We start from the raw sequence: 214,126 nt of genomic DNA, 5'->3' as shown, positions 1-214,126 counted from the left end.
AGCGCCGATGGTACTGCACTCGACAGGGTGTGGGAGAGTAGGACACCGCCGAACACCCGTTAACCGGAAGGCCCCCACCAGCATTGGTGGGGGCCTTCCGGCATTTCACATCCATTCTCTACGGCACGGCCATTGCGTGGATGAGGGGCTGCGATCACACGGCGGAAGTATCCGAGACCGTGTCACGCGACCCGCCCCGAGATGTCTTCGCGATCGGATGCGCCAGGCGCGTGGGAAGCGAGCGTCCGCGGAGCACCACCTCGTCGCCCGCCGTCCACAGCGTTGCCTCGCTCGTGCCGGCACGCTCGACCGTCGTCATCGATGCAAGCAGACGGCCGGGTTCGTTCTTGGCGATCTCGGACAGTCGCGCGGCCTCGTTGACCGGGTCGCCGATGACGGTGTATTCGAAGCGTTCTCGCGCACCCACGTTGCCGGCGACGGCGGTTCCGGCGGCGACACCGATGGCCGCGCAGCACTCGGGGACCTCCGCGAGGAGGCGTCGTCGAATCATGCGTGCCGCCGCGAGGGCATGCCCGGCGGCGTCGTCGAGATCCCGGGGTGCGCCGAAGATAGCGAGCGCCGCGTCACCTTCGAACTTGTTGACGAACCCACCATGACGATCCACCTCGTCGACGACGACTTCGAAGAAGCGGTTGAGGAGGTCGACGACCTCCCCTGGGGGTCGGGTCGCGGCCAGTTCGGTGGAGCCGACGAGATCGACGAAGAAGATGGCGACCTCACGCTCCTCGCCGCCCAGACGCGGGGGCTCGACGAGCGCTGCCTCCGCGACGTCGTGGCCCACGTGCCGCCCGAACAGGTCGCGGATCCGTTCCCGCTCCCGCAGACCGTCGGCCATCCGGTTGAAACCGGACTGCAGCTCGCCGAGTTCGGTGCCGTCGTAGACGACGACCGCGGCGTCCAGGTCGCCCTCCTCGATGCGGCTCATGCCGGCCTTCACCGCGCGGATCGGGGCAACCGTCGCGCGCGCCGACAGGAGAATGAGCAGAAGCCCGAATATCAACGTGATGGCACCGAGGCCGACGATGGCCACGATCAATTGCTCCCGCGTGGTCTCGCGGTTGAAGTAGCTGAAGATCGCGACGATCACGAGACCCGTCATCGGTACGCCCGTGCCGAGGATCCACGCAAGCATGGTGCGCCCGACGACGCCGCCCAGCCGGATCCTGGGCCGGGTTCCTGCGGCGAGCGCGCGGGCCGCGGCGGGCCGCAGCGCGAACTCGCTGAACACGTGACTGAACGCGCAGATGGTGAGCCCGCCGAAGGCGATCGTGAAGGCCACCTTGGGAATCGCCTCCGGCTCGACCAGTCCGTAGCACGTGGTGAGGATGACGAGGGCGATCGTCCACTGACCGATCTGCATCTTCGTCAACCGCCACGACATGGTGAGAGCCGCCAATTGTTCAGCTCGGGTCGGGGTGCGGTCCTGCATCATCCATTCGAGGCTGTGCAGCGCGCGTCTTGTCCCCCTGACGGTGCCGACGAGCAGCGCAACCGCCAGGTACACGGGAACGAAGACGAAGTTGAGGAAGCGGAACTCGTCGTCCAGCATCATCGGGCCCGGGACCACGTACGTCACGAGGATTGCGACCACCGCGGCGCCGACCAGGTTGGCGCCGAGCAGCGACGTCGTCAAGAGCGTCTGGACCCGGATGCGCCGGATTCGTGGCGCCTCGGACGGCGTTCCGAGCAGGCGGGATCCGAGCGGCGTGGAGGCGGATCGGCGCGGGTCCATAGTCGTTCGAGAGTAGACCGATTCGATCCACTAGGGTGGGCGGAGTGCGTCTTGTCATTGCTCGTTGCCGTGTCGACTACGTCGGTCGTCTGACGTCCCATCTGCCGATGGCCCGTCGACTGCTGCTCATAAAGGCGGACGGGTCGGTGAGCATCCACGCCGACGACCGCGCGTACAAGCCGCTCAACTGGATGAGCCCACCCTGCTGGCTCTCCGAAACCACCGACGGTGCGGGCCCGGATGGCGCCGAACAGCAGTTGTGGGTGGTGACCAACAAGGGCGGCGAGGAACTGCGGATCACCATCGAGGAGATCGAGCACGATTCGAGCCACGAACTCGGCGTCGACCCCGGTCTCGTCAAGGACGGCGTCGAGGCGCATCTCCAGGAGTTGCTGGCCGAGCACGTCGAGACGCTCGGCGACGGGTACAGCCTCATCCGCCGTGAATACATGACCGCGATCGGACCGGTGGATCTGCTGTGCCGCGACGCGGACGGCGCAACGGTGGCGGTGGAGATCAAGCGCCGCGGTGAGATCGACGGCGTCGAACAGCTCACGCGCTACCTGGAACTGCTGAACCGCGACCCACTGCTGGCGCCGGTCACCGGCGTGTTCGCGGCGCAGCAGATCAAGCCGCAGGCGAAGACGCTCGCCACCGATCGCGGGATCCGTTGCCTCGTCCTCGATTACGAGGCGCTCCGCGGAACCGAGAGCACCGAGTTCCGGCTGTTCTGAGCGAGGAAGGATTGCGCGGAGGACGCCACCTAGACTGGGGGAGTGCCGCGCCGTAACCAGTCCCACAAGTCTCAGCGCCGATCCGGCGGGTCGTCAGGGGAGAGCCGCGGCGGCAGTCTGTTCGGAGACGCGTTGGCCCGCGAGGAGTCCGGTCCCGCGGGCTACGACGACGAGCGCTTCATGGTGCGTCAGATTCCCGGGGCCCGGGCGACGAAGAGCTACCGCTGCCCGGGATGCGACCAAGAGGTGCGCCCGGGTGTCGCGCACGTCGTCGCGTGGCCGGCCGACCCCGGTGGCGCCGACGACCGCCGGCACTGGCACACAGGGTGTTGGGCGGGGCGTCGGACACGTGGGTTGACCCGACGCTGGTCCTAGACCGACCCTGTTCCTGGAGGCCCGACGCTCCTCCCAGGCCGTCCGCGCCTAGGACGTTGCCGGGGCCGTCTCGGGCACCTCGTCGTCGTCCGTGGGCTCGGTGGCAGCCTCGCTCTCGGACTCCGAGTCGGTGTCGGCGGCTCCGACGTTGTCGAGCAACTCCGCCTCGCGGTTGACCGACGCCAGCATCGCCGGCACCGAATCGAGTTGGCCGCGGATGCCCAACAGCTGGGCGAGGATTCGGCCGCGCAGCACGCGCAGCTCCTCGGCGAGTTCCTTGGCGTGCGCGATCTTGCGCTCGGACTGCTCCGTCGCGACCTGCACGCGTCGGGCTGCCTCCTCGCTCGCCTCGGTGAGGCGGCGGTGGGCCTCGGCCTTGCTCGTCGTCTCGAGCTCCTCGATCGCGGCGATCGTCTTGGCCCGGCGCTCGGCCATCGTGATCTCGAAGTCCTGCTGGACCTGGACGCGCTTGGCCTCGGATTCCGCGGCCAGACGATCGCTCTCGGCCTGTGCGGCCTGGACGATCCGCGTGGCCTCGGTGCGGGCGGCCTGCATCGTCTGTTCGTGTTCGCGTTCGAGCGCCTCGCGCCGCTTCTCGAGTTCCTCGGTCTTGGTCTCGTAGAGCTTGCGGAGGCGTTCGCTCTCCTGCTCGGCGACCGACAGCATCTCGGCTGCTTCCGCTTCCGCCTTGGCGCGCACCTCGGACGCCTCGTCGGACGCCAGGCGCAGCATCCGGGAGATGCGCTCGCTCATACCCTCCGCGGTGGTGGGCGGGACCGACAGCCGGTCGACGTCGCGACGCAGTTCGTCGATCTCGTCCCGGGCGTCCTCGAGTTGGTTGGCCAGCTCACGTGCCTGCGCGGCCGCCGCGTCGCGGTCCGTCGCCATGAGGCGGAGTTCGGTGTCGAAGCGGTCGAAGTATCGCCGAACCTCGTCCTTGTCGTATCCCTTGCGGACGATGGTGAACGGCATGCCGCGGTCGTAGGCCATGCCTGCCAATCTACCGGGGGAGGCCGGCGCTGTGCCCGTGGCGTGGGCGGGGGATCGTCACACCGGGCCCACGCCACGGACCCGTCGGGAAGTACCCGATCAGTGTCCGCCGTCGGCGGCAGGCTCGACGAGCTCGATGAGCACTCCGCCGCCGTCCTTCGGGTGGATGAAGTTGATGCGCGAGTTCGCGGTGCCCCGGCGCGGAGCGTCGTACAGCAGGCGGACGCCGTCGGCGCGAAGCTGGGTGCTGATCGCGTCGATGTCGGTGACGCGGAACGCGAGCTGCTGGAGGCCGGGGCCGCTGCGGTCGATGAACTTCGCGATCGTGGAGTTCTCGTTCAGCGGGGCGAGGAGCTGGATCGCGGTGGCGCCGGCGACCTGGCCCGGGTAGCCGAGCATGGCCTCGCGCACGCCCTGCTCCTCGTTGACCTCCTCGTGCAGGGAGACCATGCCGAGGTGCTTGCCGTACCAGGCGATGGCAGCATCGAGATCCGGCACCGCGATACCGACGTGGTCGATCGCGGTCACGAGCTCGGAGGTCAGTCCGCTCGGGGCGGTGCTGGGGGAGGAAGATGTCATGTATCAGACGGTAGCGCTACCGTTTGAACTGTTCGCGCCGGGTCACGGCTGAGGCCGCCGACCCGACCAGGATCGACCGCTGGAGGAATCTTGACCACTTCTGTCATCGTTGCCGGGGCCCGTACCCCCGTCGGACGGCTGCTCGGATCCCTGAAGGATCTCTCGGGGTCCGACCTCGGCGGTGTAGCGATCAAGGGCGCACTCGAGAAGGCCGGCGTGGCGCCCGAGCAGGTCGACTACGTGATCATGGGCCAGGTTCTCACCGCGGGCGCCGGGCAGATGCCGGCGCGTCAGGCCGCCGTCGCCGCGGGCATCCCGATGGACGTCCCCGCCCTCACGATCAACAAGGTGTGCCTGTCGGGCATCGACGCGATCGCCTTAGCGGACCAGTTGATCCGTGCTGGAGAGTTCGAGATCGTGGTGGCCGGTGGCCAGGAGTCCATGTCGCGGGCCCCGCACATGCTCGAGAAGAGCCGCGAGGGCTTCAAGTACGGCGACGTCACGCTGCGCGACCACATGGCCTACGACGGCCTGCACGACATCTTCACCGACCAGCCGATGGGCAACCTCACCGAGCAGCGCAACCAGGACGACGATCAGCGCATCACGCGGGAGGCGCAGGACGCGTTCGCGGCCGCCTCGCACCAGAACGCCGCTCGCGCCTGGAAGGACGGCCTGTTCGCCGAGGAGGTAGTGCCGGTCACCATCCCGCAGCGCCGCGGTGAGCCGATCGTCGTCACCGAGGACGAGGGCATCCGCGCCGACACCACCGTCGAGTCGCTCGCCAAGTTGCGCCCGGCGTTCGCGAAGGGCGGTTCGATCACGGCCGGCACCGCATCGCAGATCTCCGACGGCGCGGCCGCGGTCGTCGTGATGAGCAAGGAGAAGGCCGAGGCGCTCGGGCTCGAGTGGATCGCGGAGATCGGTGCCCACGGCGTCGTCGCAGGACCGGACTCGACGCTGCAGTCGCAGCCGGCGCGTGCGATCGCCCGCGCCTGTGAGCGCGACGGCATCGACCCCAAGGACCTCGACGTCGTCGAGATCAACGAGGCCTTCGCGGCTGTCGGCATCGCGTCGACGGCCGAGCTGGGCATCGACCCGGCGAAGGTCAACGTCAACGGCGGCGCAATCGCGATCGGCCATCCGCTCGGCATGTCCGGAGCCCGGATCGCGCTGCACCTCGTGCTGGAGCTGCAGCGCCGCGGCGGCGGCGTCGGTGCGGCCGCGCTGTGCGGTGGCGGCGGGCAGGGCGACGCCCTGATCGTGCGGGTGCCCAAGAAGTAGGGACGCCTCGCCTCTACTCCTTCACGACGCCCCGTGGTCGAGACTGTGACGAGTCTCAACTACGGGGTGTCGTAGTTTGTCGGGCACAATGGCGGCCATGGCGAACTTCTTCGATCTCAGCTCGTGGCCCAAGCGCTTCCGTTTCGTGGCCGTCCTGGAAGCGATCAGCTGGGCCGGTCTGTTGATCGGCATGGCCTTCAAGTACCTGCCAGAGGAGGGGCCCGAGATCGGCGTCAAGATCTTCGGCCCGATCCACGGCGCGATCTTCGTGATCTACGTGCTCGTCGCGTTGTTCACCGCCCGCGCGGTGAAGTGGGACTTCAAGACGCTCGCCCTGGCGATGATCTCCAGCATCCCGCCGTTCATGACCATCTGGTTCGAGATGTGGGCTGCCCGCAACGGACGCCTCGGGGAACTGTCCACCGGTGGTGCGGCGAAGCGCGAGCGCGTCCCGGCCTGACGGTTGCCGCGAGTGACGGGCCGGGATGGATGCGCGCCCGTCACTCGTGCCACACTTGAACGGTGACTCGACCCGGTTCCCGTCCGTCCCCTGCAATCGCTGCGGCCATGGCCGGAGCCGTCGATCTGTCCGGTCTCAAGGACCGCGCGCCGGCCCCGCCGAGCCCCTCTGCCGGTCCGCCCGCCGACGGCAGCGCCCCGGTGAACCCCACCGGTCTGGCGCCGGTCGTCGATGTCACCGAGGCGACCTTCCAGACCGAGGTCCTCGATCGGTCCAATGAGGTCCTCGTGATCGTGGACCTGTGGGCGACATGGTGCGGCCCGTGTAAGCAGCTGTCCCCGGTACTCGAGAAGCTCGCGCACGAGGGCGGTGGCAACTGGGTGCTGGCGAAGATCGACGTCGACGCGAACCCCGGTATCGCGCAGGCGTTCGGCGTGCAGTCCGTGCCCACCGTGGTCGCGATCGCGGCCGGCCGGCCGCTCGCCGACTTCGCAGGAGCTCAGCCGGAGCCGCAGCTTCGCCAGTGGATCGCCGCGCTGCAGGAAGCGGTCGCCGGCAAGCTCTCCGGTCCGCCGTCGGGTGACGGTGAACCCGAACCCGAGCCCGAGGACCCCCGTTTCGTAGCAGCGGAGAACGCGCTCGACGAGGGCGACTTCGCGGGCGCCGAGGCCGCCTACAACCTCATTCTCAACTCCGAACCGGCCAATCAGCAGGCGCAGGCGGCGTTGCGCCAGGTCCGGTTCCTCGCCCGCGTGCAGGATCTACCGGCCGACGCCGTCGCCGTCGCCGACGCCCAGCCCGACTCCATCGACGCGCAGTTCGCGGCCGCCGATGCCGAGCTGTACTCGCAGCAGCCGGAGGCCGCCTTCGATCGGCTCGTCGCGCTGGTCAAGCGGACGTTCGGTGACGACCGGACGACGGTCCGGACCCGCCTGCTCGAGCTGTTCGAGCTGTTCGACCCGGCCGAGCCGATCGTGGTCGCGGCTCGGCGGAAGCTGGCGTCGGCGCTCTACTGAGCGCAGCCCCGTTCCCTCCGCGTCAGCGGTAGCGTCCGTCGCACGCCTTCTGCCCACCGAGTACACCGGTGCGGAAGGCGTCGACGCGTGAGAAGCCGCTGGGCACGGTGGCGCCGTCGACGTCGCTGGCGGCCAGACCGTCGGACAGCAGCCCCGAGATCGCCTCGTCGAGGTCGCCCGCCGACAACCAGATCCGGCGCTCGGTGCCGGTGGTGGACCCGTCCGGGCTCAGTGCCGCCGTGACCGATCCGGACAGGCATGCAGCACGCAGCGCTGCCTGCGGGCCCGTGATGGGTTGCCCGGCGGCCTTCTGTACCGCGAGGGTGTAGCGGGACGCGAGGAGGACGTAGGCGCTGTAGTCGCCGACGACGTCGACGTTCAGCAGGGGGTCGACGCCGGTCATCTCCGTCGCGGGTCGGCTGCGCGCCGCGAGGTCCGCGACGTCCACGCTGATCGTGTTGGTGGTCGGGCAGTACGCCACGGGACGGGTGGCGGTCGCATCTGCGCACATGGTGTCGACGCCGTTCAGGTCCAGCTTCGGGGGTTCGTCGAGGGCGAACACCGCGGCGAACGAGTCGAAGAGCACCGTGAGGGTCTCCCGCGTGACGGGGAGCTCGCCGTCGTCGTTGCTGCCGCTGAATCCCTGCGGGAGATCGGCTCGGCGGGAAGTGATCTCGTCGGCGTCTATCCGTGTGCACGCGCCCGCCCCGTCGGTGAACCCGATCTGGGCCGCGGTGACCCGTTCGAACGCCGAACCGTGAATCGAATCGGGGTCGTTCGGATCGGCGTCACGCACCGAGACCGTTGCGGCGAGCACGGAATTGAGTCCGTCCGAGGTGTTCAGGGTGAAGTGGGGTGCCCCGTTCTCGGCGACGTGACGGATGAACGCTCCTGCGAAGCAGTCTGCCTGTTGTTCCACGACGATGCCCGGGTCGTCGTCGCCGACGAGCCCTGCCTTGTGCTGGATCGCGTGACCGTACTCGTGGGCGAGCACCATCACCACGGACATGGGCCCGAACGCGTCGACGAGGCTCGGCAGCAGATACGCGCGATCCCAGCCGATCGAATCCTGCCGGATGCAGTACGCGGCGTTGACGAGGTCGGCGGTATCGATGCCGCAGAACCGGGTGCCGTTCGGGGCGTCGGGGTCCCACGACAACAACTCCGAGACGGGCGCGAAGGTGCCCTTGAAGACGGTGGGGTATTCGCCGGCCCAGTAGTCCTCGATGTCCGAGATCGCATTGGCGGCAAGCGCGTCGATTTCGCCGCCGTCGGTGCCGGCAACCGCGAGCGGTGCGTTCGGCACTCCGTCACGGGGTCCGCTGGGGCCGCCGCGGGCCGGGAGTCCGGCGACCGTGAACGGGTCGTCGTAGATGGACACGGCCTGCCCTTCGGTGGTCGCCGAACAGGCGGTGGCCGCGAGCGTCGCCGCCACCAGGACCGTGATCAGGGTCCGCGTCGTCGACACCGGTCGTGTCTGTGTCCTCACCGATCCAGCCCAGTCACCGAGTGTCCCTTCACCGTTCCAGCTCCAACCAGATCGCGGCGCTCGCCGGCAGCGTGAGCGTCGCCGAGGCCGGGCGGCCGTGCCACGGGTGTTCCGTGGCCGTCACCGCACCCAGGTTGCCGAGCCCCGATCCGCAGAAGTCCTGCGCATCGGTGTTCAAGATCTCGGACCACGTTCCGGGCTCGGGCAAGCCCACACGATAATCCGAGTGTGCCGAACCGGAAAAGTTGTACAGACACGCGACGATCGAGCCGTCGCTGCCGTACCGGAGAAAACTGAGCACGTTGTTCTCGGTGTCGTTGGCGTCGATCCACGAATAGCCGCCCGGCGAGGTGTCGAGCGACCACAGTGCGGGGGTGGCGCGATAGATGGCGTTGAGAGCGCACACCAGCGCGTGGATGCCGCGGTGCAGGTCTCCGGTCGCGGGATCCTCGAGCTCGCGCCACCGCAACCCGTGTTCCTCGGACCATTCGCTGGCCTGCCCGAAGTCCTGCCCCATGAAGAGCAACTGCTTGCCGGGGTGCGCCCACAGGTAGGCGAGCAGCGCTCGAACCCCGGCGGCCTTCGCGCGGTCGTCGCCGGGCATCCGGGACCAGAGTGTGCCCTTGCCGTGGACCACCTCGTCATGGCTGATCGGCAGCAGGTAGTTCTCGCTCCACGCGTACATCAGCGAGAAGGTGATCTCGTTGTGGTGGAAGCTGCGATGGATCGGGTCGCGCCGCAGGTAACCGAGCGTGTCGTGCATCCAGCCCATGTTCCACTTCATCGTGAAGCCGAGACCGCCGACGCTGGTGTTCCGGGTGACTCCGGGCCAGGACGTCGACTCCTCGGCGACCGTGACGACACCCGAGTGGTGTTTGTGCACGGTCGCGTTCATCTCCTGCAGGAACGCGACCGCCTCGAGGTTCTCCCGACCGCCGTGCACGTTGGGTGTCCACTGGCCTGCCGGGCGCGAGTAGTCGAGGTAGAGCATCGAGGCAACGGCGTCCACACGCAGGCCGTCGACGTGGAACTCGTCGAACCAGAAGAGCGCGTTGGCGACGAGGAAGTTGCGCACCTCGCGCCGACCGAAGTCGAACACGTAGGTGCCCCAGTCGAGTTGCTCGCCGCGCTGCGGATCGGCGTGCTCGTACAGCGCAGTGCCGTCGAAGCGGGCCAGCGCCCACTCGTCCTTCGGGAAGTGCGCGGGCACCCAGTCGACGATGACGCCGATACCGGCGCGGTGCAGCCGGTCGACGAAGGCCCGGAAGTCGTCGGGGGAGCCGAAACGTGCCGTGGGGGCGTAGTACGACGTCACCTGGTACCCCCACGACCCGCCGTACGGGTGTTCGGCGACCGGCAGCAGTTCGACGTGCGTGAAGCCGGCCTCGATGACGTACGTACTCAACGCGTCGGCCAGTTCGACGTAGTTCAGGCCGGGACGCCACGAGCCCAGATGGACCTCGTAGACGCTCAGCGGTTCCCGGCTCGGTTCGAGTCCGGAGCGCGCGGCCATCCATTCGTGGTCGGTCCACCGATGTGCGGACTCGGTGACGATCGACGCCGTCGCCGGGGGCACCTCCGTCGCGAACGCCATCGGGTCGGCCTTGTCGCGGACGCTGCCGTCGTGGCCGTGGATGCGGAACTTGTACATATCGCCGACCCCGACATCGGGGACGAAGACCTCCCACACCCCGGTGCTCCCCAGCACCCGGAGCGGGAAGGTGCGCCCGCCCCACAGGTCGAACTCACCGAGCACGCTGACGCCGCGGGCCGCCGGCGCCCACACCGCGAACGACGTCCCGCGCACGCTGCCATCGGGGGTCTCGTACGTGCGGGGGTGCGCACCGAGCACGTCCCACAGTCGTTCGTGTCGGCCCTCGCCGAACAAATGCAGGTCCAGCTCACCCAGGGTGGGCAGGAAGCGGTATCCGTCAGCGGTGACGACGACATGGTCGCCGGGGTACGTCACGACGAGCCGGTAGTCGACCAGGTCGCGGATGGGGAGGAGCGCGCTGAAGACATCGTGCCCGACGGGGTGCAGCGGACGGTCGTGGCCGCCGATCCGCACCGACACCGACTCGGCACCCGGCCGCAGTGCCCGCACGACGGTGCCGTCGGGCCGCGTGTGCGCGCCGAGCACCGAGTGGGGGTCGTGGTGAGTGCCCTGCGCGAGCAGTGTCAGATCGTGCGGATCGGGAGGGCACGCTGGATCCGGGGCGGTCACGGGTTGTGTTCCCGGTCGGCGAGGCGGCGTCGGGCATCGAACGGGATGTGCGGCAGCGTCAGGATGTGTGCGCACGCGCGCCACGGCTCGAGGCGGACGAAGTTGTGCTGCCCCCACTCGTACTGCTCGCCGCTGACCTTGTCGTGCACGGACAGGTGATCGTGCCAGTCACGCCCGATCGCGGGCATGTCCAGCGCGACGAATCCCTGCTGCGCCCCGAACGGGTCGAGATTGACGACGGTGAGCACCGCATCGCCCGTGACCGGGTCGAACTTCGAGTACGCCAGCAGTGCGTCGTTGTCGACGTGGTGGAAATGCAGGTTCCTCAGTTGCTGCAGCGCCGGATGCGCGCGCCGGACGCGGTTGAGCGTCGCGATCCACGGTTCGAGTGACTCGCCACGCGCACGGGCGCCGGCGAAGTCGCGCGGACGCAACTGGTACTTCTCCGAATCGAGGTACTCCTCGCTGCCCGGGCGGACCGCGACGTGTTCGAACAACTCGTACCCCGAGTACACGCCCCACGTGGGCGACAGCGTGGCGGCGAGTGCCGCCCGGATCGCGAACATCCCGGGCCCGCCGTGCTGCAGACTCTCGTGCAGGATGTCCGGCGTGTTCACGAACAGGTTGGGACGGGCCTCGTCGGCCTTGGCCGCGATCTCGTTGCCGAACTCGGTGAGTTCCCATTTGTGCACCCGCCACGTGAAGTACGTGTACGACTGCGTGAAGCCGCGTTTCGCCAACCCGTAGAGCCGGGCCGGACGGGTGAACGCTTCCGACAGGAACAGCACGTCGGGGTCGGTGCGTTTGACCTCGGCGATCAGCCACTCCCACAGACTCGGCGGCTTGGTGTGCGGATTGTCGACCCGGAAGATCTTCACGCCCAGCCGGACCCAGTGCCGGACGACGCGCAGCACCTCGGCATGCAGCCCGTCCGGATCGTGATCGAAGTCGAGCGGATAGATGTCCTGGTACTTCTTCGGAGGGTTTTCGGCGTACGCGATGGTGCCGTCCGGCAACACCGTGAACCACTCGGGATGCGCGGCCGCCCAGGGATGGTCGGGGGCGCACTGCAGCGCGAGGTCAAGCGCCACCTCGAGACCGAGGCGTCCGGCCTCGGCCACGAACGACTCGAAGTCGGATTCGGAGCCCAGCCGCGGGTGGATCGCGTCGTGCCCACCGTCGGCCGATCCGATCGCCCACGGGGACCCGACGTCGTCCGGGCCGGCCGTCAGGGCGTTGTTGGGGCCCTTGCGGTTCACCTCGCCGATCGGGTGGATCGGCGGCAGGTACACCACGTCGAAGCCCATCGCGGCGATCCGCGGCAGATCCGCGGCCGCGGTCGCGAAGGTACCGTGCCGTGGTGCGCCGTGCTCGTCCCAGCCACCGGTCGAGCGGGGGAAGAACTCGTACCAGGACCCGAACAGGGCGCGTCGGCGGTCGACGACGACGTCGTACGTACGCGACGCCGTCACCAGTTCGCGCAGCGGCCGGATCCGCAGCGCCTCGGCCACTTCCACCGAGAAGGCCGGCGCGACCCGGACCGGCAGCTGCCGCTCGGACCGAAGTGCGGACGCGACGCCGAGGAGTCGGCTGCGGTCCGAGTCCTGGGCGCCGTCGGCGGCCCGTTCGAACAGGCGCGCGCCCACCTCCAGGTCGTTCGCGAGGTCTGCGGGCCCCTGGCCGACGGCGAGCTTGGCCTCGACCGCGTTGCGCCACGTCTGGATCGGATCGCCCCACGCCTCGATCCGGTACGTCCAGGTACCGACCGACGTCGGTGCGAACGACGCGTGGAAGGCATCGAGAACGTGGCCGGAATGCATGGGAATCCGCAGCGTTTCTGCAGAACCTCCGGGCCCCTCGACGACGAGCGTCGCCGCGACCGCGTCGTGGCCCTCGCGCCACACCGTCGCGGACACGGGGAACACCTCGCCGACCACGGCCTTGGCCGGGAACCGGCCGCCGTCGATCGAGGGCAGCACATCGTCGATGGCGAGGCGACCTGGCACACGTACTCCGTTCGGCTGCGACTGTCCGGGGACAGCGTCGAGGTGACGGATCAACGGTAGTTCAGCGGCTCGCGTGGCGTCGGGATCGCGGACCGAGAAATCGGTGAGATCGACTTTACGGCTCGTTTACTCGCGGCAACTTCGGGGCAATTCGTCCCGAATACCGTTCACGGCGTACTACTCGACGCTTCGAACGAAGCCGGACCGAAAGGTAACCGTATGGGACTCGTCGCCGGATTGATCGACCTCGTCGGAGGACTGCTCCATCTGCTGCTCGGGGGGCTGTAGCAGCCGGCAGTCCAGTCGACAGGAAGTAGCAGGCAAGTAGTCACCGCGCCCTCCGGTTCCGTCTCCACCGTCGACGGAACCGGAGGGCGCCCTCGTGCGTCGGTACCGTCGTTGCATGGGGGAATTGCGGGGTGGCGCCGAAGACGCCGATGTCCACAGCAGGCCGCCGGGCCGAGTCCTCGCCGCGATCGTCGGCGTCGCCGTCGGTGTCCTCGTGTGCATCCACTACGACTGGTGGCCGTCGAGATTCGAGGACGCGCGGTGGGCCGATCCGCTGCTCTTCGGTGGCGCAGCGATCCTCGTCCTCCTCGTCGCGGGCCTGGTGTGGGCGATCCGCACCTTGTACTTCGTGGGTCGGGACCGGCGCTGGTCCTGGTGGGTCCTGGCTGCGCCCGCGATCGTGATCGCAGCCGTGGCCGGTGTCCGGCTCTTCCCGCCGCCGAGCTTCGACGACCTGCGGCCGGATTTCGAACGGGTCGCGATCGAGGTCCTCGCCTCACCCGACCCGTCTCGTCAGGACGTCGAGATCGGCCGTTTCGACTTCCACTACGTGCGCAAGGACGCCGGTGGTGCCGTCTACTTCGTCGACGCCGGCGGTCTCGGAATCTCGACGAGTTCCGGGTGGGCCTATTCGCCGGACGGGACACCGGCGGGATTCGACGACTTCTCCGCGACGCACCTGGGTGGACCCTGGTACGAATTCACCGCCGTCTGGCGGACCTGATCGCGGTACGGGCGGTGCCCGACTCGGCGCGTCACCGGACTCGAACATGGGTAGTGTTCGCGGCGTGAAAGCCCTGCGTCGTTTCACCGTCCGTGCCCATCTGCCCGAGCGTCTCGCGGCACTGGGAACCCTGTCGACCAACCTGCGGTGGTCGTGGCATCCGCCGACGCAGGACCTGTTCGCGTCGATCGATCCCGAACTGTGGGTCGCGGTCCGCAACGACCCGGTCCGCATGCTTGGCGAGGTGGATCCGTACCGGCTCGACGAACTGGCGGTCGACCCGGTGTTCCTGGCCGATCTGGACCGCGCGGCCGCGGATCTCGACGACTACCTGACGCGGCCACGGTGGTATCAGGACCAGCTCGACAAGGGCGCTGAACTCGCGACCGGCATCGCCTACTTCTCGATGGAGTTCGGTGTCACCGAGGTGCTGCCCAACTATTCGGGCGGCCTCGGCATCCTCGCGGGCGATCACCTGAAGGCGGCGTCGGATCTGGGTCTGCCGCTGATCGGCGTCGGGCTGCTGTACCGCTCCGGGTATTTCCGCCAGTCGCTCACCCCGGACGGTTGGCAGGCCGAGCACTATCCGGCGCACGATCCGCAGGGTCTGCCGCTGCGACTCCTGACGGAGAGAAGCGGTGACGGCGGCGCGGGCGCTCCGGTGCTCGTGCACGTCGCTATGCCCGGAGGCCGGGTACTGCGGGCCCGCGTGTGGATCGCGCAGGTCGGGCGGGTTCCCCTGCTGCTGCTCGACTCCGACATCGCCGAGAACGATCCGGAGCTGCGCGCGGTGACCGACCGGCTCTACGGCGGCGACCAGGATCACCGGATCAAGCAGGAGATCCTCGCCGGCGTCGGCGGCGTCCGTGCGGTGCGCGCCTACACCCGCGCACACGGGCTCGCCGACCCCGAGGTGTTCCACATGAACGAGGGGCATGCCGGTTTCCTCGGCCTCGAGCGCATCCGGGAACTCGTCACCGGCGCCGGACTGGACTTCGACGCGGCGCTCGCCGCGGTCCGCGCCGGCACGGTGTTCACCACGCACACCCCTGTCCCGGCCGGCATCGACCGGTTCCCGGTGGACCTGGTCCGCCGCTACTTCGGCGGGAACGAGGGCGAACGCGATTCGACGCTGCTGCCCGGTCTGGCCGTGGACCGGATCCTGGCCCTCGGCTGCGAGAACGACCCCGGCGTGTTCAACATGGCGCACATGGGCCTTCGCCTCGGCCAGCGCGCCAACGGTGTCTCGAAGCTGCACGGCGAGGTGAGCCGGGAGATGTTCGAGTCGTTGTGGCCCGGCTTCGACGCCGCGGAGGTGCCGATCGGGTCGGTCACCAACGGCGTGCACGCGCCGACGTGGGCGGCGCGCGAATGGATGGACCTCGGGCGGCGCCTCGTCGGGCCCGACATGCTCGAGGAGGCCCGCGGCTGGGAGCGGCTGCGCGAAATCGACCCGGCCGAACTGTGGTCCACGCGGAATACGCTGCGGGCGCAGCTGGTGGACGAGGTGCGCCGCCGAGTCCGGGCGTCGTGGCTCGAACGCGGCGCCACCGAGGCCGAACTCTCCTGGACCGCAGAGGTGTTCGACCCGAACGTGCTCACCGTCGGCTTCGCGCGCCGGGTGCCGACGTACAAGCGCCTGACCCTGATGCTGCGCGACCCAGAGCGGCTGAAGGCACTGCTGCTCGACGACGAGCGTCCGGTGCAGTTGGTGGTCGCCGGTAAGAGTCACCCCGCCGACGAGGGCGGCAAGGCGCTGATCCAGCAGGTGGTGCGGTTCGCCGACCAGCACGACGTCCGGCATCGGATCGTGTTCCTGCCCGACTACGACATCTCGATGGCTCGCTACCTGTACTGGGGCTGCGACGTGTGGCTCAACAATCCGCTGCGCCCCCTCGAGGCGTGCGGGACGTCGGGCATGAAGTCGGCGCTCAACGGCGGCCTCAACCTGTCCATCCGTGACGGGTGGTGGGACGAGATGTTCGACGGCGAGAACGGCTGGGCCATCCCGACCGCGGACGGCGTCGTCGACGAGGTCCGCCGCGACGACCTCGAGGCCACCGCGATGTACGAGCTGCTCGAGCGGTCTGTGCTGCCACGGTTCTACGACCGCGACGAGCACAACCTGCCGACCCGCTGGATCGAGATGGTGCGGCACACCCTGCAGACCCTCGGGCCGAAGGTGTTGGCGTCGCGGATGGTGCGCGACTACGCCGTCGAGTACTACGCCCCGGCCGCGATCGCCTCCCGAAACGTGCTGCCCGACAACTTCTCCGGTGCCCGCGAGGTGGCCGGGTATCGGCGGCGCGTGGAGTCCGCGTGGCCGGGTGTGCAGGTGGCGCAGGTCGACAGTGCCGGGCTGCCCGACGACCCGGAGATCGGCGCCGATCTGTCGCTGAGGGCATTCGTCCGCCTCGGCGGCCTGTCACCGCAGGACGTCGTGGTGCAGGCGGTGCTCGGACGGGTGGGGCCGAACGACGACCTCACCGATGTCACGACCGTGCCGATGGCGCACACCGGGACGGACGGTCTCGGCGAGGTGTTCGAGGCTCTCACGCCGCTGCCGGTCTCCGGATCGGTGGGGTATACGGTTCGCGTGCTGCCACACCACCGACTCCTCGCGACGGATGCGGAACTGGGGTTGGTGGCAGCGCCGTACCTGTAGAGCGGCCACAGCGTTCCTCGGCCGACGCTCCGTCAGCTTGCACGCACGGCGGCACCGAGGATGTCGAGTCCGTCGACGAGGAGATCATCGGGAATCACCAGCGGCGGCAGCAGACGAATGACGTTGCCGTAGGTACCGCAGGTGAGTACGACGACACCGCGTTCGAGTGCCCGCGCAGCGATCTCCCGGGTGGCCTCCGGGTTTGGTTCGCGGGTGCCGGGGCGGACGAATTCGAGCGCGAGCATCGCGCCGCGGCCACGGACCTCGCCGACGATGTCGACGTCGTCGGCGAGTGCCTGCAGTCGCGGCCGGGCAATTTCCTCGATGTGGCGTGCCCGGCCGCAGAGATCGAGGTCGCGCATCTGGTCGAGCGTCGCCAGCGCGGCGGCGCACGCGACCGGGTTCCCTCCGTACGTGCCGCCGAGGCCGCCCGTGTGCACCTCGTCGATCAGGTCGGCGCGACCGACCACCGCGGACAGCGGCATGCCCGACGCGATGCCCTTCGCGAGCGTCATCAGATCCGGGACCACGTCCTCGTGCTCGCACGCGAACCATGCGCCGGTGCGGGCGAAGCCGGTCTGCACTTCGTCGGCCACGAACACGATCCCGTTGGCGCGCGCCCACGCGACGAGCGTCGGCACGAAACCCGACGCAGGCACGATGAATCCGCCCTCACCCTGGATCGGCTCGAGGACGATCGCCGCGATCCGGCGTGCACCGATCTGCTTGTCCATCAAATCGATTGCGCGGTGCGCGGCCTGGTCGCCGGTGACCGCGCTGCCGTCCGGATTCGGAGGCTCGCGGAACGGATACGACATCGGCATCCGGTACACCTCGGGGACGAACGGGCCGAACCCGTCCTTGTACGGCAGGTTCTTCGCCGTCAGCGCCATCGTGAGATTGGTGCGGCCGTGGTACGCGTGATCGAAGGCGACGACGGCGTCGCGGCCGGTCGCGTGCCGGGCGATCTTGACGGCGTTCTCGACGGCCTCGGCGCCGGAATTGAACAGCACCGCTCGCTTGTCGTGGTCGCCGGGCGTGAGCGCGACGAGCCGCTCGCACACGGCTACGTATTCCTCGTACGGCGTCACCATGAAGCACGTGTGGGTGAACCGCGCCGCCTGCTCCCGGACGGCCGCGGCGACCGCGGTGTTGGACGCCCCGGCGCCGGTGACCGCGATGCCGGAGCCGAAATCGATCAGCGAGTTGCCGTCGACGTCGACGATGACGCCGCCGTCAGCGTCCACCGCGTACACCGGGACCGACGACCCCACGCAGGCCCCGACCGCGGCACGCCGACGGGCGGCGAGGGCGAGGGACCGCGGCCCGGGGAGTTCCGTGCCCAGTCGGAGCTGCTGGGGGAGTCGATATTCGATGTCGGGCACGTCGACCTCCCGTTGTCAGGACTGGATGTCGCGGCGACGGAAACCCAGCAGCGCCAGCGCGTACAACGCGGCGGCGATCACGAGCAGGACGATCAACGGCACGATGTCGAACTCGTCGGCCGGCAGGTTGGGGGTGAAGTGGAACGGCGACGCCCAGCCGGTCCAGTCGGGCAACACCTCGAGGAACATCCCGATCACCAGCGCGTAGCCGAGATACACCCACACCACCGCCAGCAGCCGCGGGAACCACGCGTACACCGCCGCGGTCAGTGCGATCACAGTGAGCGTCGCGGGCAGGAAGTTCGCGGCGGAGCCCACGAGCCGACCGAACATCGAGCCGTCGTGCAGTGTCGCGGCCGCGGTGACGCCCATCGCCGCGCCGGCGGCGAGCACGATCAGGGCCGTCGCCACCGAGATCACCACCAACTGCGCGCCGAGCCACCGCCACCGCGACACCGGGCTCGACAGCACGTCCTCGGCCCGGCCCGACGTCTCCTCGTTCCGCGCCGACTGCACCGCGGTCATCGCGTACATGCACGCCATGATCGCCAGGAACACCAGATACAGCGCGAACGCTCCCTGTGCGGCGTTGCCCTCGCCGCCCGGCAGCAGGTCGGCGAGCCGCGGATCCTGGTCGACGAAGTCGGCCACCTGTTGGCCCAGCGCGCCGATCGGGAAGGCCAGCGCCGCGACCCCGATGGCCCACGCGGCGATCTGGTTTCGCTGCATCCGCACCGTCAGCGCCGTGATCCCGGTCAGCGCACCACTCGCGCGCGGCCGCCCGCCGCGCGGCGCCACCAGACCGGCCCCGACGTCGCGCCGCCCCACCACCGCATACGCCAGCACGACGCCGACGACCACCGCAGCGATCCCCAGCAGCAGCGGCCACCACCGCTCGTCGACGTAGGCGCGCGTGGATTGCGCCCAACCGATGGGCGACAGCCAGGACCACACGCTGCCGTCCTCCTTGGCGCGGACGTCGCCGACCGCGCGCAGCAGGTAGGCGACGGCGACTGCCACGAGCCCCAATCCGCTTGCGGTGTGGGCATGCTCGGTGACCTGGGAGAACAGTGCCGACGTCGCGCCGAACGCGAGGCCCACCATGAACACGCCCGCAGCGAGGTTCCAGGACCCCAACGCCGGCAGACCGACCGCGGTCAGTCCCAGGCCGAGGATCAACCCGATCGACAGGTTCGCCAGCAGCACCACCGCGAGACCCGACGTGATCGGCGCGAACCGGCCGACGACGCCCGAGCGCAGCATCTCGGCGCGTCCGGTCTCCTCCTCGGTGCGCAGGTGCAGCGTCACGAGCAGCACCGACATGATCGCGACCGCGATCATCGAAATACCCGCGATCTCGTTGGCGACCATCGCGCCGAGCGTGTAATCCGAGAGTCCGTAACCCGGACCGGCGAGAGCCGTGGCGGCCGGCGATTCGATCAGCGCCGCCCGCGCCTGGCGCGACTCGGCGGTGGGGTAGAGGGTCTGGTAGCTAGACGCCAGCAGCACCGTCGATCCGCCTATCGCGATCACCCACGCGGGCAGGCGGATCCGGTCGACCCGCAGCGCCAGGCGGGTGAGGTTCCACGTGCCTGCGAGTGGATCGGCGGCCCCCGCATCCGTGGGCCGGACGGCCTGCGTGGTGGGAGCGACCTGCGTCGTCATCGCGGCTCGATGCCCAGCGAGTCGAACTCGTCGCTGTACTCGCGCAGGAACAGGTCCTCGAGCGTCGGCGGGTTCGCGGTGATGGTCACGACCCCGAGACCGGCCAGTGTCGTCATCACCGAGTCGATGTGATCGGAGTCGACGTCGAACGTGACGCCGTTGTCCGGGTCGTCGAGGCGCTTGACGTTGTGCACACCCGGCACGGACTCGAGACCGGCCGGGGACCGGCGGGTGGTCGCCGTCACCGTGGTCCGGGTGAGGTGCCGCAACTCGGCGAGGGTGCCGCTCTGCACCGTGCGGCCGGCGCGGATGATGGTCACCACCCCGCACAGCGACTCCACCTCGGCGAGAATGTGACTCGACAGCAGGATCGTGCGGCCCTCCCGTGCCGCCTCACCGATGCACTGCTGGAACACCGCCTCCATCAACGGATCCAGGCCGGACGTCGGCTCGTCCAGGATCAACAACTGCGCGTCCGCCGCGAGCGCCGCGATCAGCGCCACCTTCTGCCGATTGCCCTTCGAGTACGTGCGTCCCTTGCGTGTGGGATCGAGTTCGAAGCGCTCCAGCAACTCCCGACGACGCGTGTCGTCGAGGCCGCCGCGCAGCCGTCCGAACAGGTCGATCGCCTCGCCGCCGGTGAGATTGGGCCACAGGTTGACGTCGCCCGGCACGTACGTCAGGTGCCGGTGCAGGTTGACGGCGTCGCGCCACGGATCGGCCCCGAGCACCGAGATCTCGCCCCCGTCCGCGCGCAGCAGGCCGAGCAGTACCCGGATGGTGGTGGACTTGCCGGAACCGTTGGGGCCGAGGAAGCCGTGGACCTCGCCGGGGGCGACCTCGAGATCGAGGCCGTCGAGGGCATGGACGTCACCGAAGCGCTTGGTGAGTCCGCGAACCGAGATCACCGGGTCCATCGCCCGAGCATAGGACGACCGGCGCCGACTCGACCGGGTTTCCGGGACAGCCCGCCGTCATACCGCCGTCAGCTCGACGGCCGCGACGCCGCGATCCGGGCGAGTGCCTGCCGGACCACCTTCGGGTCGGCCGTCTCCCAGAACGGCGGCAGGGACGCACGCAGGTAGCCGCCGTACCGGGCGGTGGCCAGCCGGGAGTCGAGGATCGCGACCACACCTTTGTCGTCGGTGCTGCGCAGCAGACGACCGACGCCCTGCGCGAGCAGCAGTGCGGCGTGATTCGCGGCCACCGACAGGAAGCCGTTGCCGCCGCGGGACTCGACCGCCTGCTGGCGGGCCACCAGCAGCGGGTCGTCGGGGCGGGGGAAGGGGATGCGGTCGAGGATGACGAGGCTCAGCGACGGCCCGGGCACGTCGACGCCCTGCCACAGCGACAGGGTGCCGAACAGGGTCGTCGGCTCGTCCTCCGCGAACTTCTTCACCAGCGTGCCGGTGGCATCGTCGCCCTGGCACAGGACCGGCACGTCGAGCCGTCCGCGCATCTCCTCGGCGGCGGCCTTCGCGGCCCGCATCGACGAGAACAAGCCCAGCGTGCGGCCGCCGGCGGCGGTCACCAACTCCTCGATCTCGTCCATGAACGCGGGGGACAGGCCGTCCCGGCCGGGCGGTGGCAGGTGCCGGGCGACATACATGATCCCGGACTTGGCGTGGTCGAACGGCGACCCGACGTCCAGCGAATTCCAGCGCAGCGCACCGGCATCCGACGGCGCCTCCTTGCCGGTGGCCGTGCCGGTGTCGCTGCGGGACGGCGACTCCGGCGGCAGACCCCAGTTCACCGCGAGCCCGTCGAACGAGCCGCCCACGGTCAACGTGGCAGACGTGAGGACCACCGTGGACTCGGCGAACAGGCTCGCCCGCAGCAGCCCGCCCACCGACAGCGGCGCCATCCGCACCACCCGGCGGATGTTGCCGCGGTTGTCCTCGACGGCCAGCCACACAACGTCCCGGCGCTTGGCCGGATCGGGTTCGTCGAACGCGGTGAGAACGCGGACCGCACTGTCGTGGATCTCGTCGATCGCCGACAGGGCGGCGTTGCGTGCGGCGGCTGCTTCCGGGTCGGCGGCCGCCATACCGGGTTTCGACGGACCGATCGCGGTGCGCACGTTCCACGCCGCGTCGCGGACGGCGGCCAGCGCCATCCCGACGCCGTCGGGCAGCGCGTCCCAGCGTCCTGCCGGCAGTTCTTCGAGCAGATCCGCCCACCCCTCGGCGGCGGCCTCGAGTCGGTCGACGTCCTGCTCCTCGACGAGCTTGACGGCACGCCGGGCCGCGCCGCTGATCGCGGGCGCCGTCAACTCCGCGGTCGCGACCCCCGTGACCCGGTCCACCAGTTCGTGGGCCTCGTCGATCACGACGACATCGTGCTCGGGCAGCACCGCGATCCCGGAGATCGCGTCGATCGCGAGCATCGCGTGGTTGGTGACCACGACGTCCACCTGGGCGGCCTCCGCGCGCGCCCGCTCGGCGAAACAATCCTCGCCGACGGGGCAGCGCGACTTACCGAGGCACTCGCGGGCGCTGACGCTGACCTGCCGCCACGCCTGGTCGCTCACGCCGGGCACGAGGTCGTCGCGGTCACCGGTCTCGGTGTCCGACGACCACTTGGTGAGCCGCTGGACCTCGCGGCCGAGCCGGGAGACCGCGAAGGCGTCGAACAGTTCGGCGTCCGGCGGATCGTCCTGCGCCATCCCGGTGTGGATTCTGTTCATGCACAGGTAGTTGCTGCGGCCCTTGAGGATCGCGAACCGGGGAAGACGTCCCAGCGCGGGCTTCAACGCCTCCGCGAGACGGGGCATGTCGCGATCCACGAGCTGGCGTTGCAGCGCGATGGTCGCGGTCGAGACGACGACGGTGCGTCCGGACTCGACGGCATGCCGGACGCTGGGCACGAGATACGCGAGCGACTTGCCGGTACCGGTGCCGGCCTGCACCGCGAGGTGCTCGCCGGTGTCGATGGAGTGGGCGACCGCGGACGCCATCGTCAACTGGTTCTGGCGTTCCTTGCCGCCCAGGGAGCGGACCGCGAGCTTGAGGAGATCGGGCACGTTCGGCAGCTCACGGGACACCGCAACAGGGTACTGCCCGGCACCGTCAACTCCGGTCGGCGACCTGCCGCATCACGGTGCGGACCGCGGCGACGGTGCAGGCATGCGAGGCCGCAGACGCAGATCGACCGGCTGTCCGTCGGAGGGGAACGGCAACGAGGTGAAGTCGAGCGGAGCGACGTAGTCGGCGTCGACCTGCCAGTCGAAACGCAGGAGCAGATGATGCATGATCGCCTTGATCTCGGCGCCGGCGAAGTGCATTCCCAGGCATTTGTGCACGCCGCCACCGAACGGCTCCCAGGCATACCGGTGCACCTTGTCCTCGCGGCGGTGCGGCGCGAAGCGCTCGGGATCGAAGCATTCGGGGTCGGGCCAGTACTCCGCCATGTGATGGGTGAAATGCGGAGCCACCGCCGCGTAGGTGTCGGCCGGTACGAAGTGCCCGCGAACCTGGGTGTCGCGCACCGCGCGGCGCGCCACGACCGGCACCGGAGAGACGATCCGGAGGCATTCCTTCATGACCAGATCGAGGCTGTCGAGCCCGTCCAGTTCGGTGTGGCTCGGTGTCGAGGTCCCCAGCGCCAGCGACTCCGCGCGGCAACGGTCCTGCCACCTCGGATGTTGGCCCAGGTACTGCATCATCGTGGAGAGAGTGATCGTCGAGGTGTCGTGGGCGGCCATGAGGAGGAAGATCATGTGGTCGATCACCTCGTCGTCGGTGAAGCGTTGTCCCGCATCGGCCTCGATGTGGCAGAGCACGGAGAAGAGGTCGTCGGTCTCGCGGGTTCGGCGTGCCGGTAGATACCGGTGCAAGAATTCTTCGAGAACGCGCCGGCCGTCGAGCCCGCGCTTCCATCGGGTCCCCGGGACCGGCCGGCGGATCACCGAGGTGGCCGCCTGGACACAGTCGACGAAGGCCTTCTGCACCGAGGCGATCTCGCTGTCGGTTGCTCCTTCCGCCCCGCCCATGAAGATGTCGGTGGCGAGATCCAGCGTCAGTGCCTTGAGCGCGGTGTAGGCCCGGAACCCCTCGGTGGGGGTCCATCCCTGAAGCGCCGAGTCGATCGCGGGGTGGAGGGCGGCGACGGTCTTCTCGAGCCGAGCTCGGGTGAACGCCTGCTGCATGATGCGGCGGTGTCGTAGATGTTCCTCCGAGTCGAGGAGCATGAGACCGCCGTGGAAGAAGGGACCGATTAGGACCGACCAGCCGTCGCCGTTGGCGAAGGCCCGATCCTTGTTCTGCAGCACTTCCTGGCACGCGTCCGGGCCGAGCACGGCGAGCCACCGTCGACCGAGCATTGAGAACCACGAGATCTCGCCGTAGCGGTCCCACTGTCGTTGCATCAGCGCGAGTGGATCCCGGATGTACGCGAGTACCTGCCCCACGAGCGGCAGGCCCGGTCGGCCCGCGACCGGGCGTAGCCCGGACTGTGTGGGTGGATCGGCCAACAACTTGGTCATGACATCTAGACCCCCGTCCATCTGACAGTAGGCTCTGTCAGATAGATGTAGTCTGGGTCACAGTCGGTGGGTCTGTCAATATCGATCCATGGCTTCCTCCCTCCCGCGCCGCTACGCCGGTCTCAGCGGTGACCAACGCACCGCGCGTCGGCGCGAGAGCCTGCTCGAGGCGGGGCTGGACGTGTTCGCGGCGGGCGGGATCAGCGGCGCCACCATGACTGCCATCTGTGCGCGCGCCAAACTCACCGAGAGATATTTCTACGAGAGCTTCACCAGCAGGGACGAACTCCTGCAGACCGTCCTGGACGGCATCGCGGAGGAGGTTCGGCGCCGCGGACTCGATGCGCTGCACGCCGACACCGGGACGCTGGAGCAGCGTGTCCGCAATGCCATCGCCTCGTTCGTCACCATCCTCACCGAAGACCCCCGAAAGGGCCGGTTCGCGCTCATCGAGTCCGCCGCTGTCGAACCCCTGCGCACTCACCGCCGCGCCGCACTGCGGGGTTTTGCTCAGATGGTCGCCGACGAGGCTGCACGCATGTACGGCGAGCGCGCCTGGCCGCCGTTGCAGGGCGAGATCGCAGGACTGCTGTTCGTGGGCGGTCTGGTCGAACTGGTCACCGCATGGTTGAACGAGGAGATCACCGTCACGCCGACCGAGATCGTCGACGCGGCGACACATCAGTTCACGTCCACCGCGCACCGCTGAGGACTCGGAGGCATCAGGGCGCGGCGGCTCCCGGCTCGGAGAGACGGCCGACCAGCTCGACGCCGGCCGCGTCGAGCTCGGCCAATGCCGCCTCGACGGTGGCGGGGGACACGCCCGCGGTAAAGGGGAGCAGCACGCGGGTGCGGAAGCCCTCGGTGGCGGAGTCCAGCGCCGTCGCCCGGACGCAGTGATCGGTCGCGATCCCGACGACATCGACGGCGTCGATGTCGTGCCGGCGCAACCAGTCGGCGAGCGACTCGCCGGACGGCGAGACACCCTCGAAGCCCGAGTACGCGGCGCTGCGCTCGCCCTTCGAGAAGGTCTCCTCGATCGCACCGGTCCCGAGTGCCGGATGGAACTCGGCGCCCGGCGTCCCGGCCACGCAGTGCGGCGGCCAGCTGTCGACGAAGTCCGGGGTCTCGGAGAAGTGGTCGCCCGGGTCGATGTGGTTGTCGCGGGTGGCGACGATCGCGCTGTAGCCGTGGTCGGAGTACAGCTCCTCGATCGCGGCGGCCACTGCCGCACCGCCCGCGACGGCGAGTGCACCGCCCTCGCAGAAGTCGTTCTGGACGTCGGTGACGACGAGTGCCGTGCCGGTCACTTCACTCCTCCCTCGGCAACCGCCGCGATCGGCTCGGTCGACGCGAATCGGGTGGGTACGGCGGGGTCGCCGTGCGACAACTTGAGCCCCTCCCACGGCAGGCTCACCAGGTTCGCGGCGAGCAGGGCCCGGGCCTCGTCGAGCGTGGGAAGGTCGTCGACGAGCTCGCCCGCGCGCACCATCGGGACGAGCAACTCCCGGGACTCGAGACCGGCGGTGTCCGGCGCTGCGGCGCCCGCCCGGTAGAGCACCTCTTCGACGATCGTGCCCGACGCCCGGCTCAGGCGCATCGCGCGTTTGGTGCCGCCCCGGGACTGCTTGTTGCTGCTGCGCTTCTCGACCGGCACGCCCTCGACCTCGACGAGTTTGTAGACCATCCCGGCGGTCGGAGCACCCGATCCCGTCACGAGTGACGTTCCGACGCCGTACGAGTCGACGGGTTCGGCGCGCAGCGCGGCGATCGCATACTCGTCCAGGTCCCCGGACACCACGATCCGGGTGCCGGTCGCCCCGAGGCCGTCGAGCTGCTCGCGGACCTGACGCGCGAGCACGCCGAGATCGCCCGAGTCGATCCGCACGCCCCCGAGGCCCGTGCCCGCCGCGGCCACGGCGTTCTCGACGCCGCGGGTGATGTCGTACGTGTCGACGAGCAACGTCGTGCCGACGCCGAGCGCCGCGACCTGCGACCGGAAAGCGCCCACTTCGTCCGGGACACCGTCGTCGGTGTGCAGGAGCGTGAAGGCGTGGGCGCTGGTGCCCGCACCGGGGACGCCGTGCCTGCGTACCGCTTCGAGATTCGAGGTGGCGTCGAAGCCCGCCAGATACGCGGCGCGGGCGCACGCGACGGCGGACTCCTCGTGGGCGCGGCGCGAGCCCATCTCGATCATCCGGCGGCCGTCCGCCGCGCTGACCATCCGGGCGGCGGCCGACGCGATCGCGCTGTCGTGGTTGAGGATCGACAACACCAGCGTCTCGAGTAGGACACATTCGGCGAACGTCCCGCGGACCGAGAGAATGGGCGACCCGGGGAAGTACAGCTCGCCCTCGCGGTAGCCGTCGATGTCGCCGGAGAACCGGAAGTCCCGCAACCACCGCACCGTCGCGGCGTCGAGGAAGCGGCCCACGACCTCGAGTTCCGGCTCGCCGAAACGGAAGCGCGACAAGGCGTCCGCGATGCGCCCCATGCCCGCGACCACGCCGTACCGGCGGCCGTCGGGCAGTCGTCGGGCGAAGACCTCGAAGCTGCACTGCCGGTGGCCGGAACCGTCCGCGAGCGCCGCCTCGAGCATCGTGAGCTCGTACTGGTCGGTGAAGAGGGCGGTACTGGACGTGTCGACGTCACGGGATGCGGGAACGGTTGCCACAGGGCCAACTCTACGATTCGGGCCCCGGCCGCGGGTGTCGGGTTCGATGGCTACGCCGTACCCTGGACCCATGGCGCCGTGTTCGACGATGACAACTTTCCCGACGACACTCCCGGTCGGCAAGATGCCCGCTGCAGCGCCCCAGGTCTCGCCCGCGGAGGCCGAGATCGAGGAGACGGTCGAGGCGCAGGATCGCCCCTGGGTAACCGTCGTCTGGGACGACCCGGTCAACCTCATGCACTACGTGACGTACATCTTCCAGAAGCTCTTCGGCTACAGCAAAGCCAAGGCGACGGATCTGATGATGCAGGTTCACAAGGAAGGCAAAGCGGTCGTATCCAGCGGTTCTCGCGATAAAGTCGAGAACGATGTCCGGAAACTTCACGCCGCCGGCCTGTGGGCGACGATGCAGCGGGACGACAGCTAGACCCTCCTCCATCCATCCCTCTCGACGGTAAGGATCCCGGGTACAGACGTGCGGACTTGGACCAGGAAGAACTCGCTCGGCGGACTGAAACTCCGTTCGGAGATGGACGCCCACGAGGCGGCGGTGCTGAGGTCTCTGGTGACCTCGGTGTCCGGACTCCTCGAGGAGCGCGCGGCGTCGGCGCCCACCGACGAACTGGCTGCTCTCACGGGACTGCGGACCGGCAACTCCGAAACCCCGTCGGACGAGGTGCTCGCCCGGCTGCTGCCGGACTTCCAACGTCCGGACCCGGACAAGGCCGACTCCGGCGACGACACCGAGCGCGGCAACGTCAACAGCGCACTGCGCAGCCTCCACGAGCCCGACATCATCGACGACAAGCTCGCCGCCGGATCCGTCATCCTGCAGACCGTTCCCGCCGAGGGCGGCAAGGTCGTCCTCACGCCCGAGCAGGCGGACGCGTGGCTGGCCGGACTCAACGACGTCCGCCTCGCGCTCGGCACGAACCTCGGCATCGACTCCGACACCCCCGACGAGGTGGACCCGGACGATCCGCGGGCCCCGCACTACGACGTCTACCACTGGTTGACGTGGATGCAGGACTCCCTCGTCCAGGCGCTGATCGCGTGACGGCGCCCGGCACGTCGGTCCGGACCGGACCGACCGATTCGCTGTGCGACGTGACGGGCGTTCTGGTCGGTCACGACTACGTCCTCGACACGGACGCGACCCTCGGGGCGGGGGGCGCCACCGGATGCACCGTCGTGCTGGCGCCGGCGGGCGCAACCGCGGGCGTGGACGTCCGCGGGGGCGGCCCCGGCACCCGCGAAACCGACCTGCTCGACCCCAGCCACTCCGTGCAGCAGGTGCACGCGGTGCTGCTCTCCGGTGGCAGCGCGTACGGGCTGGCCGCTGCCGACGGCGTCATGCGATGGCTCGAGGAGCACCAGCACGGCATCCCGATGGGCGCGCCCGGCCAGGTCGTCCCGATCGTGCCGGGCGCGGTCGTGTTCGATCTGCCCGTCGGCGACTGGCGGATCCGGCCCACCGCCGACTTCGGCTACCGGGCCGCGGACCGCGCGGCCACGAACGTCACGACCGGCTGCGTCGGCGCCGGCACCGGCGCCCGGGCAGGCGTGCTCAAGGGCGGAGTCGGCACCGCGAGCGCCGTCATCGAGGGTGGCCCGGCCGACGGCATCACGGTGTCGGCGCTGCTGGTCGCGAATCCGGTGGGCTCCGTGTGGGATCCGGAGACGGGACTGCCGTGGGGACTTTCCCTCGCGGACGCCGAACGGCGCGGCATGCGTCTGCCGTCCCCCGAGGAGTTGGCCGCCGCGAACGCGCTGGCCGCGAAGGGCACGGTGCTCAACACGACCATCGGCGTCGTCGCCACCGACGCGAAGCTGTCGAAGGCGTCGTGCCGCCGGGTCGCGGTCGCGGGGCACGACGGCATGGCTCGGGCGATCCGGCCCGCGCATTCCCCGCTCGACGGCGACACGATCTTCGCCCTCGCCACCGGAACCCACGAGACGCCGCTGCCCGACGGTGTCCCCGCGGCGTTCCCGCGCGAACTGCCGATCCTCGACGCGGTGTGCACTGCCGCGGCGCAGTGCGTCGAACGGGCGATCGTCGATGCGATCCTCTCGGCCACCACCGTTGCCGGGATCCCCGGCTACCGGGACGTGTTCCCGTCGGCGTTCGGGACCTCCGGCTAGGCGGCGGGCACCGTTCGCCACCGGTCGCCGGTCGGTGGTGGTCGGTACGCTCGGTTCCGTGAGCACCGGATCCGAAGTTCGCGTGACCCCGCCCCGCGTTCCGCGCCCGCTGTGGCAGCGGGCCGCGATGACCGTCGGCGGGTTCGCGGTCGTCCTCTACGTCCTGGAGGCGTTCGACACGATCGCGCCGAAGAACCCACTGGACCAGTGGGGAGTCGAACCGCGCACGCTCGACGGTTTGTGGGGAATCCTCTTCGCCCCCATGCTGCACTACGGGTGGGGCCACCTGCTGGCCAACACCGTGCCGCTGCTCGTCCTCGGCTTCCTGGTGCTGATGTCGGGCATCGGTCGCGGCCTCGCCGCAACCGGGATCATCTGGGTGATCGGTGGCGTCGGCACATGGTTGACCGGTGGCGTCGGAACCGCGCATCTCGGCGCCTCCGTGCTGATCTTCGGGTGGCTCACCTTCCTGCTGGTACGCGGCATCTTCACGAGAAGTTTCGGGCAGATCGCGCTCGGCGTGGCGGTGCTGTTCGTCTACGGCGGCATGCTCTGGGGCGTGCTGCCCGGGCAGTACGGAATCTCGTGGCAGGGCCACCTGTTCGGCGCGATCGGCGGTGTCGTCGCCGCCTGGATCCTGTCCGCCGACGCCCGCAAGGGCGCTCCGGCGGCCGGGACGATCGGTTCCGCCGGGAGCGCGCGGCCGCTGCGCTGACTCGACCGTCACACCGCCGACCAGCGTATCGACGCATCACAATCGCGCGTCGAATGTGAGTTGACGCCACCGAAAGTGCCCGAAGCTTTTTGAGATCCGGGTACGCGTGGCAGCATAGTTTGCATGCGCATTACGGTCCTGGGATGTTCGGGCAGCGTCTCCGGACCCGACTCGGCTGCTTCGGGCTACTTGTTGACCGCTCCCGGCACTCCGCCGGTCGTCATGGATTTCGGGCCCGGCGTCCTCGGCGCCCTGCAGAAGCACGCCGATCCCGGCGAGGCCACGATCCTGCTCTCGCACCTGCACGCCGACCACTGCCTCGACATGCCCGGCCTGCTCGTCTGGCGGCGCTACCATCCCACCCCGCCGAGCGGACGCGCACTCGTCTACGGCCCGACCGACAGCGCGTGCCGCATCGGGGTGGCATCGGCCGAGTGCGGCGGTGAACTCGACGACATCTCCGACACCATCGATCTGCGCAGCTGGTCCGACGGCCACGTCGCCGAGATCGGCGAGATCGCGGTCCAGGCGTTCCGGGTGAACCATCCGCCGGAGTCCTACGGTTTCCGCGTCACCAGCAAGGCCGGACGGGTCCTCGCGTACACCGGCGACACCGGCATGTGCGACGCCGTCGTCGACCTGGCACGCGACGCCGACGTGCTGCTGTCCGAGGCGTCGTGGACGCACAGCCCCGACCGCCCCGAGGGCATCCATCTCTCCGGCACCGAGGCCGGCCGGGTCGCCGCCCGGGCCGGCGTCGGCGAACTCCTGCTCACCCACATCCCGCCGTGGACGTCCCGCGAGGACGTCATCGCCGAGGCGAAGGCCGAGTTCTCCGGCCCGGTGCATGCCGTGTCGGCCGGGGACGTCTACACCGTCTGACCCCGACTAGGCTCTCGGTCGTGACGACACGAGAAGACGGTAGGACGGACGACGAACTCCGCGAGGTTCGGATCACCCGAGGATTCACCAACCATCCCGCAGGGTCGGTGCTGGTCGAGTTCGGCAACACGCGGGTCATGTGCACCGCGAGCGTCGAAGAAGGTGTGCCGCGCTGGCGGAAGGGTTCGGGGCTGGGCTGGCTCACCGCCGAGTACGCGATGCTGCCCGCGGCCACCCACACGCGCAGCGGTCGCGAGTCGGTCAAGGGCAAGGTCGGCGGGCGCACGCAGGAGATCAGTCGGCTGGTCGGCCGCTCGCTGCGCGCCTGCATCGATCTCGCCGCGATCGGTGAGAACACCATCGCGATCGACTGCGACGTGTTGCAGGCCGACGGTGGTACCCGCACCGCCGCCATCACCGGCGCCTACGTCGCGCTCGTCGACGCCGTGACGTACCTGCGCGCCGCGGGCCGCCTCGCGGACCCGCAGCCGATCTCGTGCGCCATCGCCGCGGTCAGCGTCGGCGTCGTCGACGGCCGGGTCCGGCTGGACCTGCCGTACGAGGAGGATTCGCGCGCGGAGGTCGACATGAACGTCGTCGCGACCGACACGGGCACGCTCGTCGAGATCCAGGGGACCGGCGAGGGGGCGACGTTCCCGCGCTCGACGCTCGACAAGCTGCTCGACTCCGCGCTCGCCGGCTGCGAACAGCTGTTCGCGATCCAGCAGGCCGCACTCGCCGAGCCGTACCCGGGCGTGCTGCCCGAGGCGACCGAGCCCAAGAAGAAGGCGTTCGGCAGTTGAGCGGGAAGATCCTGGTCGCCAGCCGGAATGCCAAGAAGCTCGGTGAGCTCCGTCGCGTCCTGGCGGCCGCCGGAATCGAGGGCCTCGAGGTGATCGGGCTCGACGAGGTACCGGAGTTTCCCGAGACCCCGGAGACCGGCGCGACGTTCGAGGCCAACGCGATCGTCAAGGCCGTGGACGGCGCGGCGGCCACCGGGCTGCCGTGCGTCGCCGACGACTCCGGACTCGAGGTCGACGCGCTGAACGGGATGCCCGGCGTGCTGTCGGCGCGGTGGAGCGGTCGTCACGGCGACGACGACGCCAACACCGCGCTGCTGCTCGGACAGCTGGCGGACGTGCCCGACGAGCGACGCGGTGCGGCGTTCGTGTCGGCGTGCGCACTCGCCATCCCCGGACAGGACACCGTCGTCGTGCGGGGCGAATGGCGTGGGCGGATCGTGCGAGAGCCTCGCGGTGACAATGGCTTCGGCTATGACCCCGTATTCGAGCCCGAGGGTGACCGGCGCACGTCGGCGGAGCTGTCCCCGCAGGAGAAGGACGCCGCGTCGCACCGCGGCCTCGCGCTGGCTCAGCTGGTGCCGGCTCTCGCGGCGCTGGCCCACGGCTGACCGCGAACCTCACAGACACGCGCAGGGCCCGTCCGATCGGACGGGCCCTGCGCGTGTCTGTGGGTGCGGTGGCGCCGCTTCAGACGCCGAAGTCCTTCTTGACCTGCTGGGTGCGCCAGTGCTCGACGAAGAACGACAGGAACGGGATGGTGCCGGCGAGCAGCGTGCCGATCGTGCGACCCGCGGGCCAGCGCACCTTCACCGCGAGGTCGATGGTGAGGATCAGGTACACGAAGTAGACCCAGCCATGGACGATCGCGATCCAGGTGGGGAGGTTGTCGACGCTGAAGATGTACTTCGCGACCATCTCGGCCGTGAGGACGAGAAGCCAGATACCCGTCGCGTAGGCGAGAACGCGGTAGCGAAGCAGGGCCGACGCGATCTTCTTGTTGTCCTGCGGCGTGGGCGCCGCTGCGGTCGCGGTCTGCTGTGGGGTGGTCTCGTGGGGGCCGCCGCTCACTTGTCGCTCCTATCGGGCTCGCGAGCGGAGAGCTCGGCGAGGTAATCGTTGTACTCGAGCATCTGCCGGGCGTCGGAGTCGTCGAAATCGCTGGGGTCGGTCGTGGTCGGCGCTTTGGGGCGCTCCGGGAGGAGCCCCTCGGGGACCTCCGTGGGTTCTCCGTCCGCGGTGCCGGCTCCGCCGACCTGGGCGTCGCCGTCCTCGAGCTGCACGAAGCGTCGGTACGCGTACACGACGAACGCCGCGAAGAGCGGCCACTGGAATGCGTAGCCGAGGTTCTGGCCGGTGCCGCCGACGGACTCGAAACGCATCCATTGCCACCAGCCGAGCGCCAGGCATCCGAGCGATGCGACGACGACCAGCACGATCAGTGCCGGCCGGCTTTTTCGACGAGTTCGGGCCACACTTCGACGGTACCCGAGGTGAGGCTGGTCCCCGTAGGGGTCCTCGGTGGTTCTGGTCACCTGAGCTGCGGCGCAGCGGTCGCGTGGACTGCGTTTCCGTTCGCGGTGGGTCGTCTGGCAGAATCAACCGCTGTTCGTCGCATCCGGTTACGTACCGCGCGGCGGTCACAGGAGAGAGGCAAAACCGGACTCACCATCCTGGTGGGTCGCTGAATTGCACGTGACATGTGCGCACAGGTGTGCGTGCTGAAGGAGATGCACAGCGTAATGGCTGTCAAGATCAAGCTCACCCGCCTCGGCAAGATCCGCAACGCGCAGTACCGGATCATCGTCGCGGATTCCCGCACCCGCCGTGACGGCCGTGCGATCGAGACCATCGGCAAGTACCACCCGAAGGAAGAGCCGTCTCTGATCGAGATCGACTCGGAGCGCGCACAGTACTGGCTGGGCGTCGGCGCGCAGCCGACCGAGCCCGTCGAGGCCCTGCTCAAGATCACGGGCGACTGGCAGAAGTTCAAGGGTCTGCCGGGCGCCGAGGGCACCCTGCGCACCAAGGAAGCCAAGCCCACCAAGCTGGAGCTGTTCCAGGCTGCGCTGGCGCAGGCCGAGAACGAGCCGGTCTCCGAGGCCATCACCCCCAAGAAGAAGAAGGCCGCCAAGGAAGAGGCCGCGGAGGCTCCCGCTGCCGACGCCGAGTCCGCCGAGGCTGCCGAGTAATGAGCGCCGTTGTCGCCGATGCCGTCGAGCATCTCGTCCGTGGGATCGTCGCCAACCCCGACGACGTTCGCGTCGAGCTGATCACGGGGCGTCGGGGACGTACCGTCGAGGTGCATGTGCACCCCGACGATCTCGGTAAGGTGATCGGTCGCGGTGGTCGTACCGCGACCGCCCTGCGGACCCTCGTCTCCGGTATCGGAGGCCGCGGAATCCGCGTCGACGTCGTCGACACCGATCTGTAGTACGCAGTGGAACTCGTCGTAGGCCGCGTCGCCAAGTCGCACGGCATCAGGGGAGAGCTGGTCGTCGAGGTTCGTACGGACGAACCCGAGGAGCGCTTCGCCGTCGGTGCCGAACTGCGTGGCCGCAAGCCGCGCGAGAACAAGCTGCACACATACACGGTGGAAGCCGCCCGGGAGCATTCCGGGCGGCTTCTGCTGCGCCTCGAGGGCGTAGCCGATCGCACCGCGGCGGACAATCTGCGCGGCACGCTGTTCGTGATCGACACCGCTGATCTCACCCCGTCCGACGATCCGGACGAGTTCTACGATCACGAGCTCGAGGGGTTGACCGTGCGGATGGCCGCCGGCCGCCCCGATGCCGGCACTCCGGTGGGCACCGTGCTCGAGGTATTGCATTCTGCGGCAGGTGAATTGCTGTCGATCCGCCCGGAGGGGCAGACATCCGGCGAACTGCTCGTCCCGTTCGTCACGGCGATCGTGCCCACCGTCTCGGTGGCCGACGGCCTCATCGAGATCGATCCGCCGGAGGGCTTGCTGGACCCCGACTTCGGCGACAGCCGCAACGAGGAGTGACCGAACCACCGTGCGTCTCGACGTAGTCACGATCTTCCCCGAGTACCTCGAGCCGCTCCGTGCGGCGCTCCTGGGCAAGGCGATCGACAAGGGGCTGATCTCCGTCGGCGTCCACGACCTGCGACGCTGGACCCACGATGTACACAAAGCCGTCGACGACTCGCCTTACGGAGGCGGCCCCGGCATGGTCATGAAGCCGACCGTGTGGGGCGACGCGCTCGACGAGGTCCTCACCGACGAGAACGGCGAGCCCGATTCCGAGGCCCTCCTCGTGGTGCCGACCCCCGCCGGTGTGCCCTTCACTCAGGCCACCGCCCACCGCTGGGCGGAAGAGAAGCACCTGGTCTTCGCGTGCGGACGGTACGAGGGCATCGACCAGCGCGTGTTCGACGACGCTGCCCGTCGGGTGCGGGTCGAGGAGGTCTCGATCGGCGACTACGTCCTCATCGGCGGCGAGGCCGCGGTCCTCGTCATGGTCGAGGCCGTCGTCCGCCTGCTCCCGGGTGTGCTCGGCAATCAGCAGTCCCACCAAGAGGATTCGTTCTCCGACGGCCTCCTCGAAGGGCCGAGCTACACCCGTCCCGTCAGCTGGCGCGGGCTCGACGTCCCGCCGATCCTCCTGTCGGGGGATCACGCCAAGGTCGCGGCGTGGCGGCGGGAGCAGTCGCTGCAGCGGACGGCCGAGCGTCGTCCCGATCTCCTTTCCTGATCGGTTCCCGATCGGTTTCGCCGGGCCTTTGACCTGGAGTGGGTCACACGAGTAGGCAGGAACTCGAGGTGACCGGCAATGACAGACGTCGACTTTTGCGTGGTGGGAGCTGGGTTCGCGGGTCTGACTGCGGCTCTGCGCCTGAAACAGGCGGGCCGCTCCGTGGTCCTGCTCGACGCCCGGGACCGCATCGGCGGGCGCACCTTCACCGAGACCCGCGCCGACGGAACCTGGATCGACCGGGGCGGTGCGTGGGTCGGCCCCGGCCAGGACCGCATCCTCGCGTTGATGTCCGAGTTCGGGGTGTCGAGGTACAAGCAGTACACCGGTGGCGACGCGATGATGGTGGTCGACGGTAGGAAGTACCGCTATCAGGGCACGATCCCGATGACGATGAGTCCGTGGGCGGTCGCGAATCTCGGCACGGTCTTTCTCGAACTCGGGGAACTGTGCAAGACCGTTCCACTCGACGCGCCGTGGGAGGCGAAGCGGGCGGTCGAATGGGACCGGATCAGTCTCGCGAAGTGGCTGGACGACAATGTGCTGTCGAAGCCGGCGCGCCAACTGCTCGAGATGGCGATCGCCGGGTGCTACACGTCCGCGGCGTCGGAGGTGTCCTTCCTGTTCGTGCTGTATCAGATGGCGTCCGGCGGTGGCCCGGGATTCGTCCTGGGGGTCGCGGACGCGGCACAGGACTCCCGCCCTGTCGGCGGCATGGGGGCGATCTATCGGCCCATGGCCGCCGAACTCGGTCGCTCCCTGCACCTTTCGCAGCCTGTGCACACGATCGCGCAGGACGCCTCCGGTGTCACCGTCACCACCGACCACGTGTCGGTCCGGGCGCGGCGGGCCATCGTTGCGGTGCCGATCGCGGTGGCCGGGCAGATTCGGTACGAGCCGCTGCTCCCGGTCGACCGGACGTTCCTGCACCAGCGGATGCCGAGCGGTGCGATCCGGAAGATCTCGGTCGTCTACGACGAACCGTTCTGGCGCGCCGACGGCCTGTCGGGGCAGTCCGCCGCGCCCGACTCGCCGGCGATGGTGACGATCGACGCGGGTACGGACGCGCCGCGGCCGGGGGTGTTGTGTGTGATCGTCGAGGGGCCTCGTGCGCGGGAGTTGGGCAGGCTCGCGGCGTCGGAGCGTCGCACCGCGGTTCTCGGTGCCCTCGCCGAACGGTTCGGCCACGACGCGGCCACTCCTGTCGACTATATCGAGCAGGACTGGAGCGCCGAAAGGTACTCCGGCGGAGGCATGCTCAGCCATGCACCCACCGGGGTGCTCACCGAGTTCGGCCCTGCGCTGCGGTCGCCGTGTGGGCGCATCCACTGGGCCGGCACGGAGAGTTCCGCGGTGATGTGCGGATGGGTCGACGGCGCGGTGCGTTCGGGGGAGCGGGCCGCCCGCGAGGTGCTCGCGGCCGACGACCCGGTGCACGCCGGGCGCAGCCGGCGCGAGGAACGGCCTAGGCGATCCGCTGCAGCGGGAACACCGTTCGCACGACGTCGGTGACGGTTTCGCGGGCGTGGGCCGCGCTGACGTCGTCCACCGCCGCAGTCAGGGACGTGTCGGGGTAGTCGGCGTCGTCGTCGCCGTAGTCGAGGTCCTCCCGGGAGACGACGACCAGCACGTAGCGGTCGTCCTCGCCGAGGATGCCCGTCGACACGTGGGTCCAGCGGTCGTCGATGCAGCACATCCAGCCCTGCTTGACGGCGAGCGTGGTCTCCGCACCGAGGCCGTCGGGCAGGCCGAAGCGTTGGTCGTAGCCCTCGGTGGAGGTGGCGTTCGAGGCACGCAGGTGCGTGAGGATCTCGGTGCGCCGGCCGTCGTCGAGTCCGCCGCGCCCGTCGAGCAGTCCCGCGTAGTAGTCGACGAGGTCGGCGGGGGTGGTCTCGGTGTTCCACCAGTTGTCGTCGTACGGCGTGGTGGTCGCGGTGAGGTGGTATCGGCCCACGACGTCCTCGACGATCTCGGGACCGCCGTACTCGTTCCACAGTGTGTTCGCGGCGTCGTCGTCGGAGCGTTCGAGCATCCGGCCGATGAGGTCGTGCTCCTCGGGGGTGAGCTCGTGTTCGGCGCGGGCCTCGCGGAACAGCACGTCGTCGGCGATGAAGAGCTTGACGACCGAGGCGGTGGGAAACGACGTGGCGTCCGCGACCGCGGAGTACGTGCCCTCCCGCCGGTCGAGGAGCGCGATCGATACGTCGGCGCCGCGGGCGAGTGCGTCGTCCACCGCCCGGGTCATCCGCTCGTCGAGCGTGCCCGCCGGCGTCTCGGTGACCGTCTGCACGGTGTCGGCGGCGAACGCTGCCGCCGGGTCGTTGGGGTCGTGGGTGAACATGCAGCCCGCGGCCAGCAGAGCGGTCGCGCAGGCCCCCGCGAGGCGCCAGCGCACCCTCGCCATCGGGTCCTCCAGGTAGATCTCGGCGGGCGGCCTCGTTGCCGACGCTCACGACAGGCTAGCGGTAGGGTCGTTCGCCGTGACGACTGCTCTCAAATCTGTGAACCACCGCATCGCCGAGGAGCTCGACGTACGGGAGGGGCAGGTCGCTGCGGCGGTCGACCTCCTCGACGGTGGGGCGACCGTTCCGTTCGTTGCGCGTTACCGCAAGGAGGTCACCGGCGGTCTGGACGACGCCCAGTTGCGCCAGCTCGAGGAGCGGCTGCGTTACCTGCGTGAACTCGACGAGCGTCGTATCGCGATCCTCGAATCGATCCGCTCGCAGGACAAGCTCGACGACCAACTCGAGCAGCAGATCATGCTCGCCGACACCAAGGCGCGTCTCGAGGACATCTACCTGCCGTACAAGCCGAAGCGGCGCACCAAGGCACAGATCGCGCGTGAGGCCGGCCACGAGCCGGTGGCGGACGCGCTGATCGGCGATCCGACGATCGATCCCGCCGGCTACGACGCCGAGCAGCTCGACGGCGCCCGCGCGATTCTCGTCGAGCGGTTCGCCGAGGACGCCGACCTGGTCGGTGAGCTGCGCGAGCTGATGTGGACCCGTGGCCAGGTCGAGTCGGCGGTCCGCAAGGGCAAGGAGACCGAGGGCGCCAAGTTCGCGGACTACTTCGAGTTCTCCGAACCGTTCGAGAAGCTGCCGTCGCACCGCATCCTCGCGATGTTCCGCGGCGAGAAGGAAGAGATCCTCTCACTGACCCTCGCGTCCGACCGTGAGCCGCTCGAGCCCGGCGAGACCAGCGTCTACGAGGCTCGGATCGCCTCCCGGTTCGGTATCGCCGACCGGGGGCGTGCGGCCGACCGCTGGCTGCTCGACACCGTTCGTTGGGCGTGGAAGACGAAGATGCTCATCACGCTGGGCATCGACACCCGCATGCGCCTGCGGCAGTCCGCCGAGAAGGACGCGGTCGACGTGTTCGCTGCAAACCTCAAGGATCTGCTGCTCGCGGCCCCGGCGGGTACGCGCGCCACCATGGGCCTGGATCCGGGCTTCCGCACCGGCACGAAGGTCGCCGTCGTCGACGCGACCGGCAAGGTCGTCGCGCACGACACGATCTACCCGCACCAGCCGCACAACAAGTGGGATCAGGCACTGGCGACGCTCGCGGCACTCGCCGCCAAACACGGTGTCGACCTCGTCGCGATCGGCAACGGCACCGCGTCGCGTGAAACGGACGCGCTTGCCGCGGAACTGATCTCGAAGTTCCCGCAGGCCGGGCTGACGAAGGTCATGGTGTCGGAGGCGGGCGCGTCGGTGTATTCGGCTTCGGCGTACGCGTCGCAGGAACTGCCCGATCTCGACGTCTCGATCCGTGGCGCCGTGTCGATCGCGCGGCGCCTGCAGGACCCGCTGGCCGAGCTGGTGAAGATCGACCCCAAGTCGATCGGCGTCGGGCAGTACCAGCACGACGTGTCCGAGACGATGCTCGCGCGCTCGCTCGGGGCGGTCGTCGAGGACGCCGTGAACGCGGTCGGCGTCGATGTGAACACCGCATCGGTGCCGCTGCTGTCCCGGGTGTCGGGCATCGCCGGTTCGCTCGCCGAGAGCATCGTCGCCTACCGCGACCAGAACGGGCCGTTCCGCAGCCGCAAGGGACTCAAGGACGTCCCGCGTCTGGGCCCGAAGGCGTTCGAGCAGTGCGCCGGCTTCCTGCGGATCCGGGGCGGCGACGACCCGCTCGACGCGTCGGCCGTACACCCGGAGGCCTACCCGGTGGTGCGCCGGATCGTGCAGTCCTCCGGGTCGGCGGTGGGGGAGCTGATCGGCAACACGGCCCTCCTGCAGAAGCTGCAGCCGACGGACTTCGTCGACGAGAAGTTCGGTCTGCCGACCGTCACCGACATCATCGCCGAGCTGGACAAGCCGGGCCGCGACCCGCGCCCCGAGTTCAAGACGGCGACCTTCGCGGCGGGCATCGAAAAGGTCGCACACCTGAAGCCGGGCATGGTGCTCGAGGGCGTCGTCACCAACGTCGCCGCCTTCGGGGCCTTCGTGGACGTCGGGGTGCACCAGGACGGTCTGGTCCACGTGTCGGCGATGTCGCGCACCTTCGTCAGCGACCCGCGCGAAGTGGTGAAGTCCGGCGACGTCGTCAAGGTCAAGGTTCTGGAGGTGGATGTCGAGCGTCAGCGCATCGGCTTGACGCTGCGCCTGGACGACGAGGTCGGCGCCGCCGCCCCGAAGGGTGGCCAGGGCGGCCGGGGCCCGCGACCGAACGGTCAGGGCGGTGGCCGGCGACAGGGCGGGCAGCGGCAGGGCGGGCAGGGCCGGGACCGTCGCGACGATCGTCCCGCGAGCGGCTCGATGGCGGATGCGCTGCGCAAGGCCGGCTTCGGGAAGTGACACGCGCGACGGGCGTCCTGCTGTGAGCGGGGCGCCCGTCGGCGTCAGTACCCGCCGATGCCCTTGCCGATCAGGGACACACCGATCACGAGCAGGAGCACCGCCATCACCGCGGCGTTGTTGGCGGTGAGCCACACCTTCAGGCCCTGCAGCCACGACGTCGCCCGCTCGCGCATCGTGAAGTAGCCGACGACCGGGACGGCGACCGTGCTCGCGGCGAGGATCGTGAACACGACACCGGTGACGGTCTTCGCGCCGACCCCGACATCGAGTTGGCTGACGGCGACGGCGGCGCCGACGATCATCAGCAGGTTCTTCGGATTGATCGCGGACAGCCCCACGCCCAGCGCGAGAGCCTTTCCCGGGGTGACCTTGTCGATCGCGGCCAGCCACGCCGGCATGCTCGGCTCCTCGCCGGGCGCAGGACGAGTCCGCCACTGCTTGACGGCGAGCGCGAGCAGCAGCACACCGAGCACGAGCCGGATGGTTGCCGTGACAGCGTTCCCGTCCGAATTCGACGACAGGTCGATCGCGCTGCCGATCGCCACGAAGACCACGTACCCGACGGCGATCCCGAGAATCCAACCGGCGAGAAAGGCCGTCGCGGTGCTCCCTGCCCGCGGCGTGAGCAACATCAGGATCGTCGCGATGATCGGGATCGGGCTGATCGCGACGCCGATCGCGAGGGGGAGCACATCCCCGATGGCGGTACCCATGACGGGATGATCGCAGCACCGGATGTGGACGCGCCCCACCCTCGACGGGTGAAACGCCGGATCCCGCTCCGGCTTTCGTGACGCACCCGCAGGTGGAATGCTCGTGAACCATGCAGCCGATCGCATCTGTGGGCACTGATCCGTCCCGCGCGCCGAAGAACATGGTGTGGGTTCCCGGGGGAACGTTCTGGATGGGCTCCGAGGACTTCTATCCGGAGGAGCGCCCCGTCCACGAGGTCGGTGTGGACGGTTTCTGGATGGACACCCATCAGGTGACGGTGGCCGAGTTCCGGCGGTTCGTGAAGGCGACCGGTCACGTCACGACCGCGGAGACCGCGCCCGACCCTGCCGACTACCCCGACGCCGATCCCGCGCTGCTCGTCCCCGGTTCACTCGTCTTCACCCCGCCCGCGCAACCGGTGTCGCTCGACGACTACCAGCAGTGGTGGTCGTGGGTGCCGGGGGCGGACTGGCGCCACCCCGAAGGCCCGGGCAGCAACGTCGGGGGCCGCGAGCGGCATCCCGTCACCCACGTCTCGTACTCCGACGCGCAGGCGTATGCCGCGTGGGCGGGCAAGACACTGCCCACCGAGGCCGAGTGGGAGTTCGCGGCCCGCGGCGGTCTCGACCGAAAGACGTTCGTGTGGGGCGACGAGTTCACTCCCGACGGCCGGCACCAGGCCAACACGTGGCAGGGACAGTTCCCGTGGCAGAACCTCGCCGAGGACGGTTTCGTCGGCACGTCACCGGTCGGGACGTTCCGGCCCAACGGCTACGGCCTCGTCGACGTCGCGGGCAACGTGTGGGAGTGGACCACCGACTTCCACACCGCCGACCACGGTGCGTCGGGCAAGAACGTGGCACCCGCGTCGTCGTGCTGCATTCCCCGCAATCCGCGGGTCGAGATCGGTGAGGTGCAGGCCGGCGAGGCGTACCCGCGGCGCGTGATCAAGGGCGGCTCGCACCTGTGCGCCCCCAACTACTGCCTGCGCTACCGGCCCGCCGCGCGTCAGGGCGAGACCGAGGAGACGTCGACCTGCCACATCGGCTTCCGGTGCATCGTCCGCGGACCCGGACCGTCCTGATGGAGCACTGGCTGGATCGGGAGATCGTCGCGAACGGACGCCTTCCGCTGCTCTTCTTTCTGGTCGGCTTCCTGCTCGCCTTCGTCTTCATCCGGATCAGCGTGCGGATGATCCGGGCCGAGGTGCGCTGGTGGCCGGGGAACATCACTCCCGGCGGCCATCACATCCACCACGTCGTGTTCGGGGTCGTGACGATGTTCGCGTCCGGGATCGCCCTGATCGCGGTGTACGAGAACGCGTCGCAGGGCGCCGGGGCGGTGCTGGCGACCTTCTTCGGGATCGGCTCCGCGCTGGTGCTCGACGAGTTCGCGCTGATCTTCTATCTCAAGGACGTGTACTGGTCCGATCAGGGACGGGCGTCGGTGGACGCCGTCTTCGTCGCGCTCGCCGTCACCGGTCTGCTGCTGCTCGGGTTCCAGCCACTGGAGCTGCTCGACATCACCGAGTGGCGCGAGAATCCACACCTCGCCGTCCGGGCCGCACTCGTCGGACTCGTCGTCGTCAACCTCGGCCTCGCCGCGATCGTCATCGCCAAGGGCAAGATCTGGACCGGTCTGGTGGGGATGTTCGTCTTCCCGATCCTGCTGGTCGGCGCGATCCGGCTGAGCCGGCCGGGTGCGCCGTGGGCGAGATGGCGGTACGTGTCGAGGCCGCGTCGCATGCGACGCGCGATCGAACGGGAGAAGCGGTTCCGGCGGCCGATGATCCGCGCCAAGATCTACGTGCAGGATCTCGTCGCGGGCAAACCCAGCGTCGAGCACGCACTGACGGCGACCGAGGAGGAGCTGGAACGGATCGTGCAGGCGGCACCCGCGCCGATTTCCGCGCACGCCGGGACGTCTGGCACAATGGTCGGGTTGCCTGTCGAGGGCGACTCAACCTGATCCGAGCACGAACCAGTCGAGCCACCGCCGCTCGGTTCCTCTGCTCCTGCGAAAACGCAAGGATGGAACACCCATGAACACCTTGGACTTCCTGGACGCCAAGTCCCTCCGCGACGACATTCCGGAGTTCCGTCCCGGTGACACCCTGAACGTGCACGTCAAGGTTATCGAGGGCTCGAAGGAGCGCGTGCAGGTCTTCAAGGGTGTCGTGATCCGTCGCCAGGGTGGCGGCGTGCGCGAGACCTTCACGGTCCGCAAGGTCTCGTTCGGCGTCGGCGTCGAGCGCACCTTCCCGGTCCACAGCCCCAACCTGGCTCAGATCGAGGTCCTCACCCGCGGTGACGTCCGTCGCGCCAAGCTGTACTACCTGCGCGACCTCCGCGGCAAGGCTGCGAAGATCAAGGAAAAGCGCTGAGCTTCGACGCTCCGAGCTTCTTCGATTGGCCCGGCACCGTTTTCACGCGGTGTCGGGCTAATCTGTCTCCGTGGCAGATGCACCGCAGGACCCGGACGTGACGCCGGACGAGACCGAGCAGGAGCAGACCGGGGGACGGTCCCGCAGGCGCAGGGGGAAGGACAAGAAACCTCGATCGTTCTGGCGTGAGATCCCGATCCTCATCGTCGTCGCCTTGCTGTTGAGTTTCCTGCTGCAGACGTTCATCGCCCGGGTCTACCTCATTCCGTCCGAGTCGATGGAGCCGACGCTGCACGGTTGCCCCGGGTGCACCGGTGACCGCATCGTCGTCGAGAAGATCAGTTACCGATTCGGCGACCCGAAGCCCGGCGACGTCGTGGTCTTCCGCGGCCCGGAGTCGTGGTCCGAGGGATATTCGTCGACACGCTCGGACAATGTGGTGGTCCGCGGTCTGCAGGAGGTCGGCTCGCTCGTCGGTGTCGTGCCGCCGGACGAGAACGATCTCGTCAAACGCGTCATCGCGACGGGTGGGCAGACCGTCGAGTGCTGCGACGACCAGGGCCGTGTCCTGGTCGACGGAAAGCCGCTCGACGAGCCGTACATCACGATGGACTTCCCCTTCATCCCCGGCGTGCAGACGTGTGACACCGCCGTGAAGTCCGGACGCTGCTTCGGACCCGTCACGGTTCCCGAGGGGCACCTGTGGGTGATGGGCGACAACCGCAGCAATTCCGCGGATTCGCGGTACCACGTCTCCGACGAGATGCAGGGCACGATTCCGGTGGACAATGTGATCGGTAAGGCGACCTTCATCGTCCTGCCCCCGGGCCGGTGGGGATCGATCTCGTCTCCCGACATCCAGCAGCAGTGAGTACCTGGCCACCGAGAACCGTCATTCGCAGAGCGTCCGGCTTGCGGACGATGGAGTCTGCGCTGGTCCGGAGCGGGCTCGGGCCGGTCGCCGGCGTCGACGAGGCCGGCCGGGGCGCGTGCGCCGGACCGCTCGTGGTCGCCGCGTGCGTCCTCGGCTCCAAGCCGCATGCGGCGCTGGCCCGACTCGACGATTCGAAGAAGCTCACCGAGAAGGTCCGGGACGAGCTGTTCCCGGTGATCAAGCGCCTGGCGCTCGCCTGGAGCGTCGTGGAGATCCCGGCCGCGGAGGTCGACCGCATCGGCGTGCACGTCGCGAACATCGAGGGGATGCGTCGCGCCGTGGCGGGGCTGACCGTCGCGCCGGGCTACGTCCTCACCGACGGCTTCCGGGTGCCGGGGTTGCCCGCGCCGTCGCTGCCCGTGATCGGCGGCGACGCGTCGGCCGCGTGCATCGCCGCCGCCAGCGTCCTCGCCAAGGTGAGCCGCGACCGCACGATGGTCGCGCTCGACGACGAACTGCCCGGCTACGGGTTCGCCGGGCACAAGGGCTACAGCACCGCAGTGCACACCGCGGCCCTGAACGAGCTGGGCCCGTGCCGTGAGCATCGGATGTCCTACGCGAACGTAGCCGCGGCGAGCCGCGCCTTCGAGTCGGCGGAGGGCCGCGCATTCGGTGCGACGGGCTAGGTACGAGATGATGAGTGTTCACAACAACGCAGGAGGACGTCGAGGCCGATGAGTGCCGAGGATCTCGAGAAGTACGAAACCGAGATGGAACTGTCGCTGTACCGCGAGTACCGGGACATCGTCGGACAGTTCTCGTACGTCGTGGAGACCGAGCGCCGGTTCTATCTCGCGAACTCTGTGGAACTGCTGCCGCACAGCGCCGACGGCGAGATCTACTTCGAGGTGCGGATGTCCGACGCGTGGGTGTGGGACATGTACCGGCCGGCCCGGTTCGTGAAGTACGTGCGAGTGATCACGTTCAAGGATGTGAACATCGAAGAACTGGAGAAGTCCGACCTCAGGCTGCCGGACAACGGCCTGGGTTAGACCGAGAGCTGCCGGAGGCCGCGCACCCCGAACGGGGGCGCGGCCTCCGCGGTTTCGGGGAACGCCGCCCCGGTGCTTCCGTTCTTCCACAGCTCCTCGTCCATCCACAGGGCAATCGTGTTCGCCCAGTTCGGGCTTCGAGGGGTGTGGGCGTGAGCGGGCACAGTCGGCTTCACCGGCGGGAGGTTCCGGCCGTGTGAGGGGGATACCCGGATGGCACGTAATCTCGCGCTGGGCGCGATGGGGGAGGAACTGGCGGCGTCGGCACTGACCGCGGCCGGCATGCGGATCCTCGACCGCAACTGGCGGTGCCGCCACGGCGAATTGGATCTGGTTGCGGTGGACGGCGACACCATCGTGTTCGTGGAGGTGAAGACGCGTTCGGGCCTGGGCTTCGGCAGCCCGGCGGAAGCGGTGACGTACGCCAAGCAACGGCGCATCCGGATGCTGGCCCAGCGTTGGCTCGCCGATTCGGATCGGCATTGGCCGCACGTACGGTTCGACGTGGTCGCAGTCCTCGTCGATCGTCGACGCGAGCCCGCCGTCACGCACCTGCCGGCAGTGTTCTGATGGCACTCGGTCGCGCCCACTCGGTCGCCGTCACCGGCGTCGACGGCCAGATCGTGGAGATCGAGGCGGACATCGGACGCGGGCTGCCGGGGGTGCATCTCGTCGGATTGCCGGACACGGCGCTGCAGGAGTCGCGCGATCGCGTGCGGGCCGCGGTCACGAACTCGGGCGCGAAGTGGCCGGAATCGCGTGTGACGCTCGCGTTGTCGCCGGCGACCCTGCCGAAGGTCGGAAGCGTGTACGACCTGGCGTTGGCGTGCGCGGTGCTCGACGCGGCGCGTCAGATTCCACGTAAGCGCCTCGAAAAGACGGTGCTGCTGGGCGAACTCGCACTCGACGGGCGGCTGCGGACGGTGCGCGGCGTGCTACCGGCGGTGCTTGCTGCGAAGAAGGCGGGCTGGCCGGCGGTGGTGGTGCCACTACCCGCGCTGTCCGAGGCCGGGCTGGTCGACGGGATCGAGGTGTGGGGTGCGGATCACCTGACCGCGGTCACCGAGTGGCTGCAGGGGAAGAGCCAGTTGGCGGCCCCGGAGCCGTTCGATGCGGGAACCGGCGCGGCGCGAGGAGATCTCAGCGAAGTGGTCGGTCAGCCGGACGCGCGCTGGGCCGTCGAGGTCGCGGCCGCCGGAGCGCACCACCTGATGCTGACCGGACCGCCCGGGATCGGAAAGACGATGCTGGCGCAGCGGCTGCCCGGCATCCTGCCACCGCTGTCGGACCCGGAGGCGTTGGAGGTCACGGCGATTCACTCGGTCGCGGGGCTGCTGACCTCGGACCGACCGCTCGTCACGGAGCCGCCGTTCATCGCGCCCCACCACACGTCGTCGGTGAGCGCACTCGTCGGCGGTGGCAGCGGAATGGCCAAGCCCGGCGCCGTCAGCCGTGCACACCGCGGAATTCTCTTCCTCGACGAGTGCGCCGAGATGGGAACCAAGGCACTCGAGGCATTGCGAACACCGCTCGAGGACGGCGAGGTGCGGATCGCGCGACGCGACGGCGTCGCCCGCTACCCCGCGCGGTTCCAGTTGGTCCTCGCGGCCAACCCGTGCCCGTGTGCCCCGGCGAGGGAGGTCGACTGCATCTGCCCGCCGACGATACGTCGCCGCTACCTGGGTCGGTTGTCGGGCCCGCTGCTCGACCGCGTGGACCTGCGGATCCGGATGAAGGGGGTCGCCACCGGGGCACTGATGGACGAGGTGGGCGAGAGCACGGAGGCGGTGCGGGGACGCGTCGCCGCTGCCCGGCAGGCCGCCACCGAACGCTGGCGGCCGTACGGGTGGCGCACCAACGCGGAGGTACCGGGGCCGGCGCTGCGGCAGCGGTTCCGGTTGCCCCGCGAGTCCGTCGCGCCTCTCGAACGATTGCTGAGCAAGGGCGTGATCACCGCCCGTGGCGCGGACCGGGCACTGCGCGTCGCCTGGACGCTCGCCGATCTCGCCGGTCTCGAGACGCCGGGGACCGATCAGGTCACGACGGCGCTCGAATTCCGGGATCGAGGCGCCTCGTGACGGGGCACGATCCGCGGCTGCTGGCCTGGGCCTATCTGTCGAAGGTGGTGCAGGGGGCGTGCCCGCCGCTGGCCCAGCTCGCGGCTGCGGTGGGACCGGTGGACGCCGCGCGGGCGGTGCGGGAGCGGGATTTGTCGAGCTTCCTGGACCGGCGGACGTCGGCGCGGGCGCATCTCGACACCGCCGCCCGCGACCTGGACCTGCTGCGGTCGATGGGCGGGCGACTCGTGACCCCGGACGACGACGAGTGGCCGCGCTGGCGACTGCTCGCCTTCGACGCGCTCGGGTCCGGTCGCGACGACGGTGCACCGTTGGCGCTGTGGGTTCTCGGCGACACGTCGGTCGACGAGTTGGCGGCGCGGTCGGTCGCGGTGGTGGGTACCCGCGCGGCCAGCTCCTACGGGGAGCATGTGACCGCCGAGATCGTCGGTGACCTCGCAGCCGACGGCTGGACGATCGTGTCCGGCGCGGCATTCGGGGTCGATGCGGCGGCGCATCGGGCGGCGCTCGGCGTGGGCGGGCTGACCGTCGCGGTGCTGGCGTGTGGCGTCGACCGCGCCTATCCGGCCGGCCACGGGCGGCTGCTGCAGCAGATCGCCCGCGACGGTGCGGTGATCAGCGAGTACCCGCCGGGGACCTCGCCCGCGCGGTACCGGTTCCTGGCCCGAAATCGGTTGGTGGCCGGGCTGTCCGAGGCGGTCGTCGTGGTCGAGGCGGGCTGGCGCAGCGGAGCCCGGAACACGGCGACGTGGGGGCGGCGACTGGGCCGGCCGGTGCTCGCGGTGCCGGGCCCGGTGACGTCGGCGGCATCGACGGGATGCCATCGGATGATTCGGGAAGGTGAGGCGCGGCTGGTCTCGAGCGCCGCGGACGTCGTCGAGGAGGCCGGTCCGATCGGCGTCGATGGCGAGGGTCTCGGGCCGGCCCGCGCGCTGGACGTTCTCCAGGGTGACGCGGCGACCGTCTACGAGGCACTGCCGGCCGCCGGAACGTGCAGCACCCGCGAACTGTCGGAGGAATCAGGGGTCACGATCGAGCGGGTGCGGGCAGTGCTGCCGGTGCTCGAGTTGGACGGATTCGTCGGCTCCGACGAATCGGGGTGGTTCCGGCGCGGCTGATCCCCGGTCGATCAGGCCTCGCGCATCATCACGTCCTTGATGCGCTGAATCCGAAGGGGATCGGATGTGTCGCCGGTACGGCCCACCAGCGTGGTCAGGGTGGTCACGACCGGTACACCTGCATCGTCGCAGACCTCGTTCTTCGTGACGATGATGTCGCTACCGGCCGTCTGCCGGAACGACTCCAGCGAGACGTCGACGGTGAGGCGGTCCCCGGCCCGGATCGGCCGATGGAACACCAGTTTCTGGTCCGTCTGCAGAATCTGGCTGAGGTCGAACCCGGGCACGATCTGCTCGAAGAGGTACTTCTGCGCGATGATTCCGATCACCGACACGAAGGTCAGGGGCGCGACGAGGGCGCTGTGGCCGAGGTCCCGGGCGGCCTGCTCGTCGTGGTGGGCGGGATGGGCGTTCTGCACCGCGGTCGCGTACTCGCGGACCTTTTCGCGGCCCACCTCGTAGAAGTCCGGCATGCGGTAGCTGTAGCCGACCAGGCGCTCGGCGCGCGCGGCACGTTCCTCGGTCGATTCCGCTGGTCGGGTCACCCTCCGAGTGTGACGGAAATTTGCTCCCGGTAACCGATATCGGGCAGATGCGTGTCGTTTCCGCCACAGGAGACCTTCCCGGAACCGGATATCCGGTCGCCGGACGACAAGGCGGACCGCGTCGGGTCCTGTGATCGCCTAAAGTCGCGTCATGGCTACCGTCTGGACCGTTCCCGATGACATCACCCTCGTGCTCCTGGCAGCACCGGGAATCCGCGACTTCCTCACGAACGACGAGGGACGTGGCGTGGTGAGCGATCCCAAGGTGCGCCTCGCCGAGTTCGCTGCGGTGGTGGGCGCGCTCGCCGACAACGCGGGACGGACATTCAGTTCGGTGCGGGACGCGGCCGAGGTCCTGTTCGAGGGGCCGGCCGTCGGCGGCGTCGCAGTTTCCGACGCTCTCCGGCTCGCGGTCATGCGTGTGATCACAGCCGAGCCGCGGGAGCGGAAGCCCGCGCCGAATCCGCTCTCGCCCCGGGTCGTCGAGAACCTCGGACTCTACGTGTACGCGTTGCGAGATCCCCGGGACAGGTCGATCTTCTACGTCGGCGCCGGCCGTGGCAACAAGATCTACTCGCACGATTGGGATGCGCTGGGCGAGGCCGGCACGCTCGATTCGGAGGCCGTGGGGGATCCCGACCGGGACGAGGCCCGGGCTGCGTGGATCCAGCGGATCCGAGACATCTACGCGGCCGGACATTCGGTGGACCACATCGTGCTGCGGCACCGGATCGAGACGGCTCACGATGCGGCGGCGGAAGCGCGCGAGGCGGTCCACGTCGTCACCGACGCCCTCCGGCTGCTCGAACGTCGTTCGACCCGTCCGGTGTTGACCAACCTGGCTGGCGAACCTGCGGATCTCGAGCGGCGCGCGATGTCGGTGGAGGAGTTGGCGGTCCAGTACTCCGCGCTGCCGGCGCCGGAGCTGCCGGTTCCGGGCGCGCTGGTGCGGGTTCCCGCCGCGGCGGATCCGTCGCTGTCCGCCGAGGACGTGTACGAGGCGGCGCGTGGCCCCTGGCGTGCGGGTGCCGCCGCACGCAACGTGGCTGATCTGCCGGTGATCGTCTTCGCCGACAACATCGTCCGTGCGGTGTTCCGGGCACGGTCCTGGAACCAGGTGGGTGCCGTCGCGGATCAGCAGTTCCGGTTCACCGGTGAGCGGGACGTCGAACTCGAATCCGCGTTTGTCGGCACCCGGGTCACGCCGGACCGGGCCGGACTCAAGGTGTGGCCGGCGCACGGTTGGGTGCAGCGGCTGACGATGGCGCGTCCGCACGGTCGCTGACGCCGCGAGGCGCTCGAACAGTCTATGGTTAGGCAACGCTAACCATAGACTGTTTGTGATTTCGAGGAGTGCGCAGTGGCAAGGAAGACATCGACGTGGACGGTCGTGCGGACGGAGCGGATCGCACGACACATGGTGCGCGTCGTATTGGGAGACCCTGGGTTCGAGACCTTCGAGCCGTCCGAGTTCACCGATTCCTACGTCAAGATCGAGTTCGGTTCGGGTGACGACACGGTGCTCCGCACCTACACGGTCCGGTCCGTCGACCCGGTGGCACGGGAGATCGCGATCGACTTCGTCGTCCACGGCGACGAGGGCGTCGCCGGGCCGTGGGCGGCGTCCGTCCAGCCGGGCGCCACGGTGAGGCTGCGCGGACCGGGCGGGGCGTACACGCCGCGCGCGGACGCCGATTGGCACCTCATCGCCGGGGACGAGTCGGCCCTCCCGGCGATTTCGACGGCGGTCGCGGCGTTGGCTCCCGACGCGGTGGCCCGGGTTTTCATCGAGGTCGCCGACGTCGACGACGAGATCGCGCTGCCGGCGGGGCCGGGCGTGCAGGTCTCCTGGATCCACCGCGGCACGACCTCGGATGCGGCAGGGGAGGACATCTCCGGGACGAACGCGCCGCTCGTGTCGGCGGTCCGGGCGATGCCGTGGCTGCCGGGTGACGTCCACGTCTTCATCCACGGCGAGGCCGACGCCGTCATGCACGGCTTGCGTCCCTACATCCGCAAGGAACACGGGGTGCCCGCGGCGTCGGCCTCGATCTCCGGGTACTGGCGGCGCGGCCGCACCGAGGAGGGCTTCCGGGTGTGGAAGTCGGAACTGGCGGCGGCCGAGGCGACGGCCCACTGAGTACGCCCCGGCCCGCGCCCTACGCGGTGCGGGCCAAAGTCCTCAGAGCGGTCATCGCGACGGCGCCCGAGACGACGATCGCGATCGCCATCGGTACCGCGGTACCACCGATCCCCACCAGCGGCGACACGATGGCGGCGAGTCCGAACTGGCAGGCGCCCATCAGCGCCGAGCCGGTGCCGGCGGCCTCCGGCACTTGCCCCTGGGCCAGTGCCGTGGCATTGCCCATGATGAAGCCGATGCTCGTGACCACACCGAACAGCAGCGGCAGGACCATCCAGATCCGCGTGCCACCGACGGTGGTCGCGAGCAGGAGCGACACGCCCGCGGTGAGCAGCAGACCGACGCCGAACGTCAGCAGTTGGCGGGCCTGGAACGTTCCGATGAGCTTGGTGTTGACGATGCTGCCGGCGACGATGCCCGCCGAGTTGATCGCGAAGACGATCGAGAACTGGCCGGGGGACAGGCCCATCACCTCCTGGACGACGAACGACGACGCCGAGATGTACGAGAACAACGCGCCGAAGCCGAACGCGAACGTCAGCGCGTAGCCCACGTACACGCGGTTGCGCACGACGTAGTTCATGTTCCGGGTCAGCGCCGCCAGCCCGCCGCCGTGCCGGCGATCCTTCGGAAGCGTCTCCGGGACCAGGAACAGCACGCCCAGGAACATGACGATCGACGCCCCGGCGAGGACCCAGAAGATGCCCCGCCACCCGATCGGGCCGAGCAGCGCGCCGCCCATCAACGGGGCGACGACGGGTGCCACGCCGCCGATGATCATCATGATGCTGAACAGCCGGGCCGCGACGTCGCCCTTGGCGCGGTCCGCGATCACGGCGCGCGCCAACACGATTCCGGCGCCGCCGCTGAAACCCTGCAGCAGGCGGGCCGCGATGAGGATCTCCACGGTGGGGGCGATCGCGCACAACACCCCGCTGATCGCGCACAACACGGTCCCGACGATGAGCAGCTTCCGCCGGCCCAGGCCGTCGGACAGCGGTCCGACGATCAGCTGGCCCACGCCGAGTCCGGCCATGAAGGTGGCGAGCGTCAGCTGCACGCTCGTGTCCGACGTGTCGAGCGCGCCCGTCATCGACGGCAACGCCGGAAGGTACATGTCGGTGGCCAGGGGAGCGATCGCCGAGAGTAGGGCCAGAACGCACAACATGGGGAGGGGAATCGCTCGTTTCACGCGAGAACCCTACCGGCGCGGACACTTGCGAATTCCGGTGGTCGCAGCGACGGTTGAGTGCATGGATTCTCGGTCGCCCGATTCGCAACTGCCGCCCCCGCTGCGGATGCACCTCGACGACTACGACGAGTACCTCCGTCTCGAACGGGGCCGATCCGAACACACCGTTCGCGCCTACCGTGCGGACGTGGCCGGTCTGCTCGGTTTCCTGTGCCGCGATCGGCCCGACGCGGTGCTGGCGGACCTGGATCTGCGGGTGTTGCGCGCCTGGCTCGCGGCGCAGGCGGCGGCGGGTACGGCTCGGACGACGCTCGCGCGGCGGACGTCGTCGGCGAAGGGTTTCACCGCCTGGGCCGAACGCACGGGGCGGATGCCCGTGGATCCCGGCATCCGGCTGGTCGCCCCCAAGGCACACCGCACGCTGCCACCCGTGCTGCGCCAGGAGCAGGCCGCGGAAGCGATGGTCGCGGCGGAATCCGGTGCGGCCCAGGAAGATCCCGTGGCCGTACGGGACCGCTTGATCGTCGAGTTGCTGTACTCGACCGGGATCCGCGTCGGCGAGCTGTGCGGGCTCGATCTCGGCGACATCGATCACGATCGGCGAGTGCTGCGGGTACTGGGCAAGGGTGACAAGGAGCGGGTGGTCCCGTTCGGCCGGCCGGCCGAGGACGCGATCGGGGCGTGGTTGCGTTCCGGGCGCCCGGAACTGGTGAACGAGCGTTCGGGCGACGCGCTGCTGCTCGGCCGACGGGGCGGACGTCTCGACCAGCGCCAGGCGCGGGCGGTGGTGCACGACGTAGTGCAGGCGGTCCCCGGCGCCCCGGACCTCGCGCCGCACGGTCTGCGGCACTCGGCGGCCACCCACCTCCTGGAGGGTGGTGCGGACCTGCGCGTGGTGCAGGAGTTGCTGGGGCACTCGAGTCTTGCGACCACCCAGCTCTACACGCACGTCTCGGTGGCGCGACTGCGGGCGGTGCACGACCAGGCTCACCCGCGCGCGTGATCGGTCCCACCGCTCGGTAGCAGGCGCATTCGCACCGCCCCGACCAGAGGGAGCGGGTCGAGATACTCGCGATCCCGCCGTAGCCCCCAATGCAGGCATGCCGCCGCGGCGCACTCGGGGTGCCCGGGTGCAACGGTGCCCAGAACGGTTCCACGTTCGACGCGTCGTCCTGCCGAGACCGTCGCCTCGACCGGTTCGTACGTGGTGCGCAGCCCGCCGGGGTGATCGACGGAGACGACCGGCTTGCCGGCGACCGTGCCCGCGAACACGACCGTGCCCGCTCCCGCGGCGAGAACCGTCTGGCCGGGCACCGCGGCGAGGTCGACGCCGCGGTGCCCGGGAAGCCAGTTGCGCTCCGGAAGATCGAACGGCCGCACCACCGGCGGGCGCGGTCGCAACGGCCAGCCGAACGGTTGTCGGTTCGTCGTGGCAACCGGCGCGGTCACCGTCACGGGGCCCTGCGCGGGCATCGGCGCGGCCGCCGCCGGACCTGCCGTCGCGGCCGGACACGACACGAGGAACAGCGCCACGCACACCAGCGCCCGTGCGAACGTCGTCGAAGTCATTCGCCGAGCCAACCCGACGCAACCGCGCGGTGGGCTGCCGCGGAGCGGATTGTGGATGGAGGAAATTCCTGTCCACAGATTTCCGAGCGCTCCAGGTACCGCGGTGTCAGTGCTGCCGGAAGGCCCCCGACCGGCGGGTTAGGCCGGTAGCGGCCCACGCCGTACACTTGTCGGGCGGTCTGTGCACGCACAGTCCGACTTCGCGCGCCCGCGCACAAAACCGGCTGTCGGCTGGTCCCGCATTCGTGCAGGTCCGACACCGGGCGGGCGCCAGGGCAGGAGTTACCGATTCCTGCGACAACCGGCACATGAAAGAAGAGGTACACAGCCATGGCTGTTGTAACCATGCGGCAGCTGCTCGACAGCGGCGCACACTTCGGGCACCAGACCCGCCGTTGGAACCCGAAGATGAAGCGTTTCATCTTCACCGACCGCAACGGCATCTACATCATCGACCTGCAGCAGACGCTGACGTACATCGACAAGGCGTACGAGTTCGTCAAGGAGACCGTCGCTCACGGCGGCACCATCCTGTTCGTCGGTACCAAGAAGCAGGCGCAGGAGTCCATCGCCGGCGAGGCAACTCGCGTCGGGATGCCCTACGTCAACCAGCGTTGGCTCGGCGGCATGCTCACCAACTTCTCGACCGTCCACAAGCGCCTGCAGCGCCTGAAGGAGCTCGAGTCGATGGAGCAGACCGGTGGCTTCGAGGGTCGCACCAAGAAGGAAATCCTCATGCTCACGCGTGAGATGACCAAGCTCGACCGCACCCTCGGCGGCATCCGGGACATGGCCAAGGTTCCGTCGGCCATCTGGGTCGTCGACACCAACAAGGAGCACATCGCCGTCGGCGAGGCGCGCAAGCTGAACATCCCGGTCATCGCGATCCTGGACACCAACTGCGACCCCGACGTCGTCGACTACCCGATCCCGGGCAACGACGATGCGATCCGTAGCGCCGCCCTGCTGACCAAGGTCGTCGCCTCCGCCGTCGCAGAGGGCCTGCAGGCTCGCGCCGGTGCGAGCGCCGACAAGGACGCCAAGCCGGAGGCCGGCACGGGCGAGCCGCTCGCCGAGTGGGAGCAGGAGCTCCTCTCGCAGGCCGCTCCGGCCGCCGAGGCAGAGGCCGAGGCTCCGGCCGCGGACGCTCAGCAGTCCTAGTCGATTCGGCCCCGACCCCTTGCGGTCGGGGCCGTTTCGCTCACCTGCTTCGTCAGGTTCCCGCGCGATCCGCGGAACCTGGCATCCGAAACTCATCCGAGGAGGATCGCCCCCATGGCGAACTACACCGCCGCCGACGTCAAGCGGCTCCGTGAGCTCACCGGCTCCGGAATGATGGACTGCAAGAACGCGCTCACCGAGACCGACGGCGACTTCGACAAGGCCGTCGAGCTGCTGCGCATCAAGGGTGCCAAGGACGTGGGCAAGCGAGCCGAGCGCACCACGGCCGAGGGCCTGGTCGCAGCCCGCGACGGCGTCATGATCGAGCTCAACGCCGAGACCGACTTCGTCGCGAAGAACGCGGAGTTCCAGGAGCTGGCCGACAAGGTCGTCGCTGCTGCCGCCGCCGCGAAGCCGGCCGACCTCGAGGGCCTCAAGGCCGTCGACGTCGACGGCAAGACCGTCGAGACCCTGGTCCAGGAGCTGTCTGCCAAGATCGGCGAGAAGCTCGAGCTGCGTCGCTACGTCGCGTTCGACGGCGCTGTCGCGACCTACCTGCACAAGCGTGCGTCGGACCTGCCCCCGGGCGTCGGCGTGCTCGTCGAGTACACCGGCGAGGGCGAGGCTGCGGCCGAGGCTGCTCGCGGTGCTGCGATGCAGGTCGCCGCGCTCAAGGCCAAGTACGTCACCCGTGACGAGGTCCCCGCGGACATCGTCGAGAACGAGCGTCGTATCGCCGAGCAGACGGCGAAGGAGGAGGGCAAGCCCGAGGCTGCGCTCCCGAAGATCGTCGAGGGTCGCGTCAACGGCTACTACAAGGATGTCGTCCTGACCGAGCAGTCCTCGGTCACCGACTCCAAGAAGACCGTCAAGGCTCTTCTGGACGAGGCCGGCGCCACGATCACCCGCTTCGCGCGGTTCGAGGTCGGCGCCAGCTAGTCGCACTCGACACATCGGCCCCGCCGGCCGGTTGGTGCGGTCGTCGGTTCGGGTTGTTTCCCGACCGGCGTTCCGCCCCATCCGTTCCGTGCGGGGCCGATCTGCGCGGTGGGTGGGTCGGCTGGGTCGACCACCGGTGAATGAGGCAGGATGATAGGGCCTGTTCCGGCGGCTTCGCCGGGTGCTCGGCACCCGCGAAGCAGCGTTGTCGCCCGCCGACGAACCGTAGTACTTCTAGAACCGAACTATCTGCAGGAACCGAGGGAGAATTATGACCGCACCGGCCGACGAACGTCCAGGATTCCGACGTGTGCTCCTCAAACTCGGCGGTGAAATGTTCGGCGGCGGTGAGGTCGGGCTCGATCCGGATGTGGTGACGACGGTCGCCGCCCAGATCGCCGAGGTCGTCCGTTCGGGTGTCCAGGTGGCGGTCGTCATCGGCGGTGGCAACTTCTTCCGCGGTGCCGAACTGCAGCAGCGTGGCCTCGACCGCGCCCGCTCGGACTACATGGGCATGCTCGGTACGGTCATGAACTGCCTTGCGCTGCAGGACTTCCTGGAGAAGCAGGGCGTGGACACCCGCGTGCAGACCGCCATCACGATGGGGCAGGTCGCCGAGCCGTACCTGCCGCTGCGTGCTCGCCGCCACCTCGAGAAGGGGCGTGTGGTGATCTTCGGTGCGGGCATGGGCATGCCGTACTTCTCCACCGACACCACGGCCGCGCAGCGCGCGCTCGAGATCGGTGCCGAGGTGGTCCTGATGGCGAAGGCCGTCGACGGCGTCTACTCGGCCGACCCGCGGGTGGATCCGGACGCCACGATGTACAGCGAGATCACCCACCGTGAGGTGATCGAGAAGGGGCTGAAGGTCGCGGATGCGACCGCGTTCAGCCTGTGCATGGACAATCAGATGCCGATCATGGTGTTCAACCTCCTCACCCAGGGCAACATCGCGCGCGCGGTGTCCGGTGAGAAGATCGGAACACTGGTCAAGTCATGACGACGGGCAAAGTGATCATGGATCGCGGCGCCCGCGACCGCGATGGATACGAGACGGAGGAACAGCCGTGATTGATGAAGCTCTCTTCGAGGCCGAGGAGAAGATGGAAAAGGCCATCACGGTTGCGAAGGACGACCTCGGCTCCATTCGTACCGGTCGAGCCAACCCGGGCATGTTCAACCGGGTCGTCGTCGAGTACTACGGCTCGATGACGCCCATCACGCAGCTCGCGAGCATCAACGTGCCCGAGGCTCGGATGGTCATCATCAAGCCGTACGAGGCGTCGCAGCTCGGGCCGATCGAGAATGCGATCCGCAACTCCGACCTGGGCGTCAACCCCAGCAACGACGGCAGCATCATCCGCATCTCGGTCCCGCAGCTCACCGAGGAGCGTCGTCGCGAGTTCGTCAAGCAGGCGAAGAGCAAGGGCGAGGACGCCAAGGTGGCGATCCGCAACGTCCGGCGCAAGACGATGGACGAACTCTCGCGCATCCAGAAGGACGGCGAGGCCGGCGAGGACGAGGTCGGTCGCGCCGAGAAGGAACTCGACAAGACCACCTCGCGCTACGTCAGCCAGATCGACGAGCTGGTGAAGCACAAGGAAGCCGAATTGATGGAGGTCTAGCTGTGGGGAAAGCTGACGGTTCCCCCGCGGCTACAGCCGCCCCGGCCTCGAAAGCCGGACGCAACCTGCCTGCCGCGATCGCCGTCGGCGGCGGCCTCGGCGTAGCGGTGATCTTGATCCTGGTCTACGTGCCGCTCGTGTGGATCGGTGTCGTGGCGGTTGCGATGGCCGTCGCGACGTGGGAGGTCGCCAAGCGCCTGCGCGACGCCGACATCAACGTGCCGCTGATACCTCTGCTGGTCGGTGGCCAGGTGATCATCTGGTTGAGCTGGCCGTACGGGACGACGGGGGTGTTGGGGGCGTTCGCCGGCACGGCGTTGGTGACGATGGTGTGGCGCCTGTTCGACCACGGCCTGGCGGCGACACCGCGCAACTTCCTGCGGGACACGGCGGTCGCGGTGTTCGTCGCCGCGTGGATCCCGCTGCTCGCGTCCTTCGCGACGCTCATGGTGCTGCAGGACGACGGTCCCGCTCGGGTGTTCTGTCTGATGATCGTCGTGGTGTGCTCCGACGTCGGGGGCTACGTGGCCGGCGTGTTCTTCGGCAAGCATCCGATGGTCCCGGCGATCAGCCCCAAGAAGTCCTGGGAGGGATTCGCCGGATCCCTGGTGGGTTGCGTCATCGGTGGTGTGGCGACGGTGACGTTCATCCTCGACGCGAATCCGCTCGTCGGCGTCCTCCTGGGCGTTGCGCTGGTCTTCACGGCGACGCTGGGCGATCTGATCGAGTCCCAGGTCAAGCGTGAACTGGGCATCAAGGACATGGGCACTCTGCTGCCCGGGCACGGAGGCATCATGGATCGCCTAGATTCACTGCTGCCGTCCGCCTTCGTCACCTGGCTCGTCCTCACCGTTCTGGTGTGAGCCGGCTGCGCGGGGGCCGTGGACGGGCTCGGGGACCGATCCCGAGCCCGAACATCTGGCACTGGCCCGCGATCTACGAGATCGAGAACCGGGCCCAGGACGCCGACGGCGTCGTGTTCGAGGCCCTCGCGGAGCTGGCCGACTGGTGTGGTCGCGACGTACTGGACGTCGGGTGTGGCGCCGGATTCCATTTGCCGGTCTTCGCCGAGCGGGCACGGTCGGTCGTCGGGGTGGAACCGCACCCACCGCTCGTGGCGTCCGCTCGCGCCCGGGTGGACGGGCACCCCGCGATCTCCGTCCTGCAGGGTTCCGCGGAGGCGCTCCCGGTGCCCGACGCCTCGGTCGACGTGGTGCACGCGCGCACCGCGTACTTCTTCGGGCCCGGGTGCGGCCCGGGCATCCTCGAGGCGATGCGGGTGCTGCGGCCCGGGGGAGTTCTGGCAATCGTCGATCTCGACGCCACGGTCCCGCCGTACGGCAACTGGATGCGTGCCGATCTGCCGCACTACGACCCGGACGCGGTGGAGGGCTTCTTCGCGGCCCAGGGATTCGCGATGCGGCGGGTCCGCACCCGCTGGGAGTTTCCGGACCGGGACGCGATGCACGCGGTGTTCGGCATCGAATTCACCGAGCGAACCGCGGCCAGGGCGCTCGCCGAGACGTCGGGCCTCGGCGTCGAGGTCGGCTACCGCATCCACACGCGGTCCGTGCCGACCGGACTGATCGTCTGACCGGATAGGTGTTACCCGCGGTATTGACAACATTCGCTGTCATCGTGTGAGGTGACTCATATGCTTACACCGCGGGGGATGCGCCGTATTGCGACAGTTCTGGGAGCGTGCCTCGCGGCCGCCGTCACGTCGGGGGTGACCGCGTCCGCCGCACCCGCCGATTTCTACGAGGTGCCCGCGTCGGCACTCGGGGGAGCACCGGGCACCGTGGTGGACACGCAGCCGTACCCGCCGCTGCTGTCGATCCCGAACCAGCAGGGGCCGTGGCCGTCGGGTGCACAGCGAATCATGTACCGCACCACGGATGCTCACGGCGCCGCGACCGCGGCGTCCGGCACCTACTTCGACGCGAGCCTGCCGTGGATCGGTGCGGGCCCCCGCCCACTGGTCGTTCTGGGGCCCGGCACGCAGGGGCAGGGCGACCAGTGTGCGCCGTCCAGACTCTTCCAGGACGGCGTCCACTACAACGCTCCGCTGGACTTCGCGGTCGAGTACGAGGTGCTGCAGGTGCACGCCCTGCTCTCGCGCGGCATCGACGTCGTCGTCACCGACTACCAGGGGCTCGGGACCGCAGGGATGCACAGCTACGTCGACCGCCGTGCGCAGGGGCACGCGATGCTCGACGCCGCTCGGGCCGTGAAGGCGTTGCCCGGCAGCCGGATCGGCGACGACAACCCGATCGGGTTCTGGGGCTACTCGCAGGGCGGCGGGGCGGCAGCCTCGGCGGCCGAGATGCAGCCGTCGTACGCGCCCGACCTCGACGTCCGCGGGACGTACGCGGGTGGGCCCCCGGCCGACCTGCGTACGGTGGCGGCGGCGCTCGACGGCGGGCTCGCGACCGGACTGCTGGGCTACGCGGTCAACAGCATCTACGCCGGGTACCCGGAGACCCGCGCCGACATCGACGGCGCGCTCGCTCCCGCGGGTCGACAGGCGCTCGACGAGATTGCCGCTCAGTGCGTCCCGGAGACGATCGCGCGATACGGGTTGCACCGCACCACCGAGTGGACGAAGGACGGACGCTCGCTCGCCGAACTCATCGACGCGCTGCCGTCGGTGAGCGCGGTGGTCGACGAGCAGCGCATCGGACGGTCGACGCCCGGGAGCCCGGTGCTGATCGTGCAGGGGCGCAACGACGACCTGATTCCGCACACCCAGGCCACTCGACTGGCCGCCGACTGGTGCGCTCAGGGGGCGACGGTCGAGTTCCGCACCGAGGAGATCCCACCGATCGCACCGGGGTTCGTCGTCGGACACGGCCTGCCGATGGTGTCGGGCCTGCCGTCTGCGCTCGACTGGATGACCGACCGATTCGACGGGGTGCCGGCGCGATCGGGCTGCTCGAACTGACGGTCAGACGAGGCCGAACTCACCGGCCAGGTGGGTGAGCTTCTTGGCCTTGGCCAGCCGGGGCAGATCGCTGCCGTCACGCACGCGCTCGCCGTCGGTGCCCAGTTCGGCAATGACCTCCCGGGCCCACGCAATGTCGTGGGCGTCGGGGCTCAGCGCGCGATTGACCGCCGGCGCCTGATCCGGGTGCAGGCAGAGCTTGCCGGTCAGCCCGAGTGACACCGTGGCCTGGCAGTCGCGCTGCAGGATGGTGTCGTTCGCCGACACGGTCGGCCCGTCGATGGGCCCGCCGGGCAGTCGTGCCGCGCGGCTGGCGATGACGAGCCGGGAACGGGGATACGCCATCGCGAGCACGTCGTCGCTCATACCGGTGTCGCGCCGGAAGTCGCCGCTGCCGAACGCGAGGCGGAAGGTTCCCTCGGCGCGGGCGATCTCGGGCGCCGCCTCGAGGCCCACCGCGGACTCGATGAGCGTGATGATCCGGGTTCCGTCCGGTAGTCGTTCGCGGGTGGCTTCGACCTGACCACCGCTCTCGGTCTTGGCGAGCATCACGCCGGACAGGCCGGGCAGCCCGGCCACGGCGTCGAGGTCCTCTCCCCAGTGAGGCGTCGTCGCGTCGTTGATCCGGACCCACGCTTCGCGACCGTCGCCCAGCCAGTCCACGACGGACTTACGGGCGGCAGGCTTGTCGGCGGGAGCGACGGCGTCCTCGAGGTCGAGGATCAGCGCGTCGACCGCGGCGGGGCGAGGAAAGGCGTCCGCCCGGGTGGCTGCGGTGAGCAACCAGGAGCGGGCCAGATCGGCGCGGATCGTCGCGCGGGCGGGCCGGTGCATGTGTGTCGTCACGGGGCAGCTCCTCGTCCGGAAGGCGTACTCCTGTCGTGACTTCCATCGTGCCCCGGACGGGGGAGCGCGGGCTACTGCGGTGAGGTGTCGTCGGTCACGGAGCCGGCGCGTTTGGCGACGCGGCGGATCTGGATGATCCGCACGCCACCGGCGAGCGCCATGATGAGCGCACCCGCGATGGCCGCCAGGAGCAGGCTGATGCCGGCCGGCAGGCTGAACTCCCACGCGAACAGTTCGAAGGTCACCGAGTCGAGATTCTGCAGGATGAAGATCAACAGCAGGATCGCGACCACGATGCCCACGACCAGCCCGGTCCAGGTGGTCGCCGCCCGGGTGCGGCCGAGCTTGTGCCGGTCGTGCGGGGTCAGTCCGCCGGCCCCTTCGTGACGGCCGTGCACGGGACCGCCCGGGAGCGGCTCCATCGGTGCCGCCGGGACGTCCTCGGGTTCCTCGCGTCGGTTCTCGGCCATGTGTCGATCATCACCCACGGTGTGGTGTTTCGCACGCGCATCGGACACCCCGGCCGGGCAGTGGGAGAATGGAAGCACTATGACTGTCTCCCTCCCCCTCGTCTTCAACGCGCCGCGACGCGGAATGCCGCCGCGCCATCTCGCCGACCTCGACGCCGACGAGCGCAAGGAGGCCGTCAAGGAGCTGGGCCTGCCCGGTTTCCGAGCGGATCAGCTGGCCCGGCAGTACTACGGCAGGCTCGAGGCTGACGCCGACAAGATGACGGATCTGCCCGCCGGCATGCGCGAGAAGGTCGGCGCCGCGCTGTTCCCGCGGCTGCTCGACGTCGTCAAGCACGTCGCGTGCGATGCCGGACAGACGCGAAAGACGCTGTGGAAGGCGAACGACGGCACGCTGCTCGAGAGCGTGCTCATGCGTTACCCGGATCGGGCCACGCTGTGCATCTCCAGCCAGGCCGGCTGCGGTATGGCGTGCCCGTTCTGCGCCACCGGTCAGGGCGGTCTGGACCGCAACCTCTCGACCGCCGAGATCGTCGACCAGGTGCGTGCCGCCGCTGCGGCCTTGCGGGACGGCGAGGTCGAGGGCGGTCCCGGGCGGCTGTCGAACATCGTGTTCATGGGGATGGGGGAGCCGCTCGCCAACTACAAGCGGGTGGTCGCCGCGGTGCGGCGGATCACGTCGCCGTCCCCCGACGGTCTGGGTATCTCGCAGCGTGCGGTGACGGTCTCCACCGTGGGGCTCGCGCCCGCGATCCGCAAGCTCGCCGACGAGGAGATGTCGGTGCGGCTGGCGGTGTCGCTGCACACGCCCGACGACGAACTGCGCGACACCCTGGTCCCGGTCAACAACCGCTGGTCGGTCGCCGAGGTCCTGGACGCGGCCCGCTACTACGCCGACAAGTCGGGTCGCCGCGTGTCGATCGAGTACGCGCTCATCCGCGACGTCAACGACCAGCCGTGGCGCGCCGACATGCTCGGGAAGAAGCTGCACAAGGCGCTCGGCCCGCTGGTGCACGTCAATCTCATCCCGCTCAACCCCACACCGGGTAGCAAGTGGGACGCCAGCCCCAAACCGGTCGAGCGTGAGTTCGTCCGGCGGGTGCAGGCGCAGGGCGTCTCGTGCACCGTCCGCGACACCCGCGGGCAGGAGATCGCCGCGGCGTGTGGGCAGCTGGCCGCCGAGAACTGACCTCGTAGACGTCGAAGGCCCGCACTCCGAGGAGTGCGGGCCTTCGACGTTGTCTCTGCGGTGTTCGACTACCGCGGCTTGCGCCGCAGGATGATGTCGCGAACCAGAACGAAGACGATGGCACCGGCGAAGCCGATGAGGAACAGGTCCTCGACCTTGCCGTGGTGGTTGCCGATCATCATCAGCAGCAGGAACGCGGCGAAGAACCAGCCGGCGAAACGGAACAGTCGCGGGGCCTCGCCACTCCATCCCCAAGCGGCCGAGGGAACCTCGGCGGTGTCGACGTGCGCGGCGACGACGGGGTCGTTGGAAGTGGGGTCCAACTGGGTACCGACCACGGCTCGATCCTCCTGATCTTACGAATGCGCTATCGCCGCTTATCGTGGCATACGACCGCGCGTCGTACGAACCTGGGTCCCGGCGGTGTCGCGAATACGGTCGGCGGTACGAAGTGCAATCCTGTGTGCTTCTCTCAGCTTCGGTCAGGAACAATGGATCCGTGGCTGACACCCAACCGACTCGTGTACTGCTGCTCGGCAGCACCGGTTCCATCGGCACCCAGGCCCTCGAGGTCATCGCCGCCAACCCTGACAAGTTCGAGGTGGTGGGACTCGCGGCCGGCGGTGGGAACATCGACCTGCTCGCCCGCCAGATCGCCGACACCGGTGTGACGCGAGTGGCGGTGGCGGATCCCGCGGCGGCAGCCCGGTTGGACGTGCCCGGCGTGCTGTCGGGCCCGGACGCGGTGACCGAGCTGGTCCGCACCACCGAGGCGGACGTCGTGCTCAATGCGCTCGTCGGGTCGCTCGGCCTCGAGCCGACGCTCGCGGCACTGGAGTCGGGCGCACGCCTGGCCCTCGCTAACAAGGAGTCGCTCGTCGCGGGCGGTCCGCTCGTGACGGCGGCAGCCGCGCCCGGACAGATCGTTCCCGTCGACTCGGAGCACTCCGCGCTCGCCCAGTGTCTGCGGGGCGGTCGCGCCGAGGAGGTGGACCGGTTGATCCTCACCGCGTCGGGTGGCCCGTTCCGGGGCTGGACCGCGGCGGCGCTCGAGGACGTCACCCCCGAGCAGGCAGGGGCGCACCCGACGTGGTCGATGGGCCCGATGAACACGCTCAACTCGGCGTCACTGGTGAACAAGGGGCTCGAGCTGATCGAGACCCACCTGCTGTTCGGGATCGGCTACGACCGCATCGACGTCACGGTGCATCCGCAGTCGATCGTCCACTCCATGGTGACGTTCACGGACGGGTCGACGCTCGCGCAGGCGAGCCCGCCGGACATGAAACTGCCGATCGCGCTGGCACTCGGCTGGCCGGACCGGGTCCCCGGTGCTGCGGCGCCGTGCGACTTCCGGACCGCCTCGACGTGGACGTTCGAACCGGTGGACTCCGCGGTCTTCCCGGCGATCGATCTGGCCCGGCACGCCGGTACGGCAGGCGGGTGTATGACCGCGGTCTACAACGCCGCCAACGAGATCGCCGCCGAGGCGTTCCTCGACGGCACCCTGAGGTTCCCGGCGATCGTCGAGACCGTCGAGCGCGTCCTCGCGGCAGGCGGCGAATGGGCCGCGCCGCCCGCTACCGTGGACGACGTACTGGCCGCCGACGGGTGGGCCCGGGCTCGCGCGCGCGAGTTCGTGAAGCAGGAGGGCTAGAACCGCATGGTCTTCGCTATCGGAGTGCTGCTCTTCGCCCTCGGTATCGGCGCCTCCATCGCGCTGCACGAGGCCGGGCACATGTGGACCGCCAAGGCACTCGGCATGAAGGTCCGGCGCTACTACATCGGCTTCGGCCCCAAGATCTTCTCGTTCCGTCGCGGCGAGACCGAGTACGGACTCAAGGCGATCCCGGCCGGTGGTTTCTGCGACATCGCCGGGATGACGGCCGTGGACGAACTCGCGCCCGACGAGGTCGACCGCGCGATGTACAAGCAGAAGGCGTGGAAGCGGATCGTCGTGATGTCGGGCGGCATCGCGATGAACTTCCTGCTCGGGTTCGTGTTGATCATCGTGCTCGCCGTGGGGTGGGGTCTGCCCAGCTCCGACAACCGTGCAGTGGTCGGGAACACCGTCTGTGTATCGCCGACACAGGCCGGAGAAGACGGCAGCTACGAACTGGCGAAGTGCGAGGGTGACGGCCCGGCCGCGCTGGCGGGGATCCGGGCCGGCGACGTGATCACCGCGGTGAACGGCGAGTCCACCCCGACGTTCACCGACCTGGTCCGCAAGACCCAGCCGCTGAGCGGCACCGCGGACTTCACCGTCGAGCGCGACGGGCAGACCCTCACGATCGCGGTCCCGATCCAACAGGTCCAGCGGTACGTCAACGATCCGGCGTCGACCACCGAGAATCCCAGGCCTCCGGTCTCCCGCGAGGTGGGCGCGATCGGCATCCAGGCGCCGCCCGGGATCGTGAAGTACTCGCTGCTGGGGGCCGTGCCCGCGTCGGTCGAGTACACCGGTGACCTCTTCGTGCAGACGGTGCACGCGCTGACGCAGTTGCCGTCCAAGGTGGCAGACCTGTGGACCGCCGTGACCGGCGGCGAGCGCGACATCGACACCCCTATCAGCGTGGTCGGGGCGTCCGTCATCGGCGGTCAGGTCGCCGAACGCGGGTTGTGGGAGGTGTTCGTCGGGCTGCTCGCGAGCCTGAACTTCTTCCTGGGCGTGTTCAACCTGCTTCCGCTGCTTCCGCTCGACGGCGGGCACATCGCGGTGACGATCTACGAGAAGATCCGCAACTCGATCCGGAAGATGCGCGGCCTCGCGGCCGGCGGGCCCGTCGACTACATGAAGCTCATGCCGATCACCTACGTCGTCGTGGTGATCGGCGGCGCATACATGCTGTTGACGCTGACCGCCGACATCGTCAACCCGATCCAGCTGTTCCCGTGACCCGGCGTTCGGATATGTCCGAACGATAGACTTGCCCCGTACCAACGAAAGAAGGCGAAACGTGACCAGCCCCGTCGGTTTGGGCATGCCCGGAGCTCCCAGCGATATTCCGGTCCTCGCACCGCGACGCAAGACCCGCCAGCTCATGGTGGGCAACGTGGGGGTCGGCAGCGACCACCCCGTGTCGGTGCAGTCGATGTGCACCACCAAGACCCACGACATCAATGCGACGTTGCAGCAGATCGCCGAGCTCACGGCGTCGGGTTGCGACATCGTCCGCGTCGCGTGCCCGCGCCAGGAAGACGCCGACGCGCTCGCGGCGATCGCGAAGAAGAGCCAGATCCCGGTCATCGCGGACATCCACTTCCAGCCGCGGTACATCTTCGCGGCGATCGACGCGGGCTGCGCTGCTGTCCGTGTCAACCCGGGCAACATCAAGGAGTTCGACGGACGCGTCAAGGAGGTCGCGAAGGCGGCCGGCGACGCGGGCATCCCGATCCGCATCGGCGTCAACGCCGGCTCGCTCGATCCTCGGTTGATGCAGAAGTACGGCAAGGCCACCCCGGAGGCGCTCGTCGAATCGGCGTTGTGGGAGGCGAGCCTGTTCGAGGAGCACGGCTTCGGCGACATCAAGATCTCGGTCAAGCACAACGACCCGGTGATCATGGTGGAGGCCTACCGCCAGCTGGCCGCGCAGTGCGACTACCCGCTGCACCTCGGTGTGACCGAGGCCGGCCCGGCGTTCCAGGGCACGATCAAGTCGGCGGTCGCGTTCGGGTCGCTGCTCTCGGAGGGCATCGGCGACACGATTCGGGTGTCGCTGTCGGCGCCGCCGGCAGAGGAGATCAAGGTCGGCACGCAGATCCTGCAGTCGCTGAACCTGCGCCCGCGCAAGCTCGAGATCGTCTCGTGCCCGTCGTGCGGGCGTGCCCAGGTCGACGTCTACACGCTGGCGAACGAGGTCACCGCCGGGCTCGAGGGCATGGAGGTCCCGCTCCGCGTCGCCGTCATGGGTTGTGTCGTCAACGGTCCCGGCGAGGCCCGCGAGGCGGATCTGGGTGTCGCGTCCGGCAACGGCAAGGGCCAGATCTTCGTCAAGGGCAAGGTCATCAAGACCGTCCCCGAGGCACAGATCGTCGAGACGCTGATCGAGGAAGCGATGCGGATCGCGGAGGAGATGGAAGGCGGGGAGGCCGGCGGCGCGCCGGTGGTCACCGTCGGCTGAAATCCTTCCGCCCCGGCGCATGTTCATGGCAATGTGGGTTCCAGATCCGGCACTGACAGTTCCACGCTGACAGTTCTCATGCCGAGCGGTCCCACTGCACAAGGGGGTGCGTCAGTGCTCAAGCTTCTCGGAGCGAGACAGCTGGGCGGTCGGGACACCGCCCAGGTGTTGCGTGTCCTCGAAGCCGACCCCGTCGCGGCCTGCATGGTCGCGGCGCGGGTGCAGCAGTCCGGACTCGATCCGCGGGCACTCCAGGGGGAGATGTGGAGCCGCGGCGGACCCACCGAGTCGTTGTGTTTCGCGGGAGCCAACCTGGTGCCGCTGCTCGGAGACACCGACGACCTGAGGTCGTTCGCCGACCGGGCCACCCGGTTCCCGCGCATGTGCTCGTCGATCGTCGGGCGGGCGTCGCTGGCGCTGCCGCTGTGGGAGATGCTCGAATCCGAATGGGGTGCGGCGCGTGAGATCCGTTCGGATCAGCCACTGCTCGTGCTGCACGGGGACTCGGCGGTGCGCCCCGATCCACGGGTGCGCCAGGTGCGCATGGACGAGCTCGAGTCGTACTTGCCTGCCGCGATTGCGATGTTCATCGAGGAGGTGGGCATCGATCCACGGGCCAACGACGGTGGGCGCAACTACCGGCGTCGGGTCGCGAACCTGATCGCCTCCGGCCGCGCGTGGGCCCGGTTCGAGAACGGCGAGGTGGTGTACAAGGCGGAGGTTGGTTCGATGTCCGCCTCGGTGGGGCAGATCCAGGGGGTGTGGGTGGACCCGGCACGCCGCGGCGAGGGGATCGGTGCGGCAGGCACCGCGGCAGTGGCGGCCGCCGTGGCCGCGCGCGGCCGAGTTCCCAGCCTCTACGTCAACGCCTACAACGAGCGTGCGCGTCGCACGTACGCGACGGTGGGCTTCACCCAGGTTGCGACGTTCGCGACGATCCTGCTCGACTGAATCCGGTCAGGCCGCGGCGGCCCAGTCCAGATACGCGCGCGCCAGCGGATCGGCCGCCAGGATCGCAACGACGGCCGCCGCAATCATGTACGGCCCGAAGGGAATCGTGGTCCCGATTCGTCCGCGACGGGTGACCAGGATGATCAGGCCGACGAGTGCGGCCACCAGGAACGCGAGAAACGCCCCGACGAGCAGTGTGCCGTACGACAGGTAGGCGAGGACGGCGCCGATGACGCCGGCAAGTTTGACGTCGCCGAACCCCATGCCGGCCGGATAGATCAGGGCGAGTACGAAGTAGAACCCGAACAGGACGGCGGCACCGATCGCGGCGCGCAGCAGGGCCGACCAGTCGCCCGTGACGACGGAACCCACTGCCAGGCAGGCGAATACGATCGGGTACGACGGTACGACGAGGAAGTTCGGCAGCCGTTTGCAATCGATGTCGATGACGGCGAGGGCGATCCCGACGACGGCGAACCAGAGATAGGCCGGTGCTGCCGGGAGAAGATCGAGAGCGGCGAGACGGAGAGTGATCGCGACGAACAGGAGGGCAGTTGCGAGTTCGACGAGCACGCGGCGGGCACTGATGTCGTGTCGTCGCGTGATGGTGTCGATCATCGCGATCCGGGCGGCTACCGCGGACGCAGGGGAGGGGGACGGCGGGGTTGAGTTGGTGGGGGTCGCCTTCGACTCGGCGCACGCGGTCTCCAGGCGCACGCGGTCGATCGCACTGTTTGCGAATGCCCCGGCGAGGATACCCAGGACTGCGGCGCCGATGCCTGCTGCGACGATCACTTTTGATCACCTTTGACTGTCAGTTTGTGCTCTCTTTCGGTGATCGCGCTCGTGATCCTCGGGGTGCAAATCGGGGGGATCGACGTGCCGGCTCGAAAACTGTTGTTGGGGCGCAGTCGATCTCACTGAAGACTTGTTGAATCGTAGACCAGTTCGGAGTGTTTCACTAGCCCCGATGATCGTGATGAAACCGTGATCTTGAAGAGTGTCCAGTTCCCGATCCAGGCCCTACAGTTGCCGATCAGATTACCTGGAAAGGTGATCTGCTTCACACAGCTCGAAAGTCCACACAGAGATCCTCTCCCCTACCAAATCAGGAGCTCTCATGAACCTCTTCTTCGCGAACCTGTACCTCATGGGCTTAGACGTCAAGGACCGTCTGACCCGTGAAGACCGCGGCGCCACCGCCGTCGAGTACGGACTGATGGTCGCCGGCATCGCGATGGTGATCATTGTTGCGGTCTTCGCCTTCGGCGACAAGATCACCGGTCTGTTCAACGGGTTCAGCTTCTCGAAGCCCGCGGCGTCGGGCACGTAATCGCGCTCACGTCGGCCCGAACGATGTCGGCGGCCCCGCTTTCGGGGCCGCCGACGTCTTGGAACTGTTAGGGGCATGGGCATGCGCCGTTTTGGTTCTGATTCTGGTGCTGCTGCAGTCGAATTCGCTCTCGTCGTTCCGATCCTGATCACACTGGTCCTCGGCATTGTGGAGTTCGGTCGGGGTTACAACGTCCAGAACGCGGTCAGCGCTGCTGCCCGCGAGGGCGCACGGACGATGGCGATCAAGAAGGATCCGGCGGCGGCGCGTGCCGCCGTGAAGGGCGCGGGTGTGTTCAGTCCGGCGATCACCGATGCGGAGATCTGCATCAGCACTTCGGGCACGCAGGGCTGCTCGGCAACGTCGTGTCCGAGCGGAAGTACCGTGACGCTCACGGTCAGCTATCCCCTCGAGTACCTGACGGGACTCTTTCCCGGTAAGCCGACGCTCACCGGCACGGGGGTCATGCGATGCGGTGGGTGACGTCTCGCATGTCGAATGACGAGCGCGGGGTCGTCGCCGTGCTCGTCGCGATCCTCATGGTCGTGCTTCTTGGGTGTGCTGCGATCTCGGTCGACATCGGTGCGAACTATGTCGTCAAACGTCAGTTGCAGAACGGGGCCGATGCGGCTGCGCTCGCCGTAGCCCAGGAATCCGATTGCAAGGCAGGATCTTCCGCCTCATCCGTGTCGAGCCTTGTCCAAGCGAACGTCAACAGCTCGTCGGCCGCCAGTGCGGCGGTGATCGACGGTGTGAAGCGGAAGGTGACGGTCACTGCGTCGGCGGTGGGTGACGACGGCCTCGCCGGCCGGAGAAACGTGTTCGCACCGGTCCTCGGAGTCGACCGCAGCGAGATCTCGGCGTCTGCGACTGCAAGCTGCGTGTTTCCCCTCGGGGGGACCGCGGAACTCCCGCTCACGTTCCACAAGTGCCATTTCGACGAATCCCGCAGTCTGGACGTGAAGATCCTCGTCGCCTACAACGTGACGGCGACGCGCTGCAACGGGGTCACGGGAAACGCGGCACCGGGCAATTTCGGCTGGCTACAGGGGGCGAACGGTCGCTGCCCAGCGAAGATCGACGCGGCCGTCTATGCAACACCGGGCGACACCGGTAACAACATTCCGGGGCCGTGCAAGGACACCATCAAGCAGTTTCAGAATGCCGTCGTCCGGGTCCCGATCTACGACGTCGCAGGTGGAACCGGAAGTGGTGGATGGTTTCACGTCGTCGGTTTGGCTGCCTTCAAGATTCAGGGCTACCGGCTGAGCGGCAACCCGGAGTTCAACTGGAACAACGATGTTCACGGGGCGCTGAGTTGCACCGGCAGCTGCCGCGGCATCATCGGCACCTTCGTGAAAATTGTCAGCCTCGATTCGGATCTGACGCCGGGAGGGATCGATTTCGGCGTGAGTACGATCAGCTTGCTCGATTAGGAGCCCGTTTTGAGAACCCGAATCATTGCTGCGATCTGTGCGATCGTTCTCGCGGTCGCGGGAACCCTCGCCCTGATCTCGTATGTACGCGGGGCCGATGCCCGCGCCCTGGCGGGTACACGCACCGTCGATGTGCTCGTCGCCAATCAGACGATTCCGAAGAACACTCCCGCCGATTCGCTCGTGGGAATGGTTGTGGTCAAGAAACTTCCGGAAATGGCGGTGCTACCCGAACGGGTGACCAGTCTCGACCAACTGTCCGGCAAGGTCGCGCTGACCGACCTCCTGCCTGGCGAACAACTGGTCTCGGCGCGATTCGCCGACCCGGCGACGGCCCGAAGTCAGGACCAGGGAGGAATCCCCGAGGGGATGCAGGAGGTGACGGTTCTTCTCGAGCCGCAACGCGCACTGGGAGGCCACATCGCGTCAGGCGATACCGTGGGCGTCTTCATGTCCTTCTCTCCGCCTGTCAAGAATTACGAAACACATCTGAGATTGCAGAAAGTGCGAGTCACGCGGGTCCAGGGAACGTTCTCCAACGCCGACGAAGGGGATTCGGCCGCGGTCGACTCGTCGCCGAGCCCTGCTCCCACCGAGGCCTTTCTCGTCTCGCTGGCGGTCGACGTGCCGATGGCGGAGCGTGTCGTTTTCGCCGCGGAGCACGGGACCATCTGGCTTTCCAATGAGCCGCTGAGTTCGAACGAGGCCGGGGCATCCGTGGTCTCCCCGGAAGGAGTGTTCCGATGAGCCGCATCGTCCTGCTGACCGATCGCGACGATTTCACCCGCCGCGTGTACCACGCCGCGGACGGCAACCTTCTGGTGTTGCCGGCGCAGCCGGTTCCCCGAGGGCCGGCGCAGTTGGTCGGGCTCGGCGTGACCGTGCAACCCGAAGTTCTCGTTCTCGGTCCGGACGTGCCGGAAGTGGAGGGCCTGTCCCTCGCCGGCCGGATCGATCATTCGACGCCCGGCACCACGGTGGTTCTGGCCAGTGATGCGGGCACCGACGTGTGGTTGAGGGCGATGCGCGCCGGCGTGCGGGACGTGATGTCGCCGGAGGCGGAGATCGCGGACGTTCGTGCGGTACTCGATCGAGCAGGCCAGGCCGCGCTGGCGCGACGTCAGGGGGCGAGTGCACCGGCAGAGCAGCATGCGGTTCAGGGGAAGGTCATCGTGGTCGCGTCGCCGAAAGGCGGAACCGGAAAGACCACCGTTGCGACGAATCTTGCGGTCGGACTCGCGGCGGCAGCGCCTCACTCCACGGTGTTGGTGGACCTCGACGTGCAGTTCGGGGACGTTGCCAGTGCTCTCCAGTTGGTTCCGGAACATTGCCTGACCGACGCGGTCGCGGGCCCGGCCAGCCAGGACATGATCGTCCTCAAGACCGTCCTGACGCCCCATTCCACCGGACTGCATGCGCTGTGTGGGTCGGACTCGCCCGCGGCGGGCGACAGCATCACCGGCGAGCAGGTGAGCACTCTGTTGACGCAGTTGGCGGCCGAATTCCGGTACGTGGTCGTCGACACCGCGCCCGGTTTGCTCGAACACACCCTGGCGGCGCTCGACCTTGCTACCGACGTCGTGTTGGTGTCGGGTATGGACGTGCCCAGCGTCCGCGGGATGCACAAGGAACTGCAATTGCTGACGGAGCTGAATCTGGGTCCGGTCGTGCGGCATGTCGTGCTCAACTTCGCGGATCGACGCGAGGGGCTGACGGTCCAGGACATCCAGAACACCATCGGGGTTCCCGCCGATATCGTGATCAAGCGGTCGAAAGCCGTTGCCCTCTCGACGAACCGGGGCGTTCCACTGCTTCAGAACCCGGGTCGGGATCGCACTGCGAAAGAATTGTGGCGACTCGTCGGCCGTATCGATCCCGCTCCCGATACCGCCAAGGGTGGACGCGCGCGGCATCGGGCGGCCGAGGCGGTGGGTGCGAAATGAGACTGTCCCAACGGCTCGAAGCCGTGCGCGGAGCCGCACCCGTCGAAGCCGCCGCGCCGATCCCGCCGGGGAAGCAGGCGAAGGCGAAGACGTCCATCCCACCGGCCGACGCTCTCGCCGAACTGAAGGACCGTGCGAGTGCGGCCCTGTACACCCGGATCGGCACCCGCTTCAACGACTCCTCGTTGAGCGAGGAGCAACTGCATCTCCTGGTCCGTGAGGAACTGGCCGAGATCGTGGAGCAGGAGACGACGCCACTCACCTTCGACGAACGGCAGCGCCTGCTCCGTGAGGTCGCCGACGAGGTACTGGGGCACGGACCGCTCCAGCGGCTACTAGAGGACCCGTCGGTCACCGAGATCATGGTCAACAGCCATGACATGGTCTACGTCGAGCGGGACGGCACCCTCGTTCGCAGCTCCGCGCGATTCGCGGACGAGGCGCACCTGCGTCGCGTGATCGAGCGCATCGTTTCCGCCGTCGGTCGACGGATCGACGAATCGTCTCCGCTCGTGGATGCACGCTTGGCGGACGGCTCCCGTGTCAACGCGGTGATCCCACCGCTCGCATTCAACGGCTCCTCGCTCACCATTCGAAAGTTCTCGAAAGATCCGTTCCAGGTCGACGATCTCATCGCCTTCGGCACTCTCTCGCACGAGATGGCCGAACTGCTCGACGCGTGTGTGCAGGCGCGACTCAACGTCATCGTCTCGGGCGGCACGGGCACGGGGAAGACGACGCTGCTCAACGTGCTCTCGTCGTTCATTCCGGAAGGGGAGCGGATCGTCACCATCGAGGACGCCGTGGAACTGCAACTCCAGCAGGACCACGTCGTACGGTTGGAGAGCCGACCGCCGAACATCGAGGGCAAGGGCGCCGTCACCATCCGCGACCTGGTGCGGAACTCGCTGCGTATGCGCCCTGACCGCATCGTGGTGGGGGAGTGCCGCGGAGGCGAAAGTCTCGACATGCTGCAAGCGATGAACACCGGTCACGACGGGTCGCTGTCGACGGTGCATGCCAATTCGCCCCGTGATGCCATCGCGCGCTTGGAGACGCTCGTGTTGATGGCGGGCATGGACCTGCCGTTGCGGGCGATCCGGGAGCAGATCGCTTCGGCGGTCGACGTGATCGTGCAGCTCACTCGATTACGTGACGGCACTCGGCGGGTGACGCACGTGACCGAGGTCCAGGGCATGGAGGGTGAGATCGTCACCCTGCAGGATGCCTTCCTGTTCGACTACAGCGCCGGCGTCGACGCGCGCGGGCGATTCCTCGGCAGACCGCAGCCGACGGGAGTGCGGCCGCGGTTCACCGACAAGTTCCGAGATCTCGGTATTTCTTTGTCGCCGAGTGTTTTCGGGGTGGGAGAGCCCTCCCGGGGGCGGGTATGAGCCGGTTCGTGGTGGCCGTCGTGCTCGCCCTCGGCGCGGGTGTTCTGGGAATTCCCGCCGTAGCCGCGGCGGCCGAGACCGAGGCTGTCCAGGTCTCGGCGGTCGACACGACCCGGTTTCCCGACATCGAGGTGTCCATCCTCGCGCCGCCCGGTATCGAAGGGCAGGCGATCGATCCGGGAACGTTCGCGCTCACCGAGGGCGGCGTGCCGCGGGAGATCGAGGTCAGGCAGCAGCCGGGTTCCGAGCAGGACATCGTGCTCGCAATCGATGTGTCCGGGGGCATGTCGGGTCCGGCGCTGGACGACGTGAAGCGCGCCGCTTCGGATTTCGTGCGGCAGGCGCCGACCGGCGCCCACATCGGAATCGTCGCGATCTCGTCGACGCCACAGGTGCTCTCGGAACTGACGACGGACTCCGAGGACCTGCTCCGCAGGATCGACGGACTGAAGGCGGGCGGCAACAGCGCGATCGCAGATTCGGTGGTGACCGCCGCCGAGATGCTCGAGCGCGGCGAAGCGGCCAACAACATCCTGCTTCTGTTGACGGACGGCGCCGACACGTCGAGTGCACACTCGATGTCGGAACTCCCGTCCGTCCTGAGCCGTTCGCGCGCGTCGCTGTACGCCGTGCAGATGTCGACACCCGAGACGAACTCTGCTCTCCTGCAGCAGGTTGCGCGGGAGTCGCGCGGTCAGTACGCGTCTGCGGGTGATACGGCGGCGCTGGGTGCGATCTACCAGTCGGCCGCTCGCGCGCTCGGAAACCTGTACGTCGTCCGATACCGATCGGAAGCGAACGGCGATACCCAGGTGGTGGCGAGCGTGCGCAGCGGCGCAGCCGGCCGAGTGAGCGATCCGTTCCCGGTGACATTGCCCGGTGTGGCGCCGACGCCGAGCGTCGTCGCCGGGACCGTCGACGGTTTCTTCACGTCTTCGACGGGGCTGGTGATCGGGCTCCTAGCGTGCTACTCGGCGCTTGCGGGAGGCGTGCTGGCGGTCGCCGGTAGAGGGCCCGCGAGGATTTCGGCAGCACGTCGTGGGCGGCAGGACGGACGGGACTCGATGCTGTCCCGATTCGCGGAACGGCTGGTGCAGTGGATCGATCAGAACCTGAGGAGACGCGGACGCATCGCTGCCCGCACCCAGGCGCTACAGGAGGCGGGGCTTAAGCTTCGTCCAGGTGACTTCATCGCCCTGGTCGGTGCTGCGGCGATCACCGCTGCGGCGATCGGTCTCCTGGCTTCGGGCATCGTGGCGGCGCTCTTGCTCGCGGCGATCACAGTGGGATTGTCGAGAATCTATCTCCGTGTGATGGCCGGTAGGCGTCGGGCCGCGTTCGCTGATCAGCTCGACGATTCCCTGCAGCTGCTGGCCAGCAATCTCCGAGCCGGGCACAGCATGCTCCGAGCGCTCGATTCCCTTTCCCGGGAGGCGGAGGTGCCGACTTCGGAGGAGTTCGCTCGGATCGTCAACGAGACTCGGGTGGGACGTGATCTCAACGAGTCTCTCGACGACGTGGCCCGGCGGATGCGAAGTGACGATTTCAACTGGATAGCTCAGGCGATCGCCATCAACCGTGAGGTCGGAGGCGACCTCGCGGAAGTCCTCGACCAGGTCGGCAACACCATTCGAGAGCGAAATCAGATTCGACGGCAGGTGAAAGCCCTTGCTGCCGAGGGGAAACTGTCCGCCTACGTGCTGATGGCGCTGCCCTTCGGTCTCACCGCATTTCTGCTCGTCTCGAATCCGGACTACCTGTCGAAGTTGACGGGTAGCGCCATCGGCTACGTGATGATCGCGGTGGGGCTCGTCATGCTGACCGTCGGTGGGCTGTGGATGAACAAGGTTGTCTCGGTCAAGTTCTAGTGCTCGGGAACTGGGAGGTGTTGTGATTCCACCGCTGGTGCTCGTGGCGGCGCTGTCCGTCGGCGGGGCGTTGGGTGTTCTGGTGTGGTTGACGGCCGGCGCCCGAGATCCGGAACGCGGACCCGCCCTTCAGAACCTCCAGTCGCAGCTGGCGCTGCCGATTCCGGAGTCGGGAGGCGCGCCACCGCTTTCGCTCGGCCGATTCGTGAAGCTGCTGTCGCCGCCCGGGACGATGGCCCGCTTGGAACGACTGCACATCCTTGCCGGTCGTCCAGCGGCGTGGGTTCCGGAACGGGCCGCGATGGCGAAGATCGTTCTCGCCGCGGCCGCCGCCCTGCTCGGCCTTCTCGCGGTGGGTGCGTCGCCTGGCGTCGGCCGGGTGCTGTTCGCTGCGGCCGCCGTCGCGCTGGCGTATTTCGTCCCGGAACTTCTCCTGCAGAGCAGGGGGCAGGAGCGCCAAGCCGAGATCGAACTGGCGCTTGCCGACACCCTCGACCAGATGACGATCGCAGTCGAGGCGGGCCTGGGGTTCGAAGCCGCCATGCAGCGGGCCGCGAAGAACGGAAAGGGGCCGCTGGCCGAGGAATTCATCCGGACATTGCAGGACATACAGATGGGGCAGTCGAGGCGAATCGCGTACCTGGATCTTGCCGCCAGAACGAAAGCACCCAACTTGCGGAGGTTCCTTCGGGCCGTTATCCAAGCCGACGAGTACGGCGTGGCCATCGCCGAGGTCCTGCGGACCCAGGCCTCGGAGATGCGTCTGAAACGCCGTCAGAGTGCTGAGGAGAAGGCGATGAAGGTTCCGGTGAAGGTGCTGTTTCCGTTGATGACCTGCATCCTGCCGACCATCTTCATCGTGATCCTGGGTCCGGCGGTGATCAACATGATGGAGGTCTTGGGCGGTATGTAACCGGTTCGGAGGCTAGCGGCACACGACCGCCCTCGCCACCTGCATCGTCTTCCGGTCGAGGTAGCAGAACAGCACGGCGTGCTCGCCGTCGACCGTGCAGGTCGCGGTGACGGTGTCGCCGGCCGCGATGACCTTCGTGAGGCTGTCGACCGCATGTCCACCGAGCCGCTCGAGGGCAGCCTCGTCGCCGCGCCGGGCGTCCGCGACGAGACGCCGGACCGACCGCTTCCCACGTTCGCCCACGCTGCGGACCGCGAGACCGAAGGCGAGTGACCCGCCCACGCCCTGGAGCCGGAGCATGCGGACGCTCATGCTCGCCGCGACAGCAAGTTTCGCGCGATCGACGCCGGCCACTTGGGCGAACATCGGCGCGACCTCCCAGTGCGCGGCGATCCGCCGAATTCGGGGAGCACCCTCGTCGAGAGTGGTCTCGTACACGAGGTGCATCGGCGCCTTCGCCACGACGCCGCCGCCGAGTCGAGTCTCGATGGTGACGTCGCGGACGACGTCGAGTCCGCTGACGATGTCCTCGTTCTCCACGTGGAAGCGAATGTCGTTCGGTGCGATGAACGTGTCCCAGAATCGGGACAGGGGATCGCCGCCCCGGACATGGCTGCGTCGGTCGTACAGCCCGCCGAGTACGGGCCGACCGCCGACGGGATCCTCGACCACGTGCCGGTCCGCGAACAGCCCCAGCCAGGCGTTCTTGTCGTGCGCCGCTACCGCGGCGGGGGACTGGCGTGCCAGGTCCAGCAACTCCTGCGCGGTGGTGGTTCGGGTGATCGTGGCGGTCTCGATCGGTGTCGCTGACATGGCGGCGAGTATGACACAGCAAGTGGAACGTGTTCCAGATTTCGTCGACGTCCGGCCGTCTCGCCGCTAGGCTCGGCGGATGACTGATATGTCGGATTCAGGGGATGAGAGTCGTTCCTGCAGCGACGCGGGGGCCCCGGTCGAGCGGCGCCCTCCCGCCCACGCGGGGTGGGCGGTCGTCGCACTGCTCTTCTTCTGGCCGTTGTCGTTCGCGGCCTTCACCCACGCGTTCGAGGTGCATCCGCGGTGGTCCGACGGCGATCGTGACGGGGCGCGGCATGCGTCCAACCGGGTTCGCCGGCTGGGGCAGGTCTCGCTCTGGATCGGCGGTTCGATCGCGGTAGTGCTGCTGGTGCTGTACGTCCTGGTTTCCGCCGTGTGGATCGACGCCCACCACCACGGAATCTCGCCGTCGTTCACCGGTCCCGGCTACTGCGATTTCGGCGGCGGCGATTTCGGCGGTGGCGATTTCGGCGCAGAAGACGGTTCCTCCGGTTGGTGACCGGGCAGGGCGAGCGTCCTACGGCAGCAGCCCCAGACGCCGCGCCGCCACGACGGCTTCGCGCCGGGAATGGGCGTCGAGTTTGCTCATCGCGCTGCGCAGGTAGCTCTTGACGGTCTCGGGCTTCACCGACAGGCGCTCGGCGATAACGACATTCGAGCAACCGAGTGCGGCATGGCTGAGGACGTCCACCTCGCGCGGCGACAGCGCCACCGGCGGGGTGGGGCGGTCGGTGTCGTCGGCCGCGCCGACCCCGGCGAGACGGTTGGACAGGGCGCGGAGTTGTTCCTGCAATGCCGGGTCGTCGACCGTCTGTGCGATGCTTCGCAACTCGGCATGCACGTCGCGAATCTCCTCCGCGTCGGCGCCGCCCGGCGCGGGCACCTCGGCCGCGGCGGCGTCGAGCAGTGCCACCCGGCGGTCCACCTCGTCGCGGATCGCGATCTCGTTCGCCAGGCGGCGGCCGGCCTGCATCATGACGTCCGCGATGCGGTCGCCCAGCCGGACGCGTTCGCGGATCGCCGCGTACATGACGGCGCGGGAATTACCGCGTACCACGACCGGCACCGCGAGCACCGAGCACAGGCCCTCCGCGAGGACCGGACCGTCGTAGTGGTGGGTGATGGTGCGGGCACGGCCGTAGTCGTGGACGGCCGCGGGATTGCGGCGGGCGACCACGTGCCCGCCGAGGCCCGAACTCTCCGAGACGGCGAGGCCCCGCAGACCGTCGGTGTGGGTGCCGACGAACTCGTCGAGATGCAGGGTGCCGTCATGTACCTCGCCGCCGAAGACGACCGGGACGATGCTGGTCGCGGCCACTTTCCGTAGCTCGGTGCGGAGTGCGTCGCGGTCGCGCGGACGCAGCAGGGACGAGGTGTGGGTGGGCACCCTCATCACCCCTTTCCGGGGGTAGCCGGTCAATCCTGTGACACGCATCATAGGAGCAACGATGGCCCGATGGTGAGCTGGGCCCCGACGACGAGGAGTGACGATGACCGTCGACACCACCACCCGTGTGCGCGAACTCTTGGCGCAATACGACACCCCGCAGGCCTGCGCGGCCGAGCTGCTGTGCGACCGGCACCCGGCGGATGCGGTGGCGTTCACCGTCGTCGAATCGGATCTGTCGTCGACCGATCTGACGTTCGGCTGGCTGCGGGAGCAGTCCACGAAGTTCGCCGCTGCGCTGGCCGACCTCGGTGTCGAGCCCGGTGACTGCGTGGCGACGCTGATGGGCAAGTCCGCCGACCTCGTGGTGGCGTTGTTGGGGATCTGGCGTCGCGGCGCCGTCCACGTCCCGCTGTTCACCGCGTTCGCGCCGCCGGCGATCGCGTTCCGGCTCGAGGCCAGCGGCGCGAAGGTCGTGATCTCGGACGCGAACCAGCTCGACAAGCTCGCTCCGGGCGACGACATGCCGTCGAATCCGTCGTGGCAGGTGATCGTCGCGGGTGAGGGCGAGGGTGCGCTGCGCTTCGACGACCTCCTCGCGCGCCATTCGGCCGACGACCCGCGCGGCGCGGCGGCGGCGCTCGGCGGCGACGCCCCGATCGTTCGTTTGTTCACCAGCGGTACGACGGGCTCCCCGAAGGGTGTCCCGGTCCCGATCCGGGCGCTCGCGGCCTTCCGCTCGTACATCGAGTGGGGGCTCGACGTGCGCGAGGACGACGTGTTCTGGAACGCTGCCGATCCCGGCTGGGCCTACGGGCTGTACTACGCGCTGCTCGGCCCGATGGCGTCGGGCGTCCGCAGCATCCTGCTGCACGCCGGGTTCTCCGCGCCGCTCACGTGGCAGGTGATGGAACGCTTCGGCGTCACCAACTTCGCCGCCGCCCCCACCGTCTACCGGAGCCTGCGCGCCGACGAGACGCCCGTCCCGGAGTCGGTGACGCTGCGCCGCGCGTCGTCGGCGGGCGAGCCGCTCACGCCGGACGTCATCGCGTGGTCCGAGGCCGAGCTGGGCGTGACCGTCCGCGACCAGTACGGGCAGACCGAGCACGGCATGTTCATCATCAACGCGTGGGCCGACGGACTGCGCGAGGACGTCGTCCCCGGCTCGATGGGCCGCCCGCTGCCCGGCTGGACGTGCGCGGTTCTCTCCGACGACGCCGACGAGATCGCCCCGCCGAACACCCCCGGCCGCGTCGCGATCGACACGCAGAACAGCCCCCTGATGTGGTTCACCGGTTACAGCGACGCGCCGGAGAAGACCGCGGCCCGCTTCACGCCCGACGGCCGCTGGTACGTCACCGGCGACGCGGGTCAGGTGGACGAGGAGGGGCGGTTCTTCTTCTCTTCCCGCGACGACGACGTGATCATCATGGCGGGCTACCGCATCGGTCCGTTCGACGTGGAGAGCGTGCTGGTGATGCACGACGACGTCGTCGAGGCCGCCGTCGTCGGCATGCCTGACCAGCTGCGCGGCGAGGTGCTCGAGGCGTTCGTCGTGCTGCGGTCCGGCGTCGAGGGCACCGACGAGCTCGAGAAGGATCTGCAGCAGCTGGTGAAGAAGAAGTTCGCGGCGCACGCCTACCCGCGCACGGTGCATTTCGTCCCGCACCTGCCCAAGACCCCCAGCGGCAAGGTGCAGCGCTACATTCTGCGTCAGGGGTAGGCGCCTTCGGCGCCCGTGCGCCTTTTTGGTGGTGCCAGCTACCAAAAAGGCGCACGGGCGCGTCAGCGCCTGTTGCGGATACGTCCGAGCACGAGCAGTGCGACGAGGGTGACGAGCAGAAGCAGGGTGGTGTTCGCGGCCGCCTGGAACACCTGGCCGCGGTCGGTGAGGCCGAAGATGGCCACCGGCAACGTCTTCCACGTCGCGGGGTACACCATGATGGTGGCGCCGAGCTCGCCCATCGACAGTGCGACGGACAGACCCGCGGCGGCACCCAGGGCGGGTACCAGCAGTGGCAGGGTGATCCGCAGCAGCACCCGGACCGGGCCGGCGCCGAGCGACTCGGCGGCCTGCCGGTAGGCGGGATCCAGTCGCTCCAGCGCAGCCGACACCGAACTGAACGCGAAGGCCAGTACCAGCACTGCGTGCGCGAGAATGACGATCCACTTGGTTCCGCCGAGCAGCAGGGGCCGCTCGTTGAACGCGATGAGCAGGCCCAGCCCGATCGCCACCGACGGCAGCGCGACCGGCAGATGGAACACCGCGTCGGTGACCTTCCGTAGCCAGGTCGGCGCCTCCCGCGCGGCGAGCGCCGCCCAGGTTCCGACGACCAGCGCGAGTCCACCGGCGATGACCGCGGTCTGCAGGCTGACGATCATGCTGGCGAGATTGTCGTCCGACAGCGCCGCCGAGAGGTTCTTCGTGCCCAGGTCCGACGGCAGCGGCCCGTTCCAGGCGCCCGCGAGTGCGGCCGCGATCACGGTGGCGATCGGCGCGACGAACACGATCGCCACCACCGCCGCGAACAACGTGAGCGTCAGGTATCTAGCGCGTCGGGTCCACAGCAGCACGGCTGCCTCCCATCAGTCGGGCGAACAGGAATCGGTAGCCGCCGTACAGAGTGAGCGACAGCGCCACCTGGACGGTCGCGATCACGGCGGCGCCCGGCAGGTCGAACGTGACGATGCCGTGGGTGTAGATCAGCACGGGTAGTGTCATGACGTCCTTGGCGCCGGTGAACAGCACGATGCCGAACTCGTTGAGCGTCAACAGGAGTACGAGCGATCCGCCGGCCATCATCGCCGGCCACGCCTCGGGCAGCACCACCTGGCGCAGCACGCGCAGTGGTGACGCACCCAGGCTGGCGGCGACGTCGAGCTGGTCGCGCGGGATCTGCGAGAACGCGGCCAGCAGCGGTCGCACCACGAACGGCGTGAAGAACGTGATCTCGGCGGCGATGACGCCGAGCGGGGTGTTCAGGAAGTTCAGGGGGCCCTGCTCGGCGCCGGTGATCCGCGTGATCAGTGCGTTGACCGCACCGGCGGTGCCGTAGAGGAACGTGAACGCGAGCGTCACGAGGAACGACGGCAGCGACAAGATCGTGTCGATCAGCCGTCCCACCACCTTCGCTCCCGGGAAGGGGACGAACGCGAGTACGAGTGCCAGGAACGTGCCGAGCACGAGGCAACCCAGCGTGGACGTCACCGCCACTTGAACGGTGCGCCACAACGCGTTCCGGAACGACGACGAACCGAGGACGTCGGTCCACGTCGACCAGCCGCGACCGCTGTCGGTGACGGTGGACTCCGCCAGCACCCGCGCCATCGGGTACACGGCGAACCCGACGACCAGCAGGAGCGGTGGCAGTACCCACAGTCCGGAACGCCGGCGTGACTGCGCTTTCCGGGGCGGCGCCTCGTCGGCGACGGGAGGTTCGAGGAGGGCGGTCACTGTGTCGCTCCCCGGGCCGCCGCCGGAACCGGCACCAGTACGGCGCCGCGCTCGGGGAACCGCATGCCGACCTCGGCCCCGAGGGGGCGCTCGTCGTGGCCGGGCACGTCCACGTCGATCGGTGTCTCGGGCAGGCTCGGCAGCGCGATCGTGACGCGGGTGGACGAGCCGCGCCACACGCTGGCGACGATCCGAGCGGGCAGGGTGCCGCGTTCGGCGGGGGAGGTGAGGGTGATCGCGTGCGGGCGCAGGCACAACAGTGCGCCGGCCTCGGACTCCCAGTCGGTGCGTCCGATCTCGGGCTGCGGGGCGTGCGCGGTGACGGGGCTGCCACCCACCGACACCAGCGCCGACGTCCCGATCACCCGGGTCACCGTGCACGGCAGCAGGTTCGCGCCACCGAGGAACGCCGCAGTGAAGCTGCTCGGTGGCCGCTTCCACAGGTTCTCGGTGGTGTCCACGTCCACCAGTCGGGCGTCGCGCATCACCGCGATCCGGTCGGCGAGCGCGAGGGCCTCCGACTGGTCGTGCGTGACGTACAGCATCGCGGTGTCCGGCAGCGCGGCGCGCAGTTCCTGCAGTTCGGTGAGCATGCTCTGACGCAACTGCGCGTCCAGTGCCGCGAGGGGCTCGTCGAGCAGCAGCACCCTGGGCCGGATCGCCAACGCGCGGGCGATCGCCACGCGCTGCTGCTGGCCTCCCGACAGTTCCCGCGGAAAGCGCTTGCCGTACGCGGACATCCCGACCATCGCGAGTGCGTCGGACACGCGTCCGGCGATCTCGGCACGGGGAATCCGGTGCGCGCGAAGCCCGAACGCGACGTTCTCGGCCACCCGCATGTGCGGGAACAGGGCGTAGGACTGGACGACGACGCCGATCCCGCGCTTCGCGGGTGGCAGATCGGTGACGTCTCGCCCGTCGAGGCGGACCGTCCCCGACGCCGGGCGGGTGAAGCCGGCCAGCGCCTTGAGCGCGGTGGACTTGCCCGAGCCGCTGGGCCCGAGCAGCGCGACGGTCTCGCCGCGCGCGACCCGCAGGTTGAAGTCGATCAGGGCCCGGGTGGCCCCGCGTCCGTGTCCGTACGCGACGTTCACCCGGTCGAATGTGATGGCCGGAAGGGACGAGTCGGCAGCGTCCGACGCCGTGTCGGGTGCCTTGCCGATCGTGGTGCGGAGGGACCGCCCGGGCTCGAATCGTGGCATGTCAGTTACCGGTTGCCTTCTGGTAGGCGGCGATGTCGGCGTCGAGGGAGGCGAGGACGTCGTTCCAGTTCGGGGTCCACACCTCGACGCCGTTGATGAGACCGGTCGGGGTCGACGGGTCGGTCGCGTTGCCCGAGGCGGCTCGAACGTCGGTGCGAACGGACACGCCGCGCGCGTCACCGGCGACCGACTGCTGGGCCTTTTCCGACAGCAGGTACTCCATGAGCTTCTTGGCCTCCTCGGAGTGCGGGGCACCCTTCGCCAGACCCATCACGTACGGCAGCGCGACGGTGGTGCGCGTGCCGTCGGCCTCGGCGGGGAAGAAGATCTGGAACTTCGAACCGTCGTCGGCGATCGACGCGAGGTTCATCTGGACGTCGCCGTTGGCGACGAGGAGTTCGCCGTTGCTGACCTTGGGCTGCAGCTTGCCGGTGGACGACGACGGTCCGACGTTGTTGGCCTGCAACTTCGTCAGGTAGTCCAGGGCGCCCTGCTTGCCCATCAGGTGCTGGAGCAGCAGCAGGACGGCGGTACCGTCGCCGGCCTGACCGGGTGTGGAGTACTGCAGCTTCCCCTTGAACTGGTCGGAGAGCAGGTCGTCCCACGTCTTGGGTGCCGGGTCGGCGCTGGGGTTCGCGATGAACGACAGGTAGTTGTCGACCAGCGGCACGTACTTACCGGCCGGGTCCTGGACGTCGGCGGGCACCGCGGAGGTGTCGATACCGCTGGGCTGGAGGAGGCCCTGGGCGTCGGCCTTCTGGATGAACGGCGGCAGTGTCACGACGACGTCGGCCTGCGGGTTCGACTGTTCCTTGTCGACGCGGGAGACCACCTCGCCGGACCCGGCCTCGACGAGGTTGACCGCGATGCCGGTCTCCTCGGTGAACGCGGCGAACTGCGTCTTGTACCAGCCGGCGAGGCCGTCGGCGCTGTAGACCGTGACGGTCTCGCCGCCGGCGCCCGCCGCCGCGCCGGTGCCGCCGCAGGCGGTGAGGGTGAGCGCCGCGGTGCTCAGTGTGACGGCTGCAACAGCCACGCGGAAACGCTTGACGTTCCTGCTCATTCGGGAATTCCTGTCTGGGTGAGGGATTCGAACGGTGACGGAAGAACTCGAGAAGAACTCAGTGGGAGAGGACGAGATCGGTGAACTCGCGAACCGACGGCACGACGTGCGTCGGGTCGGCGGCGCGCAGTTGCTTCTCGTCGTGGGCGCCGGTGAGAGCGCCTGCGACGATGCTGGCGCCGGCGCGGCGACCGCTGGTGATGTCGTTGGCGGTATCGCCCAGGACGGCAACGTCTTTGACGTCGTCGACGCCCAGCCGCATGAGTGCGGTGAGGATCAGGTCCGGGAAGGGGCGCCCACGTCCGGCTTCGGCGGGGGAGAGCGTCAGGTCGGCGAGCGTCTGCCAGCCGAGTGCGGCCAGCAGCTTGTCCTGGGTGGTGCGGCTGAACCCGGTGGTGAGCGCCACCTGGATTCCGGCGTTCCGCAGTGCGCTGATCGATTCGGCCGCGCCGGCAATCGCGGTGGCACCGCCCTCGTCGACGAGGTGGTCGTACTCGGCCTCGAACGCGCGGTTGGCGGCCTGGGCGCGATCCTCGTCGCCGAACAGGGCACGGAACACCACGATCTTGGACTGGCCCATCGTGTCGAGGACGTACTGCCGGGCGGCGTCGGCCTCGGGGCCGGACTCGGCCAGCCCCGCCGCGGCTGCCGCAGCGGCGAACGCCCGGAGTACGAGTCCGTCGTCGGCGACGGTGGTGCCGGCCATGTCGAGCACGGCGAGCTTGATGGTGGTCACAGGTCTCTCCTGAGGGGTCGGGGTCTAGAGGCCCAGCTGGTCGGCGGTCTGTTCGGCGAGGGCGGGTCCGAGCGTCATGCCGCGACCACCCGGCCCGGCCACTACCCACACGCCGTCGGTGGGCTGGGCGCGGTGCACGAGTTGGGCGGGGTCGAGGCACTGGCTGTAGACACCGGCCCACCGCTTGACGACCGGTGGCAGATGGCGGCCGAGGAGTTCCTCGACGACGCTGGTCAGATGGCGGTACGGCGCCTCGTCGACGTCGAAATCGAACGGCTCGTCGTACTCGTGGGTGTCGCCGATGGTGAGCCCGCCGTGCAGGCGCTGCACGCACAGCAGCTGCATGCGGTGCTCCGCGGCAGTGGGCTCCTGGGGCTGCGCGGCGCGCAGTTCGTCCAGCGCCGAGCCGGTGAAGGCGGGGTAGTAGCGCATGCTGTCGCCGTCGGCGATGGCGGTGGTGAGGGCCTCGCCCAGCGGTGCGGTCTGCATCATCTGCAGGCGGACGCGTCGGAGGGGCAGGTCGCCGGCCAGGTCCCGTGCGAGCCCGCCGAGCGTCGCGCCGGGGCACACGATGACGAGGTCGGCGTCGAACGTGCGGTCGTGGTCGTCGCGGATGCGCACACCTGTTGAACTGCTGGTGATCTCGCGCGCCTCGGTTCCGGCGTGGAAGGCGTACCGGCCCGACGCCTCGAGATGGCGACGGATGGCGGGCAGCGCGACCCTGGACTCGACCGCGCCGTCGCGGGTGCAGTGGAGGCCGGCGAGGAACTTGCCGCGCAGGGCGGGGTTCACGCCGCGAACGTTCTCGGGGTCGAGCAGCGTGAATCCGCGCACCTCGGCGTCGTCGCGCGCCACCATGTCCTCGGCGACCGCGACCTCTTCCGGGGTGCGCAGCAGCGTGATCGATCCGGCGGCGCGGAAGCCGATCTCGGGGACACGTCGGGCCAGGTCGGCCCACAGTTCGCGGGACCGCAGCGAGGCGTCGAGCTCGTGCGGGGCACGCCCGGAGACCCACACCAATCCGAAGTTGCGTACGGTGGCACCGCGCGCTTCGAGTTCACGTTCGAGATGGACGACGTCGTGTCCGCGACGGATGGCCTCGTCGGCGTGCGCCGTCCCGAGGATTCCTCCGCCCACAATTGCAATTCGCATGGGACACAGCGTGACCATTGGTCTAGACCAACTGGGGGACGTCCGGGAAACGCCAGATGAACAATTGGTATAGACCGAAAACTGTGTAGTCTGACGGACGTGAACGACGAACACGCTGTGCTCGAAGAGATTGCTGCGCTGCTCAATTCGCTCCGTGGAGTGTTCGATGGCGAGGAAGTCGACGAGCTCGCCCACGCGCTGCAGTCGGCGAGCCACGCGATCGCGGACGGTGCCGACGACGAACTGGTCCTGGCGAGCGCGCTGCACGATCTCGCCCGCAGCCCGCTGGTCGAAGGGGCCGACGGTGAGCCGCACGACGTCGTCGCGCGGGAGTGGCTCACTCCGCGTTTCGGGCAGCGGGTCGGTTGGCTGGCCGGCGCGCACGTCGCGGCCAAGCGCTTTCTCGTGGCCACCGATCCGGCGTACGCCGAGGGGCTTTCGACGGAATCGGTTGCGACACTGCGGCACCAGGGAGGAGCCGGGGTCGACGCGGCCTACGTCCCTCACCCGTGGTGGCCGGACGCCGTCCGGCTGCGACGTTACGACGACCGCGCCAAGGTGCTCGGTGCGCCGACCGTGTCCGTCGACGAGGTCCTCGAGGTGGCGCGGCGCGTGGGAGCCGCGCGATGACCGCCGAGAGCCTGCCCAAGCACTACCTCGTGCGGGCCCACGTCGAGGACCTGCTCGCGGACCTGTCCGAGGGGGATCCGGTGCCCGCCGAGCGGGAGCTCGCGGCGCGCTGCGGCGTCTCCCGGGAGACGGTGCGACAGGCGCTGCACGAGTTGCTGGTGGCGGGGCGGGTGGAGCGCCGCGGACGGGGCACCGTGGTCGCCCGCCCGAAGATGGTGCAACCCCTCTCTCTCGGCTCCTACACCGAGGGGGCGCTCAGCCAGGGGCGGGAACCGGGGCGAATCCTGGTGCGGTGGGAAGAGATCGATGCGCACTCCAAACTCGCGGAGATTCTGCAGATCGGCGTCGGCGACCCGGTGATCCACCTCGAACGCGTGCTGCTGGCGGACGGGGAGCGGATCGGCCTCGAGAGCACCTATCTGCCGCTGTATCGGTTCCCCGATCTGTCCGACACGTTCGATCCCGAGACGTCGCTGTACGCGGCGATCCGGGCACGGGGAATCGAGTTCACCACCGCCACCGAGCGGATCGAGACAGCGCTGCCGACTCCGCGGGAGGCCGGCCTCGTCGAGTCGAGCACCGCGATGCCGATGTTGAAACTGCACCGGGTGTCGCGCGACGCGGACGGAGTACCGATCGAGCGCGTGCGGTCGTTGTACCGCGGCGACCGGATGGCGTTCGTAACGGAATTGCGCTGATCACGAGGGAGATTCGACCACAGCGGCGGCCCATGCGGCCGCGACGTGATCGACGGGGGGAGTGCTCTGTTCGGCGAAGTGCCGGCGGGCCGCCTTCTCGACGAGAAGTGGGATGAATTCGCGAACCCTGCTGTCGACGAAGCGGGCGTGGATGCTGCGGACTACGCGCTCGACCTCGGCAGGAGTGACCGCGGGAGTTCCGATCGCCAGGCGGTCGATGACCCGGTCGATCTGAGCCGCTTCGCCTTCCGCCTCCATTCGACAATCGTCTGTTCAGGGTCGGGCGCGGTCAATCTCGAAACGGCACCGAATCCGAACCGGTTCGTACCGTCCGGTCCGAGGAGCGCCGATACCGACCGGCACGCGGCGGTCCGCCCGCGGATCTGTCCGAATCCCAGATCCCGCAGCGCATCCGGGACGATAATTCAGGCATGGCCTGGACGGAACTGCTGTGGCGCCTGCCCGGACCGGCGACGGCCCGGGGATACCGCCGCGAGTGGCTGCGCACCGACATCGTGGCCGGATTCGTCCTCACCGCGCTCCTCATCCCCGCGGGTATGGGCTACGCGGAAGCGGCGGGTCTGCCGGCGTACGCGGGCCTGTATGCGACCATCGTGCCGCTCCTCACCTACGCGGTCCTGGGGCCGTCGAAGATTCTCGTCCTCGGTCCGGATTCGTCGCTCGCGCCGCTGATTGCCGCGGCGGTGCTGCCGTTGGCCGCCGTCGGCGACCCGGAGAGCGCACTCGCTCTCGCCGGGGTGCTCGCGGTTCTCGTCGGCGCGATCCTCATCGTCGGGGGCTTCCTCAACCTCGGGTTCGTCACCGAACTGCTGTCGAAGCCGATCCGAGTCGGGTATCTCAATGCGATCGCGCTCATCGTCGTGGTCGGTCAGCTTCCGAAGCTGCTCGGCTTTCCCGTCGACGCGTCCGGACTCATCGACGAGATCGCCCAGATCGGGAAGTCGTTGGCTGCCGGTGACGTCGATGCCGTCGCCGCGGCGGTCGGCGTCGGGTCGCTCGCCGTGATCGTCGCGTTCCGGCTGTGGTGGGCGCGGATCCCCGGTGTCCTCGTCGCGGTCGTGGGCTCGATCGTGCTCTGCGCCGCGATCGGGCTCGACGACCGGATCGGGATGGTGGGCGCGTTGCCGAAGGGGCTGCCGTTGCCGTCGTTCGGCGGCGTCGACTGGGGTGACGTGCTGCAGTTGATCGGCCCGGCCGCCGGCATCGCCCTGATCGCCTTCGCGGACACGGGCGTGCTGTCGCGGACGTTCGCCGCGCGCCGCGGTGAGGATGTGAACGGCAGTACCGAGATGAAGGCGATCGGTGCGGCGAACGTCGCGAGTGGGCTGTTCGGCGGGTTCCCGATCTCCGCCAGCGGATCACGGACACCGGTGGCCGAACAGAGCGGGGCGCACACCCAGCTGGCGGGGGTGGTCGGCGCGCTGGCGGTGCTGGCGTTCGTCCTGGTCGCGCCCGGGGTCACTGCTTACCTGCCCGACGCCACGCTGGCCGCGGTGGTGATCGTCGCCGCGACGGCGCTGATCGATGTGAAGGGCATGGCGCGGCTGTGGCAGATGAGCCGGGTGGAGGCCGGTCTCGCCGGCGCCGCCTTCCTCGGGGTCGCGCTCGTCGGCGTCCTGCAGGGCATCCTGGTGGCAATCGGACTGTCGTTCGTCGCGGTCGTCGTCCGCGCCTGGCAGCCGTACCGGACCGAACTGGTGGAGTTGCCGTCGGAGACGGGCTACCACGACATCGCGCGGCACCCCGACGGGCACCGCATCCCCGGACTGGTCTTGATTCGGTTCGACGCACCGCTGTTCTTCGCCAACGGCGGAATCTTCGACGACTACGTGCGTTCCGTCGTTGCGAAGGAACAGGATCCGGTCGAGTGGGTGGTGATCGCCGCCGAACCCATCACCGGCCTCGACACCACTGCCGTCGACGAACTCGTCGACCTCGACCGCTACCTCGAGGGCAAGGACATCCGGCTGGCGTTCGCCGAGATGAAGGGGCCGATCAAGGACCGCCTCGTCCGGTTCGGTCTCGGGGAACGATTCGATCGCACCCACTTCTATCCGACCATCGACGCCGCGGTGGACGCCTTCCTCCGTCGCGCGGAAACCGGTTAGGAGAACGTCGTGGCGGATGCAACTCACGAGCGCTGGTGGGCACGCGCGGCTTTCGTGGCAGGGATCGGTGCCGGGGGTGTTCCGATCGTGTTCGCCGGGCTGCTGAGCACGCTCGCGGTCCTGCTCGTCGCGGTGGGCGGCGTCGTGGTGACGGTGGCCGCGGCGTACTGGTTTCTCAGCAGTCGCGGTGCCTTACGTGCATTCTCGGCCGGGCTGGCGGTGCTGGCACCGATCGTCGTGCTGGTGCTCTTCGTCCGCGCGGGCCTGTTGTGGGTGGTGCTCCTCACCGCCGTGCTGGTGGCCGCCGCGGTCTTCTGCGCCCACAGGGCGCTCGCCGACAAGGGTGCGACCGGGTCGGGGCCCGAGACCCCCGCGCCGACACCACTGCGTCCCTTCATCGTGATGAACCCCCACTCGGGTGGCGGCAAGGTCGAGAAGTTCGACCTGCGTCGCAAGGCCGAGGCGCTCGGTGCCGAGGTGTACCTGCTCGAGGGCCCGGAACCGGTCGACGTCACCGCGCTGGCTCGTCGGGCGGTGACGCGCGGAGCGGACCTCCTCGGTGTCGCGGGCGGCGACGGCACGCAGGCACTGGTTGCAGCGGTGGCAGCGGAACACGGTGTGCCCTTCCTCGTGATCAGTGCGGGAACGCGCAACCACTTCGCACTCGATCTCGGTTTGGACCGCGACGACCCCGCCGCCTGTCTGGATGCACTGACCGACGGCGTCGAGCTTCGGGTGGACCTCGGGATGATGAACGGTCATCCGTTCGTCAACAACGCCTCGTTCGGTGTGTACGCCGAAGTGGTTCGCAGCCCGGCCTACCGCGACGACAAGACGGGCACCGTTCTGCAGATGCTTCCCGACCTGCTCGGCGCTCACCGGGATTCGGGTCTGACGGCCACGATCGACGGCGTCGCAGTGGAGGGACCGCAGGCGGTGCTGGTGAGCAACGGCCCGTACCGGACGACGGACCTCGCGGGCCTGGGCCGCCGCGAGTGCCTGGACGCCGGTGTCCTCGGCGTGGTGACGGTGTGCGTCAACAGCGCCCGGCAGGCCGTCGGTCTGCTGCAGGGCGGACACGCGCGGGGGCTGACGGTCACCCACGCGACCGAGGTCGTCGTCCACTCCGACCAGGACGAGATCCCCGTCGGGGTCGACGGTGAATCCCTCACGTTCCGCACCCCGGTCCGGTGCACCATCGCGCCTCGGGCGTTGCGGGTGCAGGTGCCGAGGGTGCGGCCGGGCATGCGGCCGGTGAGGCCGACGATCGACCTGAGTCGGCTGTATCGGCTGACCGGGATGCCCGTGCCATTCACCCTGGCGTAGCGGCGACTATCTCCCCACCATCTCGATCGCGAGCCGAATGTAGAGGTTGACTTCCTCGACGAGGTACACCACCGACAGCTCCGCGGTCTCGCGGTGGTCGCTGCGCGTCGTCAATGTGATGCGGGGCGGCTCGGCTGCCGCGTGCAGCGTCAACTCGGCGTTCCTGGCGCCGCTCATGCGGGCGAAGGTGCGCGCCCACTCGGGATGGATGTCACCGTCGAGTTCGACCTCGAGGTGGACGAAGCCGTCCGAGACGGTCGACACGACGTTGCTGACCTTGACCGGAGCCCACCGATGTTCGGCGGCCTGCGACTGCTGGCCCATTTTCACCCTCACTTCTGATCAGGTTGACCGCTCACCATACCGACTTTCCGGATAAGTGCATCCGGACTGGTCGCAGGCTGTTTCGAGACGGGGCACGGCGTCGCTGCGGGGCGGGAGGGAGGTGAACACCGGGACGCGGTTTACGCTGGACCCATGTCTGTTCGCACTGCGCTCGTTCCCGGAACCGTCTCGCCCGTCCTCGATGTCCCCAAGAACATCGAGCGGCCCGAGTACGTGTGGAAGGCGACGGCCCGCGAGGGCAAGGAGCCGTGGGTGCAGACACCCGAGACCATCGAGAAGATGCGGGTGGCGAGCAAGATCGCTGCTCAGGCGCTCCAGGAGGCCGGTAAAGCCGTGGCGCCGGGCGTCACCACCGACGAACTGGACCGCATCGCGCACGAGTACATGTGCGACCACGGCGCCTACCCGTCCACGCTGGGCTACCGGGGCTTTCCGAAGTCGTGCTGCACGTCGCTCAACGAGGTGATCTGCCACGGCATCCCCGACTCGACGGTTATCCAGGACGGCGACATCGTCAACATCGACGTCACCGCCTACATCGACGGCGTGCACGGCGACACCAACGCGACGTTCCTCGCCGGCGACGTCTCGGAGGAGAACCGCCTGCTGGTCGAGCGCACCCATGAGGCGACGATGCGCGCGATCAAGGCCGTCAAGCCGGGCCGCGAACTCAACGTGATCGGCCGCGTCATCGAGTCGTACGCCAACCGCTTCGGGTACGGCGTGGTCCGCGACTTCACCGGCCACGGCATCGGCGAGACCTTCCACAACGGCCTGGTGATCCTGCATTACGACCAGCCGAACGTCGACACGATCATCGAGCCCGGCATGGTGTTCACGATCGAGCCGATGATCAACCTGGGCACCGTCGACTACGACATCTGGGAGGACGGCTGGACCGTCGTCACCAAGGACCGCAAGTGGACCGCCCAGTTCGAGCACACCATCGTCGTCACCGACGAGGGCAACGAGATCCTCACCCTGCCGTGACGACGGCGCTCAGTGGCGCACTCCTGGTTGCCGGCACGACGTCCGACGCCGGCAAGAGCGTCCTCGTCGCCGGGCTCTGCCGGATGCTGGCGCGACGCGGGGTGCGGGTGGCGCCGTTCAAGGCGCAGAACATGTCGAACAACTCCGTCGTCACGCTCGACGGTGGGGAGATCGGCCGCGCGCAGGCGCTGCAGGCGCGAGCCTGCGGCCTCGAACCCAGCGTGCGGTTCAACCCGGTGCTGCTAAAGCCGGGCGGTGACCGGACGTCGCAGCTGGTGGTCCGCGGCAAGGCGGTCACCACCGTCGGTGCGCGCGACTACATCGAGCACCGGGAGTGGCTGCGCGACATCGTCGCCGACGAGCTCGCGTCGCTGCGCGACGAATTCGACGTCGTGATCTGCGAGGGCGCCGGCTCACCCGCCGAGATCAACCTGCGGGCCACGGACCTGGCGAACATGGGGCTCGCGCAGGCCGCGCAGCTGCCGGTGATCGTGGTCGGCGACATCGACCGCGGGGGAGTGCTGGCGCACCTGTTCGGCACCGTCGCGGTGCTCTCACCCGAGGACCAGGCGCTGATCGCCGGATTCGTGATCAACAAGTTCCGCGGCGACGTGAGCCTGCTCGCGCCCGGCCTCGAGCAGCTGCGCGCGCTCACCGGGCGGCCCACGCTCGGCGTGATCCCGTTCGCCGAGGAGCTCTGGCTCGACGCCGAGGACTCGCTCGGCGTGGTCGGCGACGCCCCCGTCGGACGGCCCGCGCCGCCGACCGGCGGCGAGTGGCTCCGTGTCGCGGCGATCCGGCTGCCCCGCATCTCGAACTCCACCGACGTCGAGGCACTCGCCTGCGAGCCGGGCGTCTCGGTGCACTGGGTGAGCGAGCCGTCGCGGCTGGCCGACGCCGACCTCGTCGTGCTGCCCGGCAGCAAGTCCACCATCACCGATCTGGAGTGGTTGCGGCGCAGCGGAATCGGCGACGCGTTGATCCGTCGCGCGCGGGCCGGTGGGGCCATTCTCGGCATCTGCGGCGGCTACCAGATGCTGGGCACGGTGATCGACGACGACGTCGAATCCGGCGCCGGTTCGGTGGACGGGCTCGGGCTGCTGGACCTCGAGATTGCGTTCGCGCCCGACAAGGTGCTCGCGCAGGTTCAGGGCGATGCGGACGGAATCCCCCTGCGCGGCTACGAGATCCATCACGGCCGGGTGCGCCGCAACGGCGACGCCCCGTTGCTGAGCTACGCGGACGGCGGCAAGGAGGGCAGTGTGCGCGGCAGCGTGCGCGGCACCCACTGGCACGGGATCCTCGAGAACGACGAGTACCGGCGACGGCTGCTCACCGAGGTGGCGGAAGCGGCCGGACGGGCGGGTTTCGCCGTGGCACCGGACACCGACGTCGCGCAGGTCCGGGAGGCGCAGCTGGATCTGCTCGCGGACCTCGTCGAACAGCATCTCGATGTCGACGCCGTCCTCTCGACGGTCGGCAGCGGGGCCGCGATGCGGTTGCCGACGATCGTCTCGCGCGTCACCTGACCGGAACACCCCGCACCGAGCGCCCGCCCCGCCTAGGCTTCGTAGCCGACGACTGCCGCCCACCGGAGGAGACGACGTGCGTACTGCTTTGGGGAGATCTACGACGATCCGATTGATCGGCGGAGCAGCGGTGGCTGCGCTGGTGCTCTCCGGGTGCTCGTCGAACGAGTCGGACAGCGACACCGGGTCGTCGAGCGTCGCGGCGTCGACCACCACGACCAGTGCTGCCTCGTCGACGGTGGCGCTGCAGAAGATCGACCTCGCGACGCTCGACGGCATCGTCAAGGGCGTCGCGGAGAACCTGCAGATCCCGGGCGCCGTAGCGATCCTCAAGACCCCCGACGGCGACCTGACGGTCAAGTACGGGACGGGCACTCGGGACCGCAGCGACGCCGTCGATCCGGCCGAGCACGTCCGGATCGGTTCCAACACCAAGACCATGACCGGCACCGTGATCCTGCAGTTGGTGCAGGAGGGCAAGATCAAGCTCGACGATCCGGTGTCGAAGTTCCGCCCGGACGTTCCCAACGGCGACAACATCACCATCGAGCAGCTTCTCGACATGCGCAGCGGCCTGTTCAACTACACCGAGACCGCCGAACTGAACGAGACGCTCGACAACGATCCGCAGAAGCAGTGGAAGCCCGAGGACCTGCTGGCGCTCGGCTTCGCGAATCCCCCGTACTTCCCGCCGGGGCAGGGCTATCACTACTCGAACACCAACATCGTGTTGCTGGGACTCATCGCGGAGAGCCTCGACGGGAAGCCGTTGCCGCAGATCTTCCAGTCGCGGCTCTTCGGTCCGCTCGGGCTGACGGGGACGTCGTTCCCGGACACCGCCGACAACACGATTCCGGCGCCCTACTCGCACGGCTACGTCTTCGGGACCAACATGGACACGCTGACCGATCCGGCGCTGCCCGAACAGATGCAGGCCGCCGCCGAGGACGGCACGCTGCAGCCCAACGACGTCACCAACGTGAACCCCTCGTGGGCGTGGGCGGCCGGCGCGGGCATCTCCACCGCGAACGATCTCGTCACCTGGGTGCAGGCGCTGGTCGGCGGCAAGTTGCTCGGCGCCGACCTGCAGGCTCAGCGCCTCGCAAGCGTGCAGCCGACGAGTCCGGACAGTGGTTCGGCCGAATACGGTTGGGGCATAGCGAAGATGGGGCCGATGTTCGGTCACACCGGGGAGCTGCCGGGATTCAACTCGTTCATGGGGCACGATCCCGTCAACAAGGTGACACTGGTGGTGTGGGCCAACCTCGCGCCGGCCGCGAACGGACAGGACCCGGCGACCACCATGGCCAAGGAGATCATCGGCAAGGTCTATCCCGCCTAGGTGTCCGATTCCGTGACGTGGATCGCGTACCGTTTTCGTTCATGGAGTCGACGAACGTTGCCGTGGGAAGTGGGACCGTGACGGTCCGAATCGGGGGACCGGAAAGCCGGCATACGGTGCTTCTACTGCCCGACGCGGGTGCCCCTGCCGATGTCTTCGACGCCGTCTGCGCTCGCCTGCACGATTCGGACCTGCGGACCGTGGTGCCCGAGACCGTCGACGGGCTCGACGAGCCGTCGGTGATCGCGATGCTCGACGAACTCAAGCTGCCGTGGGTGAACCTCGTGGGCGCAGGCGCGGGGGCGGAAATCGCCTGGCAGCTCGCCGCCAAGACGTTCGGCCGGTTCGCGAGTCTCATCGTCGCCGACCGCGGGCACCCGGCCGTGCCCGGCGTGGACGGGGCCGTGCTCGACGCCGCATGCCCCGCCGTCGAGTTGCCCACCACCGTCGTCGTCGGCACCTCCCTCGGACGTCCGTGCGCCGACGCCAGCGGACGGTACGCGTACTCGGAGTTCCGGATCGTCCAGCTCGACGGCATCGACGACATCCCCACGAAGGCTCCCGCCGAACTGGCGACGGAGATCGTGCTGCGCACCGGCTCCTGGTAGCGGTGATTACGGCCCCGGTGCGGGCGGTCCCTAGACTCTCCCGGTGCACGACACCATCTCCACTCCGGCCGACGCGACATCCGTCCGGGCCGTGCTGCGTTCCCCTCGACGACTGACCACGGAGACGCTCGCCGGCCTCGTGACCGCGCTCGCGCTCATTCCCGAGGTGATCTCGTTCGCCGTCATCGCGGGTGTCGACCCCAGAGTGGCGCTGTACACCTCGTGCATCATGGCGATGACGATCGCGTTCGTCGGCGGGAGGCCGGCGATGGTGTCGGCCGCGGCCGGGGCGACCGCGCTGGTGGTGGCGCCGTTGGTCGCGTCGCACGGTATCGACTACCTGATCGCCGCGGTGTGGCTGGCCGGTGTGCTGCAGATCCTGTTCGCGGTTGCGGGTCTGGCGCGTCTGGTGCGTTTCATTCCGCGCTCGGTGATGATCGGGTTCGTCAACGCCCTCGCGATCCTCATTTTCAGTGCCCAGTTGCGGCACCTGTTCGACGTCCCGTGGCTGGTGTATCCGCTCGTGGCGGCCGGACTCGCGATGATCGTGCTGCTGCCTCGGCTGACGAAAGCTGTTCCGGCGCCGCTGATCGCGATCGTGGTCCTGACCGGTGCGGTCGCGTTGTTTCGGCTCGACGTGCCCGACGTCGCCGACCAGGGCGAGCTACCGTCCGGCCTGCCCACGTGGATGATCCCGGACGTTCCGCTCACGTGGGACACGCTGACGATCATCGCGCCGTTCGCTCTGGGCCTGGCGCTGGTCGGTCTACTCGAATCGCTGCTCACCGCCAAACTGGTCGACGACATCACCGACACCCCGTCCGACAAGACTCGCGAGGCATGGGGCCAGGGTGTCGCCAATGCCGCGGGCGCGCTGTTCGGCGGGATGGGTGGCTGCGCCATGATCGGTCAGACCATGATCAACGTGAAGGAAGGCCGGGCCCGCACCCGGATCTCCACCTTCCTCGCCGGCGCCTTCCTGCTCGTGCTGTGCGTGACTGCCGGCGGCGTCGTCGGGGCGATCCCGATGGCGGCACTGGTCGCGGTGATGCTGGTGATCGCGGTGACGACGTTCGACTGGCGCAGCGTCGCGCCGCGGACCCTGCGCCTGATGCCGCGCAGCGAGACCCTGGTCATGCTCGTCACTGTCGTCGGCACGCTCGCGACCCACAACCTCGCCGTCGGCGTCGTCCTCGGCGTGTTGACCGCGATGGTCGCGTTCGCGCGCCGTGTCGCTCATCTGACGCGGGTCGACGTCGTGGACCGGGACGGGGAGCGGACCTACCGCGTCTCGGGCGAGCTGTTCTGGGCGTCGAGCAACGATCTGGTGCACCGATTCGACTACGCGGGAGACCCGGACTCGGTGGTGATCGATCTGGCGGGCGCCGACGTGTGGGACGCCTCCACCGTCGCGACCCTCGACACGGTGCAGGCCAAGTACACGGCCCGGGGCAAGAGTGTGCGCATCGTCGGCCTCGACGGGGCGAGCCTGCGCCGTCTCGAGCAGCTTTCCGGCCGCCTCGGCTGAGGGACGGAACGACCGCTCGTCTCACGGATGTCGCCGTTCGTCGTCGTGCGTATACGTTCGATTTGAAGTCCGCCCGTGGGTGGGGCTAGCCTCAAGCACCGGCATGTCGGCTTCGACGTGCCGACCACGATCTCGTCCGGGAAGGACTCCGATGCGCGGCCCTGCAGCAACTGTCGCCTCCACGCGAATGCGTGGCGGGTGTTGTTGCATGCGTCAGCGCTGAGACGAGACAACTTGCGCGACGGCACATTTCGTACCGTCCCGCCTTCCCGCGCACTGTCCTCCCACCGGGCACCCACTCGTCGCAGCGCCACCTTCGAATCAGGTGCCCGTGGGGAAAGGACCAGTTCCATGCCCGCACAGTCGCTCCCGATCATCGATCTGGAGAACCTCGACATCGACGCCCTGCGCAAGGTCACACACGAGATCGGCTTCTTCTATCTGACCGGACACGGCATCGATCAGCAGCTCACCGACGACCTGATCGCCGCGGCCCGCGAGTTCTTCGCCCTGCCCGAGGCCGACAAACTCGAGATCGAGAACAGCAACTCGCCGCACTTTCGCGGCTACACCCGAGTCGGCGGAGAGCGCACCCAGGGCTACATCGACTGGCGCGAGCAGCTCGACATCGGACCCGAACGCGACGCCGTCGACCCGATCGACCCGACCCGCCCGTGGGAGGTGCTGCACGGCCCCAACCTGTGGCCCACCGCCGTCCCGCGCCTGCGTGAGCTCGCGCTCGCGTGGTCGAGCCAGGCGCAGGACGCCGGCCTGCGTCTGATCCGCGGCTGGGCGCAGTCGCTCGGCGCTCCGGCCGACTTCTTCGACATCGCCTTCGCCGATGCGGATCCGCTCCTGAAGATCGCGCGTTACCCGGGACACGACGGGTCGGTCACCGGCCAGGGGGTGGGGAGCCACAAGGACGTCGGCGCACTGACCCTGCTGTACCCGGAGCCCGCCAGCACCGGTTTCCAGGTGGAAACAGAGAGTGGGTGGTTGGACGTCGAGCCGATCCCCGGTCATCTGCTCGTCAACATCGGAGAGCTGCTCGAAGTCGCCACCGGCGGCTACCTCAAGGCCACTGTGCACCGGGTGCTGCCCCCGCCGGCCGGTAGGGACCGGGTCTCGCTGCCCTTCTTCCTCAACCCGGGCTACGACCATGCGCTGCCCACCGTCGCGCTCGCCCCCGAGCTCGCGGCCGAGGCGTCGGGTGTCGGCCCGGACCAGCACGGCGGCACCCTGCACGCCCGTTACGGCCTCAACGCCCTCAAGTCGCGTCTGCGCGCGCACCCCAACGTCACCGAGCGGTACCACCGCGACCTACTCGACCTGCCGGCCCTGCACGGCTGACCGTCTCCTCGATCTCGAAAGGTAGTTCTCAATGTTCCTGCGCCGTACCGCTGTCCTCTCCGCAGCCGCCCTCCTCACGGCGGGCCTGGCGGCCTGCTCGTCGGGCGGTGACAGCGAGACGCTGGTGATCTCCGCCTCCAGCACTCCGCACGTGGAGATCCTCGAACACATCGCCGACTCCGGAGTTCTCGGTGACGTCAAACTCGACATCAAGCCGGTCACCGGCGAGATCGACCCCAACGAGCTGCTCGTCGCCGGCGACGTGCAGGCCAACTACTTCCAGCACGCCCCCTACCTGGCCGACTGGCAGAAGCAGAAGGGTGTGACCGACCTCGTCTCCGTCGCCGACGTGCACCTCGAGCCGATGGGCCTGTACTCGGAGAAGATCACCGCCGTCGACCAGCTCGCCGACGGCTCCACCATCGCGCTGCCGAAGGACACCACCAACTTCGCGCGCGGCCTCTACCTGCTCGAGTCGGCCGGCCTCATCCAGATGGACAAGCCGTTCGCCGAGGCCGACCTGTCCGTCGTCACGCAGGCGAACATCAAGGGCAACCCGAAGAACCTGAAGTTCGTCGAGATCGAGCGCTCGCAGCTCGCCCGCAACCTCGGTGACCCGCAGATCACCGCGGCCGTCATCAACTCCAACTACGCGATCGAGGCCGGCCTGACTCCGGCGGACGACGCGCTGTTGTCGGAGAAGGTCGAGAACAACCCGTTCGCGAACCTGCTCGTCGTCCGTGCCGCCGACCAGGACGACGCCGGTGTGAAGGCGCTCGCCGAGGCCCTCGAGTCGCCCGAGACCGCAACCTGGATCCAGGAGAACTACTCCGGTTCCGTCGTTCCCGTCCACGCGGCGAGCTGATGATCACGGTCGAGAACCTGGTCAAGACCTTCCCCGCCGCCGGTGGCGCGGGGGAGGTCACCGCCCTGCGCGGTGTCGATCTCGAGATCGCCGAGGGCGAGATCTTCGGCATCGTCGGGCCGTCCGGCGCGGGCAAGTCCACGCTGCTGCGGTGCCTGAACCTTCTGGAGCAGCCCACCAGCGGACGGATCGTGCTCCGCGGTGACGATCTGTCGCAGCTCTCCGGCGGCGGTCTGCGTCAGGCACGCCGCCGTATCGGCACCGTGTTCCAGCAGTTCAACCTGCTGCACTCGCGGACCGTGCGGGCCAACGTCGAGTTCCCGCTCGAGCTGTCGGGGATGGACCGCAAGACGCGTCGTGCGCGCGCCGACGAGCTGATCGAACTCGTCGGGCTCGGCGGCAAGGAGAAGGCCTACCCGTCGCAGCTGTCCGGCGGGCAGCAGCAGCGCGTCGGCATCGCCCGTGCGCTGGCGTCGAACCCGGACGTCCTGCTGTGCGACGAGGCGACCAGCGCTCTCGACCCCGACACCACGGACCAGGTTCTCGACCTGCTGGTCGAACTCAACCGCTCGATCGGCGTCACCGTCGTGCTCATCACCCACGAACTCGGTGTACTGCGCCGCATCTGCACGTCCGCGGCTCGGCTGGATGACGGCCGGATCGCCGAGACCGGACGAATCCTCGACCTCGTCGGCACCCCCGGTTCGGCCCTGGGTGCGGCGATCGTCCCGGTCGGTGACGACCCGTCCGGGGGAGACGACGCGGACACCGCGCTCGTCACCACGATCGGTGACGAGGCGCACGGGCCGTGGCTCGCCCAACTGGTCCGCAAGCTCGACGTCGACATCTCGGTCGTCGGCGGCCGGGTGGAGCAGGTCGCGGGTGTCACCGTCGGACGTCTGCGCCTGAAGTTCGGATCAGACGCGCCGCGTGGGGACATCGAGGCCTTCGTCGAGGCGCAGCCCGGCACCACGCTCTCCTGGGGTCCCGAGTCCCGCATCGAAGGACGAATCGCATGAACAAGTTGTCCTGGTACGACTCGCTGCCCGAGGTATGGGAGGCCACGCAGGAGACCCTCTACATGGTGGGTATCTCGTTCGTGCTCACCCTGATCGGTGGCGTCCTGCTCGGCGTCGTGCTGCACGTGACGTCCCCGAGCGGGCTGTGGCCGCAGCGGGCTGTGAACGCAGTGCTCGGCGGGATCGTCAATGTCTTCCGGTCGTTGCCGTTCCTGATCCTGATGATCGCGCTGATCGGGGTGACCCGGCTGATCGTCGGCACCGCGATCGGCCCGACCGCGGCCATCGTGCCGCTGACGATCGGCGCGATCCCGTTCTACGCCCGCGTCGTCGAGTCCGCACTGCGTGAAGTCCCCGTCGGCCGGGTCGAGGCCGCGCAGGCGATGGGCGCGAGCAACGGGCAGATCGTGCGGAAAGTGCTCCTGCCGGAGTCGGTTTCGGCCCTGATCGCGGGCGCGACGCTCACGGTCGTGCTGCTGGTCGGCTATTCCGCGATGGCCGGCGTCATCGGCGGCGGCGGACTGGGCGACTTCGCGATCGTGTACGGATACCAGCGATTCAACACGCCTGTCCTGCTGGTCGCCGTCGTCGTACTCATCGTGCTGGTGCAGGTCATGCAGTCCATCGGCGACGGAATCGTCCGGGCGCTGCGGCACCGCAAGTAGCCGCTCGATCCTTCAGCATCGGCTGTTCGGTGTGTCGGGATCGGTCGGTGGCGGCACCCTCGTAGCGTCGAGGCCGTCGATGGGGGAGTGGGCATGCTGAATGCGGTTCGGGCGGGGTGGTTTCTGCTCGCGTGGGTCTGTGTGGGATTGGCGGTCATCGCCGCAACCAGTTCGATGATGCAGATCACCGCATGCGAGCTCGGTTATCCGGACGATGGGATCATGCCGGGCGCCGAATGCGAGCGGTCGATCGCCGGCACGTATGGGCCGTCGATCGTTGTGGCGCTCGGAGTCCCGGCGCTGTTGTGTCTGCTCCCCGCGGTGGTCTTTCGCCGCTGGGTCGGGGTGCTGGTCGCCGTGGTTCTGGTGGTCGGTTCGTTCGGTGCGTTTTTCCATTCGGCACCGATCTTCGCGTTCCTCTACTTCGTTCCGGCCGCCGTGCTCGCGCTGCTCCTCGCGGGGTGGCACGCCTGGCTGCCCGATCGGCGGACCCGGGTCGGCTCAGATGTCGAGGCCGAGTAGCGCGTTCTCGACCACCTCGGGCAGCGCCGGGTGGATCCAGTACTGGCCGGTGGCCATGTCCTGCGCCGACAGCCCGAAGCTCAGCGCCTGGATCAGTGGCTGGATCACCGTGGGTGCCTGGGCGCCGATGACGTGTGCGCCGAGGAGGCGTCCGGTGCCCCGCTCGGCGATCACCTTGCAGAAGCCCTCGTCGTCCTCCATCGCCCAGCCGTACGCGACGTCGCAGTAGTTCTGCAGCTTGACGGTGATGTCGAGACCGGCCTCCCGGGCCTGCTCCTCGGTCATGCCGACGTCGGCGATCTGCGGGTCGGTGAACACCGCGGCGGGGACGAACCGGTGATCGGTGCGGCGCAGGTGTGCTGTGGAAGCCCAGGCGTCGTGCAGGAGGTTGTGCTGGACGACTCGCATCTCGTGGTTCGCGACATGCTTGAGCTGGTACGGCGACGACACGTCACCGAGCGCGAACACCCCTTCCGCCGTGGTGCGCTGGTACTCGTCGACGATCACCCGCCCCGCCTCGTCGACGGCGACGCCACCGAGCGCCGCGTCGAGTCGGTCCCCGTTGGGGATGCGGCCCACGGCGACGAGCAGCTCGTCACCGGAGACGACGGTGCCGTCGGCCAGTTCGAGCTCGATACCGTTGCCCGCCGGGCGCGCGGCCACCATCGGATTTCCCAGGTGCACGTCCCACTTGCGTTGCGCGAGTTCGGTGAACCACGTGGAGACGTCCTTGTCGAGGTGGCGCAGCAGCCGGTCGCTGCGGCCGACGATCGACACCTGCACGCCCAGCGCCGAGAAGACGTGCGCGAATTCCGCTGCGATGAAGCCGGATCCGAGGATCACCAGGCGCTCGGGCAATTCCGGCAGGCGCATGATGTCGTCGTTGGTGTGATAGCGGACGCCGCCCTCGAGGACCTCGTTCGGGATGGAGGGACGCGAGCCGGCGGCGATCACGACCTGGTCCGCGGTGATGACCTCACCGGTCCCGGTGTCGATGCTGCGCGGTCCGACGAAGCGTGCGTGCCCGCGGAACACCGTGACGTTGTCGCAGTCCTCGGTGCGATAGCGCTCGCCGCCGGCCGAGATCGGATCGATCCGGCCGAACACCCGCTTGACGATGTCGGACCAGCGGACGTCGTCGAGCGTGGCGTCGATACCGAGCTTGGACGACGCGGTGATCGTGCGCGCCACTTCCGCGGCGTAGACGAACATCTTGGTCGGGATGCACCCCACATTGAGGCACGTACCGCCGAAGGTGCTCTCTTCGAGGATCGCGACCTTCTTGCCGTCGTAGCGTTCGTCGAGGATCGAGTTGCCGGATCCGGTGCCGATGATCGCGAGGTCGAAGTGGTTCACGCAGAAGCTCCCGTTTCTCGGTCGGCAGTGAGATGGTGTGCGTCGAGCCAGGTCAGCCACAGGTCGACCTCGTGGAACGCGTCGGCGAGGGGCTTCTCGGTGGACAGGAAGACGTCGTGGCGGGCACCGTCGATCGGCACGATCGTGGTGCGATCGCCGAGGCAGCCCGCCCACTTGGCGATCTGTTCGACGTCGAGCACCGCGTCCGCGGCGTCGACGGTGGGGTTGTAGCGCGAGGCGAAGACGGTCCGTTTCGACCGCAGGATCAGCGACGGCACGCCGATGTCGAGCCCGTGGTGCAGTTGCGCGTGTCCGCGCCGGATCGCGCGGAGCCACCCGAACCGGACCGGGAACCCGGTGAGCGGCTTCCAGTCGAGGTTGTACTCCCACGCCCCGTTCGAGCCCACGTGCAGGCTCGCTCCGTAGGTGTCGAGCTTCTGGCCGGGGAGGGGGGTCTTGCTCGACACCCGGCCGAGCGCGTCGATCGCCGCCGACGTGCCGGCCGTGCGCAGCAGCGCCGGTCCCTGCAGGTCGAACCACGGGCTGTTGAGGATGAGTCCCGCCACACCCGCGCCCGCCGACCCGCCGGGACGGCGCTCGAGCCGGTCGAGCCACAGCGGCAGGATCAGACCGCCCGTCGAGTGCGCGACGAGGAGTACCTGTCCGCCGCCGATCTGTTCCCGGACCAGGCGCAGTGCCTCGTCGAGTTCCGCGTCGTAGAACTTCAGGTCCGTTACGAAGTGCGGGGTCTGACCCGGACGCCGGGAGCGGCCGCATTTGCGCAGGTCGAGGGCGAAGAAGGAGTAGCCCTGCTCGGCGAAATGCTCGGCGACGTGCTGCTGGAAGAAGTAGTCGGTGAACCCGTGGACGTACAGCACCGCGCGGTTCCCCGTCAGGTCCCCGGGCTGGTAGCGGACCAGCGTGGCCTCGACGTCGCCCTCCCCGTCCGGGTCGGGACCCAAAGGGATCGTCAGCTGCTGGTAGCCGTCGCCGAGGACGTCGGGAGCCCAAGTAGTCACGATCACACTCTATTGGGCGAACGAAGTCGTTTGCGAGGGGCACAATTGGGGAAGGTGACGCACAGGTAACCTAAGCGCCACAGGCGCGCGAAAAGCGGTCTGTCCACGCGATGTCTCCGAGCGGGCGATGCGTGCGAACCAGGTCGCGTGTGAACAGACAAGGAAGTCGATTCTCCAGTGTCAGAGCAGAACGTAGTGGCGAAGACCGATGTAGTGCTCGTGGGTGCGGGCATCATGAGCGCAACGCTCGGCGCGATCCTGCGTCAGCTGCAGCCTGACTGGTCGATCACCACCTTCGAGCGACTCGACGCCGCCGCGGCCGAGAGCAGCGACCCGTGGAACAACGCGGGCACCGGCCACTCGGCTCTCTGCGAGCTCAACTACACCCCGGCCAAGGGCGACGGCGTCGACATCAGCAAGGCCGTCAACGTCAACGAGCAGTTCCAGGTCTCCCGGCAGTTCTGGGCGTACGCGGTCGACAACGGGATCCTCACCGATCCCAAGGAGTTCATCAACCCGATCCCGCACGTGAGCTTCGTGCACGGCGCCGACAACGTGAAGTACCTGCGTGCGCGCTACGACGCGCTCGCCGGCCACCCGCTGTTCGCCGGCATGGAGTACTCGGAGTCGGAGGAGTTCTTCGCCGAGCGTCTGCCGCTGATGGCCAAGGGGCGTGACTTCTCCGACCCGGTGGCTCTGAACTGGACCGAGTCCGGCACGGACGTCGACTTCGGTGCGCTCACCCGGCAGCTCCTGGGTTACGTCGGCGCGTCCGGCGGCCAGGTGTTCTTCGGGCACGAGGTCCGCAACCTCACCAAGCAGTCCGACGGCAGCTGGCTCGTCAAGGTCGAGAACCTGCGCACCGGTGCCAAGAAGACCGTCAACGCCAAGTTCGTGTTCGTCGGCGCCGGCGGCGGCGCGCTGCACCTGCTGCAGAAGTCGGGGATCCAGGAAGCCAAGGGCTTCGGCGGCTTCCCCGTGAGCGGCCAGTTCCTGCGCTGCACCAACCCGGAGCTCATCGCCCAGCACCGCGCCAAGGTGTACGGCAAGGCAGCCGTCGGTGCGCCCCCGATGTCGGTGCCGCACCTCGACACCCGCGTCATCAATGGGCGGCAGGGCTTGCTGTTCGGCCCCTACGCCGGTTGGTCGCCCAAGTTCCTGAAGAACGGCAAGGTCACCGACCTGCCCGGTTCGGTCAAGCCGAACAACCTGACGTCCATGCTCGGCGTCGGTCTGACGGAGCTGGGTCTGACCAAGTACCTCATCGGTGAGCTCATGCAGTCGCCCGCCGACCGCATCAACACGCTGCGCGAGTTCGTGCCGCGCGCGACCGGCGGCGACTGGGAGCTCATCACGGCCGGCCAGCGCGTACAGGTGATCCGCAAGAAGGGCAAGGGCGGTGTGCTCGAGTTCGGCACCGCCGTCGTCAACGCCGAGGACGGCACGATCGCCGGCCTGCTCGGCGCGTCCCCGGGCGCGTCCACCGCGGTGCCCGCGATGCTCGACGTCCTGCAGCGCTGCTTCCCGCGGGAGTTCCAGGCGTGGACGCCGAAGCTGCAGCAGATGGTCCCGTCGCTGGGCCTCAAGCTCTCGGACAACCCGGACCTGTTCCAGCAGGTGTGGGACTGGAGCACCCGCTCGCTCGAACTCGGCGACGTCCCCGCATCGGCGCCTGCGCACGCCGCTCCGGTGGTCGAGTCCGCCACCGTCTGACACCTCTCACCCGCCGCGGCCCGGAGTTCCGACTCCGGGCCGCGGCGGTGTGCTGTCGGGCCGTCGTCCTCGGCACGGTAGGGTGCAGCAGCAGAGAAACGTCTGCGGGGAAGTCCTGTGAGAATCAGGCGCGGTCCCGCCACTGTGAGGGCGCACGAGGTGCACCCGAAGCCAGAATGCCGCAACGTTTCGCAAGGCCAAGCTCTCGGCGAGGAAACCGGGAAGTGAAGGGATTCGATCGTTGCGTCACAGTCACCAACCTGCCGGGTTTCCGTTCAGCGCCATCGTCGGGCAGGACCGGCTGCGGCTGGCGCTGATCCTGTGCGCCGTCCACCCGGGCATCGGTGGCGTGCTGGTGCGGGGCGAGAAGGGCACCGCCAAATCCACCGTCGTACGTGCACTGACCGCGTTGCTGCCCGAGGTGGGCGAGGGACGCCGGGCCCGGCTCGTGGAACTGCCGGTCGGCGCGACCGAGGACCGTGTCGTCGGCTCGATCGACCTCGAGAAGGTACTCCGGGACGGCGAACGTGCGTTCCAGCCCGGGTTGCTCGCCGACGCCCATCAGGGCGTGCTCTACGTCGACGAGGTCAACCTTCTCCACGATCACCTGGTGGACGTGCTGCTCGACGCCGCGGCCATGGGTCGTGTCCACGTCGAGCGCGACGGCGTCTCACACTCGCACCCGGCCGAGTTCGTCCTGGTCGGGACCATGAATCCCGAGGAGGGGGAGCTGCGCCCGCAGCTGCTGGACCGGTTCGGCCTCGCGGTCGACGTCGCCGCGTCGCGCGATGTCGACGTGCGCATGCAGGTGGTCCGCCGCCGTCTCGACTACGAGCGTGACCCCGACGGCTTCGCCGCCGGGTACGCCGAGCAGGACGCCGACCTGGCCCGGCGGATCGCCGACGCCCGTGCCGTGGTCGACGCTGTCCAACTGTCCGACGCCGAACTGCGCCGCATCGCGTCGGTGTGTGCGTCGTTCGACGTCGAGGGCATGCGCGCCGACCTGGTGCTCGCGCGCACCGCGACCGCGCACGCCGCGTGGCGTGGGGCGGACGCCGTCACCGAGGAGGACGTGCGGATCGCCGCCGAACTGACTCTGCCGCACCGCCGTCGGCGCGACCCGTTCGACGAGCCGGGTCTGGACCCGCAGCAGCTCGACGACGCGATGGAGCAGGCCGACGCCGACGCGCGTGCGCAGGAGGAGTCCGAACCCGATCCCGACGGGCCTGGTGGCGGCGCATCGCCGTCGGAGCCGGAAGCGTCCACGCATGACTCGAAATCCCAAGCGAGCGAACAGGAATCGCCGGAATCCGGATGCGGCGCAGGGTCGGAACGCAAGGCCGGCGCGCCCGGCCCACAGTTCCGGGCACGACTGCTCGAGATTCCGGGGGTGGGCGACGGGGCTCCGGGCCGGCGGTCCCGCTCGCGTTCGACCCGTGGCCGCGCCGTGCGGGCGACCACCGAACCGGGAACGGGCGTGCACCTCGTGGGCACCCTGTTCGCCGCCGCCGAACACCAGACCGAGCGAGGGCGCACCGCTGGCGCGATGCGGCTGGCCCCCAGCGATATTCGCGGCGCCGTCCGGGAAGGCCGCGAGGGCAACCTGGTGCTGTTCGTGGTCGACGCGTCCGGTTCCATGGCGGCCCGGGATCGACTGTCCGCCGTCACCGGCGCCGTCGTGTCGCTGCTGCGCGACGCCTATCAGCGTCGGGACAAGGTCGCGGTGATCACCGTCCGCGGCACGGATGCCGAACTGGTGCTGCCGCCGACGTCGTCGGTGGACGTCGCCGTCCGACGCCTGCGCGCGATGAGAACCGGCGGTCGCACGCCGCTCGCGGCGGGTTTCCTGAAGGCGCGTCAGGTCGTCCTGCGCGAGCAGATCCGCGATCCGCGTCGCCGCGCGCTGGTCGTGGCCCTCACGGACGGCCGCGCGACCGGGGCGAAGGACGCCGTCGCGCGGGCCCGGCGGGCCGCCGGAATGCTGGCCGACACCAACGCCGCATCGATCGTCGTCGACTGCGAGACCGGCATGGTCCGCCTCGGCTTGGCGGCCGACCTCGCGCGCGACCTGCGGGGCGGCTACGTCCGCCTCACGGAACTGTCCGCGCAGCAGGTCGCGGGCGTCGTCCGCGCTGCCGCCTGATCTTCGTCGACCGAACAGGCAAGCCCGAGAAAGGGATTCGAGAATGCCTCAGGGAGTACCCGAGAACGTGCCCGCGGACGGACTCACCACCCGCCAGCGCCGCAACCAGCCGGTGCTGGCCGTCCACACCGGCCCCGGCAAGGGGAAGTCGACGGCCGCGTTCGGGATGGCGCTGCGCGCCTGGAACCAGGGCTTCGACGTCGGCGTCTTCCAGTTCGTCAAGAGCGCGAAATGGAAGGTGGGCGAGGAAGCCGCGTTCCGCGCGCTCGGCGAGCTGCACACCACCAGCGGCGTCGGCGGGGCCGTGGAGTGGCACAAGATGGGTGAGGGGTGGTCGTGGACACGCAAGCACGGCACCGAGGAGGACCACGCCGCCGCCGCGCTCGAGGGTTGGCGTGAGATCGCTCGCCGCCTCGAGGCGCAGACGCATCGCTTCTACGTGCTCGACGAGTTCACCTACCCGCTCAAATGGGGCTGGGTGGATACCGAGGAAGTCGTCGACGCACTGCGGAACCGCCCCGGCAACCAGCATGTGGTCGTCACCGGCCGGGACGCGCCGCAGGCGCTGATCGACGCGGCCGACCTCGTGACCGAGATGACGAAGATCAAACACCCGATGGACGCGGGCCGCAAGGGCCAGCGCGGCATCGAATGGTGAACGCCCCCAGCACCCCGGCCGTCGTCATCGCGGCGCCGGCGTCGGGCAGCGGTAAGACGACCGTCGCGACCGGCCTGGTCGGCGCGTTGCGCGCCGCCGGGGATCGGGTTGCGCCGTTCAAGGTCGGGCCGGACTACATCGATCCCGGCTACCACGCATTGGCAGCCGGTCTGCCCGGCCGCAATCTCGACAGCGTGCTGGTGGGCGCCGACCGGATCGGCCCGCTGTTCCGGCACGGCAGCGACGACTGCGACATCGCGGTCGTCGAGGGCGTCATGGGATTGTTCGACGGCAAGATCGACCCGAGTTCGTCGGCGCCGTCGGCTGAGGGGTCGACCGCGCAGGTCGCCGCCGCCCTCGCTGCGCCCGTCGTCCTGGTGATCGACGCGCGCGGTCACAGCCAGAGCCTCGCCGCTGTCCTGCACGGCTTCTCGACCTACGATTCCGCCGTGCGGATCGGCGGCGTGATCCTCAACCGGGTCGGCAGCGCCCGGCACGAGCAGGTGCTGCGGCAGGCCTGCGAGCGGGTGGGCCTGCCGGTTCTGGGGGCGGTGCCGCGCCTGGCCGAACTCGAGGTCCCGTCCCGACACCTGGGACTGGTGCCGGCCGTCGAACACGGCCGGGCCGCGCTCGACGCCGTCGCCGCCATGACCGAACTCGCCGCCGCGCACCTGGACCTGGATGCGATCCGGGGGCTCGCGCATTCGTCCGTCGGCGACCTCGCGTGGGATCCGGCAGCCGAGATCGGACCGGTCCCGAGCGGTCCGCGTCCGGTGATCGCGCTCGCCGGCGGTGTCGCGTTCACGTTCGGGTACGCCGAGCACCGCGAACTGCTCGACGCCGCGGGCGCCGACGTCGTGGTGTTCGACCCGCTGCACGACGAACTGCCCGCCGGCACTGCGGGACTGGTGCTCCCCGGCGGCTTCCCCGAGGAGCATGCGGTGGCGCTGTCGGCGAACAGGGCTCTGCTGCAGCAGGTTCGGCAGCTCGCCGCCGACGGAGCTCCCGTCCACGCCGAATGCGCGGGCCTGCTGTACCTGACCCGGAGCCTCGACGGGCACGCTATGGCCGGTGTGATCGACGTCGACGCCCGCTTCGGAAAGCGCCTGACCCTCGGCTACCGGGAGGCTGTGGCCGTGACGGATTCCGTGCTCTTCGACGCCGGAACCCGCGTCACCGGACACGAGTTCCATCGCACCGCACTCGACGCCGGTGTCGCCGACGGCTTCGGCCCGGCCTGGGGGTGGCGGGCCTGGGACGCCGGGGCCACCCGGGAGGGCTTCACGGCCGGGTCGGTGCACGCGTCGTATCTGCACACGCATCCCGCCGGGAACCCGGACGCGATCCGCCGCTTCGTCGAGGCCGCCCGTGGGTGACCTGTGTGTGGGCGTCGGCGCCGGCAGCCGCGTGGGCGCCGCGGACATCGTGGCCGCCGTGGTCGAGGTCTGTGGCGACGAGTCGGTGCGTGTACTCGCCACCCTGGACCGCAAGACGGAACATCCGCCGTTCCGCGATGCCGCCGAGGTACTCGGAACCGCACTGGTCGGCTTCCCGGCCGAAGAACTCGCGGCAGTGGCCGTGCCGAACCCCGCGGCGACGGTCGACGACGCGGTGGGGACGCCGAGCGTCGCCGAAGCCGCCGCGCTCCTCGCGTCGGACGGCGGCCCGCTGATTGTGACGAAGCACGTGACGAATGGCGTGACCGTCGCGGTCGCCCGTAGTGTTTCGTGATCTGTCGAGATGACAACCGAACGATTTCTGGAGAACGGGGAGACGAGTGTCTGCTTCCGCCGGTGACGAGACCAGCTACCTGGTCGGACTCAACCTGACGGACCGTCGTGTCGTGGTGGTCGGTGGCGGCACCGTCGCCCAGCGCCGCCTCGGGTTGCTGGTGGCGTCCGGCGCCGATGTCCATGTCGTGAGCCGCGAAGTCACCCCGGCCGTCGAGGGCATGGCGACGTCCGGGCAGATCAAGCTCGAGCTGCGCGACTACCGCGACGGCGACCTCGACGGGGCCTGGTACGCGATCGCGTCCACCGACGAGCCGGACACCAACGCGGCCATCGTGGCCGAGGCCGAGCGGGGTCGCATCTTCTGCGTCCGTGCCGACAGCGCCCGCGACGGCACCGCCGTCACCCCGGCCACCGGAAGCTTCGACGGACTGTCCCTCGGCGTGCTCGCGGGCGGCGCGCACCGGCGTTCGGCCGCGGTCCGCACCGCGCTGATCGAGGCACTGCAGTCCGGTGCCGTCACCGACACCGACGAGGCACCCGCGCCCGGCGTCGCCCTCGTCGGCGGCGGCCCCGGCGATCCGGACCTCATCACCGTCCGCGGCCGCCGGCTGCTGGCTCGCGCCGACGTCGTCGTGGCCGACCGCCTCGCGCCCCCGGAACTGCTCGCCGAACTCGGCCCGCACGTCGAGGTGGTCGACGCCGCCAAGATCCCCTACGGCCGCGCGATGGCGCAGGAGGCGATCAACGCCGCGCTCGTCGACAATGCGAAGGCCGGCAAGTTCGTGGTCCGGCTCAAGGGCGGCGATCCGTACGTGTTCGGCCGCGGCTTCGAGGAACTCGAGGCGTGCGCGGCCGCCGGTGTCCCGGTCACCGTCGTCCCCGGCATCACGAGCGCGATCTCCGTGCCGTCCGCAGCGGGCATCCCCGTCACGCACCGCGGCGTCACCCACGAGTTCGTGGTCGTGAGCGGTCACGTCGCGCCAGACCACCCGGACTCGCTGGTCGACTGGGCGGCGCTGGCGAAGTTGCGCGGCACCATCGTGCTGCTCATGGCGGTGGAACGGATCGAGCAGTTCGCGGCCGTTCTCGTCGCCGGCGGCCGCCCCGCCGAGACGCCGGTCACCGTGATCCAGGAGGGCACCCTGCGCACCCAGCGGGTCCTGCGGGCCGACCTGGCAACCGTCGCGGCCCGGGTTCGGGAGGAGAACATCCGCCCGCCGGCGATCGTGGTCATCGGCACGGTGGCCGGGTTCTCCGCAGACTCTCGGTAACGTGAACTCTCGTGTCTGACTCCACCGCCGTGAAGTACCCCGTGACCACGCGGGCGTTCGGCCTCGCGATCGTCGTCCTCAGCGGCATGCAGCTGATGATGGTGCTCGACGGCACCGTCGCCTCGCTCGCGCTCGCCAAGATCCAGGAAGACCTGGGGCTCAGCGATTCCGGGCGCAACTGGGTGATCACGTCGTACGCGCTCACGTTCGGTGGCTTGATGCTGCTGGGCGGTCGGCTCGGCGATGCGTTCGGCCGAAAACGGGTGTTCATCGGCGGCGTGGCCCTGTTCACGGTCACGTCGCTCCTGTGTGGGCTCGCGACCAACGAGGCCACCCTCGTCGCTGCTCGCGCCCTGCAGGGTGTCGGCGCCGCGATCGCGTCTCCGACCGCACTGGCACTCGTTGCGACGACGTTCGCGCCCGGACCGGTGCGCAATCAGGCCATCGCGATCTTCGCGGCGATGACCGGTGTCGGCTCGGTGCTGGGGCTGATCGTCGGCGGCGCGCTCACCGAGGTGTCGTGGCGGTGGATCTTCCTCATCAACGTCCCGATCGGCCTGGTCATCCTGCTGCTCGCCTTCCGGGCGCTGGAGGAGACGGGTGCCGAGCGCCTCAAACTCGACGTCCCGGGCGCGATCCTCGCGACCCTGGGCTGCACCGGCGTCGTGTTCGGGTTCACCGAGGGGCCCGAGATGGGTTGGGGCAGCCCGCTCGTACTGATCGGGTTGGTCGGCGGATTCGTCCTGCTGGGCGGGTTCCTCGCGGTCGAGCGTCGCGCCGAGAACCCGCTGCTGCCGTTCACGCTGTTCCGCAACCGTAGCCGCGTCGCGACGTTCATCTCCCTCGCCCTCGTCGGCATGGTGATGTTCTCGCTCGCCCCGTTCGTCGCGCTGTTCGTGCAGGACGTCCTCGCCTACACCCCGCTGCGCGCCGGTCTGGCATTCGTTCCGTTCGCGTTCGGACTCGGCGCGGCCGCGTTCGTGGCCTCCAAGATCGCGGTGAAGGTGCAGCCGCGCTGGCTCGTCGTCGCCGGCACACTCATCACGTTCGTCGGGCTGATGTACGGCTCGACGCTCGACGCGTCCGCGACGTATGTCGGAAACCTGTTCGTGCTCGTGGTCGGGGTGGGCTTCGGTGTCGGCCTCGCGGTGGTGCCGCTGCCGCTGTGCGCCATCGCCGGTGTCGGTCCGAGCGAGATCGGTCCGCTCGCGGCGATCGCTCAGGTGGCGCAGACACTGTTCGGCCCGGTCGGTCTCGCGATCGTCGGTGCGATGGCCACGTCGAGGACCCTGTCGGAGGGCGGCGTGTCCGGCATTCCGGCCGCGGACATGACGCCCGCCCAACTCGACGCCCTCTCCAGTGGCTACACGTTCGCGCTGCTCGGTTGCGCGATCCTCGCCGCGCTCGCCGCCCTCGCCGCGCTGTTCATCCGGTTCACGCCCGAGCAGGTGGCGCAGGCCCAGGCCGCCGAGAAGGCGGCGCAGCAGGCGTAACCGCCCGTGCGCCTTTTTGGTAGCCGGCACTACCGAAAAGGCGCACAGGTGCGGAGCGCCTTAGGATTCCCCGAGTGGCCCAGACCCTGCTGTCCGTCCTGCTCGCGCTGGCGTCCGCGTTGTGCATCGCGATGGGGAACGTCATGCGCCAACGGGCGGCCGCGACGACGTCGTTGTCGGCCTCACTGCGCGACGGCACGTGGTGGGCCGGGGCCCTCGCCGGCGCGGGCGGCTACGTCCTGCAGGCGGCGGCCCTCGGTGTCGGGTCGCTGCTGCTTGTGCAGCCGCTGTTGGTGCTCTCGCTGATGTTCGCGCTGCCGCTGAGCGCGCGGCTGTCGGGCCGGGCTGTGCGGCCGTCGGACTGGGCGTGGGCGGCGACGCTGACGGTGGCCGTCGCGCTGTTGGTGGTGGTCGGTGATCCCAAACCGGGTGCCGAGCGCGCGGAGACGTGGCACTGGGTGGTCGTCGCGGCGATCGGGGTGCCCGCGCTCGTGCTGTGTCTGCTCGGTGCTCGGAGCGGGTCCGCCGCCCGGCGCGCCTTGCTGTTCGGTCTCGCGGGTGGCGCGCTGTTCGGTGTGGGAGCGGTGCTCACCAAGTCCGTTGTTCACCTGCTCGCACGGGGGCCGATCTCGCTGCTGACGTCGCTCGAGGTGTACGTGCTGATCGCGGTGTTCGCGGCCGCCGTCGGGATCCAGCAACTCGCGTTCCGAACCGGGGAACTGCAGGCGTCGCTGCCCGCGACGACGGTCTCGGAACCGGCCGTCGCGGCGCTGCTCGGGTTCGTGGTGCTCGGGGAATACCTCGACGTGGGGCGCGGCGTGGGCCTGCTGCTGATCGGTGCGCTCGTCGCGACGGCGGTCTCGGTCGTCGCGCTCGCCCGGGGCGCCGCCGCACACGAGAGCGGCGCCGCGGTCCGTGCGGTACCGAGCGGTGTCAGGTGAGGATGATCAGTTCCGAGTCCGACGCGATCTCCACCCGCAGTCCCGACTTCGCCGCGACCCGGGCCACACCTTTGATGTCGGACGGCTCCGCGCGGGTCACCGTCAGTGCCCGCGCCAGCAGCCCCTTGTGGTGCTTGTTGAAGTGGCTGACCACCTTGCGTGAGCCGTCCGGTTGTTCGGTGAGGACCGTCGCGATCACCGCGTCGGGCACCGGGCCCAACTGCTGGTAGGTGCCCGAGCGCAGGTCCACCACCAGACCGCCGTCGGCCTCCGAGAGCAGCGCGTCCGTCAACTCCGGCTTCCACAGCGACTGCAGCGTGCCGAAGCCCGGCAGCTTGGAGCCGCCCGACAGCCGGTACGCCGGGATGGGATCGCCCGCGCGGACGGCGCCGAACAGCGCCGAGCCCATCGCGAGCCGACGGAACGCCTTCTCCCGCTGCACTTTCGTGAACGACTTCGCGTCGAGGGCGTCGAACAGCACACCGGTGTAGCGCTCGAGCGCTGGACGGGTGGGGGAGACCCACACCTTGGCGTTGCGTTCGATCTCGTCGGCCTGCTTGGGGCCGAGCCCGAGCGCCAGGTTCGACGCCTCCGTGTCGGCCGCGAGGTCGACGAGCGCCGACACGAGCATCTCGCGGGTCTCGGTCAGCTGCGGCATCGACAGTTCGCCGAGGTCGAGCGGCGCGCCCTTGCCGCCGTCTGACTTGGTTTCGGAAGGGGGAAGCAACACCAGCACAGTAGGTAACCGTACCGGTGTTGCCGACGGGAAACAGGCCTGGCCTCCGCCCCCGAAGGGCGAAGGCCAGGCCGGGGGAGCTGTGTCGGATCAGACGCGACGACGCAGTGCCGTCACCGCCAGACCGGCGGCGATGGCGCCACCGATGGCGAGCGGAGCGATCGGCAGGCCGCTGTCGGAGGACGAGTGGACGCTGGCGGCGTTCTCGATCTCCGGAGCATCGACGACCGCGTTCGCGGGTGGCAGCGGGGCGAAGGTGATCGGCGTCCGGGTGTCCTGGGTCCGGTCCGTGGAGCCGTGGGCCATCACGGTGCGGATCGAGCACGCGTTCACGTAGCAGTTGGAATTGCCCTTCAGCGCGGTCGCGGAGATGCTGCCGGTCCAGGAGCCGTCCACGATCTGCGCCGGGGTGACGAATGCCGTGGTGATCCATGCGGCGGAGTTCGTGGTCGAGAACTGGTCGTCCTGGACGATGCCGTAGTAGATGCCGGTGCCGGCGGCGGCACCCTGGAACCCGGTGCCCGAGACGGTGATGGTGTCACCGGCGACCAGATTCGTGGTCTTGTTCGCGGTGACCGTAGGTGTCGGCACGACGACCGGCGGAGCGAACGTGACCGGTGTCTGCGTGTCCTGGCTGCGGTCGGTGAGCGTGTTGTGGTCGGCGAGCGTGAAGATCGCGCAGGCGTTCTCGTAGCAGTTCGCGTCACCCTTGATCGCGGTGGCCTTCAGGGTGGTGTTGAACCCGCCGTCGACGATCTGGGCGGGCTTGATCCACTTGGTGGAGTGGAAGACGGCACTGTCGGTGTTGGAGTACCTGTCGACCTGTGCGAGAGCGACGTAGATGCCCTGGCCGCCGCGGCCGAAGCCGGTGCCGGTGACCGTGAGCTCTTCGTCGTTCGTCAGGCCGGTGGACTTCGAGACCGTCACCGCCGGACCGGCCGGAACGATCGGCTGCGCGAACGTGATCGGGGTCCGGGTGTCCTGGCTGCGGTCGCTGGAACCGTGCGCGGCGATCGTGTAGATCGAGCAGGCGTTCACCAGGCAGTCGGAGCCGGCTTTGACGGCTTCGACGTCGATCGCGGCGCTCCAGGAACCGCCGACGATGTCGGTCGACCTGAGCCACTTGGTGGTCATCCACGCGGCCGCGTCGGTGACCGAGAACTTGTCGTCCTGCACCAGGCCCACGTAGATGCCGTCGCCGGCGCCGGAGAACCCACTGCCGGTGACCGTGATCGTTTCACCGGCCGCGGAAATGTCGGCGGACTTCGAGACCGTCACCTGGGGCGCCGGGGTCTCGGGGCCCGGATCGCTGGAACCGAGGCTGCCCAGCGAACCGAACGGGCTGGTCTGCGCTGCCGCGACGCCCATCGGCAGCGTGCAGGCGACCGTGGCGGCAACCGCCAGGACCGCGGACTTTGTTAGCGCGCGCATCTTCCTACTTTCTGGTGTGGTTCGCCGAGAGGTAGGCGAAACTTAGGTAAAGCTAGCCTTTGCTCGGGGCGGAGTAAAGAGGTTGCTCTGTTCGCTTTCGCGCGAAATGGATTGTGTTCCAGCAGTTTCGGGCACGCCTCGGGTGGGGCATCCGTTCACGGATGCCCCACCCGAGGCGGCGATGCTACGCCCGGCGGCGCAGCGCGACAGTGGTCGCGACCGCGAATCCGGCTCCGATGACGGCGCCGACGAGCAGCGGGATGATCCAGGCGGTGCCGTCGGAGATCGCGTCCGCCAGATTGCGGATCGCGGAGTCCGACGTGTTCGACTCGTTCGCCGCGGCGGAGGTGCCGCCGTCGGTGGGTCCGCCGTCCGCGGTCAGGGCCGCGGCTGCGGCCTTGTCTGCGTTGGGGGCGTCGGGGTCGTCGCCGAAGCTGACCGGCGTCTGGGTGTCCTGGCTGCGGTCGCTCGAGCCGTGCGCGGCGATCGTGTAGATCGAGCAGGCGTTCTTCGTGCAGTCCGAGTCGCCCTTGACGGCCTGGACCTTCATGCTGGTCGACCACGCGCCGTCCTTGATCCGGCTGGGCGTGATGAAGGCGGTCGTCATCCAGGCGCCCGCGTCGGTCGTCGAGAACTTGCTCTCCTGAATCAGGCCGACGTAGATCCCGGGCTGTTGACCCGAGAACCCGGTGCCCGAGATGGTGATCTCGTCGCCCTCGACCTTCAGGCCCTTGGCCTTCGACAGTGTCACGGCCGCGGTCTTCGCGGCGCCCGGAGCGCCTGCGGCATTCAGCGCCGGAGGCGCGGTCACGGTGCCCGGGGCGACGCCGCCGACGAAGCTCACCGGCGTCTTGGTGTCCTGGCTCCGGTCGGAGGAGCCGTGCGCCATCACGGTGTAGATCGAGCACGCATTCTTGATGCAGTCGAACGCGCCCCGCGTCGCCACCATGTCCACCGACAGCGACCAGTTGCCACCCGAGATCTGCTCGGGTTTGACGAAAGCCGAGGTCATCCACACCGACGCGTCGGCCGCCGAGAAGACGTTGTCCTGGACGAGGCCGACGTAGAGGCCGGGGGCCGCGCCGGAGAAGCCGGACCCGGACACCGTGACCGTCTCGCCGGCCGGGTTGATGTCGCTCGACTTGGAGAGCGACACCGACAGGCCACTGTTCGCCGTGAACGTGGTGCCGGGGGCTGCGCCCGCCGCGCCGGGGCCGGTTGCGGTCCCGCCGCCACCGCCGCCACCGCCGGTGACCGGCGGTGCGGTTCCGACGAAGGTGATCTTGGTCTTGGTGTCCTGGCTGCGGTCCGACGAGCCGTGCGCGGCGAGCGTGTAGAGGGCGCACTCGTTGTTGATGCAGTCGCCGTTCGGGAAGGCGCCGATGACGTCGATCGTGGTGGAGAAGGAGCCGCCCGGCATGTCGGTCGGCTTGATGTACTTGGTGCCGTAGAACATGTCGGCGTTGGTCGACGAGTACTTGTTCGTCTGCGCGATGCCGACGTAGATGCCCATGCCTGTGGTGGAGAATCCACTGCCCCGGACGCTGATCTTGTCTCCTGCGGCGTTGAGTCCGCTGGTCTTGCCGACGCTGACGCGCGGTCCGCTGCCGGTCACCGGGGGCGTGGCGGTGGTCGGCGGCGGCGTGGTCGTCGGAACGGTCGTCGTCGGTTTCGGCGCCGTGGTGGTCGGCTTCGGTGTCGTGGTGCTCGGAGGCGTCGTCGACGGAGGGGGTGTCGACGGCGGGGGTGTCGAGGTGGTGGGTGCCGGTGTGGTCGTCGGGGTCACGGCCGCGAACGACACCGGGACCTTGGTGTCCTGCGAGCGATCGCTCGAACCGTGGGCCGCGACGGTGTAGATCGAGCAGGCGTTCTCGATGCAGTCGAAGGCGCCCTTGGTGGCGGCGACGGTGACGCGGGTGCTCCACGCGCCGCTGGCGATGTCGGCGGCTTTGATGAATTCCATCGTCATCCACGCGCCGGCGTTGGTCGACGAGAACGCGTCGTCCTGGACGAGCCCGACGTAGATCCCGGCGCCGGCGCCGGAGAATCCGGCGCCCGAGACGGAAATCGTGTCGCCGTCCTTCAGGCCGGTCTTCGGGGAGACGGTTGTGACCGGAGTGCTCGGAGCGGCTTGGGCAACCGGTCCGCCGCCGGTGGAGGGGGCGGATACGGCAATGCCGACCGGCAACGCCAGCGACATCGCGACTGCCATGGTCGCGAGGGCAGCCCTGCGTAACGCGTGCATCTTTCTTCTTCCTGGTCACAGCCGCGGCTGCGTGCAGAAGCCACGGAGAGAGGTAAGCCTGTGATTACAAAGGCGAGGCTAAGCTACCTCGAGTTTGGTGGATTTGGGTGTGTTACGCGGTTTACGCGTATTACCGACCCGCGAGTGGTGTCCGAACCATCGCCGGGACCCGTGCCCTCGATCGGTCTCCGCAGTTCAACCGACTAGGCTGGTGCCCCGTGATCACTCGCATGTCGCACCTGTTCCTCCGCACCCTCCGCGACGACCCGGCCGACGCCGAGGTCGCCAGCCACAAGCTCCTGGTTCGCGCCGGCTACGTGCGGCGCATCGCGCCCGGCGTCTACTCGTGGCTGCCACTGGGCCTGGGGGTGCTGCGCGAGGTCGAGCGCGTGGTGCGCGAGGAGATGAACGCGATGGGCGCGCAGGAGATCCTGCTGCCCGCGCTGCTGCCGCGCGACCCGTACGAGACGTCGAACCGCTGGACCGAGTACGGGGCCGGCCTGTTCCGTCTCAAGGATCGCAAGGGCAACGACATGATGCTCGGCCCCACGCACGAGGAGCTTTTCGCGCTCACCGTGAAGGGGGAGTACAACTCGTACAAGGACTTCCCGGTCACCCTGTACCAGGTGCAGACCAAGTACCGCGACGAGGAGCGGCCCCGTGCCGGCATCCTTCGCGGCCGCGAGTTCGTCATGAAGGACTCGTACTCCTTCGACCTCACCGACGAGGGCCTGACGGCGTCTTACCAGGCGCACCGCGACACTTACGAACGGATCCTCGCCCGTCTCGGCGTGAAGTACGTCATCGTCTCCGCCACCTCGGGGGCGATGGGCGGCAGCGCGTCGGAGGAGTTCCTGGCCGAGAGCGAGATCGGTGAGGACACCTACGTCCGCTGCCTCGAATCCGGCTACGCCGCCAACGTCGAGGCCGTCAAGACGCTCGCGCCGGCGCCCGTCCCGTTCGACGGACTGCCCCCCGCCGAGGTGCGTGACACCCCGGACACCGAGACCATCGACACCCTCGTCGAGTGGGCCAACGGGGCCGACCTCGGCAGGACCGTCACGGCCGCGGACACGCTGAAGAACATCATGGTGAAGACCCGTGTGCCCGGCGGGGAGTGGGAGCTGCTCGCGATCGGTATCCCCGGTGACCGCGAAGTGGACGAGAAGCGCCTCGAAGCGTCGCTGGAACCGGCCGAGTATATGCTCCTCACCGAGACGGACTTCAGGAACAACCCCTTCCTGGTGAAGGGTTACATCGGCCCGAAGGCGTTGCAGGAGAACGGCGTCCGCTACCTCGTCGACCCGCGCGTCGTGGACGGCACCAGCTGGATCACGGGCGCCGACGAGGAGGGCAAGCACTACGTGGGCCTCGTCGCCGGACGGGACTTCACCCCCGACGGCACCATCGAGGCCGCCGAGGTGCGCGACGGCGATCCCTCGCCCGACGGTGCCGGCGCACTGGTCGCCGCCCGCGGGATCGAGGTCGGGCACGTGTTCCAGCTCGGTCGCAAGTACACCGACGTCTTCGGCGTCGACGTGCTGGGCGAGAACGGCAAGCCCGTCCGTCCCACCATGGGCTCGTACGGCATCGGCGTCTCCCGACTGGTCGCGGTGATCGCCGAGCAGCATCACGACGACAAGGGGCTGCGCTGGCCGTCCGAGGTCAGCCCGTTCGACGTGCACCTCGTGATCGCCAACAAGGACGATGCCGCCCGAGAGGGCGCCGAGGCCCTGGCTGCCGAGCTGGACAAGGCTCGCGTCGACGTCCTGTTCGACGATCGCAAGGCGTCGCCGGGTGTGAAGTTCAAGGACTCCGAGTTGATCGGTGTCCCACTGGTGGTGGTCGTGGGCCGCGGCTTCGCGGAGGGCAACGTGGAACTGCGCGACCGCTTCACCGGGGAATCCCGTGAGGTGCCCGTCGACGCCGCGCTCGACGAGATCCTCACCGCGGTCCGCAGCTGATCCGATCCCCGGGTCGGTCGCCGCGCCACGGCGACCGAACTCCGGGAGTCAGTCGATCGGCTCGGACGGGTATGCGTCCCGGGCGATCCGGGCGTCGTAGTCGGCCCGGCCGGAGCCGATGTCGAGGAATACCGTGTCGAGCCCGAGCGTCCGGCGCAGTGTCGTCGCGACGGGTCGCGGGAACAGCTGCCACAACGCACTTCCCGTCGACAGGCGGCGTGGTACGACGGCCTGGCGTCTGCCTCGGCGGACCACGGTGACCACGGCCCGCGCCACCTCCTCCGGGGGTATGGGCCGGGTCATCCGGCCGGGCGCCGTGCCCGACACGAGCGCGGTGTTCGTGAACGACGGCAGGACCGTCGACACTCGCACACCTCGGTGGCGCAGTTCGGCGTCGAGTGCCTCGCCGAACCCGACGACCGCGAACTTGGTGCCGTTGTAGACGGCCATACCGGGCGCGGGGATGCGTCCGGCGATCGAGGCGACGTTCACGATCCGCCCCTCGCCGCGCCGTGTCATGCGCCGAGCGGCGGCGCGGGAGCCGTTCATCACTCCCAGCACGTTCACGTCGACGGCCCGTCGGATCACTGCATCCGGCTGTTCGAGGACGGGACCGATCGGCATGATGCCGGCGTTGTTTATCCAGATCGCGACGGGGCCGAGTCGCGATTCGACGTCGTCGAGGAAGGTCTCGACCGACGACGTGTCGGTGACGTCGAGGAATGCGCCGTGAAGGCCGAGTTCCTCGGCGGCGAGGGCGGTCCGAGCCGGGTCGAGGTCGCCGATCGCGACGTGCGCCCCGGCGTTCCGCAGGGCCGCGGCCGTGGCCCAGCCGATGCCCCGAGCGCCGCCGGTGACCACCGCGACGCGGCCCATCGGGTCGATACCGCTCATGTGTGTTTCTCCTTCAGGTCATCGAGCGTGCCGCGCTGGACCTTCCCTGACGATCCCCGGGGGAGGATGTCGACGAAGACGACGTCGCGGGGCATCCGGGACCGCGGCAGCCGGTCGGCCACGTGGGCGCGAATCGCCGCCTCGTCGACGGCTTCGTCTCCGACCGCGACGACGTATGCGCGCAGGCGCTGTCCGAACTCGTCGTCGTCGACCGGGGTGACGGCCGCGTCCGCGATCGCCGGATGGTCGAGAAGTACGAGCTCGACCTCCTCGGGGAAGACGTTCTCGCCGCCGGAGACGATCATCGAATCGGACCGGCCGCAGACGTGCAGCCGGCCCAGTTCGTCGAGATGCCCACGGTCGCCGGTGTCGAGGAAGCCGTCGTCGCCGGAGCGTCGGGTGCCGTCGGTGTAGGCGTCGATCTGGGCGGGCGTGCGCACCAGGATCCGGCCCTCCACGCCGACGGGCAGGGCACCTCCCGTGTCGTCGACGATCCGGAGCACGGTGCCGAGCGTGGGGCGCCCGGCGCAGTTCGGGGCTTCCACGAGATCGGACGGCGTCGCGATACTGACGTACGCGGCCTCGGTCGAGCCGTACAGGTTGTGCAGTGCCGGGCCGAAGGAATCCGAGACCGCCCGCACGAGCGCGGGTTCCAGCCGAGCGCCGCCGCTGGCGACGATGCGTAGTGCAGCGAGATCCGCGCTCCGGACCCGGTCGCCGAGGTCGACGATCCGGCGGAGCATCGTGGGCACCGCAACGAAGGCGCCGCAGCGGAAGCGTTCGAGGTCGGCCAGGGCGGTCGCCGCTTCGAACCGCGGGCGCAACAGCAGTGTCCCGCCCAGCATCAGGGTGAGTACCGCCACCAGCAGCCCCCAGCCGTGGAAGACGGGCGCCGACAACAGCACCCGCATTCCGCCTCGGAGCGGGATGCGTTCGAGCAGGCCCGCGGTCAGCAGCAACGTCCGGGGCTCGGCGCGCGGAGCTCCCTTCGGGACGCCGCTGGTGCCGCTCGTGAGGATGACCAGCGACGCGTGATGCGCCGGACGGGGCGGGAGGGAGCCGTCGCCGCGGTCGACGAGACGGTCGAGCGCGTCGGCGGGCGCTTCGCTACCGTATCGAGCGCACCAGCGTCGGCCGCCGAATGCCGTTACGGCGGAACGGAACTCCTCGTCGTGGACGAGCGCATCGAGGCGTTCGCGTTCGGCCACGACCGCCACCTGCCGTGGGCCGAAATCGGCGCCGAGCAGCACCACCCGGGCGCCCACGGCGGCCGCCGCGCACAGCGTGACCAGCGCATCGGCGTGATTGCGACACATGATCCCGATGCTCGGTTGCCGGCGGCGACCTGGGAACTCGGAGCGCAGGGCGTCGGCCAGGCGGTGGGTGCGGTCGGCGAACTCGGCGAAGGTGAGGCTGCCACGGTCGTCGATCACCGCGGTGGTGTCGCCGTGCACGGCAGCGCAGTACGCCGGCAGCCCACCGAACGGGCCCAGCCGGACGACGGCCCGGACTCCCGCGATGGCGGCGCGGGCGTCGCGCGGGACCATCCCGGCGGACCACAGGATGCGGGCCGCCGCGGCCTCGTCTCGGAGCCGGACGGCCGGAACCGGAAGCTTCATGGTGCTCCTCGTCAGCGGTGTGGGAAGAAGAGTTTCGCTCGATTGGCGAGGTTGAGGGCGCGTAGCAGCGTGGCCCGGCATCGGTCCGGATAAGCGGTCGGGATGCGCTGGGACGTGATGGTCTGCGGCTCGGTGTACCGCACGATGCCCTCGCGCCCGTGTCGGCGACCGATTCCGCTCGCGCGCATGCCGCCCATCGGTGCGCCGAGCGCCGCGATGGCGGACAGGTAGCCGTCGTTGACGTTCACGCCGCCGGCGACGATTCGCTGCGCGATCTTCCTGCCCCGCTTCGGATCCCGGGACCACACGCTTGCGCTCAGCCCGTACTCGCCGGCGTTGGCGGCCCGCACGGCGGCGTCGTCGTCGGTCACCCGGTACACCGACACGACGGGTCCGAAGGTCTCCTCCGCGAACGCGAGCATGTCGTCGGTGACGTCGGCGAGGACGGTCGGGTCGTGGAAGAGCGGACCCAGATCCGGGCGCGGACGGCCCCCGGTGAGCACCGTCGCGCCCTTCGTGACTGCATCCTCGACGTGCCGGACGGTGGTCTCGAGCTGCCGTTCCGAGGTGAGCGAACCCATGTCGACGTCGTAGGTGTACCCGGGCCCCACTCGGAGCCGGCGGGTCCGTTCGACGAGTGCCTCGACGAACCGGTGGTACACGTCCTGGTGCACGTAGATCCGTTCGATGCCGATGCACATCTGTCCGGCGTTCGAGAAGCATGCCTGCACGGCTCCGGTCGCCGCGGCCTCGACGTCGGCGTCGAAGCACACGATCATCGGGTTCTTGCCGCCGAGTTCGAGGGACGCGCCGATGAGACGGTCGGCGCACCGGCGTCCGATCTCCCGTCCTGTGGCAGTGGACCCGGTGAACGACACGTAGTCCACGGCGTCGATCAGCGCCGGCCCGATCCGGCTGCCGGGACCGGTCACCACCTGCCACAGGTCCGGGTGCAGTCCGGCGTCGACGGCGAGTTTCCGGGCCAGCAGGAGAGTCAGCGGGGTCTGCGAATCCGCCTTGCTGACCACCGCATTGCCGGCGACGAGGGCAGGGATCACGTCCCCGACCGCGAGGAACAGGGGGTAGTTCCACGGCGCGATCACTCCGACCAGACCCTTGGGCCGGTACCTCACCCGCGCCGCGACGACACCCGGGACCGCGGACGCGGCACGGCGCGGCGCCAGGTGCGCAGCGCCGGTCCGGCCGTAGTAGGTGGCCACCTGGACCACACCCTGCACCTCGATCGCGGCATGTACCCGCGCCTTGCCGGTCTCCCACTGCATGAGGTTGCACAGTTGCCGCTCGTGCGTGATCAGGGCGCGAGCGAAACGCCGCATGATCGTCGCGCGATCACCGACGGGCGTCTCGGCCCAGCGTGCCTGTGCCAGACGGGCGGCGACGGCCGCTGCGGCCACCGAGTCCGGATCGGACTGCGGCACAGCGGGGAGCGGGGTGCCGTCGAACGGGGCGCGGGCGCGGTGCAGCCGCGCGGAACTGGGAAGCTGCCGGAGCAGGTCGTCCAGCAGACCGGCGCCGATTCCCGGCGGCGGCGCGGACAGCTCGGCGCCGGTGGTCGCGAGTGAGGTCACCGGTGCCTCCCCGACAGGGTGCGCTCGAGGCCGAGCGCACCGCTCACCAGACCAGGCGTACCAGGTAGCGCTCGGCGTAGCGGCGCACGGCGGCCTGATCCGAAAGATCCAGCTGACCGCGAGGATCGAGCATCAACGACACCGCGATGCGGACGAGGATCTCGGAGACCGCGCGCAGGTCGTCGTCGGACATCGTGACGCCGCTGCGCCGCAACGCCCCGGTGACCTGCGCCGCGGCCTGCGCGATCGGCGCGCCGTCGGTGCGGCTGCTGAGCCCGAGGATCATCTCCGGTTCGCTCTCGAGGATCCGGGCGATGAGCGGAATCTCCTGTGCCATGCGGACCCCGCGGGTGAAGCACTCGATCACCGCGCCGTGCGGATCCCGGTTCTCGGCGACCCGGTCCAGTGCCCCGAAGAAGAGCGCGGTCTCGCGCATCAGCAGGGTCTCGACGAGGGCATCCTTGTTCGGGAAGCGCCGATAGAGGGTACTGCGGGAGATGCCCGCCCGGCGCGCGATGTCGTCCATGTTGGTGCGCCGGATCCCGTAGCGCTCGAACTCGTCCCGCGCGGCATCGAGCATCACCTGCTCGGGTGACGCGGACGTCGTGGAGGGTTCGGCTGGCGTGGGCATCAGGGGGAGCATATCGGCTGCCGGAGATCGTCATCGCGATCCCCGCAGCGGTCGCATCCGGACGGGTAGGTGATCCTTGGGGATCGGCAACGTCGAGTTGTCGAGCTTCCACACGTAGTCCTCGGGCACCGACCACTCGTACCGCAGCAGCAGGTTGTGCATGATCGTCTTGATCTCCATCTGCCCGAAGTAGAGGCCGATGCACTTGTGGACGCCGCCACCGAACGGCATCCAGGCGAAGCGGTGCACTCGATCCTCGGCACGCTCGGGTGAGAACCGGTCGGGGTCGAACCGCTCCGGGTCCGTCCACAGGGCCGGGTCGTGATGGCTGACCATGCCGATGGCGCTGACATAAGTGCCCTTCGGGATGAAGTGGCCGCAGATCTCGGTGTCCTGGACGGCCCGGCGGGGTAGTCCGGGGACGGGAGCGTTCAGCCGCAGGGACTCCTTCATGATCGCGTCGAGCACGGTGAACCGGTCGAGCGTGTCGTACGAGATCTCGGGTGGGAGTTCGCGGGACTGCTCGCGGGCCGCGGCCTGCCACTCGGGGTGCTTGGCCATGTAGTACGCCATCGTGGTGAGCGTGATGGTCGAGGTGTCGTGCGCCGCCATCAGGACGAAGATCATGTGGTTGACCACGTCCTCGTCGCTGAAGGTGTGGCCGTCCTCCGACTGTGCGTGGCACAGCACCGAGAACAGGTCGGGGGTCGCGGTAGCGCGCTTCGCCGGCAGGTGCCGGTAGAAGAACTCCTCGAGTATCCGGCGCCCGGCCAGCCCGCGCGACCACTTGGTGCCCGGAACGTTCTTGCGGACGATCGACAAGCCCGCCGCGACGCAGTCCACGAAGGCCTTGTTGATCCGGTCCGCCTCGTCGCGAGGCAGGTCGAGCCCCAGAAAGATTTCGAGCGCCAGATCCAGCGTCAACTGTTTGAACTCGTCGAGCAGCCGGATGCGGTCCCCGAGCGGGAAGTGCGCCACGCGATCAGCGAGCATCGGCTGCATGTCCTGCAGGTAGCCCTTGAGGTGCGTGTTCGTGAACGCCTGCTGCATGATTCGCCGATGGTGGCGGTGCTCCTCGAAGTCCATCAGCATGATCCCGCGGCGGAAGAACGGCCCGATCAGGAAACCCCAGGCGGGTTCGTTCGCGAACGCCTTCTGCCGATTCATCGCGACCGCCTCGGCGCCGTCGGCGGTGAGAGGGATGACGAACTTCAGTCCGAATGCGTTGAGGTATGTGATGTCGCCGAACAACTCTCGGCGACGGGCCACCATCGCGATCGGATCACGGACGAAGCGCAATACCTCGATCACGCCCGGATCGCCTGTGCCGCGAATGGGTTTCAGATCGCTGCCCGCGGGAACCGGGGCCAACTGCTTGTTACGCATGAGCACTCCTGGGCGTTCGCTGTGGGATCAGGCCGGTCGGTTGTGCAGAGGACGGGGATCGACGCCGACTCGCCGCCACGCGTCGCGAGCCCAGGGGAGGTAGAGCGCGCCGAGCGGGAGCCGGTTGAACACCGGATTCAAGGCGCGCATCGTCGCCGCGAACCGGCGGAAGCGCCTCTCCTTCTTCGCGTTCCACTCCAGCCCGCAGACCTCGCGCATCTGGTCCGGAAGGGTCCCGACGACGATGTTGCGGGTGAACGCATCGATCGGCGCGGACAGGACGGCCCACACCGGTGCCGGGATGCGCCGCGGCCGCGGGACGCCCTTGCGGATGTAGCCCGTCGCGTACACGATCGTCTTCGTCGCGACGAACCGGTCGAGCATCGCGTTCCAGTAGTCGACGAACTCCTCGTACGTCTGCGGCTCGTTGCGGGCACTCACGCCGTACAGCGCATACCAGCGCTTGCTCTCCTCGAAGATCCGGACCTTCTCGTCGTACGAGAGGCGCCGGATGAACGTGTCGGTGACGTACAGGACCTGATCGACGAATGTCGCGTGCGCCCAATAGAAGAGCTCGGGGTTGAGCGCGTGGTAGCGGGACCCGTCGGAGATCGTGCCCTTGATGGAGCGGTGGAAGTCGCGGACGGTGCGGCCCCAGTGATGGGGATCCTCGCTGTAGACGGTCTTCATGATCGGCGGCCCGCTGCGCCGTGCCCGCCCGAGGGTGTCCGAGAAGATCACCGAGTGGTCCTCGACGGCTTTGCCGAGCTGTTCGATGCAGTTCTCGGTGCCGGCCAGTCTCTGGAAGCCGAGGAGTCCGCGGACGTCGCCGTAGAACTTCCAGACCAGTGAATCGGGCCCGAGTGGAAGGGAGTGCTCGGTGGTGTGGTCGTCGACGAGCACGGGTTCGGCTTCGCGGATGAGGGCGTCGAATGCCGAGTCGGAACGAGGTGACGTCATGAGTGCCTTCTGCCGAGGGTGGGACAGTGGAACAAACATGTATCTCTGTGTCAGAACGTAGCAGTGAGTGATCGGCGGGACAAGATTTCCGGAGGATTTCCCGCAACGGCGCGCGGTCTGGCGCACAGTGGACGTGGAGGACCCGATCCGGGTGCCACATCCACACTGCGGAGGGCGAGGACATTGGGTGAACTGCTGCTGAACCCGCGCGACTACGACCCCGTGGACCTCGATCCGAACACGCGCCGCCTGCTGCGTGCGACGATCGCCTGGTTCGAGTCCCGGGGTAAGCGGCGGCTGCTCCAGGACGACCTCCACGCGGTTTGGACGGGGGACTTCCTCGACTTCGTGGGGCACGAGAAGCTGTTCGCGACCTTCCTCACGCCCGCAGCCGACTCGCACGGCGACCCCAACAAGCGCTGGGACGCCGCCCGGAACGCGGCGCTGAGCGAGATTCTCGGTTTCTACGGACTCGCGTACTGGTACCTGTGGCAGGTGACGGTGCTCGGCCTCGGACCGATCTGGATGAGCGCCAACGCCGCGGCCCGGGAGCGTGCTGCCGAGCAACTCGACGCCGGCGGCGTCATGGCGTTCGGGCTGTCCGAACGCGAGCACGGCGCCGACGTCTACTCCACCGACATGCTGCTCACCCCGCAGGACTCGGCCGGCAGCGGGGACGCGGTGTTCCGTGCGAACGGCACCAAGTACTACATCGGCAACGGCAACGTGGCCGGCATGGTGTCCGTCTTCGGCCGTCGCACCGACGTGGAGGGCGCGGAAGGGTACGTGTTCTTCGTCGTCGACAGTCGACACCTGCACTACCGGCTGATCGACAACGTCGTGCACGGGCAGATGTACGTCAGCACCTTCGCGCTCCGCGACTACCCGGTTCGTGAGCAGGACATCCTGCACACCGGGCCGGATGCGTTCTCCGCGGCTCTCAACACCGTCAACGTCGGCAAGTTCAACCTGTGCACCGCGTCGATCGGCATGTGCGAGCACGCCTTCTACGAGGCGATCACGCACGCGCACAACCGGATTCTGTACGGCAAGCGCGTCACCGATTTTCCGCACGTGCGGGCCAACTTCGTCGACGCCTACGCCCGGCTGATCGCGATGAAGCTGTTCAGTGCTCGCGCCGTCGACTACTTCCGCAGTGCAGGTCCCGAGGACCGCCGGTACCTGCTGTTCAACCCGATGACGAAAGCGAAGGTGACGTCGGAAGGCGAGACGGTGATGGCGTTGCTGCACGACGTGATCGCCGCCAAGGGCTACGAGAAGGACACGTACTTCCGGGAGGCTGCCGAACTGATCGGCACGCTGCCGAAACTCGAGGGCACTGTGCACGTCAACGTCGCACTCATCCTCAAGTTCATGCCCAACTACCTGTTCGCGCCCGCCGAGTATCCGGAGGTCGGCACCCGCACCGACGCCACCGACGACGACTTCTTCTGGCGGCAGGGCCCGGCCCGGGGTTCGGGAAAGGTGCAGTTCCACGACTGGACCCGCGCATACGTCGAACACGGCGACATTCCCGACGTCGCGCGGTTCCACGAACAGGCGCTCGCTTTCCGTGAACTGCTCGCGACCGCCGGCCCCGACGAGGCCCAACTCGCCGACCTCGACTTCCTGCTCACGCTCGGCCACCTCTTCGAGTTGGTGGTCTACGGACAGCTGATCCTCGAGCAGGCCGACATCGTCGGGCTCGACCGGGATCTCCTCGAGCAGATCTTCGACGTTCTCATCCGCGACTTCTCCGGCCACGCGGTGGCGTTGCACGGCAAACCGTCGTCGACGCAGGCACAACAGGAGTGGGCGCTCGGCGTGATCCGCAAGCCCGTGGTGGACGCCGCCCGATTCGAACGGGTGTGGGAGAAGGTGGCCGCGTACGACGGCGCCTACGAGATGCGTGGCTAGATCGGCCGTGGTCAGCGGTCGGTGTCGGCCGAACGGATGACGGGTGCCCGTTTCGCCCGTAGGGTGTGACCCGCGCAATCGATACCGACCGCCGAATCCGGGGAGACACAGGCGAATGCAGAAGCTGAGAACAATCGTGGTCGCGGCTGCCGTGGCCGCACTACCGGTGGTGGCCGCGGTGCCGGCGAACGCCGCATCACTGAACATTCCGGGGCTCATCAGTCAGGGCATCGACACCCTGGAATACACGGCGGCGTCCGGGATCTCCGACACGGTGTCCTCGCTGGCTCAGTACACCGCCGCGCACACCTATCTCACCACCGGCGATCCGGCCTCCCGGTACATCGTGGTGCTGGGTGCCCGCCTGAACGCCGACGGGTTGCTGCCCGCCGTCCTCAACTCGCGACTGAACACGGCCGCCGCGATCGCCCGTCTGCACCCGGCGAACAAGGTGATCGTTTCCGGCGGCCCGACACAGCCGCTGCCGTACACCGAAGCGCAGGCGATGCTGGCCGGACTCGTGCTCCGGGGCGTCAATCCCGCGAACATCGTCCTCGACAACGATTCGTTCTCCACCGTCGACAATGCGCGCAACACCACCCAGATCCTGTCCGCCGCAGGGGCGGACGGTGCCGTGCTGGTGACCTCGGCGTCGCACATCGACCGTGCGCTCGCCACCTTCCAGTCGGCGTCCGGCCAGTTCCGGTACGTGCCTGTCGCAGCCCCCGGGTTCTGATTCGGGACAGGAACTTCAGTTGACCTGCAGCGGAACGGGGTTCGTCCAGTACGGCGGAATCTCCCGGGCGAGACCGTCGGCGAGCTTCGTTCCGTTGCTCGACTGATTGCACGGTCCGGACCAGCGGACCTGCACCGGCGGGCCCGACGCGTAGCGGAAGGTGGTCCACACGATCGTCGTGGCGTCCGAGGCCGCCGGGCCCCCGCAGCGCCGGGGATCGGTCGGTCCTGCCGCGTTGAGGGCATCGACCAGGGCGTCGAGTTCGGTGCCCTCGACACGCCCGGCGGAGGCCGGCCGCGGGGAGCTCGGGGCCGCTTCGCCACCGGCCTTCTCGTAGCGGCACACCTCGGCGAACAGTGGGGTGTCGGGGACCATGGACTCGGCGACGCCGGGCCGGGCGGAGACGAACTCGACAGTGCCCGTGGGACACGCCACCGGCGCCGCATCCGCTGCAGAACGTCCGGAGTCCGCGCATCCGGTGGCTCCCAGAATCACACCCGCGCACAGCGCTGCCGTGCCCGCCCCCGCCGTGACGCGTGTGGACACCGTCGTTTCCCCCATGGTCGGGAGACTAGCGGCAACCCGGGTCCCGGAACGCCCGAATCTGAGTCGGTTCCCCGTGTGGCCGGGGGAGCGGCCGTAGCATCTGGATCGTGGCCAATCCGACCGTGCGCTCCGAAGACTCCGTGACGCTGCGCGTGCTCGTCTACAGCAGCGACGCCTCGACGCGGGAGCGGGTGATCTCTGCGCTGGGCACACGCCCGCACCCGGATCTGCCGGAATTCGCGTACCTCGAGGTCGCAACCGCCCCGGTGGTCGTCCGCGAACTGGACGCAGGCGGCATCGACCTGGCCGTGCTCGACGGCGAAGCGCAGCCGGCCGGCGGGATGGGCATCGCCAAGCAACTGCGCGACGAACTCGACGCGTGCCCGCCGATCGTGGTTCTCACCGGCCGCGCCGACGACCGATGGCTGGCCGACTGGTCGCGGGCGGACGGGGTCGTCGGACACCCCATCGATCCGTTCGCGCTGGCCGAGACCGTGGTGGGGCTGCTGCGTCCGGCGTGACGTGGGCGCGTCCCTCCCGTGTCGGTCCCGTTGCCGGAAGACTCGCGGGTAAAACCGAAGCCAAGCCGGGGGGCAATCTGGGTAGGCTGAGGCGTAGATCACATTCGGCGGGTGGGTTTTCCTGATTGCGTGATTGTGCGTCGTCCCTGGCTACCCGCCGTCCGTGCTCGCGACCGGAGGAGCTGAGGCAGGGTGAACGCCTACGTGCCGATTCTCGTGTTGGGCGCCATCGCGGTGGCGTTCGCGGTCTTCTCCGTGTTCGTCGCCTCGGCGGTGGGACCCGCGCGGCGCAATCGCGCGAAGCTCGAGGCGTACGAGTGCGGCATCGAACCGATGCAGCAGCCCGGCGGGCGGGCCGGTGGACAGCGGATCCCCGTGAAGTACTACCTGACGGCGATGTTGTTCATCATCTTCGACATCGAGATCGTCTTCCTGTACCCGTGGGCCGTCCACTTCGACGCCCTCGGTGTGTTCGGTCTGGCCGCGATGGCGGTGTTCGTCTTCAACGTGTCCGTCGCCTACGTCTACGAGTGGCGTCGTGGGGGTTTGAGCTGGGACTAGCGGATCTCGAGGTGATCGCGGAGCGGAGGTGATCGAAGGATGGGGCTCGAAGAGAAGGTGCCGGGCGGTTTCCTGCTGAGCACGGTCGAGACCGTGGCCGGCTACGCCCGCAAGGGTTCGCTGTGGCCCGCGACGTTCGGCCTCGCGTGCTGCGCGATCGAAATGATGGCGACCACGTCCGGGCGCTACGACCTCGCCCGCTTCGGGATGGAGGCCTTCCGTGCCTCGCCCCGACAGGCCGATCTGATGATCGTGGCCGGGCGGGTGAGCCAGAAGATGGCCCCGGTACTGCGCCAGGTCTACGACCAGATGGTCGAGCCCAAGTGGGTCCTCGCCATGGGCGTGTGCGCGTCCTCGGGTGGCATGTTCAACAACTACGCGATCGTGCAGGGAGTCGACCATGTCGTCCCGGTCGACATCTATCTGCCGGGCTGCCCGCCGCGACCCGAAATGCTGCTCGACGCGATTCTCGCGTTGCACGCGAAGATCCAGGACACACCGCTCGGCGTCAACCGCGAGGAGGCGGTGCGGGCGGCGGAGACGGCGGCACTGGCGGCGCGGCCGGTGGTCGATCTCGGCCTGCCGGGGCATACGGCGGAGGCGGTGCGGTGATGGCGATCGACCACGACGGTGCACTGGGCGGGCCCGATCCGGAGGCGACGGCGGGTCCCGAGGGGACCGTGCCGCCCGAACGCGTCGCCGGCGGCGAGATGATCGGGCTGCGGCAGGGCATGTTCGGCGTCGGCGGCACCGGCGACACCTCCGGGTACGGACGCCTCGTCCGGCCCGTCACGCTGCCCGGTAGCACGCCGCGCCCGTACGGAGGGTGGTTCGACGAGTTCGTCGACGCTCTGGCCGACGCGCTCGACACCGTCGGCGTGCACTTCGACGACGCGATCGAGAAGGTGGTCGTGTTCCGTGGTGAACTGACGCTGCACGTGCGACGCGAGTACCTGCCCACCGCCGCGCGACGCCTGCGCGACGATCCGGCGCTGCGCTTCGAGTTGTGTCTCGGAGTGAGCGGAGTGCACTACCCGCAGGATCCGGGTCGCGAACTGCACGGGGTGTATCCGCTCATGTCCGTCACCCACGGGCGCCGGGTCCGCCTGGAAGTGGCTGTGCCCGATGCCGACCCGCACATCCCGTCGTTGTACGGGGTGTACCCGACCACCGACTGGCACGAGCGCGAGACCTACGACTTCTTCGGGATCGTCTTCGACGGTCACCCTGCGCTCACCCGAATCGAGATGCCCGACGACTGGACGGGGCACCCGCAGCGCAAGGACTACCCCCTCGGCGGCGTTCCCGTCGAGTACAAGGGGGCGAAGATCCCGCCGCCGGACGAGAGGAGGGCCTACCAGTGAGCCGTCCGAGTGGGCAGTCCGACCGGACCGACAACGGCGATGCAGTGTTCACCGTCGGCGGTCAGGACTGGGACGAATTGGTGGACGCCGCGTCCGAGGCCCACCAGGCCGGTGCCGAGCGCATCGTCGTCAACATGGGTCCGCAGCACCCGTCGACGCACGGCGTCCTGCGGCTGATCCTCGAGATCGAGGGCGAGACCGTCACCGAGGCGCGCTGCGGAATCGGCTATCTGCACACCGGAATCGAGAAGAATCTCGAGTATCGCAACTGGACGCAGGGCGTCACGTTCGTCACGCGGATGGACTACCTGTCGCCGTTCTTCAACGAGGTCGCGTACTGCCTGGGCGTCGAGAAGTTGCTCGACATCACCGATCGGATCCCCGAACGGGCGACGGTCGTGCGGGTGTTGTTGATGGAGCTGAATCGGATCTCCTCGCATCTGGTCGCCCTCGCGACGGGCGGCATGGAACTCGGGGCGATCACCCCGATGCTGTTCGGCTTCCGGGAACGCGAACTGGTCCTCGACATCTTCGAGATGATCACGGGGCTGCGGATGAACCACGCGTACATCCGCCCGGGTGGGCTGGCGCAGGACCTGCCCGACGGTGCCGTCGCCAAGGTGCGTGAGCTGCTCGACCTGATGCCCCGGCGGTTGCGCGATCTCGAGGACCTGCTGAACGAGAACCCGATCTGGAAGGCGCGTACCAGGGGGATCGGGTACCTGGACCTGACCGGTTGCATGGCACTCGGGGTCACCGGGCCGGTGCTGCGCGCAACCGGACTTCCCCTGGACGTGCGGCGCTCGGATCCGTACTGCGGTTACGAGACGTACGAGTTCGACGTCGTCACCGACACCGGCAGTGACTGCTACGGCCGCTACCTCGTGCGGGTGCAGGAGATGGCCGAGTCGCTGAAGATCGTCGAACAGTGCCTCGATCGACTTCGGCCGGGTCCGGTCATGGTGGCGGACAAGAAGATCGCGTGGCCTGCGGATCTCGCCGTCGGCGCCGACGGGCTCGGGAACTCGCTCGAACACATCCGGCGGATCATGGGTACCTCGATGGAGGAGCTGATCCACCACTTCAAGCTCGTCACCGAAGGATTCCGGGTCCCGCCCGGGCAGGTGTACGTGCCGGTGGAGTCGCCGCGTGGCGAACTGGGCGTGCACATGGTCAGCGACGGCGGTACCCGCCCCTTCCGGGTGCACTACCGCGACCCGTCGTTCACGAATCTGCAGGCGGTCGCGGCGATGTGCGAGGGCGGGATGGTCGCCGACGTCATCGCGTCGGTCGCCAGCATCGACCCAGTCATGGGGGGAGTGGACCGATGACCGAATCGCGTGCCACGGAACCGGTGTTCCTCGAATTGGGGCCGCGTCCGCACGAGCGGGCCGCGTACCCGCCCGACGTCGTGGCCCGGCTCGCCGCCGACGCGGACGAGATCATCGCCCGCTACCGGGCACCGGACGACGTGCCGCCGGGGACCGCGCGCTCCGCACTGCTGCCGCTGCTGCACCTCGTCCAGGCCGAGGACGGTCACGTCTCCCAGGCCGGAATCGAGTTCTGCGCAGCACAACTCGGACTCACCGCCGCCGAGGTGACGGCGGTCGCGACCTTCTACACGATGTACCGGCGCGAACCGACCGGCACCTATCACGTCGGAGTGTGCACCAACAGCCTGTGCGCGGTGATGGGTGGGGACGCGATCCACGCGGCGCTGCGCGAGCACCTCGGTATCGGAGACGGTGAGACCACGCCGGACGGCGCGATCACCCTCGAGCACATCGAGTGCAACGCGGCCTGCGATTTCGCGCCCGTCATGATGGTGAACTGGGAGTTCTTCGACAACCGGACGCCCGAATCGGCGACCGCGGTGGTCGACGCCCTGCGGGCAGGTGAACGAGTCACGCCCACCCGCGGCGCGCCCCTGTCCTCGTTCCGCGACACCGCGCGCATCCTCGCCGGGTTCCCCGACCGTCGGCAGGGCGCGCTGGAATCGGGCGGGGGAGCCGGGCCGGCCACACTCGCGGGGTTGCACTCCGCGCGTTCGGAAGCCGCGACGCCGCTCACCCCGGTGCTGAGCAGTCACTGGGACGAGGACCGGTCGTGGACTCTCGACGCGTACCACGGTCACGACGGGTACACCGCGCTCCGCAAGGCCCTTCGGATGAACCCGGACGAGGTGATCCAGACCGTCAAGGACGCCGGATTGCGTGGCCGCGGCGGCGCCGGATTCCCCACCGGCATGAAGTGGTCGTTCATCCCGCAGGATCCGGCGACCGACGGAACCGCGAAGCCCCACTACCTGGTCGTCAATGCCGACGAGTCGGAACCGGGTACGTGCAAGGACATTCCGCTGATGTTCGCGACCCCGCACACGCTGATCGAGGGAGTCGTCATCGCGGCGTACGCGATCCGGGCCGCGCAGGCGTTCGTCTACGTGCGCGGCGAGGTGGTGCCGGTTCTGCGGAGGCTGCAGGCAGCGGTGGCCGAGGCCTACGACGCGGGGTATCTCGGTCGCGACATCCTCGGTTCGGGCTACGACCTGGACATCGTCGTCCACGCCGGGGCCGGGGCATACATCTGCGGCGAGGAAACGGCGCTGCTCGACTCGCTCGAGGGGCGGCGGGGGCAACCCCGGCTGCGACCGCCGTTCCCCGCCGTCGCCGGTCTCTACGCCAGCCCGACCGTCGTCAACAACGTGGAGTCGATCGCGAGTGTCCCGCCGATCATCCTCCGCGGACCGGAATGGTTCCGGGGCATGGGCAGCGAGGCGTCGCCCGGGTTCACGCTGTATTCGCTCTCGGGTCACGTCACCCGGCCCGGACAGTACGAGGCCCCGCTCGGGATCACGTTGCGGCAGTTGCTCGACGTCGCGGGGGGCGTGCGCGCGGGGCACCGGCTCAAGTTCTGGACCCCGGGCGGCTCGTCGACGCCGCTCCTCACCGACGAACACCTCGACGTACCGCTCGACTACGAGGGGGTGGCGGGTGCAGGATCCATGCTCGGCACCAAGGCGCTGCAGATCTTCGACGAGACGACGTGCATCGTGCGCGTGGTACTGCGCTGGACGCAGTTCTACGCGCACGAGTCCTGCGGCAAGTGCACCCCGTGCCGTGAGGGCACCTACTGGCTCGTGCAGATCCTCGAGCGCCTCGAGCGCGGCGAGGGCAGTGCGGAGGACCTCGAGAAGTTGCTCGACGTCTCGGACACGATCCTCGGCAAGTCGTTCTGTGCGCTCGGTGACGGCGCGGCCAGCCCGATCATGTCGTCGCTGAAGTACTTCCGCGACGAGTACGTCGCGCACGTCGGGGGCCGTGGGTGCCCGTTCGACCCGAACGCCTCCGCGCTCGTCGCCACGGTCCCCACCGGACCGGAAGGGAGGAGATCGTGACCGTCAACATGGGGTCCGACGCGTCGGGCCAACCGGTGCCCTCGGACCGCGTCACACTCACGATCGACGGTGCGGAGGTCACCGTACCCAAGGGGACGCTCGTGATCCGCGCCGCCGAGGGAATCGGCATCCAGATCCCGCGGTTCTGCGATCACCCGCTGCTCGATCCGGTCGGAGCGTGCCGACAGTGCCTCGTCGAGGTCGAGGGCCAACGCAAGCCGCTCGCGTCGTGTACCACGGTCGCGACCGACGGCATGGTGGTCCGTACACAGGTCACCTCCGAGGCCGCCGACCGCGCCCAGAAGGGCGTCATGGAGCTGTTGCTGATCAACCATCCTCTGGACTGCCCGGTGTGCGACAAGGGCGGCGAGTGCCCGCTGCAGAACCAGGCGATGTCCAGCGGGCGCGCGGAGTCCCGCTTCGATGGCGTCAAACGCACCTTCCCCAAACCGATTCCGCTGTCGAGTGAGGTGCTGCTGGACCGCGAGCGGTGCGTGCTGTGTGCGCGCTGCACGCGGTTCTCCCGGCAGGTCGCCGGAGATCCGATGATCGAGCTGCTCGAGCGCGGCGCCCTGCAGCAGGTGGCCATCGCCGACGAGGAGCCGTTCGATTCCTACTTCTCCGGGAACACCGTCCAGATCTGCCCGGTGGGCGCCCTCACCGGAGCCGCCTACCGATTCCGGGCCCGGCCGTTCGACCTGGTGTCGACGCCGAGTGTCTGCGAGCACTGCGCGAGCGGGTGCGCGCAACGCACCGACCACCGTCGTGGCACGGTGCTGCGCCGACTCGCCGGGGACGATCCCCAGGTCAACGAGGAGTGGAACTGCGACAAGGGCCGGTGGGCATTCACCTACGCCCGCGAACCGGACCGGTTGGAGACCCCACTCGTGCGCGATCCCGGCGGCGGGCTACGGCCGGCGTCCTGGCCGGAAGCGATCACGGTCGCAGCGCGCGGGCTCGTCGCCGCGACCGGCCGGGCCGGGGTGCTCGTCGGTGGACGCGCCACGTACGAGGACGCCTACGCCTACGCGAAGTTCGCACGCGTCGTGCTCGGCACCGGCGACGTCGACTTCCGCGCGCGGCCGCATTCCGCCGAGGAATCCGCCTTCCTCGCCTCCCATGTCGCGGGCCGCGGTCTCGGCCCGGAGGTCGTCACGTACGACGACCTCGAGAATGCGTCCGCCGTCGTGCTCGTCGCGTTCGAACCCGAGGAGGAGTCGCCGATCGTCTTCCTGCGGCTGCGGAAGGCGGTGCGCACCGGGCGCGCGGTGATCCTCTCGATCGCGCCCTTCGCGAGTCGTGGGCTCGACAAGATGTCCGGGCGCCTGCTGCGCGCCGTGCCGGGCGACGAGCCGGCGATCCTCGACGAACTCGCCGGGTCCGATTTCCTGCGTCGTCCCGGCGCAGTGATCGTGGTCGGGGAGCGCGCGGCCGCTGTTCCCGGCACCCTCACCGCCGTCGCGGCCCTCGCGGCCGAGACCGGGGCCCGGGTGGCCTGGATTCCGCGGCGGGCAGGGGAGCGCGGCGCCCTCGAGGCCGGGGCGCTCGCGGGCCTGCTCCCGGGTGGACGGCCGATCGCCGATCCCGAGGCCCGCCGGCAGGTCGCCGACGTATGGAACGTCCCGGACCTGCCCGTTGGTTCGGGACGCGACACCGCCGGTGTACTCACCGCCGCGGCGTCCGGCGCGATCGGCGCACTCCTCGTCGGCGGTGTCGATCCGAACGATCTTCCGGACCCACGTGCGGCTCTCGCCGGGCTGGACGCCGCGGACTTCGTCGTGAGCCTCGAACTGCGGCACAGCACCGTGACCGACCGCGCCGACGTCGTGTTCCCGGTCGCGCCGGTCGCCGAGAAGTCCGGAAGTTTCGTGGACTGGGAGGGCCGGGTGCGGCCGTTCGAGACGGCGCTGCCCCGCACCGGAGCGCTGCCCGACCTACGGGTGCTCGACGCCATCGCCGCCGAGGCGCGCCGGCCGCTGAGCCTGCCCGACGTCGCGGCGGCCCGCGCCGAACTCGACCGCCTCGGTCCGTGGCAGGGAGCGCGCGTGCCGATGTCCGGGACGGCGCCGTCGGCGACACCCGAACCCGGCCCAGGAGAGGCCGTCCTGGCGGGGTGGCGGATGCTGCTCGACGCGGGCCGGATGCAGGACGGTGAACCCTTCCTGGCAGGCACCGCGCGACCGCCGGTCGTTCGGCTGTCCGCCGACTGTGCCGCCGAACTCGGGGTGCGTGAGGGCGATCCGGTGACGGTCGCCACCGACAGAGGGTCGGTGACGTTGCCGCTCGCGATCACCGATCTGCCCTACCGGGTGGTGTGGTTGCCGATCTGCTCGCCCGGGTCCGAGGTGTATCGGCAACTCGGAGCGCAGATCGGGGACGTGGTCCGGATCGGGCCGTCGGCGGACGACGGCGTCGCCGGCTCGCTCGTGGAAGGCGAGGTCGCGCGATGAACACCCTGGCTGCCGCCGACCTGTCGATGTTCGGCCACGACCCGTGGTGGCTCGTGGTGGCGAAGGCGCTCGGCATCTTCGTCTTCCTCGTGCTGACCGTGCTGCTCGCGATCTATCTCGAACGGAAAGTGCTGGCGTGGATGCAGATGCGCGTCGGCCCCGACCGCGTCGGCCCGCACGGAATCCTGCAGTCCCTCGCCGACGGCGTCAAACTCGCGCTCAAGGAGGGCATCGTCCCCGCCGGCGTCGACAAGCCCGTCTACCTGACAGCACCGATCATCGCGGTCGTGCCCGCCTTCATGGCGTTCGCGGTGGTCCCGTTCGGGCCCGAGGTCTCGATCCTCGGACACCGGACGCCGTTGCAGCTCACCGATCTCCCGGTGGCGGTGCTCTACATTCTCGCGGTCACCTCCGTCGGCGTGTACGGCATCGTGTTGGCCGGCTGGGCGTCGGGCTCGACGTACCCGCTCCTCGGCGGGCTCCGGTCCACCGCCCAGGTCATCTCGTACGAGGTCGCGATGGGCCTGACGTTCGCAGCCGTCTTCCTCGACGCCGGGACGATGTCCACGTCGGGCATCGTGGCCGCCCAGGAGGGGCACTGGTACGTCTTCTTGTTGTTGCCGGCCTTCCTCGTGTACGTGACGTCGATGGTCGGCGAGACCAACCGGGCGCCGTTCGACCTCCCCGAGGCCGAGGGCGAACTGGTGGGCGGATTCCACACCGAGTACTCGTCGCTGCGGTTCGCGATGTTCATGCTGGCCGAGTACGTCAACATGGTCACCGTCTCCGCGCTCGCCGCCACGATGTTCCTCGGCGGCTGGCACGCGCCGTGGCCGCTGAACATGTGGGACGGCGCCAACTCCGGGTGGTGGCCGCTGCTGTGGTTCACGATCAAGGTCTGGGGTTTCCTGTTCGTGTTCATGTGGCTGCGCGCCACGCTCCCGCGCCTGCGCTACGACCAGTTCATGAACCTGGGCTGGAAGGTCCTCATCCCCGTCGCACTCGCCTGGGTGATGGTGGTCGCCACCGTCCGGGCCCTGCGCAACGAAGGTTACGAGTCCCGCTGGATCGTGCTGGTTGTCGGCGGCGCAGTGGTGGCCCTCGGGCTGCTGGCGGGGCTCTACCGCAGGCTCCGCGCCACCCGCGCCGGTGACGACGGCGCAGCGCCCCACGACACCGGCACCCCGTTCGATCCGTCGGCCGGCGGCTTCCCGGTGCCGCCGTTGCCGGGGCAGGATCCCCGCCCCGCCCATGCCCTCGTGCGGTCGGCACCTACCGGAATGGAGGATTCCGATGCCTGAGTTCCTCGACTCCGTCGCCGGATTCGGCGTGACCTTCTCGACCATGTTCAAGAAACCCGTCACGGAGTTCTACCCCGAGCAGAAGGCGCCCACCGCGGAGCGCTATCACGGTCGACACCAACTCAACCGGCATCCCGACGGGCTGGAGAAGTGCATCGGCTGCGAACTGTGCGCGTGGGCGTGCCCGGCCGACGCGATCTACGTCGAGGGCGCCGACAACACCGAAGAGGAGCGCTACTCGCCGGGTGAACGGTACGGACGCGTCTACCAGATCAACTACCTACGTTGCATCGGCTGCGGGCTGTGCGTCGAGGCCTGCCCCACGCGAGCACTGACGATGACGAACGAGTACGAGATGGCCGACGACAACCGCATCGACCTGATCTACGGCAAGGATCGCCTGCTCGCGCCGCTGCAGGCCGGGATGCAGGCGCCGCCGCACCCCATGGCTCCCGGCACCACCGACGAGGACTACTACCGCGGATCCGTGTTCGGCGGCGCGGCCGAGTCGGTGCCCGGATCCGAGGAGGTGACGTAGTGGACGCCGCGACCGCACAATCGACCGCGCTACTGGCCGCCGAGGTCTTCACCCGGACGTCCACCGGTGAGGCCGTCCAGTTCTGGATCCTCGGTACGGCAGCGGTGCTCGGAGCGCTCGGAGTGGTGTGCGCGCCCAAGGCCGTCTACTCGGCGATCTGTCTCGCGATGACCATGATCGTGCTCGCGGTGCTCTACATCGCGCAGGGTGCACTGTTCCTCGGCGTCGTCCAGGTTGTCGTCTACACCGGCGCGGTCATGATGCTCTTCCTGTTCGTGCTCATGCTGATCGGGGTCGACAGCTCGGACTCGCTCGTGGAAACCCTGCGCGGGCAACGGATCGCGGCCGTCGTGGCCGGACTCGGGTTCGGTCTGCTGCTGATCGGTGGGCTCGGCAACGCCACCGTCGGGGTCCTCCGGTCCGGCGAAGTGGGTTTCGTCGGACTGGACCAGGCCAATTCGGCGTCGGGGGGCAACGTGGAGGGCATCGCCGAACTCGTCTTCATCCGGTACGTGTGGGTGTTCGAGATGACCGGGGCACTCCTGATCACCGCCACGATCGGCGCGATGGTGCTCGCGCACCGCGAGCGTTTCGAACGGCGCCTCGGTCAGCGCGAGATGTCGAAGCAACGGTTCCGGGACTGGGGCGCCGACGAATCCGCGCGGGTCACGCCCCTGCCGAGCCCCGGCGTCTACGCCCGGCACAACGCTGTGGACCTGCCCGCGCGTCTGCCCGACGGGACGTACTCGCGCGAGTCCGTCAGCCGGATCCTCACCCCGCGCAGCCCACGAGCCGCGATCGAACGGTCCGATGGGGAGGAGTCCCGATGAACCCGGACAACTACCTCTACCTGGCCGCGCTGCTCTTCACGATCGGCGCCGCGGGAGTGCTGCTGCGGCGCAACGCGATCGTCGTGTTCATGTGCATCGAATTGATGCTCAACGCCGCGAACCTCGCGTTCGTCACGTTCGCGCGGATGCACGGCAATCTCGACGGCCAGGTGTTCGCGTTCTTCACGATGGTGGTCGCCGCCGCCGAGGTCGTCATCGGACTCGCGATCATCATGACCATCTTCCGGACCCGCCGATCGGCCTCGGTCGACGACGCCGACCTGCTGAAGTACTGACATGAACGGGGGGACGGGAATTCACGCACTCATCTGGCTCCTGCCGGCTCTGCCGCTGACCGGCGCCGTCGTCCTGCTGCTCGCGGGCCGCCGCAGCGACCGCTGGGGGCACCTGCTCGGGTGCGCCGCCACCCTCGCGTCGTTCGTGGTCGCCGTGATGCTGTTCGTCGACATGGTGGGCCGCGCGGACTCGGACCGGGTCGCCCGGCAGCACCTCTTCTCGTGGCTGCCCGTAGCCGGACTCCAGGTCGACTTCGGGCTGCGCCTCGACCAACTGTCGATGTGCTTCGTGCTGCTCGTCACCGGCGTCGGATCGCTCATCCACATCTACTCCGTCGGCTACATGAAGACGGACCCCGGACGACGACGGTTCCTCGCGTACCTCAATCTCTTCCTCGCCGCGATGCTGCTGCTCGTGCTCGCCGACAACTACCTGGGTCTGTACGTCGGCTGGGAGGGGGTCGGTCTCGCGTCGTACCTGCTGATCGGCTTCTGGCAGTACAAGCCGAGCGCGGCAACGGCCGCGAAGAAGGCGTTCGTGGTCAACCGCGTCGGCGACATGGGCCTGATGGTCGGGCTCATGATCATGTTCGCGACGTTCGGATCGGTGTCGTTCGCCGACGTCCTCGGTGGTGTCGGAAGCGGCGACACGTCCGGCGCGAGCGGGGGAGTGACCACCGCGCTCGGACTGCTCCTGCTGCTCGCCGCGTGCGGCAAGTCGGCACAGGTACCGCTGCAATCCTGGCTCGGCGACGCGATGGAGGGTCCCACCCCGGTGTCGGCGCTCATCCACGCAGCCACCATGGTCACGGCCGGCGTCTACCTGATCGTGCGGTCCGGGCCGATCTACGAGGCGGCGCCGGGAGCTCAGGTGGCGGTGGTCCTGGTCGGCGCCGTGACCCTGCTGTTCGGCGCGATCATCGGGTGCGCGAAGGACGACATCAAGAAGGCGCTCGCGGCCTCGACGATGAGTCAGATCGGCTACATGGTCATGGCAGCCGGACTCGGCCCCGCCGGCTACGCGTTCGCGATCATGCTGCTGCTCGCGCACGGGTTCTTCAAGGCGGGGCTGTTCCTCGGCGCCGGATCCGTCATGCACGGCATGGACGACGAGACCGATATGCGGCGTTACGGCGGTCTGCGCACACTCATGCCGATCACGTTCGCCACCTTCGGACTCGGCTATCTCGCGATCATCGGGATTCCACCGTTCTCGGGGTTCTTCTCCAAGGACAAGATCATCGAGGCGGCCTTCGGCTCCGGCGGGATCGGGGGGACGGCTCTCGGCACGGTCGCGCTGATCGGCGCGGGGCTCACTGCGTTCTACATGACGCGCGTGATGCTGATGACGTTCTTCGGGGAGAGGCGGTGGAATCCGGGGGCACACCCGCACGAGTCGCCCGGTGTGATGACCGTGCCGATGATCGTGCTGGCCGTCGGATCCGTTGCCGCCGGCGGACTGCTCGCGGTCGGCGGCACGCTCGAGCACTGGCTCGAACCGGTCTGGACGGAGTTCGGCGGCGCGGCCGAGCACGGTGAACTCGCGGTCCCGGTGTGGGTGGTCACCGCCGTCACACTCGCTGTCGTGCTCATCGGCGCCGGAATTGCGTACCGGCAGTACGGAACTCGGCCGGTGCCGGTGGTGGCTCCTGCCCAGGTGTCGGCGGTGACGGTCGCAGCGCGGCGTGACCTCTACGGCGACGACGTCGACGAGGCCGTCTTCATGCGTCCCGGTCAGCGCCTGGTGCGGGGACTGACGGTGGTCGAGGACAAGGGGATCGACGGCGCCACCGGCGGTGTCGGTGCCGTGCTCGGGCTGTTGTCGGTGGCGCTTCGCCGGCTGCAGACCGGGTTCGTGCGCTCCTACGCCCTGTACATGTTCGTCGGCGCGGCGTTCGTGGTCGCGGCGGCACTGGTGGGGAGGGTGTCATGAACGGCTTTCCCTGGCTGACCGCCCTGTGGCTCCTGCCGCTCGCGGGAGCGGTGACGGCCGCAGCATTGCCGGCTCGTCGGAAGACGGCGGCCCGGTGGCTCGCACTCGTGGTGGGTTCGGCGACACTCGCGATCGCCGTGCTACTCGCGGTGCGCTTCGAACCGGGCGGCGAGCGGTACCAATTCGTCGAATCCCATTCCTGGATACCGGCGTTCGGGACCCGTTACGATCTGGGCCTCGACGGCATCGCGCTGGCGCTCGTACTGCTCACCGCGGTCCTCGTTCCGCTCCTGCTCCTCGCCGGCTGGCGAGACGTGGACGCCGACGACACCAGACCCCGTGCCACGCACCTGTACGTTGCACTGATCCTCGTGGTCGAGTCGATGGTGCTGATGTCGTTCCTGGCCCTCGACATCCTGCTGTTCTACGTGCTCTTCGAAGCGATGCTGATCCCGATGTACTTCCTCATCGGCGGATACGGCCAACCGGGTCCGGGCCGCTCGCGGGCCGCGGTGAAGTTCCTGCTGTACAACCTCCTCGGCGGTCTGATCATGCTGGCCGCGGTGATCGGCCTGTACGTCGTGACGGCCGGGGCGGACAGCCCGTTCACGTCGGGCACCTTCGATTTCCGTGCGATCGTCGACGCGGTGTCGACCGGTGAGCTGACGATGAGCGGCCACGTGGCGAACGCCCTGTTCCTCGGTTTCATGTTCGCGTTCGCCGTCAAGGCGCCGCTGTGGCCGCTGCACAGCTGGCTGCCCGACGCGGCCGTCCAGTCCACCCCGGTGACCGCGGTGTTGATGATGGCCGTCGTCGACAAGGTGGGCACCTTCGCGATGCTGCGGTACTGCCTGCAGCTCTTCCCCGACGCCGCACAGTACTTCGCGCCCCTGGTCGTGACGCTCGCGGTCGTCAGCATCGTCTACGGCGCACTGCTCGCGATCGGCCAGACCGACGTCATGCGGCTGATCGCGTACACCTCCATCTCCCACTTCGGTTTCATCGTGCTCGGCGTGTTCGCGATGACCAGTCAGGGACAGAGCGGTTCCACGCTCTACATGGTCAACCACGGGTTCTCCACCGCCGCACTGATGCTGGTGGCGGGATTCCTCGTCACGCGGCGCGGCACACGGGTCATCGCGGACTACGGGGGCGTGCAGAAGGTGGCGCCGCTGCTGGCCGGCACCTTCCTGATCGCCGGGCTGGCCACCCTGTCGCTGCCGGGCCTCGCGCCGTTCGTCAGCGAATTCCTCGTCCTGATCGGCACCTACACCCGATACCCGGCGGCCGCCGTCGTCGCGACCGTCGCACTCGTCCTCGCGGCCCTGTACGTGCTGTGGCTCTACCAGCGGATGATGACGGGACCCGTCGCCTCCGGCACCGACCGGATCCGGGACCTCCGCCGCCGCGAACTCGTCGTGGTCACGCCGCTGATCGCCTTGCTCCTGGTCCTCGGGGTGTACCCGAAACCGATTCTCGACGTCGTCACCCCCGCGGTCGCCGACACGCTCACCACGATCGACCGCCAGGACCCGGCACCTGTCGTCGCCGAACAGGACGGAGGTGAACCCCGATGAATCCCACGGTGTTGCCGGCCCCCAGCATCGAGTACAGCCTGCTGTCGCCGATGCTGATCGTCTTCGGTGCGGCGGTTGTGGGCGTGCTGGTCGAGGCGTTCTGGCCGCGGCGGACGCGCTACACCGCCCACCTGGTGCTCACCTTCGGCGCACTGGGCTCGGCGGGCATCGCGGTGATCGCGCTCGCGGGCACGAGGCAATCGGCCGCGGTCGGATCGGTCGCGATCGACGGGCCGACGCTGTTCCTGCAGGGCACCGTCCTGTGCGTATCGCTGCTGTCGGCGCTGCTCGTCGCCGATCGCGGACTCGACCGCGCCGCAGCGTCGGCGGAGTCCGTCTCGGTGGGCGCACGCGGCGTGGATGCCTTCACCCCGCGTGCCTCGGCGGTGCCGGGCAGCGATGCCGAGCGGGAGGCCGTCCGGGCGGGCGTGACACAGACCGAGGTCTTCCCGTTGGCGCTCTTCGCGATCGGCGGCATGCTGCTGTTTCCCGCGGCCGACGACCTGCTGACCATGTTCGTTGCGCTCGAGGTGCTCTCGCTGCCGCTGTACCTGCTGTGCGGGCTGGCCCGGCGCCGACGTCTGCTCTCGCAGGAGGCCGCGCTCAAGTACTTCCTGCTGGGTGCGTTCTCGTCGGCGTTCTTCGTGTTCGGGACGGCTCTGCTGTACGGCTACGCCGGAACCGTGGACCTCCCGGGGATCGGCCGCGCCGTCGAGGAGCAGGCGAACGACGTGCTCCTCGCCCGGATGGGCCTGGCGATGCTGTCGGTGGGTCTGTTGTTCAAAATCGGCGCGGTGCCCTTCCACTCGTGGATCCCCGACGTGTACCAGGGAGCTCCGACGCCGATCACCGCCTTCATGGCGTCAGCGACGAAGATCGCCGCATTCGGGGCGACGCTACGTGTCTTCTACGTGGCCGTGCCGGGACTGAGCGTGGACTGGCGCCCCGTGCTGTGGGCGGTCGCGATTGTCACCATGCTGGTCGGCGCGCTGCTCGCGATCACACAGTCCGACGTCAAAAGAATGCTCGCGTACTCGTCGGTGGCACACGCCGGGTTCATCCTCACCGGCGTGATCGCCGGCAACGACGAGGGTATCTCCGCGTCGCTGTTCTACCTGCTGGCGTACGGCTTCAGCACGCTCGGTGCGTTCGGCGTGGTGTCACTGGTGCGGGACGCGTCGGGGGCCGAAATCACCGCCCTGGCGCGCTGGGCGGGGCTGGGCCGTACGTCGCCACTGCTCGCCGCGACGTTCGCGCTGCTGCTGCTGTCGTTCGCCGGTATCCCGCTCACCAGTGGGTTCATCAGCAAGTTCGCCGTGTTCGAGGCCGCCGCGTCCGGCGGGGCGGTGCCGCTGGTGATCGTCGGCGTCGTCAGCAGTGCCGTCGCTGCGGTGTTCTACGTCCGTGTCATCGTGCTGATGTTCTTCGCGGATCCCCCCGAGGACGCGTCGCCGGTCGTGGTGGTTCCGAGTGCGCCGACGGTGGCCGCGGTCGCTGTCGCGGCGGTGGTCACGCTGGTGCTCGGGATCGCGCCCCAGCCCGTCCTCGACCTCGCCGAACAGGCGGCGCACTTCCTGGTCTGAGGCGAGCCGCGAAGAACGAAGAGCGCCGGCGGACACCGTATCGGATGTCCACCGGCGCCGGTCGCTGCGGTATCAGGATCCGAAGTTGAACCCGCCGCCGCCCTGGCCGCCGCCGTTCGCGCCACCCGTTGAACCGGCGGCAATGCCGTCGCCGCCTTCCGAGCCGAATCCGAAGTTGGCGCCGAACATCGCGGAGAGCAGGGCGTTGAAGATCGCGGAGATGGACATCGTGGCTCCTATGTGTCGCTCGATCCAAGGTCGACACCGGACGGTGTCGACTGCCATTGCATCCCGTGCGCACCGTCCGTGGGAGCGATCAGTGGTGGCTTAGGGGGCAATTGGGGGGGATCGGTAGGGGATCGACCCGGGGTACCCGCATGCGTGACGAATCCCCTACCCGTCACCCCTGATTCGGGCAATCCGAATACGAAGTCAGTCGATGTCGCCGACCGCAGCGGCGAGGCTGTTGCCGAACGCGCACACCGAGAGTTCGGCGAGCGCCGGATCCCGGTCGGCGTGCTGCGGTGCCTCCATCGCGACCAGGGTGTTGAGCAGCATGCCGTTCGCGATGAACGTGCGCGCGTGCTCGGGGGTGCATCCGGTACGAGTGCGGATCTGGGTGTAGATCTTGGCCATCCAGTCCCGGGCCTGCGCGCCGATCTCGGGCGTCGAGCCGGCCGCGAAGCCGTGCATCATCACGAGCAGCAGGTCGCGATCGGCCAGCAACTCGGTGTAGGTGGCGCCCATTTGGGCCCAGAGTTCCTCGTTCTCGGGATCCTCGGCGACGCGGTCGAGAGCGGGGTCGAAGGCGTCCATTATCCGGCCGATGGCGTGGGCGAAGACCTCGCGGAACAGGTTGGCCTTGGTGCCGAACATTCGGACCACGTACGGCTGGGACACCCCGGCTTCCTTGGCGACCGCGTCGGTGCTGGTGCCGTGGAAGCCACCTCGGGCGAATGCCCGTGTCGCGGCGGCGAGCACCAGCTCACGCCGGGCCTCGGCGCTCATCCGGGTCTGTTTCTCCGCCTTTTCCGCCGTCGACATGTTGACAGGCTATCACTCGATAACTAGCGTCGACGAAGTTAAGTAATCATTCGATGCTTACAAACGTGGTTTCCGGTACATCTCCGCTCGACAGATCCACGCCGATTCCGTCCTCAGGCCTCAGGAGCCGACATGACGACCCTCTCCGATCCACTCGATCCACCGTCTTCCGAACCGGCCGCCGTGCCGCCGCGTGCCCGGTCGGTACCCGTCTGGCTGGCCATCGTCGCCGCCTCGGTCCCGATGTTCATGGCGACGCTCGACAACCTCGTGATGACCAGCGCCCTGCCGGTCATCCGCGACGATCTCGATGCGTCGGTCGGCCAGCTGCAGTGGTTCATGAACGCCTACACGCTGGCCTTCGCGACGCTCATGTTGTCGCTGTCCACGCTCGGCGACCGGCTCGGTCGCCGTCGCGTATTCCTCTGGGGCATAGCGGTGTTCACGGCCGCGTCGATCGCGTCTGCTCTCTCGACCAGCCCGGAGATGCTCATCGCGGCCCGGGCGGTCCAGGGAGTCGGTGCCGCCGCGGTCATGCCGCTCTCGCTGACTCTGCTCGCGGGTGCCGTTCCGATCGCGAAGCGCGCTCTCGCCATCGGGGTGTGGGGTGGAGTTTCCGGACTCGGCGTCGCGCTCGGTCCCGTCGTCGGTGGTGCCGTGGTGGACGGGGTCTCGTGGCAGGCAGTGTTCTGGCTCAATGTCCCGGTTGCGGCACTGGCGGTGCCCCTGGTGCTCTACGCGCTGCGGGAGTCGACGGGCCCGCGGCAGCCGCTCGATCCGATGGGCGTGCTGCTCTCCGGAGGGGCGGTGTTCCTCGGAGTGTGGGGGATCGTGCACGGCAACGACGACGGCTGGACCAGCGTGTCGGTGCTCGGCACCCTCGTCGCTGCGGTGCTGCTGCTGGTGGCCTTCGCGGTGCGGGAGTGGCGGGCCGAGTTCCCGGTGATGCCGCTGCGGTTGTTCCGGTCCCGGCAGTTCTCTCTCGCGAACGTCATTGCGCTGACATTCACTCTCGGCATGATGGGCGCGGTGTTCCTGCTGTCGCAGTACCTGCAGATCGTGTCCGGGTACAGCCCCTTCGCGGCGGGACTGCGGACACTGCCGTGGACGGCGGCGCCGATGGTGGTCGCGCCGATCGCGGGTCTGCTCGCGCCTCGCGTGGGATTGCGGGCGCTGCTGGTGACCGGACTGGTACTGCAGGGATTGTCGCTGGTGTGGATGGCCGGGCTGATCGAGCCCGGGGTGCAGTACCCCAGTCTCGTCCCGGCATTCGTGATGGCCGGTGTCGGAATGGGATTGACCTTCGCGCCCACGGCGACGGCGGTGCTGGCGGACATGAGGGAAGCCGATCACGCGACGGCCAGCTCGATCAACTCGACGTTGCGTGAGGTGGGCGTGGCGCTCGGTATCGCGATCCTGACCGCCGTGTTCCTCGGGGCGGGTGGCAGTCTCACGCCGGCCGGGTACACGGACGCGCTGGCACCGGCGCTGTACGTGGGGGCGGGGTTCGTGGCGGTGGCGGTCGCCGCGGCAGCACTGATGCCACCGCGGCGAGCCGCGGAGTCGGAAGGTGCGGATCAGCCTTCGGTGACGACGGTGCCGTCGGCGAGTGGGCGGGTCATCGACCACAGTGTGATCGACTGACACTTCGACATCTTCCATTCGCCGTTCTCGACGACGTATTCGTCGACGTACTCGATGGAGCGAACGGTCTCGGTGTTGTCGATGAGGTTGACCTGGCGGAAGGCGAGTGTCCACTTGCCTTCCGCCAGTTCGTCGCTGCGGAGCGTGATGTCGGGGTGGAAGGCGTGATGCATGTCGAGGATGACGTTCCTACCGTCGACCTTCTGGAGTGCGATGTTGCGGAAGACCTCGGCGATGGGGTCGGCGTCGTCGAACTTGCCGAGCGGGCCGTAGTCGATCAGGGCGCCGCGGTCGATGAAGCAGGCGCGGAAGGTGTCCGCGTCCTTCGCGTCGCATGCTCGCAGGTAGCGGTGCTTGAGTGCCTTGATGGCCTCGATCCGTTCGAGGTCGTCGAGGCGTTGTTCGATGGAGCGTTCCGTCATCACGGGGTTTCCTCTCGGTTGCGATCTGTGTCACAGAACCTAGGGGCTGCAAGACGATTCGCGCGAGGCTTTCCCGCTCAGTGGAGAACGCCGGTGGTGGACTCAGGCTCGGCCCGGGAATGCCGTCGTCGCGGGCGCTTCTCCGAGGATCGCGCGCCAGTTCGCCGCGCGCACTGCCGCCTCGGTGAGTGCGGTGACGCCCACCTCGCGGGTGTGCTCGGATCGGCTGCGTTCGACGACCGACAGCCAGGCGGCGGCGGTGTCGGTTTCGACCTGTGCCGCCAGTTGTGCGGCGGAGACGGGGTCCGTCACGGCGAACGGAATCGTGTAGCCGGCCTCCGGCTCCGGCGCGTCGACGTCGGCGGCGGCCAGCGCGTCGAGCGTGGCGTCGCGGCGGGCGCGGTGGGCCGCGGTGTTCGCGGCGACGAGGTCCGTGCGATTGGTGTTGGAGAAGGCGGCGACGATGCCGTACGCGAACACGGCCGCGTACTCGGCCTGCAGCGCGTCGAGCAGGGCCTGCTGTTCGGGCCCTGGACTGGTGGAACTCACGGCAACAACACCACCTGCTGTGCGGCGCACGCGGCGCTGATCGAACCGAGGAGACCGGCGCGATACCCGGACTGGGTCCGGGCGAGTTTGCCGGCGTCTCGCTGAGCCGAGGCCAGGTCGGCCCTGAGCTGATCGATGGGGACCGGCGCGGCGGCGGGCGGCGTGGTGGTCGTCGACGACGGTGGCGTGCTCGCCGCCCGCGCGATCTCCTCGTCCAGTGCGTCCGCGTGGGCTGTCCGTTCCGCCGCGATGACGCCGAGAGCGGCCGCGAGGTCGGGGCGGCCGGCGATCGTGGCCGTCGCGTTCGCGGCGTCGCGGCGCGCGAGCCGCGCCTGCTCCGTGAGCGCATCCACCTCTGCCGGGGTGTCGGCGTCGCCGGGATCCGAGCAACCGGTGATCAGGGTGAGCGCGGTGGTTCCCAGCGCGGCGCCGCCTGCGGCGCGCAAGGCCGCGCGCCGCGACAGCGGGGTGGTGAGGAAGGTCGTTCGCACGTGATCATCGTGCCAGTCCGGTGCTCGATCGGCGGCATCGAGCTCAGCGCGCGGACGACGTCGGGCCGCGTCCACCCGGGCGGTCACGACGACTTCCGCGGCGCGATACCCTTGAGGCTCCACAGTCCACCCGGTGGTGTGTCTTGTCGTGCTTCGCCGAGGGCGGTGCTCGAACATGATCGCCGCACGTCAGCGATGACCACAACTGAAGCGAGGAGCGTCCCAGATGCCGGTGCCGTCGAGGGAGAGAGTGGTCGAGCTTCTCGCCGATCCCATCGGGCGTGAGGGCTACGACCTCGAGGATGTCACGATCACGCTCGCGGGTCGACACAGTTCGGTGCGCGTCATGGTCGACAGCGATTCGGGGCTCGAGCTCGACGAGGTTGCCCGCCTCAGCCACGTCATCTCGGATGTCTTCGACGCGGCGTCCGACTTCGGGGAGTCGCCGTACACGCTCGAGGTGACCTCGCCCGGGATCGACCGACCGCTCACCGAGGGGCGGCACTGGCGCCGTGCGCAGGGCCGCAAGGTTCTCGTCGAGCTCGCGGAGGAATCGGTGACCGGCCGGGTCGGCCGGCTCACCGACGGCGGCGTCGACCTCGTCGTGAAAGCGAAGGGCGGTCCGGTCGTGCGCCGGGTGGAACTCGCGGATGTCAAGAAAGCTGTTGTGCAGGTGGAGTTCTCGCGCCCGGACGCGAAGGAACTCGAGCTCGCGGGAGGAATCCCCGAGGGTCGGGTCGCGCCTGCGGACGTGGAAGCGTCGAACGAAGAGAACGAAGAAGGGTCGGACAAGTGAATATCGACATCGCAGCGCTGCGCGCTATCGAAGCGGACAAGGGAATCTCTGCGGGCACCATCATCGCCGCGATCGAGACGGCTCTGCTGACGGCGTACCGCCACACCGAGGGCCATCAGCCGCACGCTCGCATCGACGTGGACACCAAGTCCGGTGTCGTCCGGGTCATGGCTCGCGACGTCGATTCCGACGGCAATCAGGTGGGCGAGGAATGGGACGACACTCCGGAGGGGTTCGGGCGCATCGCCGCCACCACGGCCCGTCAGGTGATCCTGCAGCGACTGCGCGATGCCGAGCACGAGCGCAGCTTCGGTGAGTTCGCCACGCACGAGGGCGAGATCGTCGGTGGCGTGATCCAGCGCGACACCCGCGCCAACGCGCGCGGCATGGTCGTGGTCCGGATCGGCAGCGAGGCCAACGGTGCCGAGGGCCTGATCCCGCCGGCCGAGCAGGTCCCGGGGGAGACCTACGAGCACGGTGACCGGATCAAGTGCTATGTGGTCGGTGTCTCCCGTGGACAGCGCGGACCGCAGATCACGCTGTCGCGCACGCACCCGAACCTGGTGCGGAAACTGTTCGCGCTTGAGGTCCCCGAGATCGCCGACGGGTCCGTCGAGATCGTCGCGGTCGCTCGCGAGTCCGGCCACCGATCGAAGATCGCGGTCCACTCGCGCGTGCCCGGTCTGAACGCGAAGGGCGCATGCATCGGACCGATGGGCCAGCGCGTTCGGAACGTCATGAGCGAACTCGCCGGTGAGAAGATCGACATCATCGACTACGACGAGGATCCGGCGAAGTTCGTCGGTAACGCGCTCTCGCCGTCGAAAGTGGTGTCCGTCACTGTCGTCGACCCCGAGGCTCGTGCGGCGCGGGTGGTCGTCCCCGATTTCCAGCTGTCGCTGGCGATCGGAAAGGAAGGGCAAAACGCACGCCTGGCTGCGCGGTTGACCGGCTGGCGGATCGACATCCGTAGCGACGCGGCACCGGGTCCCGAGTCACAGGTCGGTAGCGAAACGACAGGTGCTTAGAAACGGGATGCGCAATTCACGGCGATACAGCGGTAGAGTGGTCGATGGTTCAGCGTGAACTGTCTGTGTCGACGCGTGTCCGGGGCAATGTTCCGGAGCGCACATGCGTCGGCTGTAGGCGGAAAGGGCTGGCCACCGACCTGCTCAGGGTTGTGGCGCGTGAACTCGAATCCGGCGGATTCGCTCTCACGCCCGATCCTCGGCGACGGCTTCCGGGGCGCGGCGCATGGTTGCATCGCGATCCGAAATGCCTGAGCGAAGCAGGACGGCGCCGAGCATTCGGCAGAGCGCTGCGGGTGTCCGGAAGTCTGGACTCCTCGGAACTCGACCGGTTGGTCGAGACCACCGAGTTGTCGTAGGCGGCTCACTCGAAACCTGTCCGACCCCGGGCAGGGATAACGCGGGACGCAGTACCACTCGAGACCTCTCGAGTTGCAACATCACTCGAGAATGTCGAGCAGTACCTCAGAGAACAGGCACAAGCACTCATGAGCACACCGTGAAGCACCAGCGATGAACGTCCATCGGAGATAACCGAGGTCGTGCGGGCAACAGTCGCTCGCTCGACCTCTCAGTAGAGGAGAGCAGTGGCAGGCAAGGCCCGCGTGCACGAGTTGGCGAAAGAACTCGGTGTCACAAGCAAGGAACTACTCGCACGGCTCAAGGAGCAGGGCGAGTTCGTGAAGTCGGCGTCCTCGACGGTCGAGGCCCCGGTCGCGCGTCGTCTGCGGGAGTCCTTCCCGTCGGCGAACGCGAAGCCCGAGGGTGGCGAATCGCCGCGTCCGTCGGCGAAGCCCGGTGCTACCGGAGCTTCCGCCCCCAAGCCGGGTGCCCCGCGCCCCGGCCCCAAGCCGGCACCGGCCGCCCCCGCGGCGCCCGCTCCTGCGGCTCCCGCCGCACCGAGCGCACCGGCCGCCCAGGCCGCCCCCGGACCGCGTCCGGGACCGGCACCCACGCCGGGTCCCAAGCCCGCCCCGCAGGCTCCTGCGGCGCAGGCTCCGGCCGCTCCGGCTGCGTCAGCGGCCCCGGCCGGCCCCAAGCCCGGCGGTCCGCGCCCCGGCCCCAAGCCGCCGCGCGTCGGTAACAACCCGTACTCGTCGGCCCCGGCCGAGCGCCCCGCGCCGCGGCCGGCTCCCGGTGCGCCGCGTCCGGGTGGTCCGCGACCCGGCCCGCAGGGTGGTGCGCCGCGTCCCGGCGTGCCCGGTGCGCCGCGTCCGGCCGCCGGCCCCGGTGGTCCGCGTCCGGCTCCCGGCCAGGGCGGTCCCCGCCCCAGCCCCGGCTCGATGCCTCCGCGCCCGAACCCGGGTGCAATGCCGCAGCGTGCTGCCCGCCCGGCGCCCGGCGCCGGTCGTCCCGGTGGCGGTCGTCCCGGTGCTCCGGGCGGTCGTCCCGGCGGCGGTGGCGGTGGCTACCGCGGCGGCGGCGCCCCCGGTGGTGCTCCCGCAGGTGCAGGTGCAGGTGGCGGCGCTCCCGGTGGCTTCCGCGGTCGTCCCGGTGGCGGCGGCGGTCGTCCCGGTGGTCGTGGCGGTGCAGCCGGTGCGTTCGGTCGCCCCGGTGGCGCCCCGCGTCGTGGCCGTAAGTCGAAGCGGGCGAAGCGCGCCGAGTACGAGAGCATGCAGGCGCCCGCAGTCGGCGGCGTCCGGCTGCCCCGTGGCAACGGCGAGACCATCCGTCTCGCCCGCGGCGCGTCGCTGTCGGACTTCGCGGACAAGATCGACGCGAACCCCGCAGCACTCGTGCAGGCGCTGTTCAACCTCGGCGAGATGGTCACGGCGACTCAGTCGGTCAACGACGAGACGCTGGAGCTGCTCGGCGGCGAGATGAACTACGTCGTCCAGGTCGTCAGCCCGGAGGACGAGGACCGCGAGCTGCTCGAGTCGTTCGACCTCACCTACGGCGAGGACGAAGGCGACGAGACGGATCTCGCGTCGCGTCCGCCGGTGGTCACCGTCATGGGTCACGTCGACCACGGCAAGACCCGCCTGCTCGACACGATCCGCAAGGCCAACGTCCGCGAGGGCGAGGCCGGTGGCATCACCCAGCACATCGGCGCCTACCAGGTCCTCACGGAGCTGGACGGCAACGAGCGCCTGGTGACGTTCATCGACACCCCGGGTCACGAGGCCTTCACGGCCATGCGTGCGCGTGGTGCGAAGGCGACCGACCTCGCGATCCTCGTCGTCGCAGCCGACGACGGCGTCATGCCGCAGACGGTGGAGGCGATCAATCACGCCCAGGCGGCCGACGTGCCGATCGTGGTCGCGGTGAACAAGATCGACAAGGAAGGCGCGAACCCGGACAAGATCCGTCAGCAGCTGACCGAGTACGGGCTGGTCACCGAGGAGTACGGCGGCGACACCATGTTCGTCGACATCTCCGCCAAGCAGGGCACCAACATCGATGCCCTCCTGGAAGCGGTGCTGCTGACCGCGGATGCCGCTCTGGATCTGCGGGCCAACCCGGACATGGACGCCCAGGGTGTCGCCATCGAGGCGCACCTCGACCGGGGTCGCGGCCCCGTCGCGACCGTGCTCATCCAGCGCGGCACGCTGCGGGTCGGCGACTCGATCGTCGCGGGCGATGCCTACGGCCGCGTCCGTCGCATGATCGACGAGCACGGCGACGACGTGGAAGAGGCTCTGCCTTCGCGTCCCGTCCAGGTCGTCGGCTTCACGTCGGTCCCCGGCGCAGGCGACAACCTGCTCGTGGTCGACGAGGACCGGATCGCCCGCCAGATCGCCGACCGGCGTAATGCACGCAAGCGCAACGCGCTCGCTGCCCGCAGCCGTAAGCGCATCAGCCTGGAAGATCTGGATGCCGCGCTCAAGGAGCACAACGAGCTCAACCTCATCCTCAAGGGCGACAACTCCGGCACCGTCGAGGCGCTGGAAGAGGCCCTCATGGGGATTGAGATCGACGACGAGGTGCAGCTGCGCGTGATCGACCGCGGTGTCGGTGGCATCACCGAGACCAACGTCAACCTGGCGTCCGCGTCCAACGCGATCATCATCGGCTTCAACGTCCGTGCCGAGGGCAAGGCGACGGAGCTGGCGAACCGCGAGGGCGTCGACATCCGGTACTACTCGGTGATCTACCAGGCGATCGACGAGGTCGAGAAGGCCCTCAAGGGCATGCTCAAGCCGATCTACGAAGAGGTGGAGCTCGGCAAGGCCGAGATCCGCGCGATGTTCCGGTCCTCGAAGGTCGGAAACATCGCCGGCTGCCTCGTCACCTCGGGCATCATCCGTCGCAACGCGAAGGCACGTCTGCTGCGCGACAACAAGGTGATTGCCGAGACCGTCACCATCTCCTCGCTCAAGCGGGAGAAGGACGACGCGACCGAGGTTCGCGAAGGCTACGAGTGTGGTCTGACCGTCACGTACTCCGACATCAAGGTCGGCGACGTGATCGAGGCCTACGAGCTTCGCGAGAAGCCGCGGGACTAGTCGCTCCGAACGTGTCCCTCCCCGGTGGCCTCGTGCCACCGGGGAGGGACACTCCGGCTCTGCCGGGGATCGACATGTCCCACACCGGAGGGAGGACTGGTGTTTCTCGGCGCGCTCGAGATGGACATCCTGTTCGGCGATGTGCGGTCATTGAAGGAGAAGCGGTCGCTGGTGCGACCGGTCCTGACCGAACTGCGACGCTATGGGGTGTCTGCCGCGGAGACAGGCGAACACGACCGCTACCGGCGGGCGCTGATCGGTGTCGCCGTGGCAAGTTCAGGGGTGGGACACGTCCACGAGGTGCTCGATCAATGCGAGCGGCACGTCGCCGGACGACCCGAGCTGCAACTACTTGCGGTTCGACGAAGAATTTTCGGCCCCGAAGACTGAAACGGACCGGCGCGGGGCGACGCTGGAGAAATCCTGGAGAGGAGACTGATTGCCATGGCAGATCCTGCACGCGCACGCAGGCTCGCGAAGCGCATCAGCACGATCGTCGCGACGGCGATCGACCACGAGATCAAGGACCCGCGTCTTGCCTTCGTGACCATCACCGACGCGAAGGTGACGGCCGACCTGCACGACGCCACGGTGTACTACACCGTGATGGGCGAGAACATCGACACCGAACCGGACCTGGCCGGCGCTGCTGCGGGTCTGGAGAAGGCCAAGGGTGTGCTGCGGTCCAAGGTCGGCGCGGGCACCGGCGTCCGGTTCACACCGACGCTGACCTTTGTCGCCGACACGGTGCCGGACACGGCCCGGCACATGGAGGAACTCCTCGCCCGGGCGCGTGCCGCGGACGACGCGGTGGCCCGAGCGCGGGAGAACGCGTCGCCGGCCGGCGACGCCGACCCGTACAAAGAGCCCCGTGCGGCCGGCGACGACGCGGCCGACGAGGACGCCTGACCCGAGACCGTCATGACTCACTGCCCGGAAACCGCGCCCCCGGCCCTCGCGTCACAGCCCCTGCCGCTGCAGGAGACGATCGAGGTGCTGGAGGGCGCGTCGTCCGTGACCGTCCTGTGTCACGTCCAGCCTGACGCCGACACCATCGGCAGCGGGCTCGCGCTCGGAATCGTGCTCATGCGCAAGGGGATTCCGGTGCAGGTGTCGTTCGCGTCCCCGGATCGACTGCCGGTGTCGATGGCAGGACTGCCGGGCACGGACCTCTTGGTCCCGGCGGACGCCGTCGACGAGTCCGTGGATCTGCTCGTGACGGTGGACTGCGGTAGCGCCGGGCGTCTCGGCGCCCTCGCGTCCAGACTCGGCGGCGCCCGGCGCTCACTCGTGATCGACCATCATCGGTCGAACACCCGCTACGGGACGTTCGACCTGATCGACGACTCCGCGGAGGCGACGACGGCGGTGCTGGCCCGCCTGTTCGACCTGTGGGGCGTCGAGATCGACGCCGACCTCGCCCACTGCCTGTACGCGGGTCTGGTCACCGACACCGGCTCCTTCCGGTGGGTCCAGCCGGGCACCCACGAACTCGCCGAGCGCCTGCTCGCGACCGGGATCGACGGGCCCGGCATCGCGCGTCGCCTGCTCGACACCCACCCGTTCGGTTGGTTGCCGATGCTGGGCGCCGTGCTGTCGTCCGCCGTGCTGGTGCCCGACGCCGCCGACGGTCGCGGCCTGGTTCATGCCGTCATCCGCTGCACCGACTCGGACGGGCTCGGCTCGGAAGAGGTCGAGAGCGTGATCGACATCGTGCGCACCACCGCGGAGGCGGAGGTCGCCGCCGTCTTCAAGGAGTCCACCCCCGGATCGTGGTCGGTGTCGCTGCGGTCGAAGGACACCGTGGACGTGTCGGCGGTAGCCGAGCATCTCGGCGGTGGCGGACACCGCTTCGCCGCCGGCTACACCGCGACCGGCGCCGTCGAGTCCGCGATCACCGCGCTGCGTGAGACCCTCGGCTGACTTGACCGGCGCCGATCACCGCACCCCGCACGAACGCGGGCCGGCCGACGCGGGCCCGCGCCGGATCCTCGGTCTCGCCGTACCCGCGCTGGGTGTCCTGGCGGCCGAACCGCTCTATCTACTCCTCGACATCGCGATCGTGGGACGGCTCGGGGCCCTCGCGCTCGCCGGTCTCGCCGTCGGCGGCCTCGTCCTCGCGCAGGTGAGCACGCAGTTGACCTTCCTGTCCTACGGCACGACCGCCCGGGCGTCGCGCCTGCACGGCGCCGGGCGTGAACGGGACGCGGTCCGGGAGGGTGTACAGGCGACGTGGCTCGCGCTCGGGATCGGCGCGGTCCTGGTGGTCGCGGTGCAGGTCCTCGCGGGTCCGGTCACGTCGCTGATCGCCGGGGACGGCGAGATCGCGGCCGCGGCGGAACGGTGGCTGCGGATCGCCGTGTTCGGGGCGCCGCTGATCCTCGTCGCGATGGCCGGCAACGGCTGGATGCGGGGAGTACAGAACACGATGCGGCCGCTGGGCTTCGTGCTCGTCGGTCAGGCGGTCTCCGCGGTCCTGTGTGTGCTGCTCGTCCACGGTGTGGCCGGTGCGCCGCGCTGGGAACTGGAGGGCTCGGCGGTCGCCAACGTCGCGGGCCAGGCGACGTCGGCGGCGCTGTTCGGTGTCGCGTTGTTGCGTGCCCGGGTGCCGCTGCGTCCCAGCTGGACGGTGATGCGGGCGCAGATGGTGCTCGGCCGTGATCTGATCCTGCGGAGCCTCGCGTTCCAGGCGTGCTTCCTGTCCGCCGCGGCCGTCGCATCCCGCTTCGGGGCGGCATCCGTCGCCGCCCACCAGGTGGTGCTGCAGCTGTGGAACTTCGTGGCGTTGACGCTCGATTCGCTCGCGATCGCCGCCCAGACCCTCGTCGGAGCCGCGCTCGGGCGCAGCGACGTGCGCGGCGCGAACCGGCTGGCCTGGCGGGTGACGCGCTGGTCGGCGGTGTTCGCGACCGTCCTGGCGCTGGTGTTCGCGGCCGGGGCAACCCTGATCCCGACGTTCTTCACCGACGACCCGGCGGTGCTGGACCAGACCTCCGTTGCGTGGTGGTTCTTCGTCGGCATCATGCCGGTGGCCGGAATCGTGTTCGCGCTGGACGGCGTACTCCTCGGGGCCGGCGACGCCGCCTTCCTGCGGACCGCCACGCTGGCCTGCGCGCTGATCGGCTTTCTGCCGCTCATCTGGTCGTCGCTCGCGTGGGAGTGGGGCCTCGCCGGAATCTGGCTGGGGCTTACCGTGTTCATGGTGTTGCGGATGCTGACGGTGTTGTGGCGGACCGCATCGGGACGTTGGGCCGTCGGGGGCTCCGACCGCCAGCTGCAGGAGGCGAAAGGGTAGTGGTGTGGCAGGGAAACTGATGGCGGTGAGCGACACACACGTCGGGCACCGGGGCAATCGCCCGATCACCGAGGAGATCTACCCGGAGTCGCCCGACGACTGGCTGATCGTCGCCGGTGACGTATCCGAGAAGGCCGACGACATCCGCTGGGCGTTGACCCTGCTGAGGAGTCGCTTCGCGAAGGTGATCTGGGTGCCCGGCAACCACGAGCTGTGGACCACGGCCAAGGATCCCGTGCAGATGCACGGCAAGGCTCGCTACGACTACCTGGTCGACATGTGCCGCGAGATCGGCGTCCTCACCCCCGAGGATCCGTATCCGGTGTGGGAGGGCGACGGCGGCCCCGCCACGGTGGTCCCGATGTTCCTGCTGTACGACTACAGCTTTCTTCCCGACGGCGCCACCGACAAGACCGACGGTCTACGGATCGCCCGTGATAAGAACGTCGTCGCCACCGACGAGTTCCTGCTCTCGTCCGAGCCCTACGCGACGCGCGATGCGTGGTGCCGTGCCCGCCTCGCGGAGACCCGTGCGAGGCTCGACGCTCTGGACCTGTCGATCCCGACGATCCTGATCAACCATTTCCCGCTCGTGCGTCAGCCCACCGAGGTGCTCTACTACCCGGAGTTCGCGCTGTGGTGCGGCACCACCGAAACTGCCGACTGGCACACCCGCTACAACGCTGCGTGTTGCGTCTACGGCCACCTGCACATCCCGCGCACCACCTACTACGACGGCGTCCGCTTCGAGGAGGTCTCGCTCGGCTACCCGCGCGAGTGGCAGCGGCGCGGGCTGCCGGACAAACTGCTCCGGCAGATTCTGCCGGTGCCCGAGTACGCGCCCGGCACGCTCAACAAGTTCGGCGGCCATTTCCGGATCACCGCCGAGCAGGAAGCCGAGTACGAACGCATGCGCGCACAGCGCTGACAGGGGAGTTGGATTGATCGAGCGCATTCTGCCCGCCGGCGTCGCGTCCGCGGAACTGTTCGAGGACCCGCCCGGCCTGCAACCGCACCCGCAGGAGGAATCGCTGATCGCGAAGGCGGTCGAGAAGCGTCGGCGCGAGTTCATCGGCGCCCGCCACTGCGCGCGCCTCGCGATGGCCGACCTGGGCGTCGAACCGGCACCGATCCTGCGGGGCGACAAGGGGTCTCCGGTGTGGCCACGGGGCGTCGTGGGAAGCCTGACCCACTGCGACGGCTACCGCGCCGCAGTGCTCGGGTACGCGATGCAGGTCCGCAGCGTCGGTATCGACGCGGAACCGAACGGCCCACTGCCGAACGGTGTCCTCGACGCGGTGAGCCTGCCCGCGGAGCGTGAGTGGTTGACGTCGGCCGAACCGGCGCCGGTGCACTGGGACAGGCTTCTGTTCTGCGCCAAGGAGGCCACCTACAAGGCGTGGTTCCCGCTCACCGGTCGCTGGCTCGGCTTCGAGGACGCCCACATCACCTTCACGGCGGGCGCCGAGAGCACCGACGGGATCGGCGGGACGTTCCGTTCCCGTCTGCTGGTGCCGGGCGACACGACGGACGGCGGCGCGCCGCTCGCGAGTTTCGACGGCCGCTGGATCGTCTCGGACGGCTTGATCGTCACGGCAATTTCGGTGAGCTGACCGGCGGCTGGCAGAATCGCATCACGTGCCCAAGTCTCAAAAACCGTTTTCCGGTCTCGTCGGCGCCGGTCTGCTGATCGTCGACAAGGAAGCCGGCATGACCAGCCACGACGTGGTCTCGCGGTGTCGGAAGCTGCTGAACACCCGCAAGGTCGGGCATGCCGGCACCCTCGATCCGATGGCCACCGGTGTGCTGATCCTCGGTGTCGAGCGGGCCACCAAGCTGCTCGGCCTGCTGGCGCTGACCACCAAGTCGTATTCCGCCACGATCCGGTTGGGCCAGGCCACGACGACGGACGACGCCGAGGGCGAGGTGCTCACGACCGCCGACGCATCGGCCGTCACCGACGAGCAGATTGCCGCCGAGATCGCGAAGTTGACGGGTGACATCCAGCAGGTGCCCGCGAGCGTCAGCGCGATCAAGGTCGACGGGCAGCGCGCGCACGCACTGATCCGGGCGGGCGAGGAGGTGACCCTCGCGGCGCGTCCGGTGACGGTGTCACGCTTCGACGTGCTGGCCCGCCGCGACGTCCCCGGGGATTCGGGCGGCTTCGTGGACCTCGACGTCGACGTCGACTGCTCGTCGGGCACCTACATCCGCGCGCTCGCGCGGGACCTGGGCGCTGCGCTCGGCGTCGGCGGGCACCTGACCGCGCTGCGCCGCACGAGCGTCGGGCCGTTCACGCTCGAGCACGCCCGCACGCTCGAGCAGTTGGCCGAGGACCCTGCCGTCAGCCTCGACATCGACCAGGCCGCCCAGACCGCGTTCCCGCACAGGCAGATCAGCGCCGCGGAGGCCGAGTCGATCAGTCAGGGACGCTGGCTCGAGCCGATCGGCCGCAAGGAGATCTACGCCGCCATCGACCCGAGTGGCCACACGATCGCACTCATCCAGGAGCGCGGTAAGCGAGCCAGTTCGGTGATGGTCGTGCGCCCCGCGACGCTGCGGTAGCGGGTCGTCAGCTCCCCGGGACGAAACCGGGATAGACGAAGTGGCCGGGCCCGCCGCCGGGCAGCCCTGCCCCGAGCGATCCGGGATAGTCCTGTGCGAGCTTGGTGAGCTTGTGCGGGTTCCCCTCGCGGTCGGCCTGCCAGCACTCGAGCAGGACGCCGTGGAAACCGGTGCACACGATGCGAGTGTCGGTGCCGAACGGCGACGTCAGCCGGTTCGCGCTGACGAACGGGTTCCAGTAGTCCAGATCGGTGGGGGTGAGGAAACCGTCGTAGTCGAACGGTGCCAGCGGGCTGGGATACGGCGGGGGCGTCGGCCACTCGTCCGCCGACGCGGTCCCGGTCCCAGCCAGGGCGACGGCGGCGGTAGCGCCCAGTGCTGCGGCGATGCGGGCGGTTCGGCGGAGGGCTGTGCTCATCGCGGACCTCGTCTCGATCGGTTGCCCGCCTCGGTCGCGGCGTGCGTGAACCGAGCCTAGACCAGCCAGATGGCTTGTGCCGCAGGGTTGCCGAGGTCGACGTTGCCGGTGGCGGGGTCGGTGCCGAGCCGAATCGACACGGTGCCCGCGAAGTCGCGCCGCTCGATCACCGTGATGTCGGTGTCGAGTGCGATGCCGACGGAATCGAAGTAGCGGAGCATCGCCGGATCGGCGTCGGAGATCCGGGCGACCCGCCCGGACTCGCCGTCCTGGTAGTCGCTCAGTTGCCGCGCCGGGGGAGTGGGCACCGATCCGTCCGCTGACGGGATGGGATCACCGTGCGGATCGCGTTCGGGGAAGCCGAGCTTGGCGTCGATCCGGTCGATCATCCGGTCGGACACCGCATGTTCGAGGACCTCGGCCTCGTCGTGGACCTCGTCCCACCCGTAGCCGAGCTCGTTCACGAGGAACGTCTCGATCAACCGGTGTCGGCGCACCATGGACACCGCGGCCGAGCGGCCGGCGTCCGTGAGGGCGATCGACCCGTACCGGGCGTGATCGACCAGTCCCTGGTCGGACAGCTTCCGGATGGCTTCGGAGACGGTGGAGGCGGAGACGCCGATCCGCTCCGAGAGGAGCTTGGTCGACACCCGCTCCCGAGACCATTCCTGGACGGTCCAGATGACCTTGAGGTAGTCCTGTGCCACCGACGACAAGGTCTCCGGGTGCGTCACCTCGCTCGGTGCGGGTGCGTCTGATTTCTGCGTGGCCACGGTTACGAGCTTAGGCAACCGTCACGTGGGACACACATCACCTCCTGTTCGGTTCGGCGATTGCGCAACATGATCAGCGGATTCGGGCCGCAGGGTCGGTCCGAACGTGACCGGTGTGTGCCGTGGCCGTAGGCTGCCACCTGTGCAGAGATGGCGAGGTCTGGACGATGTGCCGGCGGACTGGGGGCGTTGCGTCCTGACGATCGGCGTTTTCGACGGCGTGCATCGTGGGCACGCGCAACTGATTTCCCGTGCGGTCGACGCGGCCCGAGAGCGTGGAATCCCCAGTGTCCTGATGACATTCGATCCGCATCCCGCTGAGGTGGTGCGGCCGGGTAGTCATCCGGCGCAGTTGACGACGCTGCCGCGGCGGGCCGAGCTGGCCGAGGAGCTGGGTATCGACGTCTTCTGCGTCATGCCGTTCACCACCGAGTTCATGAAACTCTCGCCCGAGCGGTACGTCCACGAGATCCTCGTCGAGCGGCTCCACGTCTCCGAGGTCGTGGTGGGAGAGAACTTCACGTTCGGACGCAAAGCGGCCGGGAACGTCGATCTGCTGCGCCGGACCGGCGCGCGGTTCGGCTTCGCGGTGGACGGTGTGAACCTGCTCGCGGAGCACGCGGTGACCTTCTCGTCGACCTACATCCGCTCGTGCGTCGACGCCGGGGACGTCGCGGCGGCCGCCGAGGCTCTGGGGCGCCCGCACCGCGTCGAGGGTGTCGTCGTGCACGGGGACGGCCGTGGTCGCGGGCTCGGGTTCCCGACTGCGAACATCGCGCCGCCGATGTACTCCGCGATTCCTGCCGACGGCGTGTACGCGGCCTGGTTCACGGTGCTGGGGCCCGGCCCCGTGGAGGGCACGGTCGAACCCGGCAAGCGGTACGCCGCGGCCGTGTCGGTCGGCACGAACCCCACGTTCTCCGGCCGCACCCGGACGGTGGAGGCCTTCGTCCTCGACCGGGAGGCGGACCTGTACGGCCAGCACGTGGCGGTCGACTTCGTCCAGCGGGTGCGTGGGATGGAGAAGTTCGACTCGGTCGAGGCCCTCATCGAGGAGATGGGCCGCGACGCCGAGAAGGCCCGCGCCATCCTCGCGGAGGCGGCCGATCGTTGACGGCCTGGGCGGCCTGGTAGGCTCTACCGCTGGTGTGTGCTGCGGTTCGCGGCGGCCACACCGTCGGATGTGCGGGGAGACCTGCGAGATCCGGTTCCTTTCACGCGGACGTCAGTTACAGGAGTGCACCAAGTGGCATTGACCACCGAGCAGAAGAAGCAGATCCTCGGCGAGTACGGACTGCACGAGACCGACACCGGTTCGCCGGAGGCGCAGGTGGCCATGCTCACCAAGCGCATCGTCGATCTCACCGAGCACCTGAAGATGCACAAGCACGACCACCACTCCCGCCGCGGCCTGCTGCTGCTGGTCGGACGTCGTCGTCGTCTGCTGAAGTACGTCCAGAAGGTCGACATCAACCGTTACCGCTCGCTCATCGAGCGTCTCGGCCTGCGCCGATAAGACGGTCGTCCGGCGAATCGCTTCGCCGACCTCACCGATAGCCAACGAGGCACTGTTTAGACTGAGCCTCGTTGGCTATCGGTGTTTGCACCACCAGGGTGTGTACGACTGCCACCCGTCCCCGTAGCCGTGGCGTCGGTCTTCGGTAGTGGCCATCCGGACGAGTTCCGGCCGGCTTCGATCGACGGCCGCCTCCGCGCTGGGGTGAACAGCCGCGACCACCACGGGCACATGCCGATGTGGAGCGGCAAAAGACGAGAGGGAAGAGAAGAGAAGCAATGACAGACAATTCCGCAGTAGAGGTCGAAGAGGGCGTGTTCGAGTCCACCGCCGTCATCGACAACGGGAGCTACGGCACCCGCACCGTTCGTTTCGAGACCGGGCGCCTCGCGCAGCAGGCCGCCGGCGCCGTCGTTGCCTACCTGGACGACGAGACCATGCTGCTGTCGGCCACCTCGGCCAGCAAGCAGCCCAAGGAACACTTCGACTTCTTCCCGCTGACGGTGGACGTCGAGGAGCGTATGTACGCCGCGGGTCGCATCCCCGGCTCGTTCTTCCGTCGTGAGGGACGTCCCTCCACCGACGCGATCCTGACCTGCCGCCTGATCGACCGGCCGCTGCGCCCGTCGTTCGTCGACGGCCTCCGCAACGAGATCCAGGTCGTCGTCACGGTCCTGAGTCTCGATCCCAAGGATCTGTACGACGTCGTCGCGATCAACGCGGCATCCGCGTCGACGCAGATCGCCGGTCTGCCGTTCTCCGGTCCCGTCGGTGGCGTGCGCGTTGCGCTGCTCACCTCGGAGGAGAACAAGAAGGGCCAGTGGGTCGCGTTCCCGACCGTCGAGCAGCTCGAGAGCGCCGTCTTCGACATGGTCGTCGCGGGCCGCGTGGTCGAGTCCGGTGACGTCGCGATCATGATGGTCGAGGCCGAGGCCACCGAGAACGTCATCAGCCTGATCGACGGTGGCGCCCAGGCGCCCACCGAGGCGATCGTGGCCGAGGGCCTCGAGGCCGCCAAGCCGTTCATCGCGAGCCTGTGCGGCGCGCAGCAGGCGCTGGCCGAGAAGGCCGCCAAGCCCACCGGCGAGTACCCGTTGTTCCCGGCGTACCAGGACGACGTGTACGCCGCGGTGGAGAAGGCTGCGGCCGCTCCGCTTTCCGAGGCGCTGTCCATCGCCGGCAAGCAGGAACGCGACGACAAGACCGACGAGGTCAAGGCCGAGGTCCTCGAGCAGGTCGCACCGCAGTTCGAGGGGCGCGAGAAGGAGATCGGCGCAGCGTTCCGCTCGCTGACGAAGAAGCTTGTGCGCCAGCGCATCCTGCGCGACCAGTTCCGCATCGACGGCCGTGGCATCACCGATATCCGGTCGCTGTCCGCCGAGGTCGCCGTGATCCCGCGGGCCCACGGTTCGGCGCTGTTCGAGCGTGGCGAGACCCAGATCATGGGTGTCACCACCCTCGACATGGTCAAGATGGCGCAGCAGGTCGACTCGCTCGGTCCCGAGACCAGCAAGCGCTACATGCACCACTACAACTTCCCGCCGTACTCGACCGGTGAGACCGGTCGCGTCGGTTCGCCGAAGCGTCGCGAGATCGGCCACGGCGCACTCGCCGAGCGCGCCCTCGTGCCGGTGCTGCCGAGCCAGGAAGAGTTCCCGTACGCGATCCGTCAGGTCTCGGAGGCACTGAGCTCCAACGGTTCCACCTCGATGGGCTCGGTCTGCGCCTCGACGCTGTCGCTGCTGAACGCCGGTGTGCCGCTCAAGGCTCCCGTCGCCGGCATCGCGATGGGCCTGGTCTCCGACGAGGTCGACGGGGAGACCCGGTACGTCGCGCTCACCGACATCCTCGGTGCCGAGGATGCCTTCGGCGACATGGACTTCAAGGTTGCGGGCACCAAGAACTTCGTCACGGCCCTGCAGCTCGACACGAAGCTCGACGGCATCCCGTCGCAGGTTCTCGCCGGCGCGCTGTCGCAGGCCCACGACGCCCGCACCACGATCCTCGAGGTCATGGCCGAGGCCATCGACGCCCCGGACGAGATGAGCCCGTACGCGCCGCGGATCACCACCATCAAGGTGCCCGTGGACAAGATCGGTGAGGTCATCGGCCCCAAGGGCAAGATGATCAACTCGATCACCGAGGAGACCGGCGCCAACATCTCCATCGAGGATGACGGCACGGTGTACGTCGGTGCCGCGGACGGTCCGTCCGCGCAGGCCGCGATCGACAAGATCAACGCCATCGCCAACCCGCAGCTGCCCAAGGTGGGCGAGCGTTTCCTGGGCACGGTCGTCAAGACCACCGCCTTCGGCGCGTTCGTCTCGCTGCTCCCGGGCCGCGACGGACTGGTGCACATCTCCAAGCTGGGCAACGGCAAGCGGATCGCCAAGGTCGAGGACGTCGTCAACGTGGGCTCCAAGCTCCGCGTCGAGATCGCCGACATCGACAACCGCGGCAAGATCTCGCTGATCCCCGTGGAGGATGCTGCGGAAGGCTCCGCCGCCCCCGCCGAGGGTGACGCCCCCGCCGAGTAGGCCGGTCACAGCACTGCGCCTCGGCCCCGCACGGTTCGTCCGTGCGGGGCCGAGGCGTTTGGCCCGCGGTGTATCGTGGATCGACGTTCACCACCCCTTCCGGCACATGTCCGGACTGTCGCAGACTCGCCCGCTGTCGCAGACTCTCCCGGCCTCGAGGAAACACGAACCGCCATATGGCTCAATCCCTTCGCGAGAAGCCCCGACGGGGCTCCGCACCGAACACCCGCCCGCAGACCGGCGTCCAGCGCACCGTCCTCCCCGGCGGCCTCCGGGTCGTCACCGAACACGTGCCGGGCGTTCGTTCGGCGTCCGTCGGCGTCTGGGTCGGTGTGGGCTCACGCGACGAACAGCCGTCCGTCGCGGGCGCCGCGCACTTCCTCGAACACCTGCTGTTCAAGTCCACCCCGACCCGGACGGCGCTCGACATCGCGCAGGTGATGGACGGTGTCGGCGGCGAACTCAACGCCTTCACGTCGAAGGAACACACGTGCTTCTACGCGCACGTGCTCGACGACGATCTGCCGCTCGCCGTGGACCTCGTGAGCGACGTGGTGCTGCGGGGCCGCTGCCGCGCAGTCGACGTCGACGTCGAGCGCCAGGTGGTGCTCGAGGAGATCTCGATGCGGGACGACGATCCCGAGGACCTGCTCGGCGACGCGTTCCTGACCGCGCTCTTCGGCGACCACCCGGTGGGGCGTCCCGTGATCGGCAGCGTCGACTCCATCGAGTCGATGACGCGGAGCCAGCTGCACTCCTTCCACGTGCGCCGCTACACCCCCGAGCGGATGGTGGTCGCGGTCGCCGGCAACGTCGAACACGAGCACACCGTGGAGTTGGTGCGGGCGGCGTTCTCCGGGCACCTCGACCGTGACGTCGATCCCGCGCCCCGGCGCGGTGGCGCGATCCGGCTGCGGACGGCACCGACCCTGAGCCTGACCAAGCGCGACAGCGAGCAGGCGCATCTGGCGCTCGGTGTGCGAGCCTTCGGTCGGCACGAGGGCCACCGATGGCCACTGTCGGTGCTCAACGCGGCCGTCGGCGGCGGCCTGAGTTCCCGTCTGTTCCAAGAGATTCGCGAGGAGCGGGGGCTGGCGTACTCGGTCTATTCCGGGGTGGACACGTTCGCCGACACCGGTGCGTTCTCGGTGTACGCCGGATGCCAACCCGAGAATCTCGGCGAAGTGGCGACTTTGATCCGCGAGGTGCTCGCCAACGTCGCCTCCGACGGCATCACCGACGCCGAGTGCGCGCGGGCGAAGGGATCGTTGCGCGGATCGCTGGTGCTGGGCCTCGAGGACTCGGGTTCGCGGATGACCCGGATCGGGCGCAGTGAACTGAACTACGGCAACCACCAGTCGGTTTCCGAGACGCTCGCGCGCATCGACGAGGTCACCACCGACGAGGTGCGCGAGGTGGCGCGGGTGCTGCTGCGGCGTCCGTTCGCGGCCGCCGTCGTCGGACCGTACCGGCGCAAGCGGGACCTGCCGGCGTCGGTGCGGGGAATCGTCCGATAGACCTGGCCGTCACTGCCGGTACATCGCCACCCGCACGACGTCCGCGGGATCGACCAGATGATCGTGACCGTCCTCTCCGGCCTCGATCTGCACCCAGTCGATCCGGCCGGTGAACGCGTTGTCGCCCGTCGGATACTCCGGCGTGACGGTGGACAGACTGTCTCGGCCGACATCGGAGAACTCGTAGCCGAAACCGATCGGCTCGGTCCGCTCGACACGACCCTCCGCGACGGCGGTGCCGTCGACGAAGAGTGTCACGGTGCCGCCCTTGCCGAGTCCGCCGCCGTCGTACGCGAACTCGCTGCGCACCTGGTGCAGCCCCACGCCGACCGTGTCGGGAGCTCGGATGTAGCTGCGCTCGATCCCGAACAGGTTGTAACAGAACGTAGGTCGGCCGTCCCTGAAGTAGAACGACCAGCCGCCAGCGTGCCCGCCGAGGTTGAGGATCACACCGCGGGCACCGCCGTCGGGGACGTCGACCTGCGCGGTGAGCGACCAGGATCGGTTGCGGCAGTTCACGATGTGCATCTCGAGCAGCGCCTGCATCCCGGGCAGCAGCACCTGCCGATTGCCGGGTACGAGCCGCGGTTTGCCCGACAGCCCGGGCAGCACGCGCTCGAAGGTGCGGTCGTCCAGCGGCAGCACGTTGTACCGGGTCGCCTCGATCAGGAACAGCCGCTGCAGCTCGCGCAGCCGCTCGGGGTACTCCTTCGCGAGGTCACGCGCCTGGGTCCAGTCGGCGGCGCCGTCGTACAGCTCCCACACGTCGTCGTCGAACGCGATGCCTGGGCCGCCGGGAATCTGCCACGGCGTCCGGTGCTTGGTGACCGCCGACCAGCCCCGGTGGTAGATCCCACGGTTGCCGAGCATCTCGAAGTACTGCGTCACGTGCCGCTCGGGCGCCGCCGCGTCGTGAAAGCTGTATGCCATGTCGACACCCTCGAGCGGGTGCTGCCGGACGCCGTTCACCGTCGTCGGCGCCGGGATCCCGGCGGCCGCGAGGACTGTCGGGGCGACGTCGACGACGTGGTGGAACTGGTTGCGCACCTCGCCGCGCGCTGCGAATCCGCGCGGCCAGTGCACCACCGTGCCGTTGCGGGTCCCGCCCCAGTGTGAGGCGACCTGCTTGGTCCACTGGTACGGGGTGTCCATCGCGTGCGCCCAGCCCACCGCGTAGTGCGGGGACGAGTCGGGGCCGCCGAGCTTGTCCAGCGCACCCAGCAGGAACTCGGGCGTCTCGATGCCCGCCATCCCGTTGAGGCTGATCAGTTCGTTGGACGTGCCCTGGAGCGTGCCCTCGGCCGACGCGCCGTTGTCGCCGATGATGTAGAACACCAGCGTGTCGTCCAGGGCCCCGATCCGGTCGATCTCCTCGACCACGCGACCGACCTGGTGGTCGGTGTGCTCGAGGAACCCCGCGTAGTTCTCCATCTGCCGCCGCAGGACCGGAAGCAACCTCTCGTCCATCTCGTCCCAGGCGGGAATCGCGTCGTGCCGACGGGTGAGTTCGGCATCCGCGGGCACGACGCCGAGTTCCTTCTGCCGCGCGAAGATCCGCTCCCGAAGCACGTCCCAACCGTCGTCGAACCGTCCCCGGTACCGTTGGGCCCACTGCTGCGGAACGTGGTGCGGAGCGTGTGTGGCGCCGGGGGCGAAGTACAGGAAGAACGGCTTGTCGGGTGTGAGGACCTTCTGCTGCCGCACCCACGCGATCGCCTTGTCGGCCAGGTCCTCGGTGAGGTGGTAGCCCTCTTCCGGGGTGCCCCACGGCTCCACCCGGCCGGTGCCCTCGTGCAGGGTGGGATACCACTGGTCGGTCTCGCCGCCGAGGAAGCCGTAGAAGTACTCGAAGCCGTTACCCGGTGACGGCCAGCGGTCGAACGGCCCCACCGGGCTGGTCTCCCAGATCGGGACCTCGTGGCACTTGCCGACGTGCGCGGTGGCGTAACCGTTGAGTTTGAGGATCTCGGCGAGCGGCGCGCACGTGTCCGGCCGGACGGAGGTGTAGCCGGGCGCGGCGGTCGCCATCTCGGTGATGCTGCCCATTCCCACCGTGTGATGGTTCCGCCCGGTGAGCAGGGCCGCCCGCGTCGGTGAGCACAGTGCGGTCGTATGGAACCGGGTGTACTTCAGGCCGTCGTCGGCGAGGCGCTGCGCGGTCGGCGTCTGAGCCGGCCCGCCGAACGCACTCGACGCCCCGAAACCCACGTCGTCGAGTAACACGATCAGCACGTTCGGTGACCCGTCCGGCGGACGCAGCGGGCGCAGCGGGGTGAATCGCGAGTCCGGGTCCTTCGCGTCGTACAGCACGGTGCCGGCATGCGTCCGGTCCGGAATCGGCAGGATCTGCCGGCCGAAGTCACCGGATTCGCGGTTTCCGCTCGCTGCGCCCACCGGGACGACCCTTCTGACGATCGACGTGCCGTCGGTGCCCCCTCCCTCGACGGTACGGTCCGCTCGTCGTGCTTCGCAGCGGAATCCCAGCCTTCGGTTCCGTGGACGGGGGTAGCCTCGAAATTGCGTCGGTCGGTGGGATCGGGCGCCTGTCCGATCCGTGGTCGGTGCCGCCGTCGGCGCCCGAAATGACTGTCCGGCATCGAATTCCGAGATCGCAGCGACGGCAGGGACGGGGCTGACGGGACATGGACGAACTGGCGGAGTGGGACATCGTGACCGGTGTCGGGATCACGGCACTGGGGGTGGCGGCAGGCCGGGCGATGGAGACGAATCGGGACGGGGGTCTCGTCTCCGATCCGTACGCGGCGGCATTCGTCGAAGCCGCGGCGCCACCGGCCCCGATGCCGACGCGGCTCGAGGATGCCGACGGCCGTGAAATGCCGTGGCGGTCGATGGCCGACTACATGGGGGTGCGCTCGCGCTACTTCGACGACTACTTCGGTGCGGCCGGTCGGGCGGGCATCGGCCAGATGGTCCTGCTCGCCGCGGGCCTGGACGTCCGCGCCTACCGTCTGGACTGGCCGGACGGCACCACGATCTACGAACTGGACGCTCCGAAAGTGCTGTCCTTCAAGGACGACGTCCTGGCCGCCGAGGATGCGCGTGTGCGCGCCGACCGGCGGGTGGTGGCGGTCGATCTGCGTGAGGACTGGCCGCAAGCACTGCAGGAGAAGGGTTTCGATCGCGCGCAGCCGTCGGCGTGGCTGGCGGAGGGATTGCTGCCGTTCCTTCCCAACGCCGCGAAGGAGCGGCTCTGCCGGTCGGTGACCGAGTTGTCCGCGCCCGGGAGCCGATTCGAGGTGGAGCACATCGACGACGTCCGCGCCATGATGCAGGAGGAGTCGGCGCAGCGTGCGCGCGACCTGTTCGGTGTCGACATCGAATCGCTGTGGCCCGACGACGGACCGTTCGATCCCGCGGCATGGTTGACCGAGCACGGATGGGATGTCGAGGCCGAGCGCTCGGCGGACGTCGCCGAACGGTTCGGCCGGCCGCTCGAGAGCCCGAACGGGGACCCGTCGCGTTCGAGTCTGTTCATCACCGCCGTTCGCCTCTGACGGTCGAGCGTCGGATGCGGGCCGCGGACCGCCGCATCGTAGGCTTGTCTCGAACGCATTCAGGGATTCAGGGACTTCGGGCGGAGCGTGTACGTGACTTCAGCAGCACCCATCAGGGTCGGTGTTCTCGGTGCCAAGGGCAAGGTGGGCCGCGCGATGTGCGAGGCCGTCGAGCAGGCCGACGACCTCGAACTGGTGGCCGGTGTCGACCAGGGTGAGCGCATCGAGCACTTCGTCGATCAGCGCACGCAGGTGGTCATCGACTTCACTCATCCCGACGTGGTCATGGACAACCTGCAGTTCCTGATCGCCAACGGCATCCACGCCGTCGTCGGCACCACCGGCTTCGACGACGCCCGCCTCGCGCAGGTGCAGGCATGGCTCGACGACAACCCGGGTGTCGGGGTGCTGATCGCCCCGAACTTCGCGATCGGTGCGGTGCTGTCGATGCGCTTCGCGGCCGCCGCGGCCCGCTTCTTCGACTCGGTCGAGGTGATCGAACTGCACCACCCGAACAAGGCTGACGCGCCGTCGGGTACCGCGTACCGGACAGCCGCGCTCATCGCCGAGGCACGCGAGAAGGCCGGCCGCGGGCCGAGCCCCGATGCCACCACCACCGAACTCGAAGGCGCACGTGGCGCCGACGTCAACGGCGTGCGCGTCCACTCGATCCGCCTCGCCGGGCTCGTCGCCCACCAGGAGGTGCTGCTTGGCACGCAGGGCGAGACGCTCACCATCCGGCACGACTCGATCGACCGGAACTCCTTCGCCCCCGGCGTGCTGCTGGGAGTGCGGGAGATCGGCAAGCGCCCGGGCCTCACCGTCGGCATCGACCCCCTGCTGGACCTGTGAAGAACCAGTCGACGCGGGTCGTCGTCGCGATCGCGGCGATCGTCGTCGCGCTCGCGTTCTACTTCGTGCTGCTCGGCCAGCGCGGCATCGCGCTGATCCAGGACGGTCGCGCCGTGCCGGTCGTGTTGGGCATCGCCGTGCTGGTGCTGCCGTTCCTCGGTGTGTGGATGGTCGTCGCGACCATCCGATCGGGACTGGCGCACCAGCACCTCGCCCGCCGCATGCACGACGAGGGCCTCGAACTCGACGTCGACGACCTGCCGCGACGCCCGTCCGGCCGCATCGAGCGGGACGCCGCCGACGAGCTGTTCGCTCAGGTCAAACAGGAGTGGGAAGCCGATCCCGACAACTGGCGCAACTCCTACCGGCTGGCGCGGGCGTACGACTACGCGGGCGACCGTGGCCGGGCACGCGAGACCATGCGGCGCGCCGTCGCGCTCGAGAAGCACGAGCGGGAGAGCTGACCCATGGCTGACGGGTCCCCGGGCAAGACACTGCTGGTCGTGCACCACACGTCCTCCCCGGCGACCCGGGAGCTGCTCGAGGCAGTGCTGGCCGGCGCCCACGACCCCGAGATCACCGGTGTGACGGTCCGGTCCGTCCCGGCGCTGCACGCGACGGCCGTCGACGTCCTCGCCGCCGACGGCTACGTGTTCGGGACGTCCGCGAACTTCGGCTACATGTCGGGGGCGCTCAAGCACTTCTTCGACACCGTCTACTACCCGTGCCTCGACGCGGTCGCCGGACGTCCGTTCGGGCTGTGGGTGCACGGCAACAACGACACCGCGGGCGCGGTGAAATCGGTCCAGAAGATCGTCACCGGCCTGGAGTTGGTGCAGGCGGCCGGGATCGTCGAGATCACCGGTCCGATCGACGCGGCCGTGCGCGAGAGCTGCTACGAACTCGGTGCCACCGTCGCGGTCACCGTGGCCGGCGACCTCTGAGATCAGTTCATCGGGACGGTGTTCGGATCCGACCGGTCCGGCGGACCCGCCTGGAACGGCGGGGGATCGTCTACGTCGAAGACGTCCGGCAGCGTGGCGCAGGTCGCGCCCGGCTCGGGAAACGTGTTGCGGTTCAAGCGGAGCGCGTCCACGAAGTGATCGATCCGCGCATCGGTCGGCCCGTCGACCACCAGCTGGTGTCCCCAGGACTGGAGCGAGACCGGAACGGACAGACCGGGATACGGCGACATCATCAGATACGGGCGGCCGTCGACGCGATCGACCAGCTGGTCGAGTGCAGCTCCGGTGACCAGCGCCGGGTCGTAGGTGATCCACACCGCGCCGTGCTCGAGTGAATGCACGGCGTTCTCGCTGCGGATCGGCCGGTCGTACACCGTGCCCGTGCACGCCGCCCACACCGCGTCGTGCGGGCCGCCGAACGGGGGAGTGCGGTCGTAAGCCACCCGCTGATCCGCCCCGACATGCAGCCCCACCGGGTACTCGACGACCGTGATGCCCTCTATCCCGAGCGACGGATCGGGATTGTCGGCCGTCGGCGCGAACGGATTCGCGACCGCGGCACCTTCGACGGTGTGGCCGCAGCCGGCGGCGACGAGAACGAACGCGCTTGCCGCCGCGACCCGGAGGGTAGCCCGCACGGGGGTCGGTCCTACTTGCCGTCGACGAACTTGGTGAGGCCCTGGCTCGCTGTCTCGAGGGCCATCTTCTGGGCCTTCTTCAGCAGGAACCCCGGCAACGGGATCTTGGGATCGACGGTGAGCGCGAACTTCACGAGTGTGCCGTCGCCCTTCGGGGTGAGCGTGTAGGAACCGTCCTGGCTGTTCTGCTGCGTGCTCTCGACCAGGGTCCAGGACATGCCGGTGTCGCCGTCCCACGAGTAGTCGACGACCTGCTCGTCGTTGATGCCCATGATGGACACGGTCATCCGGACGCGGCAGGGCCGCCCGTCCGCATGCGTGCTCTCGACGATGACCTTCTTGTGAGCGGACGACCATTCGGGCAGACGGTCGACGGCGGCGATCGCTGCCATCACATCGGCCGGCGCGGCCTCGACCTGGAATTCCTTTGCCCCGGAAACAGCCATGCTCTCCACTCCTCAACGCTGTGAAAACAGTGAACGACGAGACGCAATTAGACCATTACCGGCGCCGCGATTCCGGCAGGTGGCGTCGAAGAGAGGTGCTGTCGTCACCGATCGCCGTCGGAGCGGCTCCGGCGCATCTGATCGCGCAGCGCTCCCTGAACGGCCTGGGACACCCAGGAATTGAGCGACATTCCGTCCTGCAGGGCGGCCTCCTCGGCGCGCGACTTGATCTGATCGACCAGGCGCAGGGTGACGCGACTGATGTCGCCGGTGACGTCCTCGAGCGTGCGGTACGCATCCGAAGAGTCCCGGGGGTCCCGGTCGTCGCCCGAGCGTTCGGAGGTTCCGGTGGAATGGCCGGGCCGACGACGGGCCGACTCGACGGTGGCCTCGGTGCCGTCGAAACGCACGTGGAGTGTCCGGTCGCCCATTTCCTCCGATGCCTCCCGGGCGAGGTCGGACAGCGCGGACACCAGCATCAGCTGCGCCGAACGTTCCACCGCCGCCGCGAGTGCCGAGGCAATCTTCTGTGTCTGTTCGTCCCCGAGTGCAGCGGCGGCGGTGAGGTCGTCGCGCAGGCGGGCCGTGTACTCGGTGAGATCCATGACGTCAGCATGACGCCAGTGTGACGTCATTTCAAGGCCGACCTGACGTCACGAGGTTTCGGGGTGGCTCAGGGCAGGATCGAGTCGACGTAACCGCCGTCGACGCGCACGGCGCCGCCGGTCGTGGCGGACGCGAAGGGCGAGGCGAGATAGACCACCATGTTGGCGATCTCCTCGGGTTCGATCAGACGCTGCAGCAGCGACTGGGGCCGGTACTCGACCATGAACCGGTGCTGGGCCTCGTCCCAGGGCAACTCGTCGCCCACGAGTTCGCGCACGAACTGTTCGACTCCGCCGGTGTGCGTCGGTCCGGCGATGACGGAGTTGACCGTGACACCGCTGCCGGCGGCGGCCTTGGCGAATCCACGGCTCACCGCGAGCAGAGAGGTCTTCGTCATGCCGTAGTGGATCATCTCGGCGGGAACGGCCACCGCCGAATCGCTGGCGAGGTTGAGGACCCGTCCCCAGCCGCGGTCCGTCATCCCGGGCAGGTAGGCGCGGATGAGCCGGACGGCGGAGAGCACGTTGACCTCGAAGTAGCGGCGCCACTCCTCGTCGTCGATCTCCAACGGGGCAGCGGACCCGAAGATGCCGAGGTTGTTGACGAGGATGTCGACGGCGGGCTCGGCATCGACGACTGCGGCGGCGCCGTCCGCGGTCGCCAGGTCGCCCACCGCTCCGACGACGGCTTCGCTACCGGACTCCGCGCGCGCCGTGCGGACCGCTGCATCGACTCGTTCCTCACTGCGGCCGTTGAGGACGACGCGCGCACCCGCGCGGGCGAGACCGGTCGCGATGGCATAGCCGATGCCCTGGGTGGAACCGGTGACCAGAGCCGTGCGATCGGACAGGTCGATCAGCATGCGAATTCCCCTCGCCGAAGTTGTGGACCGCGGGGTGGGGCTCGTCCCAGTCCCGGCGGCCCGAGGAACATCGTCCCAGATTGCGGGTGCGGGGGTCGGGTGTTGTGTCGCCGCGCCGCTCGCGACGTGCACGGCATAGGGTCGGGCAAAGGTGAAGGACGATCCCCGGAGGATGTGCAGTGCCCAACGCGGTGCCCCTGAAGGTTCAACTCGTCGCGAAGACGGAGTTCTTCCCGCCCTCGGACATCCCGTGGGAAACCGACGCCCACGGCGGTGAGGCACTCGCGGAGTTCGCGGGGCGGGCGTGCTACCAGAGTTGGTCCAAGCCGAACCCGCGCACCGCGACCAATGCCGGGTATCTGCGCCACCTGCTCGAGGTCGGCCACCTGTCCGTCCTCGAACACGGCAGCGTCAGCTTCTATATCAGCGGCATCTCCCGATCGTGCACGCACGAGCTGATCCGGCACCGGCACTTCTCCTATTCGCAGCTGTCGCAGCGCTTCGTTCGCGAGAACGACGCCAACGTCGTGATTCCGCCCGCGATCGCCGGCGACGCCCGGCTCGAGGCTCTGTTCGCGAAGGCGACCGAGGCCAGCCGCGGCGCGTATGCCGAACTGCTCGAAGCGCTCGAGGAGAAGCTCGCCGACGAGCCCAACGGTCCCGTCCGCAACAAGCAGGCGCGGCAGGCGGCGCGTTCGGTGCTTCCGAATGCCACCGAGACCCGCGTGGTGGTCACCGGCAACTACCGGGCCTGGCGACATTTCGTCGAGATGCGGGCCACCGAGCACGCCGACGTCGAGATCCGGCACGTCGCGATCGAGTGCCTGCGGCAACTGCAGGTGGCGGCGCCGAATGTGTTCGGCGACTTCGAAATCCTCACATTGCCCGACGGTTCCGAGGTGGCGACGAGCGAGTTCGCAGCGGTCGTCTGAGTTGTCGGGTCGTCCGCGGTGCCGTCGCGTTCAAGTCTGCGAGCGAGACCGGGTAGCCTTCTGACCATGACCTACGGTGATTCAGCTGCTTCCGTCGAGCGTCCGTTCGGCACCGTCCTCACGGCAATGGTGACCCCGTTCACCAAGGACGGAAAGCTGGACGTAGACGCCGGCGTGCGGCTGGCCGCCCATCTCGTCGACAACGGTTGCGACGGACTCGTGCTCGCCGGCACCACCGGCGAATCGCCCACCACCACCGAGGACGAGAAGCTGGAACTGCTGCGCGCGGTCATCGCGGCCGTGGGCGATCGGGCCAAGATCGTCGCCGGTGCAGGCAGCAACGACACCGCCCACAGCGTCGAACTCGCGCGCGATGCGGCTCGGGCGGGCGCCCACGGTCTGCTCGTCGTGACGCCGTACTACTCGCGTCCGCCGCAGGCAGGTCTGTACGCACACTTCACGGCCGTCGCAGATGCCACCGATCTGCCGGTCATGCTCTACGACATTCCGCCCCGCTCCGTGGTCCCGATCGAGACCGAGACCATTCGCCGTCTCGCCGATCACCCACGAATCCTCGCGGTCAAGGACGCCAAGGGCGATCTCAACGCGGGCGCCGAGCTGATCGGGACCACCGATCTCGACTTCTTCTCGGGCGACGACCCGCTCAATCTCCCGTGGCTCTCGGTGGGTGCCGTCGGCTTCGTCAGCGTCATCGGTCACCTCGTCCCGCAGCGCCTGCGCGCGCTGCACACCGCCTTCATGCAGGGCGATCTCGCCAAGGCGCGCGAGATCAACCTCAGCCTCGTTCCGGTGAACCGGTCCGTGGCCCGGCTGGGTGGCGTCAGCGCGTCTAAGGCAGGGCTGCGGCTGATGGGCCTCGACGTCGGGGATCCACGTCTGCCACAGGTCGCCCCCACGACCGAACAGATCGACATCCTGGCGGCAGATCTGGCCGCGGCGGGGGTGCTGGCATGACCCGTCCCGCACGTCGCCGCAGCGCCTCTCGTCAGGCCGGACCGCCCGCCACCGCCGCCGAGCGCGCCCAGCAGGCGGAGAAGGTCGCCGATCCCGTGGCCGCCGCCGCGCCGGCGCAGCGGGCCCAGGCCCCCAAGCAGGAGCAGGCTCCGGCCGCGAAGTCGTCCGGACGCCGCTCGGGATCGCGGAAGCCGTCGCGCGGCAAGGCCGCCCCGGTCCCCGTCGCCGCCGACCCCACCGACCGGCTCGGACCGCCGCCGAAGGCGCCGAAGAACGGGCTGCGCGTGGTTGCGCTCGGTGGCATCGGCGAAATCGGCCGGAACATGACCGTTTTCGAGCATCAGGGCAAGCTCCTGATCGTCGACTGCGGCGTGCTGTTCCCCGAGGACCAGCAGCCCGGCGTCGACCTGATCCTCCCGGACTTCCGGTACATCGAGGACCGGATGGACGACGTCGAGGCGATCATCCTCACACACGGGCACGAGGACCACATCGGCGCGGTGCCGTTCCTGCTGCGCCTGCGGCAGGACATCCCGATCGTCGGCGCGAAGTTCACGCTGGCGCTCGTCGCCGCGAAGTGCCGCGAGCACCGTCTGCGCCCCAACCTCGTCGAGGTGGTCGAGGGCGACAAGACGACGCACGGTCCGTTCGAGTGCGAGTATTTCGCCGTCAACCACTCGATCCCCGACGCGATCGCCGTCGCGATCCGCACGTCGGCCGGCGTGGTGCTGCACACCGGCGACATCAAGCTCGACCAGCTGCCGCTCGACGGCCGCCTCACCGACCTCGCCGGTTTCTCCCGGCTCGGTGACGAGGGCGTCGACCTGTTCCTCGTCGACTCCACCAACGCCGAGGTGCCGGGTTTCGTCACCCCCGAGCGTGAGATCGGCGGTGTGCTCGACAACGTCATCGGCAAGGCCACCCAGCGGGTGATCGTCGCGTCGTTCGCGAGTCATGTGCACCGCATCCAGCAGGTCGTCGACGTCGCCAAGCGGTACAACCGCCGGGTCGCGTTCGTGGGCCGCTCGATGGTCCGCAACATGCAGATCGCGCAGGACCTCGGCTACCTGTCGGTGCCGGACGGCCTCGTCGTCGACATCGACACCGCCGCGAACCTGCCCGACGACAAGCTCGTGCTGATCTCCACCGGTTCGCAGGGCGAGCCGCTCTCCGCCCTGTCGCGCATGGCGCGTGGCGAACACCGCCAGATCAACATCCGCGCCAACGACCTCGTCGTGCTCGCGTCGTCGCTGATCCCCGGCAACGAGAACTCGGTGTTCGCGGTCGTCAACGGTCTCGCCAAGCGCGGCGCTACCGTCGTCACGCAGCAGAACGCCAAGGTGCACGTCTCCGGGCACGCGTCCGCCGGTGAGCTGCTGTACCTGTACAACGCGGTCCGGCCCACCAACGCGATGCCGGTGCACGGCGAATGGCGCCACCTGCGCGCCAACGCGGCGTTGGCCGAGGCCACCGGCGTGCCGAAGGACCGGATCGTCCTCGCCGAGGACGGTGTCGTCGTGGACATGGTCGACGGTCTCGCCGAGATCGTCGGACGCGTTCCCGTCGGCCACGTCTACGTCGACGGCAACTCGGTCGGCGACGTCGGCCACTCGACGCTGTCGGACCGGCTCATCCTGGGCGAGGGCGGGTTCATCTCGATCTCCGTCGCCATCGACAACGAGACCGGCCGCGCCGTCAGCGAACCCGAGGTCAGTGGCCGCGGCTTCTCCGACGACCCGCAGGCCCTGTCCGAGGCGGCACGCCTCGTCGACAAGGTCCTCGGTGACCTCGCCGCCGAGGGCATCAACGACACCCACCGGATCGCACAGGCCGTGCGCCGGGTCGTGGGACGCTGGGTGGCCGAGAAGTACCGTCGTCGGCCGATGATCGTCCCGACCGTCATCGGGGTGCCCTGACCCGATTCGACGTGGTCGCGCGCGGCGGGTGAGGAGGTCGCCTCGTCATGGTCGAGCGGAAGCCGCTGCGCGCGACCTTCGAATCGTGGGTCGAGACCCAGATTCGCGGCGCCTACGAGCGCGGCGAGTTCGAGAACCTCGAGGGCGCGGGCAAGCCCATCCCCGCTCGCGACGGCGACGACTGGTGGGTGCGGGGATACCTCGATCGCGAAGGGCTGTCTGCCGACGACCTGCTGCCCGAACCTCTGCGGCTGCGCAAGGACATCGAACGGCTGGGCGACGTGGTGCGCGGCGCCCGCACCGAGCGTGAGGTGCGCGACGAGGTCGCCGGGCTGAACCGTCGGATCGCGGCGTGGCTGCGCAACCCGTCGGGGCCGCAGGTCCCGATTCGGCGTGTGGACGCCGACGAGGTCGTCGAGCGCTGGCGCATCGAGCGGTCCACGGCGCCTCCCGTCGAGGTGGAAAGGATCGACGAGGAGCAACGTCGGATTCGGCGCGCGCAGGCGAGCGCTGCGCTCGCCGCGGCCGGCTACGCGGAGGTCCGTCGGGGACAGGTGCGTGTCGATCGGCCGCGACGGATAACGATCCGCCGACTGTGGCCGTTCGGGCGTCGCCGGAAAGCGGATCGCGGCTGAGGCATCAAGCCTCGAGTTTGCCGTAGTCGACGGTGTACCACCGCTGGGGGCGCATCCGGATCACGACTGCGCGATCGTTGAACGAGTCCGCGATGAACTTCTCGGCCTCCTCCTCCGGAAGGTAGCGGCGCACGAGTGGCCGAATGTCGTCCGGGGTGACCTCGTCCTGGAACGTCGCCGGGCCCTCGACGCTCACGTACCGATAGGGCGGGTCTTCCTGCTGCGCGCACAGGCTGAACCGCCCGCTCGCGCGAATGAGTTTCTCCTTCACCGTCCCGCGCTCGGTCCACACCACGACGTCGCCGCCGGGCGCGTAGTGATACCAGATGGGTACCGCCAGCGGTGCCCGGCCGTCACGGTCGGCGGCGATCACCCCGACGTGGAGATCGGCGAGGAACTCCTCGCGTTCGTGAGCGGACATGGTGGTCTTGGACATTCGTCGCTCCTCACAGTCTGCGTCGCCGAGAGTGTGCTCACCTTCCACGCTAGAGGCCGGGACCGACAACCTCGCGCGTTCGGGTGGCGATCCGGTTACGGTGAGATGTGCCCTACGCCCGTGACGAACGCCACGCCCTCGTCGAGTCGATGCGCGCCGTCGGCCCCGACGCCCCCACTCTGTGCGGTGACTGGACCGCCCGCGACCTCGCCGCGCATCTCGTGCTGCGCGAGCGCCGACTCGACGCGGCGCCGGGAATCATGGTCTCGGCACTCGAGGGCTACACCGAGCGCGTTCAGCGGAGCATCGCGGCCCGGGAGTGGAACGCGCTTCTCGGCGACGTGGAGTCCGGTCCGCCGATCTGGTCGCCGTTCCACTGGGTCGACGAGCAGGCCAACCTCGCGGAGATGTTCGTCCATCACGAGGACGTCCGCCGAGCGCACGACGACTGGTCGGTCCGCACGTTGCCCGCCGGAATGCAGGACAAACTGTGGAAGCTCACGACGGGAATCGGCCGCCGCAGTTACCGACACTCGCCGGTCGGCGTCGTCCTCGAGCGGCCGGGCGGCGACCGCGTCGGCGTCCGGAAGGCCGGCGACCGGACGGTCACGCTGCGCGGCGAGCCGGCCGAACTGCTGCTGCACGCATTCGGTCGTGATCAGGTGCGGGTGGAGTTCGTAGGCTCGGCCGAGGACGTGGCCGCCGTCACCGGACTCGACCGCAGTTTGTGACGCCCGGGAGGCAGGGGCGCATGTCAGGGCGGTTCGACGGGTGTGGCGAGTGTTGCAGATGGTCCGGATGGTGCCCGAGCGACTAACCTGACCTGTATGGCAGGTAAGACGAGCGCCCGCGGTACGAGTTCGACAGCATCAACGTCGCGGACCCGTGCGCGCTCGTCGGCCTCCACCTCGGGTGGTTCCAGAGGGTCCGGGCGCAGCAGCGGTCAGACAGCGGCGCGCAAGTCCGCCTCCACCCGCCGGGCACCGGCGCAGCGCAAGCCTGCCGCTTCGCGGGGCGGCGCGGGCGGTCGTCGTCCCGCCGCCAAGAAGAACTCGCGCGGAGGTGGCGCCCTCGCGTCGATCGGAAAGGGCATTGGTTCCGGCTGGTCGATGGTCGCCAAGGGCGTGGGCGCCACGACCCGCACGGTCGGCAAGGCTGCCGAGATCGAGCACGGGCATCGACGGGACGGCATCGCGCTCGGCCTCATCGCCGTCAGTGTCGTGATCGCCGGCGGAATGTGGTTCTCGGCGGGCGGACCGGTGGGGGAGTGGATCGAGACTGCGGTCCGCGCCGTCGTCGGCGCGGTCGCGGCAGTACTGCCCCTCCTCGGCATCGGCATCGCGGTCGTCCTGATGCGCACCGAGCCCAAGCCGGACATCCGCCCCCGCATCGTCCTCGGCTCACTCCTGGTGGGTCTGCCCGCGGTCGGACTGTGGCACATCGCCGCCGGGGCGCCCACGACGTCGAGCGGCTGGCCGTCGGCGGCCGGCGTGGTCGGCTACGTCGTGGCAGGCCCGCTCACCAGCGGGGTCACTGCCTGGCTGTCCGCACCCCTGTTGCTGATGGCGATGTTCTTCGGCGTCCTGTTGCTCACCGGGACAACCGTGCGTGAGGTGCCCGAACGCTTCCGCTCGTACTTCGGCACGTCCTACGACGACGACGAGTACGACCACGCCCACGATCCGGACTTCGACGACGAGCACGACGACTACGGCGCGGCCGACTACGACCCGGCAGGTTTCGACGCCGACGGCTACCCGGTCGACACCGGCCGACCGGCCCGCCGCACGCCGCGGCGGCGCCGGAGCGCTCCCGAACTGAACTACCCGACCGACGAGGTTCATCCCGAGGCGGCCACCGAGGTCCTCGGCCTCTGGGATCCGGGTGATCCCGTACCCACGGCGCCGGAACCGGAGCCCGAACCCGAGCCGGAACCGGTGCCGGCCCCGGCGCGGGCGAAGCCGCGCGCCAAGGCGGCCCCCGCGCCGAAGCCGGAGCCAGAGCCCGCGGCGAAGATGGAAACACTGATCCCCGACCGCGTCGTCGAGGGCGACTACGCGCTGCCTCCGCTGTCGCTCCTGGTCGAGGGGGACCCGCCCAAGCTGGGCAGCAAGGCCAACGACGCGATGATCGAGGCCATCACCGAGGTCCTGCAGCAGTTCAAGATCGACGCTGCGGTCACCGGGTACACCCGGGGTCCGACGGTCACCCGCTACGAGGTGGAGCTGGGGCCGGGCGTGAAGGTGGAGAAGATCACCGCGCTCGCCCGCAACATCGCGTACGCGGTCGCCACCGACAACGTGCGGCTGCTCGCGCCGATCCCGGGCAAGTCCGCGGTCGGTATCGAGGTGCCCAACTCGGACCGCGAGATGGTGCGACTGTCCGATGTCCTCGTGGCGCCGTCGACCCGCAAGGACCACCATCCGCTCGTGATCGGCCTCGGCAAGGACATCGAGGGCGACTTCGTCAGCGCGAACCTCGCGAAGATGCCGCACCTGCTCGTCGCCGGCTCCACCGGTTCCGGTAAGTCGAGCTTCGTCAACTCGATGCTGGTCTCGCTGCTCACTCGCGCGACGCCGGACGAGGTCCGAATGATCCTCATCGACCCCAAGATGGTCGAGCTCACCCCCTACGAGGGCATTCCGCACCTGATCACTCCCATCATCACGCAGCCGAAGAAGGCCGCGGCGGCACTCGCGTGGCTCGTCGAGGAGATGGAGCAGCGCTACCAGGACATGCAGGCCAGCCGCGTGCGGCACATCGACGACTTCAACGCCAAGGTCAAGTCCGGGGAGATCACCACGCCGCTCGGCAGCGAGCGGGTGTACCGGCCCTACCCGTACATCCTCGCGATCGTCGACGAGCTCGCCGATCTGATGATGACCGCGCCGCGCGACGTCGAAGAGGCGATCGTCCGCATCACCCAGAAGGCCCGCGCCGCCGGCATCCATCTGGTGCTCGCGACGCAGCGGCCCTCGGTCGACGTCGTCACCGGCCTGATCAAGACCAACGTGCCGTCGCGTCTCGCCTTCGCGACGTCGTCGCTGACCGACTCGCGAGTCATCCTCGACCAGCCGGGCGCCGAGAAGCTGATCGGCATGGGAGACGGGTTGTTCCTGCCGATGGGCGCAGGCAAGCCGATCCGCATGCAGGGCGCGTTCATCACCGACGAGGAAATCGCCGCGGTCGTGGACTTCACCAAGAACCAGGCCGAGCCCGAATACACCGAGGGCGTCACGACGGCGAAGGCCGGGGAGAAGAAGGACGTCGACCCCGACATCGGCGACGACATGGACGTGCTGCTGCAGGCGGTCGAACTGGTGGTGTCGAGCCAGTTCGGGTCCACATCGATGCTCCAGCGCAAGCTCCGCGTGGGCTTCGCGAAGGCCGGCCGGCTCATGGACCTCATGGAGACCCGCGGCGTCGTGGGGCCGAGCGAGGGATCGAAGGCGCGCGAGGTGCTGATCAAGCCGGACGAACTGGAGAGCCTGCTGTGGTCGATCCGGGGCGGCGATCCCGAGGCGGCACCCGCGAGCGACGACTGACCGTTCTGTCGGGATTCCGCGGCGACGGCGCGCCTGTGGTTGAATGGAAAGCACTGTGGAGGGGAGTATCCCCAATCCTGCGGCAGATACGTCAACACGATCGGCACCGTTGCCGGTCCGGGTCTGTCGGCTGATCGGAAGCGGCACTGCCGCCCGATCGGTGGGAGAGACCTCCGGTGGTGAAACGTACCTACCGGAGGGCAATTAGCTGATGCATGTCTCCCCACTCGTCTGGATCGTCACGTGCGTGGTGATCCTCGGGCTTTTCGTCTTCGACTTCTTCGCGCACGTGCGCACGCCGCACGCACCGACGTTCCGGGAGTCGGCCTTCTGGTCGGCGGTGTACATCGGACTGGCGGTCGTGTTCGGGCTGTTCGTCATGGCCAACTGGGGCACGACGTTCGGCGGTGAGTACTTCGCCGGCTACGTGACGGAGAAGGCGCTGTCGGTCGACAACCTGTTCGTCTTCGTGATCATCATGTCCACGTTCGCGGTGCCTCGCGAATACCAGCAGAAGGTGCTGCTGATCGGCATCGTGATGGCACTGGTGATGCGCGGCGCGTTCATCGCCGTCGGCGCCGCCGCGATCAACACCTACAGCTGGGTCTTCTACCTGTTCGGTGCGTTCCTCATCTACACCGCAGCGAAGCTGATCAAGGACGCCGACCACGGAGCCGAGGCCGAACAGGACCGCGAGAACAAGCTCGTCCGCCTCGTCAAGCGCGTTCTGCCGACGACCGAGGAGTACGACGGCGACAAGCTGATCACGAAGATCGACGGCAAGCGCGTGGTCACGCCGCTGCTGCTCGCCCTCGTCGTCATCGGCTTCACCGACGTCCTGTTCGCGCTGGACTCGATCCCCGCGATCTACGGCCTCACCCAGGAGCCGTACCTCGTGTTCACGGCCAACGCTTTCGCGCTCATGGGGCTGCGGCAGCTGTTCTTCCTCATCGGCGGCCTGCTCGAGCGTCTGGTGTACCTGTCCTACGGTCTGTCGATCATCCTGGCGTTCATCGGTGTGAAGCTTGTCCTGCACGCGCTGCACGAGAACACGCTGCCGTTCATCAACGGAGGTGAGCACGTCTCGGTGCCGGAGATCTCCACCGTGATGTCGCTGAGCGTGATCATGGGCGTGCTCGTCGTGACGACCGTCGCGAGCCTGATCAAGACGCGCAACGACAAGTCCGACAACACGCCGGTCTCCAGCTAGTCGGGAACTGCGACGCCGGCCGGGTGCATCGTCCGGCCGGCGTCGCAGGTCACTTCACGAAGACACCGAAGACCGGGATCCACTCCCGGACGAGGCGTGCTGCCACCAGGCCGCGCTTGGCGAACGGATCCTGGTCGAACAGCGCGATCACGTCGTCTGCGGTCGCGGCCTCGACCATCATGAGGGCGCCGCTGCCGTCGGCGAACGGTCCCGACGACTGGACGATGTGCCGGCGAACGAGATCGGCCAGCCACGCGCGGTGGTCGGTGCGATGATCGTCGCGCTCCGCGGACTTCTCCGGCGCGTACGTGTACTGGACGGCGAACAGGGGCATGTTTTCCTCGATCCCGAAGTCCGGAAGGCTCAGAGCGTGAGCAGCATGCGGGTATTGCCCAGCGTATTCGGCTTGACATAGCTCAGGTCCAGGAACTCCGCCACACCGGTGTCGTAGGACCGGCACATCTCGGCGTACACCTCCGCGGTGACCGGCGTGCCCTCGATCTCCGCGAAGCCGTGCTTGGCGAAGAAATCGACCTCGAAGGTCAGGACGAACAGTCGCTCGAGTTCGAGGTCGCGCGCCACCTCGATCAGCTTGGCCACCACCAGGTGGCCCGCGCCCCGGCCCTTGACCGACGGGTCCACCGCGACCGTGCGAACCTCGCCCAGGTCGGACCACAGCACGTGCATGGCGCCGCAGCCGACGACGGTGCCGGCGTCCTCGACCACCCAGAACTCCTGGACCGCCTCGTACAGGGTCACGAGGTTCTTCTCGAGCAGGATCTTTCCGGCGTAGATGTCGATGAGTCGCTTGATTTCCGGCACGTCCGAGGTGCGCGCGCGTCGCACCTTCATCCCTTCAGCCTCGTTCGTTCCAGCTGTCGGAGTTCCAGAAGTCATGTGGTGCACAGTAGTCATCCCCCGAACCGATATTGTGAGCAGTGTGCCGCCCCGATCCGTCGCCCCTCATCACGTCCCGTTCGTCTCGGGCGTGCCTGGGCGAACCGTCGGATCGGAGCGGACATGAGCAGTCCGCGCCGTGAGACGGCAGCAGCGCCCGACGCGCAGCCCGGGATCGGCATCGCCCCGCACACCCCGGTGCCTCTGCTGAATATCGCGAACATCCTCACGATTCTGCGCATCGTGCTGGTGCCGGTCTTTCTCGTGGCGCTGTTCGTCGACGGTGGTCATTCCACCGGGTGGCGGATCGCCGCTACGTCGATCTTCGCGATCGCGGCTCTGACCGACCGGGTGGACGGTCAGTTGGCCCGCAAGCACGGACTCGTCACCGATTTCGGGAAGATGGCGGATCCGATCGCCGACAAAGCACTGATCGGGGCCGCCCTCGTCGGGTTGTCGCTGCTCGGTGACCTGTCGTGGTGGGTGACCGGCATCATCGCCGCGCGTGAGCTGGGCATCACGCTGATGCGCTTCGCAGTGCTCCGGCACGGAGTGATCCCGGCCGGACGCGGCGGCAAACTCAAGACGCTCGTGCAGTCCGTGGCGATCGGCTTCTATCTGGCCCCGCTGCCGGACGGGTTCGCACCGGTGAGTGCCACGTTGATGGGATTCGCCGTCGTGCTGACGGTCGCCACGGGGCTCGACTACGTGATCCAGGCGGTGCGCTTGCGCGCCGGGGTGCGGCGCACCGGCGCATGACGGATCCACTGACGGCAGCGGTGCCCGCCCGCGAACTGGTCGACGCGCTGGTCGGTCGGGGGCAGACGCTCGCCACCGCGGAATCACTTACTGCGGGACTACTCGCCGCGACCGTGGCGGGGGTGCCCGGTGCGAGCGCCGTGCTGCGGGGTGGGTTCGTCGTCTACGCCACCGATCTCAAGGGCAGCCTCGCGGGCGTCGACCCGGCCGTGCTCGCGTCGGACGGCCCCGTCGCACCGACGACGGCCGCGCAGCTCGCGGATGGGGCGCGGGAACGCTGCCGTGCCGATTGGGGCATCGGGCTGACCGGGGTGGCCGGACCCGACCCGCAGGACGGTCACGCCCCGGGGACCGTGTTCCTCGGGTTGAGCGGACCGGACGGTACCGAGGTCACGGCCCTACAGCTGACCGGGGAGCGATGGGATATACGGTTCGGCTGTGTCCGAGCGGCGGTGTCCGGTTTGCTCGATCGACTGGCGCGATAGGGTTTCGGGAACCAATCGCTCACGTTCGTGCGTTTGTATTCACGAGTGGGGTGTCGGAAGAAGGAGGAGCGAGATGGCGCTGCTATTGCGTGAGGCAATCGGTGACAGTCTTCGGCGCACACGCGTGTCGCAGAGCCGGACGCTGCGTGAGGTGTCGAACAGCGCCCGCGTCAGTCTCGGCTACCTCTCCGAAATCGAGCGGGGTCGCAAGGAAGCGTCGAGTGAACTGCTCGCCGCCATCTGCGACGCGCTCGAGGTCCCGCTGTCCGAGGTGCTGGTCGACGTCAGCGAGTCGCTGGCGGTCAAGCCTCCGGAAACCGCCGAGGCGGTCACCGGGGCGGCGCAGCAGGTCACGCAGCAGGTCGGCGGGCGCATCGCGCAGGACACCAGGGTCGTGATCCCGGCGCCCACGGCGCGTGCACTGGCGGCTGCCTGAGCCGTGCATCCGATACGCACGAACCGATAGATTCACAGGTAGACGGTCGGATGCCGCGAGCCAGGCGGCTCGCGGCGGCCGACCGGAGGGGCAGAACTCGAGTTCGATGTGCGACGGTCGCGCATCGGGTCGCGCATGGCGCGGCGCACCAGATGGAGGCAGGATCAACCCATGGCTAATCCTTTCGTCAAGGGATGGAAGTACCTGATGGCGCTCTTCAATTCCAAGATTGATGAGAAGGCCGACCCCAAGGTTCAGATTCAGCAGGCGATCGAGGACGCGCAGCGCCAGCACCAGGCCCTGTCCCAGCAGGCGGCGTCGGTCATCGGCAATCAGCGCCAGCTGGAGATGAAGCTGAGCCGTCAGCTCGACGAGGTCGAGAAGCTCAATGCGAATGCGCGCCAGGCCGTGACGCTCGCCGACCAGGCCGCCACTGCCGGGGACAACGAGAAGGCCATCCAGTACACCAACGCCGCCGAGGCGTTCGCGGCGCAGCTCGTCACCGCAGAGCAGTCCGTCGAGGATCTGAAGGTGCTGCACGACCAGGCACTGCAGGCGGCCGCTCAGGCGAAGAAGGCCGTCGAGCAGAACGCCATGACACTGCAGTCGAAGGTGGCCGAGCGCACCAAGCTGCTCAGCCAGCTCGAGCAGGCCAAGATGCAGGAACGTGTGTCGGACTCGCTGCGGTCGATGGACCAGACCCTGGCCGCCCCGGGCAACACCCCGAGCCTCGACGCCGTCCGCGAGAAGATCGAGCAGCGGTACGCCAACGCGCTCGGCGCTGCGGAGCTGGCCCAGAACTCCGTGCAGGGCCGCATGATGGAGGTCCAGCAGGCGAGCATCCAGATGGCCGGCCACAGCCGTCTCGAGCAGATCCGCGCCTCCATGAAGGGCGACGCCCTTCCCTCGGGTGGTGCCACCGCCACCCCGGCGCAGCCCGCGGCCGCCCCCGAGCCGCCGGCGGCCTCCGCCAACGGCGAAACCTCCGCGCAGTAGGAACGCTTCGCGGCGAACACGAAGACGGGTTCGATGAGCAACGCACGAGACGGCCGGTCCGGGAGACGATCCCGGCCGGCCGGCTCTGTATTCGGAGACGCGTCGACGCTGGCAGACAGCGCGACGTCGGCAGTGACGAGCGCGCAGAACGTGCTGCGTGAGGTGGGCGGCAGTGTCGCCGACAAGGTCCGCCGGTGGTCGGATCCCCGTGAACGGATGCTGCGCAAGCGGCGTCGGGCCCGCAAGCGGGCCACCCGGTTCGGTATCGCGTCGGGTGCCGGTGTCGTGGGCAGGGCGTCGCTCGCGGTCGCGTCGGCGCCCGACTGGTCCGTCGTGGCCACCGGCGGTGCCGCCGCGCTGTTCGCAGTACCCGCCGTCGTCGCCGTCGGCACCTACCGCCGGCTGACCGCGACGCCACTGCCGGCGCCCACGGTGACGCGCCAACCCCTGCCGCCGGCCGGGTCGGCGGCGCGGGCACCCATGGAGCGACTGGCGGCCGCGGAGAGCAGCCTGAACCAGATCCTCGGGGTCCTGGGCCGGTCCTCGGTCGTGGACGTCGACGAACTCGATCACACGGGCGAGACCGCGAGAGCGGCTTCCGCAGCGTTGCGGTCCGTCGCGTCGGACGTCGTCGCCATGGAGAACGCCGGTCGGGGGACCGCGGCGGCCGCCCCCCATCTCGAGCACGCCGTCCGCAACGCCGAGCAGCAACTCGCCGACGGCGTCGTGCAGTACGAGGGGCTGGTCGCCGCCGCCGCGCGGATGACGGCGCCCGCACAGTCGTCGTCGTACACGATGCTCGATCGCCAGCGCGAGGAGCTGCTGTCGGCGTCGGATCGTCTGGAGGGTTGGGCGGACGCGCTGGGCGAGGTCGACGAGATCGACCGGCGCTTCCGCCGCTGACGCCGGAACAGGTCAGTCGTCGACGCCGCGTGCGGCGAGCGCATCGCCCATCGCTTCTGCGGTCATCAGCGCGGACACGACGGCGGGCACGGCCAGCGCACGTAACGAGAAGCCGAGGCCGCGGGCCTTGCGGGCGTCGGAGACCTGCTGCACGATGCCGGTGAGCAGTGGAATGCAGCGCAGCGTCATCGCGAGGACCAGCCCGGCCCGCTCCGGGTTCACCCCGATCCGGCGCAGCGGGTGCAGTGCCCGGCTCACGGTGTCGAGCATGTCGGTGACCCGCGTGGTGAGCGTGACGAGCGCGGCCAGGGAGACGGCGAGCACGATCGTGCCGCACACCACGGTCGCACGGGCCCAGCCGGTGAAGATCACCTGGAACGCTCCGATGAAGACCAGAGCCCACAGCAGCGGCCGCAACTGAGCGAGCGCCACCCGCGCACGGATGCGCGCGACGGCGTAGAGCGCTGCGACGACGACGATTGCGGGCACCAGGTGCCACGGCTCTCGCACGAGAATCGTGACGGAGGTGATCGCCAGCACCATCGCGACCAACTTGACGCCGGGCGACAGGCGGTGGAGGAGCGACGTGCCGGGGGTGTACAGGCCGAGCGTGGTCATCCGATCAACCCGCGATAGTGGGCGATCGCCTCTCCGGGTGCGCCGTCCGCGGCGACCCGGCCGCCGTCGATCACGATCACCCGGTCGAAGTCGTCGAGCAGATCGAGGTGATGGGTGACCACGACGAGCTGCTGCGGGAGGGCGGCCAACGTCGAGCGCATGAGCCGCGCGTTGCGGAGATCCAGCAGCGTCGTCGGCTCGTCCGCGACCAGGACGTCGGGGTCGGTCACCATCACCGCAGCCAGGGCCAGCAGCTGTTTCTGGCCGCCGGAGAGCAGGTGCGTCGGGTGGTCGGCATGCCCGTCGAGGCCGAAGTCGGCGAGTACCTGGGTGACCCGGTCGGCGCGCTCGGCCTTGCTCAGCGCGCTGCGGCGCAGCGAGAACGCGATGTCTTCCGACACGGTCGGCATGACGATCTGGTGGTCGGGATCGGTGAACACGAACCCGACCTTCTTGCGCACCTGCCGGCCCTTGCGGGCGGCGTCGAGCCCGTCCACGGACACCGTTCCCGACGTGGGGGTCACGAGCCCGTTGATCATCCTCGCCAGCGTCGACTTGCCGCTGCCGTTCGCGCCGACGACGCCGATCCGGCGCTCGGTGAGGGTGAGGTCGATCCCCGCGAGCACCGTGCGCTCACCGTAGGAGTGGTGGACAGCCTCGAACCGGATCTCGCTCATCGCGCAGGTACGGCCCTATACGGCGTCGACGCGAACCGGGGCCGTGGGCAGGCTCCGGGCGGCGAGGGCCGGGTACGCGCGATGGACCTGGGCGGCGACGACCGCGGCGACGACCGCCTTGATCACGTCGCCGGGCAGGTACGTCAGGTTCGCGGCGAAGGCCGCCGACACCGTCAGATCCGTCTTCAGAAGCATGCCGGGGATACCGAACGCGTACAGGACCACGATGCCGCCGAGGAGGTTGATGGCGACGCCGCCGAAGACGTTGTACCGGGGGAGCATCCGATAGCTCAGCCAGCCGATCACAGCGGCCGCGGGAAGCCACCCGATCAGGAAGCCCGCGGTGGGGCTCGACAGCGACACGAGCGACGTGCGACCACCGGCGAGGACCGGCAGGGCGAGGCCGAGGACGATCACGGTGAGGACCGCGAGGGTGCCCTTGCGGGGGCCGAGCAGTGCGCCGGCGAGCATGACCCCGAGGGTCTGCAGGGTGATCGGAACCGCGGACCCGCCGACGTTGATCGTCCCGGGCAGGCCCAGCGCGATGATGAGTGCCGCGAAGACGGCGATCTGCGCGAGATCGCGCGCGGTGTTCCGGGGAGTGCCCGTGGTGGAGGTCGACGACACGGCTACCTACTGCTCCTCGTGGTTCGCGGGACGGGATCGGGGTCAACCTGGCGAGCTTATGTCAAGCGACGGGTGCGGGCGCATTCCCTCCCGCTCGGCGCTCTCAGGGTCTTCCCCCATCTTTCCCCGATCTTGGCGCTGAGCTGCTGCTTTCCGGTATGCGCCGTGACAGCATCATGGTGCGGCGGTCGTAGGATCGTCGGAGAGGAACCACAGGAGGCACATCGTGTTCTGGAAGATCGTCGGCGCCGTGGCAGTGGTCTGGATCGCCTTCGCGTTGATCGGAGCCCTGGTCAAGGGGCTGTTCGGGATCCTCGTGGTGAGCGCGATCGTCTTCGGGCTCTACATGTTGTTCAAGGCGATGTCGGGATCGTCCGAGCGGTCCGACAACTCGCGGTTCTAGCTGTCGCCGCCGAGGTGTCGCTCGACCAGATCGGCGAAGGCGCGGCCCGGCGGCGTGACGAGCGTCGGCTTGCTGATCATGTGCACGGTGCGAATAGGGGCGTCGGCGATACGCAGCAGGTGCAGGCCGGGCCGGGTGACGGCATCGGACTCCGGGAGGAAGCCCACGCCTGTGCCGGCTTCGGTGAGCGCGGCGACCAGGCTCGCCGACCCGGCCTGCGCGACGACCTTGCGGGGAAGCCCGGCCATGGCGAACGCGTCGTCGCTCTGCCGCCTGGCCCCGGTGCCCTCCGGGAAGTCGACGGTCGGCACACTCGCCAGGTCGAGGAGGGTGACGGTGGTGCGCGTCGCCCACGGGTGATCGCGTGCGACGACCGCGACGAGTTGCTCGGTGCCGAGCACGCGCGCGGTGAGCCCGGCACGCGGTCGGGTGTGCCACAGGCCGATGAATCCGAGGTCGAGTTCGCCCGCCTCGACCTGCGCCACTATCGACTCGCTCATAGCCGAGACGACGTGCACGTCCACTCCGGGATGTGTATCGAGGAACGAACGCAGGTGTGCGGCCAGGTCGATCTGTGTGAGCGTCGTGATGGTGCCGATCCGCAACGTGCCGGTGACCGCCTCCGCGGTCGAGGCGACGTCGCCGCGCAGTCGTTCGGTAGCGGCGAGTACCTCGCGAGCGCGCAGCACGAACGCCTCGCCGGCGTCGGTCAGTTCCACGCGGCGACTCGTCCGCGTGAACAACGCAGTGCCGAGTTCGTGTTCGAGTTGCTGCACCTGGTGACTGAGCGCGGACTGGGCGACGTGGAGCCGGTTCGCGGCGCGGGTGAAGTGTCGCTCCTCGGCCACGGCGATCGCGTAGCGCAACTGTCGTAGTTCCATAGCTCTCCTTCGATTGATCGCAACCAGAGATCGGGTCGATCTGATTCAGATGTTAGACAGATGATTATCGGGGGTAAAGAATTGCTCGGTGAGCGTCATCGAAAGCCGAATCCCCCGCCCCACACTGTCTCCCGGACTGCTGCTCGTCATGGCCGTCGCGTGCGGACTGTGCGTGGGCGGCAACTACTTCAACCAGCCGCTGCTCGACTCGATCGCCGGTGCGCTCGGCGTGGAGCAGTCCACGGCGGCCGTCACCGTCACGCTGTCGCAGGTGTTCTACGGTCTCGGGCTGCTCTTCCTCGTCCCGCTGGGTGACCTGGTCGACCGTCGGCGGCTGAGCGTCGGTCTGATGGTTCTCGCCGCGCTCGGGCAGGGGGTGTGCGGGTTCGCGCCCTCGATCGGCTGGCTCATGATCGGGACCGCGACGGCCGGGTTGTTCTCGGTGGCGGCGCAGGTTCTGGTCCCGTTCGCGGCGGCACTGGCCGAACCCGGACGGGCCGCCACGGCGGTCGGCACGGTCATGAGCGGTCTCATGGTCGGAATCCTGCTGGCCCGCAGCGTGGCCGGACTGCTCACCCCGCTGGGCGGCTGGCAGACGGTGTACCGCGTGAGCGCGGTAGCGATGCTGCTGATCGCCGCACTGTTGTGGCGTGCACTGCCGACGTCGCGCGACGACCACGGACTGGGGTACGGCGCGATCCTCGCGTCGATGGGCACACTGCTGCGGCAACATCCGCGGCTGCGTACCGCGACCGCGATGAGTGCCCTGAGCTTCGCCGCCGCGAGCACGGTGTTCGCCGCGATGGCCTTCGTGCTCGCCGCGCCGCCGTTCGGGCTCGACGACGTCGCGATCGGTTTCGTCGGCCTCGCCGGTGTGGCGGGCGCGGTGATGGCGAACGTCGCCGGACGCCTGGCCGACCGCGGCTTCGCCCGCGCCACGGCCGGCGTCGGGGCAGCGGTGCTGATCGCGTCGTGGGCGTTGTTCGGTCTCGGGGCGAGCAGCCTGATCGCGTTCGTACTCGCGGTGCTGATCTCCGATGTGGCGCTCAAGTGCGTGCACGTGAGCAATCAGGGCGTCATCTACGCCCTTGCGCCGCAAGCGCGTTCCCGCGTCACGGCGGTGTACATGACCGGCTACTTCGTCGGCGGCGCGGCCGGATCGGCGCTCGGTTCGCTGCTGTGGGCCACTCACGGCTGGGTGGGAGTGTGCTGGGCGGGCGTCGGCCTGTCGGTCGCGGTCCTCGTCGTGTGGTGGCTGGATCTGCGGATTTCGGCGCGCACGAGCACCCCGGTCGGGGCATGCTGACCTCATGGAGCCGATTCCCGAGGACTGGCAGCGTGGGCTGGTGATCGTCGCCCACCCCGACGACATCGAATACGGCGCTGCCGCGGCGGTGGCCCGCTGGACCGACCAGGGCAAGGACATCCGGTACGTCCTGGTGACCAGTGGCGAGGCGGGGATCGCGGGCCTGAACCCCCGGCAGTGCGGCCCGCTGCGCGAGGACGAGGAGCGAGCCTCGGCCGCCGTGGTGGGCGTGACCGAGGTCGAATTCCTCGGTTATCCCGACGGCACCGTCGAGTACGGGCCGCAGCTGCGGATGGACCTCGCACGGGTCATCCGGCAGCATCGGCCCGAGATGGTCGTCACGGCGAACTTCCGAGAGACGTGGGGCCCGGGCGTCCTCAACAGCGCCGACCACCGCGCCGTCGGGCTCGCGGTGCTCGACGCCGTCGCCGACGCCGCCAACGAGTGGATCTTCCCGGAACTCGTCGAGCCGCCCTGGACGGGCGCGCGCTGGGCAGCCGTCAATGCGATGGTCGGGATCACCCATGCGGTGGACGTCACCGCCACCGTCGAACGGGCGGTTCGGTCGCTGTGCGAGCACAACGCGTACCTCACGGCCCTCAGCGCCGAACCGGTCCTGGAGCAGGCGGCCCGCCAGATCGAGATGGCCACCGCGCCCCGACCGGGCTTCGATGCCGAACGCGCCGTCGGGTTCGAGTTGTACGTCTTCGGCGGTTGACGCTCAGCCGAGCGGCGCACCGACGATGACGCGTCCGGCCCCCGGGACGGCCTCGACGTCGATCGGCAACTGCCCGACGAACTCGCCGTCGGCGTACGAGGTGACCGGGATGCCGGTCTCGAGTCGCAGCTTCCGGGTGCGGTACGTCTCGACCTCGTCGAGTTCGACGTGGGTGCCCTTGTAGACGGTCGGGAACAGCCGCACCAGCTTGAACCGGCCGCCCGACTTCACGACCGTGACGTCGAGCAACCCGTCGTCGAGCTTCGCGTGCGGCGTGATGAGCATGCCGCCGCCGTACGACGTCCCGTTGCCGACGGACACCATGGTCGCGTCGAGTTCGATCGTGCGGTCGTCGAGGACGATCCGGTAGGGGATCGGCTTCAGTTGCGCGAGTTCCACGATCATCGCGAGGTTGTACCGCATCGGGCCTTTGGGCCATCGCATCTGATTCGCGCGGTCGGTGACGAGCGCGTCGAACCCGCTCGACAACACGGTGCCGAACCAGCGTTCACCGGCGCGGGCGAGATCGACGGTGGCGACCTCGCCCGCCGCGACGATGTCTGCGGCCTTCACCGGATCGTCGACCGGGATGTGGAAGAGGCGCGCATGGTCGTTGCCGGTGCCTCCGGGAACGATTCCGAGCGGCGTTCCGGTCTGCGCCAGGGCCTGCCACGCGATGCTGACGACACCGTCGCCGCCGGCGGCGACGAGAGCGTCGGTGCCCTCGGCGACGGCCTTGCGTGCCAGATCGAGCGCCTCCTCCGCGGAGCTGCCCTCGATCTCGGTGACGGCGACGCCCCGCTCGCGCAGTCGGGTGACGGCAGCGGCGGACGCCCACGAGGCATGGCCGCTGCCCGCGGCGGGGTTGGTCAGGACGGTGACCGATCGCGTCATGGGATCAGCTTGCCAGGGTTGAGGATTCCGGCGGGATCGATTGCGTCCTTGACTGCCCGCAGGACCCGGCCGCCGAGATCGCCCACCTCGCTGCCCATCCACGGACGGTGGTCGACGCCGACTGCGTGGTGGTGGGTGATGGTGCCGCCGGCGGCGACGATCGCGTCGCCCGCCGCGCGCTTGGCGGCGGCCCACTGAGCCAGTGGATCCGCGGCCTGGGCGCAGACCACCGTGAAGTACAGCGATGCGCCGGTGGGGTAGGTGTGCGAGATGTGGCACATCACGATCCCCGGGGTGCCCTGCGCGGCAAGTGATTCCGTCAGCGCCGTGGTGACGGCCGAGCGGAGGTTGGTCAGATTGGACCAGCGCGTGGCGGTTTCGAGGGTTTCGGCGATCGCGCCGGCGTTCAGCAGTGCGTCCCGCAGGTACGGGGCGTTGAAGCGGCCGTGCTCCCAGGCCTGCGCCGGAGCCTCCCCGAGGGCGGTGCCGCCGGCGGCGGCCAGCAGTGCCGTGGCCTCGGTGTAGCGGGCGTCGACGTGCGCATCGGTGCCCTCGAAGGTCGTGATCGCCAGACAGCCCGACGTCGGACTGTCGCCGCCGACGTCGCCGGACAGGGCCAGATTGATCCCGGTCTCGGCCTCGTCGGACAGCCGCATCACGGTCGGCGCGGAACCCGACTGGGCGACGGCCCGCAGTGCGGCGGCACCGGTCTCGAAGTCGGGGAACGACCACGCCTGGTAGGCGGTGCGTTCCGGGACCGGGTGCACGCGCAGACCCACCTCGGTGATGATGCCGAGCGTGCCCTCCGAGCCGACGAAGAGTTCACGCAGGTCGGGGCCGGCCGCGGAGGCGGGACCGCGGCCCAGGTCGAGGGTGCCCGACGGCGTCGCGACGCGCAGCCACTCGACCATGTCGTCGAAGCGTCCGTAGCCGGCGGACGCCTGGCCGGACGACCGGGTCGCGGCGAACCCGCCGATGGTCGCGAACTGGAAGCTCTGGGGGAAGTGGCCGAGAGAGAAGCCGTGCTCGCCGAGCAGTTGTTCGGCCTGCGGACCTGTCACCCCCGCCTGGAGGGTCGCGACGCCGGAGACCGCATCGAGGTCCACGAGCGCGTCGAGGCGGCGCAGGTCGAGTGCCACGACGGACCCGAAGCGGCCGCGGACCGGGTCGACGCCGCCGACGACGCTGGTGCCGCCACCGAAGGGCACCACAGCGATGCCCTCGGCCGCGCAGAACCGCAGCAGGGCGAGAACCTCGTCGTGCGTGCCGGGCAGCAGCACTGCGTCGGGGGCGTCCTGCTCGCCGGTCGACTTGCGGCGCAACAGGTCCGGCGTGCTCTTGCCGCCGGCGTGGCGCAGGCGGGTGGGGCCGTCGGTGCGGACGTTGTCGACACCGAGGAGGTCCTCGAGGGCGTGGACGAGCGGGGCGCCGAGCGCGCTCTCGCGCACGATCGCGTCGGATTCCTCCGGTGGCGGGGACTGCTCGGCGGACACTCCGAGCGCCTGCTGGAGCAGTGCGGTGACCTGCGGCGAGAGGTGGCGCCGGAACTCTGTGACACCCCAGGCGTCCCACTCCATGGCGGGGGCGGGGGTGGTGGGGGACTCGGGGACGAAGGCGTCGGACATGCGTTACAGTGTTACACACGATGTCTATCTGTAACGAGCTTTCGGACGCTCCCAGCGTCGACGACCAGATCCTGGACGCGGCGCGCTCGTGTGTGCTCGACTTCGGTCTCCGCCGCACGACGCTCGCCGAGGTGGCGCGCCGCGCGGGCGTCAGCCGTCCCACCGTGTACCGGCGCTGGCCCGACACCCGGGCCGTCGTCGCCGACCTGCTGACACGGGAGATCCGCGTCGTCATCCCCGACATGGACGGCGACGAGCCCGCCCGGGTCCAGTTGGTGCGCGCCGTCGTCGAGGTCGCCACCGGCATGCGGGAGCACCCGTTGTTCGTGAAGATCCTGCGGTCGGATCCGGACCTGCTGATGACCTACATCGTCGACCGCCTCGGCACGAGCCAGCGAGCCATCGTCGAGCGGGTCTCGCAGGCGGTTGCCGCGGGCCAGATCGACGGATCGATCCGCGCGGGCGATCCCGTCCACATCGCCGCGATGGTGCTGTTGATCGCGCAGTCGGCCGTTCAGTCGGCCGGGATGGTGGCCGAGGTGCTGCCCCCGGAAGCCCTGACCGCAGAACTGGCGGTCGCGGTCGACACCTACCTCGCGCCGCGCTGACGCGGCATCCCCAGCACCACGATCAGGAGGAACCACCGTGCAGGACAACCCGAAGTCCGCGCTCCATGCCGACCGGCGCCGGCGCGAGCTGGACAGCCTCGGCGACCGCGGTGACGTCGACGTCCTCGTGATCGGTGGCGGCGTCACCGGGGTCGGCACCGCGCTCGACGCGGCGTCGCGGGGGCTGCGCACGGTTCTGGTCGACAAACACGACCTCGCCTTCGGCACGAGCCGCTGGAGCTCCAAACTGGCGCACGGCGGACTGCGCTACCTGGCGTCCGGCAACGTCGGGATCGCCCGCGAGAGCGCCGTCGAACGCGGCATCCTCATGACCCGTACCGCACCGCATCTGGTGCGGGCGCTGCCGCAGCTGGTGCCGCTGCTGCCGTCGGTGAGCATGTTCGAGAAGTCGCTGGTCCGGGTGGGATTCCTCGCCGGCGACGCGCTGCGCGTCACCGCCCGGACGCCGTCGTCGGTGCTGCCGCGGTCCCGCCGGGTCGACGCCGAGCGCGCCGCGCAGCTCGCTCCGGCCGTGCGGCGCGACGGACTACGTGGTGGCCTGCTCGCGTACGACGGGCAACTCGTCGACGACGCCCGGCTCGTCGTCGCGCTCGCCCGCACCGCCGCGGCGCACGGCGCCACCGTCCTCACCCGCGTCGGCGCCTACGACGTCACCGGCGACTCGGCCCGTCTGCGCGACGAGCTGACCGGCGAGGAACTGACGATCCGGGCACGTGCCGTCGTCAATGCTGCGGGGGTGTGGGCCGGCGAGGTCGACCCAGACATCCGTCTCAAGCCCAGCCGCGGCACCCACCTGGTGCTGCCCGCCGAACTACTCGGCAACCCCACCGCCGCACTGACCGTGCCGATCCCGGGGGAGACCAACCGTTTCGTGTTCGCGCTGCCCGCCCAACTGGGGCGGGTCTATCTGGGGCTCACCGACGAGGCCGTCGACGGTGCGATTCCCGATGTCCCGGTCGCCTCCGACAGCGAGATCGACTTTCTGCTGGACACCGTCAACACTGCGCTCGCGACGCCCGTCACCCGCTCCGACGTGCTCGGCACGTTCGCGGGGCTGCGACCGCTGCTCGACACCGGCGAGGGGGAGACGGCGGACCTGTCCCGCAACCACGCGGTACTCCGCTCGTCGAACGGCGTCGTCGGTGTCGTGGGCGGCAAGCTCACCACCTACCGCAAGATGGCGCAGGACGCGGTCGATGCCGCGATCGCGGCGGGCGGGCTGACCGCCGGCCCGTGCGTGACGACGGATCTGCGGGCGGTGGGCGCGGACCGGACCGCGCCGCGCAACCTGCCGGCCTCGCTGGTGGCGCGGTACGGCAGCGAGGCCGGCCTCGTCGCCGACTGCGGCGAGCTCACCCCCGTCGCCGACGGCATCGACGTCACCCACGCGGAACTGGCGTTCGCGGTCAGCCACGAGGGCGCGCTCGACATCGACGATCTCCTCGACAGGCGCACCCGGATCGGTCTCGTTGCAGCAGACCGTGAGCGGGCGCTTCCGGCCGCCGAGCGCGCGCTGGGCGGGCACTGAGCGTTCACCAGGGGGTTGTGGGTCGAGCACGTCGAAGTACCTGTTCGCGCCCGTCCAGTTCGTTCGGCCGGTCGGGCCGAGGAGGACCACCCAGGTCCACAGGTTGCGCGCAATACGCGACGACAACGGCATACGCGACATCAGAGGTCGGAATTCGTCTGGGTGGTAACGCATTCGAAGTGCCGATCGGCGGAATCGGCGTAGCGTCGACCCACATGGGTATTCGACTGGGCTACCAGATTCCGAATTTCAGTTACTCGACACCTGTACGGGACCTGTTTCCGACTGTCATCACCCAGGCGCGCGAGGCCGAGGCGGCCGGGTTCGATGCCGTGTTCGTGATGGACCACTTCTATCAACTCCCCGGCATCGGCGAGCCCGACGAGCCGATGCTCGAGGCGTACACGTCGCTCGCCGGAATCGCCACGGCGACCGAGTCCATCCAGCTGTCCGCGCTCGTCACCGGCAACACCTACCGGAACCCGGCGATGCTCGCGAAGACCGTGTCGGCGCTCGACGTCGTCAGCGGCGGTCGGGCGGTCCTGGGTATCGGAGCCGGCTGGTTCGAACTCGAACACCAGCAGCTCGGATTCGAGTTCGGTACGTTCACCGACCGATTCGAACGGCTCGACGAGGCGCTGCAGATCATCGCCCCGATGCTGCACGGTGAGCGGCCCACGTTCGAGGGCAAGTGGTACCGCGTCGAGAACGCCGTCAACGAGCCGCGCATCCGCAACGACCTGCCGATCCTGCTCGGTGGTGGCGGCGAGAAGAAGACTTTCGGGCTGGCCGCGCGCTACGCCGACCACCTCAACATCATTGCCAACGCCGTCGAACTGCCTCGCAAGCTCGAGGCGCTCGCACAGCGCTGCGAGGAGGCCGGCCGGGACCGTTCGACCCTCGAGACGAGCTTTCTCGCGTTCGTGATGATCGACGAGGACGGCGACAAGGCCCGCGCGATGCAGCGGGAGTTCCTCCTGGCCCGGGGCATCGATCTGTCTGCGCTGTCCGTCGCCGAACGTGCGGTGGCAACCGACCGTCAGTTCGTCGGCAGCCCCGACGAGGTCGCCGAGCAGATCAAGACACGCGTGCTCGACACCGGCATCGACGGCGTCATCGTCAATCTCGTCGCCAACGGGCACCAGCCGGGCATCGTCGAACTGGCCGGGCGCACCCTGGGGCCGCTCGTGCGCGGCTGAACCGTGCCGGGCAGCGGGTGTGGCACGCTGTCCGGATGCGCGTAGCAGTCGTCGCCGGACCCGAAGCCGGACATGCGGTCCCGGCCCTTGCGTTGTGCCGCAAACTCGTTGCCGCGGGCGACCATCCGGTGTTCTTCTCGGACGGACGGTGGCTCGATGTCGCCCGCGACAGTGGGATCGAGGCCCGCAAGCTGGGCGGTCTCGCACCGCGCGAGTTCGACGACGACACCGACTCGGGGTCGAAGATCCACGGCCGGGCCGCGCACGTCTCCACCGCACTGTTGCCGGACCTGCGGGCCGTCGCGCCTGACCTGGTGGTCTCCGACGTCATCACCGTCGGTGGTGGCATGGCGGCCGAACGGTTGGGGGTCCCGTGGGTGGAGTTGTCGCCGCATCCGCTGTACCTGCCGTCGAAGGGCTTGCCGCCCATCGGTTCCGGACTCGCTCCCGGCACGGGGATGCGTGGCCGGGTCCGCGACACGGTGCTGCGGGCGATGACGGCGCCCGCTATCCGCAAGGGCAGGGACCAGCGTGGTGAGGCACGCGCGAGTGTCGGCCTACCGTTCGACGACCCGGGGCCGGCGGCCAGGCTGGTCGCGACGCTGCCCGCGCTCGAGGTTCCCCGGCCCGACTGGCCCGCGAATGCGTATGTCGTGGGTCCGCTCGTATGGGAGCCCGCCGACAATGTCCTCGAGCCGCCGCCGGGCGAGGGCCCGCTGATCGTGCTCGCGCCGTCCACGGCGTCCACCGGGGCCGGCGGCATGCTCGACACCGCGATCCGCGCCCTCGACGGCCTGGGTGTGCGGATGCTGGTCACGTTGTTCGAGACGCCCGATATCGAACTGCCCGACTGGGTGCGCGCCGGTTACGGCCGGCAGGACGAGATGCTGCGGCACGCGTCCGCGCTGGTGTGCGGCGCCGGTCACGGCGTGCTCGCGAAGGGACTGCTGGCCGGGGTGCCGCTGGTGACCGTGCCCGGTGGCGGCGACCAGTGGGAGGTGGCCAATCGTGTCGTCCGGCAGGGCAGCGGTGTCCTGATCCGGCCGTTGACCGTGGACGCTCTCCGAGACGGTGTGCGACGCGTCCTCGGCGATCCCACCTTCGCGGCCGCCGCACGCCGGGCTGCAGACGGGGTTGCCGACGTCGCCGACGCCGTCGAGGTGTGCCGCTCGGTCGCCGGGTGAGCCGCGGAGCCGAGCGCCCGATTCGACTACGGTGGCATGTGTGCGACTGACCGAATTCAATGATCTCGTCCGCGACGAGTTCGGGCAGGTCCGTGGCGACTCCATCCTCGTCGACCACGTGATCCTGAGCCTGGGCGGGAAGACCGCCGCCGACGCGATCGAGGCGGGAGTGGACCCCAAGGCGGTGTGGCGCGCGCTGTGCGACGAGTTCGACGTCCCGGCGCAGCGCCGATAGATCGCGCCGCCGCGCGAGCGAACGGCTCCGGTGATTGACTCGAACACGTGTTCGCTTATGCTGGTGGTATCCGATGCGTCCACGGGTAGCGGCTGATCGTGGCGGTTCGGAACGTTCGCGCCGGCGAAGTTGTCGGTACCGAGCTCTAACCTGAACCTCAGATCGCTGGACGAGACTTCGAAAAGGGGACCACGATGGCACCACAGGCACACGACCGCGACAAGGCGCTCGAACTGGCGCTTGCTCAGATCGACAAGAGCTTCGGCAAGGGTTCGGTGATGCGTCTGGGTGAGGAGGCTCGTCAGCCCATCGCCGTGATCCCCACCGGATCGATCGCGCTGGACGTGGCGCTCGGTATCGGCGGTCTGCCGCGCGGTCGCGTCGTCGAGATCTACGGCCCGGAGTCCTCGGGTAAGACGACGGTTGCGCTCCACGCGGTCGCCAATGCTCAGGCCAACGGCGGCGTCGCGGCGTTCATCGACGCCGAGCACGCGCTGGATCCGGAGTACGCCCGCAAGCTGGGCGTCGACACCGACGCACTGCTCGTCTCGCAGCCCGACACCGGTGAGCAGGCGCTCGAGATCGCGGACATGCTGATTCGTTCCGGCGCTCTCGACATCATCGTGATCGACTCGGTCGCCGCGCTGGTACCGCGAGCCGAGATCGAGGGCGAGATGGGCGACAGCCACGTCGGTCTGCAGGCCCGTCTCATGAGCCAGGCGCTGCGCAAGATGACCGGTGCCCTCAACAACTCGGGCACCACCGCGATCTTCATCAACCAGCTGCGCGAGAAGATCGGCGTCATGTTCGGCTCACCCGAGACCACGACCGGTGGTAAGGCGCTCAAGTTCTACTCCTCGGTCCGCCTCGACGTCCGGCGCATCGAGACCCTCAAGGACGGCACCGACGCGGTCGGTAACCGCACCCGCGTCAAGGTCGTCAAGAACAAGGTGTCGCCGCCGTTCAAGCAGGCCGAGTTCGACATCCTCTACGGCCAGGGCATCAGCAAGGAAGGCTCGCTGATCGACATGGGTGTCGAGCACGGCTTCATCCGCAAGTCGGGCTCCTGGTACACGTACGAGGGTGACCAGCTGGGCCAGGGCAAGGAGAACGCCCGCAAGTTCCTGCTCGAGAACACCGACATTCGTGACGAGATCGAGAAGAAGATCAAGGAGAAGCTCGGCATCGGCGCCGTCCTGACCGACGAGGACGCCGAGCAGGCCGACTTCTAGGTCGACGACGCACGTCTCCGGTCCAGCCGTAGTGCCGGACCGGAGACGAAGCCTCAGCTATGAGCGACCACAGCAGCCACGCCGACAGCAGTTCCGCCGACCACCGCGACGGCGACAGTCAGTACGACCGGTACGGCAGTGACGACGTCACCACCGGCCGGCGACGTGCCTCGAACAGAGGCCGTGGACGGCGGGTCGGGGAGAACGGTGAGCCATTCGAGTTGAAGGGCAGCCCGGAGACGCTGGCGGCACGGGCGAAGGACGTGTGCCTGCGGCTGCTGACGGACCGTGCCCGCAGTCGCGCGGAACTCGAGCAGAAGCTCGCGCAGAAGGGCTACCCGCAGGCGGTGATCGACACGGTCCTCGACCGACTCACCGAGGTCAAGCTGGTCGACGACGCAGCCTTCGCCGAGCAGTGGGTCCACTCCCGGCACACCTACTCCGGGAAGGGGCGGCGGGCGCTGGCAACCGAGCTGCGCCGCAAGGGAATCGACGACAGTACGTCCAATGAGGCGCTGTCGCAGATCAGCGCCGACGACGAGCGCGAGCGGGCCGCCGAGCTGGTCCGCAAGAAGCTTCTCCGAACCACGTCGGCAGACATCTCCGACCGGGACGACCGGGAACGGTTGATGCGGCGGCTCGTCGGCATGCTCGCGCGTCGCGGATATCCGGCGGGTCTGTCGTTTACGGTCGTCAAGGCGGAGCTGGCCGAACTGGGGGCGGACACCGGCGAGCTTCCGGATCTCTGAGCTCTCGCCCGCGCCGGTCAGAGCCCGCGCTGTCTTCTCCGGCCGTACCGGCTGGTCAACCAGATGCCCCTGAGAGTCATCAGCACACCCAGGCCGATGCCCCATCCCAGCACCGAGAACGCCAGCCCCACTCCCTCCTGGCTGGCGATCGTCCGACTCGCGTCGACGGCGAACGCGGTCGTGAATCCCGCTGTCGTACCCATGGCGGCGGCGAGGCCTCCCGCCTTCGTCCAACGCGACAGGTGAGCGGCAACGAAACACGCCAGCACCACTGTGGCGCCGCACGCCACTACCTGCCAGGTCGGGAATTTGTTCGGCGCGGGAAGCGCCGGTCCGCGGAACTCACCCGCGGAGTCGGCCGACCAGCTGAGCCAGCCCGCACAGGCCAGGAATCCCAGTGCCGACGCAACCAGTCCCGTCGCCCACAGCCCGAGCCGGCCGCCCGTGCGCCCGGGGATCGGGCCACCCAGTTCGGCACGCTCCGATCGCCAGACGGATCGGACGACTCGAGCACCGAACAAGCCGGGCACACCCACGAAGATGAAGACGTTCCACAGGAACTGCGTCCAGGAGAAGTCGGCGGCCATGCCTCGAGTATGCGGCAGTTCGGGGCCGAAAACCGAAGGGCTCGCGGAGGATCGGAATCCTCTGCGAGCCCTTCGGATGCTCGGGGTGGCTCAGCGCGGCTGCCGCGACTGCACGGTATCGCTGAAGTCGTCGATGCCGGGCGCGCCGTCCAGTTCGTTGGTGTCGATCGGGACGACGGCGGGTCGCCCGCCCTTCTTGCCGCCGGTGCGCAGGCGCTTCTCGAGCCATGTCGCGAACGACGTCAGCGCGAAGTTGATGATCACCATGATCACGCCGACCACGATCAGCGCGGCGAAGAAGTTGCGGTAGTAGGACGCCGCCTGCTGACCACTGCGGATCAGTTCGATGTAGCCGATCTGGTAGCCCAGCGCCGAGTCCTTCAGCGCCACGACCATCTGCGACACCAGAGCCGGAAGCATCGTGGTGATCGCCTGCGGCAGCAGGATCAACCGCATCATCTGGCTCTTGCGCATACCGAGCGCGGACGCGGCCTCCGTCTGGCCCTTGGGTAGCGAGAGGATGCCGGCGCGGATGATCTCGGCGATCACCGAGCCGTTGTAGAGCGTCAGACCCACCACGACGGCCGCGAGGGCCAACTGGCTGGACGGGAAGACGCCGTACTGCGCGAACGCCTGGTAGGCGAAGATCATCAGGATCAGCACCGGGATCGCACGGAAGAACTCGACGATCGCCCCGCTGAGCCAGCGGACCCAGCGGTGGTCGGACAGCCGGCCGATGCCGAGGATCGCACCCAGGATCAGGGCGAAGACGATCGACAACGCCGCCGCCAGCAGCGTGCCCTTGAGGCCCGGCAGCAGATACGTCGTCCACGTGAAGTGGTCCAGGAACGGCGACCACTTGTCGGCCTCGAGCTGCCCGTTGTCGGCCAGCACGTTGAGCACGTACAGCGCGAGCGCAACCAGCACGATGCCGAAGACGATTGCGATGATCCGGTTGCGGATCCGGGCGCGGGGGCCCGGAATGTCGAAGAGAACGCTCGACTGCTGGGTCATCGCTTCACCGCCAGACGCTTGCCGAGGTAACCGAACAGGAATCCGACGGGGAGCGTCAGGATCATGAAGCCGATGGCGAAGATGCCGAAGACCAGGAACAGCTTGTCCGCCTCGTTCTCGATCATCGTCTTCATCAGCAGGGACGCCTCGGCCACACCGATGGCCGAGGCGATCGTGGTGTTCTTCGTCAGGGCGATCAGCACACTGCCGAGCGGCGCGATGACCGCTCGGAATGCCTGCGGCAAAACGATCATCCGGATGCCCTGGGTGAAGGTGAGGCCGAGCGACCGCGCGGCCTCGGCCTGTCCGATCGGCACGGTGTTGATGCCCGAGCGCAGCGATTCGCACACGAACGCGGCGGTGTAGACGACGAAACCGAGCACTGCCAGGCGGAAGTTGTTCTGGTCGATGAACGTCGACGAATCCTCCGGCGCGAAGTGCACGCCGAGGTTCTGGTAAAGGCCCACCGAGCAGAACACGATGATCAGTGTCAGCGGCGTGTTGCGGAAGATGTTGACGTACCAGGTCGCGAAGATCCGCAGGATCGGAACGGGGGAGACCCGCATCGCGGCGAGGATCGTGCCCCAGATCAGGGCGCCGAGCGCCGACCAGAAGGTGAGCTGCACCGTCGTCCAGAATGCACTGACGAGCTGGTCACCGTAAGTATCGATCAGTCCCATGTCACCTCCTCCGCATCAGTACCGGTCGACCGACGGCGGCGCGGGCAGCGCGTAGCCGGAGTCGCCCATGGTCTCTTCGAGTGCTCGCTGCCAGGCGCCGGTCGCGATCATGTCCTCGATGGCGTCGTTGATCTTCATGCGCGCCTCGGTCTCGCCCTTCGGCAGGCCCACGCCGTACAACTCGGTGGTGAACGGCTGGCCGGCGAGCTTGAACTCGCCCGGATACTGCGCGGCGTAACCCGCGAGGATGATGTCGTCGGTGGTCAGTGCGTCGACCTTGCCTCGGTGCAGCGCCTCGACGCACGACGAGTAGCTGTCGAACTGCTGCAGCTGGACGCCCGGGTACGACTTCGCGATCTTCTGGGCGGGTGTCGATCCCGAGACCGAGCACAGCTTCTTGCCGCCCTGGAGGGACTCCGCTCCGGTGATGGAGTCGTCGTCGGCGCGGACCAGCAGCGACTGCCCCGCCACGTAGTACGGACCGGCGAAGTCGATCACCTTCTTGCGGTTGTCGGTGATCGAGTAGGTGCCGACGACGAAATCGACCTCACCGTTCTTGATGAGGTTCTCGCGCTGCGCCGACGGCGCCTCGCGCCAGGTGATCCCGCTCTCGGGTACCCCCAGGTAGTTCGCGATGTACTTGGCGACCTCGACGTCGAACCCCGTCATGGTCTTGTCGGGTTCGCGCAGGGCCAGACCCGGCTGGTCGTACTTGGTGCCGATGGTCAGCTGCCCCTCGGCGGCGTCGGCCAGCACGTCCCGTGGCTCGCTGCTGCCGCACGCGGAGGCGGTGAGGACGACCGCGGTGACGGCGGCGGCGAGTGCGAGCGCGCGCGGCGCTCGGATGCGTATGCGTTTCATGATGTGGTCCGTCCCCGTCAGTGTCCGAGGATCTTGCCGAGGAAGTCCTTGGCGCGGTCCGACTCCGGAGCGGTGAAGAACGTGTCGGGGTCGGTGTCCTCGACGATGGACCCGTCGGCCATGAAGATGATCCGGTCCGCGGCCTTGCGCGCGAATCCCATCTCGTGGGTGACCACGATCATCGTCATGCCTTCCTTCGCGAGGTTGACCATGACGTCGAGGACCTCGTTGACCATCTCGGGGTCGAGGGCCGAGGTGGGCTCGTCGAAGAGCATCACCTTGGGGTCCATCGCGAGGGATCGCGCGATCGCGACGCGCTGCTGCTGTCCGCCGGAGAGCTGGGCCGGGTACTTGTCGGCCTGCGAGTCGATGCCGACCCGCTCGAGCAGTGCGTGGGCGCGCTTCCTGGCCTCCGCCTTGTCCAGTTTGCGGACCTTCACCGGCGCCAGCATGACGTTCTCGAGGACCGTCTTGTGGGCGAAGAGGTTGAAGCTCTGGAAGACCATGCCGACATCCGAGCGCAGCTTGGCGAGGGCTCGTCCCTCGGCCGGCACCGGTACGCCGTCGATCGTGATGGAGCCGCGATCGATCGGTTCGAGGCGGTTGATCGTGCGGCACAGGGTCGACTTGCCCGACCCGGACGGGCCGAGCATGACGACCACTTGGCCGCTCGGGATCTCCAGGTCGATGTCCTTGAGGACGTGCAGGTCCCCGTAGTGCTTGTTGACCTCCTTCATGGAGATCATCGACGGGGTACCGGGAGCCGCTCCGGTGGTCTCAGGCTGCGTCATAACGCGTAACCCTATAGGGACTCATTACGTACCCGCTGGTCTAGCGCCTGTAGATCTTGAACGATCAAGTCTCCGGGCGGTCGAGCGCTCCACGTGCGCGGGTCGGGTCCAGGCGAACAATGTGGCCACGACAGGCGGTTTTGCCGGGGGCCGTACCCTTGGATGCGTGGAGACGATCGACCAGAATGCCGGACGCAGCTACGAGGTCCGCACCTACGGCTGTCAGATGAACGTGCACGACTCCGAGCGGCTGTCGGGTCTGCTCGAGGACGCCGGCTACACCAAGGCCGTGCCGGGGGAGCAGGCCGATCTGGTCGTCTTCAACACGTGCGCGGTGCGCGAGAACGCCGACAACAAGCTGTACGGCAACCTCAGCCATCTTGCGCCGGTGAAGGAGGAGCGCCCCGGCATGCAGATCGCGGTCGGCGGCTGCCTGGCGCAGAAGGACCGCGACACGGTCGTCAAGAAGGCGCCGTGGGTCGACGTCGTCTTCGGCACCCACAACATCGGCTCGCTGCCCGCGCTGCTCGAGCGGGCCCGGCACAACGAGCAAGCTCAGGTCGAGATCCTCGAATCGCTCGAGGCCTTCCCGTCGACCCTGCCGGCCAAGCGCGAGTCCGCGTACGCCGGCTGGGTGTCGATCTCCGTCGGCTGCAACAACACCTGCACGTTCTGCATCGTGCCGTCGCTGCGTGGCAAGGAGGTCGATCGTCGTCCGGGCGACATTCTCGCCGAGGTCCAGGCGCTCGTGAACGAGGGCGTGCTCGAGGTGACGTTGCTGGGCCAGAACGTGAACTCGTACGGCGTCTCGTTCGCCGATCCGGAACTCCCGCGCGACCGCGGCGCGTTCGCGAAGCTGCTGAGCGCGTGCGGGCAGATCGACGGGCTCGAGCGAGTGCGGTTCACGTCGCCGCATCCGGCCGAGTTCACCGACGACGTCATCGAGGCGATGGCGACGACGCCGAACGTGTGCCCGCAGCTGCACATGCCGCTGCAGTCCGGCTCGGACCGCGTCCTCAAGGCGATGCGCCGCTCGTACCGCAGCGCCAAGTTCCTCGGGATCATCGAGAAGGTGCGCGCCGCGATGCCGCACGCCGCCATCACGACCGACATCATCGTGGGCTTCCCGGGAGAGACCGAGGAAGACTTCCAGGCCACCCTCGACGTCGTCCGGCAGGCGCGCTTCACCAGCGCGTTCACGTTCCAGTACTCCAAGCGTCCCGGAACGCCCGCCGCGGAGATGGACGGTCAGCTCCCGAAAGCCGTTGTGCAGGAGCGCTACGACCGCCTCATCGCGCTGCAGGAGGAGATCACGCTCGAGGAGAACCGCAAGCTCGTCGGCACCGAGGTCGAGCTGTTGGTGACCGCGGGCGACGGCCGCAAGAACGCCGAGACCGCGCGCATGAGCGGCCGGGCGCGGGACGGCCGGCTGGTCCACTTCAAGCCCGAGGGCAACCTCGACGGCGACCTGCGCCCCGGCGACGTCATCACCGTCGTCGTCACGTCGGCGGCCCCGCACCACCTCGTCGCCGACGACACCGTCCTCACGCACCGCCGCACCCGCGCCGGTGATTCGTTCGAACGTGGAGTCACCCCGAAGACTCCACCGATCGGCGTCGGGCTGGGACTGCCCCAGGTGGGTGTCCCCGCGCCGCTGCCAGCACAGATGGGATGCAACGCATGAGTGCCAGCGGCGACGCGGCCGACCACGAGAACCGCCCCGGCGGGCACACCCCCGACCCCATCGAGGAGTACCAGAAGGACTTCGAGGCGGCCGAGAAGAAGATCGCCGGCGAGATCGATCCCGGCATGCGCGCCGTGGTCGTCGCGGTGTGCGTCCTCGTCCTGCTGCTGTCGTTCACCCTGCCGCACACCGGCTCGGCGAACGGCTGGGACGTGCTGATCTACGCCCAGCCCGCCGTCGACGAGCACGTCAAGTTGCCGTCCCGGATCTTCGTGTGGCTCGCGCTGGTGTTCGGCGGCGTGTTCTCGATCCTGGCGCTCGTCACGCGGCGCTGGGTGCTTGCGTGGGTCGCGCTCGCCGGCACCGCGGTCTCCACGGTGTTCGGCATGCTGGCGATCTGGTCGCGGCAGACGCTCCCGGTCGCGGACGCGTCCGGCGCGGGCCCTGGCATCGGCCTGATCCTGGGCTGGATCACGGTCATCGTGCTCACGTTCCACTGGTTGAAGGTGGTGTGGACCCGCACGGCCATGCAGCTCGCGGCGGAGGAGGCGCGCCGCAACGCCGCCGACCCGGATTCGCACAACGACTGGACCGTCTGAGAGGACGATCCGCCCGGACGAACGAATCCCGGACGACGAATGAGGGGCGCGACGCCGACCGGCGTCGCACCCCTCATTCGTTCGTCACTCAGCGCTCGTTGACCGCGCCCTCGGCCGCCTCGGCCCACTCACGCCACTGCTGGGCCTGAGCGAGCGCCTTCTCGGCGTCCTTGGTCTTGCCGGCGGCCGTGGCCTTCGCGGCCTGCTCCTCGAACTGCGTGACACGCTCGCGGAACTGGGCGGCACGCGCCAGCGCCTCGGGATCGGTACGACGCCACTCGGAGTCGGCGGCCTCGCGGACACGCTTCTCGATCGCGCGGAGCTTGCTCTCGAGGTCGTGCATGCGCTCGCGGGGGACCTTGCCGATCGCGTCCCACTTCTCCTGGAGGTCGCGCAGGGCGGCGCGAGCCGCATCGATGTCCTTGTCGGGGTCGATGTTCCCGGCACTCGCGAGCAGTTCCTCCTTGGCCACCGCGTTCTGGGCGAACTCGGCGTCGCGCTCGGACGCGGCCGCGTTGCGGGCGGCGAAGAAGACGTCCTGCGCCTCCTTGAACCGGCGCCACAGGGCGTCGTCGGCGTCCCGGGGCGCACGCCCGGCCGCCTTCCACTCGGCGAGCAGGTCACGGAACGCGCCTGCGGTCGGACCCCAGTCGGTGGAGCCCGACAGTGCCTCGGCCTGCGCGACGAGTTCTTCCTTGCGGGTCTTCGCGGTGGCGCGCTCCCGATCGAGTTCGGCGAAGTGGGTGCCACGACGACGGTTGAACGCCTCCCTGGCCTTCGAGAACCGCTTCCACAGCGCGTCGTCGGTCTTCCGGTCGAGTCCGCGCAGCGTCTTCCACTCGTCGAGGATCTCGCGCAGACGGTCGCCGGCGGCCTTCCACTGTGTCGATTCGTTCCCGAGCTGCTCGGCCTCGGTGGCGAGCGCTTCCTTGCGGGCCGTCTGCTCCTGACGGGATTGGTCCTTCTCCTGCTTCGCCTGTGTCGCGGCCTGCTCGGAGCCTTCCACGATCGCCGCCAGTCGCGCGCTGAGCGCGTCGATGTCGCCGATGACGGCCGCGGTCGGCAGGGTCTCGGCGAGTGCCTCGGCGGCCGACCTGGTCTTCTTGGGGTCGCCCGCGCCGGACGCGAGACGAGCCTCGAGCAGGGCCACCTCGGTCGCGAGATCGTCGTAGCGGCGGCCGAAGTGGGCGAGGCCTTCGGCGGCGTCGCCCGCCTGCCAGGAGCCGATCTGTCGTTCCCCGTCAGCGGTCTTCACCCAGGCGGTACCGTCGTCGTCGACGCGGCCGAACAGGCTCGGATTGCTGGGGGCGGCGGTGTGAGGGGCATGCGCCGAGGCAGGACCGGACTTGGGGGCGCCGGCGGTCTTGGCGGCACCGGGCTTGGCAGCGCCCGGCTTCGGGGAACCCGGCTTGGGGGTACCCGGCTTGGGTGCGTTGCTGTCGGTCATAGCTCCTCGTCTCTGCCGCGCGTCACGGCTGCCTCATCACACTGTCGCCTCTCACCGCACCCTCTCGGGTCGGGGCCGGTGGGAGCGTGCAGCGACTGTCCACGACTATTGAAACAGGTATGACCCTCCGAGGGCGTCACCTCGGGTCGACTACCGTGGCGCAGTGTGTTGACAGCCGCAGCCTTCGTGCCCTCGCCGCCACTGCTGGTTCCCCAATTGGCCGGTGCCGCAGCGTCGGAAACCGACCGGTTGCGCCGAGCGGCGCTGGACGTGGCGGGCCGGCTGGCCGACTCGTGCGTCGAGTGGACGGCGATCGGTGTCGCCGAGGTCGGGCGCGGGCCCGCGGACGTGGCCCCCGAATCGTGCGGCACGTTCCGGGGTTTCGGAGTCGACCTCCCGGTGTCGCTGTCCGACGCCCCGCCCACGGCACCGGACCCCGACATGCCGCTCGCGGCCCTGGTCGCCGGTTGGCTGCGGGGGCGCGCGGCGCCGTCGGTCCGGGTGCGGGTGCGGACGCTGGCGGCCGACACTCCGGCCGCCGAGTGCACGCGGCTCGGAGCTCGAC

At 69.0% G+C, this 214,126-nt stretch carries 213 protein-coding genes and 1 riboswitch (1 of these 214 running past the window's edge); of the genes, 139 read left to right on the top strand and 74 right to left on the bottom strand.

Features of this window, described 5'->3' with window-relative positions:
- Nucleotides 1-154 precede the first annotated feature (154 nt).
- Nucleotides 155-1,753: an adenylate/guanylate cyclase domain-containing protein gene (locus A6I89_RS18280; protein ID WP_005513993.1), complete on the bottom strand. Its 1,599-nt coding sequence runs from the start codon at nucleotides 1,751-1,753 to the stop codon at nucleotides 155-157.
- Nucleotides 1,754-1,797: 44 nt separating this feature from the next.
- Here A6I89_RS18280 and nucS point away from each other — a divergent pair, with 44 nt between their 5' ends.
- Both nucS and A6I89_RS18270 read left to right on the top strand, forming a co-directional pair.
- A complete protein-coding gene (gene nucS, locus A6I89_RS18275) occupies nucleotides 1,798-2,487 on the top strand; it encodes an endonuclease NucS (protein WP_022595206.1) in 690 nt (229 codons plus the stop codon).
- 42 nt (nucleotides 2,488-2,529) lie between these two features.
- Nucleotides 2,530-2,862: a hypothetical protein gene (locus A6I89_RS18270; RefSeq protein ID WP_013415638.1), complete on the top strand. Its 333-nt coding sequence runs from the start codon at nucleotides 2,530-2,532 to the stop codon at nucleotides 2,860-2,862.
- Between the two features lie 48 nt (nucleotides 2,863-2,910).
- On the opposite strand, the gene A6I89_RS18265 is transcribed toward A6I89_RS18270, so the two are convergent.
- Together A6I89_RS18265 and mce are read right to left on the bottom strand one after the other, a co-directional pair.
- Nucleotides 2,911-3,852 (bottom strand): hypothetical protein, encoded by a 942-nt coding sequence (locus A6I89_RS18265; protein ID WP_022595208.1) that lies wholly within the window; start codon nucleotides 3,850-3,852, stop codon nucleotides 2,911-2,913.
- A gap of 99 nt (nucleotides 3,853-3,951) precedes the next feature.
- Entirely contained in the window at nucleotides 3,952-4,431 is a 480-nt protein-coding gene (mce, locus tag A6I89_RS18260; protein ID WP_005513989.1) for a methylmalonyl-CoA epimerase, read from the bottom strand.
- Nucleotides 4,432-4,521: 90 nt separating this feature from the next.
- Here mce and A6I89_RS18255 point away from each other — a divergent pair, with 90 nt between their 5' ends.
- The 3 genes from A6I89_RS18255 to A6I89_RS18245 all read left to right on the top strand — a co-directional run bounded on the left by A6I89_RS18255 (nucleotide 4,522) and on the right by A6I89_RS18245 (nucleotide 7,191).
- Entirely contained in the window at nucleotides 4,522-5,715 is a 1,194-nt protein-coding gene (locus A6I89_RS18255) for an acetyl-CoA C-acetyltransferase (protein WP_022595212.1), read from the top strand.
- Between the two features lie 88 nt (nucleotides 5,716-5,803).
- Nucleotides 5,804-6,175 (top strand): DUF3817 domain-containing protein, encoded by a 372-nt coding sequence (locus A6I89_RS18250; protein WP_044990824.1) that lies wholly within the window; start codon nucleotides 5,804-5,806, stop codon nucleotides 6,173-6,175.
- Nucleotides 6,176-6,282: 107 nt separating this feature from the next.
- Complete coding sequence (locus A6I89_RS18245; RefSeq protein ID WP_022595216.1) at nucleotides 6,283-7,191, top strand: tetratricopeptide repeat protein; 909 nt, start codon at nucleotides 6,283-6,285, stop codon at nucleotides 7,189-7,191.
- A gap of 22 nt (nucleotides 7,192-7,213) precedes the next feature.
- Here A6I89_RS18245 and A6I89_RS18240 read toward each other — a convergent pair whose 3' ends face one another.
- The 3 genes from A6I89_RS18240 to A6I89_RS18230 are packed head-to-tail and all read right to left on the bottom strand — an operon-like array spanning nucleotide 7,214 to nucleotide 12,910.
- A complete protein-coding gene (locus A6I89_RS18240; RefSeq protein WP_022595218.1) occupies nucleotides 7,214-8,659 on the bottom strand; it encodes a neutral zinc metallopeptidase in 1,446 nt (481 codons plus the stop codon).
- Between the two features lie 49 nt (nucleotides 8,660-8,708).
- On the bottom strand, nucleotides 8,709-10,904 hold the full coding sequence (gene glgB, locus A6I89_RS18235; RefSeq protein WP_022595220.1) for a 1,4-alpha-glucan branching protein GlgB: 2,196 nt from the start codon (nucleotides 10,902-10,904) through the stop codon (nucleotides 8,709-8,711).
- Nucleotides 10,901-12,910 carry an alpha-1,4-glucan--maltose-1-phosphate maltosyltransferase gene (locus A6I89_RS18230; RefSeq protein ID WP_022595222.1) on the bottom strand — a complete coding sequence of 670 codons (2,010 nt, stop codon included), beginning with the start codon at nucleotides 12,908-12,910 and terminating at the stop codon, nucleotides 10,901-10,903. Before A6I89_RS18230 ends, glgB begins: the two co-directional genes overlap by 4 nt.
- Before the next feature lie 403 nt (nucleotides 12,911-13,313).
- Here A6I89_RS18230 and A6I89_RS18225 point away from each other — a divergent pair, with 403 nt between their 5' ends.
- Both A6I89_RS18225 and glgP read left to right on the top strand, forming a co-directional pair.
- On the top strand, nucleotides 13,314-13,922 hold the full coding sequence (locus tag A6I89_RS18225) for an NrsF family protein (RefSeq protein WP_022595224.1): 609 nt from the start codon (nucleotides 13,314-13,316) through the stop codon (nucleotides 13,920-13,922).
- A 64-nt stretch (nucleotides 13,923-13,986) separates the two neighbouring features.
- Complete coding sequence (gene glgP / locus A6I89_RS18220; RefSeq protein WP_022595226.1) at nucleotides 13,987-16,587, top strand: alpha-glucan family phosphorylase; 2,601 nt, start codon at nucleotides 13,987-13,989, stop codon at nucleotides 16,585-16,587.
- A 32-nt stretch (nucleotides 16,588-16,619) separates the two neighbouring features.
- Here the strand turns inward: glgP and gabT are convergent, their stop codons facing one another.
- The 5 genes from gabT to A6I89_RS18195 all read right to left on the bottom strand — a co-directional run bounded on the left by gabT (nucleotide 16,620) and on the right by A6I89_RS18195 (nucleotide 24,120).
- On the bottom strand, nucleotides 16,620-17,972 hold the full coding sequence (gene gabT, locus A6I89_RS18215) for a 4-aminobutyrate--2-oxoglutarate transaminase (RefSeq protein WP_022595228.1): 1,353 nt from the start codon (nucleotides 17,970-17,972) through the stop codon (nucleotides 16,620-16,622).
- A gap of 15 nt (nucleotides 17,973-17,987) precedes the next feature.
- Nucleotides 17,988-19,637, bottom strand: coding sequence for an ABC transporter permease (locus tag A6I89_RS18210; protein ID WP_022595229.1), 1,650 nt, complete (start codon nucleotides 19,635-19,637; stop codon nucleotides 17,988-17,990).
- Nucleotides 19,634-20,554 carry an ABC transporter ATP-binding protein gene (locus tag A6I89_RS18205; RefSeq protein ID WP_005513976.1) on the bottom strand — a complete coding sequence of 307 codons (921 nt, stop codon included), beginning with the start codon at nucleotides 20,552-20,554 and terminating at the stop codon, nucleotides 19,634-19,636. The genes A6I89_RS18210 and A6I89_RS18205 overlap by 4 nt, the downstream gene beginning before the upstream one ends.
- A 68-nt stretch (nucleotides 20,555-20,622) precedes the next feature.
- Nucleotides 20,623-22,680 (bottom strand): ATP-dependent DNA helicase, encoded by a 2,058-nt coding sequence (locus tag A6I89_RS18200; protein WP_022595231.1) that lies wholly within the window; start codon nucleotides 22,678-22,680, stop codon nucleotides 20,623-20,625.
- 51 nt (nucleotides 22,681-22,731) lie between these two features.
- The gene (locus A6I89_RS18195) at nucleotides 22,732-24,120 is read right to left on the bottom strand and encodes a cytochrome P450 (RefSeq protein ID WP_022595233.1); all 1,389 of its coding nucleotides are present in this window, start codon (nucleotides 24,118-24,120) and stop codon (nucleotides 22,732-22,734) included.
- Between the two features lie 88 nt (nucleotides 24,121-24,208).
- On the opposite strand from A6I89_RS18195, the gene A6I89_RS18190 reads away from it, so the two are divergent.
- The gene (locus tag A6I89_RS18190; protein ID WP_005513970.1) at nucleotides 24,209-24,829 is read left to right on the top strand and encodes a TetR/AcrR family transcriptional regulator; all 621 of its coding nucleotides are present in this window, start codon (nucleotides 24,209-24,211) and stop codon (nucleotides 24,827-24,829) included.
- A gap of 13 nt (nucleotides 24,830-24,842) precedes the next feature.
- Here the strand turns inward: A6I89_RS18190 and A6I89_RS18185 are convergent, their stop codons facing one another.
- On the bottom strand, nucleotides 24,843-25,430 hold the full coding sequence (locus A6I89_RS18185) for an isochorismatase family protein (protein WP_022595236.1): 588 nt from the start codon (nucleotides 25,428-25,430) through the stop codon (nucleotides 24,843-24,845).
- A complete protein-coding gene (locus A6I89_RS18180) occupies nucleotides 25,427-26,794 on the bottom strand; it encodes a nicotinate phosphoribosyltransferase (RefSeq protein WP_022595238.1) in 1,368 nt (455 codons plus the stop codon). Before A6I89_RS18180 ends, A6I89_RS18185 begins: the two co-directional genes overlap by 4 nt.
- A 70-nt stretch (nucleotides 26,795-26,864) precedes the next feature.
- Here A6I89_RS18180 and clpS point away from each other — a divergent pair, with 70 nt between their 5' ends.
- The 7 genes from clpS (at nucleotide 26,865) to rdgB (ending at nucleotide 31,944) form a co-directional block, all read left to right on the top strand.
- Complete coding sequence (gene clpS, locus A6I89_RS18175; protein WP_005513967.1) at nucleotides 26,865-27,221, top strand: ATP-dependent Clp protease adapter ClpS; 357 nt, start codon at nucleotides 26,865-26,867, stop codon at nucleotides 27,219-27,221.
- A gap of 48 nt (nucleotides 27,222-27,269) precedes the next feature.
- Nucleotides 27,270-27,851: an oxidative stress transcriptional regulator AosR gene (gene aosR / locus A6I89_RS18170; protein WP_005513965.1), complete on the top strand. Its 582-nt coding sequence runs from the start codon at nucleotides 27,270-27,272 to the stop codon at nucleotides 27,849-27,851.
- On the top strand, nucleotides 27,848-28,936 hold the full coding sequence (locus A6I89_RS18165; RefSeq protein WP_022595240.1) for a P1 family peptidase: 1,089 nt from the start codon (nucleotides 27,848-27,850) through the stop codon (nucleotides 28,934-28,936). The genes aosR and A6I89_RS18165 overlap by 4 nt, the downstream gene beginning before the upstream one ends.
- Before the next feature lie 34 nt (nucleotides 28,937-28,970).
- The gene (locus tag A6I89_RS18160; RefSeq protein ID WP_022595242.1) at nucleotides 28,971-29,651 is read left to right on the top strand and encodes a rhomboid family intramembrane serine protease; all 681 of its coding nucleotides are present in this window, start codon (nucleotides 28,971-28,973) and stop codon (nucleotides 29,649-29,651) included.
- 123 nt (nucleotides 29,652-29,774) lie between these two features.
- Nucleotides 29,775-30,533 carry a cyclic nucleotide-degrading phosphodiesterase gene (locus A6I89_RS18155; RefSeq protein WP_022595244.1) on the top strand — a complete coding sequence of 253 codons (759 nt, stop codon included), beginning with the start codon at nucleotides 29,775-29,777 and terminating at the stop codon, nucleotides 30,531-30,533.
- A gap of 20 nt (nucleotides 30,534-30,553) precedes the next feature.
- Nucleotides 30,554-31,336 carry a ribonuclease PH gene (gene rph, locus A6I89_RS18150; protein ID WP_005513956.1) on the top strand — a complete coding sequence of 261 codons (783 nt, stop codon included), beginning with the start codon at nucleotides 30,554-30,556 and terminating at the stop codon, nucleotides 31,334-31,336.
- On the top strand, nucleotides 31,333-31,944 hold the full coding sequence (gene rdgB / locus A6I89_RS18145) for an RdgB/HAM1 family non-canonical purine NTP pyrophosphatase (protein WP_005513952.1): 612 nt from the start codon (nucleotides 31,333-31,335) through the stop codon (nucleotides 31,942-31,944). The genes rph and rdgB overlap by 4 nt, the downstream gene beginning before the upstream one ends.
- A gap of 79 nt (nucleotides 31,945-32,023) precedes the next feature.
- On the opposite strand, the gene A6I89_RS18140 is transcribed toward rdgB, so the two are convergent.
- Complete coding sequence (locus tag A6I89_RS18140) at nucleotides 32,024-32,404, bottom strand: DUF3817 domain-containing protein (protein WP_013415656.1); 381 nt, start codon at nucleotides 32,402-32,404, stop codon at nucleotides 32,024-32,026.
- The gene (locus A6I89_RS18135; protein WP_013415657.1) at nucleotides 32,401-32,808 is read right to left on the bottom strand and encodes a hypothetical protein; all 408 of its coding nucleotides are present in this window, start codon (nucleotides 32,806-32,808) and stop codon (nucleotides 32,401-32,403) included. Before A6I89_RS18135 ends, A6I89_RS18140 begins: the two co-directional genes overlap by 4 nt.
- A gap of 267 nt (nucleotides 32,809-33,075) precedes the next feature.
- Here A6I89_RS18135 and rpsP point away from each other — a divergent pair, with 267 nt between their 5' ends.
- The 5 genes from rpsP to A6I89_RS18110 all read left to right on the top strand — a co-directional run bounded on the left by rpsP (nucleotide 33,076) and on the right by A6I89_RS18110 (nucleotide 36,561).
- Nucleotides 33,076-33,525 carry a 30S ribosomal protein S16 gene (rpsP, locus tag A6I89_RS18130; protein WP_013415658.1) on the top strand — a complete coding sequence of 150 codons (450 nt, stop codon included), beginning with the start codon at nucleotides 33,076-33,078 and terminating at the stop codon, nucleotides 33,523-33,525.
- Nucleotides 33,525-33,767 (top strand): RNA-binding protein, encoded by a 243-nt coding sequence (locus A6I89_RS18125; protein WP_005513947.1) that lies wholly within the window; start codon nucleotides 33,525-33,527, stop codon nucleotides 33,765-33,767. Before rpsP ends, A6I89_RS18125 begins: the two co-directional genes overlap by 1 nt.
- A 6-nt stretch (nucleotides 33,768-33,773) precedes the next feature.
- Entirely contained in the window at nucleotides 33,774-34,340 is a 567-nt protein-coding gene (gene rimM, locus A6I89_RS18120) for a ribosome maturation factor RimM (RefSeq protein WP_005513945.1), read from the top strand.
- Nucleotides 34,341-34,350: 10 nt separating this feature from the next.
- Entirely contained in the window at nucleotides 34,351-35,049 is a 699-nt protein-coding gene (gene trmD / locus A6I89_RS18115) for a tRNA (guanosine(37)-N1)-methyltransferase TrmD (protein WP_005513944.1), read from the top strand.
- Nucleotides 35,050-35,127: 78 nt separating this feature from the next.
- Nucleotides 35,128-36,561 carry a flavin monoamine oxidase family protein gene (locus tag A6I89_RS18110; protein ID WP_022595249.1) on the top strand — a complete coding sequence of 478 codons (1,434 nt, stop codon included), beginning with the start codon at nucleotides 35,128-35,130 and terminating at the stop codon, nucleotides 36,559-36,561.
- On the opposite strand, the gene A6I89_RS18105 is transcribed toward A6I89_RS18110, so the two are convergent.
- Entirely contained in the window at nucleotides 36,515-37,453 is a 939-nt protein-coding gene (locus tag A6I89_RS18105) for a serine hydrolase (RefSeq protein WP_022595250.1), read from the bottom strand. The genes A6I89_RS18110 and A6I89_RS18105 overlap by 47 nt on opposite strands.
- Before the next feature lie 76 nt (nucleotides 37,454-37,529).
- Here A6I89_RS18105 and A6I89_RS18100 point away from each other — a divergent pair, with 76 nt between their 5' ends.
- Nucleotides 37,530-39,854 carry a Tex family protein gene (locus tag A6I89_RS18100; RefSeq protein WP_044990830.1) on the top strand — a complete coding sequence of 775 codons (2,325 nt, stop codon included), beginning with the start codon at nucleotides 37,530-37,532 and terminating at the stop codon, nucleotides 39,852-39,854.
- A 44-nt stretch (nucleotides 39,855-39,898) separates the two neighbouring features.
- Here the strand turns inward: A6I89_RS18100 and A6I89_RS18095 are convergent, their stop codons facing one another.
- A complete protein-coding gene (locus tag A6I89_RS18095) occupies nucleotides 39,899-40,570 on the bottom strand; it encodes a GAP family protein (protein WP_013415662.1) in 672 nt (223 codons plus the stop codon).
- A 110-nt stretch (nucleotides 40,571-40,680) separates the two neighbouring features.
- On the opposite strand from A6I89_RS18095, the gene A6I89_RS18090 reads away from it, so the two are divergent.
- From A6I89_RS18090 to A6I89_RS18065, 6 genes are all read left to right on the top strand, one after another.
- Nucleotides 40,681-41,655 (top strand): formylglycine-generating enzyme family protein, encoded by a 975-nt coding sequence (locus A6I89_RS18090; RefSeq protein WP_005513939.1) that lies wholly within the window; start codon nucleotides 40,681-40,683, stop codon nucleotides 41,653-41,655.
- Nucleotides 41,655-42,539 carry a hypothetical protein gene (locus A6I89_RS18085; RefSeq protein ID WP_044990839.1) on the top strand — a complete coding sequence of 295 codons (885 nt, stop codon included), beginning with the start codon at nucleotides 41,655-41,657 and terminating at the stop codon, nucleotides 42,537-42,539. The genes A6I89_RS18090 and A6I89_RS18085 overlap by 1 nt, the downstream gene beginning before the upstream one ends.
- Before the next feature lie 73 nt (nucleotides 42,540-42,612).
- The gene (gene rplS / locus A6I89_RS18080; protein WP_005513937.1) at nucleotides 42,613-42,954 is read left to right on the top strand and encodes a 50S ribosomal protein L19; all 342 of its coding nucleotides are present in this window, start codon (nucleotides 42,613-42,615) and stop codon (nucleotides 42,952-42,954) included.
- 97 nt (nucleotides 42,955-43,051) lie between these two features.
- On the top strand, nucleotides 43,052-43,825 hold the full coding sequence (gene lepB / locus A6I89_RS18075; RefSeq protein ID WP_013415665.1) for a signal peptidase I: 774 nt from the start codon (nucleotides 43,052-43,054) through the stop codon (nucleotides 43,823-43,825).
- Nucleotides 43,822-44,514: a ribonuclease HII gene (locus A6I89_RS18070; protein ID WP_013415666.1), complete on the top strand. Its 693-nt coding sequence runs from the start codon at nucleotides 43,822-43,824 to the stop codon at nucleotides 44,512-44,514. Before lepB ends, A6I89_RS18070 begins: the two co-directional genes overlap by 4 nt.
- A gap of 48 nt (nucleotides 44,515-44,562) precedes the next feature.
- Complete coding sequence (locus tag A6I89_RS18065) at nucleotides 44,563-44,880, top strand: DUF2469 domain-containing protein (protein WP_005513927.1); 318 nt, start codon at nucleotides 44,563-44,565, stop codon at nucleotides 44,878-44,880.
- Here the strand turns inward: A6I89_RS18065 and A6I89_RS24710 are convergent.
- The gene (locus tag A6I89_RS24710; RefSeq protein ID WP_139812312.1) at nucleotides 44,877-45,056 is read right to left on the bottom strand and encodes a hypothetical protein; all 180 of its coding nucleotides are present in this window, start codon (nucleotides 45,054-45,056) and stop codon (nucleotides 44,877-44,879) included. The genes A6I89_RS18065 and A6I89_RS24710 overlap by 4 nt on opposite strands.
- 37 nt (nucleotides 45,057-45,093) lie before the next feature.
- On the opposite strand from A6I89_RS24710, the gene A6I89_RS18060 reads away from it, so the two are divergent.
- The 3 genes from A6I89_RS18060 to dprA are packed head-to-tail and all read left to right on the top strand — an operon-like array spanning nucleotide 45,094 to nucleotide 48,076.
- Nucleotides 45,094-45,450: a YraN family protein gene (locus A6I89_RS18060; RefSeq protein WP_013415668.1), complete on the top strand. Its 357-nt coding sequence runs from the start codon at nucleotides 45,094-45,096 to the stop codon at nucleotides 45,448-45,450.
- A complete protein-coding gene (locus tag A6I89_RS18055; protein ID WP_022595260.1) occupies nucleotides 45,450-46,958 on the top strand; it encodes a YifB family Mg chelatase-like AAA ATPase in 1,509 nt (502 codons plus the stop codon). The genes A6I89_RS18060 and A6I89_RS18055 overlap by 1 nt, the downstream gene beginning before the upstream one ends.
- The gene (gene dprA, locus A6I89_RS18050) at nucleotides 46,955-48,076 is read left to right on the top strand and encodes a DNA-processing protein DprA (protein ID WP_022595262.1); all 1,122 of its coding nucleotides are present in this window, start codon (nucleotides 46,955-46,957) and stop codon (nucleotides 48,074-48,076) included. The genes A6I89_RS18055 and dprA overlap by 4 nt, the downstream gene beginning before the upstream one ends.
- Nucleotides 48,077-48,087: 11 nt before the next feature.
- On the opposite strand, the gene hadA is transcribed toward dprA, so the two are convergent.
- On the bottom strand, nucleotides 48,088-48,621 hold the full coding sequence (hadA, locus tag A6I89_RS18045; RefSeq protein WP_022595264.1) for a (3R)-hydroxyacyl-ACP dehydratase subunit HadA: 534 nt from the start codon (nucleotides 48,619-48,621) through the stop codon (nucleotides 48,088-48,090).
- A gap of 151 nt (nucleotides 48,622-48,772) precedes the next feature.
- Here hadA and A6I89_RS18040 point away from each other — a divergent pair, with 151 nt between their 5' ends.
- Together A6I89_RS18040 and A6I89_RS18035 are read left to right on the top strand one after the other, a co-directional pair.
- Nucleotides 48,773-49,906, top strand: coding sequence for a GIY-YIG nuclease family protein (locus A6I89_RS18040; protein WP_022595266.1), 1,134 nt, complete (start codon nucleotides 48,773-48,775; stop codon nucleotides 49,904-49,906).
- Nucleotides 49,907-49,981: 75 nt separating this feature from the next.
- On the top strand, nucleotides 49,982-50,761 hold the full coding sequence (locus A6I89_RS18035; protein ID WP_044990833.1) for a siderophore-interacting protein: 780 nt from the start codon (nucleotides 49,982-49,984) through the stop codon (nucleotides 50,759-50,761).
- Nucleotides 50,762-50,780: 19 nt separating this feature from the next.
- Here A6I89_RS18035 and A6I89_RS18030 read toward each other — a convergent pair whose 3' ends face one another.
- Nucleotides 50,781-51,932: a multidrug effflux MFS transporter gene (locus A6I89_RS18030; RefSeq protein ID WP_022595270.1), complete on the bottom strand. Its 1,152-nt coding sequence runs from the start codon at nucleotides 51,930-51,932 to the stop codon at nucleotides 50,781-50,783.
- Between the two features lie 85 nt (nucleotides 51,933-52,017).
- On the opposite strand from A6I89_RS18030, the gene A6I89_RS18025 reads away from it, so the two are divergent.
- On the top strand, nucleotides 52,018-52,959 hold the full coding sequence (locus tag A6I89_RS18025; protein ID WP_013415673.1) for a tyrosine recombinase XerC: 942 nt from the start codon (nucleotides 52,018-52,020) through the stop codon (nucleotides 52,957-52,959).
- Here the strand turns inward: A6I89_RS18025 and A6I89_RS18020 are convergent.
- Entirely contained in the window at nucleotides 52,944-53,525 is a 582-nt protein-coding gene (locus A6I89_RS18020; RefSeq protein ID WP_022595282.1) for a M23 family metallopeptidase, read from the bottom strand. The genes A6I89_RS18025 and A6I89_RS18020 overlap by 16 nt on opposite strands.
- 330 nt (nucleotides 53,526-53,855) lie before the next feature.
- Between A6I89_RS18020 and rpsB the strand changes: the two genes are divergently transcribed.
- The 7 genes from rpsB (at nucleotide 53,856) to A6I89_RS17985 (ending at nucleotide 60,194) form a co-directional block, all read left to right on the top strand.
- Nucleotides 53,856-54,686: a 30S ribosomal protein S2 gene (gene rpsB / locus A6I89_RS18015; RefSeq protein WP_013415675.1), complete on the top strand. Its 831-nt coding sequence runs from the start codon at nucleotides 53,856-53,858 to the stop codon at nucleotides 54,684-54,686.
- Nucleotides 54,687-54,800: 114 nt separating this feature from the next.
- Nucleotides 54,801-55,625: a translation elongation factor Ts gene (gene tsf / locus A6I89_RS18010; RefSeq protein ID WP_005513914.1), complete on the top strand. Its 825-nt coding sequence runs from the start codon at nucleotides 54,801-54,803 to the stop codon at nucleotides 55,623-55,625.
- 271 nt (nucleotides 55,626-55,896) lie between these two features.
- A complete protein-coding gene (gene pyrH, locus A6I89_RS18005) occupies nucleotides 55,897-56,625 on the top strand; it encodes a UMP kinase (RefSeq protein ID WP_005513913.1) in 729 nt (242 codons plus the stop codon).
- 67 nt (nucleotides 56,626-56,692) lie between these two features.
- A complete protein-coding gene (gene frr / locus A6I89_RS18000; protein ID WP_005513912.1) occupies nucleotides 56,693-57,250 on the top strand; it encodes a ribosome recycling factor in 558 nt (185 codons plus the stop codon).
- A 2-nt stretch (nucleotides 57,251-57,252) separates the two neighbouring features.
- A complete protein-coding gene (locus tag A6I89_RS17995) occupies nucleotides 57,253-58,113 on the top strand; it encodes a phosphatidate cytidylyltransferase (RefSeq protein WP_013415677.1) in 861 nt (286 codons plus the stop codon).
- A complete protein-coding gene (locus A6I89_RS17990) occupies nucleotides 58,110-58,844 on the top strand; it encodes a class I SAM-dependent methyltransferase (protein WP_005513910.1) in 735 nt (244 codons plus the stop codon). The genes A6I89_RS17995 and A6I89_RS17990 overlap by 4 nt, the downstream gene beginning before the upstream one ends.
- A gap of 78 nt (nucleotides 58,845-58,922) precedes the next feature.
- Nucleotides 58,923-60,194, top strand: coding sequence for a lipase family protein (locus A6I89_RS17985; protein WP_044990849.1), 1,272 nt, complete (start codon nucleotides 58,923-58,925; stop codon nucleotides 60,192-60,194).
- 3 nt (nucleotides 60,195-60,197) lie between these two features.
- Here the strand turns inward: A6I89_RS17985 and A6I89_RS17980 are convergent, their stop codons facing one another.
- Together A6I89_RS17980 and A6I89_RS17975 are read right to left on the bottom strand one after the other, a co-directional pair.
- Nucleotides 60,198-61,040, bottom strand: a complete 843-nt coding sequence (locus tag A6I89_RS17980) for an HpcH/HpaI aldolase/citrate lyase family protein (protein ID WP_005513908.1) — start codon at nucleotides 61,038-61,040, stop codon at nucleotides 60,198-60,200.
- Between the two features lie 71 nt (nucleotides 61,041-61,111).
- Entirely contained in the window at nucleotides 61,112-61,510 is a 399-nt protein-coding gene (locus tag A6I89_RS17975; protein WP_022595287.1) for a LapA family protein, read from the bottom strand.
- 79 nt (nucleotides 61,511-61,589) lie between these two features.
- Here A6I89_RS17975 and rlmN point away from each other — a divergent pair, with 79 nt between their 5' ends.
- A complete protein-coding gene (rlmN, locus tag A6I89_RS17970; RefSeq protein WP_013415681.1) occupies nucleotides 61,590-62,699 on the top strand; it encodes a dual-specificity RNA methyltransferase RlmN in 1,110 nt (369 codons plus the stop codon).
- Nucleotides 62,700-62,767: 68 nt separating this feature from the next.
- Here rlmN and A6I89_RS17965 read toward each other — a convergent pair whose 3' ends face one another.
- Nucleotides 62,768-63,037 (bottom strand): DUF2631 domain-containing protein, encoded by a 270-nt coding sequence (locus A6I89_RS17965; protein ID WP_005513905.1) that lies wholly within the window; start codon nucleotides 63,035-63,037, stop codon nucleotides 62,768-62,770.
- Between the two features lie 161 nt (nucleotides 63,038-63,198).
- Between A6I89_RS17965 and dxr the strand changes: the two genes are divergently transcribed.
- The 4 genes from dxr to A6I89_RS17945 all read left to right on the top strand — a co-directional run bounded on the left by dxr (nucleotide 63,199) and on the right by A6I89_RS17945 (nucleotide 67,771).
- Nucleotides 63,199-64,356: a 1-deoxy-D-xylulose-5-phosphate reductoisomerase gene (dxr, locus tag A6I89_RS17960; RefSeq protein ID WP_005513904.1), complete on the top strand. Its 1,158-nt coding sequence runs from the start codon at nucleotides 63,199-63,201 to the stop codon at nucleotides 64,354-64,356.
- A 6-nt stretch (nucleotides 64,357-64,362) separates the two neighbouring features.
- Nucleotides 64,363-65,595 carry a M50 family metallopeptidase gene (locus tag A6I89_RS17955; RefSeq protein ID WP_013415683.1) on the top strand — a complete coding sequence of 411 codons (1,233 nt, stop codon included), beginning with the start codon at nucleotides 64,363-64,365 and terminating at the stop codon, nucleotides 65,593-65,595.
- A 61-nt stretch (nucleotides 65,596-65,656) separates the two neighbouring features.
- Nucleotides 65,657-66,820, top strand: coding sequence for a flavodoxin-dependent (E)-4-hydroxy-3-methylbut-2-enyl-diphosphate synthase (ispG, locus tag A6I89_RS17950; protein ID WP_005513902.1), 1,164 nt, complete (start codon nucleotides 65,657-65,659; stop codon nucleotides 66,818-66,820).
- Between the two features lie 114 nt (nucleotides 66,821-66,934).
- Nucleotides 66,935-67,771 carry a GNAT family N-acetyltransferase gene (locus A6I89_RS17945; RefSeq protein WP_005513901.1) on the top strand — a complete coding sequence of 279 codons (837 nt, stop codon included), beginning with the start codon at nucleotides 66,935-66,937 and terminating at the stop codon, nucleotides 67,769-67,771.
- A gap of 6 nt (nucleotides 67,772-67,777) precedes the next feature.
- Here A6I89_RS17945 and A6I89_RS17940 read toward each other — a convergent pair whose 3' ends face one another.
- Nucleotides 67,778-68,566 carry a prepilin peptidase gene (locus tag A6I89_RS17940; RefSeq protein ID WP_022595291.1) on the bottom strand — a complete coding sequence of 263 codons (789 nt, stop codon included), beginning with the start codon at nucleotides 68,564-68,566 and terminating at the stop codon, nucleotides 67,778-67,780.
- 325 nt (nucleotides 68,567-68,891) lie between these two features.
- On the opposite strand from A6I89_RS17940, the gene A6I89_RS17935 reads away from it, so the two are divergent.
- From A6I89_RS17935 to A6I89_RS17900, 8 genes are all read left to right on the top strand, one after another.
- Nucleotides 68,892-69,104, top strand: coding sequence for a Flp family type IVb pilin (locus A6I89_RS17935; protein ID WP_022595293.1), 213 nt, complete (start codon nucleotides 68,892-68,894; stop codon nucleotides 69,102-69,104).
- 75 nt (nucleotides 69,105-69,179) lie between these two features.
- Nucleotides 69,180-69,587, top strand: a complete 408-nt coding sequence (locus A6I89_RS17930) for a TadE/TadG family type IV pilus assembly protein (RefSeq protein WP_022595295.1) — start codon at nucleotides 69,180-69,182, stop codon at nucleotides 69,585-69,587.
- Between the two features lie 8 nt (nucleotides 69,588-69,595).
- Nucleotides 69,596-70,540 carry a pilus assembly protein TadG-related protein gene (locus tag A6I89_RS17925; RefSeq protein ID WP_022595297.1) on the top strand — a complete coding sequence of 315 codons (945 nt, stop codon included), beginning with the start codon at nucleotides 69,596-69,598 and terminating at the stop codon, nucleotides 70,538-70,540.
- A gap of 9 nt (nucleotides 70,541-70,549) precedes the next feature.
- Entirely contained in the window at nucleotides 70,550-71,287 is a 738-nt protein-coding gene (gene cpaB, locus A6I89_RS17920) for a Flp pilus assembly protein CpaB (protein ID WP_022595299.1), read from the top strand.
- Entirely contained in the window at nucleotides 71,284-72,483 is a 1,200-nt protein-coding gene (locus tag A6I89_RS17915; RefSeq protein ID WP_022595301.1) for a CpaE/TadZ family protein, read from the top strand. The genes cpaB and A6I89_RS17915 overlap by 4 nt, the downstream gene beginning before the upstream one ends.
- The gene (locus A6I89_RS17910) at nucleotides 72,480-73,877 is read left to right on the top strand and encodes a TadA family conjugal transfer-associated ATPase (RefSeq protein ID WP_022595302.1); all 1,398 of its coding nucleotides are present in this window, start codon (nucleotides 72,480-72,482) and stop codon (nucleotides 73,875-73,877) included. The genes A6I89_RS17915 and A6I89_RS17910 overlap by 4 nt, the downstream gene beginning before the upstream one ends.
- Nucleotides 73,874-75,745 carry a type II secretion system F family protein gene (locus tag A6I89_RS17905; RefSeq protein ID WP_022595304.1) on the top strand — a complete coding sequence of 624 codons (1,872 nt, stop codon included), beginning with the start codon at nucleotides 73,874-73,876 and terminating at the stop codon, nucleotides 75,743-75,745. The genes A6I89_RS17910 and A6I89_RS17905 overlap by 4 nt, the downstream gene beginning before the upstream one ends.
- A gap of 22 nt (nucleotides 75,746-75,767) precedes the next feature.
- The gene (locus A6I89_RS17900; RefSeq protein ID WP_022595306.1) at nucleotides 75,768-76,658 is read left to right on the top strand and encodes a type II secretion system F family protein; all 891 of its coding nucleotides are present in this window, start codon (nucleotides 75,768-75,770) and stop codon (nucleotides 76,656-76,658) included.
- Between the two features lie 12 nt (nucleotides 76,659-76,670).
- Here A6I89_RS17900 and A6I89_RS17895 read toward each other — a convergent pair whose 3' ends face one another.
- Nucleotides 76,671-77,471 carry a nuclear transport factor 2 family protein gene (locus tag A6I89_RS17895; protein WP_022595308.1) on the bottom strand — a complete coding sequence of 267 codons (801 nt, stop codon included), beginning with the start codon at nucleotides 77,469-77,471 and terminating at the stop codon, nucleotides 76,671-76,673.
- 79 nt (nucleotides 77,472-77,550) lie between these two features.
- On the opposite strand from A6I89_RS17895, the gene A6I89_RS17890 reads away from it, so the two are divergent.
- A complete protein-coding gene (locus tag A6I89_RS17890) occupies nucleotides 77,551-77,973 on the top strand; it encodes a CD225/dispanin family protein (protein ID WP_087576493.1) in 423 nt (140 codons plus the stop codon).
- Between the two features lie 18 nt (nucleotides 77,974-77,991).
- Here the strand turns inward: A6I89_RS17890 and A6I89_RS17885 are convergent, their stop codons facing one another.
- Entirely contained in the window at nucleotides 77,992-78,867 is an 876-nt protein-coding gene (locus A6I89_RS17885) for a helix-turn-helix transcriptional regulator (RefSeq protein ID WP_013415695.1), read from the bottom strand.
- Nucleotides 78,868-78,964: 97 nt separating this feature from the next.
- Here A6I89_RS17885 and A6I89_RS17880 point away from each other — a divergent pair, with 97 nt between their 5' ends.
- Nucleotides 78,965-80,584, top strand: a complete 1,620-nt coding sequence (locus tag A6I89_RS17880; RefSeq protein WP_005513880.1) for an AMP-binding protein — start codon at nucleotides 78,965-78,967, stop codon at nucleotides 80,582-80,584.
- 62 nt (nucleotides 80,585-80,646) lie between these two features.
- Here A6I89_RS17880 and A6I89_RS17875 read toward each other — a convergent pair whose 3' ends face one another.
- From A6I89_RS17875 to A6I89_RS17850, 6 genes are read right to left on the bottom strand one after another with little or no spacing between them, the layout of a single operon-like run.
- The gene (locus A6I89_RS17875; RefSeq protein ID WP_022595314.1) at nucleotides 80,647-81,435 is read right to left on the bottom strand and encodes an ABC transporter permease; all 789 of its coding nucleotides are present in this window, start codon (nucleotides 81,433-81,435) and stop codon (nucleotides 80,647-80,649) included.
- Nucleotides 81,410-82,315 (bottom strand): 2-aminoethylphosphonate ABC transporter permease subunit, encoded by a 906-nt coding sequence (locus A6I89_RS17870; RefSeq protein WP_022595316.1) that lies wholly within the window; start codon nucleotides 82,313-82,315, stop codon nucleotides 81,410-81,412. Before A6I89_RS17870 ends, A6I89_RS17875 begins: the two co-directional genes overlap by 26 nt.
- Entirely contained in the window at nucleotides 82,312-83,517 is a 1,206-nt protein-coding gene (locus tag A6I89_RS17865) for an ABC transporter ATP-binding protein (RefSeq protein WP_022595318.1), read from the bottom strand. Before A6I89_RS17865 ends, A6I89_RS17870 begins: the two co-directional genes overlap by 4 nt.
- Nucleotide 83,518: 1 nt before the next feature.
- Nucleotides 83,519-84,580: a 2-aminoethylphosphonate ABC transporter substrate-binding protein gene (locus A6I89_RS17860; protein ID WP_022595320.1), complete on the bottom strand. Its 1,062-nt coding sequence runs from the start codon at nucleotides 84,578-84,580 to the stop codon at nucleotides 83,519-83,521.
- Nucleotides 84,581-84,638: 58 nt separating this feature from the next.
- The gene (locus A6I89_RS17855) at nucleotides 84,639-85,316 is read right to left on the bottom strand and encodes a phosphonatase-like hydrolase (RefSeq protein WP_005513872.1); all 678 of its coding nucleotides are present in this window, start codon (nucleotides 85,314-85,316) and stop codon (nucleotides 84,639-84,641) included.
- Nucleotides 85,317-85,340: 24 nt separating this feature from the next.
- Entirely contained in the window at nucleotides 85,341-86,468 is a 1,128-nt protein-coding gene (locus A6I89_RS17850; protein ID WP_022595321.1) for a TIGR03364 family FAD-dependent oxidoreductase, read from the bottom strand.
- Nucleotides 86,469-86,567: 99 nt separating this feature from the next.
- Between A6I89_RS17850 and A6I89_RS17845 the strand changes: the two genes are divergently transcribed.
- Nucleotides 86,568-87,098, top strand: a complete 531-nt coding sequence (locus tag A6I89_RS17845) for a hypothetical protein (RefSeq protein ID WP_022595322.1) — start codon at nucleotides 86,568-86,570, stop codon at nucleotides 87,096-87,098.
- Nucleotides 87,095-87,796 carry a GntR family transcriptional regulator gene (locus A6I89_RS17840; protein WP_005513868.1) on the top strand — a complete coding sequence of 234 codons (702 nt, stop codon included), beginning with the start codon at nucleotides 87,095-87,097 and terminating at the stop codon, nucleotides 87,794-87,796. Before A6I89_RS17845 ends, A6I89_RS17840 begins: the two co-directional genes overlap by 4 nt.
- Here the strand turns inward: A6I89_RS17840 and A6I89_RS17835 are convergent, their stop codons facing one another.
- Nucleotides 87,797-88,054 carry a three-helix bundle dimerization domain-containing protein gene (locus A6I89_RS17835; RefSeq protein WP_022595323.1) on the bottom strand — a complete coding sequence of 86 codons (258 nt, stop codon included), beginning with the start codon at nucleotides 88,052-88,054 and terminating at the stop codon, nucleotides 87,797-87,799.
- A 173-nt stretch (nucleotides 88,055-88,227) separates the two neighbouring features.
- On the opposite strand from A6I89_RS17835, the gene A6I89_RS17830 reads away from it, so the two are divergent.
- Both A6I89_RS17830 and A6I89_RS17825 read left to right on the top strand, forming a co-directional pair.
- Complete coding sequence (locus tag A6I89_RS17830) at nucleotides 88,228-89,925, top strand: SulP family inorganic anion transporter (protein WP_022595324.1); 1,698 nt, start codon at nucleotides 88,228-88,230, stop codon at nucleotides 89,923-89,925.
- Nucleotides 89,926-89,934: 9 nt separating this feature from the next.
- Nucleotides 89,935-91,251 carry a diacylglycerol/lipid kinase family protein gene (locus A6I89_RS17825; RefSeq protein WP_022595325.1) on the top strand — a complete coding sequence of 439 codons (1,317 nt, stop codon included), beginning with the start codon at nucleotides 89,935-89,937 and terminating at the stop codon, nucleotides 91,249-91,251.
- A 6-nt stretch (nucleotides 91,252-91,257) separates the two neighbouring features.
- Here the strand turns inward: A6I89_RS17825 and A6I89_RS17820 are convergent, their stop codons facing one another.
- Nucleotides 91,258-91,587, bottom strand: coding sequence for a hypothetical protein (locus A6I89_RS17820; RefSeq protein WP_231814016.1), 330 nt, complete (start codon nucleotides 91,585-91,587; stop codon nucleotides 91,258-91,260).
- 141 nt (nucleotides 91,588-91,728) lie between these two features.
- Between A6I89_RS17820 and map the strand changes: the two genes are divergently transcribed.
- From map to A6I89_RS17770, 10 genes are all read left to right on the top strand, one after another.
- Nucleotides 91,729-92,586, top strand: coding sequence for a type I methionyl aminopeptidase (gene map, locus A6I89_RS17815; RefSeq protein WP_013415706.1), 858 nt, complete (start codon nucleotides 91,729-91,731; stop codon nucleotides 92,584-92,586).
- The gene (locus A6I89_RS17810; protein WP_022595326.1) at nucleotides 92,583-94,115 is read left to right on the top strand and encodes a cobyric acid synthase; all 1,533 of its coding nucleotides are present in this window, start codon (nucleotides 92,583-92,585) and stop codon (nucleotides 94,113-94,115) included. The genes map and A6I89_RS17810 overlap by 4 nt, the downstream gene beginning before the upstream one ends.
- A gap of 76 nt (nucleotides 94,116-94,191) precedes the next feature.
- Complete coding sequence (locus A6I89_RS17805; protein ID WP_080668398.1) at nucleotides 94,192-95,457, top strand: serine hydrolase domain-containing protein; 1,266 nt, start codon at nucleotides 94,192-94,194, stop codon at nucleotides 95,455-95,457.
- 41 nt (nucleotides 95,458-95,498) lie between these two features.
- Nucleotides 95,499-96,065: an alpha/beta fold hydrolase gene (locus tag A6I89_RS17800; protein ID WP_022595328.1), complete on the top strand. Its 567-nt coding sequence runs from the start codon at nucleotides 95,499-95,501 to the stop codon at nucleotides 96,063-96,065.
- 43 nt (nucleotides 96,066-96,108) lie between these two features.
- Complete coding sequence (locus A6I89_RS17795) at nucleotides 96,109-97,593, top strand: SulP family inorganic anion transporter (protein ID WP_022595329.1); 1,485 nt, start codon at nucleotides 96,109-96,111, stop codon at nucleotides 97,591-97,593.
- Nucleotides 97,594-97,944: 351 nt separating this feature from the next.
- Complete coding sequence (locus A6I89_RS17790) at nucleotides 97,945-98,943, top strand: isopenicillin N synthase family dioxygenase (RefSeq protein WP_022595330.1); 999 nt, start codon at nucleotides 97,945-97,947, stop codon at nucleotides 98,941-98,943.
- A 31-nt stretch (nucleotides 98,944-98,974) separates the two neighbouring features.
- Complete coding sequence (locus A6I89_RS17785) at nucleotides 98,975-99,808, top strand: MetQ/NlpA family ABC transporter substrate-binding protein (RefSeq protein WP_005513853.1); 834 nt, start codon at nucleotides 98,975-98,977, stop codon at nucleotides 99,806-99,808.
- Nucleotides 99,808-100,827 carry a methionine ABC transporter ATP-binding protein gene (locus tag A6I89_RS17780; RefSeq protein WP_022595331.1) on the top strand — a complete coding sequence of 340 codons (1,020 nt, stop codon included), beginning with the start codon at nucleotides 99,808-99,810 and terminating at the stop codon, nucleotides 100,825-100,827. Before A6I89_RS17785 ends, A6I89_RS17780 begins: the two co-directional genes overlap by 1 nt.
- Complete coding sequence (locus A6I89_RS17775; RefSeq protein WP_005513851.1) at nucleotides 100,824-101,492, top strand: methionine ABC transporter permease; 669 nt, start codon at nucleotides 100,824-100,826, stop codon at nucleotides 101,490-101,492. The genes A6I89_RS17780 and A6I89_RS17775 overlap by 4 nt, the downstream gene beginning before the upstream one ends.
- 141 nt (nucleotides 101,493-101,633) lie before the next feature.
- On the top strand, nucleotides 101,634-102,014 hold the full coding sequence (locus A6I89_RS17770; RefSeq protein ID WP_237171834.1) for a hypothetical protein: 381 nt from the start codon (nucleotides 101,634-101,636) through the stop codon (nucleotides 102,012-102,014).
- Here the strand turns inward: A6I89_RS17770 and mtr are convergent.
- Nucleotides 101,994-103,370 (bottom strand): mycothione reductase, encoded by a 1,377-nt coding sequence (gene mtr, locus A6I89_RS17765; RefSeq protein WP_022595333.1) that lies wholly within the window; start codon nucleotides 103,368-103,370, stop codon nucleotides 101,994-101,996. The two genes, A6I89_RS17770 and mtr, sit on opposite strands and share 21 nt — an antisense overlap.
- Complete coding sequence (locus tag A6I89_RS17760; RefSeq protein ID WP_044990871.1) at nucleotides 103,367-104,389, bottom strand: alpha/beta hydrolase; 1,023 nt, start codon at nucleotides 104,387-104,389, stop codon at nucleotides 103,367-103,369. Before A6I89_RS17760 ends, mtr begins: the two co-directional genes overlap by 4 nt.
- Before the next feature lie 177 nt (nucleotides 104,390-104,566).
- Here A6I89_RS17760 and mqo point away from each other — a divergent pair, with 177 nt between their 5' ends.
- The 8 genes from mqo (at nucleotide 104,567) to A6I89_RS17720 (ending at nucleotide 114,341) form a co-directional block, all read left to right on the top strand.
- Nucleotides 104,567-106,102, top strand: a complete 1,536-nt coding sequence (gene mqo, locus A6I89_RS17755; RefSeq protein ID WP_022595335.1) for a malate dehydrogenase (quinone) — start codon at nucleotides 104,567-104,569, stop codon at nucleotides 106,100-106,102.
- A gap of 96 nt (nucleotides 106,103-106,198) precedes the next feature.
- A riboswitch (adenosylcobalamin-variant (AdoCbl-variant) riboswitch) is annotated at nucleotides 106,199-106,292 on the top strand.
- A gap of 51 nt (nucleotides 106,293-106,343) precedes the next feature.
- Nucleotides 106,344-108,245, top strand: a complete 1,902-nt coding sequence (locus A6I89_RS17750; RefSeq protein ID WP_022595336.1) for a magnesium chelatase subunit D family protein — start codon at nucleotides 106,344-106,346, stop codon at nucleotides 108,243-108,245.
- A gap of 43 nt (nucleotides 108,246-108,288) precedes the next feature.
- Nucleotides 108,289-108,903 carry a cob(I)yrinic acid a,c-diamide adenosyltransferase gene (gene cobO, locus A6I89_RS17745; protein WP_022595337.1) on the top strand — a complete coding sequence of 205 codons (615 nt, stop codon included), beginning with the start codon at nucleotides 108,289-108,291 and terminating at the stop codon, nucleotides 108,901-108,903.
- A complete protein-coding gene (locus A6I89_RS17740) occupies nucleotides 108,897-110,279 on the top strand; it encodes a cobyrinic acid a,c-diamide synthase CobB (RefSeq protein ID WP_044990862.1) in 1,383 nt (460 codons plus the stop codon). The genes cobO and A6I89_RS17740 overlap by 7 nt, the downstream gene beginning before the upstream one ends.
- A complete protein-coding gene (locus A6I89_RS17735; RefSeq protein ID WP_022595339.1) occupies nucleotides 110,272-110,634 on the top strand; it encodes a cobalamin biosynthesis protein in 363 nt (120 codons plus the stop codon). Before A6I89_RS17740 ends, A6I89_RS17735 begins: the two co-directional genes overlap by 8 nt.
- Before the next feature lie 46 nt (nucleotides 110,635-110,680).
- On the top strand, nucleotides 110,681-111,907 hold the full coding sequence (cobA, locus tag A6I89_RS17730) for a uroporphyrinogen-III C-methyltransferase (RefSeq protein WP_022595340.1): 1,227 nt from the start codon (nucleotides 110,681-110,683) through the stop codon (nucleotides 111,905-111,907).
- Between the two features lie 86 nt (nucleotides 111,908-111,993).
- Nucleotides 111,994-113,400 carry an MFS transporter gene (locus A6I89_RS17725; protein WP_232244935.1) on the top strand — a complete coding sequence of 469 codons (1,407 nt, stop codon included), beginning with the start codon at nucleotides 111,994-111,996 and terminating at the stop codon, nucleotides 113,398-113,400.
- Nucleotides 113,401-113,474: 74 nt separating this feature from the next.
- Nucleotides 113,475-114,341 (top strand): DMT family transporter, encoded by an 867-nt coding sequence (locus A6I89_RS17720; RefSeq protein WP_022595343.1) that lies wholly within the window; start codon nucleotides 113,475-113,477, stop codon nucleotides 114,339-114,341.
- On the opposite strand, the gene yaaA is transcribed toward A6I89_RS17720, so the two are convergent.
- From yaaA to A6I89_RS17705, 3 genes are all read right to left on the bottom strand, one after another.
- Complete coding sequence (gene yaaA, locus A6I89_RS17715) at nucleotides 114,334-115,077, bottom strand: peroxide stress protein YaaA (RefSeq protein ID WP_022595345.1); 744 nt, start codon at nucleotides 115,075-115,077, stop codon at nucleotides 114,334-114,336. The genes A6I89_RS17720 and yaaA overlap by 8 nt on opposite strands.
- 90 nt (nucleotides 115,078-115,167) lie before the next feature.
- Entirely contained in the window at nucleotides 115,168-116,508 is a 1,341-nt protein-coding gene (locus A6I89_RS17710; RefSeq protein WP_022595347.1) for a hypothetical protein, read from the bottom strand.
- A gap of 184 nt (nucleotides 116,509-116,692) precedes the next feature.
- Nucleotides 116,693-118,720 (bottom strand): hypothetical protein, encoded by a 2,028-nt coding sequence (locus A6I89_RS17705; RefSeq protein WP_232244713.1) that lies wholly within the window; start codon nucleotides 118,718-118,720, stop codon nucleotides 116,693-116,695.
- 251 nt (nucleotides 118,721-118,971) lie between these two features.
- Between A6I89_RS17705 and A6I89_RS17700 the strand changes: the two genes are divergently transcribed.
- Nucleotides 118,972-120,717: a proline--tRNA ligase gene (locus A6I89_RS17700; protein WP_022595351.1), complete on the top strand. Its 1,746-nt coding sequence runs from the start codon at nucleotides 118,972-118,974 to the stop codon at nucleotides 120,715-120,717.
- 48 nt (nucleotides 120,718-120,765) lie between these two features.
- Here the strand turns inward: A6I89_RS17700 and A6I89_RS17695 are convergent, their stop codons facing one another.
- From A6I89_RS17695 to A6I89_RS17670, 6 genes are read right to left on the bottom strand one after another with little or no spacing between them, the layout of a single operon-like run.
- Nucleotides 120,766-121,611 carry an SDR family NAD(P)-dependent oxidoreductase gene (locus tag A6I89_RS17695; RefSeq protein ID WP_005513829.1) on the bottom strand — a complete coding sequence of 282 codons (846 nt, stop codon included), beginning with the start codon at nucleotides 121,609-121,611 and terminating at the stop codon, nucleotides 120,766-120,768.
- Nucleotides 121,608-123,230 carry an AMP-binding protein gene (locus tag A6I89_RS17690; protein ID WP_022595353.1) on the bottom strand — a complete coding sequence of 541 codons (1,623 nt, stop codon included), beginning with the start codon at nucleotides 123,228-123,230 and terminating at the stop codon, nucleotides 121,608-121,610. The genes A6I89_RS17695 and A6I89_RS17690 overlap by 4 nt, the downstream gene beginning before the upstream one ends.
- Before the next feature lie 11 nt (nucleotides 123,231-123,241).
- Nucleotides 123,242-124,819 carry a succinic semialdehyde dehydrogenase gene (locus A6I89_RS17685; protein WP_005513827.1) on the bottom strand — a complete coding sequence of 526 codons (1,578 nt, stop codon included), beginning with the start codon at nucleotides 124,817-124,819 and terminating at the stop codon, nucleotides 123,242-123,244.
- A 43-nt stretch (nucleotides 124,820-124,862) separates the two neighbouring features.
- Nucleotides 124,863-125,462, bottom strand: coding sequence for a TetR/AcrR family transcriptional regulator (locus A6I89_RS17680; RefSeq protein ID WP_005513826.1), 600 nt, complete (start codon nucleotides 125,460-125,462; stop codon nucleotides 124,863-124,865).
- 18 nt (nucleotides 125,463-125,480) lie between these two features.
- The gene (locus A6I89_RS17675; RefSeq protein WP_022595356.1) at nucleotides 125,481-126,836 is read right to left on the bottom strand and encodes a cytochrome P450; all 1,356 of its coding nucleotides are present in this window, start codon (nucleotides 126,834-126,836) and stop codon (nucleotides 125,481-125,483) included.
- Nucleotides 126,837-126,863: 27 nt separating this feature from the next.
- On the bottom strand, nucleotides 126,864-127,796 hold the full coding sequence (locus A6I89_RS17670; protein ID WP_022595358.1) for an oxygenase MpaB family protein: 933 nt from the start codon (nucleotides 127,794-127,796) through the stop codon (nucleotides 126,864-126,866).
- 183 nt (nucleotides 127,797-127,979) lie between these two features.
- Between A6I89_RS17670 and A6I89_RS17665 the strand changes: the two genes are divergently transcribed.
- The gene (locus A6I89_RS17665) at nucleotides 127,980-129,713 is read left to right on the top strand and encodes an acyl-CoA dehydrogenase family protein (protein WP_022595360.1); all 1,734 of its coding nucleotides are present in this window, start codon (nucleotides 127,980-127,982) and stop codon (nucleotides 129,711-129,713) included.
- 115 nt (nucleotides 129,714-129,828) lie between these two features.
- Nucleotides 129,829-130,449: a YdcF family protein gene (locus A6I89_RS17660; protein WP_013415732.1), complete on the top strand. Its 621-nt coding sequence runs from the start codon at nucleotides 129,829-129,831 to the stop codon at nucleotides 130,447-130,449.
- Nucleotides 130,450-130,464: 15 nt separating this feature from the next.
- Here A6I89_RS17660 and A6I89_RS17655 read toward each other — a convergent pair whose 3' ends face one another.
- A complete protein-coding gene (locus tag A6I89_RS17655) occupies nucleotides 130,465-131,010 on the bottom strand; it encodes a hypothetical protein (protein ID WP_044990865.1) in 546 nt (181 codons plus the stop codon).
- Nucleotides 131,011-131,102: 92 nt separating this feature from the next.
- On the opposite strand from A6I89_RS17655, the gene A6I89_RS17650 reads away from it, so the two are divergent.
- From A6I89_RS17650 to nuoN, 14 genes are all read left to right on the top strand, one after another.
- The gene (locus A6I89_RS17650) at nucleotides 131,103-131,516 is read left to right on the top strand and encodes an Rv3143 family two-component system response regulator (RefSeq protein WP_022595363.1); all 414 of its coding nucleotides are present in this window, start codon (nucleotides 131,103-131,105) and stop codon (nucleotides 131,514-131,516) included.
- 192 nt (nucleotides 131,517-131,708) lie between these two features.
- Nucleotides 131,709-132,077, top strand: a complete 369-nt coding sequence (locus tag A6I89_RS17645) for an NADH-quinone oxidoreductase subunit A (RefSeq protein ID WP_005513819.1) — start codon at nucleotides 131,709-131,711, stop codon at nucleotides 132,075-132,077.
- A gap of 39 nt (nucleotides 132,078-132,116) precedes the next feature.
- On the top strand, nucleotides 132,117-132,689 hold the full coding sequence (locus A6I89_RS17640) for a NuoB/complex I 20 kDa subunit family protein (RefSeq protein WP_005513818.1): 573 nt from the start codon (nucleotides 132,117-132,119) through the stop codon (nucleotides 132,687-132,689).
- A 23-nt stretch (nucleotides 132,690-132,712) separates the two neighbouring features.
- Nucleotides 132,713-133,441, top strand: coding sequence for an NADH-quinone oxidoreductase subunit C (locus A6I89_RS17635; protein ID WP_390893137.1), 729 nt, complete (start codon nucleotides 132,713-132,715; stop codon nucleotides 133,439-133,441).
- Complete coding sequence (gene nuoD / locus A6I89_RS17630) at nucleotides 133,438-134,772, top strand: NADH dehydrogenase (quinone) subunit D (protein WP_013415736.1); 1,335 nt, start codon at nucleotides 133,438-133,440, stop codon at nucleotides 134,770-134,772. The genes A6I89_RS17635 and nuoD overlap by 4 nt, the downstream gene beginning before the upstream one ends.
- Nucleotides 134,769-136,835: an NADH-quinone oxidoreductase subunit NuoF gene (gene nuoF / locus A6I89_RS17625; RefSeq protein ID WP_022595368.1), complete on the top strand. Its 2,067-nt coding sequence runs from the start codon at nucleotides 134,769-134,771 to the stop codon at nucleotides 136,833-136,835. Before nuoD ends, nuoF begins: the two co-directional genes overlap by 4 nt.
- A gap of 8 nt (nucleotides 136,836-136,843) precedes the next feature.
- Nucleotides 136,844-139,285, top strand: coding sequence for an NADH-quinone oxidoreductase subunit G (locus tag A6I89_RS17620; protein ID WP_044990879.1), 2,442 nt, complete (start codon nucleotides 136,844-136,846; stop codon nucleotides 139,283-139,285).
- Nucleotides 139,282-140,586, top strand: a complete 1,305-nt coding sequence (nuoH, locus tag A6I89_RS17615; protein ID WP_060934572.1) for an NADH-quinone oxidoreductase subunit NuoH — start codon at nucleotides 139,282-139,284, stop codon at nucleotides 140,584-140,586. Before A6I89_RS17620 ends, nuoH begins: the two co-directional genes overlap by 4 nt.
- Nucleotides 140,579-141,124, top strand: coding sequence for an NADH-quinone oxidoreductase subunit NuoI (gene nuoI, locus A6I89_RS17610; protein ID WP_044990881.1), 546 nt, complete (start codon nucleotides 140,579-140,581; stop codon nucleotides 141,122-141,124). Before nuoH ends, nuoI begins: the two co-directional genes overlap by 8 nt.
- Nucleotides 141,124-141,954, top strand: coding sequence for an NADH-quinone oxidoreductase subunit J (locus tag A6I89_RS17605; RefSeq protein ID WP_022595382.1), 831 nt, complete (start codon nucleotides 141,124-141,126; stop codon nucleotides 141,952-141,954). Before nuoI ends, A6I89_RS17605 begins: the two co-directional genes overlap by 1 nt.
- Nucleotides 141,951-142,250 carry an NADH-quinone oxidoreductase subunit NuoK gene (nuoK, locus tag A6I89_RS17600; protein WP_005513807.1) on the top strand — a complete coding sequence of 100 codons (300 nt, stop codon included), beginning with the start codon at nucleotides 141,951-141,953 and terminating at the stop codon, nucleotides 142,248-142,250. Before A6I89_RS17605 ends, nuoK begins: the two co-directional genes overlap by 4 nt.
- A gap of 1 nt (nucleotide 142,251) precedes the next feature.
- Nucleotides 142,252-144,183: an NADH-quinone oxidoreductase subunit L gene (nuoL, locus tag A6I89_RS17595; protein ID WP_022595384.1), complete on the top strand. Its 1,932-nt coding sequence runs from the start codon at nucleotides 142,252-142,254 to the stop codon at nucleotides 144,181-144,183.
- Nucleotides 144,180-145,760 (top strand): NADH-quinone oxidoreductase subunit M, encoded by a 1,581-nt coding sequence (locus A6I89_RS17590; RefSeq protein ID WP_022595386.1) that lies wholly within the window; start codon nucleotides 144,180-144,182, stop codon nucleotides 145,758-145,760. Before nuoL ends, A6I89_RS17590 begins: the two co-directional genes overlap by 4 nt.
- The gene (nuoN, locus tag A6I89_RS17585; RefSeq protein ID WP_022595388.1) at nucleotides 145,757-147,343 is read left to right on the top strand and encodes an NADH-quinone oxidoreductase subunit NuoN; all 1,587 of its coding nucleotides are present in this window, start codon (nucleotides 145,757-145,759) and stop codon (nucleotides 147,341-147,343) included. Before A6I89_RS17590 ends, nuoN begins: the two co-directional genes overlap by 4 nt.
- A gap of 72 nt (nucleotides 147,344-147,415) precedes the next feature.
- Here the strand turns inward: nuoN and A6I89_RS24705 are convergent, their stop codons facing one another.
- Nucleotides 147,416-147,571, bottom strand: a complete 156-nt coding sequence (locus tag A6I89_RS24705) for a hypothetical protein (RefSeq protein ID WP_157349028.1) — start codon at nucleotides 147,569-147,571, stop codon at nucleotides 147,416-147,418.
- Between the two features lie 204 nt (nucleotides 147,572-147,775).
- Nucleotides 147,776-148,387, bottom strand: coding sequence for a TetR/AcrR family transcriptional regulator (locus tag A6I89_RS17580; protein WP_022595390.1), 612 nt, complete (start codon nucleotides 148,385-148,387; stop codon nucleotides 147,776-147,778).
- A gap of 132 nt (nucleotides 148,388-148,519) precedes the next feature.
- Here A6I89_RS17580 and A6I89_RS17575 point away from each other — a divergent pair, with 132 nt between their 5' ends.
- Complete coding sequence (locus A6I89_RS17575) at nucleotides 148,520-150,031, top strand: MFS transporter (protein WP_022595392.1); 1,512 nt, start codon at nucleotides 148,520-148,522, stop codon at nucleotides 150,029-150,031.
- On the opposite strand, the gene A6I89_RS17570 is transcribed toward A6I89_RS17575, so the two are convergent.
- From A6I89_RS17570 to A6I89_RS17560, 3 genes are all read right to left on the bottom strand, one after another.
- Nucleotides 149,965-150,453: a nuclear transport factor 2 family protein gene (locus A6I89_RS17570; RefSeq protein WP_041674156.1), complete on the bottom strand. Its 489-nt coding sequence runs from the start codon at nucleotides 150,451-150,453 to the stop codon at nucleotides 149,965-149,967. The genes A6I89_RS17575 and A6I89_RS17570 overlap by 67 nt on opposite strands.
- A gap of 102 nt (nucleotides 150,454-150,555) precedes the next feature.
- On the bottom strand, nucleotides 150,556-151,002 hold the full coding sequence (locus A6I89_RS17565; protein WP_013415747.1) for a ferritin-like domain-containing protein: 447 nt from the start codon (nucleotides 151,000-151,002) through the stop codon (nucleotides 150,556-150,558).
- Complete coding sequence (locus tag A6I89_RS17560; RefSeq protein WP_226347471.1) at nucleotides 150,999-151,493, bottom strand: hypothetical protein; 495 nt, start codon at nucleotides 151,491-151,493, stop codon at nucleotides 150,999-151,001. Before A6I89_RS17560 ends, A6I89_RS17565 begins: the two co-directional genes overlap by 4 nt.
- A 226-nt stretch (nucleotides 151,494-151,719) precedes the next feature.
- Between A6I89_RS17560 and rimP the strand changes: the two genes are divergently transcribed.
- From rimP to truB, 11 genes are all read left to right on the top strand, one after another.
- Nucleotides 151,720-152,289, top strand: coding sequence for a ribosome maturation factor RimP (gene rimP / locus A6I89_RS17555; RefSeq protein ID WP_005513791.1), 570 nt, complete (start codon nucleotides 151,720-151,722; stop codon nucleotides 152,287-152,289).
- Nucleotides 152,286-153,317 carry a transcription termination factor NusA gene (gene nusA / locus A6I89_RS17550; protein ID WP_005513790.1) on the top strand — a complete coding sequence of 344 codons (1,032 nt, stop codon included), beginning with the start codon at nucleotides 152,286-152,288 and terminating at the stop codon, nucleotides 153,315-153,317. The genes rimP and nusA overlap by 4 nt, the downstream gene beginning before the upstream one ends.
- Nucleotides 153,318-153,361: 44 nt before the next feature.
- Nucleotides 153,362-153,676: a YlxR family protein gene (locus A6I89_RS17545; RefSeq protein ID WP_069854960.1), complete on the top strand. Its 315-nt coding sequence runs from the start codon at nucleotides 153,362-153,364 to the stop codon at nucleotides 153,674-153,676.
- Nucleotides 153,677-153,904: 228 nt separating this feature from the next.
- The gene (gene infB / locus A6I89_RS17540) at nucleotides 153,905-156,763 is read left to right on the top strand and encodes a translation initiation factor IF-2 (protein ID WP_013415750.1); all 2,859 of its coding nucleotides are present in this window, start codon (nucleotides 153,905-153,907) and stop codon (nucleotides 156,761-156,763) included.
- 99 nt (nucleotides 156,764-156,862) lie between these two features.
- On the top strand, nucleotides 156,863-157,153 hold the full coding sequence (locus A6I89_RS17535) for a DUF503 domain-containing protein (protein ID WP_013415751.1): 291 nt from the start codon (nucleotides 156,863-156,865) through the stop codon (nucleotides 157,151-157,153).
- A gap of 54 nt (nucleotides 157,154-157,207) precedes the next feature.
- Nucleotides 157,208-157,672: a 30S ribosome-binding factor RbfA gene (rbfA, locus tag A6I89_RS17530; protein ID WP_005513786.1), complete on the top strand. Its 465-nt coding sequence runs from the start codon at nucleotides 157,208-157,210 to the stop codon at nucleotides 157,670-157,672.
- A 12-nt stretch (nucleotides 157,673-157,684) separates the two neighbouring features.
- Nucleotides 157,685-158,686, top strand: a complete 1,002-nt coding sequence (locus A6I89_RS17525) for a DHH family phosphoesterase (RefSeq protein ID WP_022595475.1) — start codon at nucleotides 157,685-157,687, stop codon at nucleotides 158,684-158,686.
- Nucleotide 158,687: 1 nt separating this feature from the next.
- A complete protein-coding gene (locus A6I89_RS17520; protein WP_013415753.1) occupies nucleotides 158,688-160,058 on the top strand; it encodes an MATE family efflux transporter in 1,371 nt (456 codons plus the stop codon).
- Between the two features lie 4 nt (nucleotides 160,059-160,062).
- On the top strand, nucleotides 160,063-160,986 hold the full coding sequence (locus tag A6I89_RS17515) for a metallophosphoesterase family protein (RefSeq protein ID WP_044990884.1): 924 nt from the start codon (nucleotides 160,063-160,065) through the stop codon (nucleotides 160,984-160,986).
- A gap of 13 nt (nucleotides 160,987-160,999) precedes the next feature.
- Nucleotides 161,000-161,671 carry a 4'-phosphopantetheinyl transferase Npt gene (gene npt, locus A6I89_RS17510; protein WP_013415755.1) on the top strand — a complete coding sequence of 224 codons (672 nt, stop codon included), beginning with the start codon at nucleotides 161,000-161,002 and terminating at the stop codon, nucleotides 161,669-161,671.
- Between the two features lie 25 nt (nucleotides 161,672-161,696).
- On the top strand, nucleotides 161,697-162,623 hold the full coding sequence (gene truB, locus A6I89_RS17505; RefSeq protein ID WP_022595480.1) for a tRNA pseudouridine(55) synthase TruB: 927 nt from the start codon (nucleotides 161,697-161,699) through the stop codon (nucleotides 162,621-162,623).
- Between the two features lie 7 nt (nucleotides 162,624-162,630).
- Here the strand turns inward: truB and A6I89_RS17500 are convergent, their stop codons facing one another.
- Nucleotides 162,631-163,041, bottom strand: a complete 411-nt coding sequence (locus A6I89_RS17500; RefSeq protein WP_005513780.1) for a hypothetical protein — start codon at nucleotides 163,039-163,041, stop codon at nucleotides 162,631-162,633.
- Between the two features lie 56 nt (nucleotides 163,042-163,097).
- Nucleotides 163,098-163,775 (bottom strand): metal-dependent transcriptional regulator, encoded by a 678-nt coding sequence (locus A6I89_RS17495; protein WP_005513777.1) that lies wholly within the window; start codon nucleotides 163,773-163,775, stop codon nucleotides 163,098-163,100.
- Between the two features lie 181 nt (nucleotides 163,776-163,956).
- Between A6I89_RS17495 and A6I89_RS17490 the strand changes: the two genes are divergently transcribed.
- The 4 genes from A6I89_RS17490 (at nucleotide 163,957) to A6I89_RS17475 (ending at nucleotide 169,384) form a co-directional block, all read left to right on the top strand.
- A complete protein-coding gene (locus A6I89_RS17490) occupies nucleotides 163,957-164,928 on the top strand; it encodes a bifunctional riboflavin kinase/FAD synthetase (RefSeq protein WP_013415759.1) in 972 nt (323 codons plus the stop codon).
- Between the two features lie 132 nt (nucleotides 164,929-165,060).
- A complete protein-coding gene (rpsO, locus tag A6I89_RS17485; protein WP_005513774.1) occupies nucleotides 165,061-165,330 on the top strand; it encodes a 30S ribosomal protein S15 in 270 nt (89 codons plus the stop codon).
- Nucleotides 165,331-165,608: 278 nt separating this feature from the next.
- Nucleotides 165,609-167,867 (top strand): polyribonucleotide nucleotidyltransferase, encoded by a 2,259-nt coding sequence (locus A6I89_RS17480; RefSeq protein ID WP_022595482.1) that lies wholly within the window; start codon nucleotides 165,609-165,611, stop codon nucleotides 167,865-167,867.
- Nucleotides 167,868-168,043: 176 nt separating this feature from the next.
- Complete coding sequence (locus A6I89_RS17475) at nucleotides 168,044-169,384, top strand: M16 family metallopeptidase (RefSeq protein ID WP_005513769.1); 1,341 nt, start codon at nucleotides 168,044-168,046, stop codon at nucleotides 169,382-169,384.
- A 9-nt stretch (nucleotides 169,385-169,393) separates the two neighbouring features.
- Here the strand turns inward: A6I89_RS17475 and A6I89_RS17470 are convergent, their stop codons facing one another.
- The gene (locus A6I89_RS17470) at nucleotides 169,394-171,778 is read right to left on the bottom strand and encodes an arylsulfatase (RefSeq protein ID WP_022595484.1); all 2,385 of its coding nucleotides are present in this window, start codon (nucleotides 171,776-171,778) and stop codon (nucleotides 169,394-169,396) included.
- 248 nt (nucleotides 171,779-172,026) lie between these two features.
- On the opposite strand from A6I89_RS17470, the gene A6I89_RS17465 reads away from it, so the two are divergent.
- From A6I89_RS17465 to A6I89_RS17450, 4 genes are all read left to right on the top strand, one after another.
- On the top strand, nucleotides 172,027-172,899 hold the full coding sequence (locus A6I89_RS17465; protein ID WP_005513766.1) for an SAM-dependent methyltransferase: 873 nt from the start codon (nucleotides 172,027-172,029) through the stop codon (nucleotides 172,897-172,899).
- 93 nt (nucleotides 172,900-172,992) lie between these two features.
- Complete coding sequence (gene dapB, locus A6I89_RS17460) at nucleotides 172,993-173,751, top strand: 4-hydroxy-tetrahydrodipicolinate reductase (protein ID WP_005513761.1); 759 nt, start codon at nucleotides 172,993-172,995, stop codon at nucleotides 173,749-173,751.
- Nucleotides 173,748-174,215, top strand: coding sequence for a hypothetical protein (locus A6I89_RS17455; RefSeq protein WP_005513760.1), 468 nt, complete (start codon nucleotides 173,748-173,750; stop codon nucleotides 174,213-174,215). Before dapB ends, A6I89_RS17455 begins: the two co-directional genes overlap by 4 nt.
- Nucleotides 174,216-174,218: 3 nt before the next feature.
- A complete protein-coding gene (locus A6I89_RS17450) occupies nucleotides 174,219-174,695 on the top strand; it encodes a flavodoxin family protein (RefSeq protein ID WP_005513759.1) in 477 nt (158 codons plus the stop codon).
- Between the two features lie 2 nt (nucleotides 174,696-174,697).
- On the opposite strand, the gene A6I89_RS17445 is transcribed toward A6I89_RS17450, so the two are convergent.
- The 4 genes from A6I89_RS17445 to A6I89_RS17430 all read right to left on the bottom strand — a co-directional run bounded on the left by A6I89_RS17445 (nucleotide 174,698) and on the right by A6I89_RS17430 (nucleotide 177,268).
- Nucleotides 174,698-175,354 carry a DUF3105 domain-containing protein gene (locus A6I89_RS17445; protein WP_005513758.1) on the bottom strand — a complete coding sequence of 219 codons (657 nt, stop codon included), beginning with the start codon at nucleotides 175,352-175,354 and terminating at the stop codon, nucleotides 174,698-174,700.
- An 11-nt stretch (nucleotides 175,355-175,365) separates the two neighbouring features.
- A complete protein-coding gene (locus A6I89_RS17440) occupies nucleotides 175,366-175,800 on the bottom strand; it encodes an SRPBCC family protein (protein ID WP_013415764.1) in 435 nt (144 codons plus the stop codon).
- A 104-nt stretch (nucleotides 175,801-175,904) separates the two neighbouring features.
- On the bottom strand, nucleotides 175,905-176,405 hold the full coding sequence (locus A6I89_RS17435; protein ID WP_005513756.1) for a hypothetical protein: 501 nt from the start codon (nucleotides 176,403-176,405) through the stop codon (nucleotides 175,905-175,907).
- Nucleotides 176,406-176,473: 68 nt separating this feature from the next.
- A complete protein-coding gene (locus A6I89_RS17430) occupies nucleotides 176,474-177,268 on the bottom strand; it encodes an SDR family NAD(P)-dependent oxidoreductase (RefSeq protein ID WP_022595488.1) in 795 nt (264 codons plus the stop codon).
- A gap of 179 nt (nucleotides 177,269-177,447) precedes the next feature.
- Here A6I89_RS17430 and thyX point away from each other — a divergent pair, with 179 nt between their 5' ends.
- The 4 genes from thyX to A6I89_RS17410 all read left to right on the top strand — a co-directional run bounded on the left by thyX (nucleotide 177,448) and on the right by A6I89_RS17410 (nucleotide 181,726).
- Nucleotides 177,448-178,200 (top strand): FAD-dependent thymidylate synthase, encoded by a 753-nt coding sequence (thyX, locus tag A6I89_RS17425; protein WP_022595490.1) that lies wholly within the window; start codon nucleotides 177,448-177,450, stop codon nucleotides 178,198-178,200.
- A gap of 66 nt (nucleotides 178,201-178,266) precedes the next feature.
- Entirely contained in the window at nucleotides 178,267-179,175 is a 909-nt protein-coding gene (gene dapA / locus A6I89_RS17420; RefSeq protein ID WP_022595492.1) for a 4-hydroxy-tetrahydrodipicolinate synthase, read from the top strand.
- The gene (locus tag A6I89_RS17415; protein WP_022595494.1) at nucleotides 179,172-181,091 is read left to right on the top strand and encodes a ribonuclease J; all 1,920 of its coding nucleotides are present in this window, start codon (nucleotides 179,172-179,174) and stop codon (nucleotides 181,089-181,091) included. Before dapA ends, A6I89_RS17415 begins: the two co-directional genes overlap by 4 nt.
- Nucleotides 181,092-181,138: 47 nt before the next feature.
- Nucleotides 181,139-181,726, top strand: coding sequence for a DnaJ family domain-containing protein (locus tag A6I89_RS17410; RefSeq protein WP_022595496.1), 588 nt, complete (start codon nucleotides 181,139-181,141; stop codon nucleotides 181,724-181,726).
- A gap of 4 nt (nucleotides 181,727-181,730) precedes the next feature.
- Here the strand turns inward: A6I89_RS17410 and A6I89_RS17405 are convergent, their stop codons facing one another.
- On the bottom strand, nucleotides 181,731-182,162 hold the full coding sequence (locus tag A6I89_RS17405; protein ID WP_005513750.1) for a pyridoxamine 5'-phosphate oxidase family protein: 432 nt from the start codon (nucleotides 182,160-182,162) through the stop codon (nucleotides 181,731-181,733).
- Between the two features lie 107 nt (nucleotides 182,163-182,269).
- Here A6I89_RS17405 and A6I89_RS17400 point away from each other — a divergent pair, with 107 nt between their 5' ends.
- The 3 genes from A6I89_RS17400 (at nucleotide 182,270) to A6I89_RS17385 (ending at nucleotide 186,917) form a co-directional block, all read left to right on the top strand.
- The gene (locus A6I89_RS17400; RefSeq protein WP_022595498.1) at nucleotides 182,270-182,893 is read left to right on the top strand and encodes a TIGR03085 family metal-binding protein; all 624 of its coding nucleotides are present in this window, start codon (nucleotides 182,270-182,272) and stop codon (nucleotides 182,891-182,893) included.
- 96 nt (nucleotides 182,894-182,989) lie between these two features.
- Nucleotides 182,990-185,707 (top strand): FtsK/SpoIIIE family DNA translocase, encoded by a 2,718-nt coding sequence (locus A6I89_RS17390; RefSeq protein WP_172504521.1) that lies wholly within the window; start codon nucleotides 182,990-182,992, stop codon nucleotides 185,705-185,707.
- Between the two features lie 211 nt (nucleotides 185,708-185,918).
- On the top strand, nucleotides 185,919-186,917 hold the full coding sequence (locus A6I89_RS17385; RefSeq protein ID WP_005513745.1) for a TerC family protein: 999 nt from the start codon (nucleotides 185,919-185,921) through the stop codon (nucleotides 186,915-186,917).
- A gap of 49 nt (nucleotides 186,918-186,966) precedes the next feature.
- Here the strand turns inward: A6I89_RS17385 and A6I89_RS17380 are convergent, their stop codons facing one another.
- On the bottom strand, nucleotides 186,967-187,251 hold the full coding sequence (locus A6I89_RS17380) for a YciI family protein (RefSeq protein ID WP_005513744.1): 285 nt from the start codon (nucleotides 187,249-187,251) through the stop codon (nucleotides 186,967-186,969).
- Between the two features lie 29 nt (nucleotides 187,252-187,280).
- Entirely contained in the window at nucleotides 187,281-187,769 is a 489-nt protein-coding gene (locus A6I89_RS17375; protein WP_005513743.1) for an amino-acid N-acetyltransferase, read from the bottom strand.
- A gap of 168 nt (nucleotides 187,770-187,937) precedes the next feature.
- Between A6I89_RS17375 and pgsA the strand changes: the two genes are divergently transcribed.
- The 5 genes from pgsA to pspM all read left to right on the top strand — a co-directional run bounded on the left by pgsA (nucleotide 187,938) and on the right by pspM (nucleotide 191,393).
- Entirely contained in the window at nucleotides 187,938-188,573 is a 636-nt protein-coding gene (gene pgsA, locus A6I89_RS17370) for a CDP-diacylglycerol--glycerol-3-phosphate 3-phosphatidyltransferase (protein ID WP_013415771.1), read from the top strand.
- Complete coding sequence (locus A6I89_RS17365) at nucleotides 188,570-189,058, top strand: CinA family protein (RefSeq protein ID WP_005513741.1); 489 nt, start codon at nucleotides 188,570-188,572, stop codon at nucleotides 189,056-189,058. Before pgsA ends, A6I89_RS17365 begins: the two co-directional genes overlap by 4 nt.
- A gap of 73 nt (nucleotides 189,059-189,131) precedes the next feature.
- Nucleotides 189,132-189,494, top strand: coding sequence for a helix-turn-helix domain-containing protein (locus A6I89_RS17360; RefSeq protein WP_005513740.1), 363 nt, complete (start codon nucleotides 189,132-189,134; stop codon nucleotides 189,492-189,494).
- Between the two features lie 171 nt (nucleotides 189,495-189,665).
- Entirely contained in the window at nucleotides 189,666-190,490 is an 825-nt protein-coding gene (gene pspA, locus A6I89_RS17355) for a phage shock protein PspA (protein ID WP_005513739.1), read from the top strand.
- A 132-nt stretch (nucleotides 190,491-190,622) separates the two neighbouring features.
- Nucleotides 190,623-191,393 carry a phage shock envelope stress response protein PspM gene (pspM, locus tag A6I89_RS17350; RefSeq protein WP_084978816.1) on the top strand — a complete coding sequence of 257 codons (771 nt, stop codon included), beginning with the start codon at nucleotides 190,623-190,625 and terminating at the stop codon, nucleotides 191,391-191,393.
- Between the two features lie 12 nt (nucleotides 191,394-191,405).
- Here pspM and A6I89_RS17345 read toward each other — a convergent pair whose 3' ends face one another.
- Genes A6I89_RS17345 through A6I89_RS17335 form a run of 3 tightly spaced genes read right to left on the bottom strand, consistent with a single transcriptional unit; the run spans nucleotide 191,406 to nucleotide 193,315 of the window.
- Nucleotides 191,406-192,011, bottom strand: a complete 606-nt coding sequence (locus A6I89_RS17345; RefSeq protein ID WP_013415774.1) for an energy-coupling factor transporter transmembrane component T family protein — start codon at nucleotides 192,009-192,011, stop codon at nucleotides 191,406-191,408.
- A complete protein-coding gene (locus A6I89_RS17340) occupies nucleotides 192,008-192,688 on the bottom strand; it encodes an energy-coupling factor ABC transporter ATP-binding protein (protein WP_005513736.1) in 681 nt (226 codons plus the stop codon). The genes A6I89_RS17345 and A6I89_RS17340 overlap by 4 nt, the downstream gene beginning before the upstream one ends.
- Before the next feature lie 15 nt (nucleotides 192,689-192,703).
- Nucleotides 192,704-193,315, bottom strand: a complete 612-nt coding sequence (locus A6I89_RS17335) for a biotin transporter BioY (RefSeq protein ID WP_005513735.1) — start codon at nucleotides 193,313-193,315, stop codon at nucleotides 192,704-192,706.
- Nucleotides 193,316-193,541: 226 nt separating this feature from the next.
- On the opposite strand from A6I89_RS17335, the gene A6I89_RS24700 reads away from it, so the two are divergent.
- Nucleotides 193,542-193,718 (top strand): hypothetical protein, encoded by a 177-nt coding sequence (locus A6I89_RS24700; RefSeq protein ID WP_005513734.1) that lies wholly within the window; start codon nucleotides 193,542-193,544, stop codon nucleotides 193,716-193,718.
- On the opposite strand, the gene A6I89_RS17330 is transcribed toward A6I89_RS24700, so the two are convergent.
- On the bottom strand, nucleotides 193,715-194,599 hold the full coding sequence (locus A6I89_RS17330) for a LysR family transcriptional regulator (protein WP_005513733.1): 885 nt from the start codon (nucleotides 194,597-194,599) through the stop codon (nucleotides 193,715-193,717). The two genes, A6I89_RS24700 and A6I89_RS17330, sit on opposite strands and share 4 nt — an antisense overlap.
- Nucleotides 194,600-194,687: 88 nt before the next feature.
- On the opposite strand from A6I89_RS17330, the gene A6I89_RS17325 reads away from it, so the two are divergent.
- Together A6I89_RS17325 and A6I89_RS17320 are read left to right on the top strand one after the other, a co-directional pair.
- Complete coding sequence (locus A6I89_RS17325; RefSeq protein WP_022595503.1) at nucleotides 194,688-195,905, top strand: MFS transporter; 1,218 nt, start codon at nucleotides 194,688-194,690, stop codon at nucleotides 195,903-195,905.
- A gap of 4 nt (nucleotides 195,906-195,909) precedes the next feature.
- Nucleotides 195,910-196,623, top strand: coding sequence for a PIG-L deacetylase family protein (locus tag A6I89_RS17320; protein WP_005513731.1), 714 nt, complete (start codon nucleotides 195,910-195,912; stop codon nucleotides 196,621-196,623).
- Nucleotides 196,624-196,626: 3 nt separating this feature from the next.
- Here A6I89_RS17320 and A6I89_RS17315 read toward each other — a convergent pair whose 3' ends face one another.
- Both A6I89_RS17315 and A6I89_RS17310 read right to left on the bottom strand, forming a co-directional pair.
- Nucleotides 196,627-197,517, bottom strand: coding sequence for a diacylglycerol kinase (locus A6I89_RS17315; protein ID WP_005513730.1), 891 nt, complete (start codon nucleotides 197,515-197,517; stop codon nucleotides 196,627-196,629).
- On the bottom strand, nucleotides 197,514-199,142 hold the full coding sequence (locus tag A6I89_RS17310) for an FAD-binding oxidoreductase (protein WP_044990889.1): 1,629 nt from the start codon (nucleotides 199,140-199,142) through the stop codon (nucleotides 197,514-197,516). The genes A6I89_RS17315 and A6I89_RS17310 overlap by 4 nt, the downstream gene beginning before the upstream one ends.
- A gap of 20 nt (nucleotides 199,143-199,162) precedes the next feature.
- Here A6I89_RS17310 and A6I89_RS17305 point away from each other — a divergent pair, with 20 nt between their 5' ends.
- The 7 genes from A6I89_RS17305 (at nucleotide 199,163) to recX (ending at nucleotide 205,898) form a co-directional block, all read left to right on the top strand.
- Nucleotides 199,163-199,750: a TetR/AcrR family transcriptional regulator gene (locus A6I89_RS17305; protein WP_044990891.1), complete on the top strand. Its 588-nt coding sequence runs from the start codon at nucleotides 199,163-199,165 to the stop codon at nucleotides 199,748-199,750.
- Nucleotides 199,751-199,787: 37 nt separating this feature from the next.
- Nucleotides 199,788-201,299 (top strand): glycerol-3-phosphate dehydrogenase/oxidase, encoded by a 1,512-nt coding sequence (locus tag A6I89_RS17300; protein ID WP_022595506.1) that lies wholly within the window; start codon nucleotides 199,788-199,790, stop codon nucleotides 201,297-201,299.
- 215 nt (nucleotides 201,300-201,514) lie between these two features.
- Entirely contained in the window at nucleotides 201,515-202,498 is a 984-nt protein-coding gene (locus A6I89_RS17295) for an LLM class F420-dependent oxidoreductase (protein WP_022595507.1), read from the top strand.
- A gap of 35 nt (nucleotides 202,499-202,533) precedes the next feature.
- On the top strand, nucleotides 202,534-203,682 hold the full coding sequence (locus A6I89_RS17290; RefSeq protein ID WP_013415781.1) for a glycosyltransferase: 1,149 nt from the start codon (nucleotides 202,534-202,536) through the stop codon (nucleotides 203,680-203,682).
- Between the two features lie 40 nt (nucleotides 203,683-203,722).
- Nucleotides 203,723-203,917 carry a DUF3046 domain-containing protein gene (locus tag A6I89_RS17285; RefSeq protein ID WP_005513722.1) on the top strand — a complete coding sequence of 65 codons (195 nt, stop codon included), beginning with the start codon at nucleotides 203,723-203,725 and terminating at the stop codon, nucleotides 203,915-203,917.
- 194 nt (nucleotides 203,918-204,111) lie between these two features.
- Nucleotides 204,112-205,149, top strand: coding sequence for a recombinase RecA (recA, locus tag A6I89_RS17280; RefSeq protein WP_005513719.1), 1,038 nt, complete (start codon nucleotides 204,112-204,114; stop codon nucleotides 205,147-205,149).
- Between the two features lie 221 nt (nucleotides 205,150-205,370).
- Complete coding sequence (gene recX / locus A6I89_RS17275; RefSeq protein ID WP_231813766.1) at nucleotides 205,371-205,898, top strand: recombination regulator RecX; 528 nt, start codon at nucleotides 205,371-205,373, stop codon at nucleotides 205,896-205,898.
- A 17-nt stretch (nucleotides 205,899-205,915) separates the two neighbouring features.
- Here the strand turns inward: recX and A6I89_RS17270 are convergent, their stop codons facing one another.
- From A6I89_RS17270 to A6I89_RS17250, 5 genes are all read right to left on the bottom strand, one after another.
- Nucleotides 205,916-206,485: a hypothetical protein gene (locus A6I89_RS17270; protein ID WP_022595508.1), complete on the bottom strand. Its 570-nt coding sequence runs from the start codon at nucleotides 206,483-206,485 to the stop codon at nucleotides 205,916-205,918.
- 90 nt (nucleotides 206,486-206,575) lie between these two features.
- On the bottom strand, nucleotides 206,576-207,499 hold the full coding sequence (locus tag A6I89_RS17265) for an amino acid ABC transporter permease (RefSeq protein ID WP_005513715.1): 924 nt from the start codon (nucleotides 207,497-207,499) through the stop codon (nucleotides 206,576-206,578).
- Complete coding sequence (locus A6I89_RS17260; protein WP_005513714.1) at nucleotides 207,496-208,179, bottom strand: amino acid ABC transporter permease; 684 nt, start codon at nucleotides 208,177-208,179, stop codon at nucleotides 207,496-207,498. The genes A6I89_RS17265 and A6I89_RS17260 overlap by 4 nt, the downstream gene beginning before the upstream one ends.
- A 15-nt stretch (nucleotides 208,180-208,194) precedes the next feature.
- Entirely contained in the window at nucleotides 208,195-209,040 is an 846-nt protein-coding gene (locus A6I89_RS17255; protein ID WP_022595509.1) for a glutamate ABC transporter substrate-binding protein, read from the bottom strand.
- A gap of 17 nt (nucleotides 209,041-209,057) precedes the next feature.
- Entirely contained in the window at nucleotides 209,058-209,786 is a 729-nt protein-coding gene (locus tag A6I89_RS17250) for an amino acid ABC transporter ATP-binding protein (protein ID WP_022595510.1), read from the bottom strand.
- A 211-nt stretch (nucleotides 209,787-209,997) separates the two neighbouring features.
- On the opposite strand from A6I89_RS17250, the gene miaB reads away from it, so the two are divergent.
- Together miaB and A6I89_RS17240 are read left to right on the top strand one after the other, a co-directional pair.
- The gene (miaB, locus tag A6I89_RS17245; protein WP_005513707.1) at nucleotides 209,998-211,515 is read left to right on the top strand and encodes a tRNA (N6-isopentenyl adenosine(37)-C2)-methylthiotransferase MiaB; all 1,518 of its coding nucleotides are present in this window, start codon (nucleotides 209,998-210,000) and stop codon (nucleotides 211,513-211,515) included.
- Nucleotides 211,512-212,114, top strand: coding sequence for an Rv2732c family membrane protein (locus A6I89_RS17240; RefSeq protein WP_005513706.1), 603 nt, complete (start codon nucleotides 211,512-211,514; stop codon nucleotides 212,112-212,114). Before miaB ends, A6I89_RS17240 begins: the two co-directional genes overlap by 4 nt.
- Nucleotides 212,115-212,202: 88 nt before the next feature.
- Here the strand turns inward: A6I89_RS17240 and A6I89_RS17235 are convergent, their stop codons facing one another.
- Nucleotides 212,203-213,561 (bottom strand): DUF349 domain-containing protein, encoded by a 1,359-nt coding sequence (locus A6I89_RS17235; RefSeq protein ID WP_022595511.1) that lies wholly within the window; start codon nucleotides 213,559-213,561, stop codon nucleotides 212,203-212,205.
- Between the two features lie 165 nt (nucleotides 213,562-213,726).
- On the opposite strand from A6I89_RS17235, the gene A6I89_RS17230 reads away from it, so the two are divergent.
- Nucleotides 213,727-214,126 carry the 5' portion of a class III extradiol ring-cleavage dioxygenase family protein gene (locus tag A6I89_RS17230; RefSeq protein ID WP_044990893.1) on the top strand. 341 nt of this gene lie beyond the right edge of the window, so the window shows 400 of its 741 coding nt (coding positions 1-400); it begins with the start codon at nucleotides 213,727-213,729; the stop codon falls past the right edge of the window.

It is taken from the genome of Prescottella equi (assembly GCF_002094305.1).
GTDB classification, from domain to species: Bacteria; Actinomycetota; Actinomycetes; order Mycobacteriales; family Mycobacteriaceae; genus Prescottella; species Prescottella equi.
This window is presented reverse-complemented; position numbering and strand designations above follow the sequence as displayed.

Coding starts and splice junctions, on each gene's coding strand:
- A6I89_RS18280 (WP_005513993.1), bottom strand. CDS start 1,753: ATGGACCCGCGCCGATCCGCCTCCACGCCGCTCGGATCCCGCCTGCTC.
- A6I89_RS18265 (WP_022595208.1), bottom strand. CDS start 3,852: ATGGCCTACGACCGCGGCATGCCGTTCACCATCGTCCGCAAGGGATAC.
- mce (WP_005513989.1), bottom strand. CDS start 4,431: ATGACATCTTCCTCCCCCAGCACCGCCCCGAGCGGACTGACCTCCGAG.
- A6I89_RS18250 (WP_044990824.1), top strand. CDS start 5,804: ATGGCGGCCATGGCGAACTTCTTCGATCTCAGCTCGTGGCCCAAGCGC.
- A6I89_RS18245 (WP_022595216.1), top strand. CDS start 6,283: ATGGCCGGAGCCGTCGATCTGTCCGGTCTCAAGGACCGCGCGCCGGCC.
- A6I89_RS18225 (WP_022595224.1), top strand. CDS start 13,314: ATGGGGGAATTGCGGGGTGGCGCCGAAGACGCCGATGTCCACAGCAGG.
- A6I89_RS18210 (WP_022595229.1), bottom strand. CDS start 19,637: ATGACGACGCAGGTCGCTCCCACCACGCAGGCCGTCCGGCCCACGGAT.
- A6I89_RS18205 (WP_005513976.1), bottom strand. CDS start 20,554: ATGGACCCGGTGATCTCGGTTCGCGGACTCACCAAGCGCTTCGGTGAC.
- A6I89_RS18195 (WP_022595233.1), bottom strand. CDS start 24,120: ATGACCAAGTTGTTGGCCGATCCACCCACACAGTCCGGGCTACGCCCG.
- A6I89_RS18190 (WP_005513970.1), top strand. CDS start 24,209: ATGGCTTCCTCCCTCCCGCGCCGCTACGCCGGTCTCAGCGGTGACCAA.
- clpS (WP_005513967.1), top strand. CDS start 26,865: ATGGCGCCGTGTTCGACGATGACAACTTTCCCGACGACACTCCCGGTC.
- A6I89_RS18155 (WP_022595244.1), top strand. CDS start 29,775: ATGCGCATTACGGTCCTGGGATGTTCGGGCAGCGTCTCCGGACCCGAC.
- rpsP (WP_013415658.1), top strand. CDS start 33,076: ATGGCTGTCAAGATCAAGCTCACCCGCCTCGGCAAGATCCGCAACGCG.
- A6I89_RS18125 (WP_005513947.1), top strand. CDS start 33,525: ATGAGCGCCGTTGTCGCCGATGCCGTCGAGCATCTCGTCCGTGGGATC.
- A6I89_RS18110 (WP_022595249.1), top strand. CDS start 35,128: ATGACAGACGTCGACTTTTGCGTGGTGGGAGCTGGGTTCGCGGGTCTG.
- A6I89_RS18105 (WP_022595250.1), bottom strand. CDS start 37,453: ATGGCGAGGGTGCGCTGGCGCCTCGCGGGGGCCTGCGCGACCGCTCTG.
- A6I89_RS18095 (WP_013415662.1), bottom strand. CDS start 40,570: ATGGGTACCGCCATCGGGGATGTGCTCCCCCTCGCGATCGGCGTCGCG.
- A6I89_RS18090 (WP_005513939.1), top strand. CDS start 40,681: ATGCAGCCGATCGCATCTGTGGGCACTGATCCGTCCCGCGCGCCGAAG.
- A6I89_RS18085 (WP_044990839.1), top strand. CDS start 41,655: ATGGAGCACTGGCTGGATCGGGAGATCGTCGCGAACGGACGCCTTCCG.
- rplS (WP_005513937.1), top strand. CDS start 42,613: ATGAACACCTTGGACTTCCTGGACGCCAAGTCCCTCCGCGACGACATT.
- A6I89_RS18065 (WP_005513927.1), top strand. CDS start 44,563: ATGAGTGCCGAGGATCTCGAGAAGTACGAAACCGAGATGGAACTGTCG.
- A6I89_RS18060 (WP_013415668.1), top strand. CDS start 45,094: ATGGCACGTAATCTCGCGCTGGGCGCGATGGGGGAGGAACTGGCGGCG.
- A6I89_RS18055 (WP_022595260.1), top strand. CDS start 45,450: ATGGCACTCGGTCGCGCCCACTCGGTCGCCGTCACCGGCGTCGACGGC.
- A6I89_RS18040 (WP_022595266.1), top strand. CDS start 48,773: ATGGCTACCGTCTGGACCGTTCCCGATGACATCACCCTCGTGCTCCTG.
- A6I89_RS18030 (WP_022595270.1), bottom strand. CDS start 51,932: ATGTTGTGCGTTCTGGCCCTACTCTCGGCGATCGCTCCCCTGGCCACC.
- A6I89_RS18025 (WP_013415673.1), top strand. CDS start 52,018: ATGGATTCTCGGTCGCCCGATTCGCAACTGCCGCCCCCGCTGCGGATG.
- A6I89_RS18020 (WP_022595282.1), bottom strand. CDS start 53,525: ATGACTTCGACGACGTTCGCACGGGCGCTGGTGTGCGTGGCGCTGTTC.
- rpsB (WP_013415675.1), top strand. CDS start 53,856: ATGGCTGTTGTAACCATGCGGCAGCTGCTCGACAGCGGCGCACACTTC.
- tsf (WP_005513914.1), top strand. CDS start 54,801: ATGGCGAACTACACCGCCGCCGACGTCAAGCGGCTCCGTGAGCTCACC.
- pyrH (WP_005513913.1), top strand. CDS start 55,897: ATGACCGCACCGGCCGACGAACGTCCAGGATTCCGACGTGTGCTCCTC.
- A6I89_RS17985 (WP_044990849.1), top strand. CDS start 58,923: ATGCGCCGTATTGCGACAGTTCTGGGAGCGTGCCTCGCGGCCGCCGTC.
- A6I89_RS17975 (WP_022595287.1), bottom strand. CDS start 61,510: ATGGCCGAGAACCGACGCGAGGAACCCGAGGACGTCCCGGCGGCACCG.
- rlmN (WP_013415681.1), top strand. CDS start 61,590: ATGACTGTCTCCCTCCCCCTCGTCTTCAACGCGCCGCGACGCGGAATG.
- A6I89_RS17955 (WP_013415683.1), top strand. CDS start 64,363: ATGGTCTTCGCTATCGGAGTGCTGCTCTTCGCCCTCGGTATCGGCGCC.
- A6I89_RS17935 (WP_022595293.1), top strand. CDS start 68,892: ATGAACCTCTTCTTCGCGAACCTGTACCTCATGGGCTTAGACGTCAAG.
- A6I89_RS17930 (WP_022595295.1), top strand. CDS start 69,180: ATGGGCATGCGCCGTTTTGGTTCTGATTCTGGTGCTGCTGCAGTCGAA.
- A6I89_RS17925 (WP_022595297.1), top strand. CDS start 69,596: ATGTCGAATGACGAGCGCGGGGTCGTCGCCGTGCTCGTCGCGATCCTC.
- A6I89_RS17915 (WP_022595301.1), top strand. CDS start 71,284: ATGAGCCGCATCGTCCTGCTGACCGATCGCGACGATTTCACCCGCCGC.
- A6I89_RS17910 (WP_022595302.1), top strand. CDS start 72,480: ATGAGACTGTCCCAACGGCTCGAAGCCGTGCGCGGAGCCGCACCCGTC.
- A6I89_RS17905 (WP_022595304.1), top strand. CDS start 73,874: ATGAGCCGGTTCGTGGTGGCCGTCGTGCTCGCCCTCGGCGCGGGTGTT.
- A6I89_RS17895 (WP_022595308.1), bottom strand. CDS start 77,471: ATGTCAGCGACACCGATCGAGACCGCCACGATCACCCGAACCACCACC.
- A6I89_RS17890 (WP_087576493.1), top strand. CDS start 77,551: ATGACTGATATGTCGGATTCAGGGGATGAGAGTCGTTCCTGCAGCGAC.
- A6I89_RS17885 (WP_013415695.1), bottom strand. CDS start 78,867: ATGAGGGTGCCCACCCACACCTCGTCCCTGCTGCGTCCGCGCGACCGC.
- A6I89_RS17880 (WP_005513880.1), top strand. CDS start 78,965: ATGACCGTCGACACCACCACCCGTGTGCGCGAACTCTTGGCGCAATAC.
- A6I89_RS17865 (WP_022595318.1), bottom strand. CDS start 83,517: ATGCCACGATTCGAGCCCGGGCGGTCCCTCCGCACCACGATCGGCAAG.
- A6I89_RS17860 (WP_022595320.1), bottom strand. CDS start 84,580: ATGAGCAGGAACGTCAAGCGTTTCCGCGTGGCTGTTGCAGCCGTCACA.
- A6I89_RS17850 (WP_022595321.1), bottom strand. CDS start 86,468: ATGCGAATTGCAATTGTGGGCGGAGGAATCCTCGGGACGGCGCACGCC.
- A6I89_RS17840 (WP_005513868.1), top strand. CDS start 87,095: ATGACCGCCGAGAGCCTGCCCAAGCACTACCTCGTGCGGGCCCACGTC.
- A6I89_RS17835 (WP_022595323.1), bottom strand. CDS start 88,054: ATGGAGGCGGAAGGCGAAGCGGCTCAGATCGACCGGGTCATCGACCGC.
- A6I89_RS17830 (WP_022595324.1), top strand. CDS start 88,228: ATGGCCTGGACGGAACTGCTGTGGCGCCTGCCCGGACCGGCGACGGCC.
- map (WP_013415706.1), top strand. CDS start 91,729: ATGTCTGTTCGCACTGCGCTCGTTCCCGGAACCGTCTCGCCCGTCCTC.
- A6I89_RS17800 (WP_022595328.1), top strand. CDS start 95,499: ATGGAGTCGACGAACGTTGCCGTGGGAAGTGGGACCGTGACGGTCCGA.
- A6I89_RS17790 (WP_022595330.1), top strand. CDS start 97,945: ATGCCCGCACAGTCGCTCCCGATCATCGATCTGGAGAACCTCGACATC.
- A6I89_RS17785 (WP_005513853.1), top strand. CDS start 98,975: ATGTTCCTGCGCCGTACCGCTGTCCTCTCCGCAGCCGCCCTCCTCACG.
- A6I89_RS17780 (WP_022595331.1), top strand. CDS start 99,808: ATGATCACGGTCGAGAACCTGGTCAAGACCTTCCCCGCCGCCGGTGGC.
- A6I89_RS17775 (WP_005513851.1), top strand. CDS start 100,824: ATGAACAAGTTGTCCTGGTACGACTCGCTGCCCGAGGTATGGGAGGCC.
- cobO (WP_022595337.1), top strand. CDS start 108,289: ATGCCTCAGGGAGTACCCGAGAACGTGCCCGCGGACGGACTCACCACC.
- A6I89_RS17740 (WP_044990862.1), top strand. CDS start 108,897: ATGGTGAACGCCCCCAGCACCCCGGCCGTCGTCATCGCGGCGCCGGCG.
- A6I89_RS17725 (WP_232244935.1), top strand. CDS start 111,994: ATGCAGCTGATGATGGTGCTCGACGGCACCGTCGCCTCGCTCGCGCTC.
- A6I89_RS17710 (WP_022595347.1), bottom strand. CDS start 116,508: ATGCGCGCGCTAACAAAGTCCGCGGTCCTGGCGGTTGCCGCCACGGTC.
- A6I89_RS17705 (WP_232244713.1), bottom strand. CDS start 118,720: ATGGCAGTCGCGATGTCGCTGGCGTTGCCGGTCGGCATTGCCGTATCC.
- A6I89_RS17695 (WP_005513829.1), bottom strand. CDS start 121,611: ATGAGCGGTATCGACCCGATGGGCCGCGTCGCGGTGGTCACCGGCGGC.
- A6I89_RS17690 (WP_022595353.1), bottom strand. CDS start 123,230: ATGAAGCTTCCGGTTCCGGCCGTCCGGCTCCGAGACGAGGCCGCGGCG.
- A6I89_RS17680 (WP_005513826.1), bottom strand. CDS start 125,462: ATGCTCCCCCTGATGCCCACGCCAGCCGAACCCTCCACGACGTCCGCG.
- A6I89_RS17675 (WP_022595356.1), bottom strand. CDS start 126,836: ATGCGTAACAAGCAGTTGGCCCCGGTTCCCGCGGGCAGCGATCTGAAA.
- A6I89_RS17670 (WP_022595358.1), bottom strand. CDS start 127,796: ATGACGTCACCTCGTTCCGACTCGGCATTCGACGCCCTCATCCGCGAA.
- A6I89_RS17660 (WP_013415732.1), top strand. CDS start 129,829: ATGCAGAAGCTGAGAACAATCGTGGTCGCGGCTGCCGTGGCCGCACTA.
- A6I89_RS17655 (WP_044990865.1), bottom strand. CDS start 131,010: ATGGGGGAAACGACGGTGTCCACACGCGTCACGGCGGGGGCGGGCACG.
- A6I89_RS17640 (WP_005513818.1), top strand. CDS start 132,117: ATGGGGCTCGAAGAGAAGGTGCCGGGCGGTTTCCTGCTGAGCACGGTC.
- nuoF (WP_022595368.1), top strand. CDS start 134,769: ATGACCGAATCGCGTGCCACGGAACCGGTGTTCCTCGAATTGGGGCCG.
- A6I89_RS17620 (WP_044990879.1), top strand. CDS start 136,844: ATGGGGTCCGACGCGTCGGGCCAACCGGTGCCCTCGGACCGCGTCACA.
- nuoH (WP_060934572.1), top strand. CDS start 139,282: ATGAACACCCTGGCTGCCGCCGACCTGTCGATGTTCGGCCACGACCCG.
- nuoI (WP_044990881.1), top strand. CDS start 140,579: ATGCCTGAGTTCCTCGACTCCGTCGCCGGATTCGGCGTGACCTTCTCG.
- nuoK (WP_005513807.1), top strand. CDS start 141,951: ATGAACCCGGACAACTACCTCTACCTGGCCGCGCTGCTCTTCACGATC.
- nuoL (WP_022595384.1), top strand. CDS start 142,252: ATGAACGGGGGGACGGGAATTCACGCACTCATCTGGCTCCTGCCGGCT.
- A6I89_RS17590 (WP_022595386.1), top strand. CDS start 144,180: ATGAACGGCTTTCCCTGGCTGACCGCCCTGTGGCTCCTGCCGCTCGCG.
- nuoN (WP_022595388.1), top strand. CDS start 145,757: ATGAATCCCACGGTGTTGCCGGCCCCCAGCATCGAGTACAGCCTGCTG.
- A6I89_RS24705 (WP_157349028.1), bottom strand. CDS start 147,571: ATGTCCATCTCCGCGATCTTCAACGCCCTGCTCTCCGCGATGTTCGGC.
- A6I89_RS17580 (WP_022595390.1), bottom strand. CDS start 148,387: ATGTCGACGGCGGAAAAGGCGGAGAAACAGACCCGGATGAGCGCCGAG.
- A6I89_RS17575 (WP_022595392.1), top strand. CDS start 148,520: ATGACGACCCTCTCCGATCCACTCGATCCACCGTCTTCCGAACCGGCC.
- A6I89_RS17570 (WP_041674156.1), bottom strand. CDS start 150,453: ATGACGGAACGCTCCATCGAACAACGCCTCGACGACCTCGAACGGATC.
- rimP (WP_005513791.1), top strand. CDS start 151,720: ATGCCGGTGCCGTCGAGGGAGAGAGTGGTCGAGCTTCTCGCCGATCCC.
- A6I89_RS17545 (WP_069854960.1), top strand. CDS start 153,362: ATGGTTCAGCGTGAACTGTCTGTGTCGACGCGTGTCCGGGGCAATGTT.
- rbfA (WP_005513786.1), top strand. CDS start 157,208: ATGGCAGATCCTGCACGCGCACGCAGGCTCGCGAAGCGCATCAGCACG.
- A6I89_RS17525 (WP_022595475.1), top strand. CDS start 157,685: ATGACTCACTGCCCGGAAACCGCGCCCCCGGCCCTCGCGTCACAGCCC.
- A6I89_RS17500 (WP_005513780.1), bottom strand. CDS start 163,041: ATGAGCACAGCCCTCCGCCGAACCGCCCGCATCGCCGCAGCACTGGGC.
- A6I89_RS17480 (WP_022595482.1), top strand. CDS start 165,609: ATGACAGACAATTCCGCAGTAGAGGTCGAAGAGGGCGTGTTCGAGTCC.
- A6I89_RS17475 (WP_005513769.1), top strand. CDS start 168,044: ATGGCTCAATCCCTTCGCGAGAAGCCCCGACGGGGCTCCGCACCGAAC.
- A6I89_RS17465 (WP_005513766.1), top strand. CDS start 172,027: ATGGACGAACTGGCGGAGTGGGACATCGTGACCGGTGTCGGGATCACG.
- A6I89_RS17450 (WP_005513759.1), top strand. CDS start 174,219: ATGGCTGACGGGTCCCCGGGCAAGACACTGCTGGTCGTGCACCACACG.
- A6I89_RS17440 (WP_013415764.1), bottom strand. CDS start 175,800: ATGGCTGTTTCCGGGGCAAAGGAATTCCAGGTCGAGGCCGCGCCGGCC.
- A6I89_RS17435 (WP_005513756.1), bottom strand. CDS start 176,405: ATGGATCTCACCGAGTACACGGCCCGCCTGCGCGACGACCTCACCGCC.
- A6I89_RS17430 (WP_022595488.1), bottom strand. CDS start 177,268: ATGCTGATCGACCTGTCCGATCGCACGGCTCTGGTCACCGGTTCCACC.
- dapA (WP_022595492.1), top strand. CDS start 178,267: ATGACCTACGGTGATTCAGCTGCTTCCGTCGAGCGTCCGTTCGGCACC.
- A6I89_RS17415 (WP_022595494.1), top strand. CDS start 179,172: ATGACCCGTCCCGCACGTCGCCGCAGCGCCTCTCGTCAGGCCGGACCG.
- A6I89_RS17410 (WP_022595496.1), top strand. CDS start 181,139: ATGGTCGAGCGGAAGCCGCTGCGCGCGACCTTCGAATCGTGGGTCGAG.
- A6I89_RS17405 (WP_005513750.1), bottom strand. CDS start 182,162: ATGTCCAAGACCACCATGTCCGCTCACGAACGCGAGGAGTTCCTCGCC.
- A6I89_RS17390 (WP_172504521.1), top strand. CDS start 182,990: ATGGCAGGTAAGACGAGCGCCCGCGGTACGAGTTCGACAGCATCAACG.
- A6I89_RS17385 (WP_005513745.1), top strand. CDS start 185,919: ATGCATGTCTCCCCACTCGTCTGGATCGTCACGTGCGTGGTGATCCTC.
- A6I89_RS17380 (WP_005513744.1), bottom strand. CDS start 187,251: ATGCCCCTGTTCGCCGTCCAGTACACGTACGCGCCGGAGAAGTCCGCG.
- A6I89_RS17375 (WP_005513743.1), bottom strand. CDS start 187,769: ATGAAGGTGCGACGCGCGCGCACCTCGGACGTGCCGGAAATCAAGCGA.
- pgsA (WP_013415771.1), top strand. CDS start 187,938: ATGAGCAGTCCGCGCCGTGAGACGGCAGCAGCGCCCGACGCGCAGCCC.
- A6I89_RS17365 (WP_005513741.1), top strand. CDS start 188,570: ATGACGGATCCACTGACGGCAGCGGTGCCCGCCCGCGAACTGGTCGAC.
- A6I89_RS17360 (WP_005513740.1), top strand. CDS start 189,132: ATGGCGCTGCTATTGCGTGAGGCAATCGGTGACAGTCTTCGGCGCACA.
- pspA (WP_005513739.1), top strand. CDS start 189,666: ATGGCTAATCCTTTCGTCAAGGGATGGAAGTACCTGATGGCGCTCTTC.
- A6I89_RS17345 (WP_013415774.1), bottom strand. CDS start 192,011: ATGACCACGCTCGGCCTGTACACCCCCGGCACGTCGCTCCTCCACCGC.
- A6I89_RS17340 (WP_005513736.1), bottom strand. CDS start 192,688: ATGAGCGAGATCCGGTTCGAGGCTGTCCACCACTCCTACGGTGAGCGC.
- A6I89_RS17330 (WP_005513733.1), bottom strand. CDS start 194,599: ATGGAACTACGACAGTTGCGCTACGCGATCGCCGTGGCCGAGGAGCGA.
- A6I89_RS17320 (WP_005513731.1), top strand. CDS start 195,910: ATGGAGCCGATTCCCGAGGACTGGCAGCGTGGGCTGGTGATCGTCGCC.
- A6I89_RS17315 (WP_005513730.1), bottom strand. CDS start 197,517: ATGACGCGATCGGTCACCGTCCTGACCAACCCCGCCGCGGGCAGCGGC.
- A6I89_RS17310 (WP_044990889.1), bottom strand. CDS start 199,142: ATGTCCGACGCCTTCGTCCCCGAGTCCCCCACCACCCCCGCCCCCGCC.
- A6I89_RS17305 (WP_044990891.1), top strand. CDS start 199,163: ATGTCTATCTGTAACGAGCTTTCGGACGCTCCCAGCGTCGACGACCAG.
- A6I89_RS17295 (WP_022595507.1), top strand. CDS start 201,515: ATGGGTATTCGACTGGGCTACCAGATTCCGAATTTCAGTTACTCGACA.
- A6I89_RS17290 (WP_013415781.1), top strand. CDS start 202,534: ATGCGCGTAGCAGTCGTCGCCGGACCCGAAGCCGGACATGCGGTCCCG.
- recA (WP_005513719.1), top strand. CDS start 204,112: ATGGCACCACAGGCACACGACCGCGACAAGGCGCTCGAACTGGCGCTT.
- A6I89_RS17270 (WP_022595508.1), bottom strand. CDS start 206,485: ATGGCCGCCGACTTCTCCTGGACGCAGTTCCTGTGGAACGTCTTCATC.
- A6I89_RS17265 (WP_005513715.1), bottom strand. CDS start 207,499: ATGACCCAGCAGTCGAGCGTTCTCTTCGACATTCCGGGCCCCCGCGCC.
- A6I89_RS17260 (WP_005513714.1), bottom strand. CDS start 208,179: ATGGGACTGATCGATACTTACGGTGACCAGCTCGTCAGTGCATTCTGG.
- A6I89_RS17255 (WP_022595509.1), bottom strand. CDS start 209,040: ATGAAACGCATACGCATCCGAGCGCCGCGCGCGCTCGCACTCGCCGCC.
- A6I89_RS17250 (WP_022595510.1), bottom strand. CDS start 209,786: ATGATCTCCATGAAGGAGGTCAACAAGCACTACGGGGACCTGCACGTC.
- A6I89_RS17240 (WP_005513706.1), top strand. CDS start 211,512: ATGAGTGCCAGCGGCGACGCGGCCGACCACGAGAACCGCCCCGGCGGG.
- A6I89_RS17235 (WP_022595511.1), bottom strand. CDS start 213,561: ATGACCGACAGCAACGCACCCAAGCCGGGTACCCCCAAGCCGGGTTCC.